The sequence below is a fragment of the Thiobacillus denitrificans ATCC 25259 genome (assembly GCF_000012745.1).
GTDB lineage: Bacteria > Pseudomonadota > Gammaproteobacteria > Burkholderiales > Thiobacillaceae > Thiobacillus > Thiobacillus denitrificans_B.
In genome coordinates, this window is the sequence record NC_007404.1 from 2,032,652 (window position 1) to 2,255,377 (window position 222,726).

Consider the following 222,726-nt stretch of genomic DNA (forward strand, 5'->3'; position numbering starts at 1 on the left):
GCTCGCGCTGCTCCTCGTCGTCGCCAACCCGAGCCCGACTAACCTCCTGCTCGCCCGCACCGCCGTGACCCGCGGACGCGTCTGCGAGCTGCTCGGCCAGCCGCGCCTCGACCGCGACGCACAGGACGAACTCTTCATCACCGGCTTGTTTTCGCTCGCGGGCCCACTCATGGGCACGCCGCTGCCCGACCTGCTCGCGCGTCTGCCGATGCCCGACGCGATCGTGCAGGCGCTGCTCGATCGCAGCGGTCCCTACGCACCTTTCCTCGCGCTCGCCGAAGCGTCGGAGCGCAACGATTTCGAGGCGATCGCGCGGTACGCGGGCGAGATCGCGTGCCCACCCGAGGAGATCACCGTCGTCGAATTGCAGTCGCTCGCGTGGACGGAGGCGCTGAGCACGGAAATGGCAGAAGACGCCGCCGCACCGGCTCGCACGCGCAGCGACACGCGCGCCTGAAGCGGCCACGCGGCCGCCGCCCGGCCCGCGGCGCCAATCGAGGGAACGATCACGGTCTGCGGAATGCGTCGCGCAGGGCCTCGCCCACGCCGCTTACCCAAGCTTGCATTCCCCGCGTGAGGGTCTAAAAAAACCCGATCGGCAGGCGAAACGCGTCCGTTCGGACCCTCCGCTCGCCGCTCGCCCCTCCCGTCGTGCCGGTCGGCACGACGTCATCAAGGAGAATCCCCATGAAAAACATCGTCATCGAGATGCCCACCGTCGCGAGCTGCCTGGCGACGGAATGCGCGTACAACGTCAACGAGGACTGCCACGCCCGCGCGATCACCGTGGGCAACAGCCTCCACGCCGGCTGCGACACCTTCTTCTCCGGCTCCGAACATACCCGCGCCGTGCAGCGTACCGCGGGTGTCGGCGCCTGCAAGTCCAAGGAATGCGAGTTCAACCAGGACCTCGAATGCATGGCCGACAGCATCACCGTCGCGCCGCACGGCAAGGCGGTCGACTGCATGACCTACGCGCCGCGCTGACGCGTTTCCGCTGTTTCATGACGGGCCGGCAGCAACCGGCCTCGTTTCACCGCTTATCCTGTAGGAGTCAAGCCATGGATATCGTCGATGTGACCGTCCACGTGGACGAAACGCTTTCCCCCGAAAAGATGCACGCACTCGAGGACGCAGTGCGGCAAGAGGCCTGCGTCGTCACCGCCTGCTGTTCGAAGATCGACCCCCACCTGCTCTCGGTCACCTACGACCCCGACTGCACCAATTCCGCCGCGGTATTGCACAAGGTCCAGTCCCAGGGCGTGCATGCGGAACTACTCGGCCTGTAGACGCCGGCGCGGCGGCGGGCGGCCGGCACGCCGACTGCAGCCGATCGGTCGAGGTGCTCAGGACTCGCCCCGGGCAGGCGGCAGGCTTACCAGGACCGCGCCGCCCTCTTTCTTGTCCACCACGAGGGCGCCGCGCTTGTGCGCGTCGTCGAGGATCTTTCCGAACGCGCTGTAGCCGTACTGCGACTCGCTGAAGCCGGGCTGGATGCGCTTGATCGTGTTCTTGATCAGCGAGGCCGAGATCGCGCCTTCGCCGCGCTCGGCGACCAGTTGTTCGAGCGTGCCGACGACGATTTCGATCGCCCGGGTTTTCTGTTCTTCGGGCGTCGGCTCGGCGGCCGGCGCAGCCTCGACGGCATCGGCAGCCTGCGCGACAGCGGGACGTCCGCGCCGGCGGGTCGTCGTCGCTGGTTTGGCCGCCGCGCCCGTCTCCACCTCCTTCGCGGGCTGCGGCGGAACAGCGACTTTCTCGCTCGGCGCCTTCTTCGCCGGCCGCGTGGGCCGGGCCTTGGGCTGCACAAGATCTTCGTAAAAGATGAACTCGTCGCAGTTGCTGATCAGGAGCGACGACGCCGAGCCACGCACGCCGATACCGATCACGCTCTTGCCGTTCTCCTTGAGCTTGGAGATGAGCGGCGAGAAATCGGAATCGCCACTGATGATGACGAAGGCGTCGATGTGCGCCTTGGTGTAGCAGAGGTCGAGCGCGTCGACGACCATGCGGATGTCGGCCGAGTTCTTGCCCGACTGGCGCACGTGCGGGATCTCGATCAGCTCGAACGCGGCTTCGTGCATGTCGCGCTTGTATTCCTTGTAGCGGTCCCAGTCGCAATACGCTTTCTTGACGACGATGCTGCCCTTGAGAAGCAGGCGTTCGAGCACCGGGCGTATCTTGAAATCCGGGTAATTGCCTTCCTTGAGGCCGATCGCGACGTTTTCGAAATCGCAGAAAACGGCGAAGTTGTGCGTGTCTGTTGCCGCCATGTCGGGGCTCCCTCGATGTGTGTCTGGGTGCGCCATGTCGCTGCGCCCGCACACCGGGCGTGGCGAAACGGCCGCTCGAGCGCCTCATGCTAACCGGGAAAAGGGCGAGGCGCGCCGTCGACCGGGCGTCCCGTGATCCGGGAACGCGACGGCAGCGGCTCCGCGAACACTCGCCGAACCGCTGCAACGCACGCCAAACTCAGTACATTCTGTAGGGCAGGAACTTGCCGTTCAGGACGATACGTACACGATCGCCTTTGGGGTCAGCCTCGCGCGAGATGTCCATCGAGAAATCGATCGCACTCATGATGCCGTCGCCGAATTCCTCGTGGATCAATTCCTTGATGCTCGTGCCATAGACGTTGATCAACTCGTAAAAGCGGTAGATCAACGGATCGGTCGGCACGGCGGTCGGCAAGGATCCCTTGTACGGCACGACCTGCAGCCCGTCGACCGCGTCGGCCGGCAGATCGAGCAGGCGGCCGACGGCGCCCGCTTGCGCGGCGCTCAGCGTCATCTGCCCGAGCAGCGCGGCCGCGGTCCATTCCTTGCTCTGGCCCGTCGCCTCGGCGAGCTGCGCCCATTTGAGTTGCTTGCGGCGCTTGCTGTCGAGGACGAGTTGGGTGACTTGGTCGCGTGTCATCGCGATCTCCTTTCGCTGGGTTGGGAGGAAACGAATGCGGCGCCGCGCTCAGCCGACGGCTCTGCCGACGTGGCGGGCAACCGGGTGGCATGCAAGGCCGCGGCGAGCGCGACGACGACGAGCGCAAGCACGAGCGACAGTCCCTGCCAGAACGCGAGCGGATGGCGTTCGATCAGTGGCGAGGCGGGCCGGCTCGGCGAGGGGTGGCGCAGGTCGAACGTGAACTCGGACAGGTTCTCGTAGCGGCGTTCGGGCTCGGGGTGGACGGCCTTGCGGATCGCGTCGTCGACCCACGGTGGAATCGCGCGGCGGCCGTCGCGCAGCGAGCGATAACGCAGTCTGCGCTGATCGGCCCGCGTCCTGTAGCGGGCGACCTGCGTGTCGTAAGGCAGCTCGCCGCTCAGCATCTGGTAGGTGATCACGCCGAGCGCGAACAGGTCCGCGGCGCGCGTGCCGCCGTCCCCGAGCAGGCGCTCGGGGGCCGTGTATTGCAGCGTGCCGAGTTCGATGCCGCGCCCGGCCAGGGGGTCGGTCTCGCGCATACCGGCCACCTCGGTCGAGCCGAAGTCGATGATCTTCACGGTGCCGTTCGGCTCGATCATGATGTTCTCCGGCCGCAGATCCTGGTGCAGCATCTCGAGCCGGTGAAACGCCCGCAGCCCGCGGGCGATCTGTTCGACGATGCCGCGCACGGTCTCGAGGTCGGGCCGCGGGTGATCGATCATCCACTGGCCCAGCGTCTGGCCTTCGACGAACTCCATCGCGGTGTACAGATAGCCCGGCTTGCGTCGTACCGGCGACGGTTTCAGCACGTGCGCGCTGTCGACACGGCGTGCGACCCACTCTTCCATCAGAAAGCGTTCGAGATAGCCCGCCTCACCCTGCAGCTCGATCGACGGCGCCTTGAGGATCACGCGGGCGCCGCTTTCCTCGTCGACGGCGAGGTAGACGTGGCTGCGGCTGCTCCCATGCACCTCGCGCACGATCGTATAGCCGTCGAAGCGCATGCGCCCCTGGAGGATGGGCGGAAGCGGCCGCGCGGCGAGCTGGTTGCGCAGTTCGCGCGCGCCTGCGTTGGGCAGCCTGTCGATTCTGAGGATCTGCACGGTCAGGTTGTCGGCGCTGCCCTGCGCGTAGGCCTGGCCGGCGATCGCCGCCGCGGCGCGGTCGAGGTCGTCGCCGTGCGTGGCGACGGCGTCGGCCACGAATCCTGCGGCGACGTGTTCGTAGACGCCGTCGGTCGCGAGCACGAAAACGTCGCCCGCCTCGAGCGCTTCGGCCCGGTAGTCGATTTCGAGCTGGGCATTGATCCCGAGCGCGCGGCCGAGATAGTGGACGTCGTCGGCAAGCCGCAGCCTGTGGTCGTTCGTCAGTTGCTCGAGCGTGCCGTCGCGCAGGCGGTAGATCCGCGTGTCGCCGACGTGGAAGAGGTGCGCCGTTGCCGACTTGACGACCAGCGCGCTCAAGGTGCAGACGTAGCCGCGGTCGCGCTCGTAGCGGTAGGGGCTGCGCTGGCTTTGCGCGTGCAGCCACGCGTTGAGCGCCGTCAGCACGCGCTGTGCCGAGGTCTTGACCGACCAGGCATCTGGGGTGCAGAAATAATCCTCGAGGAAGCCGGCGACCGCGGCCTGCGCCGCGACATGGCCGACCGTGCTGCTGCTGATGCCGTCGGCCAGCGCGACAACGACGCCCTTGGCCCGCCGTTGCGTGGCTTCGGGGATACGAATGCCGTGAAAATCCTGGTTGATTTCCTTGCGTCCGCGGTCCGAATACTGCCCGGCCGATACTTCGAGTTCGCCGCGCATCGCCGGTCCCGCAAGCGGTGCCGGACCCGCCTCGGCGCGCCCGGCCGTGCCGCTCAATTGTAGGCGCGCTCGGCGTCGGCCTTGACCGGGTAAGACACCCGCTTGGGCGCGGTCCGGAGGTGCGTCGTGTAGAGCGTGAGACCGGTGAACGCAAGGCCGCCGACCAGATTGCCGAGCACGGTCGGGATCTCGTTCCAGATCAGGTAGTCCATGACCGAGAAATTGCCGCCCAGGATCAGTCCCGACGGGAACAGGAACATGTTGACCACCGAATGCTCGAACGCCATCGCGAAGAACAGCATGATCGGCATCCACATCGAGATCACCTTGCCGGTGACCGTCGTCGAGATCATCGCGCCGACGACGCCCATCGACACCATCCAGTTGCACAGCATGCCGCGGATGAAGAGCGTCAGCATCCCGGCCGCGCCGTAATCCTTGTAGCCGAGCGTGCGCGCTTCGCCGATGCCTGCGATCTTCTGGCCAACGTCGTTGGGTTCGACCGAGAAGCCGTAGGTGAAGACGATCGCCATCATGACCGCGACGGTCAACGCGCCGGCGAAGTTGCCGGCGAAGACGAGCCCCCAGTTGCGCAGAATGCCCTTCACCGTCACCCCGGGGCGCTTGTCGATCAGCGCGAGCGGCGTCAGCACGAACACCCCGGTCAAGAGATCGAAGCCCATCAGATAGAGCATCACGAAGCCGACCGGGAACAGCAGCGCGCCGACCAGCGGCGAGCCGGTCTGCACCGTCATGCTGACCGCGAAGACCGCGGCGAGCGCGAGGATCGCGCCGGCCATGTAGGCCCGGATCAGCGTATCGCGCGTCGCCATGAAGACCTTGGCCTCGCCCGCGTCCACCATCTTCGTCACAAATTCGGAAGGCACCAGATATGCCATGACATTTCTCCTCGTCGCTATGAACCGTCCTGGCTGCGGCGCTGCAGCCACGTCAGCTGCCTTCTAGCAACAAGCCTGCCACGCCGCAGGACGTCGCTATGCCGTTGTTCCGTATGGGACTTCGTGGAGACGGGCCCTGCCGGGGCAGCAGCGCGACGGGCGCGATGCACCGCGATGCGAGCGCGCGCCTGTTTGTGGTGCACCGCGAGGACGTGCGTCGTGCCGGTCGCGCGGCGCCCGACGATGACCCGAGCGGGCGACGCACCGGCCAGACATGCCATACGCATCCGCGTCATGGCTTGGCATAATCCCAACCCCGGCTCCTGCCGGCCCGCTCACTCCGACGCGACTTCCGAACCATGCTCCCGCCCATTGCACACCGCCTCGCCGCCGAGGTTGCCGCCACCCCGGCCCAGGTCGCCGCCGCCATCGCCCTGCTCGACGAGGGGGCGACCGTGCCCTTCATCGCGCGCTACCGCAAGGAAGCGACCGGCGGACTCGACGACGCGCAACTGCGCCTGCTCGAAGACCGGCTGCGCTACCTGCGCGAACTCGAAGCGCGCCGCGCGGCGATCATCGATTCGGTCAACGAGCAGGGCAAGATGACGCCCGAGCTGCTGAGCGCGCTCTCGCTCGCGGCGGACAAGACGCAGCTCGAAGACCTCTATCTTCCGTACAAGCCCAAGCGACGCACGAAGGCGCAGATCGCGCAGGAAGCCGGCCTCGCGCCGCTGGCCGATGCCCTGCTCGCGAACCCGCTGCTCGACCCCGAACACGAGGCAGGCGCTTACCTGCGCGAGCCGTTCGCAACCGACGCGGGCGAGAATCCGGGCGTTCCCGACACGAAGGCGGCGCTCGACGGTGCGCGGCAAATCCTGATGGAGCGCTTCGCCGAAGACGCAACGCTGCTGCAAGACCTGCGCGACTACCTGCTCGAGCACGGCGTCGTCGAATCGAAGCTGCGCGAGGGCAAGGCGAGCGCGGCGGAAAAATACGCCGACTACTTCGACTATGCCGAGGCGCTCGCCGCGATTCCGTCGCACCGCGCGCTCGCGCTGCTGCGCGGCCGCCGCGAGGACCTGCTCGACGTGCGGCTGCGCCTCGACAGCGAGGAGGAGCGTCCGGCCTGGAGCGCGCCGCACAACCCCTGCGAGGCGCGCATCGCGCGGCGCTTCGGCATCGCCGACCAGAACCGCCCGGCCGACCGCTGGCTGATGGACACGGTGCGCTTCACCTGGCGCGTGAAGAGCTTCATGCACCTCGAACTCGAATTGATGGGCGCGCTGCGCAGCCGCGCCGAGGCCGAAGCGATCAAGGTTTTCGCGCGCAACCTCAAGGACCTGCTGCTCGCCGCGCCGGGCGGCCCGCACGTGACAATGGGGCTCGACCCGGGCGTGCGCACCGGCGTCAAGGTCGCCGTCGTCGACGAGACCGGCAAGGTCGTCGACACCGCGGTGATCTATCCGCATGCGCCAAAAAACGACTGGGACGGTTCCTTGCACGCGCTCGGCAAACTCGCGGAGAAACATCACGTCACGCTGATCGCGATCGGCAACGGCACCGCGTCGCGCGAGACCGACAAGCTCGCACGCGAGCTCATCACACTGCGCCCCGAGCTCGGACTCACGAGCATCGTCGTATCGGAGGCCGGCGCCTCGGTCTATTCCGCGTCGGCCTACGCCTCGCAGGAACTCCCCGAGCTCGACGTCTCGCTGCGCGGCGCAGTCTCGATCGCGCGCCGGCTGCAGGACCCGCTCGCCGAACTCGTGAAGATCGACCCCAAGTCGATCGGCGTCGGCCAGTACCAGCATGACGTCAGCCAGTTCGACCTCGCGCGCGCGCTCGACGCCGTCGTCGAGGACTGCGTCAACGCCGTCGGCGTCGACGTCAACACGGCCTCGGCGCCTTTGCTCGCGCGCGTTTCCGGCCTCGGCACGAGCGTCGCGCATGCGATCGTCGCCCACCGTGACGCCAAGGGCCGTTTCGCGACGCGTGGCCAGCTGCGTGAGGTCCCGCGTCTCGGCGAGAAGACCTTCGAGCAGGCCGCGGGCTTCCTGCGCATCGTCGGCGGCGACGACCCGCTCGACGCGTCGGCCGTCCACCCGGAGTCCTATCCGCTGGTGCAGCGCATCCTCGCCGACATCAAGCAGGAACTGAAAGCGGTCATCGGCAACGTCCAGGTGCTGAAAACGCTCAGCGCGGCGAAATACGCCGACGAGAAATTCGGCATGCCGACGATCAGCGACATTCTCAGGGAGCTCGAGAAGCCCGGCCGCGATCCGCGCCCGGAATTCGCGACCGCGGCATTCAGGGACGGCATCGAAACCCTCGCTGACCTCAAACCCGAGATGGTTCTCGAAGGCGTCGTCACCAACGTCGCCGCGTTCGGCGCCTTCGTCGATATCGGCGTGCACCAGGACGGCCTCGTCCACATCTCGGCCCTGTCGAACAGCTTCGTCAAGGACCCCCACACCGTCGTCAAGGCCGGGCAGATCGTAAAGGTCAAGGTGCTCGAGGTCGACGAGAAGCGCAAGCGCATCGCGCTGACGATGCGGCTGGGCGACGCGGCCGCAGGGAACACCGCGCGGCACGAGACCAGGCAGACGCGGCACGAGGCAGGTCAGGCGCGGCGCGGGCTGGGGCAGGCGCCGCGCGAGGCACGCCCCGCGCCGGGCAAAGGGTCCGGCGGCAAACCGAATCGCCCGACCGCGGCAGCGCCGGCGGGCGCGATGGCCGCGGCTTTCGCCAAGCTGAAGCGGTAATCCGGTTCCCCGCCCCCCGGGACGGCCTTGCGATACGTACGGCCCGGGGCAGGTACCCCGGGCCGCGTCCGCAGCACAGCAGGGGTTCTGCCTGCCCGCACGCCGTCATCCCTGCGAAATCGCGCCGCTCAGCCGCCTCGCCGACTCGCGCCCGCAGCGCGGGCCGAAGTGAAGCAAGGTCCATTCCCCGTTGCGTCATCCCGCCTGCCTAAACTTTTGCCTTCCGGCGTCCGTTATACGGTAAACGGCGCGTGCGCCCGGCGGGCGCTCCCGTCTGCGGCCGCGCGATCGATACCAACAAGGCTGCTCTTTGCACCGGATTTTGAGGCGACCCAGCTTGCGTACACCCATCGACCTGTCCCTGTCCCGACTCCCCCGCGCGCGCCGGGCCCTCGCCGTCCTGCTGCTCGCGGTCGGCACTGCCGGCTGCGATCCGATCTCGCTGACCGCCGCGTCGCTCGGCGCCGGCGTCGGCGTTTCGCACACGCTCAACGGCATCATCTACCGGACGTTCACCGCGCCCATGAAGACCGTGGAAAACGGCAGCGTGCAGGCGATGCGCGACATGGGCGTCAAAGTCGTCTCGCGCTCGACCAACCAGGAGGGCGAGCGCGTGATCAACGCCACGGCGAGGGACCGCGAGATCGAGGTGCTGCTGGAACCCCTCACCAAGCGAACCACGCGCATGCGTGTCATTGCCAGTAACGGCCTGCTGAAGGACAGTGCCACCGCGCAGGAAATCATGCTTCAAACTGAACGGGTTCTTTCCAAGGGATAACAGAGAGGAGACAGACCATGCAGCCCATCGCCACCCCGCACCTGCAGTCGATACTGCTTGCCTGCGCGATCGCCGTAGCCTTCCCCGCCGTTGCGGAAGACGCGACGACGACAAGCAACACGAGCACGACCGGCACGACCACGACGTCGAGCACGACGACCGCTACCTCCGCCATCGGCAGCTCGGCGACGACCGAGGCGAAACTCGCCGCCGAATTCGCCGATTTCCTCGGTGGCGAGACGCAGGCGAAGAGCGTGGTCTCGAGCCTGCGCCAGGGCACGTACAACGCGGATGCGGAATCGTCGACCGCCCCGGCCACCACGACTTCGTCAACGTCGACGACGGGGACGACGGGCAGCACGACGGGGACGACGACCGGCAACACGGGCACAACGGCGACGGCGACCAGCGGGTCGACGGGCACGATGGGTTATGGCGAAGTGCGCATGACCTTGCGCCTCGCGCAAGCGCAGCTTGACCAGATGGGCATCACGCAACCGACGGACGCGGAACTGGCCGCAGTCCTGCAGGGCGGCGAAGTCGGCGGCACCCAGGTCGATGGCATCCTCGCGCTGCGCGCCGACGGCATGGGCTGGGGCCAGATCGCGCAAAAATCCGGGATGACCGTCGGTCAACTGATGGGCAAAGCGCCGGCCAAGACGGCCACGGTGACGACGAGCGCGAGCGCTAGCAAGGCCGGCAAGCCTTCCGCTACGACGACAACGCGCTCGGCGTCTGCGCCCCAGGCGCGCGCGAACGGCTACATTCCGAGTTCGCCGAAGGCCGGCTCGACACAGGCCCGTTCCAACGGCTATATCCCGAGCGGCAAATCGAACGGGGCGGGCATCGTCAGCGGCGCGGGCGACCGCATGACCGCCGCTGCCGGCGTGAACCGCGGACAGACGCACAAGGCGGGCGCCAACGTCCAGAGCGGCGGAGGGAGCGTCTCGGCCGGCGGTCGTCTGGTCTCGATGGGCGGCGGGAGCCGCGCCGGCGCGTCGGTCGACAACCCGGGCCACGCACGCAAGAACTGAGCTTCGTTCCCGGCCCTTCCGCGGCCGGGCCGCCCTCCCTTCCTCTGGCCGACGACGCTCGGCCCCCTCGCGAACCCGGGATTCGTTCCGGGTCCGCCGAGGCATTACTGTTCGAACACCAGGCTCTCCGCCCGCGCGCCGAGATCGGTCAGCGCGCCGTTGACGGCTTCCATGAAAGGCGGCGGTCCGCAGACATAGAAATTCTGCGTGAAGTCGTCAATCGTTTCTTCGAGAAAAGCGCGATCGATGCGCCGATGCGCGTACCCCGGTGCATCCGCCGCGGTCGTCAGCAGGAGGCAGCGCTCGCCTAGCAGATGCCGCAATTCCTTTTCGCAGATCACGTCGCCCGGCGTCTTGTTCGAGAAGATCAGGGTCTGACCGGCGAGCTCGCCCCGGTGCGCACGTTCGCGCAGGATCGCGAGAAAAGGCGTAATGCCGGCGCCGCCCGCGACGAACACGCCCGGCCCCTTGTACTGGATCGTGCCGAAAGGCTCCGACATCAGCATTTCCGCACCGGGTTCCAGCCGGTGCAGCGCGTCGGTCACGCCGGCGTGGCTTGGGTAGCCCTTGATCGTGAATTCGAGCACCGCGTCCGCCGCGAGCCCGGTCGGCGTGAAAGGCCGGCGCTGCTCGCGCAGGCCGGGTCGATCGATCGCGAGTTCGACGCCCTGGCCCGGCATGACGGAAAACCCCGGCGGCTTGCTGACGATGAAGCGCTTCACGTCATGGGTGACGAACTGGGTCATGAGAAGCTTGACGGCGTGGTCCATGGTTCGGCTCCGGATGGGGATGCTTTCAGCTTAGACATGGGCCCGCCCCCCGGACGGCCCCGGCGGGACATCGCCAGGATTCCTACGCGGGAATGGGTTGAGGACCTATGGAGGCGACGCCGCCGAACGTGTATCAGGATAGCTATCTGCCCGCGCGGGCCGTCCTGACCTCACCATGCCTCGCCCTACTTCTGACCGACCCAACCCGATCACCGAACAGAACATCGAGCATATCGTCCGGCTGCAGCGGCAGGCCGACAAGAAGCGCTCGGGCGCCGAACGCCTCGCCGACCTCGTCGCCCGCGTCGCCGGCGGCTCGCCTTTCATCGTTTTTCACGCCCTCTGGTTCGGCGCGTGGATCGTGCTCAACCTCGGCGCGGTCCCGGCGATCCGGCCCTGGGACCCGTTTCCGTTCGGCCTCCTGACGCTCGTGGTCTCGCTCGAAGCGATCTTTCTCTCGCTGCTGGTCCTGATGGCGCAGAACCGCTTGAGCCAGGACGCCGACAGGCGCGCGCAGCTCGATCTCCAGATCAACATACTCGCCGAGCAGGAGAGCACCGCGACGCTGAAAATGCTCGAGCAGATCTGTGAACACCTCGGCATCGACAACGCCGGCGAGGAGGAGCGCGAACTGGCGACCGCGACCGACGTCAGCGAACTCGCGAAATCGCTCGACGACAAACTCACTTCGGAGAGCTGACGCGGCGAGGCCGACCTACGCCGCAGGCGATTTTCCTGCGCGGAAGACGGCGAGCAGCGCCGCCTTCAGCGTCGCGTCCGCCTCCCAGTCGCGCGCGCCGATGACCGACTCGGCGACGCGACGCGCGACGTGCCAGTCCCGCGCGTCGCGCGCGTCCTGCTCGAAGCGCCTCCAGTCGAAGTCGCCGTCGCCGCAATGTCGCGCCGCGACGCCCGTCGCATCCGAGAACGAAAGCGGGTGCGACTCGAAGACTTCGTAGAGGTAGGAGCCGGGGTCGATCCCGGCCGCGCGGGCGAGACGCCGATAAAAGTCGGGCGCGACACCCGGCTCGCCCAGGCAGGCGTCGAGGTCGATGCGCGCTTCGGGCTCGCAGGCCTCGCCCTTGAAGGAAAAGGACGCGCGGATACGAATCGTGTTGCGGCTCATGGCGCGGGCTCGACGAAAACCGGGGTCAGCCGGGGAAGCCGATCGAAGCCGCCGCCTTCGGCGACGCAGCCGGCGTTTCCGCGCTGGGGAGCGGACGCCGGGCCAGGACTGGCGCCGCATCGAGCGCCCGCGCGCGCAACTGGCCGCAGCCGCCGTCCACGTCCTGCCCCGCCGAGTGGCGCAGCTTCGCGAGTACGCCGCGCCGGTGCAGGCGCCGCGCCATCTCGGCGGCGCGCGCCCAGCTCGGGCGGTTGAAACCGTCGGCTTCGGTCGCGTTGTATGGGATCAGATTCATCACCGCGTAGCGGCCGGCCAAGAGACGCGCGATCCCCTCCAGCTCGGCCTCTGTGTCGTTGATGCCTTCGAGCAGGGTCCATTGGTATTGGATCGGGTAACCGGTGCGCCGGGCATAGGCCTCGCCGAGCTCGACCAGTTCCTGCGGCGCGATGTCGGGCGCGCGCGGCAGCAGGCGGCGGCGCAGCGCGCGGTCGGTGGTGTGCAGCGACAGCGCCCGCGCGGGCTTCACCGTCGACTGCGGCAAGCGCTCGAACACGCGCCGGTCGCCCACGGTCGAGAACACGAGGTTCTTGTGGCCGATCCCGCCTTCCAGCCCCAGCAGCTCGATCGCGTCGAGCACGTTGTCGAGGTTGTGCGCCGGCTCGCCCATGCCCATGAAGACGACCTTCCTGACCGGGCGGCGGCTGCGCGCGAGCACCACCTGCGCGACGATCTCCGCGCCCGAAAGCTGGCGCAGCAGGCCGGCGCGGCCGGTCATGCAGAACACGCAGCCCACGGCGCAGCCGACCTGGGTCGACACGCAGACGCCGTCGCGCGGCAGCAGCACGCTCTCGACGGTCTGGCCGTCGGCGAGCCGCACGAGCAGGCGCGCCGAGCCGTCCTCACCGGGGTGCTCGGAATGCACCTGCGCCAGATTACGCAATTCGTCGAACAGGCCGGGAAGTGCGTTGCGTAGCCGAAGCGGCAAAAAATCCTCGGCGCGCTGCCGCCGGTTGTCGAGCGGACGCCCCGCGACCCACGCACGCAGCACCCGCCCCGCGTGGCAGGGCGCAGCACCGTGGTCGCGCAGACGTTGTCGGAGTTCGGGGAGTCGCATGGCGCGCGGATGGTAGCACGCACGTGCCCCCCACGCCGTCGCGGGTCAACACGCCTGCGGGCTCCAATACGCCTGAACTCCATTAACCCTCGCGATCCGCACCCCGCGAATGCTGACGCATCCCAGACACCGTTCCGTTCGCTTCGCGGGCTGGCCGGATAATGCAGGCTGCGCAACAAAAGAAACCTCGCCATGCCCTTCATCCGCATCTTTCCGCTGCACGAAACCGAAGCTGTTCGTCCCGAGGACTTCGGCCGCGGCAATCCGGCCCGCTGTGGCGCCCTGCGCCGCAGCGACGCCCGCGAGATCTGGCTCGCACTCCGTCAGATCGTCGCCTACGAGGAATGCCCGCTCTACCTCATCTGCGAGGCGGAGCCCAACGCGCTCGTGAACGGCATACGCATGCGTCTCGCCGACGGCGGCATGCTGGTCGTCGCGGACGATCCTGAGGACGATGCGCTCGGCTTCGCGGCCGCCGTCGAACGCGCGGCGGGCGGACAGGTCGCGGAGATGGGGTGCTCGCGTTATCTCGGCGAGCTGACGCGCAAGAATCTGATCTGAGCGACTGTGCGCGCGGACGCGCACGAAGCCGCTGGGCCGCGCTTTCCATGGCGGGGACGGTCCGCCTGCGTCATCTGCCCGGATCGGCCACGCGCTCATCCGTCGCGCGCGCCTGGACCACCTGATTGCGGCCTCGGCGCTTGGCCTCGTAAAGCGCGCCGTCCGCGCGCGCGAGCAGGGCCGCGCCCGGCTCTCCCGACTCGATCGTGGCCACACCGAAGCTCGCTGTCACGGTTCCGACGCGCTCGAGCGGTACCTGCCCGAGCGCACCGCAAATCTTGTCGGCGACCACGCGAGCCGCATCGAGATCGGTCCGCGGCAGCAGGACGGCGAATTCCTCGCCCCCCCAGCGCGCGAGCGTATCGGCCGTGCGCAGCAGGCCCTGTACCTCGCGTGCGATGGTTTTGAGAACGTCGTCCCCCTGACCGTGTCCCCAGGTATCGTTGATCTGCTTGAAGCGATCGATATCGAACAGGATGACGGAGAAAGGCTGACCCGGCACGCGCAGGCAGTGCTGTTGCTCCAATTGCAGCAATTCTTCGAAACGGGCCCGATTGGCAATGCCGGTCAAGGCATCCGTCGTCGCCATCCGCTCGAGCCGCGCGGCCTTGCGCTCGAGGATGTCGATGACCTCCTGCAACTCGAGTGCGTGGTGTCGCATCAAGTCCGCCCAGCGGCTATACGCGACGCCGATCAAGTCCTTCTGCGTGATGAGGCCGATGATTCTTCCGCTGTCGCTGTCCCTGACGACGAGGCGCTTGAAATGCTTCTCGTGCAGCGTCGCGATCGCCTCGCTCACCGTGAGGCCGTGGCCAACCGTGTGCAGCGGGGCGGACATGTGCGCCGCGACCGGGTCGGCCAAGGGCGCGTCGCTCTGCAGGATACGGACCGCGTCCTGGGTCGTGAGGATGCCAATCTCTGCCTCCTGATCGATCACGATCACCGCATCGTCGGCCTGGACCAGTTGCACGAGCACGTCCGCGAGAGGCGTCGCCGCGTGCACGGTCTTGATCTCGTGACGCTTCAGCAGATCGCCCAGACACTGTCGCTGCAGCATGAGCTGCGGATCGAGGCTGCCCAGGATGTCCGAATTGGAAACGATGCCGTACAGGTCGCCCGACCCGTCGACGACCGCCGCGTATCCCTGTGAGCCGTCGAGCTGGTCGAACATGTCGAGGATGTTGTAGTCCTGCGGGATGACGGGGAGCTCCGCGCACTCGACGTTTCCGACCGCGATGCCGAGGCCCTTCTCGCCAAAACGCAGTTTCACGACGTCCGGCGCGGTCAGTAGCCCATACCTCCCCTCGCCGCGCCGCACCACGATGTTGCGGACGTTCCGCGCAGCCATCTGCCGCAACGCCTCGCTCACGCTGACCTCCGACGACACGCTCACGATGTCGGTCGTCGCCAATTCGGCTATCGGGGGAAAAAACATGTGCCGGTTCCTGTCAGGGGTAAACGGCCGGGGCGCGAACGCCATCCTGACCGTCCGATGCTCAACAAGGCCCAGCTCCGCTTCGGGTCGGCCGGAACCGAACCAGTCGCGCAACCGTCAAGCTGTGCCGGCCGAGAACTTACGACGAACTGCCCCCGCGCGCAACAAGGGTTCCCGCGGCCAGCGGAACACCCCGCTTCCCGGTTTATAGCGTCGCACGTTCCCGCACGGGGTTCGATGTGGACAGCAACGCTCCGACCCCAGTCGCCTCCACTACCCGGCGGACTTCTTCCGCCGGGGCCCTTGCCATGGATGTCCTAGGCCGGAAACCAATCAATTACCCGAGGCGACCCGCTCGGACGAAAGAACCAGCCGCCTCTCGGTTCCACTCAGCGCTGCGACACCATCGCGGGCTGCTGCTTGGCAAGTTCATTGACTGCCTCTTGGGCGAATTTCTCGTACAACCAGCCCATCCGCGCATCGTCCTGACCGCCGGCCAAGCCACCCAGTGCGTAGGACGCGGATACGACGAAACGATCCAATTCCTTGCCGCTCGTGTCGGTCAGCACGATATCGCCTTCGATGGAGTCCGCGCCCGCCATGAAGCCCCACATCACCGCTGAGAAATTCGAGCGCACGCGCATGCTTGTAACCACGATCTCGACCTTGGGCAAGGCCGCATCGTTCGCAACGATCAGCGACTTAGCTTCCAGCGCCCGGCGTACGTGATCGAGCAACTGGTCGGGATTGAATTTAAGGTTGTCGAGCGCCTTCGCCTTGGCATCTGGCGTCATCGACAGCGTCACCGAAGCGAACTGCGTATAAGCGGGTGCATTCGCCTGCTGAAGCGGGACCGCAGCGCTAGGCGTACGCGTCACCCCCGAGGCACATCCTGCGAGAACGAGCGCAGCGGCCACGGTCAACGTCAATTTCTTGTTCATGATGAATCTCCTCCCTGGTTGGATATAAAACGTCTAATTCAAGAACGGGTCCGGTTAACCGCGCGCCCGATGAAAAACGGGGATCGACGAGCGCTTGCGCTAACGGCCGGGCTCAGCCTCCACCGTATAGCAGCCCTCGACTTGCCCCCTCGCCGTATGGTCGACGTATTTGTTATTGACCGCTCCGCGGGCGGATTATGGCACGTGGATCTGGCCACAGCCTGCCTTCTCGGGGCCACACATCTTCAGAACAGCCCCGGGGGACAACGGGATCGCGTTTAGCGGGCAATCGTCCATCGCAGCGTTTCCGCGATCGGACCGGGGGGCCCTCAACCGCGACCTGCAGGTCCGTCGATTTTCAAAGCTCCGATGGTACGCACGGGTCTGGCGCCCTTGATCCCGCCGCGGCGGGACCGCGGGCTTCCATGAAACCCGCCAGGATCGGGCTGCAAATCGCGGCAAGCGCAAGGCGCAGATTGTTGCTCGACACCACCATCGTGGTCGGCCGCGACATGTAGGCGTCGGGGATGCGCTTGAGCAAGGCGCGAAAATCGTGGCGCTCGCGGTCGCGGAAATGGATCACGCACAGCGATTCGTCGGGCAGGGGCACGTCGCGCGCGATGAAGGGATCCGAGGTGTCGACCAGCGGCATGCGCTGGATGTTGATGTCGGTCAGGCCGAACTGGGGGACGATGTAATGGATGTAGTCGTCCATGCGGCGGAGGATCGTTTCCACCGCTTCTTCGGGCGTGCAGCCGTTCTTGCAGTCGCGGTGGATCTTCTGTATCCACTCGAGGTTGATCGCGGGCACCACGCCGATCAGCAGGTCCACGTGCCGAGCTACGTCGATGCCGGGGCGGCCGACGCGGCGGTCGATGCCGGGCGGAAAATGACGCGCGTCGACCTTGCGGCGCGTCCAGGTGTTGGCGACCAGGCCGCCGTGCTGCCCCTCGTAGAACAGCAGATCGCTGCCTTGCGGCAGCGGCGCCCAGGGCGTGAACTCGCCCGCCGGCACGCCGAGTTCCCCGCCGTGTTCGGCGTTGTGCGCGTACTGGCGATACACCCCGCTGCCGCATTCGCCGTAGGTACGAAAAAACGATTCGAGCTCCTGGAAATGATTGCACTCCGGGCCGAACCAGGAAATCTTGCGGCCGCTACGCCGCGCCTCGTCGAGCAAGGCCGTGAACTGGCGGTCGGTATACCGCCGGAAGCCGTCGCCATGAACGAGCGCGGGTTTGATGTTCAGGCGCTCGAAAATGAACTTGAACGCGTGGCGTATCGTGGACAGGCCGGCACCGGACGAGCCGGTGACAGCGACGATCGGGTGCTGACGGGACATGGTCGGTCATTCCCCCAGGTTGGCCGGAAGGCAGCGGGACTGAAAGTTTACCCCTCCGTCCCCCAAAGAAGGAGCATCCGGCCGAAGGCGGAGCCGGACTCGGCTGCAGGGGCACGCACTCGATCGCCCTGCGCGTCGTTCCTCGGCAGTGGAAATGGGTCGCGACTGGCCTCCACGGCCTGCGCGAACTGCACGTCCATCAGAAAAGGGATTTTCCAGCCAAAGCGCGTCCGCGGGTTGGTGCGGTCCGCCGCGACGCCACTCGCCTCACTGTCCGTGGTATCTACAATGGTCAGCACGGCTCGCGCCCGTCGACACTGAAGCGAAAGGAAGCGCCATGAACGAGGACGAGAAGAACGCGCTGGTCGCCGAGCTGAAGCACGGGATACCGGGTCTGGTCAGCGCACATCTGGCGGAAGCGTCGACCCGGCAGAAAGTCGCCGATGCCGTCGAGGCGATCCTGACCGGCAACCGCTCGCCGGACGACCCCTACCGGACAACCATCCACTTCCTGGCGGGCCTCCTCACTTTCTGCCTCGGGGTCATCGCCGCCATTTTCAGCGTTCTGAGCGACAGCAACACCGACCCGTATCGGCTGAGCTACAGAATGCTGGGCGGCGTGCTGGCGTCGATCGCATTCGTCGCCTGGCTATGCACGGTCGCCGTTGCATTCGTTCAAACGGAGAAATACAGGCGTCGATCGGGGCGCCGCTACCGGGCGCCGCCGGTCTTCCTGCGCGCCGCACTGATGCTCGCGCTAACCCTCTTGGGCGGCGTGCCGGTCGCCTACTGCGTCCGCTATGGACACGCGATCCTCACCGGACTCGATGAACCGGTCGGGCTTTTGGATTCCTTGATCGGGGTGTGGACGCTCGCGTTCTGAGGCTGTTGCCGAGAAGGCCGCCTGCAAGTCCTGCCGCCAGAGTGCCGGCATCCGAAAGTGACATCGCTGCGCTGGCAGATCGAAAGCGTCGAACCGGTCCTCAGCCCTTACGCAACTGCAGCCGGTACACCAGCGCCATGATCGCGAGGCTGGTCGACTTGGGCAGTTCCTTGAACTGCACGCTCATCGTATGGACCGTCGTTTCCTTCCCCGTGCGCGACTCGGCGGAACACATCACGGCATCCGCGCGGATCGCCTCTTCGAGGTCGTCGCCGATCTTGATCCTGAAGCCGACCACGAACGGATCGCCCTTGGCGCATGTCACGGGCTCAGGCAGCACGATCTTGGCGCCGCCTACGCTCAGGTCTTTCAAAACGACGTCGCGGCTGTCGCCGCTCGCCGGGTTCAGCAGCGTGGCCGGCAGATCCGTGAGGGCGCGCAGCGCCTTCCTGATCTTGGTCTGGCAGACCAGCCGGGGATACTCAAGGTGAAGGTGCGGCATCGGATGGGAATGCGAGGCCAGCACGCGGGTGCGGAAGTTGTATAGGCTCGTCCCGGAAAATGTCTTGATATTGAAGAGCGTGCCGTCCTTCACCAGCAAGGGCTTGCCGGACACCATCGGCGTGGCCACCACGATGGCCCGGTCCTTGAGATAACCGATCAGCACCGCCGGCACGTCTGCCGCCACTACTTCGAGAGCAGGATGCAGCTGCAGAACCTCGCCGGGCTGCATCGCAAGATCGTCGAACGGGATCGGGTCGCCCGTGAGCCTGGTCTTGCTCTCGTCCTCGGACGGCCCCAGACCCATCGGCGGAATGGCGGATTTGGATCCCGCGGCCCCGGCGCCAACGCCGGAGCCGGGCTGTCGGAATACTCCCCGCTGAAGCATCGCAATGATTTGTGCCTCGGTGGCAGGTGCCATCCCTTTGTTGAGTAGCAGCACGCCGTTTTCGTCGTAGACGGCCCAAGACAAAGGCCTGCCGACCTCGAGCTCCGAGGCATGCACTCGAATGCTTCTTGGGTTGTCCATGGTTGTTCTCCGCGCCGCGGGCGTCGTTCTTGTGCGTTATCTACATACCCTCAACGAATAACGGCCTGTTCGCGGGTATGTTTAGGTCCGGCTTTTTGTGGAGGCCCGACGATTGAAGAACTGAAGGCGTCGCCATCGACGCGAGTTCCGCTGTGAAAAAGCGTCAGCGCAGCGACCAAGCGAAGCGACCGTCGTACTCAAGTGCCATAACCGCCGGTCGACCCGTAGAAGGCGGTGTCGCGCCCTCATGGTTTGAACATCCGCTGGCGCAATGCACCTTCGGTCGCTCTGCGCTGAGGCGCGCCGCTTGTTGCGCCCCGGAAGAAAATTCAGACAAGCGCCACGCTCGCGATTCTCTGTTTCCTACAAAGGGGAATTCCCCTTTGCCTATGCTGGACTCTTGCCTCCCCGGCAGAGAGAGGATTTAGCGGCGCCAGGGGCCTACCGTCAATCAACCCGACACATTTCACCGACTTGGCTTCTTAACAAAGGAGGGGGTATGAATAAATTTATAGAGATCCTGGGCGGCGGGGTTCTTGCGCTGTCCTCGGTGTGCGCCCACGCGGAAATATCCTATTTTCCCGACGCGGTTTTCGATAGCGAAAGCGGTTTGTATTGGCGCCTTTTTGAAACACTTGAGCAAGGGGAGGCGGCCGGCTTTAGCTGGGCTTCGGTGGATCAGACGGCGGATTTATTTCTTCATTACGCGCCGCCCGACGCCAATGGCACGCTTCCGGGTTATGACCCGGACTGGGGTGGCATTCTCAGTTACACGACAAGCGGGGACGGGATGTCCTACTCGTTTACCTGGGAGTCGAGCTACGATTACGACAACTATCTGCCACCCCTACTTTCGGATCCACTCGGATATAGCATTTCTTACGGAACTCCTGGACCGCACTCTCCCATGACCGACGCCTTGCTAGCTCAGGTATCGGGCGACAACCAAGAAGCTGTTACTGTGCTTCTCCGGGACGTCACACAAGCCGATCAATACGGTTGGATCGCTGGAGAGGTCGAAGGAATCATCGACCCGCCCTCGCAAAGCATCGACGATTGCCCTTGTCCTTTTTACGATGAGCGCACCGCCGCGATTACGATGGTCGACTATTACAACGACGATGGCTCTCTCAATATCGCCGGGTACCTGATGGTCAGCAGTGTGCCTGAGCCCACTCCCCCCGCCCTCTTTCTTGCGGGAATCGCTGGCATAGCGTTGCGTCGCAAACTCACACAGGTCTGCGCCCCCCGACTGGGCCGTGGTAAGGGATGCGGTCACGCACGCCATGCGTGCCGCACCGCAGGCTTTCGCCTCGGCAATGCCAGAGCCGATCTCGAAGTTCGCCTGGACGCGAGCCGGTCTGAAACCCGACTCAGCGGATCGGAATGGTCACGAACATCGCGGTCGTATTGACCGAGTTGAAGTCGCTCACCTTGGGGAAATGGGTGAAATTCACCGTCACGTGGTCGAAGCGCACCGCAAGCAGCGGGATCGGCGCGATGAAGGCGTCGCCGTTGTTGTAGGTGTCGCTATGGAACGCCGTCAGCGCGGCGCCGAGATTGAAGCGCCCCTCGCGATCGAGCGGCCACAGCAGCCCGGCCGCTCCGTACACCGCGGTGTTGCGCCCCGAGTCGTAATACGCGCCGGCGTCGGCGAAGGCCGAGGCGTTCAGCCATTCGCCAAAGGTATAGCGCAGGCCGAGGCCGGGGTTGAATTCATTGTCCCAGTCGTTTTCCTCGGCGGTATCGCGCTCCCAGTGATACGACAGGCCGTACAGGTTCACGCCCCACTCGGCTGAAGCAGTCGGCACGGCACAGGCCATGCCCAGCGTGAGCGCTACGGTGCGGACGATTCGACACGTCGATTGCTTCGGCATGGACTCTTCCTCTGAAGTTCGGACTCCCTCCACTATAGGTCGCGTGCCTACTGAGACAACGAACGTGCGCACGGCCATCGCTAATGAACAACGGACAGAGCACGACCGCTCGTAGCGCGAGACCGCACCTGTTCCAGCACCCACGGTGCTGCGGGCATGGCGACGACTCGGCCGGCTCAAATGGGGTGCAGGATCGCGTCGATGCGCTGCATGTCCGATTCGAGGATGGCCTCGACGTCGAGCGTGATCGCAACCTCGTCGCCGACGACCATGCCGCCGCGATCCATTGGCGCGTTCCAGCTCACGCCGAAGTCGTGCCGATTGATCACCGTGGTCGCGAGAAAGCCGATGCGCGTCGTCGGCCCCAGGTCCTTGTCGCCCTCCCAGTACGGGCACTGCCAGCGGCCTAGATAGCGCGAGTCGAGCACGACGCGACGGGTCACGCCGCGGAGCACGAGATCGCCCGCGACGCGGAGGTCGGCCTCGCCGACGCAGCGGACTTCGGTGCTGCGGAAGGCGATCTCCGGATAGGTCGCGACGTCCAAAAAATTCGGTCCACGCAGATGCGCGTCCCGCGCTTCGTCCCCGCTCCAGATCCCCGCGGCGTCGATCCTCGCCTCGACCGCCGCTGCGCCGGCCGGGTCATCCGGGTCGAAGTCGATGCTGCCGTGCACGTTCTTGAAGAGGCCGCGCATGTGCGACACCATCATGTGCCGCACCGCAAACTCGGCGCCCGAGTGTCCCGGTTCGAATATCCACTTGGCCATTTTCCGTCCCTCCAGACATCCGGCTCCCTGACCAAACCGAAGTATAGGAAGCGGAGGATGCAGAGCGGCCCCGTCGCGCCCCTTGAGGAAGCGCGGGGCGAGGCGGCCCTCAGGTTTTAGCCCGCTCGGCGTCAGCTCTCGAATCCGCTTTCACGCTGCTGGCGGACGGCGAGCACGATCGCCACGTCCCGCTCGACGTCGTATCGATACAGCGCGACGTAGCCCGTGCGCCCGCGCGAAATCAGCAGTTCGCGGTAGCCCTGCTCCGCCGGCCGGCCAACAAGGGGATGCTCCTTCAGGATGCGCAGGCCGCCGTACAGCAGCTGAGCCGTCGCAGCGGCGACGTCGGGGTCTGATTCGATCAGGAACGCGGTCAGGCGCTCGACGTCCTGCAAGGCGCGCGGTGCGAAGACAAGGCGAGCCACGTGCCGGCTCAGAGCTTGACAGCCTTGGGGCGCTTTGCGCGCTTGCCGGCGAGCGTGTCGTGCAGATAGCTGAACACCGCGTCGGCGTCGTACACCAAGCCGTACTCGGCGACCTCCTGCTCCGCCGTCATCGCCGCGTCGACGAAGGCGCGCCGCCGCTCGGCCAGCGCCGTCTGCGCCGCCAGCGCCTCGACCATGAAGGCATGGGGCGTCTTGCCAGCGTCGGCCGCGGCGATGGCAATACGTTCCTTCAAGTCGTCAGAAAGTTTGAGCGTGGTGGTGGACATGATTCGCCCTCGGTTATGGGTGACACCACGGTATCACCCGCCACCAGGGGCGTCAACGCTTGATTATGGTGTCTGACCCCATTTGTATAAATCTTGATCCATATGGATGGCAGGCATGATTCGGTCGTAGCCAGCAATGAGGAAACGGGTTCGACCAGAACGACAAAGCAGGGTCGGATGTAAAAAACCCGCCATCAATGGTGGCGGGCGGTAAGCTATTCGCGTTTGACGACGGCCGGCTGATGGGTGGCCCCTTTAATTCATTTGGTGTCTTTCCTAGTTGTCACCAGTTTTTTTGTTTCTATTGACGCAATCGCCTGATCTATTGAAGCGTTGATCGTCATACGTATATCTCCATCGCTTGGACCGGCATGGAAACTACGGTATGTCCCATACGAAAAATCTTTCTCACCAATCTTTCCCGCAATATCTACACGCACATACTTTTCCACAACAAAATATCCGAGCAGCCCGCTATTTGGAGGAAGCTCCGGTGTTGTTACCACAGTATCCGCACGGGTTAATGTTACTTGCTTGGTTCCGATCTCAGGCCCTAATTTTTGATACAGCCTGTGAAGAAACAGAGCCGCCGGGCTGGGGGAAATATGATCATCAGCATAATAAATACTGTGTTCCGTCTTATGGGTAAGCTTGTCGCTCTCAGGTCTTGCGTCGACATAGTTAGCTGGCAACGGAATGCTATTTCCCGTTCCTTGGATTTGTATATTCGATACTCCGCCACACCCACTCGTAAAAAGAATCAGGATGAAAGTGACGAGTGATAGGGTTGTTTTGGCATTTTAGGATGAGGGGATTTCATTGGTTTTTTTGCTATTTGCTAGTGGAGATGGGGTCTGAGCTCATTTGTTCTTGGTGCTGCTTCCGGATTTTCCTGATCCGGTCTCGTGGGCGCGGTGGATTGCAGGGGGCATTTTAATTTGAGCCTAGCCCCTTTAATCCCCGATCAATATGCAGATGATCAGGCGAACTCAAACTGATTTCGCCGTAGGAATAATTCGAGCCTGGCCCCTTTGATTCCCTTGTTAGGGGAATCCGGTCGCTGACGCAAGGGGCCGTCCTACTGCTTGCTTGATTGGCCGGGCCAAGCCCCTCTGGTCCGAATGCTGGAAACCGTGGTCTGGCCCTATACCCTTTATTGTTTTCCAGCTGGGTTATTCGCGCCGCTTGCGACGCACGGCCACCACCAGCATCCCAAGTCCGGATGCCAGCATCGCGTATATGTCGGGTTCAGGCACAGCCGACACGGAAATTGAGACGTTTGTCGAATCGAAAATATCGTTCAAAGCTGCGACGCTGTAAGTGAAGCCTGCGAAATTCTGCGGATTGGCAAAGTCAGCCTGCAACATGAAATCGTCCGTGTTCGTGCTCACGCTGCGTGCATCATCCCAACTTGTCGCCTTGTAGGCGCCCACGACGCCCGAAGACCCGGCAGGGTAATCCAGTGCAAAGTAACCGACCTCCGAGGGCGAATAAGTGCGATCCCCGATGGTCAGATTAAGACCGGTGACGTTGGTGCCGTCGAGCGTCACATGACCCGAAATGGCGGCATAGGGCACGGGCGTACCGTTATACGAGGTGAAGTTGGACGCCGTAAAGGTATAAACCTGTGCCGCAGCCTGGGCGGTCTGGACAAACAGGGAACCAAGCACAACAAGGCCCACTGCACTGGCAGCAGCCCAAAACGAGTTTTTCATAGTTACCTCCCCCTGGTTATTGTTGGCCGGGATATAAGCAAAACCTGTTCCCGTGGCGCTCTTAATGGCATATCCATGATTCATCAGGGAAACCTTTTCCAGAAAGCGCAAATCCCGCGTTCGATGTAAAGGATTTCGACAATCCAGCGAGCCTATACAGGCATGCAGTTCGCCGAACAGCCTGGAAATTCGAAGACGTGAAAATCGTGGCCTGGACTGACCCCCTTTAGTTACAGGTCCGGCCCCATCTGTTCCTGTTTATTTGTTGTCGCGGCGCAGCAGCGCCTATAGCCCCAGCACCGCACACGCCGCAAAGGCGACCAGCGCCCACACCGCAAGCGAGTAGCCGAAAATCAACAGCGACGTATCCTGCACACGCCGGGCGCATCGAACAGAACCGGAACCCGCTGACCCAGCCAGTACACGATGCCCTCGACGAAATTGGTCTCGGCGCCGCAGGAAAAAATGTTCGCAGGCTGGTGCTGCAGCCATACCTGATAGCCCGCCACGGCCGCGCCCGACAGCGCCGTCAGCACGGGTCAAGCCGCCGGCGATGCGCCCGGCAAGATTTCGATGCGTGAAGAAGGCGACCAGCGCCGCCACCCCCATCAGCATGAACAGCGTGCGCTGGGCGATGCACAGCGGGCAGGGTTGCGCTTCAGCCACGCCACCATGATGAAGCTTGCGGCGACGAGTGCCATGCCGGCCAGTGCAATGGCGAGCCAGAGGAGGGCAACAGCTGCGTGTGAACAGCTTCGGGGTCACAGAACAGCTTCGGGGTCAGGTCTTTCATTATCACATCAACCTCCCGCTGTTTTTTCATAAGCCTTCACCAGCCGGCTCACGGTTGTGTAGTGAACGCCAAAATGAGCAGCGATTGCTGCCATCGTATGCTGTCCAGACAAATATGCGCGCGCTATCGCCTCGTTGCGATCGTGGCGTCGCTCGAAATCCGCCAACGGTTGCGTCAACGCACGACGCTGGGCACGCGGAATTTCATCCAGCGCCGGCTTCTTCTCGATAAGCGCCTGCATGTTCCGGACGAAGCTTTCCGATCCCAGATAAATCTGCCCCTGCAGTTGCGTCCACACGCTCGGCAGCCGCGCACCTTGATGCACAAACTCAACGTATTTGCGAATCGCCCCGGACCGCTGCCGCCCGAACTGCGCAAGAATCCATTCGGTATGCAACCAATCAGGCGCATCTGTCTGACCGCAGGTGGCGAAATAACTACTCCAGGGCCAGGCTTCAAGTCTTTTCACCATCGCGGCACGCAGCGGGTTCAGCACAATGTAGCGAGCCAGCTCCAGCAGATAGCTGTCCCGTTCAACCAGGATGGCCTTGTAGCGCCCCTGGAACACATGCCCCACCCGGCCGTGCGCGCGGTTGAAGCTTTGCGTATACACCCCATTGAGCTGACGCATCCCCTTGGACAGATTGGCTTCGGGCGTCTCGATCAGCAGGTGGTAGTGATTGTCCATCTGGCACCAGGCGTGGCACACCCAGTTGAAGCGCTGGCAAACCTGTCCCACCACCATCAGCCATGTAGTCCGGTCTGTGTCGGTTCGGTAAATGTCTTCCCGACCGTCGCCGCGCGAGGTGATGTGGTAAAGGCCTCCGGCCAATTCAAGTCTTAAAGGGCGTGCCATGGGCCTGAGTATGGCATTGGGAGTGTGATAATGAAAGACCTGACCCCGGGTGTGTGATGCTCCACTCACGTTCCACCTGGGCCGGTGGCCGTGGGCCTGCTGGAGACGGCGCCGCTTGCCGAGGCGGTGATGCAATCCTTCGTGGCTATGCCCGAGAGCTACCTGAACACGGGCCGGTGCTTCGGGGTCAGGTCTTTCATTATCACATCAACCTCCCGCCGTTTTTTCATAAGCCTTCACCAGCCGGCTCACGGTTGTGTAGTGAACGCCAAAATGAGCAGCGATTGCTGCCATCGTATGCTGTCCAGACAAATATGCGCGCGCTATCGCCTCGTTGCGATCGTGGCGTCGCTCGAAATCCGCCAACGGTTGCGTCAACGCACGACGCTGGGCACGCGGAATTTCATCCAGCGCCGGCTTCTTCTCGATAAGCGCCTGCATGTTCCGGACGAAGCTTTCCGATCCCAGATAAATCTGCCCCTGCAGTTGCGCCCACACGCTCGGCAGCCGCGCACCTTGATGCACAAACTCAACGTATTTGCGAATCGCCCCGGACCGCTGCCGCCCGAATTGCGCAAGAATCCAGTCGGTGCGTAACCAATCCGGCGCATCTGCCTGGCCGCAGGTGGCGAAATAACTACTCCAGGGCCAGGCTTCAAGTTTTTTCACCATCCCGGCACGCAGTGGGTTCAGCACAATGTAACGGGCCAGTTCCAGCAGATAGCTGTCCCGTTCAACCAGGATGGCCTTGTAGCGCCCCTGGAACACATGCCCCACCCGGCCGTGCGCGCGGTTGAAGCTTTGCGTATACACGCCATTGAGCTGCCGCATCCCCTTGGACAGATTGGCTTCGGGCGTCTCGATCAGCAGGTGGTAGTGATTGTCCATCTGGCACCAGGCGTGGCACACCCAGTTGAAGCGCTGGCAAACCTGTCCCACCACCATCAGCCATGTAGTCCGGTCTGTGTCGGTTCGGTAAATGTCTTCCCGACCGTCGCCGCGCGAGGTGATGTGGTAAAGGCCTCCGGCCAATTCAAGTCTTAAAGGGCGTGCCATGGGCCTGAGTATGGCATTAGGAGTGTGATAATGAAAGACCTGACCCCGGGTGCGTGTTGTGCAAGGGCATCACCGTCAGCCCGGGCACCAGACCGGGCAGCCATCGCATGGACGCGGTATCCAGCCGCACCGCCGCCGTATCTTCCGCGTCGAAAGCCAGGCGCTTGATGAACAGCACGCACCCCGTCTCGCTGTGCAGGGGTATCTCCGATCCCGGCGGATTGCGCAGATAGGCACCCGCCCCCCACACGCCGCGCGCATCCGTCAGCGTGCCATCGAGCACGAGGATTTCCTCGCCCAGTGCGCCGCCCGGCGCGGCGAACACCGCACCCGCCGGCGCCTGCACCAGGCTGGTCGTGCCCGCCTCCAGGCTGTCGAGCGGCTTGCAGGCCCCCTCGCCGTCCGCCGTCGCGAGCCAGGGCGCCGTTTGCGTCGCCACCGCCACGCGCTCGTTCAGATCTGCATGCATGTCATTTTCACCGTGGCTAACAATTGCAGGGACATGGTGTCTGGCCCCAATTGTTGATTTCAGAGGGGAGAATGTGATTTTGCAAGACCTGACCCTGAGGTATTCCGCCGCTGCCTTTGCCTTCGCAGGCGCTAACTGCATGGCCCAGTACCGCTCCGCTGGCCAGTCCGATCAATCCGCTCAAACGCGCAACCGGGAAGCCCAGTCCGGGCTGCTGCTCCGCGCTTTGGGGGAAAGCGCACTGGCTCGCGAGCGTATCCGGCATTGACACCGTGGTGCCATCAAACAGCACCAGCCGCCGTCCGCGCCAACGCCACGACTTCGGCAGGCGGGTTTCCAGCCGTTCGCCCGTGGTCCGATACAGCCGATCCACCATCTCCTGCGGCAGACGTTGCCGCGCCTGGCAGTAGGCTGACGTGTTCAAGCTGCAGGTGCTTTGCCTTTGGCCGACCCGTTCCGAGAGGCGGCGGCCAACCACGTCCTGGCACGCTTGGTCTTCGGAAAGCACCTGTTCGATGAAGTGGCGCAAGGTCGTCAACGGGGGATAGTGCCGATGACGAAAGACTGGCGCGGATTCCTCGATCGTCCCCATGATCTCCTCCGTCGGCAATACTTGTTCGAACACTCCTTGCCCGCCTTGGGCAAATCGATGTCGCAGTTCCCACACTTCGCGGCGCAGTCGCCTTGTACGTCTGCTACGATCCATTTGGCTGACCTCCGTCGTTGCCGTCCTGTCGTCGTCAAACTTCAGTAAAGCAACTTTCGGCTCGGTCAGCCTCCCCATCGGGAGCTTAACTTAGCGCCATGAGTATCTGACCCCATTTTCACTATTGGCGCGTTCATCCTTTATTTCGTTGCGCTGGCGCCGCTTGTCCTCTCCGTAACCACCGGCCGGCGCTGAGCCGTCGCCGACGTTATACGGACCGCCTGCGGGCACGCGCTTGCGTTGTCTGTGCCGGTCGGGATTCGTCTTTTCTGTGTCTGCACCGTTTTGATAGGGCGGGGACAATATCGAAGAAAGGCAATGGAGGGAAAAATGACAACTCTCGCTATTGAAGCGCCATCCCGGCCGCAAGTGCGCACGGTGACCGGCCGAATACCGGGCAACAGGGGCATGTGGGCGGGGATCACGTGCGAATTCGTCGAGTTCATCGTTCTCTTCGCTGTCTATTTCGTCGCGCGTGCCCACTTTCCGGACGCGTTCGAGCAGGGCGCGCAGCGCCTTTCGCTCGCTTCGGGCACCGCGATTACGTTGATCATGGTCACCAGCAGCTTTTTCATCGCCTGCTCGGTGGCAACGATACGCGCCGGTCGACGCCGGCAGTCGTTCTGGTGGCTGGTCGCCGGACTGGTCGTGGCGCTCGGTTATCCCGTCGTGAAGTTTTTCGAAGTCCAGGCGAACCTCGCGCAAGGGATCAATGGCGAGGCGGGGATTTTCTTCACCGTCTATTACTACCTGACGATCAACCATCTGGTGCACTCGTTCTGGGGGATTCTCGGCATTTTCTGGGTTCTGGCACGCCACCTCGGCGGGGCGTATTCGTCCGACGATTACAGCGGCCTGGAGGCGCTGGCGAGCTATTGGCACGCGACCGACATCATCTGGCTGGTCATCTTCCAACTCTGCTACGTATTGGCCTGAACCATGAGCACAATCGAAAAACAGCCCATCTCCCGGTTGGCGCCGCTCACCTTCGCGTGGGCCGGACTGGTCGCGCTGACCCTGTTCAGCGTTGTCGCCGGGCGGTGGTTCGACGGCGGCGTCTGGCTGCAGCTCTTCGTGGCCGGCACCGTCTGGCTGAAGGGCGTGCTCGTCGCCCGCGGGTTCATCGAAGTCGAGCTGGCCCATCCATTCATCCGCCGGGTGGTGCTGGCGTTCGTCGCCTTCGCGCCGCTTGCGCTGATCGGCATCGCCTTTTTCGGCGACCAGTTCGCCCGTTGGGCGACGCTATAACTGTTCGGCGATCAATTGCCCCAGCGTCACCATCGCATCCTGCTGGCGCTGCGAGTCCGAATGGCCGAAATTCAGCCGCAGATGGTGGGTGAATTCCCGCTTCGCCGAAAAAATGGGGCCGGGCGCGGTGCTGATGCCTCGCGCCAGCGTGCGTTGATGCAAGACCAGCGTGTCGATCTGCGGCGGTAGTTCCAGCCACAGGAAATAGCCGCCGTCGGGCCGCGCCAGGCGCGTGCCTTCCGGAAAATTCGGCTCGATCGCCGCGGCCAGTGCGGCTTCCTGTTCGGCGAGCTTGCGCCGCAAGTGCCGCAGGTGGTTCTCGTAGCCGCCGTGTTTCAGATATTCCGCGAGCGCGATTTGCACGGGAATCGTCGTCGCCAGCGTCGTCGAGAATTTTTGCCGCTGGACGCGCTCGGCGAAGCGCCCGGCCGCGACCCAGCCTACGCGGTATCCGGGCGCGAGATTTTTCGAGAACGACGAAACGTGCATCACCATCCCGTGCGGATCCACGGCTTTGGTGCACAAGGGCGCCTGGCGGCCGAAATAAAGCTCCGCGTAGACGTCGTCTTCGATGAGCGGCACGTCGTGACGATGCAGCAATTCGACGAGTTCCTTTCTCCGCTCGTCCGGAACGAGGCTGCCTGTCGGATTCGAGAAATTGAGCATGAACAGGCAGGCTTTGACCGGATGGCGCTGCAGCGTCTCCGCCAGGGCGGCCATGCTGATGCCCTCGCGCGGGTGGGTCGGGATTTCGATCACCTTCAACCCGAGCCGCTCGCTCGCCTGCAGCCCGGCGTAAAAGGCCGGCGATTCGATGGCGATCAGGTCGCCGGGCCGGGCGACCGCCTGCAGACAGAGGTTGAGCGCCTCCATCGCGCCGCACGTGATGACGATTTCGTCGGGCGAAACGGACGCGCCGGACGCGAGGTAGCGCAAGGCCAGTTGCCGCCGCAACTCCTCGTTTCCGGGCGGCAGGTCGATGACCGTGGCGAGCGGGTCGAGCTTGCGTGCGGCGCTCGCCAGAAAACGCCCGAGCTTGTCGAGCGGAAACAGAAACGGGCTCGGGAAGCTCGAACCCAGCGGCACGACCGACGGATCGCGGACGCTTTCGAGAATCTGGAAAATGAAATCGCTGACCTGCAACTGTGTCGAGCTGGCGACCGGGCGCGTCATGTCCGGCTCGCGCAGGTTCTGCCGGAGCCGCGCGCGCACGAAATAGCCCGACTTCGGCCGCGCCTCGATCAGGCCGCGGCTCTCCAGCAGGTAGTAAGCCTGCGTGACGGTAACGGGACTCACATCATGGATGCGGCAGGCCTGGCGCACCGAAGGCAGGCGGTCGCCCGCGCGCAGCACGCCGTCGACGATCAGTTTCTCTGTGTGCTCGGCAATGTCGTGATAGCGGCTCATACGCAGATGCTATCAGCGTTGGCGGCGGCGCTTTCACCCGGTGGCTTCGCCTGATCCGTTGTCTTCGAAATCTTCAGCCGCCGCACCGCCGCGAGCCGGTCGCGCGCCGCTTTTCCATGGCCCGCTCCGCACGCCGTGTCCTTCTCCCTCCTACACACGGAACAGAGATGACAAATATGGAACGTGGAGTCGTTGACGCGCAGGTTTCGCCGACGGGGCGGATGGAGGTGCTATCGCGGACAGAGGCGGCGGCGTTGTCGAATCAGGGGCGAGGGGGGCTGCACGCAGGTGCACGCAGATACAAAACAGGGACACCATTTCTGCAGGGTCAGACACCATTTCAGCATCGTCCAGCCCGATCCGCTGGCAGCGTCGATAGCGATGAAGCGTGGGACAAAACAAGCATCAGGCATAGGCGAGGCGTCTGCCCTTCGGGGTCGGCACGGATCTTCCGAGTTCCTCGGCAGTCGCAATCCAGAGCGCGATCGCCTCGTTGACGCTGGCGAGCGCGGATGCCTGCGAATCGCCATGCGCCATGCAGCCGGGCAGTTCGGGCACTTCGGCGACGAAGGCCTGGTCGTCCTCGCTCCAGTACAGAATGATTTCGTACTTCGGATTCATTCCTCGGCTCCAAGTTTGTATTGAAGGATTATGGCGCGGACTTGCCGAACCTGGTAGGGCTTGGCCTTGCCGCCATCGCGCTGGAGGTTGATCAATTCCAGAACGTCAGGATGGCTGAAAATGTGATGGCTGCCCCGTGTGCGCTGCGAAAAACCCAGGCTGGTCAGGACCTGGCACAGCTCGTCGAAGCCGATATTGGCATCGCTGCGGCCGAGCAGGATCTGCTCGATCAGCTTCGCGAGCTTCGCCATGTCAATCCCAGCTCAACGCCCCGCCCGTCTGATACTCGGTGACGCGCGTCTCGAAGAAGTTCTTCTCCTTCTTCAGGTCGATCATCTCGGCCATCCAGGGGAAGGGGTTGCTGACGCCGGGGAACATCTCGTCCAGCCCGATCTGCTGGCAGCGGCGGTTGGAGATGAAGCGCAGGTATTCCTTGAACTGAGCGGAGTTGAGGCCCAGCACGCCGCGCGGCATGGTGTCTTCGGCGTAGCGGAATTCGAGCTCGACGCCCTTCTGGATCAGGGTGCGGATCTCGGCCTTGAACTCGCTGGTCCAGAGGTGCGGGTTTTCCTGCTTGATGGTGTTGATGAGGTCGATGCCGAAGTTGCAGTGCATGGACTCGTCGCGCAGGATGTACTGGTACTGCTCGGCGGCGCCGGTCATCTTGTTCTGGCGGCCGAGCGCGAGGATCTGCACGAAGCCGACATAGAAGAAGATGCCTTCCATGATGCAGGCGAAGACGATCAGCGACTTCAGCAGTTTCTGGTCGTTCTCCGGCGTGCCGGTCTTGAATTCGGGGTTGGTGAGCGTATCGATGAAGGGGATGAGGAAGTCGTCCTTGTCGCGGATGCTCTCGATCTCGTGGTAGGCGTTGAAGATTTCCGCCTCGTCGAGGCCCAGGCTTTCGACGATGTACTGGTAGGCGTGGGTGTGGATCGCCTCTTCGAAGGCCTGGCGCAGCAGGTACTGGCGGCACTCGGGCGCTGTGATGTGGCGGTAGGTGCCGAGCACGATGTTGTTGGCGGCGAGCGAATCGGCCGTCACGAAGAAGCCGAGGTTGCGCTTGACGATGCGGCGCTCGTCCTCGGTCAGCGCGGTCGGGTCCTTCCACTGCGCGATGTCGCGGCTCATGTTCACTTCCTGCGGCATCCAGTGGTTGGCGCAGCCGGCGAGGTATTTCTCCCACGCCCACTTGTACTTGAAGGGAACGAGCTGGTTCACGTCGGTGGCGCCGTTGATGACACGCTTATCGGAGGCGCGCACGCGAGTCGTCGCGGCCGGCTGGGCGGCAGGCGCAGCGGCGGCGGCCGGCACATACGCGGGCTCGGGCACGCGCGGCACGAGTTGCGGGGCGGGCGTGAAGTCGTCTTCAAAGTTCAGCATCGTTTTTTCTCTCCTTTGGGTTTCCCAAAGTGGGCCGGGGCCCACACTACATATTCATCTTTACGGTCGGCCGGAAGGGCTTCGATCCCCTGCGCCCCACCTTCGTAAGCGGCCCGCTTTTCCCCCTTCTGCGCCACCTCGACTGGGCCGAGCCGACGGGGGAATTCGGCGAGCACTGTCTGAGCGACGAAGGAGCGAGTTGCGCAGCCGCCCCGGCGGATCGGTTCAGTCGAGGCCCGCCCCGGAGGGGTGGCGCAGCAGGGTCGCCTTCTTTTGGTTACTTTTCTTGGCGAGACAAGAAAAGTAACTTGCCGCCGGGCAACCCCCGGCCAACGAACGCCCGCTCATCGCAAAGCTATCCATCTGCCGGTTGCAGCCGCCCTTACTGACAAGCCTCACACTCCTCGAACCCCGGATCCCCCGGCCGCATCGTGCAGACCTTGCCCTCGATCTCCGGCACCGGCAGGTTGGCCGCCGCCGCATCCATCGCGCTCATCCCGCCGCCGACGTGCGCCGACACCGCATTCAACTCGCCGCCCTTGCCGGTGGATTTCTCCGCCGAGGTGGCACCGAGCGTGCGCAGGTAGTAGGTCGTCTTCAGGCCGCGCAGCCACGCGAGCTTGTAGATGTCGTCGAGCTTCTTGCCCGAGGCGCCGGCCATGTAGATGTTGAGGCTCTGCGCCTGGTCGATCCATTTCTGGCGGCGGCTCGCGCACTCGACGAGCCAGGACGGCTCCATCTCGAACGCGGTCGCGTAGAGCGCGCGCAGCTCGGCCGGGATGCGGTCGATGCGCGCAAGGCTGCCGTCGAAGTACTTGATGTCCGCGACCATGACCTCGTCCCACATGCCGAGCTTTTTCAGGTCGGCAACGAGGTACTTGTTGGCGACGGTGAATTCGCCCGACAGGTTCGACTTCACGTAGAGGTTCTGGTAGGTCGGCTCGATCGACGCGGAGACGCCGACGATGTTGGCGATGGTCGCGGTCGGCGCGATCGCGAGGCAGTTCGAGTTGCGCATGCCGTACTGGGCGATCCTTTGACGCAGGCTGTCCCAGTCGAGCGTGGCCGAGCTGTCGACCTCGAGGTAGCCGCCGCGCTCCTCCAACAAAAGACGATTCGAATCGTGCGGCAGGATGCCTTTGCTCCACAGGCTGCCTTCGTAGCTCGAATAGCGGCCGCGCTCCTGCGCGAGTTCGGTCGACGCCCAGTAGGCATAGTAGGCGACGGCTTCCATCGAGCGGTCGGCGAATTCGACGGCGTCGTTCGACGCGTAGGCGACGCGCAGTTCCTGCAGCGCGTCCTGGAAGCCCATGATGCCGAGGCCCACCGGACGGTGCTTGAGGTTGGAGTTGCGCGCTTTGCCGACGGCGTAGTAGTTCACGTCGACGACGTTGTCGAGCATGCGCATCGCGGTGTGGATCGTGTTCTTCAGCTTGTCCAGATCGAGCTTGCCGTCTTTCAGATGATTGACGAGGTTGACGGAACCGAGGTTGCACACGGCGACTTCGTGGTCGTTGGTGTTCAGCGTGATCTCGGTGCACAGGTTGGACGAGTGCACGACGCCGACGTGCTGCTGCGGGCTGCGGATATTGCACGGGTCCTTGAACGTGATCCAGGGGTGGCCGGTCTCGAACAGCATCGACAGCATCTTGCGCCACAGCTGCAGGGCGGGAATTCGCTTGTAGAGCTTGAGCTCGCCGCGGTCGGCTTTGCGCTCGTATTCGGTGTACGCCTCGGCGAACTTGCGGCCGTAGAGGTCGTGCAGGTCGGGCACGTCGTTGGGCGAGAAGAGCGTCCAGTCGCCGCCTTCCATCACGCGCTGCATGAAGAGGTCCGGAATCCAGTTCGCGGTGTTCATGTCGTGGGTGCGGCGGCGGTCGTCGCCGGTGTTCTTCCTGAGGTCGAGGAATTCCTCGATGTCGAGGTGCCAGGTCTCCAGATACGCACAGACCGCACCCTTGCGCTTGCCGCCCTGGTTCACCGCGACGGCGGTGTCGTTGACGACCTTGAGGAAGGGGACGACGCCCTGCGACTTGCCGTTGGTGCCCTTGATGCGGGCGCCCATCGCGCGCACCGGGGTCCAGTCGTTGCCCAGGCCGCCGGCGTACTTCTGCAGCATGGCGTTTTCCTTGATCGCCTGGTAGATGCCGTCGAGGTCGTCGGTGACGGTGGTCAGGTAGCAGGAAGACAGCTGGCTGTGGCGGGTGCCCGAGTTGAAGAGCGTCGGCGTCGAACTCATGAAGTCGAACGACGACAGCACTTGGTAGAACTCGATCGCACGCGACTCGCGGTCGATTTCGTTGATCGCGAGGCCCATTGCGACGCGCATGAAGAAGGCCTGCGGCAGTTCGATGCGGTTTTCCTCGATGTGCAGGAAGTAGCGGTCATACAGGGTCTGCAGGCCGAGGTAGCCGAACTGGTAGTCGCGGCCGGCGTCGAGCACGCGGGCGAGCCGCGCGAGGTCGAACTGGCCGAGCTTCTCGTCGAGCAGCTCGGCGGCGATGCCCTTCTTGATGAACGCGGGAAAGTATTCGGCGTAGCGCTCGCTCATCTGCGCCTGCGTCACGGCTTCGCCGAGCACCTCGTGGCGAATCGAATTGAGCAGCAGGCGGGCGGTGACCAGCGAATACGCCGGGTCCTGCTCGATCATCGAGCGGGCGGCAAGCACGAGCGCCTTTTCGACTTCGGCCATCGGCACGCCATCGTAGAGGTCGCGCAGCACGGTGTGCATGATCGGCTCGGCCTTGACGCTCTCGCCGAGGTCCGAGCACGCGTCGGCCAGCAGGCCGGCGAGGCGCGCGGTGTCGAGCGGCTTCCTGACGCCGTCCTCGATCACGTGAAGCTGGACTTCGGGGACGCCGGCGGCCTTCTGTGCGGCGCGCTCCTGGGCGCGTTTTTCGCGGTAGAGCACGTAGGCGCGGGCGACTTCGTGTTCGCCCGAGCGCATGAGCGCGAGTTCGACCTGGTCCTGGACGTCTTCGATGTGGAAGGTGCCGCCAGCCGGGTTGCGCCGCAACAGCGCGGCGGTCACCTGGCTCGTGATCGCCTCGACGAGCTCGCGGATGCGCGCCGACGCCGCTGCCTGCCCGCCCTGCACCGCGATGAACGCCTTGGTCACGGCGACGGCGATCTTGTTCGGCGCGAAGCCGACGACCGCGCCGTTGCGGCGAATGATCTTGTAGTCGGCGTAGCGCGCGTCGATTGCGGGCGCGTCGGCGGCGTCGCTCGGCGGAATGGCGACGGGTACGGCGGATTCGGTGGCGACGTTCAACATCGATGAGCTCTCCTTGGTGGGTATAACGGACATGCCGGGGGCCGTGCCGGGGCGCCCTAGGCCCACTTATGCACAGCTTTCCCCAAGCGCCGCCAACAGTTTTATTCACAACATCTTGTGGTGCCGGCGGCAGCTGGGTACAAATTCTAGGTCCGGATTCGATCAAGTCAACCGGAAAACGTTCTGCGCGCGAAGGGTTTTTAAAGCCGCGAAAAATCCCGCGCCAAATCAAGCGCGTCAGGGCATGCGCTGCCTAAATAGTGGGCGACCCCCCGTCCGAATGCGACTCGGCGCAACGAAACGCGTGGTGCGCGCGGCGACGCCGCGAAATTCAGTTTATTAGCAAGCTCGGAAGCAGACCCGACGGCGCGCAAAAACTGCTGAATCTTTACGCGGCCGCGGTTCGCGCCCCGTAAAGGGCGGACCGAATATTGGTTATTATTGCGGCAAAAACCACAACGGGAACGTTCCTCCGCCATGCGCCACACCGCCGTCCTGCTGATTTCCTGCCCCGACCAGCGCGGCCTGGTCGCGGCCATCGCCGACTTTCTGCTCGCCCACCGCGCCAACATCCTGCACGCCGACCAGCACCAGGACGCGGAACTCAAGCTGTTCCTTATGCGGGTGGAATGGGACCTGGCCGGCTTCAACCTCGACCTGCGCGACTTCGCCACGGCCTTCCAGCCCATCGCCGAGCGCTTCGGCATGACCTGGCGGCTCGCCGAATCGAGCCGCAAGCCGCGCATGGCGGTGTTCGTGTCGAAGTTCGACCATTGCCTCGCCGACCTGCTCTACCGCTACCAGAGCGGCGAACTGCACTGCGAACTACCGATCATCCTGTCCAACCATGAAGACACGCGCTGGCTGGCCGACGCCTACCGCGTGCCCTACCAGCACATGGCGGTAACAAAGGAAAGCAAGCACGAGACCGAGCAGATCCAGCTGGCGATCCTTCGCGATCAGAAGATCGACTTCATCGTGCTCGCGCGCTACATGCAGGTGCTGTCGGGTGACTTCATCCGCCATTTCCCCAACCGCATCATCAACATCCACCATTCCTTCCTGCCGGCATTTCACGGCGCCAAGCCCTACCACCGCGCTTTCGAGCGCGGCGTCAAGCTGATCGGCGCGACCGCGCACTACGTCACCGAGACGCTCGACGACGGCCCGATCATCGAGCAGGACGTCGCGCGCATCTCGCACCGCGACCACATCGACGACCTCATTCACAAGGGGGCGGACCTCGAGAAGGTCGTGCTGTCGCGTGCCGTGAAATGGCATCTCGACAACCGGGTGCTGGTCTACGCGAACAAGACCGTCGTCTTCGACTGAGAATGGCCGGCCCCGAGCACACACCGCCCGGCGCGGCGCTGCAGGCCGACGTCGAGACGCGGCCGAAGGCGGTCGCGGCCTGGCTCGAGCGCCTGCCTTACGCGAGCCCGGCCGACGCCGCGCGCCAGCTCGTCACGGCCTTGTATGGCCTCAACCGCCATCCGCTCGACGAGGACGCGCGCTACACGCTGCTCGCCCTCTACCGCCCGGCGCTCGCGCGCGCGGCCGCCGGCCTCGAGGGCCTGCTCGGCGAGGGCGGCGTGCCGCCGCAGCCGCAGCATAGACAACTGGGCGCGCTGCTGCGCGGCCTGCACAGCGAGCATGCCCTCGGCTGCAAGCAGGTGCTCGACACGCGTCCGCGCCGCTTCGGCCGCGCCAGCCCGAAGCGCATCGCCGCCGCCGCCACGCAGCAGATGGCCGCGCTGCGCGACCTGCAGGCGGCCTGCTACCTCACGCACACGAGCCTCCCGCCCGGGCTATGGCAGGACCTGCACCGGCTGTACGCCTTCGTCGAGGCATCGAAGCGCGCCGAGCCCACGAAACGCACGGGTTCCGACGTCGACGACGCCGAGCCGGCCGACCTCGTCTACCGCCAGGCGCTGCTGCTCGCGCTCGCCGACCCGCCGCACATGACCCACGCCGAGCGCATGCAGACGCGGGTCTATCTCGACCAGCTCGCCGGGCTCGCGCGGCTCGGCGCGCCGCCTGCGGGCGGCGGGCGCGGCTTCCTGATCCGCACCGACGGCGATGCTGCGCCGAGCGCCTTCACGGTCGGCACGGCGGCAGGCGCGCTCTGGCTCGATACCGATGCGCTCTGCCGCACGCTCCAGGAAACGCTCGCGCGGCGCAACGGCGGCAAGGCATCGGGGTTGTCAGGCGCGGTCGACGACGAAGCCTCGCTCAAGCTCTTCACGCGCCTGCTCAGGCAATGGAGCGGCCCGGCGCAGCGCAGCTTCAGGCGCTACGCCGCGGGCGGCGGCACCGTGCAGCTGGTCGCCGGCCTCAGCACGATCCATCGCCTGCTCGACGGTCTCGGCCCGGCCCCACGGCCCGATGGTGCCGGCGGCGCGAGCGCCGAGCCTGGCGCGCCGGGCGCGGCCGCGCCCATCGTCGTCAACGCGACCGACTGGACCGTGACCAACGACAGCGCCGCGGGGCTCGCGCTTCTCGGCGCGCCGAACGCGCCGCTCAACCTTAAAGCCGGCGACGCGCTCGCGCTGCGCACCGACGCGGGGGAATGGTCGCTCGCGGTGGTGCGCTGGGTGCGCATGCGCGATGCGGACGGCGGCGAGATCGAGCTCGGCGTCGAGCGCCTCGCGCCGCGCGTGCGCCCGCTCTGGCTGCGCGCCCTGAACGGCAAGCGGTCACGCACGGAACCCGCGCTGCTGCTTCCGGGTCTGCCGGCCCTGAAGCAGCCCGATCGCCTGCTGCTGCCGCGCCGGGTCTACCATGTCGGCATGGACGCGGACGTGTGGGACGAGGCGCGCCGCTACACGCTCACCTTCGGCCGGCTGCTCGAGCAGACCCCGAGTTTCGACCTGGTCGATTTCACCCTATTCGAAGAGGCCCAGCCATGACGGAAATTCTTGTGCTGTATTACAGCGTCGGCGGCAGCGTGCGCGAGATGGCGCACCTGGTCGCCCGCGGCGTCAACCACGTCGAGGGCGCGAGTGCGCGGCTGCGCACCGTGCCGCCCGTCGCGCCGCGCACCGAGGTCGCCGAGCCGCCGGTGCCGGACGAGGGCGCCCCCTACGCCGAACTCGCCGACCTCGAACAATGCGCCGGGCTCGCGCTCGGCTCGCCGACCCGCTTCGGCAACATGGCGGCCGCGCCGAAATATTTCCTCGACTCGACCGGCGCGCTGTGGGCCAAAGGCGCGCTCGTCGGCAAGCCCGCGGCGGTCTTCACCTCGACCGCGAGCCTGCACGGCGGCCAGGAGACGACGCTGACGAGCATGATGCTGCCGCTGCTGCACCACGGCATGCTGGTCCTCGGGCTGCCCTACACGCTGCCCGAGGTGAACACGACCGCGAGCGGCGGCACCCCCTACGGCCCGAGCCACTGGGCCGGCGCCGGCGACGACAAACCGCTGACCGACGACGAACGCGCGCTGTGCATCGCGCTCGGCAAACGGCTCGCCGAAACGGCGGTCAAGCTGGCGGCGTGAGCGCCTTCGCGCTCACCCGAGAAAAACCGATCTTTGATGAAGTCAGGCCGAGGCCGAACGATGAAATTCCTGCAGTACGTCGCGAGCGCGAGCCTGATCGCGCTGATCTTCCTGTCGCTGGTCTGGGAGTTGTGGCTGGCGCCGATTCGCCCGGGCGGCTCGTCGCTCGCGTTCAAGGCGCTGCCGCTGCTGCTGCCGCTGATGGGCATTCTCAAGGGCCGCCGCTATACCTACCAGTGGGCGCCGATGCTGATGCTCGCGTACTTCACCGAGGGCGTCGTGCGCGCCTGGGCGGAGACCGGTATCTCGGCGCAACTGGCAGCGGCCGAGATCGCGTTGTCGGTCGTGTTCTTCCTCGCCGCGATCTATTACGCCAAGTTCAGCGCGCCGTCGCGGCAGGCCGGCTAGGCGCGCTGTGCCCGCGCCGGCCGTTTCTGGCCGGCCGTTTCAGTAGGTCGCCTCGTGCTCCTGAGGCAGACCGTCGGACACCCAGCGCGTGTAGCCGCCGTCCATGTTCAGCACGTTCGTGAAGCCCATCATCTGCAACACGGCGGCGGCCATCGCCGAACGTCCGCTGGTCGCGCAGTAGACGACGACCTGGCGCTCACGGGCGGCCGCGAGTTCGGGCAGGTGCTTGGGATAGGCGGGATCTGCGGCAGCCTCCAGAATGCCGCGCGGCACCAGATGGGCACCCTTGATGTGGCCTGCTTCGTATTCTCCGTGCTCGCGCACGTCAATCAGCAGCAGGTCTTCCCGCGCGTTGAGTTTGTCCAGCAGCACCTGCGGGGGAATCTCCTTGACGCAGGATTTGGCGGCGCGGACGAAGTCCATGAGACCCAGGGGCTGGGCGGGTTTGAAGGTGTCGTACATCGAAGTGCTCCAGGAGGGATGGTCAAAGCATTACGGGCATTGCCCGGCCCGCCGCGCGCGATTACGCGTCGCCGCGGCGGGCCGGTGTTTCAAGCGCATTCAGATCCACGAGGCTGCAGGAGGTCTTGCGTGATGCGGCACAGCCGGCGTCGCCCGGAAGATGCTCGAACGAACAGCTGCGCTGCTGCAACATGTCCCAATCTTCCTCGGCGTAGCAGCGCCGCGGAAGATTGGGCGGGAAGTACACGCAACCCACGCACAGCTCGTGGGGCTCAGCGATCTTTTCTGACATGGTAATGGAAAACGCCGTTTTCTTCGGTCATCGACAACAGGGTCTGGCCGGTGCGCTCGCACCAGGACGGGATGTCCTTCTGCGTTCCCTTGTCCGTGGCGATGATCTCGAGAATCTCGCCTTGAGCGAGGGCCTTGATCGCCCTGCCCGTCTCGACGATGGGCATGGGGCAGCATTTCCCGGACGTGTCGAGCGTCGCGGTGACGATAGATTCGCGCATGTTCGTCTCCTCAGAAGTACTGGCAGTGGTCGGCCTTGGCGGCCTTCTCGTTGAGGAACCACGACGCGCCGACGATGCCCTCGGCCTCGGGAATCAGATTGCCCTCGTCGACGCCGAAAATCGCGCCGGCGAGACTGCACGCATACAGGTTCACGCAGCCGGTCGCCTTCAGCGCCTTGAGGATCTCGTAAACGTCGTTCGGCAGCCCGGCCTTGGCGACGGCGTCACGCACCCGCTGCTCGTCCCCAGCGTGTCGTCCGTCCATGCGAAGACCCGCGGCACCCTCCGCGGTGAGCGCCTTGACCGCCCAGTTGACGAAAAGCATGTCGACCTGGGTCTGTTCCGCCGAAGCGAGGTAGGCGAATACCAGCGGGGTGAGCAGCTTGTCGTACGCATCCTCACGTATCACGATTGCCATGGATTTCATTTGCAACTCCTTTCGAATGAACATTCGTTCGGTATGAACGAAAAAAAACGCCGCCGATGTTAGGCGGCGATCCCACGCCAGGCACAGGCCCAGACCTCGTCGAGCTTTGCGGGCAGCGGCTCGGCGAGAACCCCGTCGAGCCGCGCGGTAATCAGTCGGATGGCGCCGCCGAAAAGGCAGGACGTCGCCACCATGACGTCCATTCCGCGGATCTCGCCGCGCGCCATGCCTTCCTGAACGAATTTGCGCATGGTCTCGAAAGGCTTGGAAGAACAGACCGGCCGCTCGGAAGGAAGGAAGTCCCGATGCTTCGCGTAGAGCATGAAATCCATGGCGTCGCGATCCGATTCGGTCAGCTCGAACAGCATCGCCATCACCGCCCGGCAACGGTCGTGCGCGCTCGCGTGCCCGCCCGCGATCTCGGTCAGCGCCTGCTGCATGCGCGCGATCAAGTCGAGATACAGCGCCCGCGCGACGTCTTCTTTATCCTTGAAATGGTGGTAGATCGAGCCGACGCTGACTTGCGCGGCGCGCGCGACATCGGGCACTGTCGTATTGAAGTAGCCGCGCTCGGTGAAAAGGCGTAGCGCCGCGTCGACGATGCGCTCGTAGACCTCTCCCGATGGGACCTTTGCGGGCGTGCGCGCCATGGCGATTTAATATCGAATGAACATTCGTTCAATATAGGGATCGGGAATTCGCATGTCAAGACGACTGTCGCGGCCAGGGAGGCCTGGGGCCTCGTCGCAGCGACGGCCTCAGTCGGCCAACGCAAGACGGCTCCCGGCCCGGCAATGGGGCCACTCGCTTTACGCCCGTGTACGTCGGCTATTCAAACTCACGAGGAGCACGCCCGCGAGCACCAGTGCGGACCCGGCGATCTGCAGCAAGGACAGCCCTTCCTGCAGGAACACATACGCCATGAGAATCGTGCTGATCGGCCCGATCGAGCCGATCAGCGAGGTGCTGCCGGAGCCGATGCGGCGGATCGCGTACGACAGAAGGAATACCGGCAGCACGGTCGAGAAAATCGCCATCGCCAGGGCGAGCTCGTACACCCGCAGCGGTAGCCCGAGCGCCTCGATCGGGTGGGTGAACGCGAACCGAAGCAGGCTCGCAAGGGTTGCCACGATCATCGCGTAGGCCGTGAAGCGCGCCGCACCGATCCGCGCGATCGCGTGGCCCGCGCCGACCAGGTAGACCGAGTAGCTCAGCGTGCTGGCGAATACGAGCGACGCCCCGAGCACGATGCCGCCCTGCAGCGTGCCCAGGTCATGGAAGAACACCAGCGCGATTCCCGCGTAGCACACCCCCATCGCCACCATGACGGTCCGGCCGATCGCGCGCTTGTAGACGAGCGCCGACAGGACGACGGTCATCGTCGGATAGAGGAACAGGATCAGTCGCTCGAGCCCGGCCGAGATGTATTGCAGCCCGAGGAAATCGAGAAAACTGGAGAGGTAATAGCCGAGCAGCCCCAGTCCGAGCACGAGCACCCGGTCGCGGGGGCTGAGCGGATCCGCGTGCTGGCGGCGGGCCCACAGCGCGACGCCGATGAAGAACGGCGCCGAAAACGCCATGCGCAACGCCAGCAAGGTCACCGCGTCGACGCGATCCAGATAAGCGAGCTTGACCAGGATGGCCTTGGCCGAAAAGCCGATCGCAGCGAGCAGCGCGAAGAGCACGCCGACCAGGGCGTTCCGCGTGATGAACCCAGCGTGGGAGGTGTTTGCCATGATCGAGACCCTGAGAGGGCTACGGCGGATCGTCGGCAAACAGGATGCAATGCGGTCAGACCCGCAGTGCCCCGTGAACAAAAATCAAATTAGAAGAGGAGCGGACTGCGACAAGGGGCGCGCGTCCCCCGCCACATCGTTTGGCGAAGCCGGTTGTAGAAGTCGTGAAGCATTGCGTGGTCATGGCCGGAAGCCTACCCGGGGGAGCCAGCCGGATCAAGCGAAACGCCCCCGAGTCGAGTTCACGGAGCCGCCTCACACCTGGGGATGCGCGCGCTCGCGTTTGCTGTGCAGCTTGTTGAGCGCATGCAGATAGGCCTTCGCCGAGGCGACGACGATGTCGGTGTCGGCACCCTGTCCGTTGACCACGCGGCCATCCTGCGCGAGCCGGACGGTCACCTCGCCCTGCGCATCGGTGCCGCTGGTGATGTTGTTGACCGAATAGAGCAAGAGATCGGCGCCGCTGTGCACGACCGATTCGAGCGCCTTGAAGGTCGCGTCGACCGGGCCCGAGCCCTCGCCGCTGGCCTGCTTTTCGGCGCCGTCGTCGGTGAACACGAGCTGAGCGCGCGGCACTTCGCCGGTCTCCGAACACACCTTCATCGACAGGAGCTTGAAGCGCTCGTCCTCGGTCGCGTAGCCTTCGTCGGAGACGAGCGCCTGCAGATCCTCGTCGAAGATTTCGCGCTTCTTGTCGGCGAGGTCCTTGAAGCGCGCGAACGCGGCGTTGAGTGCCTCCTCGCTGTCTAGCACGATGCCGAGCTCGGCGAGCTTGGTCTTGAAGGCGTTGCGGCCGGAGAGCTTGCCGAGCGTGAGGCGGTTCGCGTTCCAGCCGACGTCCTCGGCGCGCATGATCTCGTAGGTTTCGCGGTGCTTCAAAACGCCGTCCTGGTGAATGCCCGACTCGTGGGCGAACGCGTTGGCGCCGACGATGGCCTTGTTCGGCTGCACCGGATAGCCGGTGATGGTCGAGACGAGTTTCGACGACGGGACGATCTGCGTGGCGTCGATGCGGGTGTCGCAGCCGAACACGTCGCGACGCGTGCGCACCGCCATCACGATCTCTTCCAGCGACGCGTTGCCGGCGCGCTCGCCAAGGCCGTTGATCGTGCACTCGACCTGGCGCGCGCCGTTCATGACGGCGGCGAGCGAGTTGGCGACCGCCATGCCGAGGTCGTTGTGGCAGTGCGTCGACCAGATCACCTTGTCGGACCCCGGCACGCGCTCGATGAGCGCTTTCATGCGCTCGCCCCACAGCGCGGGAATCGAGTAGCCGACCGTGTCGGGCACGTTGATCGTCTTCGCGCCCGCCTTGATCACTTCATCGAAGATCCGCACGAGGAAATCCATGTCGGAGCGCACCGCGTCTTCGGCCGAGAATTCGACGTCGTCGGTGTATTCGCGCGCGAGCTTGACCGCTTTGACCGCCGCCTCGACGACCTGGTCGGGCTGCATGCGCAGCTTCTTTTCCATGTGGATCGGGCTGGTCGCGATGAAGGTATGGATGCGCCCGGACTTTGCCGGCTTGATCGCGCCGCCAGCGGCATGGATGTCGCGCTCGTTGGCGCGCGCGAGCGAACAGACCGTGGAATTGCGGACCGTCTCGGCGATCGCACGGATTGCGTCGGCGTCGCCGGGACTCGCAGCCGCGAAACCCGCCTCGATGACGTCGACGCCGAGCTTCTCGAGCTGACGCGCGATGCGCAGCTTCTCGTCCTTGGTCATGGAGGCGCCCGGGCTCTGCTCCCCGTCGCGCAAGGTCGTGTCGAAAATAAACAAGCGGTCGTTCATGGTGGACTCCATGGTGGGTCGGCGTCGCGAGCGGTCGCGAAATGCCGACGCATTATATAGGGCTGCCGCATGCAACTCGCGGCGCGTGGTACTGCTCTGGGGGAGGGGGGTTCAGTGTGCGCGCGCGACGCGCAGCAGCAGGCTGCCGAACAGGAGGCTCGACAGGCAGAGGAGGAAGGAGGGTTGCGACCAATTGGACATGGTCCAAATTCTATCTATTTTTGTTCGCCCTGCAAGCCCGCTGCGGAGGCCTTGCGGCGCTGCCACAGCAACCATACCGCGTAACCGTAGCCCGAGAGGCCGTAGAGCAGGAACACGCCGAACAGCACTTCGGGCGGGCTCGTCGAGATCAGGATGAAGGCGAGCACGATCAGCAGGATGACGAAGAAGGGCACGCTTTTGCGCAGGTTGATTTCCTTGCCGCTGTAGTAGCGGAAGTTGCTGACCATCGTCAGCCCGCCGAAGAGCGCGATGATGGCGGCGAGCCAGCGCACGTCCTCGCCGACGACCCCGTACTCGACCATGACCCAGACGAAACCCGCGATCAGCGCGGCGGCCGACGGGCTCGGCAGGCCCTGGAAAAAGCGCTTGTCGGTGACGACATCCAGCTGGGTGTTGAAGCGCGCGAGGCGCAGGGCAGCGCCCGCACAGTAGACAAAAGCGGCGATCCAGCCGAGCTTTCCCATACCCTGTAGCGCGAATTCGTAGATCACGAGCGCCGGCGCGACGCCGAATGACACCATGTCGGAGAGGCTGTCGTACTCGGCGCCGAAGGCGCTCTGCGTGCGGGTCATCCGCGCGACCCGGCCGTCGAGTCCGTCGAGCACCATGGCGATAAAGATCGCGACCGCCGCGTGTTCGAAGCGGCCATTCATCGCCTGCACGACGGCGTAGAAGCCCGCGAACAGCGCGCCGGTCGTGAAGAGATTGGGCAGCAGATAGATGCCGCGGTCGCGCATCCGGGTGTGGCGTGATTCGGTCTTGCGATGGTGGTATTCGAGCATGACGAACCCAGGGCGTGTTGACACAAATATCGCGGCGGTGCTGCCGCGACAAACCGGGACCGCTAGGTGGGGCGCGCGTGAAGGCCGCGCCGCGCTAAAAGCGAGCGAGTATGGTACGCCCGCCGGTCACTTTCTGACCAATCGAGACCGCGGCGCGCGCGCTCGTCGGAAGATAGACGTCGACCCGCGAGCCGAAGCGGATGAAGCCGTAGCGCTGGCCACGCAGGAGTCGGTCGCCTGTCCGTACGTAACAAAGGATGCGGCGCGCGATCAGGCCAGCGATCTGCACGGCGACGACATCGCCGCGTTCGCTCTGGATCCACAGCGCGTTGCGCTCGTTCTCAGTCGACGCCTTGTCGAGGTCGGCATTGACGAAGCTGCCGGGGGTATACCAGCGCGCCTTGATCTCGCCGTCGACCGGACTCTTGTTGGAATGGACGTTGAAGACGTTCATGAACACGCTGATCTTGAGCGCGTCGCGTTCGAGGTGAGGATCACGCACCTTCTCGACCGAGACGATACGACCATCGGCCGGCGAGATCACGGCGTCCGCGTCGGCGGGCGGCACGCGCGCGGGATCGCGGAAGAACTGCAGGGCGAACACCGCCCAGATCCAGAACGGCACCGACCACCAGCCGATGAGCCAGGTAGCGATCAGCGCGGCGCCGAACGCCGCCAGCAGAACGAGCCAGCCCTCGCGGGCGATGATGGGATTTTTCATAGGATTCAGGGTTCAGGATTCAGGATTCAGGGATCCGGGGGGAAGAGGCCGGCGCAGCCGCACACCCCCTGATCCCAGATCCCCGACCCCTGACCCCTGCCCCTCAGTTCTTCGAATGGTCGACGAGCTTGTTCGCGGCGATCCACGGCATCATCGAGCGCAGCTTGGCGCCGACGACTTCGATCTGATGCGCGGCGTTGTTGCGGCGCCATGCGGTCATTTCGGGGTAGTTGGCCTGGCCTTCGAGGATGAAGCGCTTGGCGTAGGCGCCGTTCTGGATGTTGGCGAGGCACTCCTTCATCGCCGCGCGCGACTGCTCGTTGATGACCTTGACGCCGGTCACGTACTCGCCGTACTCGGCGTTGTTGGAGATCGAGTAGTTCATGTTGGCGATGCCGCCTTCGTACATCAGGTCGACGATCAGCTTGAGTTCGTGCAGGCACTCGAAGTAGGCCATTTCGGGCGCGTAGCCCGCCTCGACGAGCGTGTCGAAGCCGGCCTTCACCAGCTCGACCGCGCCGCCGCACAGCACGGCCTGCTCGCCGAAGAGGTCGGTCTCGGTCTCGTCCTTGAAGGTCGTCTCGATGATGCCGGTGCGGCCGCCGCCGATCGCCGATGCATAGGAGAGCGCGGTTTCCTTGGCCTTGCCCGACGCGTCCTGATAGATCGCGATGAGGTCGGGGATGCCGCCGCCCTTGACGAACTCGGAACGCACGGTGTGGCCCGGGGCTTTGGGCGCGATCATGATCACGTCGAGGTCGGCGCGCGGCACGACCTGGTTGTAGTGGATCGAGAAGCCGTGGGCGAACGCGAGCGTCGCACCCTGCTTGATGTTCGGCTCGATCTCGTCGCGGTAGAGCCGCGACTGGAACTCGTCGGGCGTGAGGATCATGACGAGGTCGGCCCCGGCGACGGCTTCGGGCACGCTCTTGACGGTCAGGCCGGCGTTCTCGGCCTTCTTCGCCGAAGCCGAACCCGGGCGCAGGGCGACCGTGACGTCGACGCCGGAATCCTTGAGGTTGTTGGCGTGGGCGTGGCCCTGCGAACCGTAACCGACGATCGCGACCTTGCGCTGCTTGATGAGGGAAAGGTCGGCGTCCTTGTCGTAATAAACTTTCATGGTGAATTCCTGGGCAAAAAAATGAATGCGAATTGAAAATCAGACTTTGAGGCTGCGCTCACCGCGTCCGATGCCGGACGCTCCGGTGCGCACGGTCTCGATGATCAGGGCAGGATCGATCGCCTCGAGAAAGGCGTCGAGCTTGGAACCGGTGCCGGTCAGTTCGATCGTGTAGGTCGAATCGGTGACGTCGATGATGCGCCCGCGGAAGATGTCGGCGGTGCGCTTCATCTCCTCGCGCCCGAGGCCCGTCGCCTTGACCTTGACCAGCATGAGCTCGCGCTCGATGTGACGGCCTTCGGTCAGATCCATGACCTTGATGACGTCGACGAGCTTGTTCAGCTGCTTGGTGATCTGCTCGATGATGTCTTCCGAGCCGACCGTGACGATGGTCATGCGCGAGAGCGTGGCATCCTCGGTCGGTGCGACCGTGAGCGATTCGATGTTGTAGGCGCGCGCGGAGAAGAGACCGGCGACGCGCGACAGCGCACCCGCCTCGTTCTCCATCAAGAGCGAAATGATATGGCGGGTGCTCATCACAGCTCCTCCGCCAGAATCATTTCCGACAGGCCCTTGCCGCCTTCGACCATCGGGAAGACGTTCTCGGTCTGGTCGGTCTGGAAGTCCATGAACACCATTCTTTCCTTGAGTACAGGCGAGAAGGCTTCCTTGAGCGCCGCTTCGACGTCCTCGGGCTTGTCGATGCGCATGCCGACGTGGCCGTAGGCTTCGGCGAGCTTGACGAAGTCGGGCAGCGACTCCATGTACGACTCGGCGTAGCGGCTGCCGTAGAAGAACTCCTGCCACTGCCTCACCATGCCCATGTAGCGGTTATTGAGCGTGACGACCTTGACCGGAATGCGGTACTGCTTGCAGGTCGAAAGCTCCTGGATGTTCATCTGGATCGACGACTCGCCGGTGATGCAGGCGACCTGCGCCTCCGGATGCGCGAGTTGCACGCCCATTGCATACGGCAGGCCGACGCCCATGGTGCCGAGGCCACCGGAATTGATCCAGCGGCGCGGCTTGTCGAACTTGTAGTACTGGGCCGCCCACATCTGGTGCTGGCCGACGTCGGAGGTGATGAAGGCGTCGCCCTTGGTGACTTCCCACAGCTTTTCGACCACATACTGCGGCTTGATGATCGGGCTGTTGCGGTTGTACTTGAGGCAGTTCTTCGAGCGCCACAATTCGATCTGCGTCCACCACGCGTTGAGCGCCGCAGCGTCGGGCACTTCCTTGGCCTGCTTCAGCAGGCTCAGCATGTCGCGCAGCACGTTCCTGACGTCGCCGACGATGGGCACGTCGACCTTGACGCGCTTCGAGATCGAAGACGGGTCGATGTCGATGTGGATGATGCGACGCTGCTCCTTGGCGAAGTGCGCGGGGTTGCCGATCACGCGGTCGTCGAAGCGCGCGCCGACGGCCAGCAGCACGTCGCAGTGCTGCATCGCCATGTTCGCTTCATAGGTGCCGTGCATGCCGAGCATGCCGAGGTTCTGCCTGTCGGTCGCAGGATAACCGCCGAGACCCATCAGCGTATTGGTGCAGGGAAAGCCGAGCAGGCGCGCGAGTTCGGTCAGCTGCGCCGACGCGTCGCCGAGGACGACGCCGCCGCCCGCGTAGATCATCGGGCGCTTGGCTTCGAGCAGCATCTGCACGGCGCGCTTCAACTGACCGCTGTGGCCTTTGACAACGGGGTTGTACGAACGCATCTCGACCGTGGCCGGATATTCGAACTCGGTCACGTGGTAGGTCACGTCCTTGGGTACGTCGACGACCACCGGGCCGGGGCGACCGGTGGCTGCGATGATGAAGGCCTTCTTCATCGTCGCGGCCAGATCCTTGACGTCCTTGACGAGGAAATTGTGTTTGACGCAGGGCCGTGTGATGCCGACGGTGTCGACTTCCTGGAAGGCGTCGAGCCCGATCGCGGGCGTCGGCACCTGGCCGGTGACGACGACGATCGGCACCGAATCCATATACGCCGTGGCGATGCCGGTCACAGCGTTGGTGACGCCGGGCCCCGAGGTGACGAGCGCCACGCCGACGCGGCCGGTCGAGCGCGCATAGGCGTCGGCAGCGTGGACGGCCGCCTGTTCGTGGCGCACCAGCACGTGCTTGAACCTGTTCTGCTTGAAGATCTCGTCGTAGATGTTGAGCACGGCTCCGCCGGGATAGCCGAAGACGAACTCGACCCCCTCTTCAGCCAGACAACGTACGACGATCTCGGCGCCCGTGGCTTCCATAAACTGGCAAAAAATCAATTCGTTGGTGAACCCGTGAGGGTAATCGTTTTGCCGCGTTTCGGTCAAGAAAACGCCTTCGCGTGGCGCGTTTCCAGCTGTGGGAATGGAAAAAAATGCTGGCGACGGCAAAAGACCCGGTCGGCGGGCTTTTTGCCGGGGACGCAGGCGGCTACTCGTGGGCCGCTTCGGCCAGCGCCTGCATGATCTGGTTCAACGACGCGTCGGCGTTTTCGACGAGACAGACGGTATTGCCCACGCTGCAGACCGTCGTCTCGGCGCCCCGCACGATCCAGCCCTGCGACGGAGACCAGCCGCGCATTTGCGAAAACAGCGACAAGAGATCGGTATTGCCCGAGACCATGCGCCGGTACCACTGCGCGAATTTCGCCAGCCGCGTCATCAGTTCGGGCGAGAGCTGGCCCTCGGCCTCCATCACCACGCCGTCGTCGCGAAAGCGGCACACGGTCATCACCCCGTCGAGCACCAGGATCTTCTTCAGCGACATGGAGCCTCCTCAGGCGACTTGCAGCGCGGCGAACGCGGCTTCGTAGTCGACGTCGCGGTTGCGTATGACCACGCCGCTATTGCCGTTCACGACGACCGACCATTCGAGGCCGACCACCGAAAAGCCTTTCAGCGGCTGAAAGCCGCTCTGTCCGGTGACCGCTTCCCAGCCGCGCGCCTCCATGCCGGCAATCGCGAGATTGGCGACACAGGAACGGCTCAACAGATCGAGCATCTGCGGAGTGATTTCGGTGCCTTCGCGCAGTTCGTGCGCCTGCAGGTCCCCGCGATCGCTGTAGGTGAATGCGGCGAGCGCACCCGGCAACTCCATCAGTTTTTGCAGATCCATACCCCTCCCTTGTTGATATCGGACTTCAGTACAGCGCTTCGCGCGCGTCGCCGCCGATCCGCGCGTAAAGATTCACGAGCAGATCGTCCTCGATGTCGCCGATCTTGGCGCGCATGATCGTCATCACGTCGTTGAGCAGATCGTGACGGTTTTCGATGAAGGCAAAATAGTTTCCGACGACGCAGACCGTGATCTCGGCGCCGCGCACGATCCAGCCCTGGACCGGGCGACAGCCGCAATTTTCGGCAAAGGAATCGAAGATCTCCGACTGCATGTTGACCGACAGCGTGTTGGCGCGGCAGAGAATCGACGCCATGCGTGCGAACTCGTCGGTCAGTGCGCCCTGGTAGGAGAAGCGATCACCGCGGTACGCGTATTCGCCGGCAGCGACCACCCCGGGAATGGCCATGAGCTGCTTTATGATGTGCATCGAGCCCCTCCGTTGTTCTGATTCGTGTGCGGCGCGGTGTGGCAAAGTGTCGCACCGGTTTCAATATAGAGCGACCATGCAAGACAACGCAACAACCTTCGTCCCCGCCTCCTTGCCGGTCCGCGTGGCTGCGATGATCTACGAATCCCTGCTCGTCATCGCGGTCTTTTTCGTCGCCTCGTTCATCGTTCTGCCGGTCGTCGGCGACCTCCACAGGGGCTGGCAGCGGCATCTGTTCCAGGCCTATCTCGTCGTCGTGCTGTTCGCGTATTTCGCCACGTTCTGGCTGCGCAGCGGACAGACGCTCGCGATGAAGACCTGGCGCATCCGCCTCGACGACCGCTCGGGCGGCAGGGTCTCGTTCCGCCAGGCCGTGCTTCGCTTCGCGCTCGCGCTCGCCGGCGCGCTGCTGGTCGGCGCGGGATACTGGTGGGCGCTGTTCGACCGCGAGCGCCAGTTCTTCCACGACCGGGTCGCCGGCACGCGCCTCGTCCGCGTGCCGCCGAAAACCTGAGCGTGAACTGGCCCGCGCACGTGGAAGCCCTGCTGCGTGAAGCAAAGCCCGCAAGCGTGTGCGCGCTCGATCCTGCCGCGCTCGAACTGGCCGCGGCCGCCCTGCCGGACCTGACGATCCAGCGCTACCACGAGTCTGAGCCGCCGCGCTGCGTCGTGGCACTCGGGGTCGACGCGCTGAACGGACTCGCCGCCAACGCGATCGAACAACTGATCGGCCGCATCCGCACCTATTCGGCGCAACGCCTGCTGCTGGTCGCCCATGCCGGGTGCGCGCTCGACGAGGCCGGATTCCGGGCGCTCGGCTTCGTCGTTTCGCTGGTCGACGTTGAGACCGGAACCCGCGTCTACGATTACGACATCGATACCTACAAGAGCGTCCCTGACTGGCTCAACGCGCGTTTCTGGGCGCATCCCGAACGCTGGGAACCCTGAGCCCTCGCGCCTGCCGGACTGGCAAGGCGCGTGGCTTACGTTACACTGCGCTTAACCCTGCAGAATTCCCCGACCATGAACTTCGTCCCGCATAACGCGCTTGAAGAACAGCTCGTCGCCGTCCACGTCGGCAAGCTCGATCCCGAATCCTTCGCACGGTCGCTCGCCGATCAGCAGCTGTTCATGCCCGTGCGCGACGAAAAGGATCAGATCCAGGGCTTCCAGCGCACGACTCAGGCCGAGCCGCTGATCATCGAGGACGACGACGGTGAACGCGTGCTCGTGGTCTTCACGAGCCCCGAACGCGCGAAGCCCATCGTCGAACACTTCCCCGACTTTTCCGGTGGCATCCTCACAGAGTTTTCCTGGCTGCTCCGGCGCATCGGCGGCGGCGTGCCGATCTCGATCAATCCCGGCTGGGACATCGGGATGGATTTCGACGCCGAGATGATCGGCCAGTTGATTCTGCAGCTCCCCCCGGAAAACCCGGCCTGACCCTTACGTCTTTGCTTCCGCCATGCTGTCCGACACCGCGCTTGCCGCCTTCCGTTCCGCGCTCGGGGGCGAGCGCGTATTCGACGACGCCGCGACGCGCGCGCTCTATGCGAGCGACGAGACCCCGCGCCGGGTAGACCCCGACGCCGTTCTGTTTCCCGGCTCGCACGACGACGTGGTCGCGCTCGTGCGCGTCGCAGTCGAGCACCGCGTCGCGATAACGCCGCGCGGCGCCGGCTCCGGCAACGTCGGCGGCGCGCTGCCCTCGCCGGGCAGCGTCGTCGTCAGCTTCGAGTGCATGCGCTGGGTGAAGGAATTCGACCCGGTCAATCGCCTCGTCGTCGTCGAGCCCGGCGTGGTCACGGAGGAGATCGATCGCCTCGCGCGCAGCGCCGGGCTCTTCTATCCGCCCGATCCCGGCAGCGCCGCCTACAGCCGCATCGGCGGCAACCTCGCGATGAACGCCGCCGGACCGCGCGCCGTCAAATACGGCGTCACGCGCGACTACGTGCTCGGCCTGCGCGCGGTGACCGGCACCGGCGAGGAAATCTGCACCGGCTGCCGCACCACGAAGGGTGTGACCGGCTACGACCTGACGCGTCTGCTCGTCGGCTCGGGCGGCACGCTCGCCCTCGTCACCGAAGCCACGCTCAAGCTGCTGCCAGCGCCCGAAGGCGTCGCGACGCTGCGCGTGTGCTTCGCGAGCAACCACGCCGCGCTCGAGGCGGTCAGCCGGGTGATGCGCCAGGCGGTGACACCGTGTGCGCTCGAATTCATGGACCAGCATGCGATCGACGCGATCCGCCCCACCGGCGCCGCGGACGATCTCCCGGACGGCACGCGCGCGCTCCTGATGGTCGAGGCCGACGGCCGGGCGGACGACCTCCCCCGCCAGATCGAAGCGCTCGAGCATGCCCTCGCCGGCGACGGCATGCTCGAAATGCGCAGCGGTTTCGACCGCGACGCGATCGCTCAGCTCTGGGCAGCGCGGCGTTCGCTCTCGCATGCGGTCAAACGCATCGCCCCGCTCAAGCTCAACGAGGACGTCGTCGTGCCGGTGTCGGCTCTCGCCGACTTCGTCGATTTCATCGATCACGTCGCCGGCGCGCAACGCTTGCCGATCGTATCCTTCGGCCACGCCGGCAACGGCAACCTGCACGTCAACGTGATGGTCGATCCTGACGACGGGGACGCGCTCGCGCGCGCCCACCTCGCCCTCGAATCGATCATGCTGCGCGTGATCGCACTCGGTGGCACGCTCTCGGGCGAGCACGGAATCGGCACCGAGAAGCGCAAGTTCGTGCCGCTCGAAATCGCGCCCGCGACGCTCGAGTTGATGCGCGCCATCAAGCGTCAGTTCGATCCGCACGGTCTGCTCAACCCCGGCAAGCTTTTTCCCGATTGATAATTGCCGCAAACGCTTTACAAGCGCGCAAGGCATCTATAGAATGCGCGGCTTCGTTGGGGGTATAGCTCAGCTGGGAGAGCGCTTGCATGGCATGCAAGAGGTCAGCGGTTCGATCCCGCTTACCTCCACCAACTTGACAGGAAGTACCGTGCATACGCTTGGCGTCATCACCACGTTAATGGGGTTGATACTGAGCATCGTCGGACTGATCGTCGGGTTCTGGAAGATGACGAATGGCGGTGAGCAGGCGCAATTCTGGCTGGCACTGGTACCATTGGGCTTCGTCGGTTTACTGCTCGGCGTCGCCCTGACTCAGCTCTTCAGGAAGCAGTAAAAAGTTGGCGGTTCATTCCGTCGTCCGGGTCCCCATCGTCTAGAGGCCTAGGACATCGCCCTTTCACGGCGGTAACCGGGGTTCGAATCCCCGTGGGGACGCCACCTCCATGCGTGAGGTGCATCCAGGTCATCCGACCTCGGCACAAAACACCATCGAAAAAACATAGCGGCCTGCGCCGCTATTGTTCATTTCCGTCGCTCGCGCTGCGCGATGCGACACACCAGGGACGACTTTCAGTTTCGTTCGGCTTCCGAAGACGCGATGTCTTCGCCCGCGTGCAGGGTGACCTTGACGTTCGTGGGACGCGCAGCGCCGTCCGCTTCCTCCTCGCGAAGGTCGAACACGCGGCCGAGCGCGTGCCAGTCGCAGTTCGATTTCCTCGCGCGATACAGCACCTTGTACTTGCCGTGGCCGAGTTGTTCGGCGGTGAAACTGGAATTCGCCCTGACCTGGAAGCTTCGCGCGAAGGTCGGATTGCCGACGTCGACGAGCTTGACCAGAACGTCCTCGTCGACATGCATGTTGTCCACCGTGAATGTCGAGCGCCCGCTCACGTTCATCGCCGGCTGGCCGGGAAGATAGCCGCTGTAGGACTCTTTCGGGAAGGGGTCACCTTCCGACGCGGCACAGGCGGCGGGCTTCTCCTTGCCGGGAGAACGGTCAGCCTTCGCGTCGGGCTTGTCGGACGCGGACGCGGGCGCGGTTTCCGGAGACGGGGTTTCCACGCCTGCCTCTTCGGCCGCAAGCGTTGCGCCGCGTGCGTCCTTCGCTTCAAGGGGGGGCGGCAGCGCCGGGCCCGGGGCCGGGTCGGCAATCGCCAGTGTCACCTCCTCTTCCGGCTCTGGGCGGGCGGACTCGGCAGCCGGGCCGGGCACGATGGCCGGGCTTTCGTACGCCGGCGCGTTGCCCATCGCAAGTGCCGACACCGGGGGCGGCGCGTTCGAGGCGACGGTCGTGCGATCCTCCCGCACGTGAGCCGCCCACTGCGCCTCCATCGCGTCCTCCTTCTCCTGCGCCTTTGCAAGAATTCCCCCGACCAGGGCGGAAATTACAAAAACGCCGCCGAAGGCTAGCAGAAGCGCGCCGCGCGTACCGAGCCGGGTACGCACTAGGATCGGGAGCACGAACGCGAGGCGTGGACTGTCTTCTTCAGGCTCGGAGATTGGCGGCTCGTCGCCCGCATCGTCCGGCGCGTCGAGCGACGCGTCGTACTCGGCCCGGCGCACCGGATCCATCAGCACGTCATAGGACTGATTCAACAGCGTCATGACGCGCGCGGCTTCGCTGTCGCCCGGATTCTTGTCCGGATGGTATTTCTGGCTGAGCGCCTTGTAGGCCGCGCGTATCACTTCGGGCGGCGCATCGCGGGAAACGGCAAGGCGTTCGTAATGGGTGTAGGTTGCGTCCATGTCCTGCATGACGGGCAAAAACCGGGCCAGTTCGCTTGACTCGCGGCCCACGTCCGGCCATTCGGCATCGGGCCTGCGCGCGCGATCTCTGTCGGAGGCTGTGTCAAGTGTACGCTTGGGGACGGAATGGCGCCCGGAGACGAATCGAACATAACGCCACAAGCCTTTCTATCGCTTGTTATGTGATTTGCGGATTACTCAACTACCGCCACAACTACCGCCACCCCATAGCCGTTGTCGCTCCGTCTTCCAATCATTTGCATGTAAGCTCTCGCCTTAAAAGGGGAGAGAATAATGCTTGTCAGAGCAACACAAATTACTGTGGCAGTAATGTTATCTGGGGCGTGTCTCTTGGCAGACGCGGCAACCCTCGTTGACACAGGGTCACCCGAGCTAACTCAAAACGGCGCGATTTCTGTAATAAATTACCCCTACGCGCACCAGTCAGTAGGCGCCGGCTTCTCTCTGTCAGGCTCATATAACATCACGGACATCGCTAGTTATTTCTGGATTGGCAATCCAGGAACGCTGACGCTGTCTCTCTACAGCGAACGCTCAGGTTTGCCGGGGGATCAACTCTTCTCAAACGAGTTTTCTATTGACGGCAGCCCCTCCATCAAAGGCTGGTTTGGTCTAAGTGGCTTAAATTGGTTTGTTGCGTCGGGGAATTACTGGGTGACCTACGAAATCCGGGGTACCCAGACGTTCAATGGAGCGCTTGAATTTCCCCCCCCGTTTCCCACGAAAATGGCTGTGAGGAATGATTACTACACCGACTGGACTTCCCACCCGAGCGGTTTTGGTTTGATTGTTGAGGGCACGCCCGCCAGCGTCCCAGAACCCCATTCCTTCATAATGTTTTTAGCGGGATTGAGCTTGCTCGGTGGCATGGTGCGAGGCCGCAAGCAAGTATCGGCCTGGTTTAGATAAGAACGCCCAATCGCCCCAACAAGGAAGCGGCCTGAGTCTCGAACACTTCATCCCTCCGCATTTCCAGTTCCCATATCTGATTACGCAGGCGATCAAAGGTCTTCTGGTGCATCCCCTTGGGCCGCTCCCAACCGTTCCACTCATCAGCGCCCTCAGCCAACTTGCGTTCAAGCTTGCGCTGCCTGCGCCATAACCGCGCCATTTCATCGTCGCATTGGCTGAGGTAGGTAACACGAACGCAGCGACGACACGCATAGCGCCCGCCAGGTGCGCCGTAATAGACCAAGGCGCAGCGCCGCCCGCATGAAGGGCACAGAAACCACGGACGGGAACCGCCGTAATTGCATGGCGAGTGCGCTATCCATAGCGAGCATTCAACATGGCGCGGCTCGCCGTTATAGGGCGTCCACTGGTAAGCAAGGATAACTCGCTCGGGATCACCAGCAACACGCACGCCCACGCTGCCGATTTTCTCCCCGTAGTTATTTGACCATTGCCATGAAAAAGCCCCCCGCCGCAGCAGCCCTTTCTTGGCGATCTGCCGCACGTCGAATGCCAACGACTGTTCGGCCTTTCGCTTCCATCCCGGACGGCCTGCGCCGTATCTCATGCCGCCAGTACCCATTATTCAGCCCTCACAGAATACGAAATCATTAGGAAGAAAATCTGGATACCGAACTCGAACCGGCTCGAAATCCGCGCCATTAAAGGGCTTCCACTTCATCCAAGCTGTGTTTGTCGAGTGGGCACTGCCGGCAGTCGGTACTCCCCGCGCTCACTATCCCAGTACGCCGAAGGAACATCGTCGTGGCAACGGGTAAACTCTTCGCTGCTAGTCTCCTCAGGATGACTTTCAGGGTCGGGCAAAGGTGACGGCTTTCTAGCGAACCCTACACAGGATAGGGATCGACGTTTTTTGGGTGACACCTCCGCAAACCCTATAGGCTTGGAATCGCGACCAAGCCCTATAGGCTTCTCAGGTTTGCAAGGCTTGGTCATGATTCCGACAAACGTTTGTCGCTCCATTTCCCGCAGCGGCATCGGCAAACTCAATGCCGTGAGCATGGGCGCAGGATTAGGCTTCAGAAGATCCAGCAAGGCGTTTTCGACTTCTGGCCGCAACAACATCTCCGGGCTGCTCTGGAGCGCCGTCATAATCAACGAGGCGGCTTTATTCCTTGTCGCCGGATTCAAACGCTTCTGCACTTTCGGACGGGTCAGCCCGTACCCGCGTCCCACCTGTTCGAAGAAACTCGTTTGCATAGCGTGTAGGCGGGTTCTGTTGCCCACGAGGTCGCTTCCGGCCATACGCCCGTCAACCAGCGGCAGCAGCAATACATGGAAATGCGGCGCAGCTTCGTCGAGGTGAATCACAGCGGACAAGACCGGCACGGAGAAGAAACCCTGCACCCAAGCCAGCGACTCGGAAAAAAAGGACTCGGGGTCGATGGTCGATGACGACGGCAGGCTGACGATTATTTCAACGCCGCGAACCGCGTCGCGTCGCAGCCGTGCTACCCCGGCGCTGTGCATCAGCCGTTCCGCCTCGGCCGCAACATCGTCAGCACGGTCCGGCCCAGCTACGACCCGATTAAGGCCAATACGGGTGTGGTCGATATGGCTTCCTGCCCCCAACTCGGCCTGAAGCTCTCGTAGGTTGTGTTTCGAAGCGACGCGAACAATATCCCTGCCCACCAATTTCTTGAGGCGCAGATATTGCCGGTCTGAGCTCATGGCGCCACCTTCATCAACACATAGCGGGCAACGCGATGCCTACGCCCGCACTCGGTCGGCGCATTCGTCCATATCGTTACAATCTCGAAGCCCCTCGCGCTCAGCTCGAACACGCGGGCGGCCGACATCAGAATATCGAGATCGCCTCTCGCTTCAATGGTCGTTACCGAGCGTCGAGCTTCAAACGCTGCGAGCAAGCGCATGCTTTGTGAGTGGGCTGAATTGTCGTTGTGGTCGGGTTGGGTGTTTTGGGCTGCCTGCGGGTGGCCTTTCTCTTTTTCCATCAGCGCCTCCGCTCAGCCTGCTAGGCTGGCAAGCGCCGCCCGGACTTCGCCGACGTTCCAACGGGTTGTACCTTTACCCAATTTGCGCGGGGCAGGCAGTCTCCCCGCCTTTGCCCAACGCCAAACAGTGACTTGCGAAACTCCAAGCCATGCCGCCAGTGAGCGCACCGCAACGAAGCCGCAGTCCGGCATGGCGTCTAGATTCTGGATACCGTTCATTTTCTGGTCTCAAATGAAAAAACCGCCCGAAGGCGGCTGGTTGCTAAAGACGAAAAAAAACCGCCCGAAGGCGGCTTGCTTGGTGCTTGGTGTGAACGAAGAAAACCCGAGCTCGGGAGCGTACTGGGCTTTGAGCCACAACCTACGAGTAATGATGCGGTCAGCGGACGCGAAAAAACCGGCTTATGGCCGGTTTGCGGTTTTTCTGGATTTCAAAAGGACGCAATGGCCCCTACCCCGAACCATAAAGCACATTTCACCGACTTTCAACCCTGTTCACGCAAAAACATTAAGCCGTCCGAGGCAGCAGGATAATTTCCGCCCCGGTTTCCAGCGCGTCGCAAGTGTCCGCCCACGCCTGCATCATATTGCGTCGCTCGGGCAGATGCTCGGATCTCGCGTAGGCGGCTACAGTGCTATCCGTCTCCTTGTGGTCTAGCTGGCGTTCCATCGCCTCGCGGCTCCATCCCTGCTCACTCAGGATCGAGCGCGCCGAGGCCCGAAACCCATGCACGCACTGGCGCCCTTGATACCCCATCTTGTTCAGCATCTTGCCGACGGTGTTCTCGGATATGACTTCCGCGTCGCCGTAGCCTTTCACCTTGGGAAACAGGTAGGGCGAATGCCCGGTGAGGTTCTTCAATTCGGTTAACAGCGCGAGCGCCTGCTGCGACAGGGGCACGGTATGGGCTGGCAAGGCCTTGCCGGTCTTCATGCGCTTGGCCGGGACTTTCCATTCCTTGGCCTGCCAGTCGATTTCTTCCCACTTGGCGTAACGAAATTCCTGGGCGCGAACAAACGTCAACAACGCGAAATAAGCCGCGTGGCGGGTGACGGCATCGTAGCCGGTGGCCTCTCTCAGATCGCGCAGGAAGGCGCCAAAGCCGCGCCGATCGGTGATGGCCGGCCGGTGATTGACCTCGGGCTTATGCAGGGCGCCTAGAAGGTGCGCCGCGGGGTTGTCTTCCGCCCTGCCGGTCGCCACGCCATAGCGGAATATCTGCCCGCACACTTCGCGTAGACGGACGGCAGTGTAGGCAATGCCGCGATTCTCCACTTTGCGTAGCATCGCCAGCAATTGCGAAGCCTTCACGCTGGCGATGGGCAGGTGTCCCATCTCAGGAAAGACATAGGCCTCGAGCTGCGCCATGGTCTTGTCCGCGGTCGATTGCGTCCACTTCCGCTTGAGTTTCATCGCGTGCCATTCCCGTGCCACGGCCTCGAACGAGTTGGCTTGCGCTGCCTGGTTGGCGCGCTTGGTTTCCTTGCGCTGCTCGCCGGGGTCCGTGCCATCGGCCAGCATCGCCCGCGCGTCGTCGCGTTTCTGGCGGGCGCGGGCAAGGCTCACGTCGGAGTACACCCCCAGCGCCAGCGTCTTGCGCTTGCCTAGAAAGCGGTAATCCATACGCCAGTACTTCCCGGCCTGGTTCACCAGCAAGTACAGTCCCTTTTCGTCGGCCATCTTGTAGGGCTTGTCGCCCGGCTTGGCCTTCTTGACGGCGGTATCGGTCAGCGCCACGGCGCGCTCCTTTCGTGTGACGGTATGTGACTTTTGACAGTCCCGCATACCGTATGAACTACCGTCAGTCTGACGGTGTTTCGATGCTACGCCGTGAAATGAAATGACACAACAGAAAAGGCGATAGTCGCTTATTTTCTTGGGTTTTCTTGACCGGGTGATACTGGATGAAATGCTTGGATGGCGCCCCGGAGACGAGTCGAACGTCCGACCTACCCCTTAGGAGGGGGTTGCTCTATCCACTGAGCTACCGGGGCGTGGCGCGCATTCTACCGAATCCCGCATCGATCGCCGAACGCGCGCGACCCCACGCGCTATGATGCGCGCGGAGGACGGAACATGCTGACGCTGACACTGGGACTGCTCGCCGGACTGTTGCTGCTCGCAAGTGCGGTGATGTGGATGAGGCGTCCGCGCGGGCAGGCGGTCGAGGGCGGCGCGGCCCCAGACTTTGCGCTGCGCGACCAAAACGGCCTGACGCGAAGCCTCGGCGACTACGCGGGGCGCTGGCTCGTACTTTACTTCTACCCACGCGACGACACGCCGCACTGCACGCGCGAGGCATGCGCGTTTCGGGACGCGCGGGCGACGCTCGAAGAACGCGGCGCCTCCGTGCTCGGAATCAGCGTCGACACCTCCGCTCGCCACGCCGACTTCGCGCGCAAACACGATCTGACGTTTCCGCTGCTCGCAGACACCGAGGGCGGGATCGCCCGCGCCTACGGCAGTGCGCTCGATCTCGGATTCACCCGGCTGGCACGGCGCAAGACCTTCATCATCGCGCCGGACGGGCGCATCGCGGCCCGCTTCGATGCGGTCGACGTCGCCACGCACGCCGACGAGGTGACGCGGACCCTCGACGCGCTGCGGCGCGCCTGGTCGTACCCCACGGCACCACCAGCGCGTTGAATCAACCAAGGCGGGCAGCCTTGAGTGGGTTACGGTTCCAGGCCCTCGCTGCCGGCCTTGAAGACGGCATCCTGCCGCTCGCGCCTCGCCCGGCCGCCCCATATCCAGACGTATTGCACGCCCGAGGCGACGGCGATTCCGAATACGGCCGCGAATAGCGGCGTTTGCCAGGCGCCGAGCGCGAGCAGGTCGGCACGCGTGCCCAGCACGAGCGCAAGCATCGCGAACGCGACGAACATGTGCGCCTTGCCGAGCCAGGTCGGATGGATGTCGAGGTGACCCGCGAGGCCGCGATAGCACAGCGCGCCGAGGACGATCACGCTGTCGCGCAGCAGGATCGCGACGGCCACCCAGACGGGGATCGCGCCGGCCTGCGTCAGCAGCACGAGCGTCACCAGGCCCAGCGCCTTGTCGGCGACACTATCGAGCGCCGCGCCGAGCGGCGTCGTCTGCTCGAGCCAGCGTGCGAGCAGGCCGTCGATCGCGTCGGAGACAGCCGCCGCGAGAAACAGCAGGCAGGCTGCGAACCAGTGCTGTTGCAGAATCAGCCAGGCGACGAGCGGCACGGCCGCCAGGCGCAGCAGGCTGATGCTGTTCGGCAGATTCAAAACGCGCGTCTCCACGCGCCTACCCTACTGATCGAGCGGCTGCCTGGCAAGCGTGTCCCAGACCTTGTCGAGCCGCTTGACCGAGACCGGGTACGGCGTCTTCAGCTCCTGCGCGAACAGCGAGACCCGCAGTTCCTCGAGTTGCCAGCGGAAATCGTCGAGCGCGGCGGGAAGCTCGCCGCGTACCTGCGCCCGTCGTGCCTGATATTTATTCTGCAGCGTCAGCACGCCGGCCATGGCGCGCGCGTCGCGCTGCTCGGCCGCCGGCAGCTTCTCCAAGCGCTTGAGGATGCCGCGCAGGTACCGCGGCAGGTCTTTCAGCCGCGGCCACGGCGTGGCGGTGATGAAATCGGACGGAACCAGCGCCGCGAGGTGGGCCGTCTCATCGCGCATCACCGCCGTGAACTGCGGCTTGGCCGCGAGGCGCGCCGCCACCTGCGCGTGCAGGTCGAGGATCTCCGCGACGTCGCGCAGTAGGGCCTGCTTCACGACGGCGACACGCGGCTTGGCGCGCTCCTTCTGCCTGGCGAAAGCCTTTGCGTCGCGCGGCGTCTCGTCGTCGCCGAGCAGCGCGCGGGCGGCGATCGCGTCGAGCAAGTGCGCGCGCAGGGTTTCGGGACTGCCGAGCGTGCGGAATTTCAACGCGAGCGCCGTCTCGCGCCCAAGGTCCTTGTCGAGCTGCTTGAACTGCGCGGCGAGCGCGAGTCGCAGCAGGCGGATCACGCCGCGTCGCGTCTCGCCCCGCGCCGCCTCGGCCGTGTCGATGAGACGCAGGTCGACGCTCGTGCCGGTGTCGACGAGCGCGGGATAGCCGGTCAGCTCGCGGCCGCCGCGCTTGAATTTGACTTGCTCCGGCAGGTCGCCGAAATCCCATTCGAGCAGCCCGGTACGCTCGAACTCGCTGTCGGCGGCCCCGCCCCCGTAGGTGATGCGCGCAGCGCCGCCGAGCTGCTGACGCAGCGCGCCAAGGTCGCGGCCGCTCGCGAGTTCCTGTCCGCTGTCGTCGACGACGCAGAGGTTCATTTTGAGGTGGGCGGGCAATTCGCCGCGCCAGTCGTCGGGATGGATGTCGGCGCCGGTTTTTTTGCGAACGAAGGCGGCCAGCGCCTCGGTCAGCACCCGCTCGCCGGGCTGCGCGCTCGACAGAAACGCCGTGACCGTATCGGGCAGTGGAATCAGCGGCCGGCGCTTGTCCTTGGGCAGGAACTTGAGCAGCGCGGTCAATTTCTCGCGGATCAGGCCGGGAACGAGCCAGTCGATCTGCGGCGCTTCGATCCGGTTGAGCAGATACAGCGGCACGCGCAGCGTGACGCCGTCGAGCGGGTGACCCGGCTCGAAGCGGTATTTGAGCGCGCACATCACGCCATCGACCTGCATCGACTCCGGGAAGAGCGTGTGATCGGCGCCGAGCCCCTCGCCGAGGATGTCCTCGCGGCGCAGAAACAGGGTGCGGGGGTCGGCGGCCTCCGCCTCGGCCCGCCACTTCTCGAACGCCACGCCATTGTGGATGCCGGCCGGAACGCGCGCGTCGAAGATGCCGTAAATGCGGGCCTCGTCGAGCCAGACACCGGATTTTCTGGCCTTGTGCTCGAGGTCCTCGATTTCCTGGATCAGCGCGCGGTTGTGTGCGAACCACGGCGCGCGCGTGTCGTAATCGCCGGCGACAAGCGCACCGCGGATGAAGAGTTCACGCGCAAGCTCGGGATCGATCGGGCCGTAGTGGATCTTGCGCCGCGGCACGAGCGTGATGCCGTAGAGGCTCACGCGCTCCCAGGCGACGACGCGCGCGCCGTCCTTCTCCCAGTGCGGCTCGATGTACATGCGCGTGAGCAGGTGGCGGCCCGCGCCCTCGATCCACTCGGGACGGACCTCGGCGACGGTGCGCGCGAGCAGGCGGCCGGTGTCGGTGAGCTCGGCGGCCATGATCCATTTCGGGCCCTTCTTCGCCAGCGCCGAGCCGGGGTGGATCGAGAGCTTGATGCCGCGGGCGCCCAGGTAGTTGCCTTCACCGGGCTTCGGCCGCCCCGCGCCGGTCTTTGCGCGGCCGTCGTCGGATTTGAAACCGATATTGCCGAGCAGGCCGCTCAGCAGCGCCTGATGGATCGCGTCGTAGCCGGCGTCCTTCTCGTTCTCGCGCAGCCCCAGCTCGGCGACCTGCGCGTGCAACTGCCCATGGATGTCGCGCCACTCACGCATGCGCCGTGGCGACAGGAAATGATCCTGCAACAGCGTCTGCAGCTGGCGGTTGGTCTTCTTGTGCTGCACCTGCTCCTCGTACCAGCGCCACAGCCTGAGCCAGCCCATGAAGTCGGAACGCTCGTCCTGGAAAAGCTTGTGCTTCTCGTCGGCCGCCTGCGCGCGCTCCATCGGGCGGTCGCGCGGGTCCTGCACCGAGAGCGCGCTCGCGATGATCAGGATTTCGCGCACGCAGCGCTGCTGCTCGGCGGCCAGCAGCATGCGCGCGATGCGCGGGTCGAGCGGCAGCTTCGCGAGCTGCCGGCCGATCTTCGTCAATTGCCCCTGCTCGTCGAGTGCGTGAAGCTCGCCGAGCAATTGATAGCCGTCGGTCACGAGCCGGCTGCTCGGCGGGTCGATGAAGGGAAAGCCGACGACGTCGCCGAGGCCGAGCGACTTCATGCGCAGGATGACGCCGGCGAGCGAGGAACGCAGCAGTTCGGGGTCGGTGAAGCGTGGCCGGTTAGAAAAATCCGCCTCGTCGTAAAGCCGGATGCACACCCCGTCGGCGACGCGGCCGCAGCGTCCCGCGCGCTGGTTGGCCGACGCCTGCGACACCTTCTCGATCAATAGCTGCTCGACCTTGTTGCGCGCCGAATAGCGCTTGACTCGCGCCGTGCCGGGGTCGATCACATAGCGGATGCCGGGAACGGTCAGCGAGGTTTCGGCGACGTTGGTCGCGAGCACGATGCGCCGCAGCGCCGACGTCGGCTTGAAGATCGCGTCCTGTTCGGCGACCGACAGGCGCGAGAACAGCGGCAGGATTTCGGTTCCGGGCGGGTGATGCTTACGCAGCGCCTCGGCGGTGTCGCGGATTTCGCGCTCACCCGGCAGGAAAACGAGGATGTCGCCGGGCCCGAGCCGCGCCAGTTCGTCGGTCGCGTCGAGGATGGCGGCGATCTGGTCGGGGCCGTCCTTGTACGTCCGGCCGGGCTTTTCCGCCTCGCGCTTGTTCCCGGGCGCGCCCGCCTCGTCGTCGCGCGCGATCGGACGCCAGCGGATTTCGACCGGATAGAGCCGTCCCGACACTTCGATCACAGGCGCGTCGTCGAAGTGCTTCGAGAAGCGTTCGGCGTCGATCGTCGCCGAGGTGACGAGTACGCGCAGATCGGCGCGCTTGTCGAGCAGGGTCTTGAGGTAGCCGAGCAGAAAGTCGATGTTGAGGCTGCGCTCGTGCGCCTCGTCGAGGATGATCGTGTCGTAGCGCGAGAGCAGTGGGTCGCCCTGGCTTTCCGCGAGCAGGATGCCGTCGGTCATGACCTTGATTGCGGTATCCGGACGCACCTTGTCGCTGAAACGCACCTTGTAGCCGACCAGCCCGCCGAGTTCGCTGCCGAGTTCCTGGGCGATGCGCGCCGCGACCGAGCGCGCGGCGATGCGCCGCGGCTGGGTGCAGCCGATCAGCTTGCCGGGCGGAATACCCGCCTCGAGGCACATCTTGGGAATCTGCGTCGTCTTGCCCGAGCCGGTTTCGCCGCAGAGGATCAGCACGCGGTGGCGCTCGAGCGCGGCGAGGATGTCGTCGCGCCGCGCGGCGACGGGCAGGTCAGGGTAGGTGATCCGCAGGCCGGGCGACGTGCCGGCGGGTTTATTTGTCGCGGAGATACTTGAGGTCATCGAAGGTTTCCAGCCACTGCGGGCGGTAGACCGCCATCACCGTGACGGCCATGCCCGTCGAGAAGGCCTCGGCCCAACTCAGCAGCAGGCTCGCGTAAGGCGTGTAGTGCGAGAGCAGGTAGTCGAGCGTGTAGGCGCCGGACCAGGCGACGACCGCCGTCGTCGCCAGCCCGATCGCGGCGACCGCCAGGGCGGCGCCGAAGAAGCCGTTTCCCAGCACGTAGACGAAGAAATGCTTCGGCAGATAGCGCTCGAGGGCGCCGAGGACGCCCCAGCTCAGGCCCGCGGGCAGCGCGGCCAGAAGCAGCGCGTCGGCCCCGAGCCCGGCCCAACTGCCGCGTCCGAACGCAGCATTGGCGACTAGGATCAGCACGCCGGCAACGGTCGCCCGCCAGAAGCCGAACATCAGCGTCAGCGCGCTGATGCCATAGAGGTGAAAGCTGAGTCCGGGCCGCACGCCGGTGCGAATCTGCCACAATGCCAGTATGGTTACCGTTGCCCCGAGAAACAGGTTCAGCCGGGCCGGTTCCGCGAGGCGACGCCAGTCTCCGGACATCATCCAGCGCCAGGCGAGGACCGCCAATCCGATCCAGCCGACGAGGCGAAATGATTCCGGAAGCAACGATGCCGTAAGATCCGGCGCGGTAAAATCCATGCCCGGATTTTACGCGATGGCCCGGCTGCTTTTCCTACCACGAGCCCACACATGCCCACACCGAACACCCCCCCTGCGCCGCTGAGCGATGCGGAGGTCGACGAGCTGGCCGACCTCATCGACCTTCTCGACGAGCGTACCGACGTGCCGATCTCGCTCGAAGGCGTGGACGGCTTCATCACGGCGCTCGCCTGCAGCCCGCGCGCGATCCCGGACACCGAATACCTTCCGGTGCTGCTCGACCGCGACGAGGGACTCGCGAGCGTGTACGAGAACGAGGCCGACGAGCGGCGTTTTCTCGCGCTGTTCGCCCGGCGGCGCGACGAGGTCGCCCGCGCACTTGCCGCGCCGATCGAGAACCTTGCCGACCCGCGCGCGCTTTCGCCGCTGGTCATGGACTGGGAAGCGCTGCTCGCCGACCTCCCCAAGGACGAGGCTACACGGCTGCGTGCCGCCGGGGTCCCGCCCTACGCCCAGATGTGGGCCGCAGGCTTTCTGCTCGCGGTCGAGCACTGGGAAGACGACTGGACGCTGCCCGGCGGCAGCAAGGACGAGGCCTTCGTCGACGAGGTGCTCGACCCGTTCTACATCCTGGCTGCACCGCTCGAGGAACTCAGCGCCGAGGAGCGCGACACGCGCCGCGAGGACCACCTCGCGCTCGCCGTCTGGGGCGCCTACGAATTGCGCGAGTTCTGGCGCGACCGCGGACAGGGCGCCTGAACCACGTCGTCCCGTACCCCGAATCTTGTAACCTACCGCTGATGAAACTCGTCCTTTTCGACCTCGACAACACGCTGCTCGCCGGCGATTCCGATTATGAGTGGGGGCAGTTCCTGATCGCCAAGGGGGCTGTCGACGGCCCCGATTACGAGGCCAAGAACAAGGCGTTCTACGAGGCCTACAAGGCGGGCGGCCTCGATATTTACGCCTTCCTCGCTTTCGCCCTGCACCCGCTCGCCACCCACCCGCGCGCGCAGCTCGACGCCTGGCGTGCCGAATATATCGAGACGCGCGTGCGAACGATGATTCCGCAGGCAGCCCGCGATCTCGTGCGCAGACACCTGGACGAAGCCGATCTCGTCGCCGTCATCACCGCGACCAACAGTTTCATCACCGCACCGATCGCGCAGGAGCTCGGGGTCGAGCACCTGATCGCGACCGAGCCCGAGCAGGTCGATGGCCGCTTCACCGGCAAGGTCGCCGGCACGCCGTGCTTTCGCGAAGGCAAGATCGTCCGCCTCGGGCAATTCCTCGAGGCGCATGACACCCGCCTGGACGACCTCGACACGAGCTGGTTCTACAGCGATTCGCACAACGACCTGCCGCTGCTGGAAAAAGTCCGGTACCCAGTCGCTGTCGACCCCGACCCCCTGTTACGCGCCCGCGCGCTGGAACGGGCGTGGCCGGTGATCTCGTTGCGGCAGCCGTAACCGGCTCCGTGCCCGCGGGGCGCGCCTGCGCCCGGGCTGATACTTGATGGTTAATTCGTACCACGCCTGCGGCATAAACGGAATAAACGGGATTTGAGCCCCGTCCTTACGATGTGAGCCCTGTGCCTAGGGTTCGACATCCGAGGGAGGAGAACCCGATGACTACGCACGACGCCGTTAGGGGGCTGGTCGCGCAGCCCCGTGCGCGCAACAAGCGCTTCAACAAACTGTGTGCTGGGACAGTGCTTGCCTCGGCAAGCCTGATTTCGGCGGCCGCCCTGGCAAGCAGCGCGCCGGCGCCCCGCGGCGGTTCGGGCGAAGTCACCCTGATCCACACCGGCGACATCCATGGCCATCTCGTGCCGCGGCCCAATTTGCGCAGTGACGCTCTCGGCTACCGAGGCGTCAGCATGGAAGGCGGCGTAGCGCGCATGTATACCGTCATCAAGGCACTGCGGGCCCTGGCGACAAAGGACGGGGTCGACCGTTCGCTTCTGATCAACACCGGGGATACCCTGCAAGGCTCGGGCGAGGCGCTGTTCAGCCGGGGCCAGGCCATGATCGATGTGCTGAATGCGTTCGGCTTTGTGGCCCACGCGCCCGGCAACTGGGACTTCCTGTACGGCACGGGCCGCTTCGAGGAAACCTTCAAGGGTTCCGCGACCGCGCCGCCGCTGGCGAACTGGAACGCGCTCGCGTCCAACCTCTATTACGCCAACCAGTTCGACGACACCGCCCTATGCGGCGCGAAGGCCACGGATCCCGCGACCGGTGTGCCGCGCCCGCTCAGACGCGTCCTGCCGACACACAGCATCAGGCAGGTCGGCAAGGTGAAGGTCGGCATCCTCGGCATGACGACGGCGCGGGCGATCGCGGCCGTCGGGACAAGCGTCACGCAGAACTACCTGTTCACCGACGCCAAGGCCGAAGTGCCCTGCCTGGTCGATAAGCTGCGTACGGTCGACAAGGTGGACGTGGTCGTGATGATTTCCGAACTCGAGATGGCGCGCGACATCGAGATCGCCGAGACCCTCGCTCCCAGCCCTGATGTGATCCTGAATTCGGACATGCACGAACGCACCACCGCGCCGATCGTCGTCGACCACGCCGACGGCCGCAACACCTTGATCGTGGAGGAGGGTCAGGACGGCACCGCGGTTGGAAACCTCAAGCTTCGGGTCAAGAACGGCAGAGTCGCGGACTGGAGCTTCAAACAGATCATCGTGGCGGAGGGAATCCCGGAGGACAAGACCATTGCCGCCAAGGTCGCCAAGGCGCGCGCGCCCTTCGTGGCGGGAAGCTTCGTGCCGGGCCAGAAAGTCACGGTGGGCGGCAACACCACTGAACTCCTGCGTCCCGTGGACGAGACCATCGCCTTCACCGAAGTCGACCTGCACCGCTCAAATTTCGTCGATGAGGACATGCCGGGGGTGGTCGAAGGCTCCTCCCATAACCTGATCGCGGATGCCATGGCCGCCGTATCCGGGGCCGAAAGCGCCTCGGTCCGGGGTTTCCGCTACGGCACCCACGTTCCCGCAGGCTGGCCCATCACCATGGAGGACATCTACCATTACGTGCCCATCGCGGCCAAGCTGGGGCGAACCACCAAGGCATGCGGCGCCGACCTCAAGTTCGCTATCGAGCAGTCCACTCAAGGTACCTTCGCCTCAGATCCCAGCCTGTGGGCGGGAGGCTGGATGTTCGGCTACAACGGCGTGAGCTTTGACCTCGACGCCTGCGACGGACTCCTGGGTACGACGCCAGCGCCGATCAACGGACCGACCCTCGCGTTCCCGACCCGGCCCTGGGGCACCAACCGCGGCAGCAACATCAAGGTGAATGGCCTGCCGCTCAAGGAGATGGACATCTACGACGGCCGCGCGACCATAGACGGTGCGCCCAACCCGACTTACCAGCAATGTCTGAGCGCAGAGGGTGGTCCGGCCTACGAAGGCTACCGGGTTGCCGGCTACTGGTATGCCGACGACAAAACCACGATCAACAACTGTAACCCCTGCCGCGGCCGCCAGGTCCAGGTCGTCAAGACCGACGGGTCGATCGTCCAGGTCGCAGGCCCGGGCGCATCCGCCACGCTGCCGCCGAGCGAGCAGCTCATGGACATCACCGAAGCCGTCGTCAAGTATCTGCGTGAAAACCTCGGGGGAACGGTGACTGCGGCCAACCTGCCGAGCCACCGCCTCACCGTGAAGCGGCTGCCGACGATCAGCCCAGCTGGCTACAACTTCAAGATGATCCAACCGTTGAAGGGCGCCTCAACGGCAACCTGCCCGACGCTGTAAAAAAGCGTTGCCTCGCACGCCGAATCCGGCCCGGCGCAAGCCGGGATTTTCTTTTGATGTGCAACCGGCGTCAACGCGAGGCGTCAATCGTCTGTCATACTGCCCCGCCATACTCGGCGCGGCTTGCCCCTGCGGGCAAACCCGGTTACCGTTGTCGCAGATGGGCGATAAGCTAAAAATTCCGCCTCTGCGCCCGTCCTTCGCCAGCCAGCCCGACATGCAGCCTCCCGAGCCCGTACCCGCCGCGCGCACCACCCTCCAGGAAAGCGTCGCCCATCAACGTGAGGCCCTCGCCAACCTGCTGCGCGAACCGCTGGCCTTGGCGGCGCAGGCATGCAGCCGGGTATGGGCGAATCGTGCAGCGCTCAATGCGGCCCTGGGCCACGCGCTGGCGGACCTGCCCGCCTGCAAGTATCTGTACGCGCTCGACACCCGCGCGATCCAGCTTTCCGACAACATCAGCCGCGAGGGCCTGATCGAGACGGACTACGGCCGCGATCGCTCCGACCGCCCCTACATGCGTGAAGCGGTGCCGAACCAGGGCTTCCTGCTGTCTCAGGCCTACATTAGCCTGCGCGTCAAGCGCCCTTCGCTCACCGCGATCCAGATCGTGCGCGGCGAAGACGACAAAGCGCTCGGTTTCGTCGGCGCCGACTTCGACCTGCGTGACCTGCCGATCACCGCGAAGCTCTACGACGAGCCGACGTACTGGCGCCAGATCAAGGGCGACCCGGCGATTCGCGGCGCGGTCTTCCACCAGACGCGCAGCGAGAGCCAGATGGATCTCCACGTCGACACCGTGCTCGGTGTGATGACCGAATTGATGGAGGACCACGGCGTCTTCCACGGCAAGCTGCATTTCTCGAGCAGCCGCGCGACGGTCTGGCTCGTCGACGATCCCTACCGCTACCGTCTGCTCGACATCGACGCGCTGACCGACCCCGACACCTGCCTGATCTACCCGCACCATCTCTATCCGGATGACGCGGTCGTGCCGAAGGACAAGATTCGCCCGGTGCTCGACAACCTGCGCGCCCTGCGTTTCATGGACGAAACCTTCTACCTGCGGGCCGGCTCGCTCAATATCTTCAATGGCATGGTCGGCCTCACGTTCTCGTGCGACGGCTCGCACTACCTGCCGTGGGACGAGTTTCTGAGCAAAGGCTACGACTTCTGGGCGAGCGGCAGCACGCTCGGCTGAAACGGCCGCGCGGCGCCGCTTCAGGCCGCGACTTTAGGCTTCTTGGCAGCCGGATAGACCTGGATCGGCGCGGTCTTTTTCCTGCCGCGCCCCCCTCCGACGAGATCCCCGAGCGTCACCTTGTCGAGGACGCCGAGGTAGGCAAGCGTCGCCGAACTCAGCACGTCCTTGAGCACGCAGGCCGGCGAATACAGACACCGGTCGCCCGAGGGGTCGAAACACTCGGCCATGTCGAAGTCGGTCTCGGTGCTGCGCACGACCTCGCCGACCGTGATCTCCGTGGGCTCGCGCTTGAGACGCAAGCCGCCGTTGCGGCCGCGCAGTGTATCGACGAGTCCCGACAGGCCAAGCTGGTACACCACTTTCATCAAATGGTTCTTGGAAATCCCGTGGACCTCGGCGATCTCGGAAATCGTGACCAGGCGATCGCGATGGGTGGCGAGATACATCAGCGTACGAAGGGCGTAGTCGGTATAGGTCGTGAGTCTCATGGCGGCGTCCTGCGGCAGGGGCTGCCGAATCCTGCGGATCGGCAACAAATCATTCATCCATTATATAGGTTAAAGGCTCGCGTCAGCGACCCTGCCCGTGGCGCCTGCAGCGCCGGGAAACCGGGCGTTGCGCGGCTTTCAAGGGGCCGGCTTCACGGGCCGGACGGCGCGCCGCCGCTTGAGTCGCGCGGCCTCCATGGCGGATAATACGACACCCCCTCAGGCCGCACGTTGTGGAAACCTATATCCTCATTCTCATCTCCACGGTGTTCGTGAACAACATCGTGATGGCCAAGATTCTCGGCTTGTGTCCCTTCATGGGGGTGTCGAAGAAACTCGAAACGGCGATCGGCATGGGGCTCGCGACCACCTTCGTGCTGACGCTGGCCTCGGGGTCGAGCTACCTGATCAACGAATACCTGCTCGGCACCGACCTGTTCTATCTGCGCACGCTGTCCTTCATCGTCGTGATTGCGGGCATCGTGCAGTTCACCGAGATGTTCATCCACAAGACGAGCCCGGTGCTGTATCAGGTACTCGGGATCTATCTCCCGCTCATCACGACGAACTGCGCCGTGCTCGGAATTCCGCTCCTCAACGTCCAGGCGCAGAACGGCTTCGTCGAATCGCTGTTCTTCGGCGCCGGCGGCGCGATCGGATTCACGCTCGTGCTGATCCTTTTCGCCGGCATCCGCGAGCGTCTCGACACCTGTGACGTGCCTGCCCCGTTCAAGGGCACGAGCATCGCGATGGTCACCGCGGGACTGATGTCGCTCGCCTTCATGGGCTTCTCGGGCCTGGTCAAGTAATGTTCACCGCAATCTGGGTCATGGTCGGCCTGGCCATCGCGATCGGGCTGATACTCGGCTGGTCGGCGATCCGCTTCAAGGTCGAGGGCAATCCGCTCGCCGAGAAGATCGACGCGATTCTGCCGCAGACGCAGTGCGGGCAGTGCGGCTTTCCCGGCTGCCGGCCCTACGCCGAGGCGATCGCGAAAGGCGAGGCGGACATCAACCAGTGTCCGCCCGGCGGCGAGGAAGGGGTCAAAAAACTTGCCGAACTGCTCGGCGTCGAGCCCAAGCCGCTCGACGAGGCCCACGGCACACCGAAGCCGAAATCGGTCGCCTTCATCGACGAACAGACCTGCATCGGCTGCACGCTGTGCATCCAGGCCTGCCCGGTCGATGCGATCTCCGGCGCAGCCAAGCAGATGCATACCATCATCGCGGACGAATGCACGGGCTGCGAACTGTGTCTCGCCCCCTGTCCCGTCGACTGCATCTCGATGGTGCCGATCGCCGAGGACCTGCCGCACTGGAAATGGAAGCACCCCGTGGTGATGATGAAACAGGTCGGCGAGAGCACACGCGTATGAGCCGTCCGCTGTTCCAGTTCAAGGGCGGCGTGCACCCGCCGGGGCACAAGGCCGAGTCGAACACGCGGCCGATCCACGCGGCGCCGCTGCCGAAAAAGCTCGTCATCCCGCTGCGTCAGCACATCGGAAATCCGGCCAAGCCGGTCGTCAGCGTCGGTGACCACGTCAGGAAAGGCCAGATCATCGGCGAAGCCGACGGCTATATCTCGACGGCCGTGCACGCGTCGAGCTCGGGCATCGTCACGGCCGTCGACCTGCAGCCGGTTCCCCACGTCTCCGGACTCGCCGATCTCTGCGTCACGATCGAAACCGACGGTCGCGACGAATGGGTCGCCCGCGAGCCGCTCGATCTCGGCGCACCGCCCGCCGAGTTGCGCATGCGCCTGCGCGATCTGGGCATCGTCGGCCTCGGCGGGGCGGTCTTCCCGAGCGCCGTCAAGCTCGACCCCGGCGCCGCCCAGGTCTGCCCCACGCTGATCATCAACGGCGGCGAATGCGAGCCGTGGATCACCTGCGACGACGTGCTCATGCGCCATTTCGCCGACGAAATCCTGCAGGGCGTGGCGGTGATGCGGCTGCTCCTCGGCAGCAGCGAAATCCTGATCGGCATCGAGGACAACAAGCCCGAAGCCATCGCCGCGATGCAGGCCGCAGCCGCCAAGCTCGACTTCGCGGTCGAGATCGTCGCGGTGCCCGCGCGCTACCCGGCTGGCGGCGCCAAGCAGATGATCGAGACGCTGACCGGCAAGCAGGTCCCGTCCGGCAAGCTGTCGACCGACATCGGCATCCAGGTCTTCAACGTCGGCACCGCGCGTGCGCTCGCCCGCGCTGCCTGTCACGGCGAACCGCTGATCTCCCGCCTCGTGACCGTCACGGGCCACGTGTTGCGACCACAGAACTTCGAGGTGCTGATCGGCACGCCTATGCACACGCTCATCACGCTCGCCGGGGAGCGCGACGGCAATACCGGCGTGCTCATGGGCGGACCGATGATGGGCGTGCCGATGCCCAACCTCGACGTTCCGGTGGTGAAGGCCACGAACTGCGTCCTTGTGAAATCGAAGGAACTCTTCCCGCCGCTGCCCAAGGCCTTGCCGTGCATTCGCTGCACGCGTTGCGCCGATGCGTGCCCGGCGGAACTGCAGCCGCAGGAACTGTTCCGTTTCGCCAAGGCCGGCGACTTCGGCCGCGCCCAGGAATACCATCTGTTCGACTGCATCGAATGCGGCTGCTGCAGCTACGTCTGCCCGAGCCACATCCCGCTCGTCGATTTCTACCGCTACGCGAAGAGCGAAATCTGGGCCCGCGAGAAGGACAAGCGCGCGTCCGATCTCGCGCGCGAGCGTCACGAGTTCCGCCAATTCCGCATCGAGCGCGAGAAGAAGGAAAAAGCCGAGAAGCTCGCGGCGAAGGCCCAGGCCAAGCGCGCCGAACTCGCCGCGGGCGCCGATACGGCGACTCCCGCCGCAGCCGACGCCGACGCCAACGCCAAGAAGGCGCTGATCGCCGCGGCGCTGGCGCGGGCGCAGGCGAAGAAGGACGAAGTCGCCCCGAAGAACATCGACAACCTGTCGCCCGACACCCGGCACGAGATCGAAGAGATCGAAGCGCGCCGCGCAAAAATTCGCGAACTGGCCCGCCAGCCGCTGGAATCCGAAGAGAAGAATTCCTGATGCCGTCTCCTTACATCCTCGATCGCACGAGCGTCACCGTCGTCATGGCCTGGGTGCTGGCCGCCCTGCTTCCGGGCATCGGGGTCTACGTCTGGCTGTTCGGGCCCGGCATCCTGCTGACGCTGTCGATTGCGACCGTCACCGCCGTCGCGGCCGAGGCCGGGATGCTCAAGGCGCGCGGCTACCCGATCAAGCCTTTCCTCGGCGATCTCTCGGCGGTCGTCACGGCCTGGCTGCTCGCGCTCTCGCTGCCCTCGCTCGCGCCCTGGTGGCTGATCGTCACCGGGACCCTGTTCGCGATCGTCGTCGCCAAGCACCTGTACGGCGGGCTGGGCCAGAACGTGTTCAATCCGGCGATGGTCGGCTACGCGGTGCTGATCGTGTCGTTTCCGGTCCAGATGACGCAGTGGGCGGGCCCGCTCGAACTGACCGCGACGCCGCTCGGGATCGGCCAGAGCGCCGCGATCATTTTCGGCGCGGACGTGCCGAAGAGCCTGCTCGACGCCGTGACCATGGCGACGCCGCTCGACACGCTGCGGACCGGCCTGCTGCAGCAGCACACGGTCGACGAGGTCGTGCGGCAGCCGATTTTCGGCTACCTCGGCGGCACCGGCTTCGAATGGCTGGCCGCGGCCTTCCTGCTCGGTGGCCTGCTGCTGTGGGCCCTGCGCATCATCAGCTGGCAGGTGCCGCTCGCTTTTCTGGTCGGCGTGTGGCTGACCGCCGGCTTCCTGCACTTCTTCGACGCCGGCCGCTTCGGCGCGCCCTGGTTCCATGTCTTCGCCCCGTCGGTCATGCTCGGCGCCTTCTTCATCGCGACCGATCCGGTGTCGGGCGCGACGACGCCGCGCGGCAAGGTGGTCTTCGGTCTCGGCGCCGGATTCCTGACCATCGTGATCCGGACCTGGGGCGGCTTCCCCGACGGTGTCGCGTTCGCCATCCTGCTCATGAACCTGTGCGTGCCGCTGATCGATCAGTACACCCAGCCGCGCGTCTACGGTGAAGTCCGCAAGGAGCCGCGCGCGTGAGCATGAGCGGAGCCGCCCGCAACGCGCTACGCGCGGGCACCGTACTCGTCGTCTTCGCCGTCGTCGGAACCGCGATGCTCGCGTTCACCCACGGCCGCACCGAACCCGTCATCGCCCGCAGCCGGCAGGCCGAACAACTCGCGTTCATCGAGCAGGTCCTGCCGTCCCGGCTCTACGACAACGACCTGCTCGCGAGCGAACGCCGGGTGCCGCGTGACGCCATGCTCGGTACCCGGCGACCCTCGGCGGTCTGGGTCGCGCGGCGAGGCGACGCGTTCGCCGGCGTCGTCCTCGAAGCGGTCGCGCCCGACGGCTACAGCGGGGACATCGGCCTGCTGGTCGGCATCGACGCGGCCGGAACGGTCACCGGCGTGCGCGTCACGGGCCATCGCGAAACACCGGGGCTCGGCGACTACATCGACCGCGCGAAGAGCCCCTGGATCGAGCAGTTCACCGGCAAATCGCTCGACAATCCGCCGCCCCGCGCCTGGCGTGTCGCCAAGGACGGCGGCACCTTCGACACGCGCGCCGGCGCGACGATCACGCCGCGCGCGGTGGTCAAGGCGGTTCGCGGCGCGCTGGAATATTTTGCCCGGCACCGCAAGACCCTCGCGGCGCCGGTGACCCGAGAGGAGAAAGACGCATGATGACCCTGAGCGAATTCCGCAGCCTCTTCCACAACGGCCTCGTCAAGCAGAACACGGGACTCGTGCAACTGCTCGGCCTGTGCCCGCTGCTCGCGATCAGCAACACCGTCGTCAACGCCCTGTCGCTCGGCCTGGCGACGATGCTCGTGATGGCGGCGTCGAGCGGCGCGGTTTCGGCCGCCCGCAATTTCGTTCCGAACGAAATCCGCATCCCGGTCTTCGTCCTCATCATCGCGGCGCTGGTGACCGTGATCGACCTCGCGATGAACGCCTTCGTCCATCCGCTCTACCTCGTGCTCGGCATTTTCATTCCGCTCATCACGACCAACTGCATCGTGCTCGCCCGCGCCGACGCCTTCGCCGCCAAGAACCGGCCGCTGCACAGCGTCGTCGACGCGGTCGCGATGGGCCTCGGGCTGACCCTGGTGCTGATCGTGCTCGGCGCGATGCGCGAGCTCGTCGGACAGGGCACGCTGTTCTCGGGCATCGACCTGGTCTTCGGTGAAGACGCGAAGCAGTTCGTGCTGCATGTGCTGCCCGATTACCGCGGCTTCCTGCTCGCGGTGCTGCCGCCCGGCGCCTTCATTGCGCTCGGCCTGCTGATCGCCGCGCACAACTGGAACAAGGCGCGCGCCGAGCAGCGCGCGCAGCTGACCGTTCCCGCCACGGCTTGAGGCCGGGGCCGATGCCCGTGCCGAACGATGAACGCTGACAAACGCCGCGAGATTTTCCGCCGCCTGCGCGAAGCGAATCCCCACCCGACGACCGAGCTCGAATACGCGACGCCTTTCGAGCTGCTGGTCGCGGTCGTGCTCTCGGCGCAGTCGACGGACAAGGGCGTCAATCGCGCGACGCGCGTGCTCTTCCCGATCGCCAACACGCCTGCGGCGATCCACGCGCTCGGCGAGGCGGGGCTCGCCGACTACATCAAGACGATCGGACTCTACAAAAGCAAGGCGCGGCACCTGATCGCGGCATCGCGCATGCTGCTCGACCTGCACGGCGGCGAAGTCCCCGCCGACCGCGCCGCGCTCGAGGCGCTGCCCGGGGTCGGGCGCAAGACCGCCAACGTGATCCTCAACACCGCGTTCGGCCAGGCGACGATGGCGGTCGACACCCACATCTTCCGCGTTGCGAACCGCACCGGCCTCGCCCCCGGGAAGACCGTGCTCGAAGTCGAAAAAAAGCTGGTCAAGACGACGCCCGCCGAGTTTCTGGTCGACGCGCACCACTGGCTGATCCTGCACGGCCGCTACGTCTGCCAGGCGCGCAGGCCGAAGTGTGCGGAATGCATCATCGTCGACCTCTGCGAGTTCAAGGCCAAGACCCTGCCCGCTGCGCCGCGTGCCTCCGCGCGCAAGAGGCCCGCGACCGAGGCGGCCGATGTTTAACCCGAGCCGCGAGCAGGTGCGCCAGTTCTTTTTCGACGTCTGGGCGAAATACCGCGCCGGACAGGCGCTCGAGGGCGCCGAACGCACCGCGCTCGAGGGCGTGCTCGCGCATCCGGAATACCACGCCATGCTCGAACAGCCCGAGCGCTATCGCGATCGCGACTACCTGCCCGAAGACGGCCAGGTCAATCCTTTCCTGCATCTGTCGATGCACCTCGCAGTCGCCGAACAGGTCGCGATCGACCAGCCGCCGGGCATCCGCGCGCACTACGAGGAGCTGCTCGCGCAGCGCGGCAATGCGATGGACGCCCAGCACGCGATCATCGACTGCCTCGGCGAAATGATCTGGCAGGCGCAGCGCAACGGGGCCGCTTTCGATTCCGCGGCCTACCTCGCCTGCCTCGCCCGCACGCTCGGCCGCGCCTGATCCGCGCACGCTTCATTTTCCCGGAAACCTGCCGTTAAGTTTCCTGGGCAGCACGCGGCCTGCGCCGCACCCGCCCGTCCCCGTCGTCGATCGAGCCGGCGCGCGCCAGCGCGGCCGCACCGCATGGATGACGACTGCGCGTGTTCCATAAGACCGATAACCGATGACTCAGCTCGACCAACTAAAACTCAGTGGGCAGTTGCCTTCGCCGCGCGGCGTCGCGCTCGCCGTGCTCGAGTTGTCGCGGCGCGACAATGCGACGCTCGGCGAAATCGCGCGCGTCGTACAGACCGACCCCGCGCTGTCCGGGCGCCTGATCAAGCTCGCCAATTCGGCTTCGCACATCGCGCGTCCCGTGGTCTCCGTGCAGGAAGCCGTGGTGCGTCAGGGCATGTCGACGGTGCGCCAGCTCGCGCTCGGATTTTCGCTTCTCGATCAGTTCCGGAACGGCGCCTGTACGGCCTTCGACTATCAGGAATACTGGTCGCACTCGCTGCTCATGGCGCTGTCGCTGCAGGCGCTGGGCGCCCGCGTCCACGTCGCGGCGGCCGACGAATTGTTCATCTGCGGCCTGCTCGCGCAAGTCGGGCGCCTCGCACTCGCGACGGCCTATCCCGCCGAGTACGACGCCGTCCTGCACGCCCATCGCACCGATCCGTCGAAGTCGCTGATCACGCTCGAGCGCTCCCGCCTCGAAATCGACCACATCGAACTCGGGATCGTGATGATGACCGACTGGGGCATGCCGCGCGTCTTCACGATTCCGCTCGCGCACTACCAGGACCCGGAATACACGAGCTTTCCGCACGACTCGCGCGCCAACAGCCTCATGCTGATGCTGCGCCTGTCCCACCGGCTGGCCGATCTCGCCTTGGGTAGCGCCGACGGGCGCATGCAGCTGGCGCGCGAGTGGATGACACTCGCGACCGAACTCGACCTCCCGCCGGAAAACGCCGGCAGCTTCATCGACGAGGTGATCGCGCAATGGCACGACTGGGGCGCGCTCCTGAAGATCCCCACCTCGGTCCTGCCGCCGTTCGCCGAGATCAGCCACGGCAGCGCCGAGGCGAGCGACGACGAGGCGCCGCTGCGCATCGTCGTCGCCGACGGCAATGCCTTCACGCGGCGCAAGATCATGGCCTTGCTCGTCGAGGACAGCGGCCACGTCGTCTATCCGGCCGATAACGGCAATAGCGCGCTCGCCCTGGCGATGGAGGTGTTGCCGCACGTTATCATCGCCCACATCAACCTGCCGCTGCTCGACGGACTCGAGCTGTGCCAGGCCTTGCGCGCGACCGATGAGGGCCGTCGCATGCACATCCTGCTGATGTCGGACGAGCACGCCGAGGACCAGCTCGCCCGCGCCTACGAGGCTGGCGCCGACGGCTACGCGCACAGCGCGCTCAGCGCCAAGAGCCTGCGCACGCGGCTGTGCGCGGCGCAGCGCCTGCTGCAACTGCAGAACGCGTGGGAGCGCGACCGCGCGCAGTTGCGCCAGATCGCGGCCGAACTGGCCGTCGCCAACCGCCGCCTCGCCAACGCCGCGCTGACCGACGCGCTGACCGGTCTGCCCAACCGCCGCTCGGCGATGGACCAGCTCGAGCAGGCCTGGAGCGCCGCGGCGCGCGCCGACACACCGCTCGCGGTCATGGTCGTCGACATCGATCACTTCAAGCACATCAACGACACCCACGGACACGCCCTCGGCGACAAGGTGCTGCGCGAGGCCGCGAATGCGCTGCGCGCGTCGTCGCGCCGGGAGGACAGCGTGTGCCGGATCGGCGGCGAGGAGTTCCTGGTCATCTGTCCGAACACCGATCTCGCTGCGGCCATGCAATCGGCCGAACGCCTGCGGGCCACGCTGAGCGCCCGTCGCATCGCCGTGGGCGAGGCCGAGTGCACGATCACCGCGAGCATCGGCGTGGCCGTGCGCGAATACGACACGGCCGACATCGACGGCCTCGTCAGCGCGGCGGATCAGGCGCTCTATGCCGCCAAGGAAGCGGGCCGCAACCAGGTCTGCACCCAGCGCCGCCGGCCGGTCGCGGTCGAAGCGCCGTAGCCGCGCTCAGAGCGCACGCGAAACCCGGCGCACCGCCTCGTCCTCGGGGTGAGGCTCGATGCGAAAGCCGAGGCTTCCCACCAGCTTCAGCATCGGACGGTTGGCCTTCAGCACCTCCCCTTCCATGAGACGCAGCCCGCGGCCGCGCGCGACGTCCATCAGCACGTCCATGAGCTTGTGGCCGATGCCCTGTTTTTGCCAGGCGTCGCTGACGACGAGCGCGAACTCGCACGAGGTCCCGTCCGCATTAACGGCGTAACGCGCGACGCCGAGCTCGACCTCGCGACCGTCAATCTCGGTGAGCGCCAGAAGCGCCATCTCGCGCGTGTAATCGATCTGGGTGAGCCGTGCGAGCGCCACCGGCGACAGCTCGCTCACCGCGTCCATGAAGCGGAAATAGCGGCTCTCCTCGGACAGGCTGCGCACGAAGCCCTGCGTCAATTCCGCGTCCTCCGGACGGATCGGGCGGATCAGCACGTCGTGGCCGCTCGGCAACTGCCAGTGCGTGACCAGATGCGCCGGATACGGATGGATCGCCATGTGGCCATAGCGATCGGCCGAGGGCACGCGCGGCGCGATGACGATGCGAGCGTCGAGCGCGAGCGCGCCGCCCTCGTCGACCAGCAAGGGGTTGATGTCGAGCTCGGCGAGCCAGGGCAATTCGCAGACCATTTCCGAGAGCCGCAACAACACGTTTTCGAGGGCCGCCATGTCGACCGGCGGGCGGTTGCGAAAACTTCCGAGCAGGGTCGCGACGCGGGTACGGCGGATGAGGTCGCGCGTGAGGTAGGTGTTGAGCGGCGGCAGCGTGACCGCCCGGTCCTGGAAGGCCTCGACGTCGACGCCCCCGGCGCCGAACACGATCACCGGGCCGAGCACCGGATCCGAGGTCATGCCGAGCAGGACTTCACGCGCGTGCGGCCGCGTCACCATCGGCTCGATCACGATGCCCTCCAGCCGCGCCTCGGGCCGAAGCCGCTTGACGTCGGCGAGCATCTCGCCAAAGGCCGAGCGCACCGCGTGCCCACTCGAGAGCCCGAGACGCACGCCATTGACGTCCGATTTGTGGGTGATGTCGGGCGAATTGATCTTCATCGCCACCGGAAAACCGATCTGCTGCGCGGTCAGCATCGCCTCCATCGGGTCGCGCGCGATCAGCGTCTGCGCGATCGGAATGCGGAAGGCCGACAGCAGCGCCTTCGATTCGACCTCGTTCAGCAGATGACGGCCGTGGGCGAGTGCGCTCTCGATGATCAGGCGCGCGCCTTCGACGTCGGGCTCAAGCTGGTGCGAAAGCGGCCCCGGCGTCTGCATGAGCTGGCGCTGGTTCTCGTAGAAGGCCGCGAGGAAGGAAAAGACCTCGACCGCCGGCTCGGGCGTGGTGAAGTAGGGAATGCCCGCCTGCTTGAAGCGCTGGCGTCCCTCGTGCACCTGCGCTTCACCCATCCAGCAGGTCAGCACGGGCTTGGGCGCCTGCTTGGCAACGTCGATGACCGCGTCGGCGACCGCAGTCGGCCGGGTCATCGCCTGAGGCGTCAGCATCACGAGCACGCCGTCGACGTTGTTGTCGTGCAGGCAGGCGCCGACGGCTGCACGGTAGCGCTCCGCCGTCGCGTCGCCAATGATGTCGAGCGGGTTCCCGCGCGACCAGGTCGCCGGAAGCACCGCGTCGAGTTCCGCGATCGTCGCCGGCGAAAGCTCGGCCATGCGTAGCCCGACGTCGACGGCGAGGTCGGTCGCCATGACGCCCGGCCCGCCGCCGTTGGTGACGATCGCGAGGCGATTGCCGGACGGCTGGATATGGGTCGCGAGCGCGCGCGCGGAGGCGAAGAGCTGCAGGATCGTGTTTACGCGGACGACGCCGGCGCGCCGCACGAGCGCGTCGAAGACGGCATCGGAGCCGACGAGCGCGCCGGTGTGCGACTGCACGGCGCGCGAGCCGGCCTCGTGCCGCCCGACCTTGACCATGACGATGGGCTTGAAGCGGGACGTCGCGCGCAGCGCGCTCATGAAGCGGCGCGCGTCGCGTATGCCCTCGATGTACAGAAGAATGCCCTTGGTCTGCCGGTCGTAGGCGAGGTAATCGAGGATTTCGCCGAAATCGAGGTCGGCCGAGGCGCCTGTCGACACCACGCTCGAAAAGCCGATGCCGTTGGCTTCGGCCCAGTCGAGCATCGCCGTGCACAAGGCGCCCGACTGCGAGACCAGCGCGAGGTCGCCGGCCTGCGTCGCGCCCTGGCTGAAGGTCGCGTTGAGGCCGATGGCCGGGCGCTGGATGCCGAGGCAGTTCGGGCCGATGAAGCGAATTCCGTGCTGCTTCGCGACGCGCTGCAAGCCCGCCTCGAGTTCAATCCCCTGCGTGCCGGTCTCGGCGAAGCCGGCCGACAGCACGATCGCATGGCGGATGCCGCGCTGCCCGCATTCTTCGAGTATCGCCGCCACGGTGGTGGCCGGCGTTGCGATCAGCGCGAGTTCTGGCGTGGCGGGCAATTCGCTCGCCCGCGCATAGCAGCGTTCGCCAAAAATCTCCGCATGCTTAGGGTTGATCGGATAGACCTCGCCTTTGTAGCCGGCGTGGCGCAGGTTGCGGAACAGCGTCCCGGCGACCGAGTCTTCACGCTCGCTGGCGCCGAAGACCGCGACCGAGCTCGCGTTGAAGAGAGGTTCGAGATAATGCTGGGGCATGGCGTGGCGGTCCGAAGAGGCGTGGCGGCGCTTGGCGCGGTGAGCTCATCCTAGGCCACCGCCTGTGCCCGCGCCACCTGTCGTATAGTGGAGAAGAACGCCGCCATGCACACCGCCTACCTCACCCACGCCGATTGCCTGATGCACGACATGGGCAGCTGGCATCCCGAAAGCCCGGCCCGCCTGCGCGCGATCGACGATCGCCTGCACGCCGCGCACCTGTTCGATCATCTCGCGCATCACGAGGCACCGCGCGTGCAACGCGCGCAGTTGCTGCGCGTGCACGACGCGGCTTACGTCGACTTCATTGAGGCGAGCTCGCCTGAACACGGCGTGCGCGCGCTCGACGCCGACACCAGCATGAATCCGCACACGCTCTCCGCCGCGCTGCGGGCAGCCGGCGGCGCCGCGATGGCGGTCGATCTCGTGATGGGAGACGACACCGCGAACGCCTTCGTCGCCTGCCGCCCGCCCGGCCATCACGCGACGCGGAGGCGGGCGATGGGCTTCTGCATCTTCAACAACGTCGCGGTCGCGGCGGCCCAGGCGCTCGACGTCCACGGACTCGAGCGTGTCGCGATCGTCGACTTCGACGTCCATCACGGCAACGGGACGGAGGACATTTTTCGCGACGACCCGCGCGTGATGCTGTGCTCGACCTTCCAGCATCCCTTCTATCCGTTCGCCGGCGCCGACACGGCCAGCGCGCACATCGTCAATGTGCCGCTGCCGGCCGGCACCGACGGCGCACGCTACCGCGATGCCTTCCGCGCGCAGATCGTGCCGCGCCTCGACGCCTTCGCACCGCAGATGCTGTTCTGCTCGGCCGGCTTCGACGGCCACCGCGAGGACGACATGGCCCAGTTCGGCCTGCTCGAAGCCGATTACGTCTGGATCACCGAACAGGTCATGGCCGTCGCGGCGCGCCACGCGTGCGGGCGCATCGTCTCGGTGCTGGAGGGGGGCTACGACCTGAGTTCGCTCGGCCGCAGCGCCGCGGCGCACATCAAGACGCTCGCAGCGCTCTGAGCGCGGGCCTGCACAACCGGCGCGTCGCGTGCAACCCGCAAAAAAAAAGCGGGCGCCCGCTGGCGCCCGCTTGCCTTCCGCGAGAGGGCTCGGCTCAGTATTTCACCCGGAGCCCCTTCTGTTCCGCGAAGTAGGCGGCGAGATCCGCCATGTCGGCATCGGAGAGCGTCTTGACCTGCTCCGCCATGATCGGATTCTTGCGCTTGCCGGAACGGTAGTCCTGGAGCGCGTGATACAGATAGTCCCTGTGCTGGCCGGCGAGCTTGGGAAAACCGGCGACGGTGCTGTCTCCGCCGACGCCGTGGCAGGCGGCGCAGGCCTCGGCTTTCGCTTTACCTGCCGCGGCGTTGCCCTTGCCGGCGTGGGCCATCGAGACGCCGAAGACGAGCGCGGCGGCGATGATGAGGGGTGTCTTCATGAGGGCTCCTTAGTCGGCCGGGCCGTTGTAGGACGAGGCATAGTAGGCGGCGATATCCTGCATGTCCTGCTCGGACAGGCTGCCCGCGATGCCGACCATGCTTGGATGGCTGCGTTCCCCGCTCTTGTAGGCCTTGAGCGCCGCCACGATATAATCCGCGTGCTGTCCGCCCAGTTTGGGCACGCTGTAGACGCTGGGATAAGCCGTCCGCCAGCCCGGAATGCCGTGACACCCGGCACACATTGACGTTTTGACCTGTCCGGCCTTGGGATCGCCGGCCGCGTGCGCCGGCACGGCCAGGCCCATCAGCACGGACGCGCACAGCGACATCGTGATGGTTCTCATCTTGCTCGCTCTCTCCTCGGTGGTTGATCGTCCTTGCCCCGTCTGGCGCGGGTTGACACGATTATAGAGCGCGAAGGGCCGGCCGGGTCGTGCCACCGTGGCAAAAAATCCTTTTATGACAATGGCTTATAACATTATTCCCTAATATTCTTCTGGAGTCCGCGTGATCGATCTCAAGGCCTGCCCGCTGTGGCTGTATCGGCTGCTGCCCTTTCTGCGCTGGTGGCCCAACGTCACGGCGCATACTTTCAAGGCCGACAGCGTCGCGGCGCTGACCGGGGCGCTGATCGTCCTGCCGCAGGCCGTCGCTTTCGCGACGATCGCGGGCCTGCCGCCGGAATACGGACTCTACGCGGCGATGGTGCCGGCCGTCGTCGCGGCGCTTTGGGGGTCGAGCTGGCATCTGGTATCGGGACCGACGACCGCGATCTCGATCGTCGTCTTCGCCGCGATCAGTCCGCTGGCGGAACCCGGCAGTCCGCAGTTCGTCACGCTGGTGCTCACGCTGACCTTCCTCGCCGGCGCGATCCAGCTGGCGATGGGCCTCGCCCGTCTCGGTGGCCTCGTCAACTTCATCTCGCACACGGTCATCATCGGCTTCACCGCGGGCGCGGCGATCCTCATCGCAGCCAGCCAGATCAAGAATTTCTTCGGCCTCGACATGCCGCGCGGCGCGCATTTTCACGAGGTACTGATCCACTTCGGCTCGCATCTCACCGACATCCAGCCGTGGGTCGCGACGGTCGGTGCGGCCACCCTCGCCGCCGGCATCCTGGCGCGGCGCTATCTGCCGAAGCTGCCCTACATGATCGTCGCGATGGTCGTCGGCAGCGTCACGGCGGCCGTGCTGAACGCACGCCTGGGACAGGAGGCTACCGGCATCCTCACGGTCGGCGCCCTGGCGGCGTCGTTTCCGCCGCTGTCGATGCCCGATTTCTCGCTCACCGCGATCAAGCAGACGATCTTCCCGGCGACGATCATCGCGGTGCTCGCGCTGACCGAGGCGGTCGCGATCGCCCGTTCGGTCGCCACGCGCTCCGACCAGCGCATCGACAGCAACCAGGAATTCGTCGGCCAGGGCCTGTCCAACCTCGCCGGCAGTTTCTTCTCCGGCTACGCGTCAAGCGGTTCGTTCAACCGCAGCGGCGTGAACTACGCGTCCGGAGCGAAGACCCCGCTCGCCGCCGCGATGTCGGCGCTGTTCCTGCTTCTCATCGTGCTGCTCGTGGCGCCGCTCGCCGCCTATCTCCCCGTGCCGTCGATGGCGGCAATCCTGTTCATCGTCGCCTGGAGCCTGATCGACTTTCACCACATCGGCGAAATCGTCAAACGCCACAAGCGCGAACGGGTCGTACTCGCGCTGACCTTCGTCGGAACGCTGGTCGACCTCGAAAAGGGCATCTTCCTCGGCATCCTGGTGTCGCTGCTGTTCTACCTCTACCGCACCTCGCAGCCGTCGATCCGCGAGCTCGTCCCCGACCCGGCCGAACTCCGCAATCCGCGCCGCAAGTTCGTCGCCAAGACGCCCGACACCGCGACCTGCCCGCAGATGCCGATCCTGCGCGTCGAAGGGTCGATCTTTTTCGGCGCGGTCGAGCACGTGCAACGGCATTTCCGCAACGTCGACGAAGCCGACCCCGACAAGAAGAACCTGCTCATCACCGCGCGCGCGATCGGCTTCATCGACCTCGCCGGCGCGGAGATGCTCGCCAAGGAGTCGAACCGACGGCGCAAGCTGGGAGGCAATCTCTACCTTGTCGGTGTGCAACCGGATTTCTGTGAAATGCTGCGCCGCAGCGGGCAGGTCGACACCGTCGGCGAAGACCAGATCTTCCGCCACAAGGGCGAAGCGCTGCAGGCGATCTACCCGCGCCTCGACAACGAGATATGCCGCCGCTGCACGGCGCGCATTTTCGACGAATGCCACGTCGCCCTGCCCGACGGCACGCCGCGCGCCGTCGCCGATCAGCGCGAGGCGGAAGCGGCTCTGGCGCGCCTCCACGCCCAGGGCGCAACCGCGTCCTGATCCTGCCAGAGACCACGACGTGCGCGCCGCGCCTCGCGTTCGAGTGCGCGCACCCTGCGGTCGCGCGACGACGCCCAGGCGTGGCCCGCGCGTACGAGTTCGGCGTTGACCGCCAAGGCATCGACCGCGAGCCTCCCGAGCTTGCGCCCGTAGACGTCGGTCGCGACGATCTCGAGGCTCCCGTGGCGCTTGAGCGTGAGCGACTCGAGCGCATCGGTCGCGACATCCCCATGCGCCTGGTCGGCCTCGGGCGCGTCGATGTCGACGAGGCGGACCTTGAGGAAGGCGCGCGACGCCGCGCCATAGGAATCGGGCCGGAACAGCACGGTGTCTCCGTCGATCACGACGACGACCCGGCCCGCGATCGTCTCCGCCTGCGCCAAGGCCGCGGCAAACAGCAGGATCAGGCCGAGCAGCGGTCTCAACCCGCGAGCATCTCCGCAGCGTGCTGGCGCGTCGTCGACGTGATCCGGATGCCGCCGAGCATGCGCGCGATTTCCTCGACCCGCGCCGCCGCGTCGAGCGACTCGATGTTCGACGAGACGAATCCGCCCTTGGCCTGCTTCGCGACGCGCAGGTGCCGGCTGCCGCGTGCGGCGACTTGCGGCAGGTGGGTGATGACGAGCACCTGGCGCGTTTCGCCGAGGCGGGCGAGGCGGCGCCCGACCGCTTCGGCGACGCTACCGCCGATGCCGACGTCGACCTCGTCGAAGATCACCGTCGGCACCCCGGCGACCCCGGACAGGGCGGTCTGGATCGCGAGGCTGACGCGAGAAAGCTCGCCGCCCGAGGCGACCTTGGCGAGCGGCCCAGACGCGATGCCGGGGTGGCTGGCGACGAGAAACTGCACGTCCTCGAGTCCGTGCGCACGCGGCTCGCTCGACGGTACGAGCGCAATCTCGAGCCTCCCGCCCGCGAGCGCGAGTTCCGCCATCGCCGCGCTGACCTGTCCCGCCAGGGCATCCGCCGCGCGGCGCCGCGTGCGCCCGAGCTTTCCGGCCAGATCGCGGTACTGCGCCCAGGCCGTGTCTTCTTTCGCCTGCAATGCCTCGACGTCGTCGTCGGCGCCGAGTTCGGCGAGCCGCGCCATGAACTGGTCAAGCAGGGGCGCGAGCGCGCCGGGCTGGACGCGGTGCTTGCGCGCGAGCCGGTGCATGTCGGCGAGCCGGCGATCGAGCTCGGCAAGCCGTTCCGGATCGAGGCTCAGCGTATCGGCGTAGCGGCGCAGATCGAGCGCGGCCTCCGCGACGTCGGCGCTCGCGGCTTCGAGCAGCTGGGCGACGTCGCCCAGGCTCTCGTCGAGCGCACGCATCTCGGCCAGCCGTCCGCTCAAGCCGGCGAGCACGCCTGATATCGACGACTCGTCCTCGTCGAGGCCGCCGATCAGCGCCTGGCTACCCTCGAGCAGCGTCGTGACGTGCGCCAGGCGTCCGTGCTCCGCCTGGATCTCGTCCCAGCGCGCGAGATCGTCGCCGAGCGCGCACAACTCCTCGACGGCGAGTTGCAAGCCTTCGCGTTCGATCTGCCGCGCCTGCCCGTGCGCCGCGGCGTCGTGGCGCTGCTGCCGCGCCGCCTGCCAGGCGTGCCAGGCGGCGCCGACCGCGGCCGCCTGCTGCTGCGCGCCGGCGTAGGCGTCGAGCACGTCGCGCTGGGTCTGCGCGCGCAGCAGCGCGTGGTGCGCGTGCTGGCCGTGAATGTCCAACAGGAACTCGGCCGCTTCCTTGAGTTGCGACAGCGGCGATACGCTCCCGTTGATGAAGGCGCGCGAACGGCCGTTCGCCTCGATCACACGGCGCAGAATGAGAACGTCGTCGTCGGCCGCCACGCCCGCCGCGTCGAGCCATCGCGCAAGTTCAGGCAGGCCGGCGATGCTGAATTCCGCGGCGATTTCCGCACGCGCCGCGCCCTGGCGGACGACCCCACCTTCGGCGCGGTCGCCCAGCGCCAGCGCCAGCGCGTCGACCAGGATCGACTTGCCGGCGCCGGTTTCACCGGTGAGCACGGTCAGGCCGGGACCGAAGTCGAGTTCGACCGCTTCGACCAGCAGGTAATTGCGAATGGAGAGGTGGGACAGCACTCAGCAGTCTCCCTGCGGCCGACGTCCGGCCAGCTTTGCGGCGCCCGCATCGCAGCCGGGCACCGCGTGCGCGCAAGGATCGCTCGGGACGGCCATCTTCTCGCTCAGAGCTTCTTGCCCCAGTGCAGCTTCTGCCGCAGGGTGTCGTAGTAGCTGTAGGAATGCGGATGCAGCAGCGTGATCGGGCGGTTCGCCCGCGTGATCCAGACGTGGTCGCCGCTTTGCAGGTCGAAGTGATGCTGGCCGTCGAAGTGGACGCGCGCGTCGTCGGCGTAGGTCAGGTGCAGCTCGATGCGCGAACGGCCGCTGACGACGATCGGCCGCGCCGACAGCGTATGCGGGCAGATCGGCACGAGCGCGACCGCTTCGAGGGTCGGGTGCACGATCGGCCCGCCGGCGGACAAGGCATACGCGGTCGTTCCGGTCGGGGTCGTGACGACCAGGCCGTCGGCACGCTGGCTGTAGACGAACTCGCCGTCGATCGCGATTTCGAGGTCGATCAGCCGCCCCGAGCCGCCCTTGCCGACGACGACGTCGTTGAATGCGGTCGCCTCAAAGACCCGCTCGCCGCCGCGCAGGATCTGTCCCTTGAGCAGGATGCGTTCTTCGGCGACGTATTGCCCGCTCAGGATCTCGTCGACCGCGTCGTACATGTGGTCGACGGTGATGTCGGTCAGAAAGCCGAGCCGGCCCTGGTTGATGCCGATCAACGGCACGCCGTGGGCCGAGAGTTCGCGCGCGATCGAGAGCATCGTGCCGTCCCCCCCCAACACGACGACGGCGTCGCTCTCGGTCGCGAGGTCGTGCAGGTTGCGCGTCGGGAAATCGGTGATGCCGAAATGTTCCGCCGTCTGGCACGCGAGCACGACGGCGTGCCCGCGTCCGCGCAGGAATTCGGCAAGCGCGCGGACCGAGGCCTCCATGCCCTGGTTGTCGTATTTGCCGACGAGGCCGACGGTGTGGAAAGGAATCTGCATGGGGAAGGATTATAAAGGGGCCGGACGAGGATTCCGGACCCGCGCGTGTGCCGCCTCGCTGGCCGCGGCCGAAGCGGGTCTGACCGGAGCCGCCGTCCCTAGATATAATCTTCCGCATGCTCAATGACCGTGCCCGCATCCTGCTCAAGACCCTCGTTGAACGCTACATCAGCGAAGGCGAGCCGGTCGGGTCGCGGACCCTGTCGAAGCACGCCGGGCTGGATCTGTCGCCTGCGAGCATTCGCAACATCATGTCCGACCTCGAGGAGATGGGCTTCGTCGCCAGCCCGCACACCTCGGCGGGCCGGGTGCCGACGCCGCGCGGCTACCGCTTCTTCGTCGACACGCTGCTGACCGTGCGCCCCCTCGACCAGGTCTCGGTCAATCACCTCGAGAACAGCCTCGCGGCCTCCGACCCGCAGCGGCTGATGACGGCGGCGTCGACGCTGCTGTCGGATCTGAGCCAGTTCGCCGGGCTGGTCATGACGCCGCGACGCAATCCGGCGTTCCGCCAGATCGAATTCCTCACCCTGTCGGACAAGCGCGTCCTGCTCATCATCGTCACGATGGAAGGCGAGGTCGAGAACCGCGTCATCGTCACCGAGCAGTCCTATAGCGCGGCCGCGCTGACCGAGGCCGCCAATTACTTCAACCAGAATTTCGCCGGCCACAGCTTCGACCACGTGCGCAGCAAGCTGCGCGACGAACTCGGCCGCATGCGCGACGACATCACGCGACTCATGGCCGCGGCCGTCGACGCCGGCACCCAGGCGCTCGATGCGAGCCAGGACAACGTCGTCGTCTCGGGGAGCCGCAAGCTGCTCGACGTCGAGGAGCTGTCGAGCAACATGCGCAGCCTGCGCCGCCTGTTCGACGCCTTCGAGAAGAAGACCGGCCTGCTGCAGCTGCTCGACCAGTCGCGCAGCGCGGCCGGCGTGCAGATCTTCATCGGCGGCGAGTCCGAACTGCTGCCGCTCGACGAATGCAGCCTCGTCACCGCGCCCTACTCGGTCGACGGCGTCGTCGTCGGCACGCTCGGCGTCGTCGGCCCGACGCGCATGGCCTACGAGCGCGTCGTGCCGATCGTCGACGTCACCGCGAAAATCCTCTCCAGCGCCCTCTCCCAACACAAATGAAATACGCCGAAGAGCCCGAATACGCGCACGGAACGCCGCTGTGCGCAGGCGTCCTGCTGGTCAATCTGGGCACCCCCGAGGCGCCGACGGCCGCTGCCCTGCGGCCTTATCTCAAGGAATTCCTGTCCGACCCGCGCGTGGTCGAAATCCCGCGCGCGCTCTGGTGGCTCGTGCTGAACGGCATCATTCTCAACACCCGGCCGCGCAAGTCGGCCGAAAAATACGCCGCGATCTGGACCAGCGAGGGGTCACCGCTGAAGGTCCACACCGAAAAGCAGGCGAAACTCCTCAAGGGCTGGCTCGGTGAGCACGCCGCCGCGCCGGTCGTCGTCGACTACGCGATGCGCTACGGCCGGCCGGGGATCCCGGAGGTTCTCGCACGAATGAAGGCCGCCGGCTGCGACCGTATCCTCGTACTGCCGGCCTATCCGCAATACGCCGCGTCGAGCACGGCGACCGCGTTCGACGCGGCGTTCGACTGGCTGCGCAGAACGCGCAATCAGCCGGCACTGCGCACGCTCAAGCACTACCACGACCACCCCGAGTACATCCGCGCACTCGCCGCCAACCTGCGCGACTACTGGCAGATGCACGGCCGCCCCGACGTCCTCGTCATGAGCTTCCACGGCGTGCCGCGCTACACGCTCGACAAGGGCGACCCCTATCACTGCGAATGCCAGAAGACGGCGCGCCTGCTCGCCGCCGCACTCGGCCTCGAGCCGGGTCAGTTCCGCGTGACCTTCCAGTCGCGCTTCGGCCGGGCCGAATGGCTCAAACCCTATACCGACAAGACGCTCGAAGCGCTCGGCCGCGAGGGCGTCGGACGGGTCGACGTCGTTGCGCCGGGTTTCACGGCCGATTGCCTGGAGACGCTCGAGGAACTCGCGATGGAGGGACGCGCGAGCTTTCTCGCCGCCGGCGGCAAGGAATTCCACTACGTCCCCGCGCTCAACGAGCACCCGCAATGGATCGCCGCACTCGGCAGGATCGCGCTCGCCAACCTCGCGGGCTGGCTCGACGAGGGCTGGACACCCGACGCCGACGAGGCGTCGCGTCAGCTCAGCAGAAGCCGCGCGCTCGCGCTGGGCGCGCAACGCTGAGAAATACGCTATAAAAAAACCTGTCCGCGCCGCGGGCCCCTCGGAAGCCGAACCGACCAACCCAAATGACGCCGTCCTCCGCCGTCGCAAGCTGTCTGCTCCTCGCCCTGTCCGGCTTCGCGGTCGCTGCCGACCGTCATACGCTGACGATCGCGGCGACCTGCATGTCCTGCCACGGCCCGGACGGACGAAGCCTCGGCGAGATCCCGCGACTGGATGGCCTGAGCAGGACCGAGTTCGTCACGGCCCTACGCGATTTCCGGTCAGGCGCGCGCCGCGCGACGATCATGCAGCGCCAGGCGAGCGGCTACACCGACGCCGAAATCGACGCCCTCGGCGACTACTTCGCCACCCTGAAATAGGCTTGCGCGTTCATGCACCTCGACCGGCGTGACTTTCTCAAGCTTTCCGCGGCGACAGCCCTCGCGGCCCTGCCGGGCTGCGCGTCGCTGTCCGGCACCGCGCGCCCTCGGGTGGTCGTGGTCGGCGCCGGCTTCGGGGGCGCGACCTGCGCCAAATACCTGCGCAGGTGGGGCCCCGCGCTCGACGTGACCTTGATCGAGCCGAACGAACGCTTCGTTTCCTGTCCGATCTCGAACTGGGTGCTCGGCGGCCTGCGCAGCATGGACGACATCACCCACGGCTACGGCGGCCTCGCCCGCCACGGCATCACGCTGATCCGGGATAGCGTCGTCGCGATCGACCCCGACACACGCACGCTGCGCACCGCTCAGGGCCTGCAAATCGGCTACGAGCGGCTCGTGCTCGCGCCCGGCGTGGAACTTCTCACCGATTCGGTGCGCGGCTTCGCCGACGCCGAGGCGGCCGGCAGGGTCGTTCACGCGTGGAAGGCCGGCGCGCAGACCGCGCTGCTACGGCGCCAGCTCGAAGCCATGCCGGACGGTGGGACCTTCATCGTGTCGATTCCGGCGGCGCCCTACCGCTGCCCGCCCGGCCCCTACGAGCGTGCATGCCTCGTCGCCCATTACTTCAAGCAGCGCAAACCGCGCTCGAAGATCATCGTTCTCGACGCCAATCCCGATATCGTCTCGAAGAAACCGCTCTTCACCGACGCCTGGAACACGCTCTATCCGGGGATGATCGACTACCGCCCCAACAGCCCGGCGCTCGTCGTCGACGCGGCGAAGATGACGGTCTCGACCGACTTCGAGGACGTGCGCGGCGACGTGCTCAACATCGTGCCGCGGCAGCGCGCTGCGGCCGTCTGCGACCTCGTCGGCGCGCGCAACGACGGCAACAAGACGTGGTGCACGGTCGACTTCGCAACGTTCGAGTCGACCGCGGCACCCGGCGTCCACATCATCGGCGACTCGATGGCGTCGCCGCTGCCGCGCTCCGGCCACATGGCGACCAACCAGGCCAAGGTCTGCGCCGGCGCGATCGTCGACCTGCTCGCCGACCGCGCGCCCGACCCCGCGCCGGTCATCGCCAACACGTGTTATTCCGCAACGTCCGACAGCACGGCGGGTTATGTCGCGCACGTCTACCGTCTCGTTCCCGGCAAGGGTTACGTCGCCGCGCCCGAGGGCGGCGCAACCACGACAGGCGACGCGCGGAACTTCCGCTACGCCGCCTCGTGGGCGAAGAACATCTGGGCCGAAATGCTGAGTTGAGCGCAGCGTGCCTGGCCGGGCGGGGCACGGCCCTGCCCGAGCCCCGGTCAGCCTACCCCGGATCAGTCTGCTACCGCGCCAGGGGGCGCAGGCACCAGCAACACCGGCACCGGCGATAAACGCGCGATCTGCTCGGCCGCGCTGCCGAGCACAAGGCGCTGGAAACCGCGCCGGCCGTGCGTCCCGAGCACCACGAGATCGGCCGGCCAGCGGGCCGCCTCCTTGACGATCGCTTCTTCCACGCGCTGCACCGGGGTTTCGGTCTCGATCACTGCGGCCTCCGCGTCGAATCCGGCCTGGCGAACCGTGTCGAGCGCGGCGGCGACGATTCTTTCGCCGACGCCGTGGCGCGCTGCCGTGAGCGCTTCGACATCGACCGCGAGTTCCGGACCGAGCGTGAGCCAGCTCATGTCGATCACGTGAACGACGCGCAGGCGCGCCGCGAGGCCTTGCGCCAGCGCGATCGCTTGTTGCAAGGCGTGGCGCGAGGTGTCGCTGTCGTCGACTGCAACCAGGATGTTCGAATACATGGGCCCTTTTCTCCTTTTCGCCTGAAAACGCTATGTCCCGGCCCGCCGAGCGGTCTTGCAGGCCGTCGCCTCAAAAAAAAACGGGGTCGCCGCCCCGTTTTCTTCGTTGCCGTCGCCCACGGCCGACGCCTCAGTTGGCCGGCGTCGTCGTGCGCAGCCTGGCCTTGATCGGATCGCCGACCTTGTACCCCTCGAGCGTTTCGCGCGACGCCTGAAACTCGTGCACGGTGCCGTCGATCGCCCGTATTCTGAGCTTGCCCTGCTCGAGGTCGACCTCGGCGACCTGGCCCTCGATCGTCTGCGGCGTCGCCACGCCGGTCTCCTCGGCCAGCACCTGTGCAGCGGGCAGCATCAGGCTCAGCGCCAAAGCTCCCATAAACAGTTTCCCGTTCTTCATGGCCGTCTCTTACTTGGTGATGTCGTAGATCGCGCCGGCCGCGGCGCCGACGCCGGTGCCGATCAGCGCGCCCTTTTTCGCGCCATAACCCGTGCCCGCCCCGATCGCCGCGCCGGCGCCAGCGCCGACCGCCGCGCCCGTCGCGGTACCGCAGGCAGACGAACTCAGGGCAAGGGCCAATACCCCGGCCGCTGCGATCGCTTTCATAGTGTTCATCGGTGCGCCCTCCGTAGATCGGGTCCCCACGTCGCAAGGAACGGCGTCGAACCGCCGGGCCTTGTATGTTTTTCTAGTCGATGCGACGCGGCCTGTCAAAGCGGCTTGGCGCAAGCGCAGCGGGGGGCTGCCCGTGTTCCGCCCCTCGGCCGTCAGCGGCGTTCGTACACGACGAAGTCGAAGCGCAGCACGTCGCCTTTCTCGCCCACGTGCGAGGCGCGCGAGATTTCGCGGAACGCCGCCCGGTCGAACTCGGGAAACCAGGCATCGCCCTCGGGCTCGGCGTCGACTTCGGTCAGATACAGGCGATCGGCGAGCGGAATCGCCTGCGCATAGAGCTCGGCGCCGCCGATGAAGAAGATTTCGTCGGCGCCCTGGCATAGCGCGATCGCCGCCGGCATCGACGCCGCGACGAGGCAGCCGTCGGGCCGGTAGTCGGCGTTGCGGGTGATGACGACGTTGGTGCGCCGCGGCAAGGGCCGCCCGAGCGACTCGAAGGTCTTGCGCCCCATCAGGACGGGATGGTCGAGCGTCAGCGCCTTGAAGTGGGCGAGGTCTTCGGGCAGACGCCACGGCAGCCGGTTCTCGATGCCGATGACGCGATTCTTTGCCAGCGCGGCGATGACGCTCACGCGCGGCTGCCCCGTCCCGCTCATACCGCGACCGGCGCCTTGATCGCCGGGTGCGGGTCGTAGCCGCCGAGCGTGAAATCCTCGAAGCGAAAGCCGAAGATGTCGGTCACGTCGGGATTGAGCGTCATCGTGGGCAGCGGGCGCGGTTCGCGGGAAAGCTGCTCGCGCGCCTGCTCCAAGTGGTTCACGTAGAGGTGGGCGTCACCGAGCGTATGTACGAAGTCACCCGGCTTCAGGCCCGTCACCTGCGCCATCATCAGTGTCAGCAGCGCGTAGGAGGCGATGTTGAACGGCACGCCGAGGAAGATGTCGGCGCTGCGCTGGTAGAGCTGGCAACTCAACCTGCCTTCGGCAACGTAGAACTGGAAGAACGCGTGGCAGGGCGCCAGCGCCATCCTGTCGAGGTCGGCAACGTTCCACGCCGAGACGATGATGCGGCGCGAATCGGGGTTGGTCCTGAGCGTCTTCACGGCCTCGGCGATCTGGTCGATCACCCCGCCGTCGGCTTTAGGCCACGAACGCCACTGATGGCCGTAGACCGGGCCGAGATCGCCGTTCTCGTCGGCCCACTCGTCCCAGATCGAGACGCCGTTTTCCTTCAGATAGCGGATGTTCGTGTCGCCCTGGAGAAACCATAGCAGTTCGTGAACGATCGAGCGCAGGTGACATTTCTTGGTCGTGACGAGCGGAAAGCCCGCGGCAAGGTCGTAGCGCGTCTGCCAGCCGAAGACCGACAGGGTGCCGGTGCCGGTGCGGTCGTCTTTGCGTGTGCCGTGCTCAAGCACGTGGCGCATCAGGTCGAGATAGGGTTTCATGGAGAACCTGGATTGGGGTTGGCGGAGGCGGCCTGGATCGACCCGCCGGCGACCGCCGGTACGGCGGGCGGTGCGCCGTCGAAAAACCCGGCGAGGCGCGTCGCGGGCGACTGTCCATAGACGTTCCAGAACGCGATTTCGAAATCCTCGTCATTCTGCACGGACAGCACCAGTTCGCGAAAGCGGCTTTCGTCCTGCGCCTTGAGCCAGCCGACGAGCATCATCGACTGGCGATAGAAGCCGTAGGGATCGAGGCCGGCGGCCGCAGCGCGATGCCGCCTGTCGCGCGTGTCGCGCGCGCCGACTTCGATGCGGCGGCCCGCCCCGATTGCAGCGCGGACCTGCGCGTCGCTCGCGTATTCGGCGCCGCCACCGTGGGCGGTCAACGACGCCCAGCCTTCGTGGAACCAGACGGGCACGGTGCTGTGGTAGTAGCCGATGCGCTGGCCGAGATGGAGATGCGCGAGTTCATGGGTCAGGAGCCCGGCGAGCCGGTGCTTTTCGCGGCCATCGAGCTTGGGCGAGAGGAAGAGGCGGTTGTCGGGAACGACGGCCGCCGAGAGCTTCGGCGTCAGCACGTAACGCCCGAAGCAGGCCTCGCTGCCGCAGACGTGGACGCGCAGGGCGCGGGCGAAGCGCCGGTAGTGAGCCGCCTCGACTGCCGCGACCGCGGCCGGCAGAGCCGCCGCCACGCGCGCGCCGTAGGCCTCGAAGCCAGGCTCGACCCAGACGCGCGCATCGGCCTCCGACTGCACGAAGCCCTCGATCGGCGCCCGCGCACGCGGATCGCTGACGGTCAGGGCACAGCCTTGCAGCACGGCAAGCACGCCGGCCAGGACGGCGGTTCTCACGCCTCGAGGGCCTGCCAGCTGCCGTCGACCAAGCCCTGCAGCGGCGGATACTGTTTCTTGTACGCCATCTTGCGGCTCTCGCCGATCCAGTAGCCGAGGTAGAGATAGGGCAGGTCGAGGCGCTTTGCGAGTTCGATCTGCCACAGCACGCCGTAGACGCCGAGGCTGTCCTGCTCGCGCGCCGGATCGAAAAAGGTGTAGACCGCCGACAGGCCATCGTCGACCTGGTCGATGACCGCGACCATCACCACCGCGTCGCCGTCGCGGAATTCGACGAGCACCGAATCGACGTTGGACGACAGCAGGAACTGGGTGTATTGCTCGGGGCCGTCGCGGTCCATGCCGCCGCCGGCATGGCGGCTGCCGAGATAGGCGCGGTAGAGCGCGTAATGCTCGTCCTTGAAATCGAGCGGCAGGAAGCGCGCGGCGAGCCCGCGATTACGCTTGAGACAGCGGCGCTGGGTGCGATTGGGAACGAAACCCGAAACGTCGACACGGACAGGCACGCAGGCCTGGCAGCCTTCGCAATTGGGCCGGTAGGTGAACTGGCCGCTACGCCGGAAGCCGGCGCGGATCAGCGCGCCGTAGGCATGATGGTCGATCAGGTGGGTCGGCGTGGCGACCTGCGAACGGGCGAGCCGGCCCGGGAGGTAACTGCAGTCGTATTGCGCGGTCAGGTAGAACTGGATGCGCTGAAAAGGCGGTTCGGTCGGGTGCATCAGCTGTCAAACGTCCAGGGCCCGGGCAGATGCGGCAAGTTTACCAATTCGGCCAGCCGCGCTGTGAAGTCGGCGCGCGGAATCGGACGCGCGCCCATGCTGGCGAGGTGCGGCGTTTCCATCTGGCAGTCGATCAGGCCAAATCCCCAGCGCTCGAGCTGCCTCGCGAGCCGGACCAGCGCGACTTTCGACGCATCGGGCTCGCGGCTGAACATCGACTCGCCGTAGAACATGCGGCCGATCGCGACGCCGTAGAGCCCGCCGACGAGCCGGCCGTCGCGCCAGGTCTCGATCGAATGCGCGTAGCCCGCGTCGAACAGGCGACCGTAGGCGGCGATCATCGGCGCCGAGATCCAGGTCCCCCACGCGCCTTCGCGCGGCGCCCCGCAGGCGCGCATCACCTCGATGAACGCGCTGTCGACACGCAGTTCGAAACCGGCGTTGCGCAGCCGCTTGGCGAGCGAGCGGGTGACGCGGATCTCGGCGGGCGGCAGCACCATGCGCGGATCGGGGCTCCACCACTGGATCGGCTCGCGCGGGTTGAACCAGGGAAAGATGCCGTGGCGATAGGCGTCGAGCAGTCGCTCTTGCGAGAGGTCTCCGCCGATCGCCAGCAGCCCGTTCGGGTCGACCAGCGCGGTCTCCACGGGCGGGAAATACGACGCGTTCGTGAAGGGCTCCTTCATGCCGTCATGGTAGCGGAATCGTGTTCGCTCGAAATCCGCTTGCCACGTCAGGATAAGTTAATTATGATATGCGCATCTTCAATGCTGCTATCTGGCGGAAGCTTGAACGGATGGCGAGGCCCCGACGGCTCGCTTTTATAATCGCCCGTTTAAGCGTGAGGAAACGCCTGCGAGGCGAACCTCACCCGGCAACCTGCGGCAGCGAAGAATGGCGATAGCAAATGCAACGTGTAAACCCACCCCAGTGACGCCAGGGTCAAAAGCCTGGGCGTCCGGTTCGCCGGCCGGGACATCTACCCCCTGCCCCAGGGTTCCGGCAACCGATTTCAGCGCTGCAAACGAGTTGTGCTCGACGCCAGCGACCGGTCCGACCTCTCTCCCGGGCCTGTCGTGCTCCAGCGTCCTCCTGCGGGGCGATTCGTGAGTTCTTCTCCTTTACTCACGGACGCCCCGGTTTTTTCGGAGGGCTGCTTCCATTGCGGCCTCCCGGTTCCCGCCGGTGCCCGCTACCCGATCGAATTCGAAGGCCAGACCAAGGACGCGTGCTGCCGCGGCTGTCAGGCGGTCGCGCAGACGATCATCGACAGCGGCCAGAGCGCGTACTACCACCACCGCACGGCGCTGCCGGCAACCGCGCGCGAAGCCGAGGCCGAACTCGCCCAGCTCGGGCTCTACGACCTGCCCGAAATCCAGGAAAGCTTCGTGCGGGTGGAGGCCGAAAACGTCCGCGAAGCCGCGCTGATCCTCGAAAACATCGTCTGCGCGGCGTGCATCTGGCTCAACGAGCGCCACATTGCAGCACTGCCAGGCGTGCTCTCGGTCGAGATCAACTATGCGACGCGGCGCGCGCGCGTGCGCTGGGACAACAGCCGCATCCAGCTCTCGGCGATCCTCAAGGCCGTGTCCGACATCGGCTACATCGCCCACCCCTTCGACCCCGGCCGCTCCGACGACCTCTACAAGCGCGAACGCAACACCGCGATCAAGCGGCTCGCGATCGCCGGCCTCGGCATGATGCAGGTCATGATGTACGCCTTGCCGACCTACACGGCGACCGACATGACCGAGGACATCCGCCTCCTGATGCGCTGGGCGAGCCTGGTCCTCACGATTCCGGTCGTCGTCTATTCGGCCTGGCCCTTCTTCATCGGCGCCTGGCGCGACCTCAAGCGCAGGGCGCTCGGCATGGACGTGCCGGTCGCGCTCGGCGTCGGCACGGCCTTCGTCGCCAGCGTCTACAGCACTTTCTCGAGCGAGGGCGAGGTCTATTACGACTCGGTCACGATGTTCATCTTCCTGCTGCTGACCGGCCGCTTCCTCGAAATGAACGCGCGCCGACGCGCCGGCGCCGCGGTCGAGGAACTGGTCAAGCTGATTCCGGCAGCGACGACGCGGCTGCCGGCCTGGCCGGCGCGTGACGAGGAGAAGGTGCCGGTGGCACGGCTCACGGTCGGCGACCACGTACTGGTCCGTCCGGGCGAGACGCTGCCGGCCGACGGCGTCGTCGTCGAGGGCGAGAGCGCCGTCAGCGAGGCGATGCTGACCGGCGAATCGCAGCCGATCGCCAAGCGGGTCGACGCGAAGGTCGTCGGCGGCAGCCTCAACGAGGCGAGCCCGCTCGTCGTGCGCGTCGAGAAGCTCGGCGCCGACACCCGGCTCGCGTCGATCGTCCGCCTGCTCGACCGCGCGCAGAGCGAGAAGCCGCGCATCGGCCAGCTCGCCGACCGCGCCGCCGGCTGGTTCGTCGGCCTCCTGCTCGTGATCACGGCGGCGGTCGGCCTCGCCTGGTACGCGATCGACCCGTCGAAGGTGCTGTGGATCGTGGTCTCGATCCTCGTCGTCACCTGCCCCTGCGCGCTGGGCCTCGCGACCCCGGCCGCGCTCACCACCGCGACCGGCCGCCTGACGCGCCTCGGCCTGCTGACGACGCGCGGCCATGCACTCGAGACGCTGGCGCGCGCCACCGACCTCGTGCTCGACAAAACCGGCACGCTGACCCACGGCAGCCTGAGCGTCGCGCGCGTGGTCACGCTGGGCCACCGCACCGAAGCCGAGGTGCGCGGGCTGGCGGCCGCGCTCGAGGCGGGCTCCGAGCATCCGATCTCGCGCGCGCTGCGTGAAGGCGCCGACGCCGGGCTGCGCGCCGACGCGATCCGCAACACGCCAGGGCGCGGCGTCGAGGGAACGGTCGCCGGGCGCGCCTACCGCCTCGGCTCTCCGCGCTTCACCGCAGAGAGCGACACGCCCCCGCGTCCGCCCGCCACCGACACGGGCGAGCACCCTAACGGGCATGAAAGCTGGGTCGCGCTGGCCGAAGACGGCGCGCTGATCGCGTGGTTCGCGCTCGCCGACACCCCGCGCGCCGACGCGGCAACCGCGCTTGCGGCCTTGCAGGCACAGGGCTTGCACCTGCATCTGGTGTCCGGCGACGCCGAGCCCGCGGTGAAAGCCCTCGCGCAGGCGCTCGGCATCACCAGCTGGCGCGCCGGCGCGCTGCCCGAAGACAAGCTCGCCTACGTCAAGGCCTTGCAGCAGCAGGGGCGCATCGTCGCCATGGTCGGCGACGGCATCAACGACGCGCCGGTGCTGGCCGGCGCCGAAATATCGATCGCGATGGGCGAAGGCGCGGACGTCGCGCAGGCCGCGGCCGACATGGTGATGCTCGGCAGCCGGCTGACGACGCTGTCCGAAGGCGTCGCGCTCGCCCGCAAGACGCAACGCATCATTCGCGAGAATCTCGGCTGGGCGCTGGGCTACAACCTGATCGCGATTCCCGCGGCCGCACTCGGCTACGTCACACCGTGGATCGCCGGCATCGGCATGTCGGCAAGCTCGCTGCTCGTCGTGTTGAACGCCTTGCGGCTGTCGGACTTCAAGCAGTCGACCGCGGACGCCCCGCGCGCCGCCGAAGCTGCACTACGCTGACATGGATATCCTGATCCTGCTCATTCCGCTGAGTCTCATCCTTGTCGGCGTCATCGCCTGGGTCATGCTGTGGGCAGCAAAAAGCGGCCAGTTCGACGACCTCGAAGGCCCAGCGCACAGCGTGATCATGGACGACGACAATCCGCGTGCGCCCGCCCCGCCTCCGCCCGGCGACGGCCCCGGGCGGGACGCGCCGAAATCCTGACCCGCCGACCCAAGGGCCCCGCATGAACTCGCCGATCCTCTGGTATTTCGCCGACCCGATGTGCTCGTGGTGCTGGGGGTTTTCGCCCGTAATCGAGGCGCTGCGCGAACGCTACGGCGCGCGCCTGCGCGTCGCGCTCGTGCTCGGCGGCTTGCGGCCCGGCGAGCGCGCGGCGCTCAGCGCGGCGGCCCGCGAAGACATCCTGCATCACTGGCATGCGGTCGCCGAACGGACCGGCCAGCCTTTCCGCTTCGACGGCGCGCTCGCGCCGGGTTTCGTTTACGACACCGAGCCCGCGAGCCGCGCGGTCGTCGCGGTCGGCGCGCTCGCACCCGGCCAGATCTTCGCGATGTTCAAGGCGATCCAGCACGCGTTTTACGCCGAGGGACGCGACGTGACGCAGCCCGACGTGCTCGCCGCGCTCGCCGCCGGCTGCGGCATCGACACCCCGCGCTTCCAACCGGCCTTCGACAGCGACGACGCACGTGCGAAAACGCGCGCGCATTTCCGCCAGGCGCGCGCCGCCGGCGTGCACGGGTTTCCGGCCTTGATCCTGCAGCAGGACGATCGGCTGACCCGCGTCGGCGAGGGCTGCCAGCCTCGCGAGACGGTCGAGCGCGCGATCGACGCCTGTCTCAGCGCATGAGCCGCGGACTGCGCGATTTCCCATCCCTTTTTGTTCGCCCCCGCTCACCCGTAGAATGCACGCGTTCCCCTCGCCCGGAGTGTTCCGATGAACCGCCTGTCCCGCTTCTTCTCCCCCCTCTTCGTCGTCGCGCTGATGCTCGGCATGTCGGGCTGCGGCGCCAGCGAGCCCGGCAAGCAGAACGTCTCGACCGCACCGGCGGCAGGGCAGCCCGCCAACCCGCGCGTGCTGATCGAAACCTCGAAAGGCAACATCACGGTCGAACTCTTCGCCGCCAACGCCCCGCGGTCGACCGCCAATTTCCTCGACTACGTCGGGCAGGGTTTCTACGACGGCACGATCTTCCACCGCGTGATTCCGGGTTTCATGATCCAGGGCGGCGGCATGACGGCGGACATGAATGAAAAACCCAACGGCGAGCCGATCCCGAACGAGGCCGACAACGGCCTCAAGAACCTGCGCGGGACGCTTGCGATGGCGCGCACCGGCGACCCACACTCGGCGACCTCGCAGTTCTTCATCAACGTCGTCGACAACGCGCTGCTCAACCACCGCGGCAAGAGCGTCCAGGGCTGGGGGTATGCGGTCTTCGGCCAGGTCGTCGACGGCATGGACGTCGTCGACGCGATCGTCGCGGTGCCACGCGGCCCCTGGGGACCGCACGACGACGTCCCGGTCGAGCCGGTCGTGATGCGGCGCGTGAGCCTGTTGCCGCCAGCCGCGTCGGCAGCAGCCGGCAAGCCATAAGACCCGCGCTGTCGGCCTCGGCGAGGCTGCTGCTGCTCGGTTTCGCGGCGTTCGCCGCGCTCGCGCTCGGCCTGACCGCCGGCGCGCTGCCCGACGACAGGGAGCTCGCGGTCGAGATCCTGACCGCGCTGCGCGGACCGCGCGTCGCCGCGGCCTTCGCCTGCGGCGGCCTGCTCGCGCTCGCCGGGGCGCTGATGCAGACGCTGTTTCGCAACCCGCTCGCCGAGCCTTACCTGCTCGGCGTTTCCGGCGGCGCCGGGCTGCTCGCGCTGCTCGGCATGGCAGCCGGGCTCGCCTGGCCCTGGATCTCGCTGCTCGCCTTCGCCGGCAGCTTGCTCGCGCTCGCGCTCGCGGCCGCGCTCGGCGGGCGACTGCTCGCACGCGATCACACCCCCTTGCTGCTCGCCGGCGTGATGCTCGCCGCAGGCTTCGGCGCGCTGATCGCCCTCGTGCTCTCCGTAGCGCCGGCCGAACGCCTCCCCGGCATGCTGTTCTTCCTGATGGGCGACCTCGCCTGGGTGGGCTACCCAGCACTGCTGTGGGCCGTGCTCGCGCTCGCGCTCGCCGTTGCGCTGGCGCTGGCGGCGCGGCTCGACGTGCTGCAGCTCGCGCCGCTCAAGGCGGCTTCGCTCGGGGTCGCCGTCGCGCCGACGCGGTGGACCCTGTTCGCGCTCGCCGGCGCCTGCACCGCGCTCGTCGTCGCACAGGCCGGCAGCATCGGCTTCGTCGGCCTGATGGTCCCGCATGCGCTCCGGCGTCTCGGCTTTTCCGGCCACCGGCTCCTGCTTCCGGCAGCGGCGCTCGGCGGCGGCAGTCTGCTGGTGCTCGCGGACGCGCTGGCGCGCACCCTGATCGCGCCGCGGGAGTTGCCCGTCGGGGTGCTCACGGCCTTGCTCGGCGTCCCCCTCATGTTGTGGCTGCTGCGCAAGCCGTGAGCCTCGCCGCGCACGCGCTCGGCCTGCAGGTGAACGGCCGCAGCCTCGTCGACGCACTCGAACTCACGCTCGAGCCCGGCGAAGTCGTCGGCATCCTCGGCGCCAACGGCGCGGGCAAGTCGACGCTGCTGAACGTACTGGGCGGCCTCAGGGCGCCTGAATCCGGCACGGTCACGCTCGACGGCCAGCCGCTCGGCGCGCTGTCGCCGCTTGCGCGGGCGCGGCACATCGGCCTCCTGCCGCAGGGCGACGAAGCCGGCTTCTTCGGCGGCGTCGCCGACTTCGTCGCGCTCGGCCGTCACCCTTTCGGCCGCGACCGATTCGACCTCGCACCGCTGCTGCACGAATGGGAACTCGACGCCTTCGCGCGGCGGCCGCTGGACAGCCTGTCCGGCGGCGAGCGCCAGCGCGCACGCCTCGCACAACTCGCGGTGCAGGCGCCGCGCGTCGCGCTGCTCGACGAGCCGCTGACGCATCTCGACCCGGCGCACCAGGCGCGCCTGCTCGCCTGGGTACGCGCCGAGGCCGACGCGGGCCGCAGCGTCGCGCTGACACTGCACGATCCGAACTGGGCAGCGTGCCATTGCGATCGGCTGCTGTTCCTGTATGGGGACGGGCGTTGGCGGCTCGGCGCGACCGCCGACCTGCTCACCCCGGCGTCGCTCGAGACCCTTTACGGGCCGGCGACCGCGGCCTTGTGGCGCCGCGGTGCCTGAACGCGCGGGCGCGCCATCGCCCGCGCCGGCCGCACCGCACCCAGCCTGTATAATCGGCCCTCTGCTCGACTCCGCTGCTTCGCGCCCTCAATGATCCGCCGCATCATCAACAAAGTATTTGGCCGCACCTCGCGCGCCTCACGCAGCGAGGCGAAAATCCTGCCTCTGAAAATGCACGGCATCCGGCGCGAACAGCTCGACGATTGCGCCCTCAAGGTGTGCGAAACCCTGGCCCAGGCGGGGTTCAAAGGCTACCTGGTCGGCGGCGCGGTGCGCGATCTCCTGCTCGGCGGCACGCCGAAGGACTTCGACGTCGCGACCGACGCGACGCCGGAAGAGGTGCGCCGGCTGTTCCGCCGCTCGCGCATCATCGGCCGCCGCTTCCAGATCGTGCACGTCATGTGCGGGCGCGAGACGATCGAAGTCACGACCTTCCGCGCCAACGGCCAGAAGGAGGCCGAAGACGAAGACGCGCACGGCGACGATGCGCCGGCTGCGTCGAGGCGCCTGACCGACGAGCACGGGCGCCTGCTGTCGGACAACGTGTTCGGCAGCATGGCGGACGACGCGGCGCGCCGCGACTTCACGATCAACGCGCTCTACTACGACCCCGCGCGCGAAGAGGTGCACGACTATTTCGGCGGCGTCGGCGACTGCAAGAAGCGGGTGCTGCGCATGATCGGGGATCCCGAGACGCGCTACCGCGAAGACCCGGTTCGCATGCTGCGCGCCGCACGCTTTGCGGCCAAGCTCGACTTCCACATCGATCCCGAGACGCGCAAGCCGGTCGCCACGCTGGCCCCCCTGCTCGCCAACATCCCGCGTGCGCGCATCTTCGACGAGGCGCTCAAACTGTTGCTCTCGGGCCACGCGCTGCGCGGCGTCCACCAGTTACGCGCCGAGGGGCTGCACCACGGCATGCTGCCGCTGCTCGACACCATACTCGACGACACGACCGGCGAGCGTTTCATCACCGCGGCGCTGAAGAGCACCGACGCGCGCATCCAGTCCGACCGCCCGTCGTCGCCGGCCTTCCTGTTCGGGACCCTGTTGTGGCCCCAGGTCGTCAAGCGCTGGAAAGCGCTCGAAGCGGCCGGCGAAAAACCGCAGCCGGCCTTGTTCGTCGCGATGGACGAGGTGCTCGACGCGCAGCGCGGCCAGCTCGCCATCCCGCGCCGCTACGACGGCATGATGAAGGAAATCTGGGCGCTGCAGCCGCGCTTCGAGCAGCGCGGCGGGCAGCGGCCGTTCCGCCTGCTCGAACATCCGCGCTTCCGCGCCGCCTACGACTTCCTGCTGCTGCGCGCCGAAGCGGGCGAGGTCCCGAGCGAGCTCGGGGAATGGTGGACGCGCTTCCAGGAGGTCGACGACGACGCACGCGCCGGAATGCTCCTCGCCGACACGGCCGCCAAGCCGCGGCGGCGCCGCAAGCGCAGGAAGCCCGGCGAGGAAGGCGCGCGCGAGACGCAACCGGCATGAAGGTCGTCGCCACCATCGGCCTCGGCGCCAACCTCAACGACCCGGCGGCACAGGTCGAATATGCGCTGGCCGAGCTCGACCGCCTGCCCGCGACGCGCCTGCTTGCGCGCTCCAGCCTGTACGCCTCGTCCCCGGTCGGCTACGTCGACCAGCCCGACTTCATCAACGCCGTGGCGCAGGTCGAAACCGGCCTCGCACCGCGCGCGCTGCTCGCCGCGCTGCTCGACATCGAACAACGCCACGGGCGCGAGCGCAGTTTCCGCAACGCGCCGCGCACGCTCGACCTCGACCTGCTGCTATACGGCAGCGCACGCTTCCACGAAGACGGCCTGACGCTGCCACATCCGCGCATGCACGAACGCGCGTTCGTGCTCCTGCCACTGCTCGAAATCGCCGCACAGACCGTGATTCCCGGACGCGGGCCGGCGGAGGACTGGCTTGCCGCAGCGAGCGGGCAGAACGTCGCCCTGCTTCCCCCTTCCCCTGCCGCCGCTCACGCATGACGTCATCCCGCTACCGTTACATCGTCGTCGAAGGCCCGATCGGCGCCGGCAAGACCAGTCTCACGCACAAGCTGGCCGAACGTCTCGGCGCCGACCTGCTGCTCGAGAACGCGGGCGACAACCCTTTCCTGCCGCGCTTCTATCAGGAACCGCGCCGTTACGCGCTGCCGACGCAGCTGCATTTCCTGTTCGACCGCTCGCGCCAGTTGCGTGATCTTGGCCAGGGCGACCTGTTCCGCAGCGGAACGGTGTCGGACTTCCTGATCGACAAGGACATGCTGTTCGCGCGCCTGAATCTCGACGACGACGAGTTCGAGCTCTACCAGAAGGTCTACGCCGACCTCGCGCCGCAGGCGGCGACGCCCGATCTCGTGATCTACCTGCAGGCGCCGACGGAGACGCTGCACGAGCGCGTCCGTCGCCGCGGGATCGATTTCGAGCGCGGCATGGACGCGGCGTATCTGGAGCGGCTCGCCAACAGCTACAGCGAATTCTTCCATCGCTACGACGCGGCGCCGCTTCTGATCGTCAACACCAGCCACCTCAACTTCGCGCAGAACGAGGCCGATTTCGAGCTGCTGCTCGAACGCATGAACAAGATGCGCGGACCGCGCGAGTTCTTCAGCCGGGCCGCGTGACATGCCGGTGACGCTCTCGACGCTAAAAGCGCTGCGGCAGAAGGGCGAGAAGATCGCCGTGCTCACGTGCTACGACGCGAGCTTCGCGCGCGTGTTCGACGCCGCCGGCGTCGACGTCCTGCTCGTCGGCGATTCGCTCGGCATGGTGATCCAGGGCCACGCCTCGACGCTGCCCGTCAAACTGGCCGAAATGGCGTATCACACGCGCTGCGTCGCGGCCGGAACGACGCGCGCCTTCATCGTCGCCGACCTGCCTTTCGGCAGCTACCAGCCGTCGCCGGAGCGCGCCTACACGGCGGCCGCGCGCCTGATGGCGGCCGGCGCGCACATGATCAAGCTCGAAGGCGGTGCGGTCATGGTCGACACGGTCGCGTTTCTTGCCGCGCGCGGCATTCCGGTGTGCGCCCACCTCGGGCTTCTGCCGCAGTCGGTCAACCAGCTCGGCGGCTACCGGGTGCAGGGGCGCGAGGACGGCGACGCCGCACAGCTCGTCGCCGACGCCCGCGCGCTCGAGGCAGCCGGTGCGGGACTGATCGTGCTCGAAATGGTGCCTGCGGCGCTGGCGAAGACCGTCACCGCGGCGCTGTCGATGCCAACCATCGGCATCGGGGCCGGTGCCGACTGCGCGGGACAGGTCCTCGTGTCCTACGACATGCTCGGCCTCTATCCGCGCGCGCCGAAGTTCTCGAAGAATTTTCTCGCCGGCGCCGGCAGCGTCGACGCCGCCGTGCGCGCCTACGTCGCGGCAGTCAAGGACGGCAGCTTCCCCGCCGCCGAACACGCGTTCTGATGCAGGTCGTCCATACCGTCGCCGACCTGCGCGCGGCGCTTTCGGAAGCGGACCGCAGCGCATTCGTGCCGACGATGGGCAACCTCCACGCCGGCCACGTCTCGCTCGTCGAACTCGCGAAGCGGCACGGCGGCCCGGTCGTCGCGAGCATCTTCGTCAACCCGCTGCAGTTCGGCGCCGGCGAGGACTTCGAACGCTATCCGCGCACGCTCGCCGCCGACTGCGACAAACTCGCCGAAGCGGGCTGCGACCTCGTCTTCGCGCCGGACACGAGCGCGCTCTATCCGGTCGCGCAGACGTTCAGGGTCGACGTTCCCGCCGCGCTCGCCGAGGATCTCTGCGGCGCGTTTCGACCCGGACACTTCGCTGGCGTGGCGACCGTCGTGCTCAAGCTCTTCAATCTGGTTCGCCCGCAGGTCGCGGTGTTCGGCCGCAAGGATTACCAGCAGCTCCTGGTCGTCCGGGAAATGGTGCGGCAGTTCAACCTGCCGATCGACATCGTGGCCGGGGCGACGCTGCGCGACCCCGACGGCCTCGCGATGAGCTCGCGCAACGGCTATCTGAGCGCCGCCGAACGCGCGCAGGCACCGCAACTGCAGCGCGAACTCGCCGCGATCGTCGCTGCGATCGACGGTGGCGCACGGAATTTCGCCGCCCTCGCGGCGGCCGCGCGGCAGCGTCTGACGGGCGCCGGATGGCGCGTCGACTATGTCGAAATCCGGGACGCAGAAAGTCTGAAGACCGCGACGCAGGAGACCGAGGCGCTGGTCGTGCTCGCGGCAGCCTGGCTCGGGCAGACCCGCCTCATCGACAACCTCGAAGTCACGTCCGCAGCCGGCATCGCCGCCTGAGCGTCACAGGCGCCGCCCTTTGGCCCCTTCCCCCCGAAGGGTATAATGTCGCTCCTTTTTGTGATTGTGAGGGCACCGTCATGCAAAGAACGATGCTCAAGTCCAAGCTGCATCGCGCGACCGTCACGCATTCCGAGCTGCATTACGAAGGCTCGTGCGCCATCGACGAGTCGCTGCTCGAAGCGGCCAATATCCACGAGTACGAGCAGATCCAGATCTACAACGTCAGCAACGGCGAGCGCTTCACCACCTATGCCATCCGCGCGGCGCGCGGGTCGGGCGTCATCTCGGTGAACGGCGCCGCGGCGCACAAGGCGAATCCCGGCGACCTCGTCATCATCGCCACCTATGCGACGTACAACGAACTCGAGATGGCGCGCTACGCGCCCGAACTCGTCTACGTCGACGCCGCCAACGCCATCGTCGACACGCGCCAGACGATCCCGGTCCAGGCTGCCTAGGACTTATACGGCGGTGCCGGCGCTCGCGTGCCGCCCTTCCGCCGCGAACGGCTTCAGCTTCCAGATATCCGCGTTGTATTCCTGCATCGTGCGGTCGGTCGAGAAAAATCCGCTCGACGCCGTATTGAGAATGCTCATCCGCGCCCAGCGCGCCGGATCCTGCCAGGCCTGCGCGACGCGTTCCTGCGCGTCGACGTAGCTACGGAAATCAGCGAGCACCATCCAAGGGTCCTGCGGACTCAGCAGCGCATCGACGATGTCGTCGAAGATGCCGGGCTCGCACAGGTTGAAGTGACCCGACGCGAGCAGGTCGATGACGGCGCGCAGCGCGGGATCCTTGTCGACGTAGGCCTGCGGCTGATAGTGCGGACGCAGGGCCTCGACCTCGTCGGCACGCAGGCCGAACAGGAAGAAATTCTCGGCGCCGACCGCTTCGAGGATCTCGATGTTCGCGCCGTCGTAGGTGCCGATCGTCACCGCGCCGTTCATCATGAACTTCATGTTGCCGGTGCCCGAGGCCTCCTTGCCGGCGGTGGAAATCTGCTCCGACAGATCGGTCGCCGGGGCGATGATTTCCATGCTGCTGACACGGTAGTTGGGCAGGAAGGCGACGTGGAGGCGGCCATTGATGTCGGGATCGCTGTTGACGACCTCGGCGACGCTGTTGACGAGCTTGATGATGCGCTTGGCCATGGCGTAGCCCGGCGCGGCCTTGCCGCCGATCAGCACGCAGCGGTCGGCCCAGCCGTCGAGCTCCCCATGGTTGAGCCGGTTGTACAGGTGGACGATGTGCAGCACGTTGAGGAGCTGGCGCTTGTATTCGTGGATGCGCTTGACCTGGACGTCAAACAGCGCGTCGGGATTGAAATCGACGCCGCACTCGGCCTTGACGAGCGCCGCGAGCCGTTCCTTGTTGGCACGCTTGACGGCCCGCCACTCGGCCTGCAGCGCGGGCTCGTCGGCCGCGGCCTTGAGCTTCTCAAGCTGCGCGAGCTCGGCGATCCAGCCCTCGCCGATGCGCGCGCTGACGAGCTTGCCGAGCCCCGGGTTGGCGTGGGCGAGCCAGCGGCGCGGCGTGACACCGTTGGTCTTGTTGTTGAACTTGTCGGGCCACAGCTCGACGAAGTCGCGGAACAGCCCCTCCTGCAGCAGGCGCGAGTGCAGCGCGGCGACGCCGTTGACCGAGAAGCTGCCGACGATCGCGAGCCAGGCCATGCGCACCTGCCGCACCGGTTCCTCTTCGATGATCGACATGCGCCGGCGGCGCTCCATGTCGCCGGGCCACTTGACCGCGACCTCGCGCAGGAAGCGCGCGTTGATCTCGTAGATGATCTCGAGCGGGCGCGGAAGCAGCCGCTCGAACAGCTCGACCGGCCAGCGCTCGAGCGCTTCGGGCAGGAGCGTATGGTTGGTGTAGGCCATGCACTGCGAGGTGATCGCCCAGGCCTCGTCCCACTGCATGCCCATGATGTCGAGCAGCAGACGCATCAGCTCGGCGACCGCGATCGTCGGGTGGGTGTCGTTCATCTGGAACACGTTGTGTTCCGCGAACTTCGATAAATCGCTGTTGCCTGCGACGCGCCACTGCCGCAGCGCGTCCTGCAGGCTCGCCGACGCGAGGAAATATTGCTGACGCAGGCGCAGCTCCTTGCCGTTCTCGCTCGCGTCGTTCGGGTAGAGCACCATCGAGATGTGCTCGGCGAGGTTCTTCGCCGCGACGGCTTCCGAATAACTGCCGGCGTTGAATTCGTCGAGGTCGAAAGCGTCGGTTGCCGCCGCCTTCCACAGCCGCAGCGTGTTGACGACGCGGTTGCGGTAGCCCGAGATCGGCATGTCGAACGGCACCGCGAGCACGTCGCTGGTATCGGCCCAGCGCGCGCGGTGGATGCCGGCCTTGTCGTGATAGTGCTCGGTGTGGCCGCCGAACTGGACGCGGCAGGTGAATTCGGAGCGCTCGACTTCCCAGGGGTTGCCGTCGCGCAGCCAGTTGTCGGGATCCTCGACCTGGTAGCCGTTTTCGATGTGCTGGTGGAACATGCCGTACTGGTAGTGCAGGCCGTAGCCCATGACCGGCAGGTTGAGCGTCGCGCAGCTGTCCATGAAGCAGGCCGCGAGCCGTCCGAGGCCGCCGTTACCGAGTCCGGCGTCGGGCTCGAGTTCGGCGATGTCCTCGAGGGTCTGGCCGAAGTTGTGCAGGGCCTCGCGCGATTCCGCGTCGAGCCCGAGGTTGAGCACGTGATTGGCGAGTGCGCGCCCGATCAGGAACTCGAGCGATAGATAGTAGGCGCGGCGCCGGCCCGGCCGGTCGCGGGTCGTGTAGGTGTTCATCCAGTCCGACATCAGGCGGTCGCGCAGCGCCCAGGCGAGCGCCTTGTAGGTGTAGATCGGCGGACAGGAGGGCAGGCGCCCGAGATGGTAGAACTGGTAGCGCTCGAGGTCCTGCGTGAGGACCCGGCCGCTCGTCGGCAGCGGCTCGAGCGCGAGCAGGGGAACGAAATCGGCATTCGGCTCAGACATCGGGTTCTCCGGCGGAATCGGCCGCGTAGAGCGCGAGGTAGTGGCCGGCGCTTTCCCGCCAGTCGAAGGACAGGCGCATTCCGGTCTGCTGCACGCGGCGCCACAGCGAGGGCTGACGGTAGAGGGCAAGCGCGCGGCGGACCGCGTCGACGAAATGCGCCACGTCCGGCGTGTCGAAGACGAAGCCATTCGCGCTGCCGTCCGCCAGGCTCGCTTCGTTGGTGTCGACGATGGTGTCGGCGAGGCCGCCCGTCTTGAACACGATCGGCAAGGTGCCGTAACGCAGGCTGTACATCTGGTTCAGGCCGCAGGGTTCGAAGCGCGACGGCATCAGGAACATGTCGGCGCCGGCCTCGATCTGGTGCGCCAGCGCCTCGTCGTAGCCGATCTCGACGAAGACGCGCGTCGGGTGCTGGCGGGCCAGCCGGGTGAGCCTCTGCTCGTAGGCGGCCTGGCCGCTGCCGAGCAACACGAAACGCGCATCGGTTTCGGCGAGCAGCAGCGGCATCGCCGCGAGCACCCAGTCGATGCCCTTCTGCTCGACGAGGCGGCCGACCAGGCCGACGAGCGGCGCCTGCAGCGCGGCTTCGTCGGCCGCCGGCAGAAAACGTTCGAGCAGCGCCTGCTTGTCGCGCCGCTTGCCCGGCAGAATGCGTCCCGCGGTGTAGCGCGCGCGTAGATGCGGGTCGTCAGCCGGGTCCCAGGTCGCGCTATCGATGCCGTTGAGAATTCCGTGCAGCTTGTGGCGGCGCGAGCGCAGCAGGCCGTCGAGTCCGTAGCCGAAGGCCGGCGTGCAGATTTCCTCGGCATAGGTCGGGCTTACGGTGGTGACCGCGTCGGCGTAGACGATGCCCGCCTTCAGCATCGAAAAGCCGCCGTGAAACTCGACGCCCTCGTGCGACCACCAATGCGCCGGCAGTTGCAGGCGCAGGAAGTCGCCGTGCGGGAAGTGGCCGCCGTAGGCGAGGTTGTGGATCGTGAACACCGTCCGCGGACGTGCCGGCAGGTCGGCGAGGAAAGCCGGCACGAGTCCGGTCTGCCAGTCGTGGGTGTGCACGACGTCCGGCAGCCAGCCGGCCTCGTGGGCATCCTGTGCGAGCAGCGCGGCGACGCGCGCGAACACCGCGAAACGCTCGGCATTGTCGGGCCAGTCATAGCCCGTGACGTCGACGTAAGGATTGCCCGGGCGATCGAACAGCGGCGGGCAATCGACGATCCACAGCGGGAAATCGAACCCCGGATGACGCGTCTCGAGCACGCGCGCGGCGACCGGCCCCTCCGCCCCGCGCACGTCGAACCAGGCGACTATCCGCACCTGGTCGAGCTGGCGCAGGAGCGTACGATAGCCGGGCAGCAGGAGTCGGACGCCGACGCCGAGGCCGTGCAAGGCCTGGGGAAGTCCGTGCAGGACGTCGCCGAGTCCGCCCGTCTTGACCAGGGGAAAGGCCTCGCTCGCGACGAACAGCACCTTCATTGCTCCGCGTTTCATTGTTATTTCCCGTCGTTCTTGTCGAATCCATCTGCGTCCCCTTCAGGGACAGGGCTTGAGGAAAATCGCCCCGAGCGGCGGCAGCGTCACTTCGATCGACTGCCCGAAGCCCATCCAAGGCACGGCGGCGGGATACAAGGGCTTGCCGTTGCCGAGGTTGCTGCCGCCGTAGTACATCGAATCGCTGTTCAGCACCTCGCACCACGCGCCCGCGCGGGGCACGCCGATGCGATAGCCGTGCCGCGGCACCGGCGTGAAATTGAGCAGGACGACGATCGGCGGCGCGCCGTCGGGTCCCTCGCGGACGAGGCTCAGCACCGACTGGTCGGCGTCGTGACAGTCGATCCAGCGGAAGCCGCGCGGGTCGAAATCCCAGAAGTGCAGCGCCGCCTCGTCGCGGTAGAGCCGGTTGAGGTCGCGCAGCAGCGCGCGGATGCCGTCGTGCTCGGGAAAGCCGAGCAGGACCCAGTCGAGCTGTCCCGCTTCGCGCCACTCGTTCCACTGGCCGAATTCGCCGCCCATGAAGAGCAGCTTCTTGCCCGGATGCGCATACTGCCAGGCGTAGAGCAGACGCAGATTGGCGAAGCGCTGCCAGCGGTCGCCCGGCATCTTGTCGAGCAGGCTTTTCTTCAGGTGCACGACCTCGTCGTGCGACAGCGGCAGCACGAAATTCTCGCTCCACGCGTACATCTGGCTGAAGGTCAGCTGGTTATGCTGATACTTGCGGTAGACCGGCTCCTTCTCGATGTAGTCGAGCGTGTCGTTCATCCACCCCATGTTCCATTTCATCGAGAAGCCGAGGCCGCCGAGCTCGATCGGCCGCGACACCGCCGGCCACGCCGTCGACTCCTCAGCGATCGTGATCGCCCCCGGAAAACGCGCGTGGACCTCGGCGTTGACCTCGTGCAGGAAATGGATCGCCTCGAGGTTCTCGCGTCCGCCGTGCTGGTTCGGCAGCCATTCGCCGTGGCGCCGCGAATAGTCGAGGTAGAGCATCGACGCGACCGCATCGACCCTGAGACCGTCGATGTGAAACTCCTCGAGCCAGTAGAGCGCATTGGCGACGAGGAAATTGCGCACCTCATTGCGGCCGAAATCGAAGACCAGCGTGCCCCAGTCCTGATGCTCGCCGCGGCGCGGGTCGGCATGTTCATAGAGCGGCTCGCCGGTGAAGCGGGCGAGCGCGAAATCGTCCTTGGGGAAATGCCCCGGCACCCAGTCGAGCAGCACGCCGAGCCCGGCCTGGTGGCACGCGTCGACGAAGGCGCGCAGGTCGTCGGGCGAGCCGAAGCGCGCCGTCGCTGCGTAGTAACCCGAGACCTGGTAGCCCCACGAGGCGTCGAACGGATGCTCGGCGACCGGCAGCAATTCGATGTGGGTGTAGCCCAGATCGCGCACATAGGGAATCAGCTCGGCCGTGAGTTCGCGCCAGCTGTAGAAGCTGCCGTCGGCGCGGCGGCGCCACGAACCGGGATGGACTTCGTAGACGCTCATCGGCCGGTGCTGCCAGTCGAAGCGCGTGCGCGCGGCAAGCCACTCGGCGTCGCCCCAGGCGTAGGGGCGCTCGTCGGGCACGCGGCTGGTCGTTTCGGGGCGCAGGAACATCTGCCGCGCGTAGGGATCGGTCTTGGTCACGCGCTCGCCGTGGCGGCCGAGGATTTCGTATTTGTAGGCGTGCCCCGCCTCCAGCCCGGGGATGAACAGCTCCCAGACCCCCGAGACGCCGCGACAGCGCATCGGATGGCGCCGGCCGTCCCAGTCGTTGAAGTCGCCGACGACGCTGACGCGCAGCACGGCCGGCGCCCACACCGCGAACAGACAGCCGGTGACGCCGTCGACGGTCTTCACGCGCGCACCGAGCACCTTCCAGATCTCGAAATGGCGACCCTCGCCGAACAGATACAAATCCATCTCGCCGAGTTGCGGCGCGAAGCTGTAGGGCGAGCGCAGGCGCTGCCAGGCGCCGCTGCGCTTGTCCTGCCAGGTCAGCAGCGGATGCGCTTCGAGCGCCGTCCCGGGCGGCAATAGACGCTCGAAACAATCGGTGCCGGGCACGCGCGTCATGCGCACGCCGGCGACTTCGACCGCCTCGGCGGCGGGCAGGAAGGCGCGGACGAGCTTGCTGCCGTCGGGCTGGACGTGCACGCCGAGCACCTCGAAGGGATCGTGGTGCAGGCCGGCCTGCAGACGCTGGATCGGCGCGCTCGGCGCGAGCGCCACGGACGCTTCACTGCCGGCCTGCGTGGCCTCGACTAGCTTGCGCATCGATCGACCGCCTGGAGTTGTTCGCGCAGGCGCGCGGCGAGACCGTCGGGCAGCGCGTCCCAGCCGAAGCGCCAGGTCCAGTTGCCCTGCTCGCGGCCCGGCGTGTTCATGCGCGCCGAATTGTCGAGCCGCAGCACATCCTGCATCGGCAGCACGGAGAGCGCGGCCGCGCTGCCGAGCACGGTCGCGATCATCGCGTCGAGCACCGCGCCGGCCTCGTCGACGCCGAGCCGCGCGACCACCTGCGCGCGGGCGTCGTCCGGCAAGGACATCCACCATCCCAGCGTCGTGTCGTTGTCGTGCGTGCCGGTGTAGTAGACCGTGTCGGGATGCACGTTCTCGGGTTTGTGCGGGTTGTCAGTGTGGGCATCGAAGGCGAATTGCAACACGGCCATGCCGGGAAGGCCAAATTGATGGCGCAAGGCGATGACGTCGGGCGTGATGGTGCCGAGGTCTTCGGCGACCAGCGGCAGGCCCGCATCGTCGCGCCCGCCGCCTCGCTCGCCCGCCATCTCGTCGCGCATCGCCTGCAGTAGCGCCGCCCCCGGCGCCGGGCGCCATTCGCCGTGCACCGCGGTCGGCTCGCTCGCCGGCACGGCCCAGGCGGCCGCGAGCCCGCGGAAATGATCGATGCGCACGAGATCGAACCATTCGAAATGGTCGCGCAGCCGCGCACGCCACCAGGCGAAGCCGTCGGCCTGCATCGCGTCCCAGTCGTAGTGGGGGTTGCCCCAGCGCTGCCCGGTCTCGGAAAAATAATCGGGCGGCACACCTGCGACGACGGTCGGATGACCGACGCCGTCGAGCAGGAAGAGGTGGCGCTGCGCCCAGACGTCGGCGCTGTCGTGCGCGACGAAGATCGGCATGTCACCGAACAGCCGGATGCCGCGCGCCGCAGCCGCGGCGCGAATCTTCCGCCCGGCCTGCGCGGCGCGGTACTGGTCATGCATGACCGTGCGCAGGGCGTCGGCGTGCGCACGCTCGAATTCGGCGAGCGCCGCCGGCTCGCGGTCGCGCAGCGGCGGCGGCCAGTCGGTCCACGCGGCACCGCCCTGCGCCGCCTTGATCACCGTGAAGCGCGCATAGTCGTCGATCCAGTGACGCTGCCGGTGGTGCCATTCCTCGAAGCCGGCGGGGTCGGCGGTGTCGCCCGGAAAAAGCGCGGGATCGACCGCGAAAGCCGAAGCGCACTGGTAAGGCGACAGGCCGGTCAGCGGCAGGCCAAGCGGCAGCATCTGCCAGACGCCGAACCCGGCATCGTGCAGGAAATCCAGCCAGCGCTCGGCGTCCGCGAAGGTGCCCGAAGGCAGCGAGGTCGGATGCAGCAGGATGCCGGCGCGGCGCTCGGAAAAGTTCATGGGAGCGGTTCTCCGGTTGGGGCTCAGCCGACGTTGCGGCGCATGGTGCCGGCGTTGTCGGCCCAGCCGCCGCCGGTCGACAACGTCTGGTCGAGTTCGGACGGCGCCGCCACCCCGATCAGGCGATACAGTTCGCGCAGCTGCGTGCGGTAGAGCTGTTCGAAGTCGCTGACGCTGCTCGCCGGGTTGTAGTCGCCGAACCACCAGAACCAGTCCGACCCTTCGCACACGGCGAGTTGCCGCGTCGCCAGCGCGAGCGCCTCGGCGTCGAGATCGTTGTTCATCACCGCGTGGTCGTAGGCGCGCTTCGCCGCCACGAGATAGTCCCAGCCGCGGTTCTTGTCCTCCGAGCCGATCCAGGTCGAGAAGCTGCCGTAGACCCAGCTGCCCGCGGCGAGCTGCTTCATCGGCTGGCTGGTGGCCGCTTCGGCCTGCTCGGCGAAGGTGCTGACGTCGAGCGTGCGATGGCGCGACAGCGCGCCATAGAGCCCTTCGAGAAAATGGTGGCCGTTGTCCGGGTAGTACTCCCACGCGTTTTCGCCGTCGAGAATGATCGACACGACATGATGCTTGGCCTCCTTGCCGAGGTAGGTCGCGATATTCTCGAGATGGTGGACGAAGTCGCCGATGGCATCGTCGGCGTGCCAGTCGCTGTACTTGAAACCGATCAGATCCGACAAGCCATCGTCGCGGAAAAACACGCGCGGCTTGAAGCCGTCGACCTGCGCCGGCGCGAACAGCGTGCGCTTGGTCTGGATGTCTTCTTCGGACGCGCCCGACTTGATGCAACTATGGCGCCACACGCCCTCCCCCGACGCGGTCCAGGTGAAGCCGAATTCGTCGAGCTGCGCCAGCGCGTCCTCGCTCACCCCGCCTTCCGACAGCCATACGCCCGAAGGCCGTCTGCCGAAATAGTGCTCGAACACCTCGATACCGCGCTGCAGGTGCCACTGCGCGCGCTCGGCGCCGCCCGGATAGGCCGTTGCCTCGGGAGCGGGGGCGTCTGGCAGCGCGTCGCGCATGTTGGCGAAGTCATTGAGCAAGGGCAGGATCGGGTGCCCATAGGGCGTCATCGACAGTTCGACCTGCCCTCTTTCCGCGAGCGCACGGTAGCGCGGAATCAGGCCGGCCATGCAGTGCTGGATCAGGCGCAGGAGTTCGCGGCGGTCGGCTTCGGAGAAGTCCCTTTCCTCGACCATCAGGCGCTGCACGAGCGGCAACGCGCGCAGCGAATGCCCGAGCCAGGCGAGGTGATACCAGGTCAAGAGATCGAGAAAATACTGCTCGGAGAGATAGCCGAGGTGCCAGTGCAGGCCGGACGCCGCGCCGTCCCCGGCGTCGGTCGCGCCGATCATGTCGAGCAGGGCGCGGAACGGCGGGTAAGGGTCGATCATGCGTGGTGCGTGGCAGCGCTGACAGTCCTGGACCACGCGCAGCCGGCCGTCGAGGTCGGTCGGGACGGGCTCGACGCCGGCGAGCAGGTTCAGCATCCGGTCCTGGGTCGGCGTTCCGTGCTTCAGCAGACGTTCGAGCTGGTGCGCGTAGTCGTCGAGCTGCTCGAGCAGGACCGGGGCAAAATTCACGACGGCACGCATCTTCGGATGGCGCTCGAGGTGCGCAGCCATGTCGCTGTAGTCCTTGATCCCGTGCAGATAGACCCAGGGCAGGTGATAGGCGCCGGAGAGCCCTTCGCGGTAATACGGCTGATGCATGTGCCAGCACAGCACGACGTTGAGCGTTTTAGCCATCGTATTCGTCTTCCCAGCGGGCGTAGATGTTCTGCCCGAGCATGCGGGGCGTCACCAGCACGATGCCTTCGGGCGTGACGTGAAAGCGCTTGGCGTCTTCGACCGGGTCTTCGCCGATGACCGTGCCGTCGGGGATGACCGTGCCCTTGTCGATGATCGCGCAACTGATGCGGCAGTTCCGCCCGATCCTCACCTTGGGCAGGATCACGCTGTCCTTGACGAGGCTGGAGCAGCCGACCGTGGTCGCGAAGAACAGGACCGAGCGCTTGACCCGCGCACCGGACAGCACGCAGCCCCCGGCGACCAGCGAGTCGATCGCTTCGCCGCGTCGACCCTCGTCGTCGAAGATGAACTTGGCCGGCGGGTATTGCGGCTGGTAGGTCCAGATCGGCCATTCGCAGTCGTAGAGATTGAGCGCCGGCTCGATCGAGCAGAGATCCATGTTGGTCTGCCAGTAGCAATTGAGCGCGCCGACGTCGCGCCAGTAGCCCGGCTTGCCCTCGCGGTCGCGAAACGGAAACGCCATGATGCGGGCGCGGCTGATGCTGCTCGGAATGATGTCCTTGCCGAAATCGTGCGACGAGCGCGTCGCGCCCGCGTCCTCGATCAGGGCCTTGTAGAGAAAATCCTTCGAGAAGACGTATATCCCCATCGACACCAGCGCGGTTCCAGGCTTGCCGGGCATGCTGTCGGGCTCGCGGGGCTTCTCGTTGAACTCGGTGATGCGCAGCGATTCGTCGACCGACATCACGCCGAAGGCGGCCGCCTCGGCAACGGGCACCTCGACGCTGCCGACCGTGACGTCGGCACCGGTCTGCACGTGATAGAGCAGCATCTGCGTGTAGTCCATCGTGTACACGTGGTCGCCGCCGAGCACCAGCACGTATTCCGGGTGGTGGCGCTGCATGATGTCGAGATTCTGGAACAGCGCGTCGGCCGTGCCCTGGTACCACTCCTTCTTGTGCGTGCGCTGCTGCGCCGGCAGGATCTCGACGAACTCGCCGACCTCGGTGCGCATGAGCCCCCAGGCGCGCTGCAGATGGCGGATCAGCGAATGCGACTTGTACTGCGTGAGCACACCGATGCGGCGGATGCCGGAGTTGACGCAGTTCGACAGCGGGAAGTCGATGATGCGGTATTTGCCGCCGATCGGCACGGCCGGCTTCGCGCGCCAGGCTGTCAGATCTTTCAGGCGCGATCCCTCGCCCCCCGCCAGCACCAGCGCGAGCGTCTTGCGGGTGAGTTCGGTCACCAGCGTCGGCTCGGTGTAATAACGGTAGAGACGGGCTTGATCGTCCTTCGAAATCGTCATCTGCTGCTCCTCCCTGGCTTTATCGTTCATGGGTCCGGCGGTCGCGCCGGCTGTGCGCCGCGGCTTCGCGCAGGGCCAGCGCGCCCTGCACGCCGAGCCGCGGGCTCGTGATCAGAAATATCGGTGTGCTTTCGACGACGCGACGCATGCGCCCCTTGTCGAGCGCCGCGGCCATGAAGCGCGGCGCCGCGATGCGCTTCTGCAGGTGCGCGCTGACGCCGCCGGCGATGTAGAGCCCGCCGCGCGGACGGTAGAGCAAGGCGACGTTGCCGACCCAGGCGCCGTAGAGGTCGACAAAGAGATCGAGCGCAGCCTCGGCCGCGATGTCGTCCGCCGCCGCCGCAGCGACGAGGCAGGCGCCGTCGCACGACGCCGAGCACGGCGTGGTGCCAAGTTCGACGCAGCAGAATGCATAGAGCTCGGACATCGCCGACCCGGAGACGACGCGCTCCCAGGAGACGTGACCGTATTGCTTGCGCAGTCGCTTCAGCAGCCGATCCTGCATGGCGTTGGCGGGCGCAAAGTCGACGTGGCCGCCTTCGGTCGGGTAGCTCGTTTCCCGCCCTGCCGGGTCATGGACGAGGAAGGCCAGGCCGAGCCCGGTCCCGGCGCCCGTGATCGCGCGCACGCCGAGCGGGTCGGGCTGCCCCGGGTTGATCTCGACGTAGTCGGCCGGCACCAGGGTCGCGAGTCCCGCGGCGGCAGCCTCGAAATCGTTGACGATGTGGACCTGGGGAATGCCGAGCGCGAGCTGGAGCTCGGCCGCGTCGATCCACCAGTCGAGGTTGGTGAGCTTGACGTGCTCGGCCTGCGACGGGCCGGCGACGGCCAGGATCAGGCCGTCGGGCCGTCCCTGTATCCCCGAGTCGGCGAGAAACTGCCGCAGCAGGGCTTCGGCCGAGACGAAGTCGGCGCTCGGGTAGACGCGCTCGAAGCGCGGGTGCAGGCCGTCGCCAGGCGGCCCGATCCACACGAGCCAGCTCTTCGTTCCTCCGATGTCGCCTGCGATCCACTCCATGCCGCTCAGAGCCCGGGATGCGGCTGCGTCATGCGACGGTAGTGGTTGATCAGCGCGTTGGTCGAGGCGTCGTGTCCCGCGACGGGCGCGTCGGCGTGCAGCTCCGGCAGGATCCGCCCTGCGAGCTGCTTGCCGAGTTCCACCCCCCACTGGTCGTAGGAGTTGAGGTTCCAGATTACGCCCTCGACGAAGATCTTGTGTTCGTACAGCGCGATCAACATGCCCAACGTGTGCGGCGTCAGCTTCTTCAGCAGGATCGCGTTGCTCGGATGATTGCCCTCGAACACGCGGTGCTGGACCGACGGGTCGCCGGGGCTGCGACCCATTTCCTCCAGCGTCTCCTCGCGCGTGCGCCCGCGCATGAGCGCCTCGGTCTGCGCGAGGAAATTGGCGATCAGGATGTCGTGGTGCTCCTGCAGTTCGGTATGCGGCGTGATCGACACGATGAAGTCGGCCGGAATCATCTTCGTGCCCTGGTGCAGCAACTGGTAGAAGGCATGCTGCCCGTTGATGCCGGTCGCGCCCCAGATGATCTGCCCGGTCGGGTAGTCGACGACGCGTCCGTCGCGGTCGACCGACTTCCCGTTCGATTCCATGTCGGCCTGCTCGAGATAGGCGGGCAGGCTGCGCAAATAATGGTCGTAAGGCAGGATCGCGTGAGACTCGGCGCCGAAGAAATTGTTGTACCAGATGCCCAGCAGCGCCAGGATCACGGGCATGTTCTGCCGCAGCGGCGCGTGGCGGAAATGCTCATCCATCTCGTGCGCGCCTTCGAGCAGTTCGAGGAAGCGCTCGGCGCCGACGGCGAGGACGATCGACAGGCCGATCGCCGACCACAGCGAATAGCGCCCACCGACCCAGTCCCAGAATTCGAACATGTTGGCGGCGTCGATGCCGAAGGCCGTGACCGCGTCGCGATTGGTCGACACCGCGACAAAGTGCCGTGCGACATGCGCGACGTCGCCGGCGCGGGCGAGAAACCAGTCGCGCGCGTAATGCGCGTTGGTCATCGTCTCCTGGGTGGTGAAGGTCTTCGACGAGACGATGAAGAGCGTCGTCTCGGGGTCGAGCGCCTCGAGCGTCTCCTTGACGTGGGCGCCGTCGACGTTGGAAATGAAGTGCAGCTTCAAACGGGGATGGCGGTAGGGCTTGAGCGCCTGCACGACCATCTGCGGGCCGAGGTCGGAGCCGCCGATGCCGATGTTCACGACGTCGGTGATCAGCGCGCCGCTGTAGCCGCGCCAGACTCCGCCTCTGACCTGCTCGGCGAAGGCGCCCATGCGCTCGATGACCGCGTTGACCTTGGGCATGACGTCCTCGCCGTCGACGTTCACCGGACGGTTGCTGCGGTTGCGCAGCGCGACGTGCAGCACGGCCCGATTCTCGGTCGTGTTGATCTTGTCGCCGCGAAACATGCGCTCGCGCCAGCCGGCGACGTCCGACTCCTCGGCCATCCGCACGAGAAGATCCATCGTCTCGTCGGTGATCCGGTTCTTCGAGTAGTCGAGCAGGAGATCGCCGACCTGCAGCGAAAAACGCTCGAAACGCTGCGGGTCGGTATCGAAGAGTTCGCGCATATGCACGTCGGCCATGCGCGAATGATGCGCCTGCAGCAGCCGATGGACGGGGCGCGTCGAAAGCCCCGACGTCCTCGTGTCGCCGGTGCGCACAAGTACTGATGAAACCATGCGTTTTCCCTTTCTCAAATCACCGGCCTGCGGGCCCGATCCCTCCCGGATTGCCGCCCGCAGGCCTTCGACCCTTGCCAGCAAACGCCGTTCCCGCATCGCTCGCGCGGTTACTTGGCGCGCCGGAGCCAAGGCTTGTTTAACCATAGGAGAAAACGGCGACAGGCAAATGACCGATGCGGCGATACGCGCGCCGATCCTTGCAAAAACTGGCGGCCCGCCCGCGCGGCGACGCGCCGGCGGGTTTGGTACGGTCCTTGCAGAAAAGCCGCTGGAATCCCGGCCACAACGGGGCGACGTCGCAAGACCAGACGGCAAGCGTCTGTTTTCATTGGGCTCTGGTCGAGCCCCAGCGCCGCCGCCTGCGGCCGGGGGTGTTAAGCGCTCGGCGCCAGCCGGCGAAAACTCGTTAGGTAGCGAACATGCATGTCTTGATCACGGGCGGTGCCGGCTTCATTGGCTCGCATCTGGCCGAACACCATCTGGCCCTGGGCGACCAGGTCTACGTCGTCGACAACCTGAGCACGGGATCGATGGCCAATCTGAAACCGTTCCGCACGCATCCGGCCTTCCGCTTCGCAGACGCGGACATCGTGCACTGGAGCGGGCTGGCCGAGGCAATCGGCTGGGCCGACCGGGTCTATCACATGGCCGCGGTCGTCGGCGTGAAGAAGGTGCTCGACGACCCGGTCGCCGTCATGGCGACGAACATGACAGGGACCGAGCGCATCCTCGCGACGATGCGCGACGGCCACTGGAACCCCCAGGTCGTGATCGCCTCGTCGGCCGAGATCTACGGCTTCAACCCGGCCAAGGGCTTTTGCGAGACCGACGACATCGTCCTGCCATCGGCCGGTCGCCTGCGCTGGAGCAGCGCGGTCGCCAAGGTCGCCGACGAATTCCTCGCCTTCGGCCACGCCCGGCGGCACGGGCTCAGGATCGTCGTCGCGCGCCTGTTCAACACGATCGGCCCGAACCAGACCGGCGACCACGGCATGGTCGTGCCGACCTTCGTCAGGCAGGCGCTCCGCGGCGAGCCGCTCACGATCCACGGTGAAGGCAACCAGACACGCACTTTCTGCGACGTGCGCGATGTCGTCGTCGCACTCGACCGGCTCGCGGGCTGCCCCGAGGCATGGGGCGAGGCCGTGAACGTCGGCAACGAAGACGAAATTTCGATCCGCGCGCTCGCCGAACTCGTCGTCGCGCGCGCGCAGAGCAAGTCGCCCCTGCACTTCGTTTCCTGGCGCGACGCCTACGGCGAAGACTTCGACGAAGTCGGCCATCGGCGGCCCGTCATCAACAAGCTGCGCGCGTTGACGGCGTACACGCCGGCATGGTCGCTCGCCGATTCGCTCGACGACCTGATCGAGCGGGCGCGCGGGCGGAGCCTGCGCGCGGCGTAGGCAGCCTCGGCGCGCCGTCGCTGCGCACCCCGGTGGCGCGCGGCGGGTGGTGCATCCTAGATCTCGAGCTGCGCGCCGAGCTCGACGACGCGGTTCGGCGGAATCCGGAAAAAGGTCATCGGGCTTGCCGCGTTGCGCGCCATCGTTGCGAACAGGTGCTCGCGCCACACCATCATCCCGCCGTCGCCGCGCGCGGGAATCAGGTTCTCCCGGCTCAGGAAGAAGGTTGTATCCATCATGTCGAAATCCATGCCGCAAGGGCATTCGGCCAGCGCCTTTGGAATGTCGACGTCGTCCATGAAACCGTAGCGCACGACGACGTGGAACACGCCCTCGCCGAGCTTCGTCACCGCGAGCCGGTGCTCGGCCGGCACGTAGGGCACCTCGCCATAACGGACGTTGAGGATCACCACCCGCTCGTGCAGAACCTTGTTGTGCTTGAGGTTGTGCAGCAGCGCCAGGGGCACACCGCTCGGGTCGGTCGTCATGAACACCGCCGTGCCCCCGACCCGCGCCGGAGGATGCGCCAGCAGCGATTCGACGAACGGCGCGAGGGGCAGCCCGCGCTCGTGCAGGCGCGCGCCGACGATTTCGCGACCCCGTCTCCAGGTCACGAGGATCGTGAACACGACGACCGCCACGACCAGCGGAAACCAGCCGCCTTCGGGGATCTTCACCGCATTCGCGCCGAAGAACGCGAGATCGAGGGTCAGAAACAACGCCGCTGCGACCAGCGTCGGCGCGCGCCCGAGGTTCCAGTTGACGCGCATGAGCAGCGCGAGCAGGACGGTGTCGATGGCGAAGGTCGCCGTCACGGCGATGCCGTAGGCCGCGGCGAGATTGCTCGAGCTTTGAAAGCCGAGCACGAGCAGCGCGACGCCGGCCGCCAGCGTCCAGTTGACGAAGGGAATATAGATCTGCCCCGCCGCCGTCGCCGACGTGTGGCGGATCACGAGCCGCGGAGCGTAGCCCATCTGCACCACTTGCCGGGTGACCGAGAAGGCGCCCGAGATGACCGCCTGGGACGCGATCACCGTCGCCGCCGTGGCCAGCGCGACCATCGGGTACAAGGCCCAGTCGGGCGCGAGCATGTAGAACGGATTGCGCACGGCCGCGGGCTCGGCCAGCAGCAGCGCGCCCTGGCCGAAGTAATTGACGACCAGCGCCGGCAGCACGAAGCCGAACCACGTCAGACGGATCGGCCGCGTGCCGAAATGGCCCATGTCCGCATAGAGCGCCTCGGCGCCCGTGATCGCGAGGACCACCGCACCGAGGATCAGGAAACCCGCCGTGCCGTGGGTCATGAAAAACTGGATCGCATGAATCGGCAGCAGCGCCGCGAGCACCTGGGGATGTTTGGCAATGCCGATCGCACCGAGCACGCCGAGGACCGCGAACCAGAGCAGCATGATCGGCCCGAACAGCCGCCCGATGCTTGCCGTCCCGCGGCGCTGGATCGCAAACAGGCCGACGAGGATGCCGAGGGCGAGCGGAAGGATGAAGGGATGCAAGGCCGGCGCGCCGATCTCGAGCCCCTCGACCGCCGACAGCACCGAGATCGCCGGTGTGATGAGACTGTCGCCGAAGAACAGCGACGCACCGAGAAAACCCAGCGACATGATGATCCAGCGGGCTCTCGAGCGCAGCGGCGCCTGCCCCTGGACCAGGGACAGCAGCGCCAGTATGCCGCCTTCGCCCTTGTTGTCCGCACGCATGATGACGAGGACGTACTTGAGCGACACGACCAGGATCAGGGCCCAGAAGATCAGCGACAGGATGCCGAGCACATTGTCCTGGGTCAGGGCGAGGTGGTGACCGCCGAACACCTCCTTCATCGTGTAGAGGGGGCTGGTGCCGATGTCGCCGAACACCACGCCGAGCGCGCCGAGGGCGAGCGCACGCGTATTTGGGACGCTGTGAGGCTGGCTCAATGTCTTTGCTTGTCGTAGGGTTGTATCGATTGGCCGGCCGCGGCGCGGCAGGCGGTCGCAGATGATACGCCCGCGACGACCTCGGATGCGAGCGATGACGCAAATCGGGGGCTTGGTGCGGGAGGGGGACTAGAAGACTTCGCTGACAGTCGCTTGTTTACTATATTTTCAGGCGCGATATTACGCCAGGTACCCTCAGACATACCCTCGCGAGAGCTTGGTTGCGCCCTTGCGGCAACAGCAACGAAGGACCCCCGAGCGCGCACGGGACGGGCGGTGCCTCGCAGATCCCCGGAGCGCGAGCGCATCGGCGGCGCACTGCCACTCAGTCCTCATCCTTCGGCCGCCTCATTGGCAACACGTTGGCAGGCGCTTTAGCGGGCGCAAACTTGCCGCCAGCAGAAGCTTTCGTCGCGCTATCGGCTGCCGATTCCTTTTTGCCGCTCTCGCCCTTCTTCGGGTAAACGTATGGCGCAGCTGCGATCGCGGCTTTTACCTGGGCGGCATTGGCGGCAATCTCGCCGGTCATAACCCCCAGCAGGAATTCAAGCGGGTCGCGCTCAGTGGTTACGTACGGCGGCTTGGGCTTTCTCCCAGCGCCAGGGCGCGATCCACCCCATCCGTTGCCCTTCTTCTTGTCGACCATAGCAGTCACCTTTCAACTTGATTTCAGGCTCAAAGGGGGATTTTTTCCCCGCATGCGAGGGCACGCGGTCTAGAGGCCGAAAACCCCCAGAGATTCGACCCCCCCTACCCCCCTCCCATGCCTACCCCACCACAAGGGCGGGGCTTGGCATGGCTGCACTCATCGCCTTCGAGTCTGTGCGTCGGCAAGGTCGAGCTTGGCGCGCAATACGCCGGGCTGTGTATCCGCGCGCTGGATTGGCCTGAGCTGCTGTCTCTCCCATTCGGCGTAGGTCATGCGCCTTTCCCCAAGCCATTCCTGGAACGGCTTGAAGTTCCGCAGATCAGTGGCCCTCGGGCCGGCGTGATCGTCTGCTCTTTCCTTCATGGTGTTCTCCTCCGGTGATGAGTGGTTAAGCGGTTGCGTGAAGCCAGCCGTCCGGGTCGACCTGCCGTTTCTGGACTGTCGGCGCCGGATCCTGGCTCGGCACGCGGCCGCGCAGGTGTTCCGGCAGTTCGGACTTCTTGAGGTAGCCTATCTTCGCGCACTCGATCAGGTAGTACGCCGAGCCGCTGTATTCATCGCGCAACAGCCCGAGATTGCCGACCATCATGGGTGTCAGCCCATGCAGGCCGGTGCCATGAAAAATCTCTTCGCGCAGATCACGCTCGGCCATAAGCGCCGCGTCCAGGTCGATCAGGCGTGTCGCGATTTCCCGGACAAGCCCGACGTGTTTCGGTGCCAGGTCTCGGCAGATTTTTGCGTGCAGTTCGCCGCGAAGCTGTTCGACAACTTGGCGCTGCAATTCGATAGCGCGGTGCAGGGCCGGGCGCTTGAGTTGAGCGGCCTCGATGTCTGCCCGGATGCGCGCGGCCTCGACACTGGCATTGAGCGCCGCGTCAGGCTGCCCGGCAAGCATGGCGTGCGCCTGTTCCTCGATCCTGTTGCGCCGGGCCGCAGATGCCGCAGAGAGGGCCGATAGATTCTCATCGATCTGCTTTTCGACAGCCATCAAGTCGGCTTTCAATTTCTCGAGAAGCGCGGTTGCCGAAGAGAATCGCGGGTCATCGTTCAGGTTGGTGCTTTTCTGTTGCGTGGATGTCATGTGCTGCTCCTTTGGCGGGTTGGTTGGATTTCCGGCATTGCAGCTGCCGAATGGCTGTTGTGCTGTCTGGCGTGCCGACGCAACGCCCACAGCAGGTTCAACAGGTCGAGCGGGTGAGTGATCTCCAGCGCCTTCGCGGCCTCGAGTGCGGCAGCTTCCGGGCCCATGCCCGGGCGCCAGTAGCACCAGGGCGGAACAGCATCGATGCGGCCTAGGGAGGTGCCATGAATGCGCTTAGTCATCGAAGCCCCCCTTACGCCGGGTAGGACGTGGATTGCTAGCCGTATAGGCGTGGGCCTTCGCCTCCCGCAGTGCGTCATGATCGACGTCGTGGAATCGTGAGAACTCGCCCTCAAAGCACAGCGTGACGGTGCCGAGCGGCCCCATGCGCTGCTTGCGGATCAGCACCTCGGCGAGTCCCGTGTGCGGGCTGTCGGCGTCGTAGTAGTCGGGGCGGTGCACCATCAGCACAACGTCGGCGTCCTGTTCGATCGCGCCAGATTCGCGCAGGTCGGAGAGCACCGGGCGCTTGTCGGTGCGCTGCTCGAGCCCGCGGTTCAGCTGCGACAGCAGGACGACAGGGGCCCCCAGCTCACGGGCCATCAGCTTGAGCGCGCGAGTCAGTCCCCCGAGCTGTTCGCTCCGGGTGTTGCCATCGCCGGCCATCAGCTGCAGGTAGTCGATCACCACCAAATCGAGCCGGCCATAGCGGTGTTTGACCTTGCGCGCCTTGGCACGCATCCGGGCGGGCGAGGTCGACGGTGTGTCATCGATCACCAGGCGCTTGCCCTGCAAGCGTTTGTGCGCAACCAACAGGCGTTCGAAATCTTCCTGACGCATGTCGCCGTTGCGAACGGCTGTGGTCGAGATCCCGCCGAAGCGGCAGACCGACCGCTCGACCAGTTGGCGGGCGCCCATCTCCAGGGAGAAGACCAAGGCCACGCCGCCATCGGCCGCGACGTTCTCGGCGATGTTCACCGCCAATGTGGTTTTGCCCATGCTTGGGCGTCCGGCCACGATGACCAGGTCGCCCGGCTGCAGGCCGCAGGTTAGGCGGTCGAGATCGCCATAGCCCGAGGCGACGCCGGAAAACTCGCCGGCTTTGTGGAAGCGTTCGTCGATACTCCGCAGCACGGCCGGCAGCAGATCGTCGACCGCTTGCGGCTCGCTGCCGGCGCTGCGCCCTTCGGTGAGTGCCATCACCAGCGCCTGGGCTTCCTGGATGGCATCGCCGGCATCACCGCCATCGGTGCTCGCCATGCCGGCGATGCGGTGACCAGCTGCGAGCAGATCGCGCCGGGCCCGCTTCTCCGTCACGATTCCGGCATAACGGACAATGTTGGCCGCTGAGGGCGTTTGCGTGGACAAGGTGGCCACGTATCCCAACCCGACCTTTTGCGCTTCACCACGGGCCTCTATTCGAGCCGCAAGGGTAACAACGTCAACCGGTTCGCCGCGCTCGAACATGTCGCGCATGGTTTCAAACATGAGGCGATGGTCGGCGAGGTAGAAATCCGCCGGCGTCAGCAGGTCGGCGATGCGGTCCCATGCGCCGTTGTCGAGCAGCAGACCGCCGAGCACTGCCTGTTCGGCGTCGACGGAGTGCGGAGGCTGGTTGAGGTCATGGGCGTTCATGCCTGGCCCCCGTCGTGGTATCGGCCTTCGCGGACCTTGGCGAAGTTCTCGGGCCTCAGCAACCACTCGAGCGAGGCAGTGAACGGCTTGCGGCTATCAGTCGCCACCCGTCCCGTCAGGAAGTCGGATTCGGCGACGTAGGCGAACAGCCGGCGCCACCAGTCCACAGTCTGGCGCTTCGGGTCTTCTCGCCATCTGGCCTGCAGGTGAGCGGCACGGGATTTCGTCCAGTCCCTGATCCGCGGAGAGGTCGGCAAGGCTTCGTGATAGGCCTCGATGATTTCCTGGTGCGGGCAGGGTGGGGTTTTCTTCTTGTCCTGCTCAGCTGGTGTTGCTGCGTCGGCATGCTTGCTGACAAGTAACTCGTCAGAGTTACTACCACTGACGGTTCCTGATGGTTCTATGACGGTTTGGGTCGCATGGGTGCTACCCGTCTTGCCGCATCCATGCGACCCCTCTTGTGCATTGGCGCTACCCGTCGCATTGGCGCTACCCGTTAGCATCGAAAGATTGATGCGGTATTGGCGGGTTGATCCCGGCGCGCCGCCTGACTCGTTTCCGATCACGGCGACGAATCCGCCTATGATCAGCTGGTGAACCACGCGCTGCGACTGAGAGCGTGAGAGACGTGTCTTCCGTGCAATCGCCGCCATGGACGGATAGCACCGGCCGTTGTCGTCGCTCCAGTCGGCCAAGGCCAGCAGCGCAAGCAGGTCAGAGCCCCCACCCGGATAAGACTCCCAGACTAGTGACATGACACGGATGCTCATGACGACACCAACGCGCGCATGTCATCGATGTGCCGGCGTAGCCTCAGCCAGCGCAGGCAGACGATGCAGATCGTGGCGCGCGCCTGGCCTCGATAGCACGTGCACGGGCGCTCATTGAGCATGCTAGATTTTTCGCTGCTGGTGTGTCTGAGGGTCGAACGGTTGCCGCCGTATGGGCCATTTTTGTTGGCGCGCATGTCAGGCGCCCATCTTGGCGATGGCCTGGCGCACTTCCCCCACGTTCCAACGGGTCGAGTTGCCGCCCAGCTTGCGCGGTTTCGGCAGTCTGCCGTCCTTTGCCCAGCGCCAGATCGTTGTTCCGGATGTCTGGAAAAGCGCCGCCAGGGTGGCGGACTGAACGAACGCGCTATCGGGCAGCGCGTCGAATGTGATCAGTGCAGGGTCGTCGGTTTTGGTTGCCATGCGCGTTCCTTTTCAAGAAAGCCCGCCCCACGTCGGTGCGGTTCATGGCATAACTCTGGCTATCGCGGCTTTTTCTGTATTCCCGCGAGTTTTCTTGATTTGGCGATATTCCCCAAGCCCATGGTCACAGCCTCGTAATAGAGCCGTTCAGCACGGGTAGCCCCAAATCCTAACGAGCCCCCGAGCTCATCAAAAAGGCCTCGATCAATAGCCCTGTCTGGGTCTCGTTTGATGGTGTCACTTACCGCGCTCCAGACCTTGAAGCGACCAATCCTGTCCTGCTCCATGCGCGATAAATGTTTCCCCTTGGGATAAGGCGGGCCAAATGACTTCGGATCATCCCAACTATCGGCTCTGCAGTTCAACACTGCGTCATACTTTTGATTAAAAGCACATGCCAGCCAATCAGGAGCGACAAGCCCGTGTGTAACGCAACCGCGGATACACCCCAAAACCGCAAATCCATCGCCATTTATCACGGCCTGCTTCCACTCACTTATTCGACTTGCTGCACCCCATTGCATAACTGGCGAGCAAGGCCCGGACGTGCCTTCAGCCGATACCCTTTTCTCTTCCTCTTGCGCTTCCTCTAAGCTCGCCGTCCATGGATCAAACATCTTGCGCCCCTTCAAAGTGCGCCCTTCAAGAAGGTGCCACCCCAGGCGGTGAAGGTGTCCGCTTTTCGCCTGGCCAGGCTATGGGTGGCTGAACGGTTTCGCCTATCTGTCGGATCGCGGCGAGGAGGTTGGATTGCCGCACTCTTGAACCGCCATCAACAGCCGAGCGAACGCCTCGGCGCCGGACAGTGGCGGTTTGCCGGTCGACGTGACACGGATTTTTGCGGCGCGCCGACGGCGCGCCTTGGTCGTGGTTTTCTTCATGTTTTCCCCTTTCACTGCAGAGAAAGCGAGGCCGCGCGACCGAGGCACAAAGGGGACCGATATGGGTCGAGCGGGAACGGAACAACATTGTCACCGTGTTGAGCCAGCGCGCTGCCCTCGGCTGCCTTCGCGGCTTTGAGAACGCATGCCGGCGTGTGCTTGTCCCGTAGCTTCTGATCCATGACGAAGCGCTCAGCCTCGAGGAGGTGCTTCATTTCGTCGATCAACACAACGAACCGACTGGCCGCGTCATCGTTCAGCCGGTAGCCGCCTCGGTACCCGTCAACCATCATGCTCTCCAGGCCCCAGAGGACGGCATCCGCATTTCCAAGCGCCTCCTCTCGGTATGCATCGACCGACACAGCCCATGAGGCCACAAAGGCATGGGCACGCTTGATTCTGTTTTCGCGAGCACGCTGTGCTTCGAGAAATGTCTTTTCTTCCTCGCTCCAGTCCCTCCACACGCTGAATGTCGTCTTGGAATTGCGGCGCATGATAATCGCGCGCCCGTGCGGGTCGGTCGTGCGGCAGACTGTCTTCTTCTCGCCGGGATCCCCGGGGAACGGTCCTTCGCGTGTGATGCCGTGGTGAATCAGCGCTTTCCGTGTCCCGCGGGCATAGTGGTGGTGCGGATGTTTCTCGCTCGTGATGCTAAGTGAACGGCTAGAATGACGTGCAGCCATGATGCAATCTCCTCGATAGGTTGCGGTGTGGTCAGGACTGGACGGGTGTTCGCGCACCCGTCCAGCCCGCTTTGCCTGAGGCCGTCAGGCGGCGGTTTTTCCACGTAGCGGGATCACGTCGGCCCCCGCTTTCAGCTTGTCCAAGTAATCGGCCCAGGCCTGCATCATTTTCCGACGCTCGCCCAGGTGCGCGGTACGGTTGTAGGCGCGGCCGTTCGGGTCTTTCACGGCATGCGCCAGCTGGTGTTCGATGAAGTCAGGCCGGAATCCGAGCTCTTCGTCGAGCAGCGTGCGCGCCACCGCGCGGAAGCCGTGGGCCGTCATTTCGTCCTTGGTGAAGCCGAGCCGGCGCAAGGCTCCGTTGACGGTGTTCTCGCTCATCGAGCGCGATCCGCCGCGTTCGGAGGGGAAGACGTAGCGCCCCCGGCCGGTGAGGTTGTGCAGCTCGCGCAGGATCGCCAGGGCCTGAGCGGACAGCGGGACGATGTGGTCGTTGTCCATCTTCATCTTGCGGCCGGGGATGCTCCAGGTCCCGCCGTCGAGGTCGAACTCCTCCCACTCGGCATGCCTCAGCTCGCCGGGGCGCACGAAGGTCAGCGCGGAGAGTTTCAGGGCGCACAGAGTAACGAATCCGCCGGTGAACCCGTCTATTGCGCGCATGAGGCCGCCGACTGCCTGCGGGCTGGTGATGGCGGCGTGGTGTCGGGTTTCGCGCTGGGTGAGCACGAGGCTTAAATCGATGCTGGCCGACACGTCCCGGTCGACCATGCCGTGGCTATCGGCATAGCGCAGCGTGCGGCTGATGTAGTTGAACACCCGTCGGGCAATGTCGAGGGCCCCTCGCTGCTCGATGCGCCGGATCACCTCGAGCACGTCGGGCGCCTTAATCTCCGACACTGGCCGCGCCCCAATCCACGGGAAGACATCCTGTTCCAGTCGGGTGAGGGTCTTGTCGCGCGTCGTCTGTGCCTTGTCGGCGTAGGCCTTGGCAAACCATGAGCGCGCTACCGCCTCGAAACTGTTGGCCGCGCATTCGGCGGCACGTACCTTGGCGGCTCTCTTCAGCGCGCCAGGGTCAATGCCGTCCGCCCACTGCCGGCGCGCGTCGGCGTGCTTCTCTCGGGCGCGTCCCAGGCTCACATCGGGATAGGTGCCCAGAGCAAGGGTCTTGAACTTGCCGCCGAATCGGTAGTTGTAGCGCCAGTAACGCCCCGTCCCGGTGACAAGGAGGTACAGCCCGCCCCCGTCAGTGAGCTTGTAGGGTTTGACCGAGGGCTTGGCTTTCTTGATCGCGGTGTCGGTTAGTGGCATGGGATACCGTTTCTGAGGGTATCGGCTTGGCGCGTTCGACATGTACCCGCCGCCGTACCCTCGTTCTGTGGGTATTTCCATGCTATGCCATGCAACTGCATGAGGCAACAAAAAACCCGCACTCCATTGCCATATGCGGGTTTGTGTTGCGTGTTGCTGCTGCTTGCTACGTCCACTTGGTGCCGGGAGGGGGACTCGAACCCCCACACTGTTTCCAGCGGCGGATTTTGAATCCGCTGCGTCTACCGATTCCGCCATCCCGGCCGGGTGCCGGACGCGAACGCGTCCGGCGACAGAAGCCGGGCATTATCGCCGAATCGGGCGAACGCCCGCAAGGCGACCGCTATAATCGCGGCCCATGCGTGTCGCCGATTTCGACTTCGAACTTCCCCCGGATCTCATTGCGCAGTTCCCGCCCGACGTCCGCGGCGCAAGCCGGCTGCTGCACGTCACGGCGGCGGGGGCGCTTCACGATCGCATGTTTCGCGAGCTGCCAACGCTGCTCGGCGCCGACGATCTGCTCGTCATGAACGACACGCGCGTGATCAAGGCGCGGCTTTTCGGCGAGAAGGATTCGGGCGGCAGGGTCGAACTTCTGGTCGAGCGCGTGACCGGCGAATTCGAGGCGCTGGCGTTCATCCGCGCCAGCCACGCACCCAAACCGGGCGCGCGCATCCGCCTCGCCGACGATGTCGCGCTCGACGTCCTCGACAAGCAGCACGACCTGACGCGCCTGCATTTTCCTGCGCCGGTGCTCGACGTGCTCGACCGCTGCGGCCGGCTGCCGCTGCCGCCCTATATCGAACACGCGCCGACCGAGGAAGACGAAGCGCGTTACCAAACCGTGTACGCGAACGAACCCGGCGCGGTGGCGGCGCCGACGGCGGGGCTTCATTTCGACGCGGCGATGCTCGGGACACTGCAGACGCAGGGCGTGCGGACGGCACGGGTGACGCTGCACGTCGGCGCCGGCACCTTCCAGCCGGTGCGGGTCGCCGAGGTTGCCGACCACGTGATGCACAGCGAGCGCTACACGGTCCCCGCCGCCACGGTCGCGGCGATCGCCGAGACGCGGGCGCGCGGCGGGCGGGTCGTCGCGGTCGGGACGACGAGCCTGCGCGCACTCGAGGCGGCTTCCGCGTCAGGCTCGGTCGAGGCCGGCGTCGGCGAGACCGCGATCTTCATCACGCCGGGCTACCGCTTCCGCACGGTCGACGCGCTCGTCACCAATTTCCACCTGCCGCGCTCGACCCTGCTGATGCTGGTCTCGGCGTTCAGCGGCATCGAGACGATCCGCCGCGCCTACGCGCACGCGATCGCCGAGCGCTATCGCTTCTTCAGTTACGGCGACGCGATGTTCCTCGAAAAAGCCAGTCTGGAAACGCCCGCATGAAATTCGACCTCCTCCGCACCGACGGCGGCGCACGGCGCGGCCAACTCCATCTCGCGCACGGGGTCGTGCAGACGCCGGTGTTCATGCCGGTCGGCACCTACGGCACGGTGAAGGCGATGTCGCCGACGGAAATCGCCGACATCGGCTTCGAGATGCTGCTGTCCAACACCTTCCACCTGTGGCTGCGGCCGGGGCTCGAGGTGATCGAGGCACACGGCGGGCTGCACCGCTTCATGGGCTGGGACAAGCCGATCCTCACCGACTCGGGGGGCTTTCAGGTGTTCAGCCTCGGCAAGCTCAGAAAGATCACCGAGGAGGGCGTGAAATTCGCCTCGCCGACCAACGGCGACAAGCTCTTTCTGACGCCCGAAACCTCGATGCAGATCCAGCGCACGCTCAATTCCGACATCGTCATGATCTTCGACGAGTGCACGCCCTACCCCGCGACGGAACGGCAGGCGGCCGATTCGATGCGGATGAGCCTGAGATGGGCGGCGCGCTCGAAGGCGGCGCACGCGGGCAATCCGAACGCGCTGTACGGGATCGTCCAGGGCGGCATGTACGAAGCCCTGCGCGACGAGTCGGCGCGCGAACTGATCGGCATGGACTTCGACGGCTATGCGATCGGCGGCCTCTCGGTCGGCGAGCCGAAGGACGACATGACGCGCATTCTCGCGCACACCGCGCCGCAGCTTCCCGCCGACAAGCCGCGCTACCTGATGGGCGTGGGGACGCCGTCCGATCTCGTTGCGGCGGTGGCGGCCGGCATCGACCAGTTCGACTGCGTGCTGCCGACGCGCAACGCGCGCCACGGCATCCTGTTCACGCGCCGCGGCGAAATCCGCATTCGCAATGCACGCTGGAAGCTCGACACCGCGCCGATCGACGAAGAATGCGACTGCTACGCCTGCCGCCATTTCACGCGCGCCTACGTGCACCATCTGATTCGCGCCGGCGAGATCCTCGGCGCACGGCTCACCACCTTGCACAACCTGCATTACTACCACCGGCTGATGGCCGAGGTGCGCGCGGCAATCGACGCACAGCGCTTTTCGGAATTCGTCGCCCGCTTCCACGCGACGCAGGCGCTCGGATGGTGACGGCCGTGGCCTGACAGAAATTCTTCCCCCGGGGTTTGTCAAGAATCGTCCCGGTGCTGCCGTTGACGCACCCACGACATAACGACAAACCACTCAGGGAGGAACAAACATGTCGCTCACCAAGCAGTATCCGATGCAGTTCACCGGCACCGGCCGCGAGTACTTCGTCATCTGGATCGTCAACATCGCACTCACGCTCGTCACCTTCGGCATTTATTCAGCCTGGGCCAAGGTGCGCACCCTGCGCTGGTTCTACGGCCATACCCGCCTCGACGACCAGGTGTTTTCCTATCTCGCCACGCCGCTGCAGATTCTCCGCGGCCGGCTGATCGCGCTCGCTGCGATCGCCGCGTATTACGCGACCTCGTATTTCGCCCCGCGGCTCGCGATCGTGCTGATGCTTGTGTTTCTCGTCTTGCTGCCGTGGATCATCGTCAACAGCCTGCGCTTCCACGCGCGCCAGAGCGCCTATCGCGGCCTGCGCTTCGACTTCACCGGATCCGTCGGCGAGGCCGCACGAATCTTCATCGGCCTGCAATTGCTGATTCCGTTCACGCTCGGCCTGATCCTGCCCTACGTCGCCTACCGCCAGGTCAGGTTCATCGCGGGGAACACCGTCTACGGCCAGACCGGCGCGCGCTACGAGGGCTCGCACAAGCCTTTCTGGGGCGTTTATCTGCTGAGTCTCGGCCTGATCCTGTTGCCGCTCGCGATCATCGCGTTTGGCGCGTATCAGGTGTATGCGTTGCGTGCGGCCGGCATCCCTCCGGAAACGGCGGCCGCCGCGGCCGGCAGCTATCTGCTCGCCGGCATGGCCGTGTTCTACCTGATGATTCCGGTGATCGGCGCACTGATCCAGGCGCGCACCGCCAACCTGCTATACAACGGCGCGGCTCTCGGCCCGGTCGGTTTCGCCTCGCGTCAGCGTGCCCGTGACCTGATCTGGATCTACCTGTCGAACCTCGTGCTGATCGCACTGACGCTCGGCCTCTTCATTCCCTGGGCGAAGGTGCGCCTGGCGCGATACCGCGCCCGCAGCCTGACGGTCAACGGCCCGCACGACCTCGGCGGCTTCGTCGCCGGCCAGCACCAGAGCAGCACCGCCACTGGCTCGGAGATGGCCGACCTGCTCGACCTCAATTTCGGGCTGACGTGATCCGCTTCGCGGCGGATTACTTCGACGGCGAGACGTCGCGCGCGCACGCGGTCGAAGCCAGCGTCGACGCCGGCCACCTGCGCGTGCGCGGCGGCGCCGTCGATTTCGCGGTGTCGCTCGACCGCGTCCAGGTCGCGCCGCCCGCAGGGCAAGCGCGCAGCGTCGTGCATCTGCCCGACGCGCGCGAGCTGCATAGCGCCGACGCCGCGGCGCTGCTCGAACTCAGCCGGCTCAGTGCATCCGCCCGCCCCGAACGCTGGGCGCATCTGCTCGAAAGCCGGCTGGGCTTTGCGCTTGCCGCGCTCGTCGTCTCGATCCTCATCGTGACCGCCGGGCTGCGCTGGGGCGTGCCGGCCGTCGCGCAACTCGCCGCGCACGCGCTGCCCGGCTGGGTCGACGAGCGGATCGGCGAAGAAGCGCTGGCGCTCATGGACGAACTCAGCCTGTCACCGAGCACGCTGCCAGCCGCGCGCCAACAGGCCCTCACGCAGAAGATCGCCGACCAGTGCCGCAGGCAGACCTGTCCTTCCTACCGCTTGCTGTTCCGCGACAGCAAGCTCTTCGGCGCCAATGCCATGGCGCTTCCGGGCGGCACCGTGGTCGTGACCGATGCGCTGGTCGGGCTCGCCCGCCACGACGAAGAGCTGCTCGCGGTCGTCGCGCACGAGCTCGGCCACGTCCGGCATCGCCACGGCCTGCGCATGGCGCTGCAAAGCCTTGGCGCCGGCGCGATCCTCGTTGCCGTCACGGGCGATATCGGCAGCGTCACCGACCTCGCCGCGGGGCTGCCGAGCCTGCGGCTGCAAAGTGGCTATTCGCGCGACATGGAACGCGAGGCCGACGCCTACGCGCTGGCCTGGCTGAACACGGCCTGCATTCCGCCCACGCGTTTTGCCGCCATTCTCGGACGCATCGACGACGACGCCTCGGACACCGGCCTGCTCGACAGCCACCCCGGCACGCGCGAGCGGCTCGGACCCTTCCGCGGCCCGGGTCGGTGCCTCTGAGGCCGCAATCGCCGCGTGCTAGAATCCGTGGGTTTTGACTCCACGCCCAACGCCATGATCTCGCTCGCCCACGCCCAGACTGCCGCTCCCGCCGCCACGCCGGGAATCGCCGATTTCCTGCCGCTCATCATCATCTTCATCCTGTTCTGGTTCATGCTGATCCGCCCGCAGATGAAGCGCACGAAGGAACAGAAGAAGATGCTGTCGGAACTCGCGAAGGGCGACGAAGTCGTCACCGCGAGCGGCCAGGTCGGCAAGATCGCCAAGATCGGCGATCAATACGTGTCGCTCGAAATCGCCGACGGCGTCGTCGTCCACGTGCAGAAGCAGTCGGTCCAGACGCTGCTGCCGAAGGGCACGATCAAGGGGCTCTAAGCCGAGACGGCACGCCGTTCTCTTTCGCCACCCGCACTCGCCCGACACATGAACCGCTACCCGCTCTGGAAATACCTGCTCATCGGCGTCACGCTGGTGGTCGCATTCCTCTATACGCTGCCGAATTTCTTCGGTGAGGTGCCCGCGGTCCAGGTTTCGCCCGTGCGCACGAGCGAAACGGTCGACACAGCCCTGCTCGGCCGCGTCGAGGCGCTCCTGAAGACGGCGTCGCTGCCGACGAGCGGCGTGGAACTCGCGGGCAACAGCATCAAGGCGCGCTTCGCCAGCACCGACGTCCAGATCAAGGCCAAGGACGTGCTGCAGAACGGGCTCGGCGAGCGCTACACGGTCGCGCTGAATCTCGTCTCGGCCTCCCCCGCGTGGCTCTCGACGCTCAACGCGCTGCCGATGTATCTGGGCCTCGACCTGCGCGGCGGCGTGCACTTCCTGCTCGAAGTCGACATGAAGGCGGCACTCGAAAAAGCCGCTGTCCGCTACCAGAACGACTTCCGCACCGAGTTGCGGGGGGACAAGATCCGCTACAGCCGGATCAGCCGCGAGGGCAACGCGGTCGTCGTCCGTTTCGCGACGCGTGACCAGCGTGACGCGGCGGCGGACAAGCTCGCTGCGGTCTTCACCGACCTCGGCTTCGCGGCCGAAGACCTCGACGACGGCTTCCTGCTGACCGCGCGCCTCAAGCCCGAAGCCGAGAAGCAGGTGCAGGAATTCGCGCTGCAGCAGAACATCACCACGCTGAGAAACCGCGTCAACGAGCTCGGGGTCGCCGAACCCGTGATCCAGCAGCAGGGCGCCAATCGCGTCGTCGTGCAGCTGCCGGGCGTACAGGACACGGCCAAGGCCAAGGACATCCTCGGCCGCACGGCGACGCTCGAGGTGCGCATGGTCGACGAACAGGCCGATCCGCTGCTCGTCGAACAGGGCCAGGCGCCATTCGGCGCCGAGATCGTCGCCAGCCGCGAAGGCGGCAAGATCGCGGTCAAGAAGGACGTCGTGCTGACCGGCGACTCGATCACGGACGCCGCCCCCGGTTTCGACAGCACGAGCGCGCAGGCGGCGGTGCACATCAACCTCGACGGCAAGGGCGCGCGCATCTTCAAGGACGTGACGCGTGAGAACGTCGGCAAGCGCATGGCGATCCTGCTGATCGAAAAAGGTATCGCCGAGGCGATCACCGCGCCGGTCATCCGCGAGGAAATCGGCGGCGGCCGGGTCCAGATCACGGGCATGGAGACGGCCCAGGAAGCTTCCGACGTCGCGCTGCTGCTGCGTGCCGGCGCGCTCGCCGCGCCGATGCAGATCGTCGAGGAGCGCACGGTCGGACCGAGCATGGGCGCCGAAAACATCGAAAAAGGCTTCCATTCCAACATCTGGGGCTTCCTCGCTGTCGTCGCGTTCATGACGATCTATTACCGCGTGTTCGGCCTCTTCTCGTCGGTCGCCCTGGCGATCAACGGCTTCTTCCTGATCGCGCTGCTGTCGATGCTGCAGGCGACGCTGACGCTGCCCGGCATGGCCGCGATCGCGCTGACGCTCGGCATGGCGATCGACGCCAACGTGCTGATCAACGAGCGCATCCGCGAAGAGCTGCGCAACGGCGCGACGCCGCAGGCCGCGATCCACGCCGGCTACGACCGCGCCTGGGGCACGATTCTCGACTCCAACCTGACGACACTGATCGCGGGCATCGCGCTCTTCTGGCTCGGCTCGGGCCCGGTGCGCGGCTTCGCCGTCGTGCTGTGCCTCGGCATCCTGACCTCGATGTTCAGCGCGGTGACGGTGTCGCGGGCGATGGTCAACCTCACCTACGGCCGCCAGCCCCGTCTGGCCAAAGTTTCGATCTAAGGGTTACGCGATGCTGGAATTATTCCCGTTCAAGAAAACCATCCCCTTCATGAGTTGGGGGAAGGCGACGACGGCGATTTCGCTCCTGACTTTCCTGTTCGCGATTTGGGCGCTGTGGGATAAAGGCCTCAACCTCGGCGTCGACTTCACGGGCGGTACCGTGATCGAGATCACGACGAGTCATGCCGCCAACCTGCCCGAGATCCGCGGCGCACTCGAGAAGACCGGGCTGCCCGAAATCTCGGTGCAGACCTTCGGCACCAGCCGCGACGTCCTGATCCGCCTGCCCAACAAGGCGCACATCAACGCAGCGGAAACGAGCAACCGCGTGCTCGCGGCGGTCAGAACCGTCGACCCAAGTGTGGAGTTGCGGCGCGTCGACTTCGTCGGCCCGCAGGTCGGCAAGGAACTGTACGACAGCGGCGCCCTCGCCCTGCTCGTCGTCGCCTTCGGCATCATGGCCTATCTGGCGATCCGCTTCGAGTGGCGCTTCGCCGTCGCGGGCATGCTCGCGAACCTGCACGACATCGTCATCATCCTCGGCGTGTTCGCGTTCTTCCAGTGGGAATTCACGCTGACCGTGCTCGCCGGCGTGCTCGCGGTCCTCGGCTACTCGGTCAACGAATCGGTCGTCGTCTTCGATCGCATCCGCGAGAACATCCGCAAGATGCGCGGCGCGACGATCCCGCACATCATCGACGACGCGATCACCCGCACCATGAGCCGCACGATCATCACCCACGGCTCGACGCAGATCATGGTGCTGTCGATGCTGTTCTTCGGCGGCGAGGCGCTGCACAACTTCGCGCTCGCGCTGACGATCGGCATCATGTTCGGCATCTACTCGTCCGTGCTCGTCGCCAGCCCGCTCCTGCTGATGTTCGGCGTCAAGCGCGAGCACTTCATCAAGCCGGTCGAGAAGAAGGAAGAAGCGGTTGTCTAGGGCCGGGATTCAGGGACTAGGATCTAGGGGTTAGGGAATGAGCGGCCGAAGGCCGCGAATTCTTCCTAGCCCCTAGCCCCTAGCCCCTAGCCCCTAGCCCCTAGCCCCTAGCCCCTAGCCCCTAGCCCCTAGCCCCTAGCCCCTAGCCCCTAGCCCCTAGCCCCTAGCCCCTGAAATGCTCCACGACCTGATCCAGACCATCGTCAGCACCGTAGGCGCCTGGGGTTACCTCGGGATCTTCCTGATGATGGCCCTCGAATCGAGCTTCTTCCCCTTCCCGAGCGAAGTGGTGATGATTCCTGCGGGCTATCTCGCCTACAAGGGCGAGATGAACATCGTGCTCGCGATCCTCGCGGGCATTGGCGGCAGCCTTTTCGGCGCCCTGTTCAACTACTGGCTGGCGCTCAAGCTCGGGCGGCGCTTCCTGCTCCGCTACGGGCGCTATGTGCTCGTCAAGGAACACACGCTGCAGCGGATGGAGGATTTCTTCGCCCGCCACGGTCACATCTCGACCTTCACCGGGCGTCTGATCCCCGCGGTGCGGCAGTACATCTCGCTCCCGGCGGGACTCGCGCGCATGAACCTCGCCGTGTTCAGCTTCTACACGAGCCTCGGCGCCGGGATCTGGGTCACTATCCTCGCCGTGCTCGGCTACAGCCTCGGCCACAACGAGGCGGCGATCCGCGCCAATCTGCATCTGATTACGCTGATCACGCTCGGCGCGGTCGCGGTGATCGTGCTGCTCTACATCCGCCTCAAGCTCAAGAAGAAGGTGCTGCGCTAAGCGGCGCGACCGGCGGCGTCGCCGCCTGGTCCGGCCCCGACCTGTCTCATTCGCGGAACAGGGCAGCTACCGGTTCCGCCCTACTCCCCAGCGGTTCGCCGCCCCCCCGCTTCGCGCCGGACCACGTCCCGTGGTCCGCACCTGGGCGGGCCCGCCTCCTCCCCGCATCGCCTGCTTGATTATTGCCGCCCCGCTCCTAGGATGAATTTCGTCCTGACCGCGCCGCGCCCTGCTCCAAGCGAGCGTCGCGGGGCCCGGTCAGAGCGCGCTGAAATCCCGGATTCGAACCACCTGACCGAGGAGGGAACCATGCAACCCGTATCCAAAATGCTTGTCGTCGGCGCGCTTGCCACGGCGTTTTCATCGCCCGCGAGCGCACTGACCTATCAATTCGTCACCATGCTCGACGGCGCCCAGGCGGGCACGTCCTCGACCGCGACCGGTTCGGGTACGCTGACCTACGACGACGTCAGCAATGTTCTCGACTGGAACATCAGCTTTTCCGGTCTGCTCGGGGCCGAGACGATCTCGCATTTCCACGGCCCGGCGATCCCCGGCGTCGATGCGGCGCCGCAGATCACGCTTTCGCTCGGGTCGCCGAAGATCGGCAATGCGGTCCTCGATGCGACGCAGGAGGCCCAGTTGCTCGACCAGCTGTGGTACGTCAACGTGCACAGCACGGTCAACCCGACGGGCGAAATTCGCGGTCAGCTGCTCCTGGTACCCGAACCCGAGTCCTACGCGCTGATGGCCGCAGGCCTCGGCCTCGTCGGCCTGATGGCGCGCCGGCGGCATCGCTGACCCGCGGCGCGCCGCGATTTGGAGCTCGCCCTACCCCGCCGCGGCGACCATCAGCCGCTTCATTTCCGCGACCGCTTCCTTCCAGCCGACGAACAGCGCCTGCGCGACGATCGCGTGGCCGATGTTGAGCTCATGGATGCCGGGCAAGGCGGCGATGGGCTGCACGTTGTGATAGGTCAGGCCGTGGCCGGCGTTGACGGTGAGGCCGAGGCTGCGGCCGTAGGCGACCGCCCGGCGGATGCGTTCGAATTCGGCGGCACGCGCGGCATCGCTCGCCGCATCGGCGTAATGCCCGGTGTGGATTTCGACGACCGGCGCACCCGCGGCGTGCGCGGCGTCGAGTTGCGCGAAGTCGGCGTCGATGAAGAGCGAGACGCGGATACCCGCGTCGCCCAGGCGTGCACAGGCGTCGCGCATCTTCGCTTGCTGCCCCGCCACATCGAGACCGCCCTCGGTCGTCAGCTCCTCGCGCTTTTCCGGCACCAGACACACGTCCGAAGGCCGGGTCTCGAGCGCGATGCCGAGCATCTCTTCGGTCACCGCCATCTCGAGGTTCATTTTCGTCTTCAGCGTCTGCCGCAGGATCGTGACGTCGGCGTCCTGGATGTGGCGCCGGTCTTCGCGCAGATGCAGGGTGATCGAATCGGCGCCCGCGGTCTCGGCCGCGAGCGCGGCTTCGACCGGACTCGGATAACGCGTCTTGCGCGCCTGGCGCAGCGTCGCGATGTGGTCGATGTTGACGCCGAGGTAGATGCTCATTGCACCGCCCATGCGAGCCGTGCGCGACGCGAGACGCGCGAAACGAAGGTCGGCGCAATGCGGTGAGGCCCGGAAAGCGTGTGGGACAAGGGCGAGGGCATCATGGATTCAGCTCGGTGAGTTCGCGCAGGAGCTGGCGAGTATAAAGCGGCTTGGTGCCAAGGGTATGGTTGATGAGCGCGCGCATGAGCGCCTTCGCCTCGCCCAGGGTCGCCAGCCGCTCGAAGCTGTCGCCCGCGAGGTCGAGCAGGGTCTGCCCCGACACCGGGCAGCCCGGCTGGCCGGCCGCGCGCAGGGCGCCGCGTTCGGGCTGGAACACGTAGGCGGCGCCGGGCTCGATCGCCGCGCCGCCGGCCTCGACGTCGAAGGTCGCGCCGTAGCCGATTTCCGACAACAGGTTTTTCTCGAAGCGGCGCAGGATGCGCTCGAAGGCAGTCGCGCGTTCGGCGTCGCTCGCCGCGGCACTGCGCGCGAGCTGGTCGAGGGTTTCGACGTAGCGGTCGTACAGCCGCTCGTGGGCGTCGCCGCGCGCGAGCAGACGCAGTAGCAGTTCGTTGAGGTAGAACCCGCACATCAGCGCGCGCCCCTGCGGCGCGACGAGCCCGCCCTGCCACTCGGCCGCATGCAGCGTCTTGAGGTCGGCCTTGCCGAACCAGGACAGGAGCAGCGGGCTGAACGGCTGCATGAGGCCGCGCAAGGCGGAGGCCGGGCGCCGCGCGCCGCGCGCGATCAGCGCGACGCGGCCGTGGGCGCGGGTGAAGACTTCGGCCACCACGCTGGTTTCCTTGAACGGGTAAGTGTGGAGGATGAAGCCGGATTCGTTGTTAACGCGGGCGTCGCTCGACATGCCTAGGGACCGCGAGGCGGGCATCGATTGCGATTCGACTCTTTCCGTGCACCTTCGTGCCTGCGCCCGGGAAAAATAGTCAATCCAGGCCGAGCGATTTCAGCGTGCGCAGGTCGTCGGCCCAGCCGCCCTTGACCTTGACCCACACTTCGAGATAGACCCTGCCGTCGAAGGCATGCTCCATGTCGAGCCGGGCCTGGGTCGAAATGGTCTTGAGCTTTTCCCCGCCCTTGCCGATCACGATCGCCTTGTGGCTGTCGCGGTCGACGAGGATGGTCGCGAAGATGCGCCGCAGGTTTCCCTCTTCCTCGAACTTGTCGATGACGACGGCGACGGCGTAGGGAATCTCTTCGCCGCACAGGCGGAAGACCTTTTCGCGGATGAGCTCGGCCGCGAGCTGGCGCTCGGTCTGGTCGGTCACGTGGTCCTCGCCGAAGAGCGGCGGGTTCTCCGGCAGATGCTTCTCGAGCGTCTTCAGCAGTTCGTCGAGGTTGCTGCCCTGCTTGGCCGAGACCGGCACGATCTCGGTGAAGGCGTGCGCCGCCGCGACCTGCTGCAGGTAGGCCATCAAGGCGGCGCGGTCCTTCGCCTGGTCGACCTTGTTCACGACGAGCAGCAGCGGCCGGTCCTTCGGCAGCAGTTCCATGACCTGACGATCCTCGCGCGTGAGCCGCCCTGCCTCGACCAGCATCATGACGACGTCGGTGTCGGACAGGGTTTCGCGCACGCGCTTGTTCATCGCACGGTTCATCGTGCTCGTGTGCCGTGTCTGGAAGCCCGGCGTGTCGACGAACACGAACTGCGCCCTGTCGGTGGTGTGGATCCCCATGACGCGGTGACGCGTCGTCTGCGCCTTGCGCGAGGTGATGCTGACCTTCTGCCCGACCAGGCGATTGAGCAGCGTCGACTTGCCGACGTTGGGACGGCCGACGATGGCGACGAGGCCGCAGCGGTATTCGGTAGAGACGTTCATCGCTGCAATTCGGCGCAGGCCTGGCGCGCCGCCTCCTGTTCCGCGGCACGGCGGCTCTTGCCGGTGCCGCGCGTGCTCAACACCGGCTTGGCGAGCAGGCATTCGACGATGAAGCTCTGGTCGTGCGCCTCGCCTTCGGTACCGACGAGGCGGTATTCGGGCAGCGGCAGCCGGCGGGACTGGAGAATTTCCTGCAGCCGCGTCTTCGGGTCCTTGCCCGAGGCCTTGGGGTCGATCTGCGCGACGAGCGGATCGAACAGCCGCCGCACGACGCGCTGCGCCTCGTCGAAACCGGCATCGAGGAACACCGCGCCGAACAGCGATTCGAGCGCGTCGGCGAGGATGGACGGGCGGCGGAAGCCGCCGCTCTTGAGTTCGCCCTCGCCGAGCCGGAGCGAGTCGCCGAGCCGCAGCGCGCCCGCGATCTCGGCAAGCGTTTCCTGGCGCACGAGGTTCGCGCGCAGCCGCGACAGGCTGCCTTCAGGCAGGTCCGGGAAGGCGTCGTAAAGCGCGCGCGCGACGCTGCAGTTGAGCACCGAGTCGCCGAGAAACTCGAGCCGCTCGTTGTTGAGCGCACCGTAGCTGCGATGCGTCAGTGCCTGCTGCAGGAGGCCCGAACGCGAGAAGGTGTAGCCGAGCGCCTGCTGCAGGCGCGCGTCGAGCAAGGCGTTATTCAATGTCGCGGACGGCGGCGGGATCGGTGCTCGCGGCGAAGTCGACCACGAGGCTCACGTTGCCGACGAGCTGGGTGCGGAACTCATACTCGGCCGAGATGACGGGACCGCCGGCCTGCCGGTCGATCTTGAGGTCCTCGGGCTTCACGACCGTGACGTAGCTGACGCCCGCGCGCCTCATGAAATCACTGCGGATGTCGGCGTTGCTCTTCGACTTGAGGTCCGGTTCCTGCGCCATGGAGGCAAGGATCTTCTTGACCGAGAAGAACTCGACGTAGGCCGGCACCAGTTTCATCGCAAGCAGCGCGACGACCGCAAGCATGGCGATGACGAACAGGAAACCGAACAGGCTCAGGCCGCGTTGCCCGGCGCGGAGGGAGGCGCAATCCATGAGTTCTCCTTGATTGTTTGTTGATTATCGGATCGTGGTGCCGATTCGACCGAAGTCGTCGAAGTTCATCCAGATGAAAAAGGCCTTGCCGACGATGTTCCTGTCCGGCACGAAGCCCCAGTAGCGGCTGTCGTTGCTGGCGTCGCGGTTGTCGCCCATCATGAAGTACTGGCCGGGCGGCACCTTGCAGACGAAGCCTTCTCCGTCGGCATTGTAGGAGCAGTTCTCGCGCTGAGGAAAATCCATCACCTGCGCCGACGCGACCGAGGGCTTGCCCGGTTCGACCATCATTGTGTGGCCGGTGCCGTTCAGCCGTTCGTCGTACACCATCGCCGTGATGTAATTGAGACCGTTGCCGACGTAGCTGTAGGTGCCGGTGTTGCGCACGGGCACGGCGCGGCCGTTGACGCTGAGCTTCTTTTCGCGGTACTCGACGACGTCGCCCGGCACGCCGACCACGCGCTTGATGTAGTCGAGGCCGGGATCGGCCGGATAACGGAACACCATCACGTCGCCGCGCTCCGGGTTGTTGAGCTGGACGATCTTCTTGTTGATGACCGGCAGACGGATGCCGTAGGTGTATTTGTTGACCAGGATGAAGTCGCCGATCAGCAGCGTCGGCATCATCGATCCCGACGGGATCTTGAACGGCTCGACCAGGAAGGAGCGCAGGCCGAACACGATCAGGATGACCGGGAAAAAGCTTTTCGCATATTCGACCAGGAGCGGCTCGCGCGCGTCCTTGTCGCGGCCGCGCTTCAACAACAGCGCATCGAGCAGCCAGATGCCGCCGGTGACGACGAGCGCGACGAACAGAATGAGGGCGAAGTTCATTTATCCGAGACCTGGAGGATCGCAAGAAAGGCTTCCTGCGGGATTTCGACGTTGCCGACCTGCTTCATGCGGCGCTTGCCGGCCTTCTGTTTTTCGAGCAGCTTCTTCTTGCGCGTAATGTCGCCGCCGTAGCACTTGGCGAGCACGTTCTTGCGCATCGCCTTGACGTTCTCGCGCGCGATGATGTTCGCGCCGATCGCCGCCTGCACGGCGACGTCGAACATCTGCCGCGGGATCAGCTCGCGCATCTTGGCGGCGAGTTCGCGCCCGCGGTAGACACTGGTCGCGCGATGCACGATCAGCGACAGCGCGTCGACCTTCTCGCTGTTGACCAGGATGTCGAGCTTCACCAGATCGCCGGCGCGGAACTCCTTGAATTCGTAGTCGAGCGAGGCGTAGCCACGGCTGGTCGACTTCAGCTTGTCGAAGAAGTCCATGACGACCTCGTTCATCGGCAGGTCGTAGCGCAGCATGACCTGCTTGCCGTGGTACTGCATGTCGAGCTGCACGCCGCGCTTCTGGTTGCACAGCGTGATGACGTTGCCGACGTATTCCTCGGGCACGAAGATCGTCGCCGTGATGATCGGCTCGCGGATTTCCTCGATCTTCGACAGCTCCGGGAGCTTGGACGGATTCTCGACGTTGATCGTCGTGCCGTCCTTCTGCACGACCTCGTACACGACCGTCGGCGCCGTCGTGATGAGGTCCATGTCGTATTCGCGCTCGAGCCGCTCCTGCACGATGTCCATGTGCAGAAGTCCGAGGAAGCCGCAGCGGAAGCCGAAGCCGAGCGCCTGGCTGACTTCGGGTTCGAACTGCAGCGCCGCGTCGTTGAGCTGCAGCTTGGTCAGCGCGTCGCGCAGCGCCTCGAAGTCGTGCGATTCGACCGGATAGAGGCCGGCGAACACCTGCGACTGCACCTTCTTGAAGCCGGGCAGCGGCTCGCCGGCCGGGTTGTCGACGAGCGTCACGGTATCGCCGACCTGCGCCGACTTCAGTTCCTTGATGCCGGCGATGACGAAACCGACGTCGCCCGCCGAGAGCTGCGGGCGGTCGACCGACTTGGGCGTGAACACCCCGACGTGCTCGGTCAGGTACTGCGTGCCGCTCGCCATGAAGCGAATCTTGTCCTTGGGGCGCAAGACGCCGTCGACGACGCGCACGAGCATGACGACGCCGACGTAGTTGTCGAACCAGGAATCGATGATCAGCGCCTTCAGCGGCGCGTTCTCGTCGCCGCGCGGCGGCGGCACCTGCTTGACCACGACCTCGAGAATCTCGGCGATGCCGATGCCGGTCTTGGCCGACGCGCGCACCGCGTCGGTCGCGTCGATGCCGACGATGTCTTCGATTTCCTCGGCGACACGGTCGGGATCGGCTGCCGGCAGGTCGATCTTGTTGAGCACCGGAATGACCTCGACGCCGAGGTCGATCGCCGTGTAGCAATTTGCGACGGTTTGCGCTTCGACGCCCTGCGACGCGTCGACGACGAGCAGCGCGCCCTCACAGGCCGAGAGCGAGCGCGAGACTTCATAGGAAAAGTCGACGTGTCCCGGCGTGTCGATCAGATTGAGACGGTAGATCTGCCCATCTTGCGCCTTGTAGGCCAGGGCCGCGGTCTGTGCCTTGATCGTGATGCCACGCTCCTTTTCCAGGTCCATCGAATCGAGCACCTGGGCTTCCATCTCGCGCTCGGACAGGCCGCCGCAGAACTGGATCAGACGGTCTGCCAGCGTCGACTTGCCGTGGTCGATGTGCGCGATGATGGAGAAGTTGCGGGTGAGGGTCTGGGACACGACAAAACGGGCACGTTTCCGTGCCCGGTCAGGGAGGCGATAACTCGCCGGATTTTAACGGATTTCAGGGATTGAGGCGCAGCCAATCGCGAACCGCGGCGACATCGAGCTCGTGCCGGCAGAGCTCGGCCTCGCCGTCGAAAAGCAGCGGGACGTCCCAGCCGTAGCGCGCCTTCAGCGCCGGGTCGGCGTCGACGTCGCGCGGCGCGATGCGGTGGCCGGTTCCGCTCAACGCGGCAGCGGCCGCCCCCGCCATCTCCTCGCACAGCGGGCAGCCGGCGCGGGTGTAGAGGGTGAGCGTCTTACTCACCCGAAATCTTCAGCGGGATGTACAGCGATCCTTCGCCGCGCCGCACCAGGAGCGCAGCGCTCTTGCCTTTCGGGATCGCCGCGATCGCCTGGCGGAACGCGTCGACGGTCGCGATCCTTGCATTGTTGACGGCGAGGACGATGTCCCCCACCCGGATGCCGGCCCGAGCGGCGTCGCCGGTGACTTCCTCGACGAGCAGGCCGTGGTCGATCTTGAGCTCGCGCCGCTGTTCGGGGTTGAGTTCGGACAGCGCGAGGCCGCCGCGCGAGTAGCTCTTGCCGCTCTTGCCCGCGCCGGCGACCTGCTCTTCGCTCGGCAGCTCGGCCAGGACGACCTGCAGGGTCTGCATTTTGCCGCGCCGCCAGACCTGCATCGGGATCTTCGACCCGGGCTTGGTGCTGCCGACGATGCGCGGCAGGTCGCCAGAATTCTCGACCGGCTTGCCGTTGAAGCTGAGGATCACGTCGGCGGTCTGGACGCCCGCACGGGCCGCGGGGCTTCCATCCTGTACCTGCGACACGAGCGCGCCGCGCGGCCGGTCGAGGCCGAAGGATTCGGCGAGGTCCGCGCTGACCTCCTGGATCATGACGCCAAGCCAGCCGCGCGAGACCTTGCCGCCAGCCTTCAACTGGTCGACGACCTCCATCGCGATGTCGATCGGGATCGCGAACGCCACCCCCTGGTAGCCGCCGCTCTGGCTGTAGATCTGCGAGTTGATGCCGACGACTTCGCCGCGCATGTTGAACAGCGGCCCCCCCGAATTACCCGGGTTAACCGCGACGTCGGTCTGGATGAAGGGCACGTAGCTTTCGGACGGCAGCGAGCGGCCCTTGGCCGACACGATGCCCGCGGTGACCGAGTTCTCGAAGCCGAAAGGCGAGCCGATCGCAGCCACTGCCTCACCGACGCGAAGTTTTTCCGGGTCGCCGAGGCGCACCGCCGGCAGGTTGCGCGCCGTGATGCGGATCACGGCCACGTCGGTGCGCGGGTCCGAACCCACGACCTTGGCGATGAACTTGCGTTTGTCGGTCAGCTTGACGACGACTTCGTCCGCACCTTTCACGACGTGGGCGTTGGTCAGGATGTAGCCGTCGCTACTAACGATGAAGCCGGAGCCGGCGCCATGCGCCGGAAACTCCTGCGCCGGTGCCCCGGGCGCCCGACCCGGCACGCCCGGAAAGAAGCGGCGAAAGAATTCCTGCATCTCGGGGTCTTCCGGGACCGCGAACGGAAAGCCCTCGGCGCCGCGCTTGACCAGCTTGGTGGTGCTGATGTTGACCACCGCCGGACCCTGCTTTTCGACCAGATCGGCGACGTCGACCGCTTCCGCGACCGGCGCCGCCAGCACAAACACGAAGCTCGTCATGGCCAGAGCCGCTCTCAACATGGCTATCCTTTCTTCATGTGTAACAAGGGGGATGGTTCGCGCCTCAGCACCGCCGGACGCGGCGCGCGCGCATTGCGGACGAAGAGCCCGCCAAGGGCTGCGCCGAGTACCAGCCCGACGACCGCGGCGGCGTCGCCCGGATGCAGGGCCTGACCGAGCAAGGCCCCGCCGAGCATCAGGGCGAGCGCCAGGCCGTAGGCGCGGATCGCGCTGCGAAGCACGGTGCCGCGCGCGATGCCGACGATCACGCGGTCGCCGGGCGAGAGCGACAGGTCGCAGTCGACCAGAAACTGCCGCGGTTTGCATTGGAAGAGTTCGGCGATGCGCCGCGACGAACAGCCCTGGCCACCGCAACTGCCGCAGCCCGACGGCTCCACGGCGCGCACCCAGACGCCCTCGGGTGCGGTTTTGACGATCTCCGCTGTCTGTTCCAGCATGGGTGGTGCGCTACTTCCTTCTGACCGAATTGCCGGTTTCTATCAATGCGAGATTCGGCACTTCTCCGACCGTCGTGATCGTGTGTCCGTCGAGTGCGCGCGCGTAGACGCCGATCGCGCCTTCCGCCGACAGCCCTTGCAGGCTTGGCACGCCCGGATCGGCCGGCTCGATGAACATCGACAGGACGCTCAGGCCGTCCGAGAATACGAGGTGGGTGACCGGGGTGTTCCTGCCGGGCAGGGTCCGTACCGCCTCCTGGACCCGCTCGAATCCGGGGGGCGGCGTCACGCTCCACGGCAGGTCGATACGCTGCCCGAGGCTGACCTGCTGGACCTGCTTGCCGGCGAGCTCATTGCGGAAAAGGCTGGCGTCCGGAGGCCTTCCGATCTGTACTTCCGAAAAAACGAACATCGACACGACCTCGCCGTCGCTGTTGACGATGCGCGACTTGAGGGGCAGGCCGGTGCGGCTGTCGAGCCACAGTTGGAAGGCGTGCCGATAGCCGTCGCGCGGCTCCAGCATCACGACCTGGCATGGCCGCCCCGCGACGCGTTCGACGCCGCCGAGCTTGACCTCGTAAAGCTCGGCGAGCCCGGCCGCGCGCGCGGGCAGAAAGGCGGGAAAGAAGCGCCGGGACGCGTTGCGCTCGAGGCGCACCTGCTTTCCGTCCGCCAGATGGCAATACACGTCGCTGTTGACACGCAGGAAATGGCGCTGCGTCCCGTCCATCACCTCGGTTTTTTCCTGCTCGCGCCTGCCGTCGTTGCGGTGCAGGACACGCAAGACCTCGACCTCATCGCCGTGATGGTAGACGTAGATGCCGCTGTAATTCTGCTCTTTGGCCGCGCTCGCGGCTCGCTGCAGCCACTCGAGGGCGCTGTTTGCCCGCGCGAGGCCGGACAGCAGCATGAGCCCGGCGAAGCCCGCGGCAAGCACCGCTTGCCGCGCCACCCTGTACCGCCGCATCAGCGCGGCTCCATGCCTACTGCCACGACGGGTTCAAAAACCGGCGTCGCCACTGCGCTCGGCGCGAACTCCTGATGCGCGACGACGTAGGGCGCGAATTGCGCGGAATCGTATTCGACCGGTGCCACCAGGGTTGCCTGCTGAAATCCGGGGTTCGCCGGCGCACTCGCGATCGGCGCGCTTTCCGGCGTCTGGCTCGGCATGAGTCCGGTCAGCGACACCGCCCCCCACACCGCGAGCGACGCGAGCGATGCGACCACGACGCGCTGCGGCCAGATGTGGCGTTGCGGCGCGAGCACGGTCGGCTCGGCGGCGAGACGCTCGGAAAAGCGCGCCATGAAGCCCTCCGGCGCCGGGCCGACGCCGCGCATGAGGTCGCCGATCAGGTGGTATTCGGACCAGGTTCGTCGCAGTCGCTCGTCCTGTCTCATCGCTGCGAGAAACGCCCCGCTCTCGGTGCGGCCGCTTTCGCCGTCGAGCAGCGCGGACAACAGCGACTCGTCGTTGTCGTCCTGGTTGGCGTGAGAGGAGGCATCGGACCTGTGGAGTGCTGACATGGTTACCACCTTTTATCCTGACTCGTGCCCAGCATCGGGCGTATTTTTTCGGCAATGGCCTCGCGTGCACGGAAGATCCGCGAACGCACGGTTCCGATCGGACATTCCATCATCTGTGCGATTTCCTCGTAGCTCATGCCCTCGATCTCTCGCAATGTGATGGCCGTCCTCAATTCCTCGGGCAGCGCGTCGACCGCCTGATTGACCGCGCTGGCGATCTGCTTGGTCTGAAGTTCCGCGTCGGGTGTCGCGATGTCGCGCAGCAAGTCGCCATCTTCGTAGTTTTCCGCATCCTCCGCCAGCACGTCGCTGGATACCGGCTGGCGCTTGTGCGCCACCAGATAATTCTTGGCGGTATTGACGGCGATGCGATACAGCCAGGTGTAGAACGCGCTCTCGCCGCGGAACCCGGGCAAAGCGCGATAAGCCTTGATAAATGCTTCCTGCGTAATATCTTCCACCTCGGCGGCATCGCGCACCATGCGTGACAACAGGCGGCCGAGCTTGCGGTGATACTTCGTCACCAACAACTCGAAAGCACGCTTGTCGCCGCGCTGCGCGCGTTCGACCAACATCTGATCCAGTTCGCGGTCCGACATGTCTCCCTGCGTTTCTTGTTTGTGTTGGAAGTATACGTGACCGCAGCTTCCGAACGTGTGAGGGAAAACCGGGCAAAAAGTTCACCCGAAACAAGGTTTTTCGGAGCGCGGCCAAGCCTGCTATCATCGCCCGACCCACCATGCACAGACACGACGTCCTCATCCTCGGGAGCGGCCTTGCCGCACTGACGACCGCACTCAAGCTCGCCGACCAGCGTCGGGTCGCGATCGTGACCAAACGGCGGATGACCGACGGCGCGAGCGATTGGGCGCAAGGCGGGATCGCGGCTGCCCTCGCCAGCGGCGACTCGATCGAAGCCCACGTGCACGACACGCTCGTCGCGGGTGCCGGGCTCTGCGACGAGGCGGTCACCCGGCTCGTCGCGAGCCAGGCGCGCGAGATGATCGACTGGCTCACCCGCAACGGCGTCGCCTTCACGCCGGACCCCGAGAGCCCCGGTGCGCTCCATCTGGCGCGCGAGGGCGGCCATTCGAAACGCCGCGTCGTCCACGCCGCGGATGCGACGGGCCACGCCGTGCAGACCACGCTACTCGACCGGGTGCGCGCGCATCCGAACATCGAGACCTTCGAGGATCACGTCGCGATCGACCTCATTTCCGGCAAGCGCGCCGGCGGCGAGGAGCGCCAGATCCATGGTGCCTATGCGCTGAACAAGGGCAGCGGCGAGGTCGAGACCTTTGCGGCGGGGCACACCGTGCTGGCCACCGGCGGCGCCGGCAAGGTCTATTTGTATACGACCAACCCCGATACCGCGACCGGCGACGGCATCGCCATGGCCTGGCGCGCCGGCTGCCGCGTCGCCAATCTCGAGTTCGTGCAGTTCCACCCGACCTGCCTCTACCATCCGCACGCCAAGTCCTTCCTCATTAGCGAGGCCGTACGCGGCGAGGGCGGACATCTGCTGCTGCCCGACGGCAGCCGCTTCATGCAGTTCCATGACACGCGCGCAGAACTCGCGCCGCGCGATGTCGTGGCGCGCGCAATCGACTTCGAAATGAAGAAGCGCGGGATCGACTGCGTCTATCTCGATATCAGCCACAAGCCAGCCGACTTCGTGCGCGCGCATTTCCCGACCATCTACCAGCGCTGCCTCGAACTCGGCATCGACATCACGCGGGAGCCGATTCCGGTCGTTCCCGCCGCCCACTACACCTGCGGCGGCGTGGTGACCGATACCGAGGCGCGCACCGATCTTTGCAACCTCCATGCCGTCGGCGAAGTCACCTTCACGGGCCTGCACGGGGCGAACCGCCTGGCGTCGAACTCGCTGCTCGAGTGTCTGGTCTTCGGCCACGCGGCGGCGCGCGACATCCTCTCGACGCCGCCGGCGCCGACGCTAGAACTGCCGCCCTGGGACGCCTCGCGCGTGACCGACGCCGACGAGGAAGTGGTGATCTCGCACAACTGGGACGAGCTTCGGCGTTTCATGTGGGACTACGTCGGCATCGTGCGCACGAACAAGCGGCTGGCCCGCGCATCGCATCGCATCCGTCTGCTGCGCGGGGAAATCGACGAGTTCTATCGCAATTTCCGCGTCAGCAACGACCTGATCGAACTACGCAATCTCGTGCAAAGCGCCGATCTGATCGTGCGCTGCGCCCAACTGCGGCAGGAAAGCCGCGGCCTGCATTACAGCCGCGACTATCCCGAGATCCTGCCAGTCGCCGGCAACACCGTGCTCAACCCGCGTCCGGGTACGCTGTGTCCGAGCGTTTGTGGCGTGACCAGCGAAGCGACACTCTGAGCTGGCGCAGGCTGTCGGCGTCGCCGCTGTCGGACAATAGCGTGAGCGTCTGCGGACGGCCGTCCGCGAGGCGATAACGCAACACGATCAGACGGGTCGAGACGAAGCTCTCGTCCAGCACTTCGATGTCGCGCCACTCCCCCGCATCGTCCAGGCACTGCAGGCGACCGTCGGCCCCGACGCGCAGGACAGCGGGGACGCCTGCACGACGCCATCCCCGGACGACCAAACCGGCCGCCACGAGCCCTAAGGCGACCTGTGCGCCCACCGGCAGCGCGGCTTGTTGCACGGCGGCCAGCGCCAGAAGCAGGAAGGCCGCAAGCAACAGCCCCAAGCGGCGCGAGGGTTTGAGTTCAATCTCATGCATCAGCGTGTACACTTTTGCGCTTCATTGCCCCCTCTCGACTGGAAAGCACCGTGATCGAATCCTGGAAAAACATTCTGCTCACCCAAGGCGCGGCAATCGAGAACGGCAGCGTCCTGCACTTCGGCGACCCGGCCGCCGAACGCGCTGCGGCGACCGGCGCCACGATCGTCGCCGACCTCTCGCAACTCGGTGTCATCGCGCTGCGCGGCGCCGACACGGCCGGTTTTCTCCAGGGCCAGCTCACCAACGACGTACGCAATCTACCAGCCGATGGCGCGCAATGGAACGGCTACTGCAGCCCGAAGGGGCGCTTGCTGGCCAATTTCCTCGCCTGGCGAAACGGGGACGACTACTGCCTGCAGCTGTCGGGTGACATCCTCGCCGGCGTGCTGAAGCGGCTTTCGATGTTCATCCTGCGCGCCGACGTGAAGGCGCGCGACGCGAGCGAGGAAACGGTGCGCCTTGTCGTTGCCGGCAAGGACGCCGCTGCGGCCGTGCGCGCGGCGATGGGAGAGCTACCCGAGGCCGAGATGCGCACGATCGCGCTCGCGGCGGGCCAAGTGGTCCGCGTCGGCGACGACAAGTTCGTGCTGTCGATCGCGCCCGAGCGCGCGGCCGAGGTGTGGCAAAACCTGACCCGGAGCGCAACGCCGGTCGGTGCGCCGGTGTGGGACTGGATGCGGCTCAACGCCGGTATCCCGATGATCGTCGCCGCGACCCAGGAGCAGTTCGTGCCGCAGATGGTCAACCTCGAGCTCATCGGCGGCGTGAGCTTCCAAAAGGGCTGCTACCCGGGACAGGAAATCGTCGCGCGCAGCCAGTATTTAGGCAAGCTCAAGCGCCGCATGGTTCTGGCCCACGCCGACGCCGAAGCCGCGCCCGGTGACAGCCTCTACAGCGCTGACCTCGACGGCCAGGCCAGCGGAACCGTGGTGAACGCCGCGCCCGCCCCGGCTGGCGGCTTCGATCTGCTCGCGGTCGTCCAGGTCGAAAGCGCGAACAGCCAGACCCTGCACCTGAAGTCCGCCGACGGCGTCGCACTCGACTTGCGGCCGCTGCCTTACGCGCTTCCCGAGTAAATGGCGCACGCCGCCTACGTCTATTACCGGCTGCGGCCCGGCAGCGCGGCCGCGGCGGCCGGGCCGGTCGACGCCCTGCTCGACGCGCTCGCGCCGCTCTGCGCGGACGCGCCCCGCCGTGCCCGGCGCTGCGACGACCCCGCCACCTGGATGGAGATCTACGAAGGAATAAGCGACTGGGACGGTTTCGCAGCCGCGCTCGCTGCCGAGGTGAAACGGCTGTCGATCGCCGGTTTCGTCGACGGCGAGCGGCACCTCGAGTGCTTCGTCGCGTGAGGCCCCGGCACGCGCTGCCTCACTCGTTGCCGAAGCCCCTGCCCGCTTCCTGATTTCTGCCGACTTCCTCGATCGGCACTCTCGGCGCGAGCGCGCACAGCAATTCGTAGCTGCTCGTGCCGGCGGCCGCGGCGACGTCGTCGACCGGCAATCCGTCGCCCCACAACACCACCGCGCTTCCGACCCCCGCGGCCGGACATTCGCTGAGGTCGACGCAGAGCATATCCATCGACACGCGGCCGAGCGTCCGGGTGCGTCGGCCGTCGACGACGACCGGTGTGCCGGTCGGCGCATGACGCGGATAGCCGTCGGCGTAGCCGCAGGCGACGACGCCGGCGCGCATCGGCTTGTCGGCACGAAAAGTCTGGCCGTAGCCGATGCCTTCGCCGGCCGCGAGCGTCTGCACCGCGATGATTTCGGAGCGCAGCGTCATCGCGGGCTCGAGGCCGAGCCCGCTGGCGGGGACGTCGGTAAACGGCGAGGCGCCGTACAGCATGATGCCCGGACGCACCCAGTCGCCGACCGTCTCTGGATAGCGCATGAGCGCCGCCGAATTCGCGCTGCTCCACGGCAGGCCATGGCCGTCGAGCGCTTCCCGAAACGGCTGCAACTGCCAGGCGACACCGGCGCTGTCGTCGGCCTGCGCAAAGTGCGTCATCAGCGTGACACGCGCAACGCCCGCCAGGGCTCGAACCCGCGCGACGACCTCAGCGTGTTCGGCAAGCGGAAAACCAAGGCGATGCATCCCGCTGTCGAATTTGAGAAACACCTCGAGCGCGCGCGCCGGTCGCTGTTGCTCGAGCCAGTCGAGCTGCCGGGCATGATGCAATACCGGCCAGAGATCGAGTTCGGCGCAAGCCGCAATCTCGCCGGCGTCGAAGATGCCCTCGAGCAGCAGGATCGGCTTGTCGACACCCATCTGCCGCAGGCTCGCCGCTTCCTCGAGCGTCAGCACCGCGAAGCCGTCGGCCGCCCCGAAGGCGCGCAACGCGCGCGACAGACCGTGACCGTAGGCGTTCGCCTTCACTACGGCGAACACCCGCGCGGCGCCGGCGTGACGCCGTGCGACGCGAAGGTTGTGGGCCATCGCGTCCGCCGAGATCGACGCTTTGATCGGACGCATCGGAAGGGTTAGTACGAGCCCGGCTGCGCCAGCGTTTCGAAGCGCGTGTACTCGCCGAGGAAAGCCAGCCGCACCGTGCCGATCGGGCCGTTACGCTGCTTGCTGATGATGATTTCGGCCGTACCCTTGTCCTGCGTATCGGGGTTGTAGACCTCGTCGCGGTAGATGAACAGGATGACGTCGGCGTCCTGCTCGATGGCGCCCGACTCCCGCAGGTCGGACATCACCGGGCGCTTGTTCGGGCGCTGCTCAAGGCCGCGGTTCAGCTGCGACAGCGCGATCACCGGTACGTGCAGTTCCTTCGCCAGCCCCTTGAGCGCACGCGAGATTTCGGAAATTTCAGTGGCGCGGTTCTCGCCGCCGCCGCTGCCGGCCATGAGCTGCAGGTAGTCGATCACGATGAGCCCGAGCTTGCCGCACTGGCGCATCAGGCGCCGCGCGCGGGCACGCAGTTCGAGCACGTTGAGGCCCGGACTTTCGTCGATGTAGACCGGCGCTTCGTTGAGCTTGCCGAGCGCATAGGTCAGGCGCTGCCAGTCGTCCTCGCCGAGCTTGCCCGTGCGCAGGCGGTGCTGGTCGAGCCTGCCGACCGATCCGATCATCCGCATCACCAGTTGGGTGCCGCCCATTTCCATCGAGAACACCGCGACCGGAAGCCCGGTGTCGAGCGCGACGTTCTCGGCGATGTTGATCGAGAACGCGGTTTTGCCCATCGACGGCCGGCCCGCGACGATGACGAGATCGCCGGGCTGCAGGCCCGAGGTCTTCTGGTCGAGATCGTGGAACCCGGTCGGAACGCCAGTGATGCCAGAATCGTTGTCGCGGTGATAGAGCTCGTCGATGCGCTCGACGACTTCCTTGAGCAGAGGCTTGATTTCGGTGAACCCGGCCTGTCCGCGGCTGCCCGATTCGGCGATCTCGAACACCTTGGCTTCGGCTTCGTCGAGCAATTGCGAAGCGCTGCGCCCGGCCGGCGCGTACGCCGTGTCCGCGATGCCGGTCGCGACCTCGGCCAAGCGCCGCATGACCGCTCGTTCACGCACGATCTCCGCGTAGCGCCGGATGTTGGCGGCCGACGGCGTGTTGCTCGCCAGTGCGACGATGTAGGCGAGGCCGCCGACGCTTTCGAGCTGGCCCATCGACTGCAGGGCTTCGGACACGGTCACCGCGTCCGCCGGCCGGTTTTCGGCGATCTGCTGCACGATCGCGCGCAGGATCTGGCGATGATCCTGACGGTAGAAGTCGCTCTCCGAGGCGACATCGCCGATGCGGTCCCACGCGCCGTTGTCGAGCAGCAGCCCCCCCAGGACGGCCTGCTCGGCCTCGAGCGAATGCGGCGGCAGGCGCATCTGCGCGAGCTGGGGGTCGGACGTCGACGTCAGGGAGTGGATGGCTGCCATGGGGCCGATTCTAGTCTCCGGCTCCGGGCCGACCAAGGGATAAGACTGTGGATAAAGCGTGTATGAACCGGAATAAAGCCGCCGCGGGAAGGCGCAAAAAAGGGAGCCACCGGCTCCCTTTCTCGCGGCGTGCGACGACTTACTGCTCGCCGACCACGACGACCGTGATGTTGGCGCTCACATCCGAGTGCAGGGACAGCACGACCGGATATTCGCCGAGCGCCTTGAGCGGGCCGTCGGGCAGACGAACATCGGCCTTGGCGACGTCGTGGCCCTGCGCCTGGAGCGCCTCGGCGATGTCGGCGTTGGTGATCGAGCCGAACAGGCGTCCGTCGACGCCGGCCTTCTGGCTGATCGTGACGCTCGCGCCTTCGAGTTTTTCGCTACGACGCTGCGCGTCGGCGAGCTTGTCGGCGGCGATGCGCTCGAGCTCGGCCTTCTGCGCCGCGAACGCTTCCATGTTCGCCTGGGTGGCACGGCGTGCGCGCCCGGTGGGGATCAGAAAATTGCGGGCATAGCCGTCCTTGACCTTCACCACGTCGCCCAAGTTGCCCAGGTTGACGACTTTGTCCATCAGTATCACTTGCATGGTCGTCTCCTTAGTGCAGATCGGTGTAGGGCATGAGCGCGAGGAAGCGCGCGCGCTTGATCGCGGTACCGAGCTGGCGCTGGTAGTGCGCCTTGGTGCCGGTGATGCGGGCCGGAATGATGCGGCCGTTCTCGGCGATGAATTCCTTCAGGACGTCGACATCCTTGTAGTCGACCTCGACCACCTTTTCAGCCGTGAAACGGCAGAACTTGCGACGCTTGAAGAGACCGCGGTTGCCGCTGTCGCGGCGCTTGCCGGCAAATTTGCCGCCGGATTTTCCACCCATGGGACGTGCCATGATTTATTCCTTTTCGATTCGATTCAATATCAGGATCAGTTGCCGGCTGTTCACGCTGCGTCGATTCAACGCGCCTTCCAGTTTCACCTGCGTCGCGGCCGGCAGTTTCGCGAGTTGATCGGCGAGCGCACCGCTCGCCTGCACCGTCAACTCGCACTCCACCTGCCGCGTCTGCGCCGCCACTGCCTGGGTGCTGCGGTGCAGAACGACCGCTTCCGCGATTGGCACGCCGGCCGGGCTGTAACGCAGGGGCTCAACCTGGATGAGGGCGCCGCTGATGAGCAGCCGGTTCACTCACTCAGGCTGCGGCCGGCTGCTCGGCAGGAGCGTCGGCCTTCGCGCCTTGCAACAGGTCGCGCGCCTTTTCTTCCTTCATCATCGGCGAGGCGGCGGTGACCGCGGCATCGCGCTTGATGGTCAGATGGCGCAGCACGGCGTCGTTGAACTTGAAGCCGTGTTCGAGTTCTTCCAGGGTTTCCTGGTCGCACTCGATGTTCATCAGCACGTAGTGGGCCTTGTGCACCTTCTGGATCGGATAGGCCATCTGCCGGCGGCCCCAGTCTTCCAGGCGGTGGACGTTGCCGCCGCGGGCTGCGATGTTCGCGCGATAGCGCTCGATCATCGCGGGCACCTGCTCGCTCTGATCGGGGTGGACGATGAATACGATTTCGTAATGCCGCATCGAGTTTCCTTTCGGTTCAGCCCCCCGCTGCGGTGCGGTGGAGCAAGGGTTTAAAAACAATCCCCGCCGGAGCGGGGACTGCGCATCTTACGCTTTTTGCCTGACAAATCAACCGCAATCGATTCAAATCACGCAGTCGACGTAATAGCGGGCCTTGCCATCGACTATATCTTCGACGAGACCGTGGACGTCGCTCTCGAAGCCCGGGAATTTCTCGTTGAAGTCGCGCGTGAACTGCAGGTAGCGCACGATCGTGGCGTTGAAGCGCTCGCCGGGAATCAGCAACGGGATGCCGGGCGGATACGGCGTCACGAGCATGGCCGTGATGCGTCCCTCGAGGGCGTCGACGTCGACGCGTTCGATCTCGCGATGCGCCATCTTCGCGAAGGCCTCGGCCGGACGCATCGCGGGCGCCATCTCGGAGAGGTACATTTCGGTGGTGAGCCGTGCGACGTCCTTGGCCTTGTATATCGCGTGGATCTGGTCGCAAAGATCCTTGAGGCCGGTCTTCTCGTAGCGCGGGTGCTTCTCGATGAACTCGGGCAGCACGCGCCATAGCGGCTGGTTCTCGTCGTAGTCGGCCTTGAACTGCTGCAACGCCGTCACCAGCGTGTTCCAGCGGCCCTTGGTGATGCCGATCGTGAACATGATGAAGAAGGAATAAAGTCCGGTTTTCTCGACGATGACGCCGTGCTCGGCGAGGTACTTGGTGACGATCGCGGCCGGAATCCCCCAGTCGGCGAACGCGCCGTCGACGTCGAGCCCGGGGGTGATGACCGTCGCCTTGATCGGGTCGAGCATGTTGAAGCCGGGCACGATCTTGCCGAACTCGTGCCAGCGCGCGCCCGCTTCGAGCATCCAGTCCTCGCGGTCGCCGACGCCCTCCTCGGCGAGCTTCTCGGGCCCCCAGACCTTGAACCACCAGGAGTCGCCGAATTCCTCGTCGACCTTGCGCATCGCGCGGCGGAAATCCAGCGCCTCGCGGATCGACTCCTCGACCAGCGCCGGGCCGCCGGGCGGCTCCATCATCGCGGCGGCGACGTCGCACGACGCGATGATCGCGTACTGGGGCGAAGTCGACATGTGCATCAGATAGGCTTCGTTGAAACGATGGAAGTCGAGCTTGCGCGTCTCGGAATCCTGCACCAGGATCTGCGACGCCTGACTCAGGCCGGCCAGAAGCTTGTGCGTCGACTGGGTCGCAAACACCAGCGCGTCCTTGGCGCGTGGGCGGTCCTTGCCGATCGCGTGCATGCCACGGTAGAAATCGTGGAAGGTCGCGTGCGGCAGCCAGGCCTCGTCGAAATGCAGCGTGTCGATATAGTCGCCGAGCAACTCCTTGATCATGTCGACGTTGTAGAGGATGCCGTCGTAGGTCGACTGGGTGATCGTGAGGATGCGCGGCCGCCCCTTGACCTCCTTGGCAAAGGGATGCGCGGCGATTTTCTTCTCGATGTTCTCCGGGCGGAACTCGTCCATCGGGATCGGCCCGATGATGCCGTAGTGGTTGCGCGTCGGGGTGAGGAAGATCGGGATCGCCCCGCACATCATGATCGCGTGCAGGATCGATTTATGGCAGTTGCGGTCGACGACGACGATGTCGCCGGGCGCGACCGTCGCATGCCACACCATCTTGTTCGACGACGAGGTGCCGTTGGTGACGAAGAAGAGATGGTCGCAATTGAAGATACGCGCGGCATTGCGCTCCGACGCGGCGACCGGGCCGGTGTGGTCGAGCAGCTGGCCGAGTTCGTCGACGGCGTTGCAGACGTCGGCGCGCAGCAGGTTTTCACCGAAGAACTGGTGGAACATCTGGCCGATCGGCGACTTGAGGAAGGCGACGCCGCCCGAGTGACCGGGGCAGTGCCACGAATACGAGCCGTCGGCGGCGTAATGGGTGAGCGCGCGAAAGAACGGCGGCACCAGCGAATCGAGATAGGCGCGGGCCTCGCGCGCGATGTAGCGGGCGAGGAACTCGGGCGTGTCTTCCAGCATGTGGATGAAGCCGTTGAGCTCGCGCAGGATGTCGTTCGGGATATGTCGCGCGGTACGCGTCTCGCCGTGCAGGAAGATCGGAATCTCGCCGTTGCGGAAGCGCACTTCCTCGACGAAGCCGCGCAGTTTGTCGAGCGCTGCCGTCGCGTCCTCGGCGGTGCCCCCGAGTTCCTCGTCGTCGATCGAGAGGATGAAGGCTGACGCACGCGCCTGTTGCTGGGCGAACGACGTCAAGTCGCCGTAGTTCGTGACGCCCAGCACCTCCATACCCTCTTTTTCGATCGCTTCGGCGAGCGCCCGTATACCGAGGCCGGACGCGTTTTCCGAACGGAAATCTTCGTCGATGATGACAACGGGAAAACGGAAGCGCATGGCGGCTCCTGGAATAAGGCCGTGGATAAGACGCCGAGGGATCGGTGTGGCAGCCGGCTTAGCGCGCGCGGGCCACTCAGATCTTGGGCAGGGTCACGCCGACCTGGCCCTGGTATTTGCCGCCGCGATCGCGATACGAGGTCTCGCACACCTCGTCGGACTCGAGAAACAGCATCTGGGCGACGCCCTCGTTCGCATAGATGCGCGCAGGCAGCGGCGTGGTGTTCGAAAACTCGAGGGTGACGTGCCCCTCCCACTCGGGTTCGAGCGGAGTCACGTTGACGATGATGCCGCAGCGGGCGTAGGTGCTTTTACCCAGACAGATCGTCAGAACGCTGCGCGGAATACGGAAATATTCGACGGTCCGCGCGAGCGCGAAGGAGTTGGGCGGAATGATGCAGGAATCGCCCTTGACCTCGACGAAGGAGTTCGGATCGAAGGCCTTGGGGTCGACGATCGTCGTATTGATGTCCGTGAAGAGCTTGAATTCGCTCGCGCAGCGCACGTCGTAGCCGTAGCTCGACGTGCCGTACGACACGATGGATCGCCCCGCTGCCTGCTTGATCTGTCCGGCTTCGAACGGTTCGATCATGCCATGCTCGGCCGCCATGCGGCGGATCCATCGGTCGGACTTGATGCTCATCAGGTGTTGGAAATGACGATATTGGGGAATTTGGCCGAATGGTCGACGGCCGTCTCGCCAATCTTAACAGCAACGCGGCGCGCGATCTGCTTGTAGATTTCGGTCACGCGCCCGTCCGGGTCGGACACGACTGACGGCTTGCCGGAATCGGTGTCGGCACGGATGCTGGAATCAAGCGGCAGCGCGCCGAGAAACTCGACGTTGTAGTCGCGGCACATGCGTTCGCCGCCGCCTTCGCCGAAGATGCGCTCTTCGTGCCCGCAGTTCGAGCAGATGTGCAGGCTCATGTTCTCGACGACGCCGATGATCGGGATGCCGACCTTCTCGAACATCTTGAGCCCCTTGCGCGCGTCGATCAGCGCGATGTCCTGCGGCGTCGTCACGATCACGGCGCCGGTCACGGGCACGCGCTGCGCGAGCGTCAACTGGATGTCGCCCGTGCCCGGCGGCAGGTCGACGACGAGGTAGTCGAGCTCGTTCCAGTTGGTGTTGTTGAGCAGCTGCTCGAGCGCCTGCGTCACCATCGGCCCGCGCCACACCATCGGCGTTTCGACGTCGATCAGGAAGCCAATCGACATGGCCTGGATGCCGTGGCCGATCAAGGGATCAAGATTCTTGCCATCGGTCGACTCGGGTTTGTCGGTGATGCCGAGCATCGTCGGTTGCGAGGGACCGTAGATGTCGGCGTCGAGCATGCCGACGCGGGCGCCCTCGGCCGCAAGCGCGAGCGCGAGGTTCACGGCCGTCGTCGATTTGCCGACCCCGCCCTTGCCGGACGCGACCGCGATGATGTTCTTGACGTTGGGGATCAGCTTGACGCCGCGCTGGACGCTGTGGGAGACGATCTTGAAGCTGACGTTGGCCGTCGCCTTGCTCACGCCGTCGAGGGTCTTGAGCTTGTCCTCGACCTGCTGCTTGATCGTGGCGAGCTGGCTTTGTGCAGGATACCCAAGCGCGATGTCGACGGACACCGCGTCGCCGTCGATCTTGATGTTGCGGGCGGATTTGGTCGTGACATAGTCCTTGTGCGTATTCGGATCGATCAACTCTTTCAGTGCGGACTGCACCTGAAGTTCGGAAACGGCCATGTTTGCTCCAGCGGTTGATTAGCAATCGCTCATTTTAACGAAATCCCGCGCCTTGGGTGAACGAAAACCCTGAAGGGACGCGGGATTCCCTGTCATTGGCAGGGGGATCGAAGCCGGTGTTTTTCGCGTCGAGGCGGACCTCCGGGGAAATTCCCGGCCTCTAACGGGGCTCGGCGTAGTGGGCGACGAGCACGGCCTCCGGAACGCGCAGCCGGATGGCGGCGGCCAGTTCGGTGATCGCGCCGGGGCGGGGCCGCAACGACACCCACAACAGGTTCAGCTTGAGGTTGAGGTCGGCGAACACGACGTCATGGTGCAGCGCGAGCACCGCCTGGATATCACGCGACGCGCGTTCGATTTCGCTGGCGGGCCGCGAGCGCAGGCGCGGAATCAGCATCATGAAATCCGTCAGCAGACGGCCGGCGTGATCGCGGGTCGGCGCAAGTTGCCACAGCGGCAGTGCCGGGGACGGGGCGGGGGCTAGTCTGTCTGAAGCATGGATACGGATCTTCATTCTGCCTCCCGCCAAGCGCGTTCAAGGCTTGAGCTGTAGGTCGAAAGGGACTTCGCGTCGTTCGCCCGGTCGCCGCGTGTGTTGTCGCAGATACCGGAGGTCCCTGTGAAGGTAGCGCTCGAGTTCCTCGAGCGCAAGGCGATAGACCTCGCGCTTGAAATCGACGACCGCCTCCATCGGAACCCAGTATTCGTTCCAGCGCCAGGCGTCGAATTCCGGGTGGGCGCTCGCGCGCAGTGACACGTCGCAGTCGCGGCCGGTCAGACGCAGCAAAAACCATATCTGCTTCTGGCCCCGATACAGCCCGCGATTGTCCCGGCGCGTCCAGTGGGGCGGTACGTCGTAACGCAGCCACTCGCGCGTCCGTCCGAGGATGCGGACATGGCCCGGCAACAGGCCGACTTCTTCTTCGAGTTCCCGGAACATGGCCTGTTCCGGCGTTTCCCCGGCGTTGATGCCGCCTTGGGGAAACTGCCAGGCGTGCTGGTTGACGCGCTTGCCCCAGAAGACCTGGTTGCGCGCATTGCACAATATGATGCCTACGTTCGGGCGGTACCCTTCTCGATCGATCATGGCCGCCACCATAAATTCAGTTCAGTTGCTTGCATTCTTCCACACCCGTCGCAAATTGCAAACCTCGGGCGCCCGGAAAAACGCGTTTAGTTCTTGTTTTCATTGGGGGTTTGCGACTCGCGACGCACGAAACCGGCGCACTTCGCAGACCTCCCGGCTGCCGCTTTCCGCGCGGGAAACCCAAGCCGGCGGAAGGGGAAGTCGCGCCCGCTCAGCTGGAGGCATCGTCTGCCCACTGGAAATCGCGCGCGAAGGCGCGCAGATCGATGCCCCAGCGCTTCGACAGGTCGGCGAGCCGCGGCAGGACAGCGGCAAGGCGGGCGGGCGCGTCCGCTTCGCTGAAGGCGAAAAGGATGACGTTGGTCTTGTTCTGCACCGAGATCCAGCCAACCGCACCATCGAAGGCACGCGTCAATCGCGCGAAATATTCTGCGTAGTCCCGGTCCCGCCCCCACAGATTGACGACGAGCACGCCGCCCGGCTTCAGGGCGCGGTGGCAGGCGGCGTAGAAGGTCTGCGTCGCGAGCGCCTCGACCTGGTTGCCGGCGTCGAAACCGTCGAGCAGGATGACGTCCGCGCTCGCCGGGTGCCGGCGCACGTAAAGCGCGCCGTCGCCCTCGATCACTTCGAGGGCTGCGTCGTTAGGCGGCAACTCGAAATGCGCGCGCGCCGCGGCAATGACCCGCGGATCGATCTCGACCGCGGTGATATGGGTTTGCGGCCGCTGCTTGCGGATGAACTTGGCGAGCGAGCCGCCGCCCAGCCCGACCATCAGAACCGCCTGCGGCGTGGGATTGAACATCAGAAAACCCATCATCGCGCGCGTGTAGGCGAGTTCGAGATCCCACGGCCGGCTCAGCCGCATCGCGCTCTGGATCGCCTGGCTGCCGAGGTGGAGCGTGCGCACGCCGCGCTCCTCGGTAACTTCCAGCCCGTCGTCGGCCGCCCGACGTCTCCCAAACCGCAATCGCATTGCCATTTCCACCTCGAATCGAGCGCGGAAGATTACACGGCCGCACGCTAAAATGCCGCTTTTCCTCCCGGCTTGTCCACCATGCGCACCACCCAGTTTTTCCTGTCCACCACCAAGGAAGCCCCGTCCGAAGCCGAACTCGTCAGCCACAAGCTGATGCTGCGCGCCGGGCTGATCAAGCGTCTGGGCTCCGGGCTCTACACCTGGATGCCTCTGGGCCTCCGCGTGCTGCGCCGGGTCGAGGCCGTGGTCCGCGAGGAGATGAACCGCGCCGGTGCGATCGAGCTGCTGATGCCGGCGGTGCAGCCAGCCGAGCTGTGGCAGGAAACCGGGCGCTGGGCGCAGTTCGGGCCACAGATGCTCAAGATCAAGGACCGCCACGAACGCGAATTCTGCTTCGGACCGACCCACGAGGAGGTCATCACCGACCTTGCCCGGCGCGAAATCAAGAGCTACCGGCAGTTGCCGCTCAACTTCTACCAGATCCAGACCAAGTTCCGCGACGAGATCCGGCCGCGCTTCGGGGTCATGCGCGCCCGCGAGTTCCTGATGAAGGACGCCTACTCCTTCCACGCGAGCCGCGAGAGTCTGGCCGCCACCTACCAGGCGATGTACGACGCCTACGGGCGGATCTTCACCCGCCTCGGCCTGCGGTTCCGGGCGGTCGCCGCCGACACCGGCGCGATAGGCGGCTCGGCCTCGCACGAATTCCACGTGCTCGCCGATTCCGGCGAGGATCTGATCGCCTACTGCCCGGACTCCGATTACGCCGCCAACGTCGAACTTGCCGAGGCGCTCGCCCCGGCGGCTGCCCGCGGCGCGCCGCAGGAGGCGATGCGCGAGGTCGAGACGCCCAAACAGACGACCTGCGAGGACGTCGCCGCGCTGCTCGGCATCCCGCTCGCCCGCACCGTGAAGCTCATCGCCGTGATGGCGGGGGAGCGGATGGTCGTCGTGCTGCTCCGCGGCGACCACATGCTGAACGAGGTGAAACTGGCCAAGATCGAGGGCCTGGCCGATTTCCGCCTCGCGAACGAAGCCGAAATCCGCGCCGTCTTCGACTGCCCGCCCGGGTTTCTCGGCCCGGTCGGCATCGACCGCTCGACGATCCGGGTCATCGCGGACCGTGCCGTCGCGGTCATGAGCGACTTCGTCTGCGGCGCCAACAAGCCGAAATTCCACCTCGCCGGCGTCAATTTCGGCCGCGACCTGCAGGAACCCGATCTCGTGGCCGATATAAGGAATGTCGTCGCCGGCGACCCGAGTCCGGACGGCAAAGGCACGCTCGCGCTGTGCCGCGGCATCGAAGTCGGCCACGTGTTCCAGCTCGGCAACAAGTACTCGCAGGCGATGAACGCAACCTACCTCGACGAGGCGGGAAAGGCGCAGGCGATGGAGATGGGCTGCTATGGCATCGGCGTGTCGCGCATCGTGGCCGCCGCGGTCGAGCAGAACCACGACGGCAAAGGCATCGTCTGGCCGGCGTCGATGGCGCCCTTCTCGGTCGTCATTGTCGCCATCGGCTACGGCAAGAGCGCCAGCGTTAAAAATGCCGCGGATACGCTCTATGCTGATCTGATGGCGGTCGGGGTCGAAGTCCTGCTCGACGACCGCGACGAACGCCCCGGCGTGATGTTCGCCGACGCCGAACTGGTCGGCATCCCTCACCGCGTCACGCTCGGCGAGCGCGGCCTGAATGAGGGAGTCGTGGAATATCAGCCGCGCCGCGCCGCGCCGGAACAGGGCGCCGATGCGCGGAAAATCGCGGTCGCCGAAGCAAAGGCGTTCTTGATGGGTGTATTGGGAGACTGACATGCGGAAAACGACGCGGGGCCTGCTGATCGCGGCCATGCTGCTGGCCTCGGCGGCCCACGCCGGCGGCCAGCGCGAGGAGGCGTTGGCGGCCAACGTCCGCGCCTCGTTGCAGCGCGCCCTGGCCGACACGGCGGTGACGCGGACGGCGTTTCGCGAGCGCGCCGACGAACACGCCTGGCTCGAGGAAATGTCGCGGCGCCTGGCCAAGCGCATCCCGAACGAGGCCGAACGGCTCGAATTCCTCACCACCCTGCACTGGGAAGCCTCGCGCGCCGGCGTCGACCCGCAGCTCATGCTCGGCCTGATCCAGGTGGAAAGCGGCTTCCGCAAGTACGCGGTATCGCCGGTTGGCGCCCGCGGCTACACCCAGGTGATGCCGTTCTGGCTCGAGGCGATCGGCAGCCCCGATCACAACCTGTTCCAGCTGCGCACCAACCTGCGCTACGGCGCGCTGATTCTGCGTCACTATATCGATATCGAACGCGGCGACCTCTTTCGCGCCCTCGGCCGTTACAACGGCAGTCTCGGCCGACCGGAATATCCGAATCTCGTCGTCGGCGCGTGGAAGCGCCACTGGGACTACACGCCCCCCACCCGCTCGGCGAGCGCCTCCGCAGACGTGCGAAGCTGACCGTCGCCCCGCTTGATTTCGCGCGCGCGTCAGGGCATCGTAATCGGGCGCGTCAAGCCGGCGCGTGCAACGGGGAGTCGCTCATGAAAACCATCTTTGCCACCATTCTGGCGCTCGCGCTTGCGGGTCTTGCCGGGTGTCATACCTATCCGCCGCAGGGCGAGGTCCGGGTACACGACCGTGACTACGACGCGCGGATCGTCTTCAGCGACCGTGATCGCATGATCCTGCGCGACTACTACCGCGGCTATCGCCTTCCGCCCGGCCTGGCCAAGAAGGGCAAGGTTCCGCCGGGGCACGCATTCAAGCTCGAACGCGACCGCGGCATTCCGCCCGGGGTGCAGTGGGACCGTCTCCCTGGCGATCTCGAACGACGGCTGAGCCGCTTGCCCGAGGGCTACGTCCGCATTCTCGTCGGGGGCGACGTGGCCATCCTCCATACCCGCACCCGGGTCGTCGTCGACGTCATCCACGATCTCTGGAACTGACGCCGGCCGCGCCGCCTGAGGCGCGGCTGTCGAAATTTCGACCGGCCGTCATCGAGCCGTCACGCAGGTGGGCGCTTCCACGCGAGGCGCCCCGCGGAAAACCGCGTCAACTCTGGCATTCCGGGGAGCGCGGTCGTCCGCCACGCCTGGCACAGGCCGTGCAATGTCTCCGTTACGGGCCCAGCGCCCGCAATCACAATAACGGAGGCGACATGGATATGACCCTGCAGCTGTCCCGCACGGTAAAGGGGCAGGAAGAGATCTTCAACCTCGGACACACGCTGCGGCCGCGGCAGCGCCAGATTCTGTTCACGGTCGGCAACGGCATTTCGTTCGGCGAACTGCGCAGCAAGCTGCCGAATTGCGCGGAACTCGAGACGATGGTCAACGACCTGCTGCAAAGCGGCTTCATCCAGGCGCTGCGCACCATGGCCGGCGGGTCTGCAGCGGCACGCGCCGAGGCAAGCCGCCCCGCGCCCGTGCAATCGCCGGCCCGCTTCATGTCTGCGCATGCTTACGTCCTCGAATTCATGGCCGCTCTGGTCGGGACCAAGTCGCCTGCGTATCGCAAGATGAGCGAGGCGCAGGACCTGGCCGGCTTCAACGCGATCCTGCCGATGTGCCAGAAGGTCATCGCGGCAGTCGCCTCACCCCATCAGGCGGCCGAAATGGAAGCCGAGGTCGCGAAGCGCCTCGCCGGCTGAGCGCCGTGTTTGCCGCCGGCGCGAAGTCAGCTCAGCGCTCGGCGGCCTCGAGTATCACTAGCGGTTTGGGCTGGCAGTCGGCAGTCACGACGCTGCCGGGCCCACCCGGAATGGCCTTTACGATTCCCGCGAACGGCGCTCTCAATTCGGCATCGCTCAGGTCCTTGCGCGCGATCGTCCGCCGCGCCTCGGCTGCCGCGAGCGCCGCGCGCGCACGTGCATGGCGCAGCGTCGCCGCCTCGAGCTCGGTCGTCGACGAGACGGTGCGATCGAACAATTCCTGCGCCCGCACCGCTTCGCGTTTGGCGTCCGCCTCGTCGGCCTCGGCGCGGGCGTACTCGGCCTCGGCCTCGGCCACCCGCGCGCGCAGCACCGTGCGATCCAGGCGCAAGAGCGGTGCACCCTTCTGCACCCGCTGCCCCGGCCTCACGAGAACCGCTTCGACGACCCCGGAAACCCGCGTCGTGAGTTCGACGCTCGCCGCCGCCGCGGGCAGCGCCAGGGCGGCGAGCCCCAGAGCCGCGAGCGTACGTCCCGCCGTGTGCTGCTTCATTACTGTACCCCCTCGGTAGGCGGCAGGTTGCCGCCGGACAATGCCTCGAGCCGCGCCAGTGCGAGTGCAAGCTGATACTCGACCCGCTTGCGACGCAGTTGCGCGACTTGCGTCTCGGCCATGCTCGTGCCCAGATTCGTCTTCAGTTCGAGCTCGTATTCGGCCCGTGCGCGCTCGAGCGCCCAATCGCGGTACTCGATCTGGCGATCGGCGGCGATCTGCGCACTGCCCCGCAGCCATTCGATTTCCTGGAGCGTCGCGAGAACGGCGTCCTTCAGTTCGAGGCCGAGCTTCTCCAATTCGGCCGCGCTGCGTTCCTTTTGCGCCAGTTCGCGGGCTATGCGCGCGTCGACGCGTCTGCCCTGATAGAAGGGTACGGTGAACACGAGGCCGGCACTGACGTCGTCGCGCGTCGTCGATTCGCGGCTGTAGCGGGCGCCCGCCACCTCGACGTCGAGGGTCGGATTGCGTTCGTTGCGCACGGCCGCGATGCGCGCCTCGGCGGCGGCGACTTCAGCCTTCAGCGCGCGCAGGCGCGGGTTGTTTTCCATCACCCAGGCCAGCAGCCGGTCGAATTCGGGCAACGCACGCCGGTTGTCGGCCAGCACAGGTTCGACAAGCTCATCCGGCAACTCGGCGGGTCGATTGATCGCGTGAGCGAGCCGTTGGCGTGCCATGCGCATGCGCTGCATGCTCGCGTTGCGGCGCTCGCGAATGTCCTGATAGTCGGCTTCCAGACGCAGCAATTCCGGCTGGCTGATGTCGCCGACCTCGAAGCGGTCGCTGGCGTTGTCCCAGGACACGTAGGCGACCGCCATGAATTCATTGTCGGCGGCGTACTGCATGTCGGCGAGCAGGACGTCGAAGTAACGCGCCATGATGTCGACGCGTCGCGCGCTCAGCGTGCTGAGCAACTCGGCCTCGCGCGCGTCGACGCCTCGCTCGGCGGCCGTGATGCTGTCGCTGCTGCGCCCGAAATCGAGGACCGGCTTGCGCGCGACGAGACGCAGCGCATTGTCGGGTTTCCAGCCGTCATCGGGCCGGCGTCCGCTACGCAGCGCGCCATCGAGGTAAAGGCTGAAATCCCTGCGGCTTGCGGCCTGCAGACGCTCCGCCCGCGCAAGCGCGAGGTCGCTTTCGGCGATGCGCCGCTCGGGATGCGGTGCCGCGGCGGCAGCGAGCGCGGCCTCGAGCGTCAGCGGTTCAGCGACCGCCGTCAGCGGCAGGACGCTCAACAACGCGACCCAGGCCGCGCGCTTCATTTGCCCTGTTTGTAGCGAGTGAACGGCTGGTTCGCGTAGGCCCCGTCGACGACGTAACGCGCGAGCAACAGGAACTCGGCTTTATCCTTGGTCGGCCCCGTGTGACGGGCGATAAGTTTGCCATCGAGGTCGAAGAACAGCAGGGTCGGCGTCGCGCGCACGCGGTGCGCGAACGCGAAATCCTTTTCGGTCGTCGCCTTGCCCTTGAAGTCGGTCATCGACGTGTCGCCGTTCACGTCGATCGAATAGACGAGAAATTGCGCGCGGTAGGCGTCCTGCACGTCGCTCTGATTGAGGATCGTCGTTCTCATGCGCTCGCAGAATGGGCATTCGTCCATCTCGAAGAACAGAAAGATGCCTTTCTTGCCCTGCTCCCGCGCAGCATCGAGTTCGGCCTGGAAATCGCCGAACTTGGCCTGGAAGAAATGGCTCGCCGGATCGCGCGTCTCGGCCCAGGCAGGCGCCGCCAGTAGCAGGACGAAAGCAAGAAACAGTTGGCGCATGGACATCTCCCGATTATTTTGCGGGCCGGGCCCCTTTGCCCTTGAGATAGCTTTCCACCGCTTCGCGCGTGACGGCACCGACCTGCTGCGCGACCATTTTACCTTCGGGGTTGAACAAATAGGTCGTCGGCAGCCCGCGCACCGGGCCGATCTGGCTCACGATCTGGTGGTTGCCGAGCACGATCGGATAGTCGACGAGGAGACCCTCGGTGAAATCGGTGACCTGCTTGGCATTCCGGTAATCAAGCGCGATGCCGATCACCACAAGATTGTTCTTCTTGTCGCCGTGCAGCGCGATGAGATCGGGGATCTCCTCCAAGCACGGCGGACACCATGTCGCCCAGTAATTCACCAGCACCCACTTTCCCTTGTAGCCGTCGAGCGTGTGCGTTTTTCCATTGGTGTCGGTCACCTTGAAACCCGCCGCCTGCGCGACACTCGCCGCCAGTGCGAGCAGCAGTGCGCCAAACCACATGGGATAAAATCGCGTTCTTTGCAACGTCTGCATTACTTCCCCCGATCATGAATGAATTCCGCACCGAGAAGGACTCGCTCGGCGAAGTCCGGGTTCCCCGAGACGCGTGGTACGGCGCCCAGACCGCACGGGCCGTGAGCAATTTTCCCATTTCGGGCCGCGCGCCGGATAAGGATTTCGTACTAGCGCACGTGCGTATAAAGCTCGCAGCGGCACGCGCGAATTGCCAGCCAGGGTGGCTGCCGGAACTCAAGCGCGACGCAATCGTCGCGGCCTGCGAGCAGATCCTCGCGGGCGCGCACCTCGACCAGTTCGTCGTTGACCGCTTCCAGGCGGGTGCGGGCACGAGCCACAACATGAACAGCAACGAGGTCATCGCGAACCTTGCCAACGTCGCGCTCGGCGGCGAAAAGGGCCGCTACTCGCCGGTCAACCCGAACGACGACGTCAACATGGGGCAGTCGACCAACGACACGATCCCGACCGCGATACGTCTCGCAGTGTTGGCGAAGCTGCCCCGCCTGGTCGCCGCCGTGCGCGGCATGGCCGGTGAATTTTCGCGGCTGGCCGAGCGCGAAAAGGACACGGTGAAATCGGGCCGGACGCATTTGCAGGATGCCGTGCCGACGACGCTCGGCCAGGAATTCGACGGCTACGCGTGGACGCTGGCGCGTTGTGCGGCGGCGCTCGAAGCCGTGCGCCCGGCCCTGTGCGAAATCGGCCTCGGCGGCTCGGCGGCCGGGACGGGACTGAACACCTCGCCCGATTATCCGGACCGCGTCGCGGCGGAACTCGCCGCGCTGACCGGCGAATCGATTCGCGCCGGCCAACTCGTCGCGCAGATGCAGTCGATGAACGACCTTGCGCGGCTGTCCGGCGAAATCCGCAATCTCGCGCTCGAACTCACGCGCATTTCCAACGACCTGCGCCTGCTTGCCTCGGGGCCGCGTACCGGCCTCGGCGAAATCCAGCTGCCGCCGGTGCAGCCCGGCTCGTCGATCATGCCGGGCAAGGTCAACCCGGTCATGTTCGAAATGCTGAACCAGGTCTGCTTCCAGGTGCTCGGGCAGGATGCGGCGGTCTCCTACATGGTGCAGGCAGGCCAGCTCGAGCTCAACGTGATGATGCCGGCGCTCGGTTCGGCGCTTTTCGACGCCATGGACTGGCTGACCAACGCAATCGACGCCGCCACCGAGAAGAACCTCAAGGGCATCGTCGCCAACCGGGAGCGCTGTGCGTTTTTCATCCACCAGAGCGTCGCGCTCGCCACGCTCCTGAACACCCGGATCGGCTACATGGAGGCCGCCGAGGTCGCCAAGGAATCCGAAAAAACCGGCCGCCCGGTCCGCGACATCGTCGCGCAGCGCGCGCTGATGGATGCCGCCGAGTTCGACGCGCTCGTGCTCGCCGCGGCGCATGGCGTGGGTAGCGGGGGCGGGGGCGGCTGAGCGCCGACGAGAGACCGCGACATGGTGATCCAGTGGTTCCCGGGGCACATGACGACCGCCCGCAAGAAGGCGGCCGAAACGATGGCCCAGATCGACGTCGTGGTCGAGGTGCTCGACGCCCGCCTGCCCGAAGCGGGCTGCAACCCGATGATCCACGAACTGCGCGCGCATCGGCAGCGGCCCTGCCTCAAGGTGCTGAACAAGGTCGACCTCGCCGACCCCGCCGTCACGCGCGCCTGGCTCGATCACTACAACCGGCAGCCCGGCGTGATGGCGGTGGCGATCTCGGCGAAGAAAGCGGCCGACGTGGCCAAGCTTTCCGCCCTTGCGCAGAAGCTCGCACCGCACCGCGACGACGCCTTCAAGCCGTTGCGGCTGATGATCATGGGCATCCCCAACGTCGGCAAATCGACGCTCATGAACACCTGGGTCAAGCGCCGCGTCGCGGCCGTCGGCGACGAGCCGGCAGTCACCAAATCGCAGCAGCGCATCAACCTGTCGCCGCGCCTGATTCTGGTCGACACGCCGGGCATGACCTGGCCGAAGATCGAGCACGACGCCGACGGCTTCATGCTCGCGGCGAGCCACGCGATTGGCCGCAACGCGGTTATCGACGAAGAGGTCGCGGTATTTCTCGCGGCCATCCTGCTCGAACGCTATCCCGCGCTGTTGCGGGCGCGCTACGGCTTCGACGTCGAGGGACTCGATGCCACAGGGGTCGTCGAAGCGGTGGCGAAAAAACGCGGTTGTCTGCTCAAAGGCCGGGGCGGCGAACTCGACCTCGAGAAGGCCGCGATGATCCTGCTGACCGACTACCGCAGCGGTGCGCTCGGCCGGATCAGCCTCGAGACGCCGGATTCACGCCGCGCGATGCTCGCTGGCGGAGCGCCGACGAACACCGCTGGCGCGGAGAACGGCGCAGACCAATCGCCCTAGGGTGCGGCAGCGCGATCGAGCCAGACCAGGGTTTCTGTGCGTGCGTGAATTGCCCCCACCGGAAGGCGCTCGCCATCGCGCCAACGCCGCATCGCTTCGCGCTTGGACGCGCCGCCGACGAGAAACCAGACCCGTCGACTACGGTTGAGGCGCGCCGCAGACAGGCTCACCCGCTCGGGCGGCGGCTTCGGCGAATCATGGACGGCGAGCGCATCGGCGCTGTCGGCCGTCTCGCCCCAAGCCTGTCCCGGAAACAGGCTCGCGGTATGCCCGTCTTCGCCCATCCCGAGCAGCACGAGGTCGAAATCCCCCACTCCTTCGAGTCGCTTCGAATACGCGTCGGCCGCGTCGCGTGCGCCGCACTCGGCCGGTATTGCATGACGATTTATCGGCGGAATCCGCGATGCCGCGAGCCACGCCATTTCCGCCATCACGCTGTTGCGTTCAGGGTGGTCGGCGGCGACGCAGCGTTCGTCGCCGTACCAGACGACCCAGTGCGCGTCGCCGGCACCGCGCGCGGCGAGCGCCCGATACAGCTCACGCGGCGTGTTGCCGCCCGCGAGCACCAGATGGAAGCTGCCGCGCGCCCGGATGTCGGCCTCGGCCTCGGCGCACAAGGCGTCGGCAAGCGCCGCCACGAGATGTTCGGGGTCGGGGAAGACCCGTACCTCGGGCAGGCTCACAGTTCGTTGCGCCAGGTCTGATCGTCGCTGTCGAACAGGCGGTTGGCCTCGGCCGGCCCCCAGCTGCCCGCGGGGTAGGTCGGGATGAACTCGCGTTCGACCGCCCAATTCTTGAGGATGGGGTCGACCACCCGCCACGCCCATTCGACCTCGTCGAAACGGATGAACAGCGAGCGGTCGCCCTCGATGACGTCGAGCAGCAGCGTCTCGTAGGCATCGAGCGTCTGCTCGTCGGTCTTGAGGAAGCTCGCATTCATCTGCATGACGCGCGTCCCCATGTCGAGCCCCGGCTGCTTGACGTGGATCTCCATATGCATGGACTCCTCGGGCTGGATGCTGAGCAGCACCCAGTTCGGCGCAACCGATTCGAAGGGCGTCTCGCGGAACAGCTGCTGTGGCGGCTGCCGGAAGCGGATCGCGATGATCTGCGTCTGCCGCGGCATGCGCTTGCCGGTCCGCAGATAAAACGGCACGCCGCGCCAGCGCCAGTTGTCGATGTAGAACTTGGCGGCGACGAAAGTCTCGGTCGTCGAGTTGTCCTCGACGTTGTCTTCCTGCTGGTACGCGCGCGCGATCTGCCCCTCGACGCTGCCGCGCGAATATTGCGCGCGCACCGCATGGGCGTGCACCGCGCGCTTCGAGATCGGACGGACCGAGCGCAAAACCTTGACCTTCTCGTCGCGCAGCGCGTCGGCCTCGAGCGCGGGCGGCGGCTCCATTGCGACCACCGTCATCAGCTGCATGAGGTGGTTCTGCAGCATGTCGCGCAAGGCCCCGGCACGATCGTAATAGTCGGCGCGCTTGTCGATGCCTCCGGACTCCGCGACCGTGATCTGCACGTGGTCGATGAAATTGCGGTTCCACAGCGGTTCGATCAGCGTGTTGGCAAAGCGGAACACGAGTAGGTTCTGCACCGTCTCCTTGCCGAGGAAATGGTCGATGCGGTAGACCTGTTGCTCCTCGAAATGCTGGTGGAGCAGGCGGTTGAGCGTCTGCGCCGACTCGAGATCCTCGCCGAAAGGCTTTTCGATCACCACGCGGTTGAGTCCGCGCGGCTTGTTCAGCCCAGCGGCCTCGAGATTCTGGATCACCGCGCCGAATTCCGCAGGCTTGATCGCGAGGTAGAACACCGTCGCCGAACATGAGCTTTCCGGCGGCAGACGCTCGGCGAGCGCGTGGTAGGCGTGGGGATCGTTGAGGTCGCCTTTGTGGTAGGCGAAGCGCGCGAGAAAGCGGTCGAAGGTCGGCGTGTCGAGCGGGCCCTTGATCTTGTCGCGGAGGACCTCGCGCATGTGTTCGCGCCAGCTCGCGGTGTCCCAGTCGCGACGCGAAAACGCGATGATGCTCAGGGATTCGGCGAGCCGCGCAGCCGCCTCGAGATGATAGAGCGCAGGCAGGAGCTTGTTCGACGCGAGATTACCGGTGGCGCCGAAAATGACGAACGAGCACGGCATGTTTTCGACGCTGGCGTCCTTGGTGACCGTCATGTCAAGCTTCCTTCACGGCGTGGCCGCCGAAACCCTGCCGCATCTTTGCCAGCATCTTTGCCGCGTAGTCGTTCTTGCCCTGGGTGGCGAAACGCATCATGAGCGCGAGCGACATGACCGGCGTCGGGACGCCCTGCTCGATCGATTCGAGCGCGGTCCAGCGGCCTTCTCCGGAGTCGGCGACGAAGGGTTCGATCGCGTCGAGCGTCGAATCCTGCGCGAGAAAATCCGCCGAAAGATCGAGCAGCCACGAACGCACGACGCTGCCGTGTCGCCACAATTCGGCGATCGCGCCGACGTCGAGATCGAAGCCCGGCTTGTTCTTCATGAGCGCGAAGCCTTCGGCGAAGGCCTGCATCATTCCGTACTCGATGCCGTTGTGGACCATCTTGACGAAGTGTCCCGATCCGACCGGCCCCGTGTGAAGCCAGCCCGTGGTCGGCGACGGAGCGAGCGCTTCCATGTACGGCTTGAGCCGCGCGGCCGCGACGTCGGAGCCGCCGAACATGATGCAGTAGCCGTTTTCCAGCCCCCACACGCCGCCCGACACGCCAGCGTCCGCGTAGTCGATCTGTCTGTCGGCGAGCAGCGCGGCGCGGCGCTGGTCGTCCTTGTAATAGGCATTGGCGCCGTCGACCAGAAGATCGCCCGCGTCGAGCAGGGGCAGCAGCGCGGACACGGCGTCTTCGGTCGCCTTGCCTGCCGGCAGCATGAGCCAGACGATGCGTGGCGCCTGCAGCGCCGCGACGAGCTCTTCGGGCGTTCCGCACGCGAGATGGCCGGCTTCTGCCGCGATCGCATCGCTCACGTCGCGGCTGCGGTTGTAGAGGGCGATGCGAATGCCCTTGCGGCCGAGCCGCCGAGCCATGTTTCCGCCCATGCGGCCGAGTCCGATGATGCCGAATTCCATGCTTGCTCCTTTGCTTGATGTCTACAGCGCGTGAGCTGCGGTCATTGCCGCGGGTCACTACACCGCTTCACTATAGGTCGTCCGGCTTGCCCGGCGCCGCGGCGCTTGAGTCAGGTTAGCAGGCCCGGAAACAGTTCACCGAGACCGCGGGCGATCATCTCGATCGAGATCGCCGCGATGATCAGACCCATCAAGCGGGTGACGACGTGAATGCCGGTTTTTCCGAGTCGCTTCGCGATCACGGGCGCGGCGCGGAAAGCGAGCCATACCGACAGCGCGACGAGCCCGACCGGTAGCAGCAGCAGGCCACGCTGCAGCGTGTGGCCCTCGAGTGCGCCGGCGGCGACGATGACGTGGGTGATCGCGCCAGGGCCGGCGAGAAGCGGGACGCCAAGCGGCACGACTCCGACCGAGTCTTTCTCTTCCGCCTCGACGGCCTCGTCCTGCGTCTGCCGCTGCGGGCTGACGTGCGCCTCGACCATCGACAGCGCCAGCAAAAGAAGCAGCAAACCGCCGGCGACCGAGAACGCCGCGAGCCGGATTCCGAAGAAGGTCAGCAGCGTTTCACCGGCGAACGCGAAGATCGTCAGCACGCCAAGCACCGTCAGCGCCGCGATGCGCGCGGCCGCGCGACTTTGCGTAAGCGTGAAGCCGTGCGTCGCCATCAGAAAGATCGGGATGACACCGACGGGATCGACGATCGCGAACAGCGCGAGCGCCGCCTTCAGCAGTTCGAGGAGGTCCATGTCATGCATCATAGCCACATGACATGTCGTGCTTCAGCGCCTGCGGAAAACCAGGTCCCAGACGCCGTGGCCGAGCCGGATCCCGCGCTGCTCGAATTTGGTGAGCGGGCGGGTGTCGGGACGAGGCACGTAAGCGGCGGCGGTATTTTCCAGCTGGGCCTCCGCCTCGAGCACGACGAGCATCTGCTCGGCGTAGTCCTGCCAGTCGGTTGCAAGATGGATGTAGCCCCCCGGCGCGAGGCGGCTCGCGAGCAACTCGACCAGGGGGGCCTGGATCAGGCGGCGCTTGTGATGGCGCTTCTTGTGCCAGGGATCGGGAAAGAAGATATGGATGCCGGCGAGCGTCGCGGGCGCGAGCATCGCGGTCAGCACCTCGACGGCGTCGTGCTGGATCACGCGAACGTTGCCGAGTTCGCGCTCGCCAAGCTGCTTGAGCAAGGCGCCGACGCCGGGCGTGTGCACCTCGACGCCGATATAGTCGATTTCCGGATGGGACGCGGCCGTTTCCGCCAAGCCTTCGCCCATGCCGAAGCCGATCTCCAGAACGCGGGGCGCGACGCGAGCGAACACGGCGTCCAGATCGAGCAGCTCGGGCTGGTAGGGCAGTACGAAGCGCGGGCCGAGTTCGACGAGCGCGCGGGCCTGCCCCGAGCCGACGCGACCCGCCCGCAGCACGTACGAGCGGATGCGCGGGCGAGCGCCGCCGTCTGCTGTCATGCTGCTCACTTGCTGCCGCTGATGAGGCCGCTGGTCGGCGAGCTCGGGCTGGCGCGATAGATCTTTTTCGGCATCCGGCCGGCGAGGAAGGCCTCGCGACCGGCTTCGACGGCCTTTTTCATCGCCGACGCCATCAGCACCGGATCGCTGGCCCCTGCGATCGCCGTGTTCATGAGCACGGCGTCGCAGCCGAGTTCCATCGCGATCGTTGCGTCGCTCGCGGTACCGACGCCCGCGTCCACGATCACGGGGACCGTGAGGCGGTCGATGATGATCTGCAGATTCCACGGATTGAGGATGCCCATGCCCGAACCGATCAGGCTCGCGAGCGGCATCACCGCGACGCAGCCGATGTCTTCGAGCTGCTTGGCGGCGATCGGATCATCCGAGGTGTAAACCATGACCTGGAAACCCTCCTTGACGAGCACTTCGGCCGCCTTGATCGTCTCGGCAACGTTGGGGTACAGCGACTCGGCGTCGCCCAGCACCTCGAGCTTGACCAGGGCATGGCCATCGAGCAGTTCGCGCGCCAGACGCAGCGTGCGGATCGCGTCCTCTGCCGTATAACAGCCGGCTGTATTCGGCAGGTAGGTGTATTTAGACGGCGGCAGCGCGTCGAGCAGGCTGGGCTGACCGGCGTCCTGGCCGATGTTGGTGCGGCGGATGGCGACCGTGACGATCTCGGCCCCTGACGCTTCGACCGCAAGCCGGGTCTGCTCGAAGTCCTGGTATTTCCCGGTGCCGACCAGCAGGCGCGAGGCATAGGATCGTCCGGCGATGATGAGAGGTTGCATGATTTCGGAGTCGGTGCAGAAAAACGCTGGAGAGGATCTGTTCAGCCGCCACCCACCGCGACGACGATCTCGAGGCGGTCGCCGTCGGCAAGCGCAGTGTCGCCGTGCTGGCTGCGCGGCACGATTTCCCCGTTGCGCTCGACGGCAATGCGCTTGCCCGCGAGGTCGAGCGCGTCGACAAGTCGTCCGAGGGTGAGCGGTTCGGGGAAGCTGCGGGCTTGGCCGTTGATGACAAGTTCAATCACAACTTCTATCCGGCAGGACTATTCAGTAGAATCCGTCATTCTACCCTGAAGCCTCCCACCGGGTTTCAACGGCAAGGCGCCAAGCGGGCGTCGTATAGTGGCATTACCTGAGCTTCCCAAGCTCATGAGGAGGGTTCGATTCCCTTCGCCCGCTCCAGTTCTCCCGGCGTATCGAGCGCCGTCTCGATCCTCTTCCCCCTCCCACTCACTGTTAGCACAGCCCTGCGATGGACCGCGCAGCCCCGGCCACACCGTTCAGCCGATGGGACGCCAAGCCCGGCCGCGCAATGCCCGGAGTCCCATTTCGGGCAAGCCCTCGGCATCCGGCGGCGCGGCGAGATCGGTGCATGTGAGTGGTCGCTCACCCGAAGAGCCCTCGCCGACAGCAAAACCGCACCCACGGTCCTGGTTGTCCGGGTTTTTTAGGCGCCGCACCTCAAGTTTTGGCGAAGCCACGCCGATATGCCTGCTATGCGGTTTTGTGTCGATTTTCCGACGCAATTGCCGACCACCGAACAGGGCAACCCGCCTCGGGAGGGAACGTACAGTCACGGCGCCGACCCGAGGCGGCCGCCGGACCGGGCGGCAAAAGTAGCCGTACGCACAGCCCCGTTTCCGGTCGGCCCATCGCCGATACGCGAGGTGAACCCATGGAGCGCGAAATGCCAGACAAGTCAGTCGTAGTCAACCTCAACGAGTTCGAGCGGACCCGCCGAGTCCAGGTCTCGCCGGAAATCGTGTCGGCCCTGCACAACTGCCGCGATCTGCTGATCGAGGGCTCAACGCGCGTACTCACCCGCCAGAGCGAAGCGATGGAAAACGCATTGCTCGCGATGGCCGAGCGCGCACCGCTGCTCGAGACCCGCAATAGCTATTACGCCGCGCAGAGCACGCTCAACAAGCGGGCGAACGAATTGCTCAGCGCCTGCAAGGACGCCTATTGCACGCGCTTCAACGACTTCGCCCATGCCAGGGATAAAGCCGCCGGCGCCGACATGCTCGAGCTGTCGCTGGTCGACGACCAGGACTTCGAAATCACGCTCGTCGTCGACAAGGCGACCTCCCGCCTGCGCTACAACTGCGCCGAAGAACTCGTCGCCCTTGACGCGCGCATGGCGCACCTGATGGGCCGTTCCGACCTGTCCGAAAACGACAATCCGCTCGGCCCGCGCGCGCTGTGCGAGGCGCTGCTCGAGGGTATCGGTCGCGTCCAGTCCGAGCAGCACGTGAAGATTGTGCTGCTGAACCAGTTCGACCTCGCGCTGACAACGGAACTCGCGCACATTTATCAGTCGATCAATCGCGCGCTGATCGAGCGCGGTGTGCTCCCCGATCTCAAGGTCGGGGCCAAGAGCCGCGCGCAGCCGAGCGGAGCACAGGGCGCGCCCGCCTCGGGCGGCACGCCCCAGGCCGCGGGGGCGGACCCGGGCAGCGACATATTCCGTCTTTTCGAGCAACTCGCGGGTGGCGGCGGCCTCGTCCCCGGCGCTGCGGGCGGCTATCCCGGCGGCGGCGCCGGCCACGGATTCGGTGCGGGGTTCAGCCTCGTCGACTCGCTGGGCCAGCTGCAGACCGGAAGCATCCTGCTCCCGGACGGCGGCCGGTTCACGCTACCCCTCGCCGAAGCGGCGACGATCCAGAACGTTCTGCGCAGCCTGCAGCGCAGTCCCGTCATGCAGGCGGCAAGCCCGCTCGACGCCGTACTCGTCGACGCCGTGGCGATGCTCTTCGACGTCGTGTTCGACGAAGCCTCGGTCCCCGACCGCCTGAAGGCGCAGATCGCGCGCCTGCAGATCCCGGTACTGAAGGCGGCGATGCTCGATCGCAACTTCTTCTCGCAGCCGAACCACCCGGTCCGCCGCATGCTCGACGCGATCGCGACCCTCGCCGTCCACCTGCCGGACAACGAGGCCGGTAATGCCCGCCTCGACGCGATCTCGGAAGTGGTGAGCCGGGTCCTCGACGGCTTCGAGCAGGACGTCGCGATATTCGCTTTCGCCGCGACCCAGCTCGAAGCGATGGGTACCCTGCTCGACGACACGCTCGACCGTACGGCCGATGCCGGACTGCAGCACGAGATCGACGAGATCAAGCAGGCGGAGCGTGCTGAGCTCGCCCCGGTGATCGTGCACGACTTCATCAATCGCGCGCTCAAGGATCAGCCGGTCGCCGACACGATGCGCGAATTCCTGCGTCGTGACTGGGCCCAGTTGCTGACCCGCGACTACCTGCAGGAAGGCGAAACGGGGGCGCATTTCAACAGCCATGTCGAGACCATGCGGGAACTCGTCTGGAGCGTGCAGCCCAAGGCCGACATGGACGCCCGGCTCATGCTCGTGCGCATCCTGCCCGGGCTGCTGAAGCGGCTGCGCGAGGGAGTCGCCGAAATCGACCTCCCGCAGAAGCTGTCCGATCATTTCTTCGCCACGCTGGTGATTCTTCATGCGAACGCGGTGCGGCCGAACGCACAGCCCGTCCCGCTGCCGGACATCAGCCCGGAAGACATCGCAGAACTCACGCCCGCAGCCGAAGCCGCATGGAACGGCACCGCGTCGACTGCAGTCGGCAGCGACCTCGAGCCGACGGCGGTCGAGATCGAGGACGAATTCACGGCGCGGGCGCGCGCGCTCAACAAGGGCGACTGGGTGGAATTCCACTACGACGACGGGACCTTCCGCTGGGCCCGCTTGGGCTGGATCAGCGGGGTCAAGAACACCTATCTCTTTTCCGACCAGGACGGCATGAACAGCTTCTCGATCGGGCTGCACCGCCTGGCGGACAAGCTGCGCCGCGGCGAGGCGGTCCTGGTCGAACGGAAATCGATCACCGAGTCGGCCTTCGGCAAGCTCCTGAACCTGTTCCGGCAGAAGCTGGGCGTCGCCTGAGCCGCCGCGCCGAACACGACCCGCGGACCACGTGTTGCGCCGCGCGGGTGGTGTTACCCTGCGCGCGTGAATTCATTCGCCTCCCGCATTATCCAGTGGCAGCGATGCCACGGCCGCCATAGCCTGCCTTGGCAGGCGACGCGCGACCCCTACCGTATCTGGCTGTCGGAAATCATGCTGCAGCAGACGCAGGTCGCAACCGTCATTCCCTATTACGCGCGCTTCGTCGCGCGCTTTCCCGACCTCCCGGCGCTGGCGGCGGCGCACGAGGACGAAGTGCTTGCGCTCTGGAGCGGACTCGGCTACTACAGCCGCGCGCGCAACCTCTACGCGGCGGCACGCACGGTCCTCGACGAACACGCCGGCATCTTTCCCGACGTACCCGAGACGATTGCCCGCCTGCCCGGCATCGGACGCTCGACCGCGGCCGCGATCGCCGCGCTCGCCTTCGGCCGTGCCTGCGCGATCCTCGACGGCAACGTCAAGCGCGTGCTCGCTCGCCACGCCGGGATCAACGGCTGGCCGGGGGAACGAAAGGTGGAACTCGCGTTGTGGCAGCTCGCGGCGTCGCGCCTGCCGCAAGCCGGAGTCGAGACCTACACCCAGGGCATGATGGATCTCGGCGCGCTGGTCTGCACGCGCGGCGTGCCTGCGTGTGTCCGCTGTCCGGTCAGCGACGACTGCGTCGCCCGCGTCGACGGCCGAATCGAGCAACTGCCGACCCCGCGCCCGCGGAAAGCGTTGCCGGAAAAAGAGGTGCAGATGCTTTTGTTCGTCGAAGACGGCAGATTGCTGCTGGAAAAACGCCCGCCCAGGGGGATCTGGGGCGGCCTCTGGAGCCTGCCCGAACTCCCCGCAGAAGTCGACGCCGGCCGGCACTGCCGCGACCATTTCGGCTTCCGCACGATCTCGCTGCGCACACTCCCCCGGCTCAGCCACACCTTTACGCATTTCAAGCTGCACATTCACCCCGTCCGGCTCGACGTGAGCCCCGAGGGCTCCGCGCGTCCGGGGCCGGTGTGGCTGCCGTTTTCCGCGGCACTGGCGACCGGGCTGCCCGCGCCGGTGCGCAAGCTGGTGCTGCAATTAGGGGAGGGGTGAACCGAATTCGCATTGCGCGGTCTCAGCGACAGCCACGGCGCGATTCCGCGCCGTGAATGCGAATGCTATAAGTAGAAGTCTTTCCGACGCAGGAGGATGAAATGCGCGTACACCAAGATTCAGCGGTCGCTGCCGTCTTCGACCCCGACGGCTTCCTGCTCGACCCAACGATGTGGAGCGAAAGTCTGGCCGACCGCATCGCCCAGACGGACGGAATCGGCGAGCTGAACGCCCAGCAATTGGGCCTGCTGCACACCCTGCGACGCGAATTTGCACGCAACGGCACGATCCCCGCGTTGAATCATGTCTGCCACGTCAGCGGCGAGGATGCCCAGTGTCTGCATCACCTGTTCCCGAGCCCGCGCGAGGCCTGGCGGGTTGCGGGCCTGCCGAATCCGGGCGAGGAGGCGAAGGCGTATTTTTCGGCACAGTGAGACAATGGCGGGATGAATCCTGCCATCAACGAAGCCGACGTCTGCCTGTTGCATGAACCGATCGTCGGCGCTTTCGGACTTCCCGGAGACTCGCCTTTCGTCAGTATCAAGGGCGACCCCAGCCTGCGCGAAACCGTTCCGCTGCGACCGCGGCAGAACTCGCGGCTCGACCGGATCGCCAGCGAAGTGCTTGCGACCTGCGCGACACTTCTGCGCGAAACCGGGATCTATGCGATCTACGTCGGCTTCAACAGCTCCGAGGTGAGGACCGAGTCGATCTTCAATCCTTTTGCCTATGAGGTGCACGACGCCGAGGATCTGGTCAAGCCCGGCTATGCGGAGCGTCACTTCGTGCAGGTCCCCTACGCGGAAAAGATGCGCTCGATCGCGTGGATGCGCGGCATCGTCCAGACCGGTCCGTTGCGCCAGTATCTGCCGTCCTCCTGGCAGCAACTGATGGACGAGGCGCGTACGCAAGCGACCCCGCTGACGCCCGAGCGCATCGACGAAATCGTGCACAGCCTCGACGTGTTGCGCGCGATCGACGGCTATTACCTGCGCAACGCCGCCATCTCGCTGTCGGAGGGCCTCGTCCGCGCATCCTACAACTGCGACGGGACCTATATCGTTCGCGCCGAATACTTTCCCGAGTTCGTTCGCCTCAACACGCCCTGAGCCGCCGCCTCAGTCAAGCGGGCTGTCGACGTAGGCGCGTCCTCGAGGGCAGCCGGAATTGTAGTGTTTCGCGCCGGCACGAACATAGGGAAGCGGCTGGCCGGGTGCGCCCGTCACTGGGTCCCGGTTGAAATAGACGTGGACTTCGCGCAGCATCGGGCGGCGCTTGGCCGGGTCCGGCGTGCGCGGCGTGCGGCATTCGAATACGACCGCTTGTTCGAGCGAACGATCGTTTTCACGCAAGCGCTCACGCAATAGCGCCAGATCCACCTCGCGTCCCATGTGCCGCGCGAGCTCGTCGCCGATCGCCCGGTTCACCCGCGCGCTCAACGCCGCAGACGCGGAGAAATACTCGGCCGGGGCCAGACCCGAGCAGCTGCCGTGCTTGGCCCACTGGTGGCGCTCGAGGCAATCCGCAGTCGCAGGCATGAACTGCCGCAACGCGGCCTCTGTTTCCGAGGGCAGCGCAGGCGCGGGCAGCGCGCAGAACGCTCGCGCGGATTTTCCCGCGCAATAGGCCGGGTGCCGGCGATCCTCGCGGTTCGGCCACAGCCCGTGCAGCGTCAGGGGCACCCGCTTGAAGTCGCGCTCGCTGAGCGCCTTGCATTGCGCGAAGCCGCGCTTGCGTTGCGGCGCGTCCTCGCAGAACGCCGGCGCGACGCTCAGCGCGAGCAGATAGAAGTCGAAACGCGGCGCCTCGGCGCGGACGGAAACGCTCCACAGCAGGAGACCAAGCGCGAGCCATCTTCCGGCAGTCCGGCCGGCGCGGCCAGCGCTCCAGACCGCGAAAACATCGCGCAGGCGCGCGCTTCGCGCCCCGGAGATTCCGGTAAAATTCGTGCTTTCCATTCGTTCACAGAGACTTCTCACCATGTCCATGGCCGACCGCGACGGCGTCATATGGTACGACGGCAAACTCGTACCATGGCGCGACGCTACCACCCACGTCCTCACCCATACCCTGCACTACGGCATGGGTGTCTTCGAGGGCGTGCGCGCCTACAAGGCCGAACAGGGCACGGCGATCTTCCGCCTGGACGAGCACACCAAGCGCCTCTTCAACTCGGCGCATATCCTCGGCATGAAACTGCCTTTCGACGCGGCGACGCTTTCGGAAGCGCAGCGCATGGTCGTGCGCGAGAACAAGCTCGAGTCGGGCTACCTGCGGCCGATGGCGTTCTTCGGCTCGGAGGCGATGGGCATTTCGGCGAAGAATCTTTCGGTGCACGTGATCGTCGCCGCCTGGCCCTGGGGCACCTACCTCGGCAAGGAGGCTCTCGAAAACGGAATCCGCGTGAAGACGAGCTCGTTCACGCGTCACCACTCCAACGTGACGATGTGCAAGGCCAAGGCCAACGGCAACTACATGAACTCGATCCTCGCGCACAAGGAAGCCGAGATGGACGGCTACGACGAGGCGCTGCTGCTCGACGTCGACGGCTTCGTCTCCGAAGGCTCCGGCGAGAACATCTTCATCGTGCGCGACGGCAAGCTCTATACGCCCGACCCGAGCTCCGCGCTCGTCGGCCTCACGCGTGACACGATCATCCAGCTCGCCGAGGAAATCGGCCTCACGGTGATCGAAAAGCGCATCACGCGCGACGAGGTCTATATCGCGGACGAGGCGTTCTTCACCGGCACGGCTGCCGAAGTCACGCCGATCCGCGAGCTGGACAACCGCACGATCGGTTCCGGTAGCCGGGGCCCGGTCACGGAACGCCTGCAATCGATGTACTTCGATTGCGTGCACGGCCGCGCAGCCAATCACCTCGACTGGCTCACGCCGGTAGCGTAGGGAGGCCTCATGAGCGAGCCGCGTGACGACAACCTCGAACGCCCTGATGGCAAAGCGAACAACACCCAGCGCGTGATCGAAGTCAGCGAAAGCGATCTGCCGCTGCACTGCCCGATGCCGCAGCACGCCGACTGGAGCGCGCACCCCCGCGTCTACCTGCCGATCGAAGTGCGCGGCGATGCGCTCTGCCCGTACTGTGGCACGCTCTACCGTCTGAAAGGCAAACCGAGCGGCAGCCGTCATTAGCCTTGCCGCGACCGATCCGGTCGCGGTTGAAGCGGCGAGCGGTTTTTCCTAGCATTACAGACCTATGTCCGAACCTGTCTTCCCCACCCCCGAAGCCGCCGAAGAGGCTTTCTACGCCGCCTTCGAAGCGCGGTCGCTCGACGACATGATGGCGGTCTGGGCACGTGACGACCACGTCGCCTGCATACACCCGCTTGCCGCGCCGCTCAATGGGCGCGCGGCGGTGGCGGCGGGCTGGCGAAGCATGTTCGGCGCCGCGGGACGCTTCCGCCTGCAGGTGAAGGCGGTCCACGAAATACGCCAAGCCGACCACGTGATCCGCATCGTCGACGAATTCCTCACCATCGGCGACGAGACGGCGCCGCGCCCGGCGATTCTCGCGACCAACGTCTATCGACGCGAAGCCGACGGCTGGCGCATGGTCCTCCATCACGCGTCGCCCTTGCAGGTCGGCGCGAAGGCCGGCGCCGACACGCCGCCCGTCGTATTCCACTAACCAGCGGGCTTTGCCGGCGGCCGGCAATGCGCAGCGCCGGCGACCCGCCCTACCGCGCGCCGTGGTGGCTGCCCGGCGGCCATCTGCAGACGATTTACGCGAGCCTCTTCATTCGCGTGCCGCCGGTCGTCTATCGCCGCGATCGGCTCGAGCTCGCCGACGGCGACTTTCTCGACTTCGACTGGGTCGACGGCGTCGCCGGGCAGCCGGCGCTCGTGCTGTTTCACGGTCTCGAGGGCAACGCCGAAAGCCCTTACGCGCGCGACCTGATGGCGGAGCTCGGCCGGCGCGGCTGGACCGGGGCTGTTGCGCATTTCCGCGGCTGCTCGGGCGAGGACAACCGCCTGCCGCGCGCCTATTTCGCGGGCGACAGCGCGGACATCGAACACGTGCTGCGGCACGTCAAGTCGCACCACCCCGACGCGCCACTCTATGCCGTCGGCGTCTCGCTCGGCGGCAACGCCTTGCTCAAGTGGCTGGGCGAGACGGGCGCCGCTGCAGCCGCGCTGGTCACACGGGCCGCGAGTGTTTCCGCGCCGCTCGACCTGATCGCCGCAGGCCGCGCGCTCGACCGCGGCTTCAATCGCCGCGTCTACACCGCGCGCTTTCTCGCGACACTGAAGCGCAAGGCGCTCGACAAGGCGCGGCGTTTTCCCGGCCTGCTCGACGCATCCGCGGTCGCCGCGGCGACCACGTTCCGCGAATTCGACACGCTGGTGACCGCGCGCCTGCATGGCTTTCGCGACGCCGACGACTACTGGCTGCGGGTCTCGGCTAAACCTTTCCTGCGAGCGATCGCAGTGCCCACGCTCGTGATCAACACGAGGAACGATCCCTTCCTGCCGCACGCGGCCTTGCCCGCCCCCGCGGAGGTCGCACCGGCGGTCACGCTCGAACAGCCCGCAGCCGGAGGCCACGTCGCCTTTCCGCAGGGCCCCTTCCCAGGCCGGCTCGGCTGGCTCACGCGTCGCCTGATGCGGCACTTCGAAGCAGGGCGCGGTTAGAATCGATCCCTCTGAGATCAAGGAGCGCGCTGTGGAATACCCCAAGGAAATCTTCAAGGCCTACGACATTCGCGGCATCGTCGGCAAGACCTTCACGCCTGAAATCGTCGAGGCCATCGGTCATGCCATCGGCTCGGAAGCCGCCGCCCGCGGCCAGAAGGAAATCTGCATCGGCCGCGACGGCCGTCTCTCGGGGCCCGATCTCGCCGCTGCGCTGGCGCGCGGCATCCGCAAGGCCGGCATCGGCGTGGTCGACCTCGGCATGGTCGCGACGCCGATGACTTACTTCGCCGCCTACCAGCTCGGCACGAACAGCGCAGTAATGGTCACCGGCAGCCATAATCCGCCCGACTACAACGGCCTGAAAATGGTGCTCGGCGGCGAGACGCTCTCCGGCGCCACGATCCAGGCGCTGCGCCAGCGCCTCGTCGACGGCAATCTTGCCCACGGCGAAGGCGGCTACCGCGAGCATGACATCGCGGGCGAGTATCTCGCGCGCATCGTCTCCGACGTCAAGCTCGCGCGTCCGATGAAGATCATCGTCGACTGCGGCAACGGCGTGCCCGGCGCGTTCGTGCCCAAGCTCTACCGCGACATGGGATGCGAGGTCGAGGAACTCTTCTGCGAGGTCGACGGCAACTTCCCCAATCACCACCCCGACCCTTCTCAGCCGAAAAACCTGCAGGACCTGATTTCTGCACTGAAGACGAGCGACGCCGAGATCGGCCTCGCCTTCGACGGCGACGGCGACCGCCTTGGCGTCGTCACCAAGGACGGCAGCATCATCTTCCCCGACCGCCAGCTGATGCTGTTCGCCGACGACGTGCTGAGCCGCAATCCAGGCGCCGAAATCATTTTCGACGTGAAATCGACGCGCAAGCTGTTCGACTGGATCCGCGCGCGCGGCGGCAAACCCACGCTGTGGAAAACCGGCCACAGCTTCATCAAGGCCAAGATGAAGGAGACCGGCGCGCTGCTCGCCGGCGAAATGTCGGGCCACGTGTTCTTCAAGGAACGCTGGTTCGGCTTCGACGACGGCCTCTATGCCGGGGCACGCCTGCTCGAATACCTGTCGAAGCAGGCCGACATCAACGCCACGCTGCACGGCCTGCCCGACACCGTGAACACGCCCGAACTCAACATCAAGATGGCCGAGGGCGAGCACTACGCGCTGATGGAGCGGCTGCAGAAAACCGCGAAATTCCCCGACGCGCAGGAAGTCATCACGCTCGACGGCCTGCGCGTCGAATACGCCGACGGCTTCGGCCTCGCCCGCCCGTCCAACACCACGCCGGTCGTCGTGCTGCGCTTCGAAGCCGACAATACCCAGGCACTCGAGCGCATACAGGCCGACTTCCGGCGCGTCATCCACGAGGCCGCACCGTCGCTCAGCCTTCCGTTTTGAGCGCGAACGACAGGCCGCGCAGCCTCCACGTCATCGGCGGCAAGCGGCTCGGCGGCGCCGAGCGCTTTTTCGTCCGCCTGGTGAACGCGCTGGCGCGACGCGGTGAGCCGGTCGCGGCGGTGACCGTCGCCGGCGGCGAAATCGCGCGTGCGCTCGATCCCGCGGTACGGCAGTTCCATGCCCCGATGTTCGCGTTCTGGGACCGCTACTCGCGCTGGAAGATCGCGCGCGCGATTGCAGCCTTCCATCCCGACGTCGTGCAGACCTACATGGGGCGCGCGACGCGCATCGTCCGCCTGCCTGTGGGCCGGGCGCCCGTCCACCTCGCAAGGCTGGGCGGCTACTACCAGTTGAAGGGCTATCGCCACGCCCATGCCTGGGTCGGCAACACGCTCGGCATTCGCGACTACCTGGCCGCCGGCAATCTGCCCGCCGGGCGCGTGCACTACATCGGCAACTTCGTCGACACGCCGGGCCGCCTCAAGTCCGACGCAATCGACGCGCGGCGCCGGGCGCTTGGCCTCGAGGGTTGCCGCGTGCTCCTGGGACTCGGCCGGCTGCATCCCAACAAGGGCTGGGCAGACCTGCTGCGCGCCTTCGCGCGCCTGCCGGCAACGCGCGGCGGCGCGCCGCTGCATCTGCTCATGGTCGGCGACGGCCCGCTGCGCGGGGAGCTGGAGGAACTCGCACGCAGCCTCGACATCGCGCCGCGTGTGCACTGGACCGGCTGGCAGAACGACCCCGCCCCTTATTATCAATTGGCCGACGTCTTTGTCTGCGCGTCGGTTCACGAGCCGCTCGGCAACGTCATCCTCGAAGCCTGGGCCAATCGTGTACCGCTAGTCTCGACCCGCGCTCAGGGTCCGCTCGAACTCGTGCGCGACGGCGTGAACGGCCTGCTCGCGCCGCTCGGCGACCCAGCTGGCCTCGCCGACATTCTCGCTGCCGCACTCGCGCTCGAGGGACCGGTGAGGTCGCGCCTCGTCGAGGCGGGCTACGACGAAGTGCACCGGCACTATTCCGAGCCAGCGATCGTCGACGCGTACGTCGGGCTCTACACCGATCTGCGCCGCGGCGTTTCAGCCGCCTGACACGGCGCGGCGCCACGGGCGCGCGATACGGCGTCTAGAATTCAGGCTCATCATCCTTAGGTGAGGAGTGCCATCATCGACTGCCTGCTCTTCCACGACGGCAAGGTGCAATCGATCGCGTTCGAGGACATCAGCGACCACGTCGGCGATCCCGAGCGTTTTCTCTGGGTCGAGCTCAAATCTCCCGACGTGCATACGGTGGCCAAGCTCGGCGACGAGTTCGGCCTGCACGAACTCGCGCTCGAGGATGCGATCTCGACGCACCAGCGGCCCAAGCTCGAGGAATACGGCGAACACCTGTTCATCGCCGTGCGCACGGTCCAGCTCTGGCAGACGCGGATCGAGATCGGCGAAACCCACGTCTTCGCCGGCGCCAATTTCGTCATCGCGATCCGCCACGGCGCCGGCAGCAACTACACCCGCGTCGCCGAACGACTGCGTGCGCCGAAGAACGGCATCCGTCCCGGCGCGCCCTACGCGCTATATCTCGTGCTCGACCTCATCGTCGATCAATTGAAACCGGTCATGGACGGGCTGCACGAGCGTTTCCAGTCGGTCGAGAGCGTCCTCGTCGGCGGCGAACTGCGCCGCGGCAATCTCGAGCACCTCTATGCGCTGAAGCGCGACCTGACGCAACTGCGCGACGCGGTCGACCCGGTGCAGGACATCACGCAGGACCTCATCCGCCTGCATCCCGAATTCGTCGTGCGCGAACTCAAGGCCTATTACCGCGACGTGCATGACCACGCGGCACGCATCTCCGCGGCGATCGGCCACTTGCGCAATTCGGCCTCGGACGCGATGCAGTTCCACCTCGCGTCGCTCTCGCTGCAGCAGAACGAGTCAGTGCAGAAGCTCGCGGGCTGGGGCGCGTTGCTCGCCCTGCCGACGGTGATCTTCAGTCTCTACGGCATGAATTTCCGCCACATGCCCGAACTCGAATGGCCCTGGGCCTACCCGGCCCTGCTCCTCGGCACGGGGGCTGCGGCAGTCGTGCTGTATCGGCGGCTCAAGCGCCGCGGCTGGATATAGGATCGGCGCCGACGCCGGATCTACCGTCCAACGGCGCGGCTCGACTCAAGATGGCGTGGCGTCCCCCTGGCATAGCGGATACGTGCACCCTTGGCCTCGTCCTGCTCGAGCCACACCACGTGCAGGCGCCCCTGCGCGTCGAGCGTCGCGACCGGGTCGGTCTGCGCCCCGGGACCCGACGCCCCTGGCACCGCGACGTTGTCGCCGAAGGACTTGCCGTTCCATTCCGCGAGCCAGACGTCGGGCGTGCCGTCGCGTGCGTCGTCCCATAGCACGAGCAGGCGCCCGTCGTCGTCGCCGACGGCCTGCGCGTGCCATTGCGCCATGTTGTCGCCGAAACCGTCCTGCACCTGGACGTTGCGGCCGAAGCGGCGTTTGCCGGAATCGAAAGCGGCGTAGACGTCGTATCCGGAAAGGAAGTCGCGCTTGTCGAGCCACACCGCGGCGACGCGGTTGCGCTTCCAGACCGTGAGCGTCGGCCGCATCGCGCCGGTGCCGGCGCCGAGGCCGTTGACCGCGCCGCTCTTGTGGTCGGTGAGCCGGACCGGGGTGGCGAAGCTGCGTCCGTCGCGGCTATGGCTCACCATCGGCACAGTGTGACGATAGCGCCGGTCTTCCCAAGCGACCGTGACGCCGCCGCCGTCGCGCACGGCCAGCGCCGGCCAGCCCTGTTCGTTCGCCGGCGGTCTCGCCTCGACTGGCTTCGCCGTGTTCACGGTGACGGTGTTCTCCTTCACCTCGAGCCGCGCCACGACGATACGGCGGAAGCGACCCGCCTGTTCGGCCCACGCTGCATAGACATGGTCGGCGCGTGACGCGAGCGTGACCTGTCCCGCGTCGCTCGTGCTGAGCGCGATCCGTTCGCCGTCGGGCAGCACGCGTGCGTAGACGCGCCCTCCCTCTTCCCAAGCCGCGACGAAACGGCCGCCGTTCACGGCGATCAGCACCGGCGTGTAGCATTCCGCGGCGCTGAGACGCGTTTCCGCGTCGAAGGCCGGGGCGGCCAGCGGCTTCAGCGCGAGGTAACAGTGCGGCGTGCCGTCGCGGCTGTCTTCCCACGCGACGCCGACGCTGTCGCCCGACACCGCGACGCCGCGGCGGTTCGCCGACTCGAGATGGGGGAAGGAGGCAGCTCCGCGGGCCGTGCCGAGCGTGACGGGCTCACTCCATTCCCACTCCGCCTGCACGGGGAACGCGAGCAGCGCAAGAAGCCATGCCGCGGCCGCCCTCACGACTTGGCGCCGAGGAATTCCATCAGCGTCTGGTCCTTGTAATGACCGCCGCGCACGTAGCGGTCGTAGTCGCGGAAGTCCTGCACGGTCTTGAAGCCGGGTATCTGCACGATCTTGTCGCCCGCGGGCGTGAGGTAGACGAAGAGCGGCGTGGCGAAGGCCTGCAACCGCACGCCGAGTTCGGCCTCGGTGATGCGCTCGCCGCTCGGCAGCGTCAGGCGCTTCCCGGACTCGGCGTCGACGTACACGAGCACGTAGTTCTGCATGTAGAGCTTTTTCAGCGCCGCGTCGGAAAACGTCTTCTTGTTGGTGTGGTCACACCACGCGCAGCCATAGCGCCCGAAGTAGAGGAATATCGGCTTGCCGCTTTCGCGCGCGGCCTTGAGCCCTGCGTCGTAGCCGAGGAAGGGATAGCCGCGCGGCGGATCAGCGAAGCTCGCGCCGCTCCACAACAAGCCCACCATCAGAAGAATTCTCGTCAGCCTCATTTTTGACTCCCGCGGCAGTGTCGCCCCCATTCTGCTAGATTGAAGCCCTCCCGCAACCCTCCTTTTTGACCATATGAACCACGATTCCGTCCGTGTCGGTCTGGTCTCGATCAGCGACCGCGCCAGCAGCGGCATTTACGAAGACCAGGGGCTGCCCGCGTTGCAGACCTGGCTGGGCGAGGTGCTCGCCAATCCCGTCGAATTCGTCACGCGCCTGATCCCCGACGAGCAGGAGCGCATCGAGGCCGTGCTGATCGAACTCGCCGACGGCGAACGCTGTTCGCTGATTCTGACCACCGGCGGCACCGGCCCGGCGCCGCGCGACGTGACGCCCGAAGCGACGCTGGCCGTCGCGCACAAGGTATTGCCCGGTTTCGGCGAAGCCATGCGCGCGGTGTCGCTCAAATACGTGCCGACCGCGATCCTCTCGCGCCAGGTCGGCGTCACGCGTGGCGCGAGCCTGATCCTCAATCTGCCGGGGCAGCCCAAGGCGATCAAGGAAACGCTCGACGGCGTCTTCGCCGCAGTCCCCTATTGCGTCGACCTCATAGGCGGCCCCTATCTCGAAGCTCGGCCCGGCACGGTCGCGGTGTTCCGCCCGAAGTCGGCGCTGCGGCCGCCAGCATGAGCACGGTTATTGCGGCGGCCGCGGGCGCGTTGCGCGATCTGTTCAGCCTGCGTGTGCTCTGGATCATCGTCTGGCCGATCCTGGTCGCGACCCTGCTATGGCTCGGGCTCGGCGTGGCGTTCTGGGAAACCTTCTCGGGCTGGATCGCCGAGGCTCTCGTGTGGAGTGGGATCGATACCTGGTTGACCGAGCTGCAGCCGCAGTGGATCGCGCACGGACTCCAGGTCATCGCCTACCTGCTCGTCTTCATTCCGCTGGTCTTGCTCACGGCGCTCGTCATCACCGCGATCTTCGCGATGCCGGCACTCGTCGCGCTCGTCGCGGAACGGCATTTTCCCGAACTCGCCCGCGAACGCGGCGGCGGCTTCGTCGGCAGCCTGTGGAACGCGCTCGTCGCGCTGCTGCTGTTCGCCGGCCTATGGGTCGCGAGCTTGCCGCTGTGGCTGGTCGGCGTCGGCGTGATCGTGCCTTTCATCGCCGCGGCCTATCTGAACCAGCGGCTGTTCCGTTACGACGCGGTCGCCGACCACGCGAGCCGCGACGAGATGGCGCTGCTGTTCCGGCGCGAGCGTGCCGGCTGGTGGGGGCTCGGTCTGCTAACCGGGCTGTTCCAGTTCGTGCCGGTGCTCAATCTGCTCGCGCCGGTATTCGCCGCGCTCGCCTTCATCCATTTCGGCCTCGCGCGCATCCGCGCGCTGCGCGCGTCAGGGCCCGGTTGAATAGCGCCGCCTGAATGCCGCATCAAGATTGATTTCGTGCGCGGTCAGCGCGCCGATCACGCATTGTTCGAGGCTCTCCGGCATGACTACCCGGCCCGACCCATTCACCAGTCGTCCCGCCATGATCTCCGCGCGCAGCCGCGGCTGCAGCGCAGGGAGATCAGGATCGGCGTAGCCTTGCGGGTAGACGGGCCTGCCTTCGGCGTCGTACTTGTCGCTGGCGCCGAGCGTGTGCAGCAGTTCATGGGCAAGGACGATGTTGTTCTGCCGCGTCTGTCGGGGATCGGCGAAAGCGTGGACGACCCCGATCAAGCCCTTCTGGATGCCGAGCGAGTGCGCCAGCGCGATGCCTTCCTCGGGCGTGTGATAGAGCACGAACAAGCGGATCGTGCCGAGCTGCGGCAGCCCTCCGCCGGCGTGGCGGTAGGCCCACCAGCGCAGCGAGAGGCTCCACCACATGGTCTTCAACAGGTTGCCGTCCGGCGGTGGCGTGGGCGGCTTGGCATGCAGTTCCGGAAGCAGGCGGAGCTGCACGGCGGGTGACAGCTGCGCGCCGTAGCGCGCCGCCTCGCGTTCGAGGAAGGCGCCGACGTCGGCGAAGTCGCTCGCCTGCAGCGCGCGGATCGTCTGCGCCGCGTCGTGCGAGCCGTCGCCGTTGATCGGAATCACGACCACGTCGAGCGGCGCCCGCCAGCCGCGCACCATGCTCTGCTCCTGCCAGGTGAGCACGCCCGCCGCGACGAGCACGCCGAGCACGCCGAGGAGGCGAATGCGGCGAAACGTCATGGCGATGCGGGCTGAGAGGAGAGTCTGTCCTTGACGGCGCCCGCGTCCAGTTCTTGAGCCGGACTCAAGGCGCGGCCGCGGCAGGCGCGGCCTCGGGCGCCCGCACGCGCCTGGCATCGAGATTCATCTTGCTCGGAACGCGCTGGTCGGCGGCCGCCTGCGTGGAGGGCGCGGCGACGGCGAGGCGTCCCGCGTCGAGTCCCTGCGCGACGAGCGCGGCGCGCACGGCCTCGCCGCGCGCCTGCGCGAGCTCGACGAGGGCTGCGTCCGGAATCTCGACCTGCCGCGTCAGGCGCTCGAGCAGCTCGGCATGGAACGGCGAGAGCGGGCCGGTGTCGCGCGTCTTGAAGCGGCGACCGAGGCGCTCGACGAGTTGGCTTTCGAGCACGCGCGCAGCGGCGCCGACGTTCTTGTCCTGGAAGCTCGCGCGCAGTTTCCGGTAGGCGTCCTTGCCTGCGCTTTCGGCGTAACGGTCTTCGAGCCAGGTCTGGATCCTGAAATTGTTGACGTCGACCGGGCCGGGCGCCTCACCCGGCGCGAGTTTGATGCCGGCGGCCGCCAGTGCGTCGGCGCGCATCGCCTGCTCTTGCCGCGCACGGCGGTCGGCCTCGGGATCGTAGCCGGGCTCGAGCGTCAGCCCCAGCGCGGGACGCTTCGCCAGCGCCTCGACCAGCGTTTTCAGCTTTTCCTGCTCGGGCGGCAACAGCACGCTGCTACCCGGATCGAAACCGACGGCTTCGAGCTTTTCCGCGCTCACGCCCAGGAGCTTGCCGAGCGCGCGGAAGGGGGCCGTGACGATACGGGTCAGGACGTTGACCAGCGCCTTCCAGACGATCTTGCCGTAGCTGAACTGCGGGTCGTCGAGGCTGCCCGACACCGGAAGGTCGAGGTCGATGACGCCGTTGCTGTCCTCGAGCAGCGCGATCGCGAGATCGAGCGGAAGCCGGATCGCGTTGGGGCTGTCGACGCGCTCGCCGAGCTTGAGCGTGTTGACGACGAACTTGTTCTGCCCGGTGAGCTGGCGATCCTTGATCTTGTATTCGAGATCGACCGACAGTTTGCCGGAATCGATCTTGCGCCCGGCGAACTTGCCCGAATATGACGTCATCCGCGTCATTTCGAGGTTGCGGAAGCTCAGCGTCAGGTCGGTGAAGTCGGTCGCCCTGAACGGCTGGATCACGCCGCGCACGCGGGCCGAGCCGTAGTCGTCGACCTTGCCGTCGAGCTCGACCTGCGCCGTGGTCGCGGGGTCGTTCGAAAGCCCGGTGACGACGCCGCCGAGGTCGTGCATGACCGTGCCGAACTGCGGCGTCAACGAGAGGTCGGCGAACTCGGCGTTGGCGCCGGTGATGCGCAGGCGACCGACCGACAACGGAAAACTCTCACCCTGGGGCGTGGAAGCGGCGGGCTTCGCCTTCGGCGCGGGCTTGCTCGCTTTCGACGCGCGCACGATGCGCTGCAAATTCATCGTGGCGTCCTCGAAGATGATGACCTTGCCGAAGGGGTTCAGCGCGACCAGTTCGTTCATGTGCAGCCGGTTAGGGTTGAGCCGAAGGTCGAGGCTGTCAGACGAGAGCTTGCGCCAGCCGACGAAGGCCTCCTCGGTTTCCTCCTCGGTGACGGCCAGGTCGTCGACCGCGAATCCGCCGCGGTAAGCAAGCTTGGTCCCGTCGGCCGCGCGCGAGAAAACGAGCTTGCCGCGCGTCGAGACATCGCCCGAGCGCAGGTGCAGGAAGGCGAGCTGGTTGACGTAGGGCGCCAGCGGTTCGAGCGACAGTCCGCTCAGTCTCACGTCGATGCGGCCCGATCCCGCGGCCGGGATCACTGTGCCGCTGGCAGCGACCCGACCGCCCTGCCTGAGCGCAAAACCCGCCTCCAGCGGAACGGCCTTGTCCATGTCGAGACTGAGATCCTCGAACGTGACGAAGCCCTCGGCGACGTCGAGCCTGACCGGCGTGGGCGGCGAGCGGTCGACGACTTCGACCGCGATGTCGTTCAGGCCGAGCCGTCCGAGGTGTAGGGCCATGGGCGTGGCCTTTTCCTTGACTTGTTCCGTATCCGCGGCGGTCGCGGCGGCGGTCGGAACGGACGCGCTCGGCGCGGGCGGCTTGCGCTCGAGGATATCGGCCCAGTTGAGACGTTTCTTCCGGTCGAGGCTGACCGTGGTCCGCGCGGCGTTCAGTTCGAGCGCCTCGATGTCGATGCGCTGGTCCGCCAGATGCACGCCTGCGTTGACGAGCGCCGCGTGCCGCAGCTCGGCCACCTGCTGCGAGCCGGACAGAATGCGTACCGGCCCGAGCGCGGCGGCGACGGGGCCGATGTCGACGGCGTTTTTGGCGCCGACTTCGCCGGTCAGCGCGGCGGTGAGACCAAAGCCCTCGGCCGTCACGACCAGCGGCGTCACGAAGCCTTGGTCGGTGAAGCGTGCGCCCCAGCCGCTGAGCTTGATTTCACGCACGCCGATCTTCCACGGCGGGGCAGGTGCTGCGGGCTTGGCTGCGGCCGGCCGCGGCGCCGCCTCGGGGGCCGGCCCGAACAAGGCCTGCCAGTCGAGCACCCCGCGGGCATCGCGGGTGGCCGCGAGCTTGGCGCCGTCGAGGCTGATGCGCGCGACCTGAATGGCGCGCGTCGCCAGATCGAAGTTCGCGTCGGCGACGCGGGCCTCGGCGAGTTGCAGCGCGGGCACGCCGCCGTCGCGTGGCGCAAGCGTCAGATCCCGCACGACGAGATTCGCACCGTCGACCCGCACCCAGGGCGCGTCGTCGCCGGCAGCGTTTTGCACCATGGCGAAGCGGTAGCGCAGGCTGGCTGCGAGCGTGCCCGACGGTAGATCGAAATTGCGCGGGCTCTTGACCACGCTCAGCAGCTTTGCCAGCCGCACGCCCTCGAGCCCGATCTCGCCGCGCGAGGCGAGCGGGTTCAGCGCGAGGTCGCCTTTCCACTTGACCGTGCCGCCCTGCGCCGGAAGCCGCGCGGCGAGCAGATACGCACCGCGGTCCTCGGGCAGCGTGGACAGGCCGTCGAGTTCGATGCCGAGCGGTTCCAGCAGCGCGGTGAACGGTTCGCCCGCGCGATTGGCGTCGCGGTAGGCGACACGCCCGTCGGCGATCCGGATGTGGTCGACCAGCAGCCGCACCATGGTCTCGGAGGGAGGCTTCTCGTCCTCACGGAGTCTGGCGATCAGCGCGGCCCAGTTGAGCGTGCCGCCGCGCCGCACTTCGACCGTCGCGTGCGGCTGCACGAGATCGATGTCGCGGATGCGCCAGGCCCAGCGGAACAGGCCGGTACTGTCGAGATCGAGGTAGAGCCGCTCGAAGCTCGCGAGCGGTGCGCCGCTTTTCTCGGCGAGCTTCAAGCCCTCGACGGTCGCCTCGAGCGTGAGCGGATTGAACGTGACCCGGCGTGCGCTGAGCCGGCTCGCGAGCTTGTCCTCACCGATCCATGGCAAAAGCTTCTGCGCCAGCGGGTCGACGAGAAAGAACCCGGTCACGAGGTAAAGGACGAACAGCCCGGCGACGATCAGCGTCGGCAGGCTCAGTGCGATTTTCCTGAGTCGTTCGCGCACGGCGGCCATGCCGGTTCAGCCCGCCTGCATGGCCTCGCGGATCACGCGAAAGATTTCGCGGAAAGCCTTCGGCGGCTTGTTGCGCGCGGCCTCGTCCCGCGCATTGCGTATGAGCTGGCGCAGGCGCGTCGCGTCAGTCTCGGGGTAGCTGTCGAGGAAAATCGTCAGCGCCTCGTTGTCCGCGATCAGCCTGTCGCGCCACTTCTCGGCCTGATGGAGCTTGGCGTTCTCGGTTGCGGAGACGCCCTTGAACGCGTCGAGCTGCGCCTGGATCGGCGCAGGATCGATGCCGCGCATGAGCTTGCCGATATATTGCCGTTGCCGCCTGAGCGCGCTGTTCTGCGTGATCTTCCGACACGCGGCGACCGCTTCGCGCAATTCCTCCGGCAATTCGATGCGCTTGAACTGCGCGTCGGGCAGCTTGACGAGTTCGTTGCCGAGATCCTGCAAGGCCTCGACCTCGCGTTTTTTCTGGCTCTTGCTCGGGCCGTCGTAGACGGAATCGGGATCGAATTCCAGATCGGCATCGGGGTCTATGAGGCGCACGGCGGGTCTTTCGGTTGCTGTTATTATCGATATTGTAGTTTCTGCCCCGACGAACGCGCTGCGCAGGCGCATACCTCCCACTTCCGACCAGCCGACCATGTCCCGCTCACAGTTCAGCTATACCCGTGACCAGCTCATTACCCTCTCCCGCATGGTCATCGAGCACGCCGTCGCCAAGGGGGCGACCGCGGCCGACACCGAGATCTCGGAAGGCGTGGGCCAGAACGTCAGCGTGCGCCAGGGCGAAATCGAGACGATCGAATACAACAAGGACAAAGGCGCGGGCGTGACGGTCTACATCGGCCAGCGCCGCGGCCACGCGTCGACCTCCGATCTGTCGGAATCGGCGCTGAAAAGCGCGGTCGAAAAGGCGCTGACGATCGCGCGCTACACCGCCGAGGACGACGCGGCCGGCCTGCCCGACGCCGACCGGCTCGCGACCGACGTACCCGACCTCGACCTCTACCATCCGTGGACGCTCACGGTCGAAGAAGCGGCCGAGACCGCGCGTGCCTGCGAGGCCGCCGCGCTCGCGGTAGACAAGCGCCTCACCAATTCGGAAGGCGCGGGCGTCTCGACCCACGCCTCGCATTTCATCTATGCCAACAGCCTCGGCTTCTGCAACGGCTACGCCGGCTCACGCCACGGCGTTTCGGTCGCGGTGATCGGCGAGGACAAAGGCGCGATGCAGCGCGACTATTGGTACAGCAGCGCGCGCAATCCCGCCGACCTCGAGTCCGCCGAGGCGGTCGGTCGCGTCGCCGGTGCGCGCACGGTGCGCCGGCTCAACGGCCGCAAGCTCGATACCCGCAGCTGCCCGGTCGTATTCGAAGCGCCGATCGCGACCGGCCTGATCGGTAACTTCGTCGCGGCGGTCTCGGGCGGCAGCCTGTATCGCAAATCTTCCTTCCTGCTCGACAGCCTCGGCACCGAGGTCTTCGCGCCGCTCGTGAACATCCGCGAGGTGCCTTTCCTTCCGGCTGGCCTCGGCAGCGCGCCGTTCGACAGCGAAGGCGTCGCCTGCATCGAGCGCGACATCGTCCGGGACGGCGTCGTGCAGGGCTATTTCCTGTCGAGCTATTCGGCGCGCAAGCTCGGTATGACGACGACCGGCAATGCGGGCGGCAGCCACAATCTGGTCGTCGCGCCGGGCGAACTCGATCTCGACGGCCTTCTGAAGAAAATGGGCACGGGTCTGCTCGTCACCGAACTGCTCGGCCAGGGCGCCAACATGGTGACCGGCGATTACTCGCGCGGCGCCGCCGGCTTCTGGGTCGAGAACGGCGAGATCCAGTATCCGGTCGAGGAAATCACGATCGCCGGCAATCTCAAGCAGATGTTCAAGGGCATCGTCGCGATCGGACGCGACGTCGAGCGCCGCGGCTCCAAGCAGGTGGGGTCGATCCTCATCGACCGCATGACGGTGGCCGGCAACTGAATGTCGGCAGCCCGGCGATCGCTCGCTGCGCTCGTTGCCGTCTTCCTCGTCGTCGGCTGCGAACGGGCACCGACCCTGCCCAAGCTCGGCCCCGACGACGTCATCGTCGCCTTCGGTGACAGCCTCACCTTCGGTACCGGCGCGAGCCGTGAAACCGCCTACCCCGCAGTGCTCGCCACGCTCACCGGCCGTACCGTCGTCAATGCCGGCGTTCCGGGCGACACGACGGCATCTGCCCTGCAACGCCTGCCCGCGGTGCTCGATCAACACCGGCCTCGTCTCGTTCTGCTCTGCCTCGGCGGCAACGACATGCTTCGAAAACAGCCCGAAGCCGACACCGAAAACAACCTGCGCCGCCTTGTCGCGTCGATCCGTGCGAGCGGCGCCGAGGTGATGCTGATCGCGGTCCCGGCGCCCACACTCTTCGGCCGACCGCCCGCGTTCTATGCGCGCGTCGCGGACGACCTGAAGCTGCCGCTCGAGGACGACGCCTTCGACGCCGTGCTCCGCGACAACCGCCTGAAGGCCGACCCGATTCACGCCAACGCCGCCGGCTATCGCGTCGTCGCCGAGCAGCTGGCCGATTTTCTCGACGACGCCGGCGCGCTATGAAAACGCTGCTTGCGCTGGCCGGCCGGATCGACGCACTGACCGAACGCGTCGGGCGCATCGTGATCTGGCTGGTTCTCGTGGCCACGCTCATTTCCGCCGGCAATGCGCTGGTGCGTCACCTCGCCGGCGAGAGTTCGAACGCCTGGCTCGAAATCCAGTGGTATCTCTTCGGCGCAATGTTCATGCTCGGCGCCGGCTACACGCTCAAGCACAACGGCCACGTGCGCATCGACATCTTCTACAACCGCTGCGGCGCGCGCGGCCGCGCCTGGATCGATCTCGCCGGCGGCGGGCTGTTCCTGCTGCCGATGGCCGTGCTGCTCGCCTGGCTGTCCTGGCCGATGTTCCACGAAGCCTGGACGACGCGCGAATTGTCGCCCGACGCCGGCGGCCTCGTGCGCTGGCCGGTCAAGCTGCTCTTGCCGCTCGGCTTCGCGCTGCTCGCGCTGCAGGGTATCGCCGAAATCATCAAGCGCGTCGGCGTGCTGCGCGGCGATCTCGTGATGCCCGCGGAAGCGCCCGACGAGGAGGTGTGACGACGTGACCGAGATCCTCGTACCGCTGATGTTCGTCGGGCTCGTCGCCTTTCTGCTGATCGGCTATCCGGTCGCGTTCGCGCTCGCGGCGAACGGTCTGCTCTTCGCCGCGATCGGCATCGCCGCCGGCCTCTTCGACCTGTCGCTGCTGCACGCCTTGCCTGAGCGCGTCTACGGCATCGTCGCCAATCCGACGCTGCTCGCGATACCGTTCTTCGCCCTGATGGGGTTGATCCTTGAGCGCTCGGGCATGGCCGAGGACCTGCTCGATACGGTCGGCCAGCTGTTCGGCTCGGCGCGCGGCGGCCTCGCCTACGCGGTGGTCCTGGTCGGCGGCCTGCTCGCCGCGACGACCGGCGTCGTCGCCGCGACCGTGATCGCGATGGGGCTGATCTCGCTGCCCGTGATGCTGCGCTACGGCTACGACAAACGGCTCGCCGCGGGCGTCATCGCGGCGTCGGGCACGCTCGCGCAAATCATTCCGCCATCGCTGGTCCTGATCGTGCTGGCCGACCAGCTCGGGACTTCGGTCGGCGCCATGTACAAAGGTGCGCTGGTCCCGGGGCTCGTCCTCGTCGCGGCCTATCTGGCCTACGTGTTCGGCGTGAGCCTGCTGCGCCCGCACGCCGCCCCCGCAGTGCCGACGTCGGCGCGTACGCTGCGCGGATCGGCGCTCGCGCTGCGCGTGCTCACCACGCTGCTGCCGCCGCTGGTGCTCATCTTCCTCGTGCTCGGCACGATTTTTCTCGGCGTCGCGACGCCGACCGAAGGCGGCGCGATGGGTGCGGTCGGCGCGCTCGCCCTCGCCGCGGCGCGCGGACGCCTGACGCGGCTGCAGCTCACCCAAGCCGTCGACAGCACCACCCGGCTCACGACCTTCGTCATCTTCATCCTGATCGGCTCGACGATATTCACGCTCGTTTTCCGCGGGCTCGACGGCGACGCCGCGGTCGAGCACGTCTTCGCCCAGCTGCCCGGCGGCGTCCTCGGCTTTCTCATCGTCGTCAACCTGCTGGTGTTCGTGCTCGCGTTCTTTCTCGACTTTTTCGAGATCGCCTTCATCGTCGTCCCGCTCGTCGGCCCGGTCGCCGCCAAGCTCGGCATCGACCCGATCTGGTTCGGTGTCATGCTCGCGGTCAACATGCAGACCGCGTTCATGCATCCGCCCTTCGGCTTCGCGCTGTTCTACCTCAAGAGCGTCGCGCCGAAGGCGGTCCGCACCGGCGACATCTACCGCGGCGCGATTCCGTTTCTCGTCATCCAGCTCCTGATGGTCGCCGTCGTCCTGGGTTTCCCGCAGATCGTCCTGCGCGACGTGGCGGGCGACGCGAGCAGCGTGCGCGAGATCCCGATCGACGTCGACCCCGACGCCAACTATCTCCCCGCCGAGTGGCGCTGAGCGCTGCGCACGACCTGACGTTTCGCCCCGGAACCGTGAGAAAATGAACGGCTTCACGCGCGCTCGGTCATACGCGCGTCGATCCGACTCCACTACTCCAGGACTGAATCCATGAGCGAACTCGTCATCGAAGATCTCGTCGTCGGCAACGGCGACACCGCGACCCCCGGCCAATTCGTCTCGGTGCACTACACCGGCTGGCTCACCAACGGCCAGAAGTTCGACTCCAGCGTCGACCGCGGCGACCCGTTCGAATTCAAGCTCGGTGCCGGCCAGGTCATCGCCGGCTGGGACCAGGGCGTCGCCGGCATGCAGATCGGCGGCAAGCGCAAGCTCACGATCCCGCCGAACCTCGGCTACGGCGCGCGCGGCGCAGGCGGCGTGATCCCGCCGAACGCGACGCTCGTGTTCGAGGTCGAGCTGCTCGGCGTGAACTGAAGTCCGTCCCGGCGCCCGCCGGGATCGAGCCGTACCCCGCCGAACCTTCGAGCATGACGAACGCACTTTTTTCCCACCGCAAGCACTGGGCCGCGCGCTTCGGCACCGCGCCCTTCCTGCCGATGTCGCGCGCCGAGATGGCCGCGCTCGGCTGGGACGCCTGCGACGTGATTCTCGTCGCCGGCGACGCCTACATCGACCACCCGAGCTTCGGCATGGCGCTGGTCGGCCGACTGCTCGAAGCCCAGGGCTACCGTGTCGGCATCATCAGCCAGCCCGACTGGCACTCGGCCGACGCCTTCCGCGTGCTCGGCCAGCCGACGCTGTATTTCGGCGTCACGGCCGGCAACATGGACTCGATGGTCAACCGCTACACGTCGGACCGCAAGATCCGCTCGGACGACGCGTACACGGCCAATGCCGAGCCGAACAAGCGGCCCGACCGTGCCGTCACGGTCTACGCGCAGCGCTGCCGCGAAGCCTTCCCGGGTACGCCGGTCATCATCGGCTCGATCGAGGCGAGCCTGCGCCGCATCGCGCACTACGACTACTGGTCCGACACCGTACGTCGCTCGGTCCTGCCGGACTCCAAGGCCGATCTGCTGATCTTCGGCAACGCCGAGCGGGCCTTGCTCGACATCTCGCATCGTCTCGCCAAGGGCGAAAACATCGCCGACATCCGCGACGTGCGTGGGACCGGCTTCATGGTGGCGCGCGACTGGAAACCGGACGAGGCATGGATCGAGGTCCTCTCGACCGAGCTCGACACGCCGGGCGCGATCGACGCCCACGTCGATCCCTACGCGATGACACCGGCCGGCCCCACCGCGCAGACACCCGAAGGCACCGCTTCAATCAAAACGGCGCCGGTGCGCATCGTGCCGAAGGCCGAGCGCCTCGCTGCACGCCAGGAGTTGCGCGCGCGCACGGTCATCCGTCTGCCCGACTACGACCAGGTCAGGAACAATCCCGCGCTCTACGCGCACGCGTCGCGCGTATTCCATCTTGAATCGAACCCCGGCAACGCGCGCGCGCTGCGTCAGGGCCACGGCGAGCGCGACGTCTGGCTCAACCCGCCGCCGATTCCGCTGACCACGCCCGAGATGGACGCGGTCTACGACCTGCCCTACGCACGCGCGCCGCATCCGAGCTACGGCGACGCCAAGATCCCGGCGTGGGAGATGATCCGCTTCTCGATCAACATCATGCGCGGCTGCTTCGGCGGCTGCACCTTCTGCTCGATCACCGAACACGAGGGGCGCATCATCCAGAGCCGTTCGGAAGATTCGGTGATCCGCGAGATCGAGGCGATCCGCGACAAGACGCCGGGCTTCACGGGCGTCATTTCCGACCTCGGCGGACCGACCGCGAACATGTACCGCATGGCGTGCAAGTCCAAGCAGATCGAGCAGTCCTGCCGCCGCCTGTCGTGCGTGTTCCCGGACATCTGCGAGAACATGACCACCGACCACACGCCGCTGATCCAGATGTATCGGCGTGCGCGCGCGGTTCCCGGCATCAAGAAGATCCAGATCAGCTCGGGCCTCCGATACGACCTCGCCGTGCGCTCGCCGGAATACGTCAAGGAACTGGTGCAGCACCACGTCGGCGGCTATCTCAAGATCGCGCCCGAGCACACCGAAGCCGGCCCGCTGTCGAAGATGATGAAGCCCGGCATGGGCGCCTACGAGCGCTTCAAGGACATGTTCGAAGCCGCGTCGAAGGCGGTCGGCAAGAAGCAGTACCTGATCCCTTACTTCATCGCGGCGCACCCGGGAACGACCGACGAGGACATGCTGAACCTCGCGCTGTGGCTGAAGAAGCACGACTTCCGTCTCGATCAGGTGCAGACCTTCCTGCCGACGCCGATGGCGCTCGCGACGGCGATGTATCACACCGAAAAGAACCCGCTGAAAAAGGTGCTCGGCGGCAAGGCCGAGACCGTGCCGGTCGTGCGCCAGGGCCGTACGCGGCGCCTGCACAAGGCCTTTCTGCGTTACCACGATCCCGACAACTGGCCGCTGCTGCGCCAGGCGCTCAAGGACATGGGGCGCGAAGACCTGATCGGCAACGGCAAGAAACACCTGATCCCGCTCTACCAACCTGCCGGCACGGGCCGACAGCCCGAGGGCGCGCGCAGTCCCTGTGCGGCGCGCGCGGCGTCGGGCCAAGCCCACGGATCGAAGGCCGGCGCCGGCAAGCCCGCGGCAAACAAGGCCGCTGCGGTCAACACGAGCGCCAGCAAACCGAGCGCCGGCAAGCCCGCGCCCGCCAGCCGCGGACGGCCGCCGCAGGTGCCCAAGCATCCGCTGAGCCAGCGGCGCGGTGGCGGCAAGTCGCGCTGAGTTCTTTGCCAGTCCCCCGATCCGACATGACGAGCCCGAGCGAAATCCTCCGCGCCAAACTCAATCTCGAAACCGCTCAGCTCGCGTGGCCCGAACTCGAGCGCCACTTCGCCCGCGGCGTCGTCGTCAAGATCGCGCCCGGAACGGACCTCGTCGACGCGGCGCTGCAGTTCGCCGAAAACAACGCCGCTGCGATCCAGGCCTGGCTCGAGGACGGCCGCGTCGCCCGCGCCGAGCTTGCAGACGCCGAAGACTGGCACGCGCGCCAGCCGAGATTCTGGGCCGTCGTCGTCGCGCCCTGGGTGCTGGTCCAGGAAGCGGCGAAGGAACTGGATTCCTAGGCCGGTGTATCGTCGACCAGCTCGCCCCAAGGACGACAGCCTGATTTCAGCGGGGCGGCGCCTGCCAGCCCGCGTGCTGGAAATAGCGCCCGTAGGCGTCCAGCGCCTGCAGCACTTGGAGCGCACCCTCACGGCGCGGATGGCCGGTCTTCCCTTCCATCGCCTCGGCGCCGGCCATCAGGTCTGCGAGCAAGACATGGAGCATCGCGTCGGCCCTGGGCTCGAGCTTGCAGTGCTCGACCGCGTAGGCCACCTTCTGTTTGACCGTCGCCGCGAGTGCCTGGTACGCCGCGGCATCGAGCTGGTCCTTGCGGATCAGCGGCACGGCCTCGGTCATCGCCCGGTTGATGTCACTCATCGCCTGCCGCAGCGGCGCATCGGTCGCCCATTTCCTGCCTGCATTAAGCTCGAGCTTCTGCACGTCTGCGCCGCCCTCGCCATGATGAGGGTGATCGGCACGTTCGGCGGCGTGAACGCCGGTGGACGCGGCCAGAGCGAAGGCGGACAGCAGGACCGTGAGTGTCGTTTTCATCGAGTCTTCCTTTCGGGGCGAGCGGAATGCAGAAGTTAGCCGGCGAAACTTAAATACGGCTTAACACCGAGAACGCGGCAGGCGAAAAAAGCCCGCAATCGCGGGCTTTGTGTCGGGGCCAGCGTCGTGGGCTCAGGCAGCGAGGCTGTCCTTGACCCGCACGAGGCGCGCGCGTGCTTCGTTCGCAACGTTCTGGACCGCGGGATTGGAAACGAACTTGACCATGATCCCCGGATCGAGGAAGGACACGGTCACCTTGCCGTCGGCTTCTTCGCGCACGACGACGTTGCAGGGCAGCAGCATGCCGACGTCGGGCTCGGCGCTGATCGCCTGATGCGCGAGCGGCGGGTTGCAGGCGCCGAGAATCCGATAGGGCCGGCCTTCGACGTTGAGCTTGGCCTTCATCGTCGCCTTCACGTCGATGTCGGTCAGCACGCCGAAGCCTTCGGTCTTGAGGGCGGCGGTGACCTTTTCCACGGCCGCGTCGAAGGGTCCGCTGATCTGGGTGTCGAATCCGTATTCGCTCATGTCTTGCTCCTGTTCGATTGATTTGGATGCCGTCATTTTACGACGCCGGGTCGCGCCGGGGCCGACGGTCTTCAGGGTTCCAGGGACTGCTGCTCCATCTGCCACCACAGGCCGTAGACCTCGTCCGACCAGAGCGACTTGATGTAGGTGACGACGTCCTGCATCTCCTGTTCGCTGAGCGTTCCCTTCCACGCCGGCATGTTGCCCTGCCCGCCCGGGCTGCCCTCGCGGATGACTTCGAGCAGCACGGCCGTCGGGTGATGCCAGGCGTGCGCGCTGTCGTCGAGCGGCGGCGGCGGGAAGCGGCCTTGCGCGTCGCGAATGCGCCAGTCGCCGGGCTGGCCCTTGCCGTTTTCGCCGTGACATTCCATGCAATGCTTGGCGTAGACCGCACGCCCGCGCGCGACCTGCTGCGCGTCGAGATCGCGCACGACCGGCGCGGTGTCGCTCTGCAGTCCAGGCAATGGACTCGCGCCCTCCTCGCATCCTGCGAGGACGAGCGCGCCGATCAGGCTCGCGAGTATCGTCGGTGTTACGGTCTTCATGGGCTTTTTTTCTTTTGCCGGGAGGAGGGAGAGAGGTCGCATCGCGCGCTAAGTTCCGCTGTCCCGTTCACCGCTCAGCACGTCGTCGAGCAGGCGGCGCATGTTGCGCCAGTGGGAGCCCGCCCAGTAGATGCGGCCACAGCTGTCGCAGGTGGGAAAATGCGCGTAGTGCTCGCGCACCTTAGGCGGCAGGCGGTCGAGCACGCTCGCCTTGTCGACCGTGCGCAGCGGCACGTTGCAGTGCAGGCAGCGCGTGAACGGCCGCGCACTGCGCGCAAGATCGAGGCGCGCGACGACTTCGCGCAACTGGGCCTCGGATTTCAGCGCATGGATGTAGCAGCCGTGGGTGACGCTGCGCCGCTTGAGCAGTTCGCGGTCGCGCGTCAGCACGATGCGGCCGTCGTGTTCGCAGATCGCAACGATCGCGTCGTCGTGAAAATGATTGTCGTACAGCGTATCGAAGCCGAGCATGCGCAGCATGTGGGCGAGCCCGCCGAGGTGCGCGTCGGCGACGAAACGCGTCTCGCGCAACGGACGCTCGCGGACCCGCAGCAGCGGCGAGACGTCCATTGCCTCGAAGCGCGGATAGACGGCGACCCGGTCGCCATCCTGCAGACGACGGTCGAAACCCGCCGACTCGCCGTTGACCAGGATCAGCTCGACTTCGGTGTGCGGCACCCCGAGCGCCTCGATCATGTGTTTGGTCGTCGCCGCCCGCGCGCAGGGCACGGTGAATTCCCGCTTGCGGCGGTCCGGTGCGAGAAAATCGTTCAGTTCTTCGTAGAAGCGGAAGGTGGCGATGACCATGCGCGCGCGAATGGGGTTTCTGCATGCATGATGCATCGCCCCTCGCGCCTGCACAACCGGGCGCAGCGTTTCGACGCTAATCCCCGATCTGCTGTGCCCAGAGCATGGCGTCGAGGTGAAAACTGTTGACCCGCCACATGTCGAGGCCGATGCCCTGCGCGAGCGTCGCGATGTTGAGGTCGTCCGACTCCTCGCAGGCGATCGCCAAGGCGAGATAGGGCGCGTATTTCCCCTCGCGCTCGAGCAAGGCGTCGCTGACCGGTGCAGGCAGCTTGACCTTTTGCAGGACCGCATCGAGCGGCGCGGAGAGAACGACATCCAGCAGCGAGAACATGCCCGCGACGAACAGTTCGTCGCGCTCGCCGGGCGTCAGGTCACCCGTGCACTCGGCGAGCAACTCGGCGAGCCGGGCGCGGACCAAGGCGTTCTCCATGACGGCCCAGTCGAGCCCGGGCGTCTTACCGCTGGTGAAGAGCAGGATGGCGAGCCAGCGATACAGCTTCTGCCGTCCGAGCACGAGCAAGGCCGGTTCCGGGGCGACGATCGTACGACTCAGCCCCATCCCGGGAGAATTGATGTAGCGCAGCAGCTTGTAGGACAGGGCGAGGTTCTGCTTGATCAGTGCCGCAAGCTCGCCCACCTCGGCGTCGCCGCGCAACGCATTCAATACCTCGAGGATCCTCGCGCGCCCTGCATCGACGACGGGGCCGTCTAGCTGTTCGCGGCTCGTGATGAATGGGCCCTGGTAATACGAGAAAGGCAGGCCCGCACAGGCCCGGTATTCTTCCTGGGTCTGCACATTGGCGGCGACGAAGCGGATCTTCGGCGCCCGCGCGACGGCCGCCTGCATCTGGTCCCTGATGGACGGCAGGTCGCCGGCAGCGATGTCGATCAGCAGGAAGTCGAGTTGATCCAGGCCCGGCATGGGGGTCGCCCCTCGACTGCGCAAGCCGATGCGGTATCCCTTCGCCCTGAGGCGCGCGAGGGTCGCGTTATGCGGGCGGGCAAGACCGTCATTCGCGCCGAATAGGTAGACGGTGCCTTGCGCCGGCATTTCCTCGACCACAGGCGTCTCGAGCGAACTCGCCGACACGTCGATGAAAGCCAGGCGGTGCTCGAGCAGACGGCGGATCCCGATGGCCTGCAGATTGCGCAGCAGCACCTGATCATAGAGGCGCTGCACGCTGACGCTGGAGGCCTGCACCCGCGCATTGGCCTGGTACACCAGGCTGAACACGTAGCCGGCGACCCGCGTGTTCCGCCCGAGTATCGCCTCCCGCCGCACGATCGACGGGCTGTTCAGCGCGAGCGGCGTGCTCGAATGCGTCACGACGGGAACCGGCGCATGGTGCGCCTCGGTGACGAGCGGCGCCGCCGCCTCCAGCTTGCGAAACGCCGCCTCCTGCGTTCGGGACGCGAAGAGCCCGCTGCGCTCGACCTCCTTGCGCACCCGCCCCGTGCCGCCGAGCGCCCGGATCAGACGATCCAGTATCGAGCCCCTGCCCGTCAGCGATTTCATTCGTACGATTCCATCCCAAGCCTGGCGTCCTGCGCCGCCGTTACGCCGCCTCGATCGAGCCGGCCGGAGCCCGCCATTGTCGCCCAGTCTGCCCCCGTCCGGCAGCCGGGCCTCGACCTATGCCGCGAAATCTTACGTCGCCGAAGAGCGGACGGGCGGGGCGGAACAGCGCTCGACGCGCAGAAACGCCGGACGTAAAAACGCCACCTCGAAGGTGGCGCTTCACTCACTCGACATCGGCGATCAATGCCGGTTTTTGGCCGGTGCAGGCGCCTTGGGCGGCGTGATTAACGAGCCGATCGGAACGACGAGCTGTTTCGGCTTCTTCGGCTTCTTGGCTTCCTTGTTACCGCGTAACTGGCCTTTTGCCATGGGATTCTCCTTGCAGTGCCTCAGAAAGTATTCGGCTGGGTCTGTAAACGCAACTCAACCCAGACCGATCATAGGCCGATACGCCGAAATCGGTGGCTTTATTCCATGACCCGATGAATATCATGTGCATCTGAAAGAATCTCCCCCGGATCCCTCACCTGCCACACCGCCGAGGCATCTAGCCAGGATATTTGACGATTGCATAGGCGCTCCCTATCAGCGAGCATATTCAATAGAACAACGGCTCACCATCAAAAGGGCGCGTCTTATGCACCCTTGGTTTTTTGACGTACAGCGGTTCAGTTTCGACTCCGCGTTGGGAGACGCATGAAAATCAGGAAATTCCTCAGTCTTGAATGGGATGCGATCGCAGGAATCGTGGCTGCCGTGGCGGCGATCGTTCTACATCTTTTGCATTTCGTCGACGAGCGAGTCATCTTGCCGATCGTGCTTGCTCTAATAGCCCTACTATTCATCAACTTCTTGCGGCATACCAGAAACAACGAACTGACCGCCGAACAAGTCGATCGCACGGCACGGGCGGTTAACAGAATCCAGTCGGTGCTAAAGCATCCCGATGTAATTCTCGTCGGCCCACGCCACCTGCGTTCCGCGAACGAGCAATTCATCAAGCACATGAGCGGCGACACGATCTGGTTCAATGTCTGCCTGTCGATGTATAGGACACAGCCACTGTTCGATTCCTTGCTGCGCCCGGCGATAGACAACCCGATGGTGTCCTCGATTCAGTTCATTCTCGACGAGGGCCAGAAGGATTTATGGCAACAATTCATACAGCCCAAGATTGCCGCATGCTCGGGTTCTGCAAAGGTCAGGGAACCCCGCTGGCGCAACTTGAGCAAGACCGTTTCCTATATTCTCGCCGATAGCCAATTAAGCGGTGGAACGGAAGCGTTACTGAGCTTCTGGGGTGAGCCTTTCATGGCACAGACCACTGAACGCGACGTACCGCGTTTCATCTTTCATGTGCAAAGGAACGCCGAGATTCTGCCTCATCTCGTCGAACTGGAACGCTAGCGATATCGGCGTAAATGACGAGTAGGAGGCCACCGCTGGATTTCGTGATGGCCTGATCCAACAACGTTCAGCCCGGGGCTCCCCGCGTCTCGCTCCACGTTACGGATCGCAAAAACCCCCTTGAAGGAGACGCATGCAACCATGAACGAGAACCGGAGCATTGCATTCTTCGATGAGCAGTTCCGCCGTCAGCCGAATGACGTTGCACTGAAACTTAACCCGTTCGAGGCGCTCGCGCTTCCCTACCTTACGGGCGACGTGCTCGATTTCGGTTGCGGCCTGGGCAATCTCGCCTTCGCCGCGGCGGGCAGGGGTTGCACGGTCACGGCTCTCGATGGCAGTCCGGCCGCCATCGAACACATCCGTTGCCGCGCCGCTACGGAAGGCGCTTCGGTGTTCGCGTCCCTTGCCGACCTGCGTGACTACCCGCTGACGCGCGAATACGACTGCGTCGTCTCCATCGGCCTGCTGATGTTCTTCAACTGCTCAACGGCATTTCGGGTCTTGGCAGATTTGCAGGCCCACGTGCGCCCCGGCGGGGTCGCTGTCATCAATGTCCTCGTCGAGGGGACGACCTACCTCGAGATGTTCGATCCATTGGATCACTGCCTCTTCGCCCCGTCAGAATTGCAACACCGATTCGCAGGCTGGACGATCGAGCGCATGGAGTTCGCCGATTTCGAGGCCCCCCAAAACACGCTCAAGCGCTTCTGCACAGCCGTAGCGCAGAAGCGAGCCGCCTGAAGCTGGAGCATGGTCCTTCCGCCGGGCCGACAGCTGCCAGCAAGCGGGGGCCGGATCGCGTGCCTCGTATGTTCAAGCGTGTAGATAACCCTGATGTCATGCGCGACCGGGCAGGGCTTGCGTCAACGCCTCAGGCGATCGGTCCCACACGCTAGATCCGGCTGGCTGTCTGCCGCATCACATCCGCAGCGAAGCGCATTGCCCATTTCACTGGCGGCGGCAGTGACGCGCCACCGTGGGCGATCGCGATTTGCGCGTGCTGCGCTTCGTCGAGCTTCATCTGCTCGACCACGGCGCGGCTTTTGGCATCGGCCTCGGGGAGTTTTTGCAGATGGCCGTCGAGATGCGCTTCGACCTGACGCTCGGTTTCGGCGAGAAAGCCGAGATTCCATTTGTCGCCGAGCAGGCCGGCGACGACGCCGATGCCGAACGCCCCGCCGAACCAGAGCGGATTGAGCAGGCTCTTGCGGCCGCCGAGTTCGTCGATGCGCTGCTCACACCACGCCAGGTGGTCGGTTTCCTCGCGCGCGGCGCGTTCGAGTTCGCTGCGCACCTGCGCGTTCTTCGCGGTCAACGCCTGGCCGGCGTAGAGCGCCTGCGCGCAGACCTCGCCGACGTGGTTGACGCGCATGAGCGCGGCGGCGTGCGCGCGCTCGGTTTCGCTCAGCTCCGCCTCCTGCGGACTGCCCGGATAGGGGCGGCCCGCGTGCGGCGTCGCGAAAACCGTGCGCAGACCCAGATCGAAGGTGCTGATCAGTTGGTCGAGTCGATTCATGTTTGCTCCTGTCGGGTCACTTCACGTAGTAGTTGAAGTTGGCGTAGGCCGCCTCGTTGACCTTGAACCACTGGAATTCGGTGTCGCGGAAAGCCTTCCACGGCCGGTAGATCGCGGCGAAGTCGGCGTTGGTCTTCGCCTCGGCTTCGTAGAGCTCGAAGGTCGCGCGCCGCGCCGCGAGCATCACATCCTTGGGGTAAGGATGAAGCTTGACGCCCTGCCCGACCAGCCGCAGCAAGGCTGGCGGATTCTTGGCGTCGTACTGCGCGAGCATGAGCTGGTTGGCTTCGGCCGCCGCGGCCTCGAACGCCTGTCGGTACAGCTCTGGCAAAGCCTGCCACGCCGTCTGGTTGACGTAGAACGAGAGCTGCGGCCCGCCCTCCCACCAGCCGGGGTAGTAGTAGTGCTTCGCGATCTTGTGGAAGCCGAGCTTCTCGTCGTCGTAGGGCCCGACCCATTCGGCCGCGTCGAGCGCGCCGCGTTCGAGCGCAGGATAGATGTCGCCGCCGGGCAGGGTCTGCGGCACGGCGCCGAGCTTCGCCATGATCTGGCCGCCGATGCCCGGGATGCGCATCTTGAGCCCGCGCAGATCGGCGAGCGACTTGATCGGCTTCCTGAACCAGCCGCCCATCTGGGTGCCGGTGTTGCCGCCCGGGAACTGCAGGACCTTGTACTTGGCGTAGAGCTTGCGCAGCGCCTCGATGCCGCCGCCCGCGTACATCCAGGCGTTCTGCTGGCGCGCCGTGAGGCCGAAGGGCACCGCCGTGTCGAACGCGAGCGCGAGGTTCTTGCCGACGTAGTAATAGCCCGCCGAATGGCCGCATTCGGCCGTGCCGTTGCCGACCGCGTCGAGCACCTGCAGGCCGGGCACCAGTTCGCCGCCGGCGAAGACGCGGATCTGGAACTTTCCGCCGGTCAGCGCGGCGACGCGCTTGGCCAGCGTCTCCCCGGCGCCGTAGATCGTGTCTAGGCTCTTCGGAAAGCTCGACGCGAGGCGCCAGCGGACGACGGGCTCGGTCGCTGCCCGTGCGCTCACGGGCAGCACGGCGGCGACCGCGGCGCCGCTCAGGAAATCTCGTCTTTGCATGCTTGGTCCCGGTTTTTCGCCGATTATACGAGCCGCTTCGACGAAACCGCCGCGTGATAAAATCGCCGCCTCTCAAGCCCCCCCCCCTCTGCCATGTTCAACCGCCAAGACACCCTCGCCAAAACCGATCCCGACCTGTGGGCCGCGATCCAGCAGGAAGACCGCCGCCAGCAGGATCACATCGAGCTGATCGCGTCGGAGAACTACACGAGCCCGGCGGTGATGCAGGCGCAGGGCTCGCAGCTCACCAACAAGTACGCCGAGGGCTATCCCGGCAAGCGCTACTACGGCGGCTGCGAATACGTCGACATCGTCGAACAGCTCGCGATCGATCGCGTCAAGGCGCTGTTCGGCGCCGAGGCGGCGAACGTACAGCCGAACTCGGGCTCGCAGGCGAACCAGGCCGTGTTCATGGCCTTCCTGAAGCCCGGCGACACGATCATGGGCATGAGCCTCGCCGAGGGCGGCCACCTGACGCACGGCATGGCGCTCAACATGAGCGGCAAATGGTTCAACGTCGTCGCCTACGGCCTCAACGAAAAGGAAGAGATCGACTACGAAGCGATGGAACGGCTCGCGCGCGAGCACAAGCCGAAACTGATCATCGCCGGCGCCTCGGCCTACGCGCTCAGGATCGACTTCGAGCGCTTCGCCAAGATCGCGAAGGAAATCGGTGCGATCTTCATGGTCGACATGGCGCACTACGCGGGCCTGATCGCCGCCGGCCTCTACCCCAACCCGGTGCCGCACGCCGACGTCGTCACTTCGACCACGCACAAGACGCTGCGCGGCCCGCGCGGCGGCATCATCCTGATGAAGGCCGAACACGAGAAGGCGATCAACAGCGCGATCTTTCCCGGCCTGCAGGGCGGCCCGCTCATGCACGTCATCGCCGGCAAGGCGACCGCGTTCAAGGAAGCGGCGACCAAGGACTTCAAGCGCTACCAGGAACAGGTGATCGATAACGCGCTCGTGATGTGCAAGGTACTCGTCGAGCGCGGCCTCCGGATCATCTCGGGCCGCACCGAGAGCCACGTGTTCCTCGTCGACCTGCGCGCGAAGAACCTGACCGGCAAGGAAGCCGAGGCGCTCCTGGGCCGCGCGCACATCACCGTCAACAAGAACGCGATCCCCAACGATCCGCAGAAGCCCTTTGTCACGAGCGGCATCCGCATCGGCACGCCGGCGATGACGACGCGCGGCTTCACCGAACTCGAAGCCGAGCAGCTCGCCCACCTGATCGCCGACGTCCTTGACGCGCCGAACGACGAGGCCGTCGTCGAGCGTGTGAAGGGTGAAGTGGCGAAGCTGACGGCGAAGTTTCCGGTTTACGGCTGAGGCCCAGGGGTCCGGGGTCGGGATTCGGGGATCAGGGAATGTTGCTTCGCGTTTCCTTGAATATGAACGCGGCCATGCCGCGCAAAACCCTCTGACCCCTGACCCCTGGATCCCGACCCCTAACCATGAAATGTCCCTTCTGCGGCTCCCTCGACACCCAGGTCATCGACTCGCGCGCGAACGAGGCCGGCGACGCGATTCGCCGGCGCCGGCGCTGCGCCGCCTGCGACAAGCGCTTCACGACCTGGGAGACCGCCGAATTGCGGCCGCCGCAGATCGTCAAGACCAACGGCACACGCGAGGATTTTTCCGAAACCAAGCTGCGTGAGGGCTTTCGCCGCGCGCTGCACAAGCGTCCCGTTTCGACCGAACTCGTCGATGCGGCCGTCGACCGCATCCGCCAGCGCCTCCTAACGCTCGGCGAGCGCGAGGTGCCGGCGCGCGAGGTCGGCGAGCTCGTGATGACCGAGTTGAAGAAGCTCGACAAGATCGCCTACATCCGCTTCGCGTCGGTCTACAAAAGCTTCAAGGACCCTGACGATTTCCGCGACGTGCTCGAGGACCTCGCGCAGGGACCGCAAGCCGGCGACGATCCCGCCTAGGCTGCCGGAGCGCGGCCTTGACGTCCCGCTGACGCCGCCTTGACGCGCGCGCGACAGGACTTCGCGCATGCTGTTTCTTACCCTCACATGGAGAAAACGCATGCTGCTTCGCCTGTCCGCCGCCCTTCTGTCCTCTCTAAGCTTCGCCGCTGCCGCGGCACCGGGATCGCACTGGACCTACGAGGGCGAGCACGGCCCCACGCATTGGGCCCAACTCGACAAGGGCTTTGCCGAATGCGCGCTCGGCCACGCGCAATCGCCGATCGACATCCGCGACGCGACGCCGAGGGCCGACGCGCCGGACCTCGATTTCCGTTATCAGGCGACGCCGCTTCGTCTGATCAACAACGGCCATACCGTGCAGGTCGACGAATCGGATGCGGGCACGCTGACGATCGGCGGCCATCGCTACGCGCTCGCCCAGTTCCACTTCCATACGCCGAGCGAGGAACGTGTGCGCGGCAAGGCCTACGACATGGTTGCGCATCTGGTCCACAAGGACGCTTCCGGGAAACTCGCCGCGGTCGCCGTGCTATTCAAGGCCGGCCGCGAAAACGCTGCGCTGAAGACCGTGTTCGACAACATGCCGCTCGGCGCAGGGCCGGAGCATAAGGTCGAAGGCGTGCAGTTCAACCCGGCCGACCTGCTGCCCAAGCAGCACGCCTACTACCACTTCCAGGGCTCGCTGACGACGCCGCCGTGTTCGGAGGGTGTCGCCTGGTATGTGCTGAAGACCCCGGTCGAGGCCTCGCGTGCACAGATCGGCCAGTTGCGCACGCTCTACCCGCACAACGCCCGCCCGGTGCAGGCGCTGCACGGCCGGCAGGTGATCGACCACCCCTGATTGCCGCGGGGCGTTCGCCGCACGGCGGGGGCGCGCCAGGGGATCTGTCACGCTGCGCAGAGCGGGCCCGCCGTGCTACTGTTCACGCGGTTTCGTATCTGCTCCGCACGTCGATGAGATTTACCGCCGCCGATTCCCGTTTCATGTCGCGCGCCCTGCAACTCGCGGCGCGCGGGCTTTTCACGACGAGCCCCAATCCGCGCGTCGGCTGCGTCCTCGTCAAGGATGATCGCATCGTCGGCGAAGGCTGGCACGAACGCGCCGGCACGCCGCACGCCGAAATCCATGCCCTGCGCGCCGCGGGCGAAGCCGCGCGCGGCGCAACGGCCTACGTCACGCTCGAGCCCTGCTCGCACCATGGCCGCACGCCGCCCTGCGCGGAGGCGCTCATCGACGCCGGCGTCAGCCGCGTCGTCGCGGCGATGACCGATCCCAACCCGCTGGTCGCCGGCGGTGGCATTTCGATGCTGACGCTCGCGGGGATCGCGGCCGAGGTCGGGTTGATGGAGGCCGAGGCGCGCGCGCTCAATCCCGGCTTCGTTTCGCGCATGACGCGGCGCCGTCCCTGGGTGCGGCTCAAGACCGCGTCGACGCTGGACGGCAAGACCGCGCTCGCCAACGGCGCCTCGCAGTGGATCACCGGCGAGGCCGCACGCGCCGACGTCCAAAGACTGCGCGCGCGCGCCTGCGCAATCCTGACCGGCAGCGGCACGGTGCTCGCCGACGATCCGCGCATGAACGTGCGTGACTTCGACATCGGCCGGGCGCCGCTACGCGTCGTCGTCGATTCGACCCTGCGCACGCCGGCCAGCGCGGCGATCCTGCCCGCGCTCGTCGCCTGCCGCGACGCCTCGCCGGCTACGCGGACGGCGCTCGAAGCGGCGGGGGCGGAGGTGATCGAGATGCCGGGCGTAGATGGCCGCGTCGACCTCGCCGCGCTGCTCGCGCTCCTCGCGCAGCGCGGCGTCAACGAAGTCCACGTCGAAGCCGGTGCGGCGCTGAACGGCGCGCTGCTCGCGGCCGGCTTGGTCGACGAGTGGGTCGCCTACCTCGCGCCGCTCGCGGTCGGCGATGACGCGCGCGGGCTGTTCGCCCACGCGCCGCTCGCCACGCTCGCCGAGGCCGCGCGTTTCCGGTTGCAAGACCTGCGGCAGATCGGCGGCGACCTGCGCCTGACCCTGCTGCCGGCATGACGGGCTTCAAGGACCATTTCTCGTCGGGGTCCGAAGGCTACGCGGCATACCGGCCCGACTATCCCGCCACGCTCTTCGCCTGGCTCTCTAGCCTCTGTGCGGAACGCCGCCTCGCCTGGGACTGCGCGACCGGAAGCGGCCAGGCCGCACGCGGGCTCGCGGCGCATTTCCCACGTGTCGTCGCGAGCGACGCATCGGCCGAGCAGGTCCGTCACGCCACGCCGCATCCAGGGGTCGATTACCGAGTCGCGACCGCGGAGGCGAGCGGGCTCGCCGAGCGCAGCGTCGACCTCGTCACGGTCGCACAGGCCGCGCACTGGTTCGATCTGCCGCGCTTTTACGCCGAGGTCGCGCGCGTGCTGAAGCCCGCCGGCGTCGCGGCGCTCTGGGGCTACGGCCGCATCGTGCTGCCGGGTGCGATGGACGCGCCGCTGCGGTATTTCTACGCCGAGACGGTCGGTCCCTACTGGCCCGCGGAACGGGCGCTGATCGACGACGCCTACCGCGGCCTCGATTTTCCGTTTGTCGAAATCCCGCCGCCAGCGTTCGCGATCGAAGTCGCGTGGACGCTCCCGCGGCTCATCGACTATCTCTCGACCTGGTCCGCCGTGAAGCGCTTCCAGACCGCGCGGGGACGCGACCCCTTGCCGGCGCTGAACGCCGAACTCGCGCCGCTGTGGGGCGATGCGAACGCGGCCATGACCTTGCGCTGGCCGCTGTTCCTGCGCGTCGGACGGGTCTAGCTGCGCACCGAAAAATCTGTGAAGAGATCGGCGAATTGCTCGCCGACGTCGTGCAGCGGGCGCTCGCGCGTCGCGCTGCGGCCGAGCGCCGCGTTCGCGCAGCCCTGACTGCGGAACGCCTGGATCACGTAATGCTTGACGCCGCGTGCCGCGAGGTCGTGCGCCAGCGCGGTCAGCGCGGAGTCGGGCAGCAGCGCCGGATGCACCGTCGTGCGGATTTCGTGCGCAACGCCCGATGCGAGCAGCGTCTGCAGCCCGGCAAGCGCCGGTTCTCCGCTGCCTGCCGCGGCGGTGATCTGCGCGTAGTCGGCGAACGGCGCCTTGACGTCCATGCCGACCCAGTCGACAAACGGCAACACGGTGGCGAGTTTCTTCGGGTACATGCCGCCGGTATGCAGCCCGATCCTGAAGCCGAGCGCGCGCACTTCACGCACTGCGTCGACGAGGCCGGCCTGCAAGGTCGGTTCGCCGCCCGAGAACACGACGGCGTCGAGCAGGCCCTGGCGACGGCGAAGGAAGGACAGGACGTCGTCCCACGGAATTTCGCGTTCGCCGCGCGGCGGAATCAGGTCGGGGTTA

238 protein-coding genes and 5 tRNA genes (2 of these 243 only partly in view) are annotated in these 222,726 nt (G+C 66.0%); 103 read left to right on the top strand and 140 right to left on the bottom strand.

The features are described from left to right. The 3 genes from TBD_RS09715 to TBD_RS09725 form a co-directional block, all read left to right on the top strand. A protein-coding gene (locus TBD_RS09715; protein WP_011312450.1) for an EAL and HDOD domain-containing protein crosses the window boundary here: on the top strand, positions 1-457 show its 3' end. Its footprint begins 812 nt before the window's first position; the window shows 457 of its 1,269 coding nt (coding positions 813-1,269); its start codon lies off the left edge, out of view; the stop codon is at positions 455-457. A gap of 230 nt (positions 458-687) precedes the next feature. After that, positions 688-987 carry a DUF1540 domain-containing protein gene (locus TBD_RS09720; RefSeq protein WP_041432663.1) on the top strand — a complete coding sequence of 100 codons (300 nt, stop codon included), beginning with the start codon at positions 688-690 and terminating at the stop codon, positions 985-987. Between the two features lie 74 nt (positions 988-1,061). After that, positions 1,062-1,289, top strand: a complete 228-nt coding sequence (locus TBD_RS09725; protein ID WP_041432665.1) for a hypothetical protein — start codon at positions 1,062-1,064, stop codon at positions 1,287-1,289. Between the two features lie 57 nt (positions 1,290-1,346). Here TBD_RS09725 and TBD_RS09730 read toward each other — a convergent pair whose 3' ends face one another. From TBD_RS09730 to TBD_RS09745, 4 genes are all read right to left on the bottom strand, one after another. After that, on the bottom strand, positions 1,347-2,273 hold the full coding sequence (locus TBD_RS09730; RefSeq protein WP_011312452.1) for an NYN domain-containing protein: 927 nt from the start codon (positions 2,271-2,273) through the stop codon (positions 1,347-1,349). A 199-nt stretch (positions 2,274-2,472) separates the two neighbouring features. Next, positions 2,473-2,916, bottom strand: coding sequence for a cyanase (gene cynS, locus TBD_RS09735; RefSeq protein ID WP_011312453.1), 444 nt, complete (start codon positions 2,914-2,916; stop codon positions 2,473-2,475). Next, positions 2,913-4,778: a bifunctional protein-serine/threonine kinase/phosphatase gene (locus TBD_RS09740; RefSeq protein WP_011312454.1), complete on the bottom strand. Its 1,866-nt coding sequence runs from the start codon at positions 4,776-4,778 to the stop codon at positions 2,913-2,915. Before TBD_RS09740 ends, cynS begins: the two co-directional genes overlap by 4 nt. Next, complete coding sequence (locus TBD_RS09745; RefSeq protein ID WP_011312455.1) at positions 4,775-5,620, bottom strand: formate/nitrite transporter family protein; 846 nt, start codon at positions 5,618-5,620, stop codon at positions 4,775-4,777. The genes TBD_RS09740 and TBD_RS09745 overlap by 4 nt, the downstream gene beginning before the upstream one ends. A 359-nt stretch (positions 5,621-5,979) precedes the next feature. On the opposite strand from TBD_RS09745, the gene TBD_RS09750 reads away from it, so the two are divergent. The 3 genes from TBD_RS09750 (at position 5,980) to TBD_RS14320 (ending at position 10,194) form a co-directional block, all read left to right on the top strand. Continuing rightward, positions 5,980-8,382, top strand: coding sequence for a Tex family protein (locus TBD_RS09750; protein WP_011312457.1), 2,403 nt, complete (start codon positions 5,980-5,982; stop codon positions 8,380-8,382). 337 nt (positions 8,383-8,719) lie between these two features. Further along, positions 8,720-9,160 carry a DUF3568 family protein gene (locus TBD_RS09755; protein WP_011312458.1) on the top strand — a complete coding sequence of 147 codons (441 nt, stop codon included), beginning with the start codon at positions 8,720-8,722 and terminating at the stop codon, positions 9,158-9,160. A gap of 17 nt (positions 9,161-9,177) precedes the next feature. Continuing rightward, positions 9,178-10,194 (top strand): hypothetical protein, encoded by a 1,017-nt coding sequence (locus TBD_RS14320; protein ID WP_011312459.1) that lies wholly within the window; start codon positions 9,178-9,180, stop codon positions 10,192-10,194. A gap of 104 nt (positions 10,195-10,298) precedes the next feature. On the opposite strand, the gene TBD_RS09765 is transcribed toward TBD_RS14320, so the two are convergent. Beyond that, positions 10,299-10,964 carry a flavodoxin reductase gene (locus tag TBD_RS09765; RefSeq protein ID WP_011312460.1) on the bottom strand — a complete coding sequence of 222 codons (666 nt, stop codon included), beginning with the start codon at positions 10,962-10,964 and terminating at the stop codon, positions 10,299-10,301. 175 nt (positions 10,965-11,139) lie between these two features. Here TBD_RS09765 and TBD_RS09770 point away from each other — a divergent pair, with 175 nt between their 5' ends. Continuing rightward, complete coding sequence (locus TBD_RS09770) at positions 11,140-11,664, top strand: DUF1003 domain-containing protein (RefSeq protein WP_011312461.1); 525 nt, start codon at positions 11,140-11,142, stop codon at positions 11,662-11,664. Between the two features lie 15 nt (positions 11,665-11,679). On the opposite strand, the gene TBD_RS09775 is transcribed toward TBD_RS09770, so the two are convergent. After that, positions 11,680-12,090 carry a hypothetical protein gene (locus TBD_RS09775; protein ID WP_011312462.1) on the bottom strand — a complete coding sequence of 137 codons (411 nt, stop codon included), beginning with the start codon at positions 12,088-12,090 and terminating at the stop codon, positions 11,680-11,682. Between the two features lie 25 nt (positions 12,091-12,115). Beyond that, entirely contained in the window at positions 12,116-13,204 is a 1,089-nt protein-coding gene (locus TBD_RS09780; protein ID WP_011312463.1) for an RNA methyltransferase, read from the bottom strand. 192 nt (positions 13,205-13,396) lie between these two features. Here TBD_RS09780 and TBD_RS09785 point away from each other — a divergent pair, with 192 nt between their 5' ends. After that, positions 13,397-13,765, top strand: a complete 369-nt coding sequence (locus tag TBD_RS09785) for a hypothetical protein (RefSeq protein ID WP_011312464.1) — start codon at positions 13,397-13,399, stop codon at positions 13,763-13,765. A gap of 70 nt (positions 13,766-13,835) precedes the next feature. Here the strand turns inward: TBD_RS09785 and TBD_RS09790 are convergent, their stop codons facing one another. From TBD_RS09790 to TBD_RS09800, 3 genes are all read right to left on the bottom strand, one after another. After that, a complete protein-coding gene (locus tag TBD_RS09790; protein ID WP_011312465.1) occupies positions 13,836-15,200 on the bottom strand; it encodes a GGDEF domain-containing protein in 1,365 nt (454 codons plus the stop codon). Positions 15,201-15,589: 389 nt separating this feature from the next. After that, positions 15,590-16,141, bottom strand: a complete 552-nt coding sequence (locus tag TBD_RS09795; RefSeq protein WP_011312466.1) for a DUF4410 domain-containing protein — start codon at positions 16,139-16,141, stop codon at positions 15,590-15,592. Between the two features lie 358 nt (positions 16,142-16,499). After that, positions 16,500-17,480, bottom strand: a complete 981-nt coding sequence (locus TBD_RS09800; protein ID WP_011312467.1) for a phosphoribulokinase — start codon at positions 17,478-17,480, stop codon at positions 16,500-16,502. A gap of 337 nt (positions 17,481-17,817) precedes the next feature. Between TBD_RS09800 and TBD_RS09810 the strand changes: the two genes are divergently transcribed. Beyond that, positions 17,818-18,363, top strand: a complete 546-nt coding sequence (locus TBD_RS09810) for a hypothetical protein (RefSeq protein ID WP_011312468.1) — start codon at positions 17,818-17,820, stop codon at positions 18,361-18,363. Positions 18,364-18,463: 100 nt separating this feature from the next. Here TBD_RS09810 and TBD_RS09815 read toward each other — a convergent pair whose 3' ends face one another. Beyond that, entirely contained in the window at positions 18,464-19,393 is a 930-nt protein-coding gene (locus TBD_RS09815) for a flagellar brake protein (RefSeq protein WP_011312469.1), read from the bottom strand. Positions 19,394-19,892: 499 nt separating this feature from the next. Between TBD_RS09815 and TBD_RS14855 the strand changes: the two genes are divergently transcribed. After that, positions 19,893-20,807, top strand: a complete 915-nt coding sequence (locus TBD_RS14855) for a PEP-CTERM sorting domain-containing protein (protein ID WP_011312470.1) — start codon at positions 19,893-19,895, stop codon at positions 20,805-20,807. Here the strand turns inward: TBD_RS14855 and TBD_RS09825 are convergent. The 11 genes from TBD_RS09825 to TBD_RS09870 all read right to left on the bottom strand — a co-directional run bounded on the left by TBD_RS09825 (position 20,767) and on the right by TBD_RS09870 (position 28,230). Next, entirely contained in the window at positions 20,767-21,270 is a 504-nt protein-coding gene (locus tag TBD_RS09825) for a hypothetical protein (protein WP_011312471.1), read from the bottom strand. The two genes, TBD_RS14855 and TBD_RS09825, sit on opposite strands and share 41 nt — an antisense overlap. 176 nt (positions 21,271-21,446) lie before the next feature. Further along, a complete protein-coding gene (locus tag TBD_RS09830) occupies positions 21,447-22,037 on the bottom strand; it encodes a YceI family protein (protein ID WP_011312472.1) in 591 nt (196 codons plus the stop codon). 131 nt (positions 22,038-22,168) lie between these two features. Beyond that, positions 22,169-22,462: a type II toxin-antitoxin system RelE/ParE family toxin gene (locus TBD_RS09835; RefSeq protein ID WP_011312473.1), complete on the bottom strand. Its 294-nt coding sequence runs from the start codon at positions 22,460-22,462 to the stop codon at positions 22,169-22,171. 8 nt (positions 22,463-22,470) lie between these two features. Further along, entirely contained in the window at positions 22,471-22,749 is a 279-nt protein-coding gene (locus TBD_RS09840; RefSeq protein WP_011312474.1) for a CopG family ribbon-helix-helix protein, read from the bottom strand. A 260-nt stretch (positions 22,750-23,009) separates the two neighbouring features. Beyond that, entirely contained in the window at positions 23,010-23,441 is a 432-nt protein-coding gene (locus tag TBD_RS14860) for a hypothetical protein (protein ID WP_011312475.1), read from the bottom strand. Between the two features lie 480 nt (positions 23,442-23,921). Then, positions 23,922-24,575 carry a PEP-CTERM sorting domain-containing protein gene (locus TBD_RS09845; RefSeq protein ID WP_148203039.1) on the bottom strand — a complete coding sequence of 218 codons (654 nt, stop codon included), beginning with the start codon at positions 24,573-24,575 and terminating at the stop codon, positions 23,922-23,924. A gap of 242 nt (positions 24,576-24,817) precedes the next feature. Beyond that, positions 24,818-25,000 carry a disulfide bond formation protein B gene (locus TBD_RS15145; RefSeq protein ID WP_011312477.1) on the bottom strand — a complete coding sequence of 61 codons (183 nt, stop codon included), beginning with the start codon at positions 24,998-25,000 and terminating at the stop codon, positions 24,818-24,820. A gap of 264 nt (positions 25,001-25,264) precedes the next feature. Continuing rightward, positions 25,265-26,113 carry a transposase gene (locus TBD_RS09855; RefSeq protein ID WP_041432674.1) on the bottom strand — a complete coding sequence of 283 codons (849 nt, stop codon included), beginning with the start codon at positions 26,111-26,113 and terminating at the stop codon, positions 25,265-25,267. A 207-nt stretch (positions 26,114-26,320) separates the two neighbouring features. Further along, positions 26,321-27,169, bottom strand: coding sequence for an REP-associated tyrosine transposase (locus tag TBD_RS09860; RefSeq protein ID WP_011312479.1), 849 nt, complete (start codon positions 27,167-27,169; stop codon positions 26,321-26,323). Positions 27,170-27,185: 16 nt separating this feature from the next. Next, the gene (locus tag TBD_RS09865) at positions 27,186-27,638 is read right to left on the bottom strand and encodes a cupin domain-containing protein (protein WP_011312480.1); all 453 of its coding nucleotides are present in this window, start codon (positions 27,636-27,638) and stop codon (positions 27,186-27,188) included. Positions 27,639-27,654: 16 nt separating this feature from the next. Next, a complete protein-coding gene (locus TBD_RS09870; RefSeq protein ID WP_148203040.1) occupies positions 27,655-28,230 on the bottom strand; it encodes a hypothetical protein in 576 nt (191 codons plus the stop codon). A gap of 432 nt (positions 28,231-28,662) precedes the next feature. On the opposite strand from TBD_RS09870, the gene TBD_RS09875 reads away from it, so the two are divergent. After that, entirely contained in the window at positions 28,663-29,280 is a 618-nt protein-coding gene (locus tag TBD_RS09875) for a cytochrome c oxidase subunit 3 family protein (RefSeq protein ID WP_238376446.1), read from the top strand. A 3-nt stretch (positions 29,281-29,283) separates the two neighbouring features. Then, positions 29,284-29,592, top strand: a complete 309-nt coding sequence (locus TBD_RS09880; RefSeq protein ID WP_011312483.1) for a hypothetical protein — start codon at positions 29,284-29,286, stop codon at positions 29,590-29,592. On the opposite strand, the gene TBD_RS09885 is transcribed toward TBD_RS09880, so the two are convergent. From TBD_RS09885 to TBD_RS09905, 5 genes are all read right to left on the bottom strand, one after another. Then, positions 29,587-30,999, bottom strand: a complete 1,413-nt coding sequence (locus TBD_RS09885) for a PLP-dependent aminotransferase family protein (RefSeq protein WP_011312484.1) — start codon at positions 30,997-30,999, stop codon at positions 29,587-29,589. The genes TBD_RS09880 and TBD_RS09885 overlap by 6 nt on opposite strands. Positions 31,000-31,404: 405 nt before the next feature. After that, positions 31,405-31,620 (bottom strand): type II toxin-antitoxin system HicB family antitoxin, encoded by a 216-nt coding sequence (locus TBD_RS09890; RefSeq protein WP_011312485.1) that lies wholly within the window; start codon positions 31,618-31,620, stop codon positions 31,405-31,407. Continuing rightward, positions 31,617-31,871, bottom strand: a complete 255-nt coding sequence (locus tag TBD_RS09895) for a type II toxin-antitoxin system HicA family toxin (protein WP_011312486.1) — start codon at positions 31,869-31,871, stop codon at positions 31,617-31,619. The genes TBD_RS09890 and TBD_RS09895 overlap by 4 nt, the downstream gene beginning before the upstream one ends. Before the next feature lies 1 nt (position 31,872). Beyond that, positions 31,873-33,003, bottom strand: coding sequence for a ribonucleotide-diphosphate reductase subunit beta (locus TBD_RS09900; RefSeq protein WP_011312487.1), 1,131 nt, complete (start codon positions 33,001-33,003; stop codon positions 31,873-31,875). Positions 33,004-33,385: 382 nt separating this feature from the next. After that, positions 33,386-36,277: a ribonucleoside-diphosphate reductase subunit alpha gene (locus TBD_RS09905; RefSeq protein WP_148203041.1), complete on the bottom strand. Its 2,892-nt coding sequence runs from the start codon at positions 36,275-36,277 to the stop codon at positions 33,386-33,388. 477 nt (positions 36,278-36,754) lie between these two features. On the opposite strand from TBD_RS09905, the gene purU reads away from it, so the two are divergent. Genes purU through TBD_RS09925 form a run of 4 tightly spaced genes read left to right on the top strand, consistent with a single transcriptional unit; the run spans position 36,755 to position 40,184 of the window. Continuing rightward, positions 36,755-37,609, top strand: a complete 855-nt coding sequence (gene purU / locus TBD_RS09910; protein WP_011312489.1) for a formyltetrahydrofolate deformylase — start codon at positions 36,755-36,757, stop codon at positions 37,607-37,609. Positions 37,610-37,611: 2 nt separating this feature from the next. Next, positions 37,612-39,186 (top strand): hypothetical protein, encoded by a 1,575-nt coding sequence (locus TBD_RS09915; RefSeq protein ID WP_011312490.1) that lies wholly within the window; start codon positions 37,612-37,614, stop codon positions 39,184-39,186. Next, positions 39,183-39,776, top strand: coding sequence for an NAD(P)H:quinone oxidoreductase (wrbA, locus tag TBD_RS09920; RefSeq protein WP_011312491.1), 594 nt, complete (start codon positions 39,183-39,185; stop codon positions 39,774-39,776). Before TBD_RS09915 ends, wrbA begins: the two co-directional genes overlap by 4 nt. A gap of 60 nt (positions 39,777-39,836) precedes the next feature. Then, positions 39,837-40,184 (top strand): DUF2069 domain-containing protein, encoded by a 348-nt coding sequence (locus TBD_RS09925; protein WP_011312492.1) that lies wholly within the window; start codon positions 39,837-39,839, stop codon positions 40,182-40,184. Between the two features lie 39 nt (positions 40,185-40,223). Here the strand turns inward: TBD_RS09925 and TBD_RS09930 are convergent, their stop codons facing one another. The 15 genes from TBD_RS09930 to TBD_RS10000 form a co-directional block, all read right to left on the bottom strand. Continuing rightward, complete coding sequence (locus TBD_RS09930) at positions 40,224-40,646, bottom strand: rhodanese-like domain-containing protein (protein WP_011312493.1); 423 nt, start codon at positions 40,644-40,646, stop codon at positions 40,224-40,226. Between the two features lie 61 nt (positions 40,647-40,707). Beyond that, on the bottom strand, positions 40,708-40,938 hold the full coding sequence (locus TBD_RS09935; protein WP_041432676.1) for a hypothetical protein: 231 nt from the start codon (positions 40,936-40,938) through the stop codon (positions 40,708-40,710). Further along, positions 40,919-41,158: a sulfurtransferase TusA family protein gene (locus TBD_RS09940; RefSeq protein ID WP_011312494.1), complete on the bottom strand. Its 240-nt coding sequence runs from the start codon at positions 41,156-41,158 to the stop codon at positions 40,919-40,921. The genes TBD_RS09935 and TBD_RS09940 overlap by 20 nt, the downstream gene beginning before the upstream one ends. 10 nt (positions 41,159-41,168) lie before the next feature. Beyond that, positions 41,169-41,585, bottom strand: coding sequence for a DsrE family protein (locus TBD_RS09945; protein WP_011312495.1), 417 nt, complete (start codon positions 41,583-41,585; stop codon positions 41,169-41,171). 59 nt (positions 41,586-41,644) lie between these two features. Beyond that, positions 41,645-42,235, bottom strand: coding sequence for a TetR/AcrR family transcriptional regulator (locus TBD_RS09950; RefSeq protein ID WP_011312496.1), 591 nt, complete (start codon positions 42,233-42,235; stop codon positions 41,645-41,647). A 159-nt stretch (positions 42,236-42,394) separates the two neighbouring features. Then, on the bottom strand, positions 42,395-43,321 hold the full coding sequence (locus tag TBD_RS09955) for a DMT family transporter (RefSeq protein WP_011312497.1): 927 nt from the start codon (positions 43,319-43,321) through the stop codon (positions 42,395-42,397). Between the two features lie 255 nt (positions 43,322-43,576). Beyond that, on the bottom strand, positions 43,577-45,112 hold the full coding sequence (locus TBD_RS09960) for a 2-isopropylmalate synthase (RefSeq protein ID WP_011312498.1): 1,536 nt from the start codon (positions 45,110-45,112) through the stop codon (positions 43,577-43,579). 215 nt (positions 45,113-45,327) lie between these two features. Continuing rightward, complete coding sequence (gene pssA, locus TBD_RS09965; protein ID WP_011312499.1) at positions 45,328-46,116, bottom strand: CDP-diacylglycerol--serine O-phosphatidyltransferase; 789 nt, start codon at positions 46,114-46,116, stop codon at positions 45,328-45,330. A 94-nt stretch (positions 46,117-46,210) separates the two neighbouring features. Continuing rightward, positions 46,211-46,837 carry a phosphatidylserine decarboxylase gene (locus TBD_RS09970; RefSeq protein ID WP_011312500.1) on the bottom strand — a complete coding sequence of 209 codons (627 nt, stop codon included), beginning with the start codon at positions 46,835-46,837 and terminating at the stop codon, positions 46,211-46,213. Positions 46,838-46,940: 103 nt separating this feature from the next. Beyond that, the gene (gene ilvC / locus TBD_RS09975; protein ID WP_011312501.1) at positions 46,941-47,957 is read right to left on the bottom strand and encodes a ketol-acid reductoisomerase; all 1,017 of its coding nucleotides are present in this window, start codon (positions 47,955-47,957) and stop codon (positions 46,941-46,943) included. Positions 47,958-47,996: 39 nt separating this feature from the next. Next, positions 47,997-48,494: an acetolactate synthase small subunit gene (ilvN, locus tag TBD_RS09980; protein WP_011312502.1), complete on the bottom strand. Its 498-nt coding sequence runs from the start codon at positions 48,492-48,494 to the stop codon at positions 47,997-47,999. Further along, on the bottom strand, positions 48,494-50,206 hold the full coding sequence (locus TBD_RS09985; protein ID WP_041433162.1) for an acetolactate synthase 3 catalytic subunit: 1,713 nt from the start codon (positions 50,204-50,206) through the stop codon (positions 48,494-48,496). Before TBD_RS09985 ends, ilvN begins: the two co-directional genes overlap by 1 nt. 169 nt (positions 50,207-50,375) lie before the next feature. After that, positions 50,376-50,711, bottom strand: coding sequence for a DUF2173 family protein (locus TBD_RS09990; RefSeq protein WP_011312504.1), 336 nt, complete (start codon positions 50,709-50,711; stop codon positions 50,376-50,378). 9 nt (positions 50,712-50,720) lie between these two features. After that, entirely contained in the window at positions 50,721-51,059 is a 339-nt protein-coding gene (locus TBD_RS09995; RefSeq protein WP_011312505.1) for a DUF2173 family protein, read from the bottom strand. A gap of 25 nt (positions 51,060-51,084) precedes the next feature. Continuing rightward, positions 51,085-51,489: a DUF2173 family protein gene (locus TBD_RS10000; protein WP_011312506.1), complete on the bottom strand. Its 405-nt coding sequence runs from the start codon at positions 51,487-51,489 to the stop codon at positions 51,085-51,087. 76 nt (positions 51,490-51,565) lie between these two features. On the opposite strand from TBD_RS10000, the gene TBD_RS10005 reads away from it, so the two are divergent. The 7 genes from TBD_RS10005 to TBD_RS10035 all read left to right on the top strand — a co-directional run bounded on the left by TBD_RS10005 (position 51,566) and on the right by TBD_RS10035 (position 54,778). Then, on the top strand, positions 51,566-52,003 hold the full coding sequence (locus tag TBD_RS10005) for an RDD family protein (protein ID WP_011312507.1): 438 nt from the start codon (positions 51,566-51,568) through the stop codon (positions 52,001-52,003). A 2-nt stretch (positions 52,004-52,005) separates the two neighbouring features. Beyond that, positions 52,006-52,437, top strand: coding sequence for a DUF6231 family protein (locus TBD_RS10010; RefSeq protein WP_011312508.1), 432 nt, complete (start codon positions 52,006-52,008; stop codon positions 52,435-52,437). Positions 52,438-52,512: 75 nt separating this feature from the next. Beyond that, a complete protein-coding gene (locus TBD_RS10015; RefSeq protein WP_041432679.1) occupies positions 52,513-52,932 on the top strand; it encodes an SseB family protein in 420 nt (139 codons plus the stop codon). A gap of 22 nt (positions 52,933-52,954) precedes the next feature. Next, complete coding sequence (locus TBD_RS10020; protein WP_011312510.1) at positions 52,955-54,337, top strand: FAD-binding oxidoreductase; 1,383 nt, start codon at positions 52,955-52,957, stop codon at positions 54,335-54,337. Positions 54,338-54,395: 58 nt separating this feature from the next. Further along, positions 54,396-54,471: transfer RNA gene (locus TBD_RS10025), tRNA-Ala, on the top strand. A 17-nt stretch (positions 54,472-54,488) separates the two neighbouring features. Then, the gene (locus TBD_RS10030) at positions 54,489-54,674 is read left to right on the top strand and encodes a hypothetical protein (protein WP_041432681.1); all 186 of its coding nucleotides are present in this window, start codon (positions 54,489-54,491) and stop codon (positions 54,672-54,674) included. Positions 54,675-54,702: 28 nt separating this feature from the next. Continuing rightward, a tRNA-Glu gene (locus TBD_RS10035) sits at positions 54,703-54,778 on the top strand. Between the two features lie 132 nt (positions 54,779-54,910). Here the strand turns inward: TBD_RS10035 and TBD_RS14865 are convergent. Further along, entirely contained in the window at positions 54,911-56,248 is a 1,338-nt protein-coding gene (locus tag TBD_RS14865) for a J domain-containing protein (protein WP_202943204.1), read from the bottom strand. Between the two features lie 132 nt (positions 56,249-56,380). Between TBD_RS14865 and TBD_RS14870 the strand changes: the two genes are divergently transcribed. After that, entirely contained in the window at positions 56,381-57,016 is a 636-nt protein-coding gene (locus TBD_RS14870) for a PEP-CTERM sorting domain-containing protein (protein ID WP_011312512.1), read from the top strand. On the opposite strand, the gene TBD_RS14875 is transcribed toward TBD_RS14870, so the two are convergent. The 6 genes from TBD_RS14875 to TBD_RS10065 form a co-directional block, all read right to left on the bottom strand. Further along, on the bottom strand, positions 57,009-57,575 hold the full coding sequence (locus TBD_RS14875; RefSeq protein WP_148203042.1) for a hypothetical protein: 567 nt from the start codon (positions 57,573-57,575) through the stop codon (positions 57,009-57,011). The two genes, TBD_RS14870 and TBD_RS14875, sit on opposite strands and share 8 nt — an antisense overlap. Positions 57,576-57,736: 161 nt before the next feature. After that, on the bottom strand, positions 57,737-58,750 hold the full coding sequence (locus tag TBD_RS10050) for a plasmid recombination protein (RefSeq protein ID WP_011312514.1): 1,014 nt from the start codon (positions 58,748-58,750) through the stop codon (positions 57,737-57,739). Beyond that, complete coding sequence (locus TBD_RS10055) at positions 58,747-59,034, bottom strand: helix-turn-helix domain-containing protein (protein ID WP_011312515.1); 288 nt, start codon at positions 59,032-59,034, stop codon at positions 58,747-58,749. Before TBD_RS10055 ends, TBD_RS10050 begins: the two co-directional genes overlap by 4 nt. Positions 59,035-59,046: 12 nt before the next feature. After that, entirely contained in the window at positions 59,047-59,253 is a 207-nt protein-coding gene (locus TBD_RS15260) for a helix-turn-helix transcriptional regulator (protein ID WP_011312516.1), read from the bottom strand. Between the two features lie 289 nt (positions 59,254-59,542). After that, complete coding sequence (locus TBD_RS10060) at positions 59,543-60,772, bottom strand: tyrosine-type recombinase/integrase (RefSeq protein WP_041432683.1); 1,230 nt, start codon at positions 60,770-60,772, stop codon at positions 59,543-59,545. Between the two features lie 181 nt (positions 60,773-60,953). Beyond that, positions 60,954-61,029, bottom strand: a tRNA-Arg gene (locus tag TBD_RS10065). Positions 61,030-61,111: 82 nt separating this feature from the next. On the opposite strand from TBD_RS10065, the gene TBD_RS10070 reads away from it, so the two are divergent. Then, on the top strand, positions 61,112-61,681 hold the full coding sequence (locus TBD_RS10070; RefSeq protein ID WP_011312518.1) for a peroxiredoxin: 570 nt from the start codon (positions 61,112-61,114) through the stop codon (positions 61,679-61,681). 29 nt (positions 61,682-61,710) lie between these two features. Here the strand turns inward: TBD_RS10070 and TBD_RS10075 are convergent, their stop codons facing one another. Genes TBD_RS10075 through TBD_RS10085 form a run of 3 tightly spaced genes read right to left on the bottom strand, consistent with a single transcriptional unit; the run spans position 61,711 to position 66,763 of the window. Further along, complete coding sequence (locus tag TBD_RS10075) at positions 61,711-62,304, bottom strand: CDP-alcohol phosphatidyltransferase family protein (RefSeq protein WP_011312519.1); 594 nt, start codon at positions 62,302-62,304, stop codon at positions 61,711-61,713. A gap of 9 nt (positions 62,305-62,313) precedes the next feature. Next, a complete protein-coding gene (gene hrpA, locus TBD_RS10080; RefSeq protein WP_011312520.1) occupies positions 62,314-66,141 on the bottom strand; it encodes an ATP-dependent RNA helicase HrpA in 3,828 nt (1,275 codons plus the stop codon). Continuing rightward, positions 66,113-66,763 carry an energy-coupling factor ABC transporter permease gene (locus tag TBD_RS10085; protein WP_041433171.1) on the bottom strand — a complete coding sequence of 217 codons (651 nt, stop codon included), beginning with the start codon at positions 66,761-66,763 and terminating at the stop codon, positions 66,113-66,115. The genes hrpA and TBD_RS10085 overlap by 29 nt, the downstream gene beginning before the upstream one ends. A gap of 84 nt (positions 66,764-66,847) precedes the next feature. Here TBD_RS10085 and TBD_RS10090 point away from each other — a divergent pair, with 84 nt between their 5' ends. From TBD_RS10090 to TBD_RS10105, 4 genes are all read left to right on the top strand, one after another. After that, the gene (locus TBD_RS10090) at positions 66,848-67,516 is read left to right on the top strand and encodes a YecA family protein (RefSeq protein ID WP_011312522.1); all 669 of its coding nucleotides are present in this window, start codon (positions 66,848-66,850) and stop codon (positions 67,514-67,516) included. 41 nt (positions 67,517-67,557) lie between these two features. Further along, positions 67,558-68,226, top strand: a complete 669-nt coding sequence (locus TBD_RS10095) for an HAD family hydrolase (protein WP_011312523.1) — start codon at positions 67,558-67,560, stop codon at positions 68,224-68,226. A gap of 158 nt (positions 68,227-68,384) precedes the next feature. Further along, positions 68,385-70,526, top strand: coding sequence for a bifunctional metallophosphatase/5'-nucleotidase (locus TBD_RS10100; RefSeq protein ID WP_011312524.1), 2,142 nt, complete (start codon positions 68,385-68,387; stop codon positions 70,524-70,526). 217 nt (positions 70,527-70,743) lie between these two features. Further along, positions 70,744-71,727 (top strand): PDC sensor domain-containing protein, encoded by a 984-nt coding sequence (locus TBD_RS10105; RefSeq protein WP_041433173.1) that lies wholly within the window; start codon positions 70,744-70,746, stop codon positions 71,725-71,727. A gap of 20 nt (positions 71,728-71,747) precedes the next feature. On the opposite strand, the gene TBD_RS10110 is transcribed toward TBD_RS10105, so the two are convergent. Beyond that, a complete protein-coding gene (locus TBD_RS10110) occupies positions 71,748-72,218 on the bottom strand; it encodes an RrF2 family transcriptional regulator (RefSeq protein ID WP_011312526.1) in 471 nt (156 codons plus the stop codon). Positions 72,219-72,451: 233 nt separating this feature from the next. Between TBD_RS10110 and rsxA the strand changes: the two genes are divergently transcribed. The 9 genes from rsxA to TBD_RS10155 all read left to right on the top strand — a co-directional run bounded on the left by rsxA (position 72,452) and on the right by TBD_RS10155 (position 80,821). Further along, the gene (rsxA, locus tag TBD_RS10115; protein WP_011312527.1) at positions 72,452-73,027 is read left to right on the top strand and encodes an electron transport complex subunit RsxA; all 576 of its coding nucleotides are present in this window, start codon (positions 72,452-72,454) and stop codon (positions 73,025-73,027) included. Further along, on the top strand, positions 73,027-73,593 hold the full coding sequence (rsxB, locus tag TBD_RS10120) for an electron transport complex subunit RsxB (RefSeq protein WP_011312528.1): 567 nt from the start codon (positions 73,027-73,029) through the stop codon (positions 73,591-73,593). Before rsxA ends, rsxB begins: the two co-directional genes overlap by 1 nt. After that, positions 73,590-75,266 (top strand): electron transport complex subunit RsxC, encoded by a 1,677-nt coding sequence (gene rsxC / locus TBD_RS10125; protein ID WP_011312529.1) that lies wholly within the window; start codon positions 73,590-73,592, stop codon positions 75,264-75,266. The genes rsxB and rsxC overlap by 4 nt, the downstream gene beginning before the upstream one ends. Next, positions 75,266-76,294 (top strand): RnfABCDGE type electron transport complex subunit D, encoded by a 1,029-nt coding sequence (locus tag TBD_RS10130; protein WP_011312530.1) that lies wholly within the window; start codon positions 75,266-75,268, stop codon positions 76,292-76,294. The genes rsxC and TBD_RS10130 overlap by 1 nt, the downstream gene beginning before the upstream one ends. A gap of 2 nt (positions 76,295-76,296) precedes the next feature. Continuing rightward, the gene (rsxG, locus tag TBD_RS10135; RefSeq protein ID WP_041432685.1) at positions 76,297-76,941 is read left to right on the top strand and encodes an electron transport complex subunit RsxG; all 645 of its coding nucleotides are present in this window, start codon (positions 76,297-76,299) and stop codon (positions 76,939-76,941) included. Next, positions 76,938-77,615 carry an electron transport complex subunit E gene (locus TBD_RS10140; protein WP_011312532.1) on the top strand — a complete coding sequence of 226 codons (678 nt, stop codon included), beginning with the start codon at positions 76,938-76,940 and terminating at the stop codon, positions 77,613-77,615. Before rsxG ends, TBD_RS10140 begins: the two co-directional genes overlap by 4 nt. Before the next feature lie 27 nt (positions 77,616-77,642). After that, complete coding sequence (gene nth / locus TBD_RS10145) at positions 77,643-78,332, top strand: endonuclease III (RefSeq protein ID WP_011312533.1); 690 nt, start codon at positions 77,643-77,645, stop codon at positions 78,330-78,332. Then, positions 78,325-78,759 carry a DUF1841 family protein gene (locus TBD_RS10150; RefSeq protein WP_011312534.1) on the top strand — a complete coding sequence of 145 codons (435 nt, stop codon included), beginning with the start codon at positions 78,325-78,327 and terminating at the stop codon, positions 78,757-78,759. Before nth ends, TBD_RS10150 begins: the two co-directional genes overlap by 8 nt. 163 nt (positions 78,760-78,922) lie before the next feature. Next, a complete protein-coding gene (locus TBD_RS10155) occupies positions 78,923-80,821 on the top strand; it encodes a sensor domain-containing diguanylate cyclase (protein ID WP_011312535.1) in 1,899 nt (632 codons plus the stop codon). 6 nt (positions 80,822-80,827) lie between these two features. Here the strand turns inward: TBD_RS10155 and TBD_RS10160 are convergent, their stop codons facing one another. Further along, positions 80,828-83,506: a bifunctional acetate--CoA ligase family protein/GNAT family N-acetyltransferase gene (locus TBD_RS10160; protein ID WP_011312536.1), complete on the bottom strand. Its 2,679-nt coding sequence runs from the start codon at positions 83,504-83,506 to the stop codon at positions 80,828-80,830. 105 nt (positions 83,507-83,611) lie between these two features. Here TBD_RS10160 and TBD_RS10165 point away from each other — a divergent pair, with 105 nt between their 5' ends. Beyond that, positions 83,612-84,535 carry a histone deacetylase family protein gene (locus tag TBD_RS10165; RefSeq protein ID WP_011312537.1) on the top strand — a complete coding sequence of 308 codons (924 nt, stop codon included), beginning with the start codon at positions 83,612-83,614 and terminating at the stop codon, positions 84,533-84,535. 94 nt (positions 84,536-84,629) lie between these two features. On the opposite strand, the gene TBD_RS10170 is transcribed toward TBD_RS10165, so the two are convergent. After that, a complete protein-coding gene (locus TBD_RS10170; RefSeq protein ID WP_011312538.1) occupies positions 84,630-84,953 on the bottom strand; it encodes a c-type cytochrome in 324 nt (107 codons plus the stop codon). Between the two features lie 9 nt (positions 84,954-84,962). Beyond that, positions 84,963-85,298, bottom strand: a complete 336-nt coding sequence (locus TBD_RS10175) for a c-type cytochrome (protein WP_011312539.1) — start codon at positions 85,296-85,298, stop codon at positions 84,963-84,965. A gap of 163 nt (positions 85,299-85,461) precedes the next feature. Between TBD_RS10175 and TBD_RS10180 the strand changes: the two genes are divergently transcribed. Then, positions 85,462-87,324 (top strand): SulP family inorganic anion transporter, encoded by a 1,863-nt coding sequence (locus TBD_RS10180; RefSeq protein WP_011312540.1) that lies wholly within the window; start codon positions 85,462-85,464, stop codon positions 87,322-87,324. Here the strand turns inward: TBD_RS10180 and TBD_RS10185 are convergent. From TBD_RS10185 to TBD_RS10195, 3 genes are all read right to left on the bottom strand, one after another. After that, positions 87,264-87,749, bottom strand: a complete 486-nt coding sequence (locus TBD_RS10185) for a thermonuclease family protein (protein ID WP_011312541.1) — start codon at positions 87,747-87,749, stop codon at positions 87,264-87,266. The genes TBD_RS10180 and TBD_RS10185 overlap by 61 nt on opposite strands. Next, positions 87,746-89,401: a DNA repair protein RecN gene (recN, locus tag TBD_RS10190; protein ID WP_011312542.1), complete on the bottom strand. Its 1,656-nt coding sequence runs from the start codon at positions 89,399-89,401 to the stop codon at positions 87,746-87,748. The genes TBD_RS10185 and recN overlap by 4 nt, the downstream gene beginning before the upstream one ends. Before the next feature lie 104 nt (positions 89,402-89,505). Continuing rightward, positions 89,506-90,378, bottom strand: a complete 873-nt coding sequence (locus TBD_RS10195) for an NAD kinase (RefSeq protein ID WP_011312543.1) — start codon at positions 90,376-90,378, stop codon at positions 89,506-89,508. A 116-nt stretch (positions 90,379-90,494) separates the two neighbouring features. On the opposite strand from TBD_RS10195, the gene hrcA reads away from it, so the two are divergent. From hrcA to TBD_RS10215, 4 genes are all read left to right on the top strand, one after another. Next, a complete protein-coding gene (hrcA, locus tag TBD_RS10200; protein ID WP_011312544.1) occupies positions 90,495-91,514 on the top strand; it encodes a heat-inducible transcriptional repressor HrcA in 1,020 nt (339 codons plus the stop codon). Next, positions 91,511-92,614 (top strand): ferrochelatase, encoded by a 1,104-nt coding sequence (hemH, locus tag TBD_RS10205; RefSeq protein WP_011312545.1) that lies wholly within the window; start codon positions 91,511-91,513, stop codon positions 92,612-92,614. The genes hrcA and hemH overlap by 4 nt, the downstream gene beginning before the upstream one ends. Before the next feature lie 65 nt (positions 92,615-92,679). After that, positions 92,680-92,976 (top strand): c-type cytochrome, encoded by a 297-nt coding sequence (locus tag TBD_RS10210; protein ID WP_011312546.1) that lies wholly within the window; start codon positions 92,680-92,682, stop codon positions 92,974-92,976. Positions 92,977-92,988: 12 nt separating this feature from the next. Then, the gene (locus tag TBD_RS10215; RefSeq protein WP_011312547.1) at positions 92,989-94,248 is read left to right on the top strand and encodes an NAD(P)/FAD-dependent oxidoreductase; all 1,260 of its coding nucleotides are present in this window, start codon (positions 92,989-92,991) and stop codon (positions 94,246-94,248) included. Between the two features lie 62 nt (positions 94,249-94,310). Here the strand turns inward: TBD_RS10215 and TBD_RS10220 are convergent, their stop codons facing one another. The 8 genes from TBD_RS10220 to aat all read right to left on the bottom strand — a co-directional run bounded on the left by TBD_RS10220 (position 94,311) and on the right by aat (position 99,094). Continuing rightward, a complete protein-coding gene (locus TBD_RS10220; RefSeq protein WP_011312548.1) occupies positions 94,311-94,778 on the bottom strand; it encodes a universal stress protein in 468 nt (155 codons plus the stop codon). A 130-nt stretch (positions 94,779-94,908) separates the two neighbouring features. Further along, complete coding sequence (locus tag TBD_RS10225; RefSeq protein ID WP_148203043.1) at positions 94,909-95,175, bottom strand: hypothetical protein; 267 nt, start codon at positions 95,173-95,175, stop codon at positions 94,909-94,911. A 9-nt stretch (positions 95,176-95,184) separates the two neighbouring features. Next, complete coding sequence (locus TBD_RS10230) at positions 95,185-95,391, bottom strand: YMGG-like glycine zipper-containing protein (protein ID WP_011312550.1); 207 nt, start codon at positions 95,389-95,391, stop codon at positions 95,185-95,187. 152 nt (positions 95,392-95,543) lie between these two features. After that, on the bottom strand, positions 95,544-96,047 hold the full coding sequence (locus TBD_RS10235; RefSeq protein WP_011312551.1) for a dihydrofolate reductase: 504 nt from the start codon (positions 96,045-96,047) through the stop codon (positions 95,544-95,546). Beyond that, on the bottom strand, positions 96,044-96,838 hold the full coding sequence (locus TBD_RS10240; protein ID WP_011312552.1) for a thymidylate synthase: 795 nt from the start codon (positions 96,836-96,838) through the stop codon (positions 96,044-96,046). The genes TBD_RS10235 and TBD_RS10240 overlap by 4 nt, the downstream gene beginning before the upstream one ends. Further along, positions 96,835-97,689 carry a hypothetical protein gene (locus TBD_RS10245; protein ID WP_011312553.1) on the bottom strand — a complete coding sequence of 285 codons (855 nt, stop codon included), beginning with the start codon at positions 97,687-97,689 and terminating at the stop codon, positions 96,835-96,837. The genes TBD_RS10240 and TBD_RS10245 overlap by 4 nt, the downstream gene beginning before the upstream one ends. Then, entirely contained in the window at positions 97,686-98,408 is a 723-nt protein-coding gene (locus tag TBD_RS10250; RefSeq protein WP_011312554.1) for an arginyltransferase, read from the bottom strand. The genes TBD_RS10245 and TBD_RS10250 overlap by 4 nt, the downstream gene beginning before the upstream one ends. Continuing rightward, positions 98,408-99,094: a leucyl/phenylalanyl-tRNA--protein transferase gene (gene aat / locus TBD_RS10255; protein ID WP_011312555.1), complete on the bottom strand. Its 687-nt coding sequence runs from the start codon at positions 99,092-99,094 to the stop codon at positions 98,408-98,410. The genes TBD_RS10250 and aat overlap by 1 nt, the downstream gene beginning before the upstream one ends. A gap of 420 nt (positions 99,095-99,514) precedes the next feature. On the opposite strand from aat, the gene TBD_RS10260 reads away from it, so the two are divergent. The 12 genes from TBD_RS10260 to panD all read left to right on the top strand — a co-directional run bounded on the left by TBD_RS10260 (position 99,515) and on the right by panD (position 109,990). Beyond that, on the top strand, positions 99,515-102,019 hold the full coding sequence (locus TBD_RS10260; protein ID WP_011312556.1) for a heavy metal translocating P-type ATPase: 2,505 nt from the start codon (positions 99,515-99,517) through the stop codon (positions 102,017-102,019). 1 nt (position 102,020) lies between these two features. Further along, entirely contained in the window at positions 102,021-102,224 is a 204-nt protein-coding gene (gene ccoS / locus TBD_RS10265; protein ID WP_011312557.1) for a cbb3-type cytochrome oxidase assembly protein CcoS, read from the top strand. A 22-nt stretch (positions 102,225-102,246) separates the two neighbouring features. Then, positions 102,247-102,870 (top strand): DsbA family protein, encoded by a 624-nt coding sequence (locus TBD_RS10270; RefSeq protein WP_011312558.1) that lies wholly within the window; start codon positions 102,247-102,249, stop codon positions 102,868-102,870. An 87-nt stretch (positions 102,871-102,957) separates the two neighbouring features. Next, positions 102,958-103,617, top strand: coding sequence for a peptidylprolyl isomerase (locus TBD_RS10275; RefSeq protein WP_011312559.1), 660 nt, complete (start codon positions 102,958-102,960; stop codon positions 103,615-103,617). Between the two features lie 128 nt (positions 103,618-103,745). Beyond that, the gene (locus TBD_RS10280) at positions 103,746-104,552 is read left to right on the top strand and encodes a FecCD family ABC transporter permease (protein WP_238376521.1); all 807 of its coding nucleotides are present in this window, start codon (positions 103,746-103,748) and stop codon (positions 104,550-104,552) included. Further along, a complete protein-coding gene (locus TBD_RS10285; protein WP_041432690.1) occupies positions 104,549-105,268 on the top strand; it encodes an ABC transporter ATP-binding protein in 720 nt (239 codons plus the stop codon). The genes TBD_RS10280 and TBD_RS10285 overlap by 4 nt, the downstream gene beginning before the upstream one ends. A gap of 90 nt (positions 105,269-105,358) precedes the next feature. After that, positions 105,359-106,747, top strand: coding sequence for a polynucleotide adenylyltransferase PcnB (gene pcnB / locus TBD_RS10290; protein ID WP_011312562.1), 1,389 nt, complete (start codon positions 105,359-105,361; stop codon positions 106,745-106,747). Further along, positions 106,744-107,250 (top strand): 2-amino-4-hydroxy-6-hydroxymethyldihydropteridine diphosphokinase, encoded by a 507-nt coding sequence (folK, locus tag TBD_RS10295; protein ID WP_011312563.1) that lies wholly within the window; start codon positions 106,744-106,746, stop codon positions 107,248-107,250. The genes pcnB and folK overlap by 4 nt, the downstream gene beginning before the upstream one ends. After that, positions 107,247-107,888 carry a deoxynucleoside kinase gene (locus tag TBD_RS10300; protein WP_011312564.1) on the top strand — a complete coding sequence of 214 codons (642 nt, stop codon included), beginning with the start codon at positions 107,247-107,249 and terminating at the stop codon, positions 107,886-107,888. Before folK ends, TBD_RS10300 begins: the two co-directional genes overlap by 4 nt. Before the next feature lies 1 nt (position 107,889). Then, positions 107,890-108,678 carry a 3-methyl-2-oxobutanoate hydroxymethyltransferase gene (gene panB / locus TBD_RS10305; protein ID WP_011312565.1) on the top strand — a complete coding sequence of 263 codons (789 nt, stop codon included), beginning with the start codon at positions 107,890-107,892 and terminating at the stop codon, positions 108,676-108,678. Continuing rightward, positions 108,678-109,529: a pantoate--beta-alanine ligase gene (panC, locus tag TBD_RS10310; protein WP_011312566.1), complete on the top strand. Its 852-nt coding sequence runs from the start codon at positions 108,678-108,680 to the stop codon at positions 109,527-109,529. The genes panB and panC overlap by 1 nt, the downstream gene beginning before the upstream one ends. Positions 109,530-109,609: 80 nt before the next feature. Further along, the gene (panD, locus tag TBD_RS10315) at positions 109,610-109,990 is read left to right on the top strand and encodes an aspartate 1-decarboxylase (protein ID WP_011312567.1); all 381 of its coding nucleotides are present in this window, start codon (positions 109,610-109,612) and stop codon (positions 109,988-109,990) included. 3 nt (positions 109,991-109,993) lie between these two features. Here the strand turns inward: panD and TBD_RS10320 are convergent, their stop codons facing one another. From TBD_RS10320 to pgi, 8 genes are read right to left on the bottom strand one after another with little or no spacing between them, the layout of a single operon-like run. Beyond that, the gene (locus TBD_RS10320) at positions 109,994-112,507 is read right to left on the bottom strand and encodes a glycogen/starch/alpha-glucan phosphorylase (protein WP_011312568.1); all 2,514 of its coding nucleotides are present in this window, start codon (positions 112,505-112,507) and stop codon (positions 109,994-109,996) included. Next, on the bottom strand, positions 112,500-113,996 hold the full coding sequence (gene glgA, locus TBD_RS10325) for a glycogen synthase GlgA (protein WP_011312569.1): 1,497 nt from the start codon (positions 113,994-113,996) through the stop codon (positions 112,500-112,502). Before glgA ends, TBD_RS10320 begins: the two co-directional genes overlap by 8 nt. A 42-nt stretch (positions 113,997-114,038) precedes the next feature. Continuing rightward, a complete protein-coding gene (glgB, locus tag TBD_RS10330; protein ID WP_011312570.1) occupies positions 114,039-116,261 on the bottom strand; it encodes a 1,4-alpha-glucan branching protein GlgB in 2,223 nt (740 codons plus the stop codon). Next, the gene (malQ, locus tag TBD_RS10335; protein WP_011312571.1) at positions 116,249-117,619 is read right to left on the bottom strand and encodes a 4-alpha-glucanotransferase; all 1,371 of its coding nucleotides are present in this window, start codon (positions 117,617-117,619) and stop codon (positions 116,249-116,251) included. Before malQ ends, glgB begins: the two co-directional genes overlap by 13 nt. A gap of 23 nt (positions 117,620-117,642) precedes the next feature. Continuing rightward, complete coding sequence (locus TBD_RS10340; protein ID WP_011312572.1) at positions 117,643-119,367, bottom strand: glycoside hydrolase family 57 protein; 1,725 nt, start codon at positions 119,365-119,367, stop codon at positions 117,643-117,645. Continuing rightward, a complete protein-coding gene (glgC, locus tag TBD_RS10345) occupies positions 119,360-120,679 on the bottom strand; it encodes a glucose-1-phosphate adenylyltransferase (protein WP_011312573.1) in 1,320 nt (439 codons plus the stop codon). Before glgC ends, TBD_RS10340 begins: the two co-directional genes overlap by 8 nt. Before the next feature lie 19 nt (positions 120,680-120,698). Continuing rightward, the gene (locus tag TBD_RS10350; RefSeq protein ID WP_011312574.1) at positions 120,699-121,697 is read right to left on the bottom strand and encodes a glucokinase; all 999 of its coding nucleotides are present in this window, start codon (positions 121,695-121,697) and stop codon (positions 120,699-120,701) included. 5 nt (positions 121,698-121,702) lie between these two features. After that, complete coding sequence (pgi, locus tag TBD_RS10355; protein WP_011312575.1) at positions 121,703-123,385, bottom strand: glucose-6-phosphate isomerase; 1,683 nt, start codon at positions 123,383-123,385, stop codon at positions 121,703-121,705. Positions 123,386-123,807: 422 nt separating this feature from the next. Between pgi and TBD_RS10360 the strand changes: the two genes are divergently transcribed. Next, a complete protein-coding gene (locus TBD_RS10360) occupies positions 123,808-124,791 on the top strand; it encodes an NAD-dependent epimerase/dehydratase family protein (protein ID WP_011312576.1) in 984 nt (327 codons plus the stop codon). A 56-nt stretch (positions 124,792-124,847) separates the two neighbouring features. On the opposite strand, the gene TBD_RS10365 is transcribed toward TBD_RS10360, so the two are convergent. The 13 genes from TBD_RS10365 to TBD_RS10410 all read right to left on the bottom strand — a co-directional run bounded on the left by TBD_RS10365 (position 124,848) and on the right by TBD_RS10410 (position 134,419). Further along, positions 124,848-126,722, bottom strand: a complete 1,875-nt coding sequence (locus TBD_RS10365) for a potassium transporter Kup (RefSeq protein WP_011312577.1) — start codon at positions 126,720-126,722, stop codon at positions 124,848-124,850. A 325-nt stretch (positions 126,723-127,047) separates the two neighbouring features. After that, positions 127,048-127,368, bottom strand: coding sequence for a hypothetical protein (locus TBD_RS10370; RefSeq protein WP_049750248.1), 321 nt, complete (start codon positions 127,366-127,368; stop codon positions 127,048-127,050). 159 nt (positions 127,369-127,527) lie between these two features. Continuing rightward, positions 127,528-127,734: a hypothetical protein gene (locus TBD_RS10375; RefSeq protein WP_041432694.1), complete on the bottom strand. Its 207-nt coding sequence runs from the start codon at positions 127,732-127,734 to the stop codon at positions 127,528-127,530. A gap of 25 nt (positions 127,735-127,759) precedes the next feature. Next, on the bottom strand, positions 127,760-128,452 hold the full coding sequence (locus TBD_RS10380) for a hypothetical protein (protein ID WP_011312579.1): 693 nt from the start codon (positions 128,450-128,452) through the stop codon (positions 127,760-127,762). Further along, on the bottom strand, positions 128,449-128,694 hold the full coding sequence (locus tag TBD_RS14880; RefSeq protein ID WP_148203045.1) for a hypothetical protein: 246 nt from the start codon (positions 128,692-128,694) through the stop codon (positions 128,449-128,451). The genes TBD_RS10380 and TBD_RS14880 overlap by 4 nt, the downstream gene beginning before the upstream one ends. Further along, positions 128,687-130,087, bottom strand: a complete 1,401-nt coding sequence (gene dnaB, locus TBD_RS10385) for a replicative DNA helicase (RefSeq protein ID WP_011312580.1) — start codon at positions 130,085-130,087, stop codon at positions 128,687-128,689. Before dnaB (TBD_RS10385) ends, TBD_RS14880 begins: the two co-directional genes overlap by 8 nt. After that, positions 130,084-130,857 (bottom strand): helix-turn-helix domain-containing protein, encoded by a 774-nt coding sequence (locus TBD_RS14335; protein WP_011312581.1) that lies wholly within the window; start codon positions 130,855-130,857, stop codon positions 130,084-130,086. The genes dnaB (TBD_RS10385) and TBD_RS14335 overlap by 4 nt, the downstream gene beginning before the upstream one ends. 198 nt (positions 130,858-131,055) lie before the next feature. Further along, positions 131,056-131,280: a helix-turn-helix transcriptional regulator gene (locus TBD_RS10395; protein WP_011312582.1), complete on the bottom strand. Its 225-nt coding sequence runs from the start codon at positions 131,278-131,280 to the stop codon at positions 131,056-131,058. Between the two features lie 59 nt (positions 131,281-131,339). Further along, on the bottom strand, positions 131,340-131,897 hold the full coding sequence (locus TBD_RS14885; RefSeq protein ID WP_148203046.1) for a hypothetical protein: 558 nt from the start codon (positions 131,895-131,897) through the stop codon (positions 131,340-131,342). Between the two features lie 102 nt (positions 131,898-131,999). Then, positions 132,000-132,161 carry a hypothetical protein gene (locus tag TBD_RS15010; RefSeq protein ID WP_187147193.1) on the bottom strand — a complete coding sequence of 54 codons (162 nt, stop codon included), beginning with the start codon at positions 132,159-132,161 and terminating at the stop codon, positions 132,000-132,002. An 11-nt stretch (positions 132,162-132,172) separates the two neighbouring features. Next, positions 132,173-132,844, bottom strand: coding sequence for a hypothetical protein (locus TBD_RS10400; RefSeq protein WP_041432696.1), 672 nt, complete (start codon positions 132,842-132,844; stop codon positions 132,173-132,175). An 84-nt stretch (positions 132,845-132,928) separates the two neighbouring features. Next, complete coding sequence (locus TBD_RS10405) at positions 132,929-134,155, bottom strand: tyrosine-type recombinase/integrase (protein WP_041432697.1); 1,227 nt, start codon at positions 134,153-134,155, stop codon at positions 132,929-132,931. A gap of 177 nt (positions 134,156-134,332) precedes the next feature. Next, positions 134,333-134,419: transfer RNA gene (locus TBD_RS10410), tRNA-Leu, on the bottom strand. Between the two features lie 94 nt (positions 134,420-134,513). Between TBD_RS10410 and queA the strand changes: the two genes are divergently transcribed. The 9 genes from queA to TBD_RS15150 all read left to right on the top strand — a co-directional run bounded on the left by queA (position 134,514) and on the right by TBD_RS15150 (position 143,577). After that, positions 134,514-135,548 (top strand): tRNA preQ1(34) S-adenosylmethionine ribosyltransferase-isomerase QueA, encoded by a 1,035-nt coding sequence (gene queA / locus TBD_RS10415; RefSeq protein WP_011312586.1) that lies wholly within the window; start codon positions 134,514-134,516, stop codon positions 135,546-135,548. Further along, entirely contained in the window at positions 135,545-136,648 is a 1,104-nt protein-coding gene (gene tgt / locus TBD_RS10420; RefSeq protein ID WP_011312587.1) for a tRNA guanosine(34) transglycosylase Tgt, read from the top strand. Before queA ends, tgt begins: the two co-directional genes overlap by 4 nt. Before the next feature lie 109 nt (positions 136,649-136,757). Then, positions 136,758-137,804: a YjgN family protein gene (locus TBD_RS10425; protein ID WP_011312588.1), complete on the top strand. Its 1,047-nt coding sequence runs from the start codon at positions 136,758-136,760 to the stop codon at positions 137,802-137,804. Next, the gene (locus TBD_RS10430; RefSeq protein ID WP_011312589.1) at positions 137,801-138,811 is read left to right on the top strand and encodes a M48 family metallopeptidase; all 1,011 of its coding nucleotides are present in this window, start codon (positions 137,801-137,803) and stop codon (positions 138,809-138,811) included. The genes TBD_RS10425 and TBD_RS10430 overlap by 4 nt, the downstream gene beginning before the upstream one ends. A gap of 54 nt (positions 138,812-138,865) precedes the next feature. Then, on the top strand, positions 138,866-139,186 hold the full coding sequence (gene yajC / locus TBD_RS10435; protein ID WP_011312590.1) for a preprotein translocase subunit YajC: 321 nt from the start codon (positions 138,866-138,868) through the stop codon (positions 139,184-139,186). Between the two features lie 48 nt (positions 139,187-139,234). After that, positions 139,235-141,049 carry a protein translocase subunit SecD gene (gene secD / locus TBD_RS10440; protein ID WP_011312591.1) on the top strand — a complete coding sequence of 605 codons (1,815 nt, stop codon included), beginning with the start codon at positions 139,235-139,237 and terminating at the stop codon, positions 141,047-141,049. Positions 141,050-141,059: 10 nt separating this feature from the next. Next, a complete protein-coding gene (gene secF, locus TBD_RS10445; RefSeq protein WP_011312592.1) occupies positions 141,060-141,992 on the top strand; it encodes a protein translocase subunit SecF in 933 nt (310 codons plus the stop codon). 175 nt (positions 141,993-142,167) lie between these two features. Next, positions 142,168-142,776, top strand: a complete 609-nt coding sequence (locus tag TBD_RS10450) for a DedA family protein (RefSeq protein WP_011312593.1) — start codon at positions 142,168-142,170, stop codon at positions 142,774-142,776. Between the two features lie 309 nt (positions 142,777-143,085). Beyond that, entirely contained in the window at positions 143,086-143,577 is a 492-nt protein-coding gene (locus TBD_RS15150) for a CHRD domain-containing protein (RefSeq protein WP_187147194.1), read from the top strand. 30 nt (positions 143,578-143,607) lie between these two features. Here TBD_RS15150 and pdxJ read toward each other — a convergent pair whose 3' ends face one another. The 13 genes from pdxJ to rpoE form a co-directional block, all read right to left on the bottom strand. Beyond that, positions 143,608-144,336, bottom strand: a complete 729-nt coding sequence (pdxJ, locus tag TBD_RS10460; protein WP_041432698.1) for a pyridoxine 5'-phosphate synthase — start codon at positions 144,334-144,336, stop codon at positions 143,608-143,610. Between the two features lie 100 nt (positions 144,337-144,436). Next, positions 144,437-145,183, bottom strand: coding sequence for a DNA repair protein RecO (gene recO / locus TBD_RS10465; RefSeq protein ID WP_041432699.1), 747 nt, complete (start codon positions 145,181-145,183; stop codon positions 144,437-144,439). 79 nt (positions 145,184-145,262) lie between these two features. Next, complete coding sequence (gene era, locus TBD_RS10470) at positions 145,263-146,156, bottom strand: GTPase Era (protein WP_011312597.1); 894 nt, start codon at positions 146,154-146,156, stop codon at positions 145,263-145,265. Beyond that, on the bottom strand, positions 146,153-146,833 hold the full coding sequence (rnc, locus tag TBD_RS10475; RefSeq protein WP_011312598.1) for a ribonuclease III: 681 nt from the start codon (positions 146,831-146,833) through the stop codon (positions 146,153-146,155). The genes era and rnc overlap by 4 nt, the downstream gene beginning before the upstream one ends. After that, positions 146,826-147,221, bottom strand: a complete 396-nt coding sequence (locus TBD_RS10480) for a DUF4845 domain-containing protein (protein WP_011312599.1) — start codon at positions 147,219-147,221, stop codon at positions 146,826-146,828. Before TBD_RS10480 ends, rnc begins: the two co-directional genes overlap by 8 nt. A 24-nt stretch (positions 147,222-147,245) precedes the next feature. Then, entirely contained in the window at positions 147,246-148,055 is an 810-nt protein-coding gene (gene lepB, locus TBD_RS10485) for a signal peptidase I (RefSeq protein WP_011312600.1), read from the bottom strand. Then, positions 148,052-149,851, bottom strand: coding sequence for a translation elongation factor 4 (gene lepA / locus TBD_RS10490; protein WP_011312601.1), 1,800 nt, complete (start codon positions 149,849-149,851; stop codon positions 148,052-148,054). The genes lepB and lepA overlap by 4 nt, the downstream gene beginning before the upstream one ends. A 64-nt stretch (positions 149,852-149,915) precedes the next feature. Then, a complete protein-coding gene (locus TBD_RS10495) occupies positions 149,916-150,161 on the bottom strand; it encodes a glutaredoxin family protein (RefSeq protein WP_011312602.1) in 246 nt (81 codons plus the stop codon). After that, complete coding sequence (locus tag TBD_RS10500) at positions 150,154-151,548, bottom strand: DegQ family serine endoprotease (protein ID WP_011312603.1); 1,395 nt, start codon at positions 151,546-151,548, stop codon at positions 150,154-150,156. The genes TBD_RS10495 and TBD_RS10500 overlap by 8 nt, the downstream gene beginning before the upstream one ends. A gap of 2 nt (positions 151,549-151,550) precedes the next feature. After that, positions 151,551-151,985 carry a SoxR reducing system RseC family protein gene (locus tag TBD_RS10505; RefSeq protein ID WP_011312604.1) on the bottom strand — a complete coding sequence of 145 codons (435 nt, stop codon included), beginning with the start codon at positions 151,983-151,985 and terminating at the stop codon, positions 151,551-151,553. Between the two features lie 10 nt (positions 151,986-151,995). Beyond that, positions 151,996-152,952 (bottom strand): MucB/RseB C-terminal domain-containing protein, encoded by a 957-nt coding sequence (locus TBD_RS10510; RefSeq protein WP_011312605.1) that lies wholly within the window; start codon positions 152,950-152,952, stop codon positions 151,996-151,998. Next, the gene (locus TBD_RS10515) at positions 152,952-153,509 is read right to left on the bottom strand and encodes a sigma-E factor negative regulatory protein (RefSeq protein WP_011312606.1); all 558 of its coding nucleotides are present in this window, start codon (positions 153,507-153,509) and stop codon (positions 152,952-152,954) included. The genes TBD_RS10510 and TBD_RS10515 overlap by 1 nt, the downstream gene beginning before the upstream one ends. Before the next feature lie 2 nt (positions 153,510-153,511). Next, on the bottom strand, positions 153,512-154,108 hold the full coding sequence (rpoE, locus tag TBD_RS10520; protein WP_011312607.1) for an RNA polymerase sigma factor RpoE: 597 nt from the start codon (positions 154,106-154,108) through the stop codon (positions 153,512-153,514). A gap of 140 nt (positions 154,109-154,248) precedes the next feature. Here rpoE and nadB point away from each other — a divergent pair, with 140 nt between their 5' ends. Then, positions 154,249-155,874, top strand: a complete 1,626-nt coding sequence (gene nadB / locus TBD_RS10525; RefSeq protein ID WP_011312608.1) for an L-aspartate oxidase — start codon at positions 154,249-154,251, stop codon at positions 155,872-155,874. Here nadB and TBD_RS14625 read toward each other — a convergent pair. Next, positions 155,810-156,253, bottom strand: a complete 444-nt coding sequence (locus TBD_RS14625; RefSeq protein ID WP_148203047.1) for a protein YgfX — start codon at positions 156,251-156,253, stop codon at positions 155,810-155,812. The genes nadB and TBD_RS14625 overlap by 65 nt on opposite strands. Positions 156,254-156,291: 38 nt before the next feature. Here TBD_RS14625 and TBD_RS10530 point away from each other — a divergent pair, with 38 nt between their 5' ends. Together TBD_RS10530 and TBD_RS10535 are read left to right on the top strand one after the other, a co-directional pair. Further along, a complete protein-coding gene (locus TBD_RS10530) occupies positions 156,292-157,320 on the top strand; it encodes a YgfZ/GcvT domain-containing protein (RefSeq protein ID WP_041432702.1) in 1,029 nt (342 codons plus the stop codon). After that, positions 157,321-157,596, top strand: a complete 276-nt coding sequence (locus TBD_RS10535; protein WP_011312611.1) for a DUF4936 family protein — start codon at positions 157,321-157,323, stop codon at positions 157,594-157,596. A gap of 19 nt (positions 157,597-157,615) precedes the next feature. Here TBD_RS10535 and alr read toward each other — a convergent pair whose 3' ends face one another. From alr to TBD_RS10595, 12 genes are all read right to left on the bottom strand, one after another. Next, positions 157,616-158,719 carry an alanine racemase gene (gene alr / locus TBD_RS10540; protein WP_011312612.1) on the bottom strand — a complete coding sequence of 368 codons (1,104 nt, stop codon included), beginning with the start codon at positions 158,717-158,719 and terminating at the stop codon, positions 157,616-157,618. Between the two features lie 8 nt (positions 158,720-158,727). Then, positions 158,728-160,119, bottom strand: coding sequence for a replicative DNA helicase (gene dnaB, locus TBD_RS10545; protein ID WP_011312613.1), 1,392 nt, complete (start codon positions 160,117-160,119; stop codon positions 158,728-158,730). A 139-nt stretch (positions 160,120-160,258) separates the two neighbouring features. Beyond that, the gene (rplI, locus tag TBD_RS10550) at positions 160,259-160,708 is read right to left on the bottom strand and encodes a 50S ribosomal protein L9 (protein WP_011312614.1); all 450 of its coding nucleotides are present in this window, start codon (positions 160,706-160,708) and stop codon (positions 160,259-160,261) included. Positions 160,709-160,718: 10 nt separating this feature from the next. Then, positions 160,719-161,006, bottom strand: a complete 288-nt coding sequence (rpsR, locus tag TBD_RS10555) for a 30S ribosomal protein S18 (RefSeq protein WP_011312615.1) — start codon at positions 161,004-161,006, stop codon at positions 160,719-160,721. Between the two features lie 3 nt (positions 161,007-161,009). Beyond that, positions 161,010-161,300 carry a primosomal replication protein N gene (gene priB, locus TBD_RS10560; RefSeq protein ID WP_011312616.1) on the bottom strand — a complete coding sequence of 97 codons (291 nt, stop codon included), beginning with the start codon at positions 161,298-161,300 and terminating at the stop codon, positions 161,010-161,012. A gap of 4 nt (positions 161,301-161,304) precedes the next feature. Then, positions 161,305-161,688 carry a 30S ribosomal protein S6 gene (gene rpsF, locus TBD_RS10565; protein ID WP_011312617.1) on the bottom strand — a complete coding sequence of 128 codons (384 nt, stop codon included), beginning with the start codon at positions 161,686-161,688 and terminating at the stop codon, positions 161,305-161,307. A 123-nt stretch (positions 161,689-161,811) separates the two neighbouring features. Beyond that, positions 161,812-164,055, bottom strand: coding sequence for an arginine/lysine/ornithine decarboxylase (locus TBD_RS10570; RefSeq protein ID WP_011312618.1), 2,244 nt, complete (start codon positions 164,053-164,055; stop codon positions 161,812-161,814). Between the two features lie 76 nt (positions 164,056-164,131). After that, positions 164,132-164,698, bottom strand: coding sequence for a dCTP deaminase (dcd, locus tag TBD_RS10575; RefSeq protein ID WP_011312619.1), 567 nt, complete (start codon positions 164,696-164,698; stop codon positions 164,132-164,134). Beyond that, positions 164,698-165,786, bottom strand: coding sequence for an iron-sulfur cluster carrier protein ApbC (gene apbC / locus TBD_RS10580; protein WP_011312620.1), 1,089 nt, complete (start codon positions 165,784-165,786; stop codon positions 164,698-164,700). Before apbC ends, dcd begins: the two co-directional genes overlap by 1 nt. A 160-nt stretch (positions 165,787-165,946) precedes the next feature. Further along, positions 165,947-166,300 (bottom strand): hypothetical protein, encoded by a 354-nt coding sequence (locus tag TBD_RS10585; RefSeq protein ID WP_011312621.1) that lies wholly within the window; start codon positions 166,298-166,300, stop codon positions 165,947-165,949. Between the two features lie 21 nt (positions 166,301-166,321). Continuing rightward, positions 166,322-166,873, bottom strand: a complete 552-nt coding sequence (locus TBD_RS10590) for an RNA pyrophosphohydrolase (protein ID WP_011312622.1) — start codon at positions 166,871-166,873, stop codon at positions 166,322-166,324. 211 nt (positions 166,874-167,084) lie between these two features. Beyond that, complete coding sequence (locus TBD_RS10595; RefSeq protein ID WP_011312623.1) at positions 167,085-167,852, bottom strand: polyamine aminopropyltransferase; 768 nt, start codon at positions 167,850-167,852, stop codon at positions 167,085-167,087. Between the two features lie 75 nt (positions 167,853-167,927). Here TBD_RS10595 and TBD_RS10600 point away from each other — a divergent pair, with 75 nt between their 5' ends. From TBD_RS10600 to TBD_RS10615, 4 genes are all read left to right on the top strand, one after another. Then, positions 167,928-169,658, top strand: a complete 1,731-nt coding sequence (locus TBD_RS10600) for a proline--tRNA ligase (RefSeq protein WP_041432704.1) — start codon at positions 167,928-167,930, stop codon at positions 169,656-169,658. A gap of 1 nt (position 169,659) precedes the next feature. Next, positions 169,660-170,292 (top strand): lytic transglycosylase domain-containing protein, encoded by a 633-nt coding sequence (locus TBD_RS10605; RefSeq protein ID WP_011312625.1) that lies wholly within the window; start codon positions 169,660-169,662, stop codon positions 170,290-170,292. An 83-nt stretch (positions 170,293-170,375) separates the two neighbouring features. Continuing rightward, complete coding sequence (locus TBD_RS10610; protein ID WP_049750251.1) at positions 170,376-170,780, top strand: hypothetical protein; 405 nt, start codon at positions 170,376-170,378, stop codon at positions 170,778-170,780. A gap of 212 nt (positions 170,781-170,992) precedes the next feature. Continuing rightward, positions 170,993-171,484, top strand: coding sequence for a hypothetical protein (locus TBD_RS10615; RefSeq protein WP_041432705.1), 492 nt, complete (start codon positions 170,993-170,995; stop codon positions 171,482-171,484). A 31-nt stretch (positions 171,485-171,515) separates the two neighbouring features. Here the strand turns inward: TBD_RS10615 and TBD_RS10620 are convergent, their stop codons facing one another. The 4 genes from TBD_RS10620 to TBD_RS10635 are packed head-to-tail and all read right to left on the bottom strand — an operon-like array spanning position 171,516 to position 174,310. Beyond that, entirely contained in the window at positions 171,516-172,037 is a 522-nt protein-coding gene (locus tag TBD_RS10620) for an efflux RND transporter periplasmic adaptor subunit (RefSeq protein WP_011312627.1), read from the bottom strand. After that, positions 172,037-173,299, bottom strand: a complete 1,263-nt coding sequence (locus TBD_RS10625; protein WP_011312628.1) for a TolC family protein — start codon at positions 173,297-173,299, stop codon at positions 172,037-172,039. Before TBD_RS10625 ends, TBD_RS10620 begins: the two co-directional genes overlap by 1 nt. Continuing rightward, positions 173,296-173,802, bottom strand: coding sequence for a SoxW family protein (locus tag TBD_RS10630; protein WP_011312629.1), 507 nt, complete (start codon positions 173,800-173,802; stop codon positions 173,296-173,298). The genes TBD_RS10625 and TBD_RS10630 overlap by 4 nt, the downstream gene beginning before the upstream one ends. 13 nt (positions 173,803-173,815) lie before the next feature. Then, on the bottom strand, positions 173,816-174,310 hold the full coding sequence (locus TBD_RS10635; RefSeq protein ID WP_011312630.1) for a TlpA family protein disulfide reductase: 495 nt from the start codon (positions 174,308-174,310) through the stop codon (positions 173,816-173,818). Between the two features lie 14 nt (positions 174,311-174,324). Between TBD_RS10635 and TBD_RS10640 the strand changes: the two genes are divergently transcribed. Together TBD_RS10640 and ylqF are read left to right on the top strand one after the other, a co-directional pair. Continuing rightward, the gene (locus tag TBD_RS10640; RefSeq protein WP_011312631.1) at positions 174,325-175,725 is read left to right on the top strand and encodes an aspartate ammonia-lyase; all 1,401 of its coding nucleotides are present in this window, start codon (positions 174,325-174,327) and stop codon (positions 175,723-175,725) included. 21 nt (positions 175,726-175,746) lie between these two features. Beyond that, positions 175,747-176,661, top strand: a complete 915-nt coding sequence (ylqF, locus tag TBD_RS10645; protein ID WP_011312632.1) for a ribosome biogenesis GTPase YlqF — start codon at positions 175,747-175,749, stop codon at positions 176,659-176,661. Here the strand turns inward: ylqF and pgl are convergent. From pgl to thiS, 7 genes are all read right to left on the bottom strand, one after another. Then, complete coding sequence (gene pgl / locus TBD_RS10650; RefSeq protein ID WP_011312633.1) at positions 176,658-177,344, bottom strand: 6-phosphogluconolactonase; 687 nt, start codon at positions 177,342-177,344, stop codon at positions 176,658-176,660. The genes ylqF and pgl overlap by 4 nt on opposite strands. Then, the gene (gene zwf, locus TBD_RS10655) at positions 177,341-178,831 is read right to left on the bottom strand and encodes a glucose-6-phosphate dehydrogenase (RefSeq protein WP_011312634.1); all 1,491 of its coding nucleotides are present in this window, start codon (positions 178,829-178,831) and stop codon (positions 177,341-177,343) included. The genes pgl and zwf overlap by 4 nt, the downstream gene beginning before the upstream one ends. 1 nt (position 178,832) lies before the next feature. After that, positions 178,833-179,741 (bottom strand): phosphogluconate dehydrogenase (NAD(+)-dependent, decarboxylating), encoded by a 909-nt coding sequence (gene gnd / locus TBD_RS10660; RefSeq protein ID WP_011312635.1) that lies wholly within the window; start codon positions 179,739-179,741, stop codon positions 178,833-178,835. Between the two features lie 110 nt (positions 179,742-179,851). Further along, complete coding sequence (locus TBD_RS10665; protein ID WP_041432708.1) at positions 179,852-180,487, bottom strand: MarC family protein; 636 nt, start codon at positions 180,485-180,487, stop codon at positions 179,852-179,854. A gap of 33 nt (positions 180,488-180,520) precedes the next feature. Then, entirely contained in the window at positions 180,521-181,204 is a 684-nt protein-coding gene (gene trmB, locus TBD_RS10670) for a tRNA (guanosine(46)-N7)-methyltransferase TrmB (protein WP_011312637.1), read from the bottom strand. 5 nt (positions 181,205-181,209) lie between these two features. Next, positions 181,210-181,998 carry a thiazole synthase gene (locus tag TBD_RS10675; protein WP_011312638.1) on the bottom strand — a complete coding sequence of 263 codons (789 nt, stop codon included), beginning with the start codon at positions 181,996-181,998 and terminating at the stop codon, positions 181,210-181,212. Positions 181,999-182,039: 41 nt separating this feature from the next. Further along, a complete protein-coding gene (gene thiS / locus TBD_RS10680) occupies positions 182,040-182,243 on the bottom strand; it encodes a sulfur carrier protein ThiS (RefSeq protein WP_011312639.1) in 204 nt (67 codons plus the stop codon). Between the two features lie 83 nt (positions 182,244-182,326). Between thiS and TBD_RS10685 the strand changes: the two genes are divergently transcribed. The 5 genes from TBD_RS10685 to TBD_RS10705 all read left to right on the top strand — a co-directional run bounded on the left by TBD_RS10685 (position 182,327) and on the right by TBD_RS10705 (position 187,338). Further along, positions 182,327-182,400, top strand: a tRNA-Gly gene (locus tag TBD_RS10685). Between the two features lie 505 nt (positions 182,401-182,905). Next, positions 182,906-185,128, top strand: coding sequence for a DUF1631 domain-containing protein (locus TBD_RS10690; RefSeq protein ID WP_148203049.1), 2,223 nt, complete (start codon positions 182,906-182,908; stop codon positions 185,126-185,128). Positions 185,129-185,194: 66 nt separating this feature from the next. Next, the gene (mutY, locus tag TBD_RS10695; RefSeq protein ID WP_011312642.1) at positions 185,195-186,229 is read left to right on the top strand and encodes an A/G-specific adenine glycosylase; all 1,035 of its coding nucleotides are present in this window, start codon (positions 185,195-185,197) and stop codon (positions 186,227-186,229) included. A 101-nt stretch (positions 186,230-186,330) separates the two neighbouring features. Further along, positions 186,331-186,663: a TusE/DsrC/DsvC family sulfur relay protein gene (locus tag TBD_RS10700; protein WP_011312643.1), complete on the top strand. Its 333-nt coding sequence runs from the start codon at positions 186,331-186,333 to the stop codon at positions 186,661-186,663. Positions 186,664-186,675: 12 nt separating this feature from the next. After that, positions 186,676-187,338, top strand: coding sequence for a hypothetical protein (locus tag TBD_RS10705; RefSeq protein ID WP_011312644.1), 663 nt, complete (start codon positions 186,676-186,678; stop codon positions 187,336-187,338). A 9-nt stretch (positions 187,339-187,347) separates the two neighbouring features. Here TBD_RS10705 and TBD_RS10710 read toward each other — a convergent pair whose 3' ends face one another. After that, positions 187,348-188,187 carry a ribonuclease T2 family protein gene (locus TBD_RS10710; RefSeq protein ID WP_011312645.1) on the bottom strand — a complete coding sequence of 280 codons (840 nt, stop codon included), beginning with the start codon at positions 188,185-188,187 and terminating at the stop codon, positions 187,348-187,350. A gap of 22 nt (positions 188,188-188,209) precedes the next feature. Here TBD_RS10710 and TBD_RS10715 point away from each other — a divergent pair, with 22 nt between their 5' ends. The 7 genes from TBD_RS10715 to TBD_RS10745 all read left to right on the top strand — a co-directional run bounded on the left by TBD_RS10715 (position 188,210) and on the right by TBD_RS10745 (position 194,407). Next, positions 188,210-189,133 (top strand): branched-chain amino acid transaminase, encoded by a 924-nt coding sequence (locus tag TBD_RS10715; RefSeq protein ID WP_011312646.1) that lies wholly within the window; start codon positions 188,210-188,212, stop codon positions 189,131-189,133. 9 nt (positions 189,134-189,142) lie between these two features. Beyond that, positions 189,143-189,379 (top strand): zinc-finger domain-containing protein, encoded by a 237-nt coding sequence (locus tag TBD_RS10720; RefSeq protein ID WP_011312647.1) that lies wholly within the window; start codon positions 189,143-189,145, stop codon positions 189,377-189,379. Between the two features lie 64 nt (positions 189,380-189,443). Further along, positions 189,444-189,875 carry a nuclear transport factor 2 family protein gene (locus TBD_RS10725; protein WP_011312648.1) on the top strand — a complete coding sequence of 144 codons (432 nt, stop codon included), beginning with the start codon at positions 189,444-189,446 and terminating at the stop codon, positions 189,873-189,875. Between the two features lie 26 nt (positions 189,876-189,901). Beyond that, a complete protein-coding gene (locus TBD_RS10730; RefSeq protein WP_011312649.1) occupies positions 189,902-190,879 on the top strand; it encodes a YheT family hydrolase in 978 nt (325 codons plus the stop codon). A gap of 31 nt (positions 190,880-190,910) precedes the next feature. Continuing rightward, a complete protein-coding gene (locus tag TBD_RS10735; protein ID WP_011312650.1) occupies positions 190,911-192,284 on the top strand; it encodes a phosphomannomutase/phosphoglucomutase in 1,374 nt (457 codons plus the stop codon). Continuing rightward, the gene (locus tag TBD_RS10740; RefSeq protein WP_011312651.1) at positions 192,281-193,375 is read left to right on the top strand and encodes a glycosyltransferase; all 1,095 of its coding nucleotides are present in this window, start codon (positions 192,281-192,283) and stop codon (positions 193,373-193,375) included. Before TBD_RS10735 ends, TBD_RS10740 begins: the two co-directional genes overlap by 4 nt. Before the next feature lie 60 nt (positions 193,376-193,435). Further along, positions 193,436-194,407: a magnesium and cobalt transport protein CorA gene (locus TBD_RS10745; protein ID WP_011312652.1), complete on the top strand. Its 972-nt coding sequence runs from the start codon at positions 193,436-193,438 to the stop codon at positions 194,405-194,407. Positions 194,408-194,427: 20 nt separating this feature from the next. Here TBD_RS10745 and TBD_RS10750 read toward each other — a convergent pair whose 3' ends face one another. Continuing rightward, a complete protein-coding gene (locus TBD_RS10750) occupies positions 194,428-195,639 on the bottom strand; it encodes a hypothetical protein (protein ID WP_011312653.1) in 1,212 nt (403 codons plus the stop codon). After that, positions 195,636-196,127 (bottom strand): thioredoxin family protein, encoded by a 492-nt coding sequence (locus TBD_RS10755; protein ID WP_011312654.1) that lies wholly within the window; start codon positions 196,125-196,127, stop codon positions 195,636-195,638. The genes TBD_RS10750 and TBD_RS10755 overlap by 4 nt, the downstream gene beginning before the upstream one ends. 73 nt (positions 196,128-196,200) lie before the next feature. On the opposite strand from TBD_RS10755, the gene mog reads away from it, so the two are divergent. Next, entirely contained in the window at positions 196,201-196,755 is a 555-nt protein-coding gene (gene mog, locus TBD_RS10760) for a molybdopterin adenylyltransferase (RefSeq protein ID WP_011312655.1), read from the top strand. Next, positions 196,752-197,474 carry an EI24 domain-containing protein gene (locus tag TBD_RS10765; RefSeq protein ID WP_011312656.1) on the top strand — a complete coding sequence of 241 codons (723 nt, stop codon included), beginning with the start codon at positions 196,752-196,754 and terminating at the stop codon, positions 197,472-197,474. Before mog ends, TBD_RS10765 begins: the two co-directional genes overlap by 4 nt. On the opposite strand, the gene TBD_RS10770 is transcribed toward TBD_RS10765, so the two are convergent. From TBD_RS10770 to yjgA, 3 genes are all read right to left on the bottom strand, one after another. Then, positions 197,460-198,260: a hypothetical protein gene (locus TBD_RS10770; RefSeq protein WP_011312657.1), complete on the bottom strand. Its 801-nt coding sequence runs from the start codon at positions 198,258-198,260 to the stop codon at positions 197,460-197,462. The genes TBD_RS10765 and TBD_RS10770 overlap by 15 nt on opposite strands. A gap of 64 nt (positions 198,261-198,324) precedes the next feature. Beyond that, positions 198,325-201,834 carry a DUF748 domain-containing protein gene (locus tag TBD_RS10775; RefSeq protein ID WP_011312658.1) on the bottom strand — a complete coding sequence of 1,170 codons (3,510 nt, stop codon included), beginning with the start codon at positions 201,832-201,834 and terminating at the stop codon, positions 198,325-198,327. Positions 201,835-201,840: 6 nt separating this feature from the next. Continuing rightward, complete coding sequence (gene yjgA, locus TBD_RS10780; protein ID WP_011312659.1) at positions 201,841-202,371, bottom strand: ribosome biogenesis factor YjgA; 531 nt, start codon at positions 202,369-202,371, stop codon at positions 201,841-201,843. Positions 202,372-202,468: 97 nt separating this feature from the next. On the opposite strand from yjgA, the gene pmbA reads away from it, so the two are divergent. The 7 genes from pmbA to TBD_RS10815 all read left to right on the top strand — a co-directional run bounded on the left by pmbA (position 202,469) and on the right by TBD_RS10815 (position 209,480). After that, complete coding sequence (gene pmbA / locus TBD_RS10785) at positions 202,469-203,809, top strand: metalloprotease PmbA (RefSeq protein WP_011312660.1); 1,341 nt, start codon at positions 202,469-202,471, stop codon at positions 203,807-203,809. Continuing rightward, on the top strand, positions 203,810-204,421 hold the full coding sequence (locus tag TBD_RS10790) for an arylesterase (RefSeq protein WP_011312661.1): 612 nt from the start codon (positions 203,810-203,812) through the stop codon (positions 204,419-204,421). Then, entirely contained in the window at positions 204,418-204,957 is a 540-nt protein-coding gene (locus TBD_RS10795; protein WP_011312662.1) for a TRAP transporter small permease subunit, read from the top strand. The genes TBD_RS10790 and TBD_RS10795 overlap by 4 nt, the downstream gene beginning before the upstream one ends. Before the next feature lie 4 nt (positions 204,958-204,961). After that, positions 204,962-206,356, top strand: a complete 1,395-nt coding sequence (locus tag TBD_RS10800) for a TRAP transporter large permease (protein WP_011312663.1) — start codon at positions 204,962-204,964, stop codon at positions 206,354-206,356. Positions 206,357-206,467: 111 nt separating this feature from the next. After that, positions 206,468-206,794, top strand: coding sequence for an FKBP-type peptidyl-prolyl cis-trans isomerase (locus TBD_RS10805; protein WP_011312664.1), 327 nt, complete (start codon positions 206,468-206,470; stop codon positions 206,792-206,794). Between the two features lie 53 nt (positions 206,795-206,847). Next, entirely contained in the window at positions 206,848-209,139 is a 2,292-nt protein-coding gene (locus TBD_RS10810; RefSeq protein WP_011312665.1) for a YgiQ family radical SAM protein, read from the top strand. A gap of 26 nt (positions 209,140-209,165) precedes the next feature. After that, complete coding sequence (locus TBD_RS10815) at positions 209,166-209,480, top strand: DUF2288 domain-containing protein (protein ID WP_011312666.1); 315 nt, start codon at positions 209,166-209,168, stop codon at positions 209,478-209,480. Between the two features lie 46 nt (positions 209,481-209,526). Here TBD_RS10815 and TBD_RS10820 read toward each other — a convergent pair whose 3' ends face one another. From TBD_RS10820 to TBD_RS15240, 6 genes are all read right to left on the bottom strand, one after another. Beyond that, positions 209,527-210,012 (bottom strand): hypothetical protein, encoded by a 486-nt coding sequence (locus TBD_RS10820; RefSeq protein ID WP_011312667.1) that lies wholly within the window; start codon positions 210,010-210,012, stop codon positions 209,527-209,529. A 132-nt stretch (positions 210,013-210,144) separates the two neighbouring features. Continuing rightward, a complete protein-coding gene (locus TBD_RS10825) occupies positions 210,145-210,540 on the bottom strand; it encodes a DUF302 domain-containing protein (protein ID WP_011312668.1) in 396 nt (131 codons plus the stop codon). 71 nt (positions 210,541-210,611) lie between these two features. Beyond that, a complete protein-coding gene (locus TBD_RS10830) occupies positions 210,612-211,085 on the bottom strand; it encodes a c-type cytochrome (RefSeq protein ID WP_041432710.1) in 474 nt (157 codons plus the stop codon). Positions 211,086-211,133: 48 nt separating this feature from the next. Continuing rightward, complete coding sequence (locus TBD_RS10835) at positions 211,134-211,892, bottom strand: Mut7-C RNAse domain-containing protein (protein ID WP_041432711.1); 759 nt, start codon at positions 211,890-211,892, stop codon at positions 211,134-211,136. A gap of 76 nt (positions 211,893-211,968) precedes the next feature. Next, a complete protein-coding gene (locus tag TBD_RS10840) occupies positions 211,969-213,411 on the bottom strand; it encodes an EAL and HDOD domain-containing protein (protein WP_011312671.1) in 1,443 nt (480 codons plus the stop codon). 243 nt (positions 213,412-213,654) lie between these two features. Further along, positions 213,655-213,783: a hypothetical protein gene (locus TBD_RS15240; protein ID WP_274378358.1), complete on the bottom strand. Its 129-nt coding sequence runs from the start codon at positions 213,781-213,783 to the stop codon at positions 213,655-213,657. Positions 213,784-214,110: 327 nt separating this feature from the next. Between TBD_RS15240 and TBD_RS10845 the strand changes: the two genes are divergently transcribed. Both TBD_RS10845 and TBD_RS10850 read left to right on the top strand, forming a co-directional pair. Then, positions 214,111-214,821, top strand: a complete 711-nt coding sequence (locus TBD_RS10845; RefSeq protein WP_011312673.1) for a hypothetical protein — start codon at positions 214,111-214,113, stop codon at positions 214,819-214,821. Between the two features lie 141 nt (positions 214,822-214,962). Further along, positions 214,963-215,565, top strand: a complete 603-nt coding sequence (locus tag TBD_RS10850) for an SAM-dependent methyltransferase (protein WP_011312674.1) — start codon at positions 214,963-214,965, stop codon at positions 215,563-215,565. Between the two features lie 151 nt (positions 215,566-215,716). Here the strand turns inward: TBD_RS10850 and coq7 are convergent, their stop codons facing one another. Beyond that, positions 215,717-216,340 carry a 2-polyprenyl-3-methyl-6-methoxy-1,4-benzoquinone monooxygenase gene (coq7, locus tag TBD_RS10855; protein ID WP_011312675.1) on the bottom strand — a complete coding sequence of 208 codons (624 nt, stop codon included), beginning with the start codon at positions 216,338-216,340 and terminating at the stop codon, positions 215,717-215,719. Positions 216,341-216,356: 16 nt separating this feature from the next. Next, entirely contained in the window at positions 216,357-217,427 is a 1,071-nt protein-coding gene (locus TBD_RS10860; protein WP_011312676.1) for a TRAP transporter substrate-binding protein, read from the bottom strand. A 93-nt stretch (positions 217,428-217,520) separates the two neighbouring features. Here TBD_RS10860 and glyA point away from each other — a divergent pair, with 93 nt between their 5' ends. The 5 genes from glyA (at position 217,521) to TBD_RS10885 (ending at position 222,147) form a co-directional block, all read left to right on the top strand. After that, complete coding sequence (gene glyA / locus TBD_RS10865; RefSeq protein WP_011312677.1) at positions 217,521-218,765, top strand: serine hydroxymethyltransferase; 1,245 nt, start codon at positions 217,521-217,523, stop codon at positions 218,763-218,765. 125 nt (positions 218,766-218,890) lie between these two features. Then, positions 218,891-219,367, top strand: coding sequence for a transcriptional regulator NrdR (nrdR, locus tag TBD_RS10870; RefSeq protein ID WP_011312678.1), 477 nt, complete (start codon positions 218,891-218,893; stop codon positions 219,365-219,367). A 100-nt stretch (positions 219,368-219,467) separates the two neighbouring features. Then, positions 219,468-220,211, top strand: a complete 744-nt coding sequence (locus TBD_RS10875; RefSeq protein ID WP_041432713.1) for a carbonic anhydrase — start codon at positions 219,468-219,470, stop codon at positions 220,209-220,211. Positions 220,212-220,324: 113 nt separating this feature from the next. Next, positions 220,325-221,404 (top strand): bifunctional diaminohydroxyphosphoribosylaminopyrimidine deaminase/5-amino-6-(5-phosphoribosylamino)uracil reductase RibD, encoded by a 1,080-nt coding sequence (gene ribD / locus TBD_RS10880; RefSeq protein ID WP_011312680.1) that lies wholly within the window; start codon positions 220,325-220,327, stop codon positions 221,402-221,404. Next, the gene (locus tag TBD_RS10885) at positions 221,401-222,147 is read left to right on the top strand and encodes a class I SAM-dependent methyltransferase (protein ID WP_011312681.1); all 747 of its coding nucleotides are present in this window, start codon (positions 221,401-221,403) and stop codon (positions 222,145-222,147) included. Before ribD ends, TBD_RS10885 begins: the two co-directional genes overlap by 4 nt. On the opposite strand, the gene TBD_RS10890 is transcribed toward TBD_RS10885, so the two are convergent. Continuing rightward, positions 222,144-222,726 carry the 3' portion of an anaerobic ribonucleoside-triphosphate reductase activating protein gene (locus tag TBD_RS10890; protein WP_011312682.1) on the bottom strand. It continues 107 nt past the right edge of the window, so 583 of the gene's 690 nt are visible here — the last part of the coding sequence; its start codon lies beyond the right edge, outside the window; the stop codon is at positions 222,144-222,146. The genes TBD_RS10885 and TBD_RS10890 overlap by 4 nt on opposite strands.

Coding starts and splice junctions, on each gene's coding strand:
- TBD_RS09720 (WP_041432663.1), top strand. CDS start 688: ATGAAAAACATCGTCATCGAGATGCCCACCGTCGCGAGCTGCCTGGCG.
- TBD_RS09725 (WP_041432665.1), top strand. CDS start 1,062: ATGGATATCGTCGATGTGACCGTCCACGTGGACGAAACGCTTTCCCCC.
- TBD_RS09730 (WP_011312452.1), bottom strand. CDS start 2,273: ATGGCGGCAACAGACACGCACAACTTCGCCGTTTTCTGCGATTTCGAA.
- cynS (WP_011312453.1), bottom strand. CDS start 2,916: ATGACACGCGACCAAGTCACCCAACTCGTCCTCGACAGCAAGCGCCGC.
- TBD_RS09745 (WP_011312455.1), bottom strand. CDS start 5,620: ATGGCATATCTGGTGCCTTCCGAATTTGTGACGAAGATGGTGGACGCG.
- TBD_RS09750 (WP_011312457.1), top strand. CDS start 5,980: ATGCTCCCGCCCATTGCACACCGCCTCGCCGCCGAGGTTGCCGCCACC.
- TBD_RS14320 (WP_011312459.1), top strand. CDS start 9,178: ATGCAGCCCATCGCCACCCCGCACCTGCAGTCGATACTGCTTGCCTGC.
- TBD_RS09765 (WP_011312460.1), bottom strand. CDS start 10,964: ATGGACCACGCCGTCAAGCTTCTCATGACCCAGTTCGTCACCCATGAC.
- TBD_RS09770 (WP_011312461.1), top strand. CDS start 11,140: ATGCCTCGCCCTACTTCTGACCGACCCAACCCGATCACCGAACAGAAC.
- TBD_RS09775 (WP_011312462.1), bottom strand. CDS start 12,090: ATGAGCCGCAACACGATTCGTATCCGCGCGTCCTTTTCCTTCAAGGGC.
- TBD_RS09780 (WP_011312463.1), bottom strand. CDS start 13,204: ATGCGACTCCCCGAACTCCGACAACGTCTGCGCGACCACGGTGCTGCG.
- TBD_RS09785 (WP_011312464.1), top strand. CDS start 13,397: ATGCCCTTCATCCGCATCTTTCCGCTGCACGAAACCGAAGCTGTTCGT.
- TBD_RS09790 (WP_011312465.1), bottom strand. CDS start 15,200: ATGTTTTTTCCCCCGATAGCCGAATTGGCGACGACCGACATCGTGAGC.
- TBD_RS09795 (WP_011312466.1), bottom strand. CDS start 16,141: ATGAACAAGAAATTGACGTTGACCGTGGCCGCTGCGCTCGTTCTCGCA.
- TBD_RS09800 (WP_011312467.1), bottom strand. CDS start 17,480: ATGTCCCGTCAGCACCCGATCGTCGCTGTCACCGGCTCGTCCGGTGCC.
- TBD_RS09810 (WP_011312468.1), top strand. CDS start 17,818: ATGAACGAGGACGAGAAGAACGCGCTGGTCGCCGAGCTGAAGCACGGG.
- TBD_RS09815 (WP_011312469.1), bottom strand. CDS start 19,393: ATGGACAACCCAAGAAGCATTCGAGTGCATGCCTCGGAGCTCGAGGTC.
- TBD_RS14855 (WP_011312470.1), top strand. CDS start 19,893: ATGAATAAATTTATAGAGATCCTGGGCGGCGGGGTTCTTGCGCTGTCC.
- TBD_RS09825 (WP_011312471.1), bottom strand. CDS start 21,270: ATGCCGAAGCAATCGACGTGTCGAATCGTCCGCACCGTAGCGCTCACG.
- TBD_RS09830 (WP_011312472.1), bottom strand. CDS start 22,037: ATGGCCAAGTGGATATTCGAACCGGGACACTCGGGCGCCGAGTTTGCG.
- TBD_RS09840 (WP_011312474.1), bottom strand. CDS start 22,749: ATGTCCACCACCACGCTCAAACTTTCTGACGACTTGAAGGAACGTATT.
- TBD_RS09855 (WP_041432674.1), bottom strand. CDS start 26,113: ATGGCACGCCCTTTAAGACTTGAATTGGCCGGAGGCCTTTACCACATC.
- TBD_RS09860 (WP_011312479.1), bottom strand. CDS start 27,169: ATGGCACGCCCTTTAAGACTTGAATTGGCCGGAGGCCTTTACCACATC.
- TBD_RS09865 (WP_011312480.1), bottom strand. CDS start 27,638: ATGCATGCAGATCTGAACGAGCGCGTGGCGGTGGCGACGCAAACGGCG.
- TBD_RS09870 (WP_148203040.1), bottom strand. CDS start 28,230: ATGGGGACGATCGAGGAATCCGCGCCAGTCTTTCGTCATCGGCACTAT.
- TBD_RS09875 (WP_238376446.1), top strand. CDS start 28,663: ATGGAGGGAAAAATGACAACTCTCGCTATTGAAGCGCCATCCCGGCCG.
- TBD_RS09880 (WP_011312483.1), top strand. CDS start 29,284: ATGAGCACAATCGAAAAACAGCCCATCTCCCGGTTGGCGCCGCTCACC.
- TBD_RS09885 (WP_011312484.1), bottom strand. CDS start 30,999: ATGAGCCGCTATCACGACATTGCCGAGCACACAGAGAAACTGATCGTC.
- TBD_RS09890 (WP_011312485.1), bottom strand. CDS start 31,620: ATGAATCCGAAGTACGAAATCATTCTGTACTGGAGCGAGGACGACCAG.
- TBD_RS09895 (WP_011312486.1), bottom strand. CDS start 31,871: ATGGCGAAGCTCGCGAAGCTGATCGAGCAGATCCTGCTCGGCCGCAGC.
- TBD_RS09900 (WP_011312487.1), bottom strand. CDS start 33,003: ATGCTGAACTTTGAAGACGACTTCACGCCCGCCCCGCAACTCGTGCCG.
- TBD_RS09905 (WP_148203041.1), bottom strand. CDS start 36,277: ATGTTGAACGTCGCCACCGAATCCGCCGTACCCGTCGCCATTCCGCCG.
- purU (WP_011312489.1), top strand. CDS start 36,755: ATGCGCCACACCGCCGTCCTGCTGATTTCCTGCCCCGACCAGCGCGGC.
- TBD_RS09915 (WP_011312490.1), top strand. CDS start 37,612: ATGGCCGGCCCCGAGCACACACCGCCCGGCGCGGCGCTGCAGGCCGAC.
- wrbA (WP_011312491.1), top strand. CDS start 39,183: ATGACGGAAATTCTTGTGCTGTATTACAGCGTCGGCGGCAGCGTGCGC.
- TBD_RS09925 (WP_011312492.1), top strand. CDS start 39,837: ATGAAATTCCTGCAGTACGTCGCGAGCGCGAGCCTGATCGCGCTGATC.
- TBD_RS09930 (WP_011312493.1), bottom strand. CDS start 40,646: ATGTACGACACCTTCAAACCCGCCCAGCCCCTGGGTCTCATGGACTTC.
- TBD_RS09935 (WP_041432676.1), bottom strand. CDS start 40,938: ATGTCAGAAAAGATCGCTGAGCCCCACGAGCTGTGCGTGGGTTGCGTG.
- TBD_RS09940 (WP_011312494.1), bottom strand. CDS start 41,158: ATGCGCGAATCTATCGTCACCGCGACGCTCGACACGTCCGGGAAATGC.
- TBD_RS09945 (WP_011312495.1), bottom strand. CDS start 41,585: ATGAAATCCATGGCAATCGTGATACGTGAGGATGCGTACGACAAGCTG.
- TBD_RS09950 (WP_011312496.1), bottom strand. CDS start 42,235: ATGGCGCGCACGCCCGCAAAGGTCCCATCGGGAGAGGTCTACGAGCGC.
- TBD_RS09955 (WP_011312497.1), bottom strand. CDS start 43,321: ATGGCAAACACCTCCCACGCTGGGTTCATCACGCGGAACGCCCTGGTC.
- TBD_RS09960 (WP_011312498.1), bottom strand. CDS start 45,112: ATGAACGACCGCTTGTTTATTTTCGACACGACCTTGCGCGACGGGGAG.
- pssA (WP_011312499.1), bottom strand. CDS start 46,116: ATGCTCGAATACCACCATCGCAAGACCGAATCACGCCACACCCGGATG.
- TBD_RS09970 (WP_011312500.1), bottom strand. CDS start 46,837: ATGAAAAATCCCATCATCGCCCGCGAGGGCTGGCTCGTTCTGCTGGCG.
- ilvC (WP_011312501.1), bottom strand. CDS start 47,957: ATGAAAGTTTATTACGACAAGGACGCCGACCTTTCCCTCATCAAGCAG.
- ilvN (WP_011312502.1), bottom strand. CDS start 48,494: ATGAGCACCCGCCATATCATTTCGCTCTTGATGGAGAACGAGGCGGGT.
- TBD_RS09985 (WP_041433162.1), bottom strand. CDS start 50,206: ATGGAAGCCACGGGCGCCGAGATCGTCGTACGTTGTCTGGCTGAAGAG.
- TBD_RS09990 (WP_011312504.1), bottom strand. CDS start 50,711: ATGTCGCTGAAGAAGATCCTGGTGCTCGACGGGGTGATGACCGTGTGC.
- TBD_RS09995 (WP_011312505.1), bottom strand. CDS start 51,059: ATGGATCTGCAAAAACTGATGGAGTTGCCGGGTGCGCTCGCCGCATTC.
- TBD_RS10000 (WP_011312506.1), bottom strand. CDS start 51,489: ATGCACATCATAAAGCAGCTCATGGCCATTCCCGGGGTGGTCGCTGCC.
- TBD_RS10005 (WP_011312507.1), top strand. CDS start 51,566: ATGCAAGACAACGCAACAACCTTCGTCCCCGCCTCCTTGCCGGTCCGC.
- TBD_RS10015 (WP_041432679.1), top strand. CDS start 52,513: ATGAACTTCGTCCCGCATAACGCGCTTGAAGAACAGCTCGTCGCCGTC.
- TBD_RS10020 (WP_011312510.1), top strand. CDS start 52,955: ATGCTGTCCGACACCGCGCTTGCCGCCTTCCGTTCCGCGCTCGGGGGC.
- TBD_RS14870 (WP_011312512.1), top strand. CDS start 56,381: ATGCTTGTCAGAGCAACACAAATTACTGTGGCAGTAATGTTATCTGGG.
- TBD_RS10050 (WP_011312514.1), bottom strand. CDS start 58,750: ATGAGCTCAGACCGGCAATATCTGCGCCTCAAGAAATTGGTGGGCAGG.
- TBD_RS10055 (WP_011312515.1), bottom strand. CDS start 59,034: ATGGAAAAAGAGAAAGGCCACCCGCAGGCAGCCCAAAACACCCAACCC.
- TBD_RS15260 (WP_011312516.1), bottom strand. CDS start 59,253: ATGAACGGTATCCAGAATCTAGACGCCATGCCGGACTGCGGCTTCGTT.
- TBD_RS10070 (WP_011312518.1), top strand. CDS start 61,112: ATGCTGACGCTGACACTGGGACTGCTCGCCGGACTGTTGCTGCTCGCA.
- hrpA (WP_011312520.1), bottom strand. CDS start 66,141: ATGACCTCAAGTATCTCCGCGACAAATAAACCCGCCGGCACGTCGCCC.
- TBD_RS10090 (WP_011312522.1), top strand. CDS start 66,848: ATGCCCACACCGAACACCCCCCCTGCGCCGCTGAGCGATGCGGAGGTC.
- TBD_RS10095 (WP_011312523.1), top strand. CDS start 67,558: ATGAAACTCGTCCTTTTCGACCTCGACAACACGCTGCTCGCCGGCGAT.
- TBD_RS10100 (WP_011312524.1), top strand. CDS start 68,385: ATGACTACGCACGACGCCGTTAGGGGGCTGGTCGCGCAGCCCCGTGCG.
- TBD_RS10105 (WP_041433173.1), top strand. CDS start 70,744: ATGCAGCCTCCCGAGCCCGTACCCGCCGCGCGCACCACCCTCCAGGAA.
- TBD_RS10110 (WP_011312526.1), bottom strand. CDS start 72,218: ATGAGACTCACGACCTATACCGACTACGCCCTTCGTACGCTGATGTAT.
- rsxB (WP_011312528.1), top strand. CDS start 73,027: ATGTTCACCGCAATCTGGGTCATGGTCGGCCTGGCCATCGCGATCGGG.
- rsxC (WP_011312529.1), top strand. CDS start 73,590: ATGAGCCGTCCGCTGTTCCAGTTCAAGGGCGGCGTGCACCCGCCGGGG.
- TBD_RS10130 (WP_011312530.1), top strand. CDS start 75,266: ATGCCGTCTCCTTACATCCTCGATCGCACGAGCGTCACCGTCGTCATG.
- rsxG (WP_041432685.1), top strand. CDS start 76,297: ATGAGCGGAGCCGCCCGCAACGCGCTACGCGCGGGCACCGTACTCGTC.
- TBD_RS10140 (WP_011312532.1), top strand. CDS start 76,938: ATGATGACCCTGAGCGAATTCCGCAGCCTCTTCCACAACGGCCTCGTC.
- nth (WP_011312533.1), top strand. CDS start 77,643: ATGAACGCTGACAAACGCCGCGAGATTTTCCGCCGCCTGCGCGAAGCG.
- TBD_RS10150 (WP_011312534.1), top strand. CDS start 78,325: ATGTTTAACCCGAGCCGCGAGCAGGTGCGCCAGTTCTTTTTCGACGTC.
- TBD_RS10155 (WP_011312535.1), top strand. CDS start 78,923: ATGACTCAGCTCGACCAACTAAAACTCAGTGGGCAGTTGCCTTCGCCG.
- TBD_RS10160 (WP_011312536.1), bottom strand. CDS start 83,506: ATGCCCCAGCATTATCTCGAACCTCTCTTCAACGCGAGCTCGGTCGCG.
- TBD_RS10165 (WP_011312537.1), top strand. CDS start 83,612: ATGCACACCGCCTACCTCACCCACGCCGATTGCCTGATGCACGACATG.
- TBD_RS10170 (WP_011312538.1), bottom strand. CDS start 84,953: ATGAAGACACCCCTCATCATCGCCGCCGCGCTCGTCTTCGGCGTCTCG.
- TBD_RS10175 (WP_011312539.1), bottom strand. CDS start 85,298: ATGAGAACCATCACGATGTCGCTGTGCGCGTCCGTGCTGATGGGCCTG.
- TBD_RS10195 (WP_011312543.1), bottom strand. CDS start 90,378: ATGCAGATTCCTTTCCACACCGTCGGCCTCGTCGGCAAATACGACAAC.
- hrcA (WP_011312544.1), top strand. CDS start 90,495: ATGCTCAATGACCGTGCCCGCATCCTGCTCAAGACCCTCGTTGAACGC.
- hemH (WP_011312545.1), top strand. CDS start 91,511: ATGAAATACGCCGAAGAGCCCGAATACGCGCACGGAACGCCGCTGTGC.
- TBD_RS10210 (WP_011312546.1), top strand. CDS start 92,680: ATGACGCCGTCCTCCGCCGTCGCAAGCTGTCTGCTCCTCGCCCTGTCC.
- TBD_RS10215 (WP_011312547.1), top strand. CDS start 92,989: ATGCACCTCGACCGGCGTGACTTTCTCAAGCTTTCCGCGGCGACAGCC.
- TBD_RS10220 (WP_011312548.1), bottom strand. CDS start 94,778: ATGTATTCGAACATCCTGGTTGCAGTCGACGACAGCGACACCTCGCGC.
- TBD_RS10225 (WP_148203043.1), bottom strand. CDS start 95,175: ATGAAGAACGGGAAACTGTTTATGGGAGCTTTGGCGCTGAGCCTGATG.
- TBD_RS10230 (WP_011312550.1), bottom strand. CDS start 95,391: ATGAACACTATGAAAGCGATCGCAGCGGCCGGGGTATTGGCCCTTGCC.
- TBD_RS10235 (WP_011312551.1), bottom strand. CDS start 96,047: ATGAGCGGGACGGGGCAGCCGCGCGTGAGCGTCATCGCCGCGCTGGCA.
- TBD_RS10240 (WP_011312552.1), bottom strand. CDS start 96,838: ATGAAACCCTATCTCGACCTGATGCGCCACGTGCTTGAGCACGGCACA.
- TBD_RS10250 (WP_011312554.1), bottom strand. CDS start 98,408: ATGCACCCGACCGAACCGCCTTTTCAGCGCATCCAGTTCTACCTGACC.
- aat (WP_011312555.1), bottom strand. CDS start 99,094: ATGAAGGAGCCCTTCACGAACGCGTCGTATTTCCCGCCCGTGGAGACC.
- ccoS (WP_011312557.1), top strand. CDS start 102,021: ATGGATATCCTGATCCTGCTCATTCCGCTGAGTCTCATCCTTGTCGGC.
- TBD_RS10270 (WP_011312558.1), top strand. CDS start 102,247: ATGAACTCGCCGATCCTCTGGTATTTCGCCGACCCGATGTGCTCGTGG.
- TBD_RS10275 (WP_011312559.1), top strand. CDS start 102,958: ATGAACCGCCTGTCCCGCTTCTTCTCCCCCCTCTTCGTCGTCGCGCTG.
- pcnB (WP_011312562.1), top strand. CDS start 105,359: ATGATCCGCCGCATCATCAACAAAGTATTTGGCCGCACCTCGCGCGCC.
- folK (WP_011312563.1), top strand. CDS start 106,744: ATGAAGGTCGTCGCCACCATCGGCCTCGGCGCCAACCTCAACGACCCG.
- TBD_RS10300 (WP_011312564.1), top strand. CDS start 107,247: ATGACGTCATCCCGCTACCGTTACATCGTCGTCGAAGGCCCGATCGGC.
- panB (WP_011312565.1), top strand. CDS start 107,890: ATGCCGGTGACGCTCTCGACGCTAAAAGCGCTGCGGCAGAAGGGCGAG.
- panC (WP_011312566.1), top strand. CDS start 108,678: ATGCAGGTCGTCCATACCGTCGCCGACCTGCGCGCGGCGCTTTCGGAA.
- panD (WP_011312567.1), top strand. CDS start 109,610: ATGCAAAGAACGATGCTCAAGTCCAAGCTGCATCGCGCGACCGTCACG.
- TBD_RS10320 (WP_011312568.1), bottom strand. CDS start 112,507: ATGTCTGAGCCGAATGCCGATTTCGTTCCCCTGCTCGCGCTCGAGCCG.
- glgA (WP_011312569.1), bottom strand. CDS start 113,996: ATGAAACGCGGAGCAATGAAGGTGCTGTTCGTCGCGAGCGAGGCCTTT.
- glgB (WP_011312570.1), bottom strand. CDS start 116,261: ATGCGCAAGCTAGTCGAGGCCACGCAGGCCGGCAGTGAAGCGTCCGTG.
- malQ (WP_011312571.1), bottom strand. CDS start 117,619: ATGAACTTTTCCGAGCGCCGCGCCGGCATCCTGCTGCATCCGACCTCG.
- TBD_RS10340 (WP_011312572.1), bottom strand. CDS start 119,367: ATGGCTAAAACGCTCAACGTCGTGCTGTGCTGGCACATGCATCAGCCG.
- glgC (WP_011312573.1), bottom strand. CDS start 120,679: ATGACGATTTCGAAGGACGATCAAGCCCGTCTCTACCGTTATTACACC.
- TBD_RS10350 (WP_011312574.1), bottom strand. CDS start 121,697: ATGGAGTGGATCGCAGGCGACATCGGAGGAACGAAGAGCTGGCTCGTG.
- pgi (WP_011312575.1), bottom strand. CDS start 123,385: ATGGTTTCATCAGTACTTGTGCGCACCGGCGACACGAGGACGTCGGGG.
- TBD_RS10360 (WP_011312576.1), top strand. CDS start 123,808: ATGCATGTCTTGATCACGGGCGGTGCCGGCTTCATTGGCTCGCATCTG.
- TBD_RS10370 (WP_049750248.1), bottom strand. CDS start 127,368: ATGGTCGACAAGAAGAAGGGCAACGGATGGGGTGGATCGCGCCCTGGC.
- TBD_RS10375 (WP_041432694.1), bottom strand. CDS start 127,734: ATGAAGGAAAGAGCAGACGATCACGCCGGCCCGAGGGCCACTGATCTG.
- TBD_RS10380 (WP_011312579.1), bottom strand. CDS start 128,452: ATGACATCCACGCAACAGAAAAGCACCAACCTGAACGATGACCCGCGA.
- TBD_RS14880 (WP_148203045.1), bottom strand. CDS start 128,694: ATGACTAAGCGCATTCATGGCACCTCCCTAGGCCGCATCGATGCTGTT.
- dnaB (WP_011312580.1), bottom strand. CDS start 130,087: ATGAACGCCCATGACCTCAACCAGCCTCCGCACTCCGTCGACGCCGAA.
- TBD_RS14335 (WP_011312581.1), bottom strand. CDS start 130,857: ATGAGCATCCGTGTCATGTCACTAGTCTGGGAGTCTTATCCGGGTGGG.
- TBD_RS10395 (WP_011312582.1), bottom strand. CDS start 131,280: ATGGCAACCAAAACCGACGACCCTGCACTGATCACATTCGACGCGCTG.
- TBD_RS14885 (WP_148203046.1), bottom strand. CDS start 131,897: ATGTTTGATCCATGGACGGCGAGCTTAGAGGAAGCGCAAGAGGAAGAG.
- TBD_RS15010 (WP_187147193.1), bottom strand. CDS start 132,161: ATGAAGAAAACCACGACCAAGGCGCGCCGTCGGCGCGCCGCAAAAATC.
- TBD_RS10400 (WP_041432696.1), bottom strand. CDS start 132,844: ATGGCTGCACGTCATTCTAGCCGTTCACTTAGCATCACGAGCGAGAAA.
- TBD_RS10405 (WP_041432697.1), bottom strand. CDS start 134,155: ATGCCACTAACCGACACCGCGATCAAGAAAGCCAAGCCCTCGGTCAAA.
- queA (WP_011312586.1), top strand. CDS start 134,514: ATGCGTGTCGCCGATTTCGACTTCGAACTTCCCCCGGATCTCATTGCG.
- tgt (WP_011312587.1), top strand. CDS start 135,545: ATGAAATTCGACCTCCTCCGCACCGACGGCGGCGCACGGCGCGGCCAA.
- TBD_RS10425 (WP_011312588.1), top strand. CDS start 136,758: ATGTCGCTCACCAAGCAGTATCCGATGCAGTTCACCGGCACCGGCCGC.
- yajC (WP_011312590.1), top strand. CDS start 138,866: ATGATCTCGCTCGCCCACGCCCAGACTGCCGCTCCCGCCGCCACGCCG.
- secD (WP_011312591.1), top strand. CDS start 139,235: ATGAACCGCTACCCGCTCTGGAAATACCTGCTCATCGGCGTCACGCTG.
- secF (WP_011312592.1), top strand. CDS start 141,060: ATGCTGGAATTATTCCCGTTCAAGAAAACCATCCCCTTCATGAGTTGG.
- TBD_RS10450 (WP_011312593.1), top strand. CDS start 142,168: ATGCTCCACGACCTGATCCAGACCATCGTCAGCACCGTAGGCGCCTGG.
- TBD_RS15150 (WP_187147194.1), top strand. CDS start 143,086: ATGCAACCCGTATCCAAAATGCTTGTCGTCGGCGCGCTTGCCACGGCG.
- pdxJ (WP_041432698.1), bottom strand. CDS start 144,336: ATGAGCATCTACCTCGGCGTCAACATCGACCACATCGCGACGCTGCGC.
- recO (WP_041432699.1), bottom strand. CDS start 145,183: ATGTCGAGCGACGCCCGCGTTAACAACGAATCCGGCTTCATCCTCCAC.
- era (WP_011312597.1), bottom strand. CDS start 146,156: ATGAACGTCTCTACCGAATACCGCTGCGGCCTCGTCGCCATCGTCGGC.
- TBD_RS10480 (WP_011312599.1), bottom strand. CDS start 147,221: ATGGATTGCGCCTCCCTCCGCGCCGGGCAACGCGGCCTGAGCCTGTTC.
- lepB (WP_011312600.1), bottom strand. CDS start 148,055: ATGAACTTCGCCCTCATTCTGTTCGTCGCGCTCGTCGTCACCGGCGGC.
- TBD_RS10500 (WP_011312603.1), bottom strand. CDS start 151,548: ATGTTGAGAGCGGCTCTGGCCATGACGAGCTTCGTGTTTGTGCTGGCG.
- TBD_RS10505 (WP_011312604.1), bottom strand. CDS start 151,985: ATGCTGGAACAGACAGCGGAGATCGTCAAAACCGCACCCGAGGGCGTC.
- TBD_RS10510 (WP_011312605.1), bottom strand. CDS start 152,952: ATGCGGCGGTACAGGGTGGCGCGGCAAGCGGTGCTTGCCGCGGGCTTC.
- TBD_RS10515 (WP_011312606.1), bottom strand. CDS start 153,509: ATGTCAGCACTCCACAGGTCCGATGCCTCCTCTCACGCCAACCAGGAC.
- rpoE (WP_011312607.1), bottom strand. CDS start 154,108: ATGTCGGACCGCGAACTGGATCAGATGTTGGTCGAACGCGCGCAGCGC.
- nadB (WP_011312608.1), top strand. CDS start 154,249: ATGCACAGACACGACGTCCTCATCCTCGGGAGCGGCCTTGCCGCACTG.
- TBD_RS10535 (WP_011312611.1), top strand. CDS start 157,321: ATGGCGCACGCCGCCTACGTCTATTACCGGCTGCGGCCCGGCAGCGCG.
- alr (WP_011312612.1), bottom strand. CDS start 158,719: ATGCGTCCGATCAAAGCGTCGATCTCGGCGGACGCGATGGCCCACAAC.
- dnaB (WP_011312613.1), bottom strand. CDS start 160,119: ATGGCAGCCATCCACTCCCTGACGTCGACGTCCGACCCCCAGCTCGCG.
- rplI (WP_011312614.1), bottom strand. CDS start 160,708: ATGCAAGTGATACTGATGGACAAAGTCGTCAACCTGGGCAACTTGGGC.
- rpsR (WP_011312615.1), bottom strand. CDS start 161,006: ATGGCACGTCCCATGGGTGGAAAATCCGGCGGCAAATTTGCCGGCAAG.
- rpsF (WP_011312617.1), bottom strand. CDS start 161,688: ATGCGGCATTACGAAATCGTATTCATCGTCCACCCCGATCAGAGCGAG.
- TBD_RS10570 (WP_011312618.1), bottom strand. CDS start 164,055: ATGCGCTTCCGTTTTCCCGTTGTCATCATCGACGAAGATTTCCGTTCG.
- dcd (WP_011312619.1), bottom strand. CDS start 164,698: ATGAGCATCAAGTCCGACCGATGGATCCGCCGCATGGCGGCCGAGCAT.
- apbC (WP_011312620.1), bottom strand. CDS start 165,786: ATGGCCGTTTCCGAACTTCAGGTGCAGTCCGCACTGAAAGAGTTGATC.
- TBD_RS10585 (WP_011312621.1), bottom strand. CDS start 166,300: ATGAAGATCCGTATCCATGCTTCAGACAGACTAGCCCCCGCCCCGTCC.
- TBD_RS10590 (WP_011312622.1), bottom strand. CDS start 166,873: ATGATCGATCGAGAAGGGTACCGCCCGAACGTAGGCATCATATTGTGC.
- TBD_RS10595 (WP_011312623.1), bottom strand. CDS start 167,852: ATGGCAATGCGATTGCGGTTTGGGAGACGTCGGGCGGCCGACGACGGG.
- TBD_RS10600 (WP_041432704.1), top strand. CDS start 167,928: ATGCGCACCACCCAGTTTTTCCTGTCCACCACCAAGGAAGCCCCGTCC.
- TBD_RS10605 (WP_011312625.1), top strand. CDS start 169,660: ATGCGGAAAACGACGCGGGGCCTGCTGATCGCGGCCATGCTGCTGGCC.
- TBD_RS10610 (WP_049750251.1), top strand. CDS start 170,376: ATGAAAACCATCTTTGCCACCATTCTGGCGCTCGCGCTTGCGGGTCTT.
- TBD_RS10615 (WP_041432705.1), top strand. CDS start 170,993: ATGGATATGACCCTGCAGCTGTCCCGCACGGTAAAGGGGCAGGAAGAG.
- TBD_RS10620 (WP_011312627.1), bottom strand. CDS start 172,037: ATGAAGCAGCACACGGCGGGACGTACGCTCGCGGCTCTGGGGCTCGCC.
- TBD_RS10625 (WP_011312628.1), bottom strand. CDS start 173,299: ATGAAGCGCGCGGCCTGGGTCGCGTTGTTGAGCGTCCTGCCGCTGACG.
- TBD_RS10630 (WP_011312629.1), bottom strand. CDS start 173,802: ATGCGCCAACTGTTTCTTGCTTTCGTCCTGCTACTGGCGGCGCCTGCC.
- TBD_RS10635 (WP_011312630.1), bottom strand. CDS start 174,310: ATGCAGACGTTGCAAAGAACGCGATTTTATCCCATGTGGTTTGGCGCA.
- TBD_RS10640 (WP_011312631.1), top strand. CDS start 174,325: ATGAATGAATTCCGCACCGAGAAGGACTCGCTCGGCGAAGTCCGGGTT.
- ylqF (WP_011312632.1), top strand. CDS start 175,747: ATGGTGATCCAGTGGTTCCCGGGGCACATGACGACCGCCCGCAAGAAG.
- zwf (WP_011312634.1), bottom strand. CDS start 178,831: ATGACGGTCACCAAGGACGCCAGCGTCGAAAACATGCCGTGCTCGTTC.
- gnd (WP_011312635.1), bottom strand. CDS start 179,741: ATGGAATTCGGCATCATCGGACTCGGCCGCATGGGCGGAAACATGGCT.
- TBD_RS10665 (WP_041432708.1), bottom strand. CDS start 180,487: ATGGACCTCCTCGAACTGCTGAAGGCGGCGCTCGCGCTGTTCGCGATC.
- trmB (WP_011312637.1), bottom strand. CDS start 181,204: ATGACAGCAGACGGCGGCGCTCGCCCGCGCATCCGCTCGTACGTGCTG.
- TBD_RS10675 (WP_011312638.1), bottom strand. CDS start 181,998: ATGCAACCTCTCATCATCGCCGGACGATCCTATGCCTCGCGCCTGCTG.
- TBD_RS10690 (WP_148203049.1), top strand. CDS start 182,906: ATGCCAGACAAGTCAGTCGTAGTCAACCTCAACGAGTTCGAGCGGACC.
- TBD_RS10700 (WP_011312643.1), top strand. CDS start 186,331: ATGCGCGTACACCAAGATTCAGCGGTCGCTGCCGTCTTCGACCCCGAC.
- TBD_RS10705 (WP_011312644.1), top strand. CDS start 186,676: ATGAATCCTGCCATCAACGAAGCCGACGTCTGCCTGTTGCATGAACCG.
- TBD_RS10710 (WP_011312645.1), bottom strand. CDS start 188,187: ATGGAAAGCACGAATTTTACCGGAATCTCCGGGGCGCGAAGCGCGCGC.
- TBD_RS10715 (WP_011312646.1), top strand. CDS start 188,210: ATGTCCATGGCCGACCGCGACGGCGTCATATGGTACGACGGCAAACTC.
- TBD_RS10720 (WP_011312647.1), top strand. CDS start 189,143: ATGAGCGAGCCGCGTGACGACAACCTCGAACGCCCTGATGGCAAAGCG.
- TBD_RS10725 (WP_011312648.1), top strand. CDS start 189,444: ATGTCCGAACCTGTCTTCCCCACCCCCGAAGCCGCCGAAGAGGCTTTC.
- TBD_RS10730 (WP_011312649.1), top strand. CDS start 189,902: ATGCGCAGCGCCGGCGACCCGCCCTACCGCGCGCCGTGGTGGCTGCCC.
- TBD_RS10755 (WP_011312654.1), bottom strand. CDS start 196,127: ATGAGGCTGACGAGAATTCTTCTGATGGTGGGCTTGTTGTGGAGCGGC.
- mog (WP_011312655.1), top strand. CDS start 196,201: ATGAACCACGATTCCGTCCGTGTCGGTCTGGTCTCGATCAGCGACCGC.
- TBD_RS10765 (WP_011312656.1), top strand. CDS start 196,752: ATGAGCACGGTTATTGCGGCGGCCGCGGGCGCGTTGCGCGATCTGTTC.
- TBD_RS10770 (WP_011312657.1), bottom strand. CDS start 198,260: ATGACGTTTCGCCGCATTCGCCTCCTCGGCGTGCTCGGCGTGCTCGTC.
- TBD_RS10775 (WP_011312658.1), bottom strand. CDS start 201,834: ATGGCCGCCGTGCGCGAACGACTCAGGAAAATCGCACTGAGCCTGCCG.
- pmbA (WP_011312660.1), top strand. CDS start 202,469: ATGTCCCGCTCACAGTTCAGCTATACCCGTGACCAGCTCATTACCCTC.
- TBD_RS10790 (WP_011312661.1), top strand. CDS start 203,810: ATGTCGGCAGCCCGGCGATCGCTCGCTGCGCTCGTTGCCGTCTTCCTC.
- TBD_RS10795 (WP_011312662.1), top strand. CDS start 204,418: ATGAAAACGCTGCTTGCGCTGGCCGGCCGGATCGACGCACTGACCGAA.
- TBD_RS10805 (WP_011312664.1), top strand. CDS start 206,468: ATGAGCGAACTCGTCATCGAAGATCTCGTCGTCGGCAACGGCGACACC.
- TBD_RS10810 (WP_011312665.1), top strand. CDS start 206,848: ATGACGAACGCACTTTTTTCCCACCGCAAGCACTGGGCCGCGCGCTTC.
- TBD_RS10815 (WP_011312666.1), top strand. CDS start 209,166: ATGACGAGCCCGAGCGAAATCCTCCGCGCCAAACTCAATCTCGAAACC.
- TBD_RS10820 (WP_011312667.1), bottom strand. CDS start 210,012: ATGAAAACGACACTCACGGTCCTGCTGTCCGCCTTCGCTCTGGCCGCG.
- TBD_RS10825 (WP_011312668.1), bottom strand. CDS start 210,540: ATGAGCGAATACGGATTCGACACCCAGATCAGCGGACCCTTCGACGCG.
- TBD_RS10830 (WP_041432710.1), bottom strand. CDS start 211,085: ATGAAGACCGTAACACCGACGATACTCGCGAGCCTGATCGGCGCGCTC.
- TBD_RS10835 (WP_041432711.1), bottom strand. CDS start 211,892: ATGGTCATCGCCACCTTCCGCTTCTACGAAGAACTGAACGATTTTCTC.
- TBD_RS10840 (WP_011312671.1), bottom strand. CDS start 213,411: ATGAAATCGCTGACGGGCAGGGGCTCGATACTGGATCGTCTGATCCGG.
- TBD_RS15240 (WP_274378358.1), bottom strand. CDS start 213,783: ATGGCAAAAGGCCAGTTACGCGGTAACAAGGAAGCCAAGAAGCCGAAG.
- TBD_RS10845 (WP_011312673.1), top strand. CDS start 214,111: ATGAAAATCAGGAAATTCCTCAGTCTTGAATGGGATGCGATCGCAGGA.
- TBD_RS10850 (WP_011312674.1), top strand. CDS start 214,963: ATGAACGAGAACCGGAGCATTGCATTCTTCGATGAGCAGTTCCGCCGT.
- coq7 (WP_011312675.1), bottom strand. CDS start 216,340: ATGAATCGACTCGACCAACTGATCAGCACCTTCGATCTGGGTCTGCGC.
- TBD_RS10860 (WP_011312676.1), bottom strand. CDS start 217,427: ATGCAAAGACGAGATTTCCTGAGCGGCGCCGCGGTCGCCGCCGTGCTG.
- glyA (WP_011312677.1), top strand. CDS start 217,521: ATGTTCAACCGCCAAGACACCCTCGCCAAAACCGATCCCGACCTGTGG.
- nrdR (WP_011312678.1), top strand. CDS start 218,891: ATGAAATGTCCCTTCTGCGGCTCCCTCGACACCCAGGTCATCGACTCG.
- TBD_RS10875 (WP_041432713.1), top strand. CDS start 219,468: ATGCTGCTTCGCCTGTCCGCCGCCCTTCTGTCCTCTCTAAGCTTCGCC.
- ribD (WP_011312680.1), top strand. CDS start 220,325: ATGAGATTTACCGCCGCCGATTCCCGTTTCATGTCGCGCGCCCTGCAA.
- TBD_RS10885 (WP_011312681.1), top strand. CDS start 221,401: ATGACGGGCTTCAAGGACCATTTCTCGTCGGGGTCCGAAGGCTACGCG.